This is a genomic window from Jannaschia maritima (assembly GCF_030973515.1).
In the GTDB taxonomy this organism is placed as follows: domain Bacteria; phylum Pseudomonadota; class Alphaproteobacteria; order Rhodobacterales; family Rhodobacteraceae; genus Jannaschia; species Jannaschia maritima.
Genome location: NZ_JARGZA010000001.1, coordinates 56,739 through 282,579, shown reverse-complemented (window position 1 = coordinate 282,579; position 225,841 = coordinate 56,739). Strand labels below are relative to the sequence as shown.

The 225,841-nt window shown below is 68.1% G+C and carries 219 protein-coding genes, 11 tRNA genes and 1 pseudogene (2 of these 231 only partly in view); 116 read left to right on the top strand and 115 right to left on the bottom strand.

Annotation, left to right across the window (positions count from 1 at the left end):
- From P0084_RS01425 to P0084_RS01415, 3 genes are all read left to right on the top strand, one after another.
- Positions 1-1,102 carry the 3' portion of a phosphomannomutase/phosphoglucomutase gene (locus P0084_RS01425; RefSeq protein WP_308915007.1) on the top strand. 389 nt of this gene lie to the left of the window's left edge, so only the last 1,102 of its 1,491 coding nucleotides appear in the window; the start codon falls outside the window, past its left edge; its stop codon occupies positions 1,100-1,102.
- Complete coding sequence (locus tag P0084_RS01420; RefSeq protein ID WP_308915006.1) at positions 1,102-1,446, top strand: hypothetical protein; 345 nt, start codon at positions 1,102-1,104, stop codon at positions 1,444-1,446. The genes P0084_RS01425 and P0084_RS01420 overlap by 1 nt, the downstream gene beginning before the upstream one ends.
- 92 nt (positions 1,447-1,538) lie before the next feature.
- A complete protein-coding gene (locus P0084_RS01415) occupies positions 1,539-2,870 on the top strand; it encodes a mechanosensitive ion channel family protein (RefSeq protein WP_308915005.1) in 1,332 nt (443 codons plus the stop codon).
- 178 nt (positions 2,871-3,048) lie between these two features.
- On the opposite strand, the gene P0084_RS01410 is transcribed toward P0084_RS01415, so the two are convergent.
- Genes P0084_RS01410 through P0084_RS01400 form a run of 3 tightly spaced genes read right to left on the bottom strand, consistent with a single transcriptional unit; the run spans position 3,049 to position 4,925 of the window.
- The gene (locus P0084_RS01410) at positions 3,049-3,513 is read right to left on the bottom strand and encodes a DUF2948 family protein (RefSeq protein WP_308915004.1); all 465 of its coding nucleotides are present in this window, start codon (positions 3,511-3,513) and stop codon (positions 3,049-3,051) included.
- The gene (murA, locus tag P0084_RS01405) at positions 3,506-4,780 is read right to left on the bottom strand and encodes a UDP-N-acetylglucosamine 1-carboxyvinyltransferase (RefSeq protein ID WP_308915003.1); all 1,275 of its coding nucleotides are present in this window, start codon (positions 4,778-4,780) and stop codon (positions 3,506-3,508) included. The genes P0084_RS01410 and murA overlap by 8 nt, the downstream gene beginning before the upstream one ends.
- Positions 4,773-4,925: a hypothetical protein gene (locus tag P0084_RS01400; protein ID WP_308915002.1), complete on the bottom strand. Its 153-nt coding sequence runs from the start codon at positions 4,923-4,925 to the stop codon at positions 4,773-4,775. Before P0084_RS01400 ends, murA begins: the two co-directional genes overlap by 8 nt.
- Positions 4,926-5,049: 124 nt before the next feature.
- Between P0084_RS01400 and P0084_RS01395 the strand changes: the two genes are divergently transcribed.
- A tRNA-Thr gene (locus P0084_RS01395) sits at positions 5,050-5,124 on the top strand.
- Between the two features lie 8 nt (positions 5,125-5,132).
- Here the strand turns inward: P0084_RS01395 and P0084_RS01390 are convergent.
- Complete coding sequence (locus P0084_RS01390) at positions 5,133-6,248, bottom strand: FAD-dependent oxidoreductase (RefSeq protein ID WP_308915001.1); 1,116 nt, start codon at positions 6,246-6,248, stop codon at positions 5,133-5,135.
- Positions 6,223-6,645 (bottom strand): RNA polymerase-binding protein DksA, encoded by a 423-nt coding sequence (gene dksA / locus P0084_RS01385; RefSeq protein ID WP_308915000.1) that lies wholly within the window; start codon positions 6,643-6,645, stop codon positions 6,223-6,225. The genes P0084_RS01390 and dksA overlap by 26 nt, the downstream gene beginning before the upstream one ends.
- A gap of 193 nt (positions 6,646-6,838) precedes the next feature.
- On the opposite strand from dksA, the gene P0084_RS01380 reads away from it, so the two are divergent.
- Positions 6,839-7,678 (top strand): AAA family ATPase, encoded by an 840-nt coding sequence (locus tag P0084_RS01380; protein ID WP_308915059.1) that lies wholly within the window; start codon positions 6,839-6,841, stop codon positions 7,676-7,678.
- On the opposite strand, the gene P0084_RS01375 is transcribed toward P0084_RS01380, so the two are convergent.
- Positions 7,669-8,091: a hypothetical protein gene (locus tag P0084_RS01375; protein ID WP_308914999.1), complete on the bottom strand. Its 423-nt coding sequence runs from the start codon at positions 8,089-8,091 to the stop codon at positions 7,669-7,671. The genes P0084_RS01380 and P0084_RS01375 overlap by 10 nt on opposite strands.
- A 189-nt stretch (positions 8,092-8,280) precedes the next feature.
- Between P0084_RS01375 and P0084_RS01370 the strand changes: the two genes are divergently transcribed.
- The 7 genes from P0084_RS01370 (at position 8,281) to phoB (ending at position 15,552) form a co-directional block, all read left to right on the top strand.
- A complete protein-coding gene (locus P0084_RS01370; RefSeq protein ID WP_308914998.1) occupies positions 8,281-9,279 on the top strand; it encodes a sensor histidine kinase in 999 nt (332 codons plus the stop codon).
- Between the two features lie 151 nt (positions 9,280-9,430).
- Positions 9,431-10,462 (top strand): PstS family phosphate ABC transporter substrate-binding protein, encoded by a 1,032-nt coding sequence (locus P0084_RS01365; protein WP_308914997.1) that lies wholly within the window; start codon positions 9,431-9,433, stop codon positions 10,460-10,462.
- Positions 10,463-10,526: 64 nt separating this feature from the next.
- The gene (gene pstC, locus P0084_RS01360; protein WP_308914996.1) at positions 10,527-11,990 is read left to right on the top strand and encodes a phosphate ABC transporter permease subunit PstC; all 1,464 of its coding nucleotides are present in this window, start codon (positions 10,527-10,529) and stop codon (positions 11,988-11,990) included.
- On the top strand, positions 11,987-13,333 hold the full coding sequence (pstA, locus tag P0084_RS01355) for a phosphate ABC transporter permease PstA (RefSeq protein ID WP_308914995.1): 1,347 nt from the start codon (positions 11,987-11,989) through the stop codon (positions 13,331-13,333). The genes pstC and pstA overlap by 4 nt, the downstream gene beginning before the upstream one ends.
- A gap of 4 nt (positions 13,334-13,337) precedes the next feature.
- Positions 13,338-14,135, top strand: coding sequence for a phosphate ABC transporter ATP-binding protein PstB (gene pstB, locus P0084_RS01350; RefSeq protein WP_308914994.1), 798 nt, complete (start codon positions 13,338-13,340; stop codon positions 14,133-14,135).
- Between the two features lie 5 nt (positions 14,136-14,140).
- Positions 14,141-14,866: a phosphate signaling complex protein PhoU gene (gene phoU / locus P0084_RS01345; protein ID WP_308914993.1), complete on the top strand. Its 726-nt coding sequence runs from the start codon at positions 14,141-14,143 to the stop codon at positions 14,864-14,866.
- Positions 14,863-15,552: a phosphate regulon transcriptional regulator PhoB gene (phoB, locus tag P0084_RS01340; protein ID WP_308914992.1), complete on the top strand. Its 690-nt coding sequence runs from the start codon at positions 14,863-14,865 to the stop codon at positions 15,550-15,552. The genes phoU and phoB overlap by 4 nt, the downstream gene beginning before the upstream one ends.
- A 436-nt stretch (positions 15,553-15,988) precedes the next feature.
- Here the strand turns inward: phoB and P0084_RS01335 are convergent, their stop codons facing one another.
- The 5 genes from P0084_RS01335 to dctP form a co-directional block, all read right to left on the bottom strand.
- Entirely contained in the window at positions 15,989-17,497 is a 1,509-nt protein-coding gene (locus tag P0084_RS01335) for a malonate--CoA ligase (RefSeq protein ID WP_308914991.1), read from the bottom strand.
- Positions 17,494-18,771 (bottom strand): malonyl-CoA decarboxylase, encoded by a 1,278-nt coding sequence (locus tag P0084_RS01330; RefSeq protein WP_308914990.1) that lies wholly within the window; start codon positions 18,769-18,771, stop codon positions 17,494-17,496. Before P0084_RS01330 ends, P0084_RS01335 begins: the two co-directional genes overlap by 4 nt.
- Positions 18,768-20,084, bottom strand: a complete 1,317-nt coding sequence (locus tag P0084_RS01325) for a TRAP transporter large permease (RefSeq protein WP_308914989.1) — start codon at positions 20,082-20,084, stop codon at positions 18,768-18,770. Before P0084_RS01325 ends, P0084_RS01330 begins: the two co-directional genes overlap by 4 nt.
- A 5-nt stretch (positions 20,085-20,089) precedes the next feature.
- Positions 20,090-20,635, bottom strand: coding sequence for a TRAP transporter small permease (locus P0084_RS01320; RefSeq protein WP_308914988.1), 546 nt, complete (start codon positions 20,633-20,635; stop codon positions 20,090-20,092).
- 65 nt (positions 20,636-20,700) lie between these two features.
- Positions 20,701-21,675, bottom strand: a complete 975-nt coding sequence (gene dctP / locus P0084_RS01315; RefSeq protein ID WP_308914987.1) for a TRAP transporter substrate-binding protein DctP — start codon at positions 21,673-21,675, stop codon at positions 20,701-20,703.
- Positions 21,676-21,807: 132 nt separating this feature from the next.
- Between dctP and P0084_RS01310 the strand changes: the two genes are divergently transcribed.
- The 6 genes from P0084_RS01310 to P0084_RS01285 all read left to right on the top strand — a co-directional run bounded on the left by P0084_RS01310 (position 21,808) and on the right by P0084_RS01285 (position 28,694).
- On the top strand, positions 21,808-22,467 hold the full coding sequence (locus P0084_RS01310; protein WP_308914986.1) for a GntR family transcriptional regulator: 660 nt from the start codon (positions 21,808-21,810) through the stop codon (positions 22,465-22,467).
- Positions 22,468-22,532: 65 nt separating this feature from the next.
- Positions 22,533-23,678 (top strand): alkane 1-monooxygenase, encoded by a 1,146-nt coding sequence (locus P0084_RS01305; RefSeq protein WP_308914985.1) that lies wholly within the window; start codon positions 22,533-22,535, stop codon positions 23,676-23,678.
- A gap of 182 nt (positions 23,679-23,860) precedes the next feature.
- Positions 23,861-24,844, top strand: coding sequence for a TRAP transporter substrate-binding protein (locus tag P0084_RS01300; RefSeq protein WP_308914984.1), 984 nt, complete (start codon positions 23,861-23,863; stop codon positions 24,842-24,844).
- A 13-nt stretch (positions 24,845-24,857) separates the two neighbouring features.
- Positions 24,858-26,948 (top strand): hypothetical protein, encoded by a 2,091-nt coding sequence (locus P0084_RS01295; protein WP_308914983.1) that lies wholly within the window; start codon positions 24,858-24,860, stop codon positions 26,946-26,948.
- Positions 26,945-27,412 (top strand): TRAP transporter small permease, encoded by a 468-nt coding sequence (locus P0084_RS01290; RefSeq protein WP_308914982.1) that lies wholly within the window; start codon positions 26,945-26,947, stop codon positions 27,410-27,412. The genes P0084_RS01295 and P0084_RS01290 overlap by 4 nt, the downstream gene beginning before the upstream one ends.
- Positions 27,413-27,419: 7 nt before the next feature.
- Positions 27,420-28,694 carry a TRAP transporter large permease gene (locus P0084_RS01285; RefSeq protein ID WP_308914981.1) on the top strand — a complete coding sequence of 425 codons (1,275 nt, stop codon included), beginning with the start codon at positions 27,420-27,422 and terminating at the stop codon, positions 28,692-28,694.
- Between the two features lie 19 nt (positions 28,695-28,713).
- Here P0084_RS01285 and P0084_RS01280 read toward each other — a convergent pair whose 3' ends face one another.
- Positions 28,714-29,733: a LacI family DNA-binding transcriptional regulator gene (locus tag P0084_RS01280; RefSeq protein WP_308914980.1), complete on the bottom strand. Its 1,020-nt coding sequence runs from the start codon at positions 29,731-29,733 to the stop codon at positions 28,714-28,716.
- A 291-nt stretch (positions 29,734-30,024) separates the two neighbouring features.
- Here P0084_RS01280 and aroQ point away from each other — a divergent pair, with 291 nt between their 5' ends.
- Positions 30,025-30,462, top strand: coding sequence for a type II 3-dehydroquinate dehydratase (gene aroQ, locus P0084_RS01275; RefSeq protein ID WP_308914979.1), 438 nt, complete (start codon positions 30,025-30,027; stop codon positions 30,460-30,462).
- 5 nt (positions 30,463-30,467) lie between these two features.
- On the top strand, positions 30,468-31,214 hold the full coding sequence (locus P0084_RS01270; RefSeq protein WP_308914978.1) for a helix-turn-helix transcriptional regulator: 747 nt from the start codon (positions 30,468-30,470) through the stop codon (positions 31,212-31,214).
- A gap of 363 nt (positions 31,215-31,577) precedes the next feature.
- Here P0084_RS01270 and tsf read toward each other — a convergent pair whose 3' ends face one another.
- From tsf to trkA, 8 genes are all read right to left on the bottom strand, one after another.
- Positions 31,578-32,459: a translation elongation factor Ts gene (tsf, locus tag P0084_RS01265; protein ID WP_308914977.1), complete on the bottom strand. Its 882-nt coding sequence runs from the start codon at positions 32,457-32,459 to the stop codon at positions 31,578-31,580.
- Positions 32,460-32,535: 76 nt separating this feature from the next.
- A complete protein-coding gene (rpsB, locus tag P0084_RS01260) occupies positions 32,536-33,345 on the bottom strand; it encodes a 30S ribosomal protein S2 (protein WP_308914976.1) in 810 nt (269 codons plus the stop codon).
- A 419-nt stretch (positions 33,346-33,764) separates the two neighbouring features.
- Positions 33,765-34,322, bottom strand: coding sequence for a lipid-binding SYLF domain-containing protein (locus tag P0084_RS01255; RefSeq protein ID WP_308914975.1), 558 nt, complete (start codon positions 34,320-34,322; stop codon positions 33,765-33,767).
- Between the two features lie 255 nt (positions 34,323-34,577).
- Complete coding sequence (locus P0084_RS01250; protein ID WP_308914974.1) at positions 34,578-35,222, bottom strand: hypothetical protein; 645 nt, start codon at positions 35,220-35,222, stop codon at positions 34,578-34,580.
- A 914-nt stretch (positions 35,223-36,136) separates the two neighbouring features.
- A complete protein-coding gene (hflX, locus tag P0084_RS01245; RefSeq protein ID WP_308915058.1) occupies positions 36,137-37,516 on the bottom strand; it encodes a GTPase HflX in 1,380 nt (459 codons plus the stop codon).
- Positions 37,503-37,757, bottom strand: coding sequence for an RNA chaperone Hfq (gene hfq, locus P0084_RS01240; protein WP_308914973.1), 255 nt, complete (start codon positions 37,755-37,757; stop codon positions 37,503-37,505). The genes hflX and hfq overlap by 14 nt, the downstream gene beginning before the upstream one ends.
- 124 nt (positions 37,758-37,881) lie before the next feature.
- Positions 37,882-39,342, bottom strand: a complete 1,461-nt coding sequence (locus P0084_RS01235; RefSeq protein WP_308914972.1) for a potassium transporter TrkG — start codon at positions 39,340-39,342, stop codon at positions 37,882-37,884.
- Positions 39,343-39,383: 41 nt separating this feature from the next.
- Positions 39,384-40,766 carry a Trk system potassium transporter TrkA gene (trkA, locus tag P0084_RS01230; protein WP_308914971.1) on the bottom strand — a complete coding sequence of 461 codons (1,383 nt, stop codon included), beginning with the start codon at positions 40,764-40,766 and terminating at the stop codon, positions 39,384-39,386.
- A gap of 130 nt (positions 40,767-40,896) precedes the next feature.
- Here trkA and P0084_RS01225 point away from each other — a divergent pair, with 130 nt between their 5' ends.
- Positions 40,897-41,325, top strand: a complete 429-nt coding sequence (locus tag P0084_RS01225) for a hypothetical protein (protein ID WP_308914970.1) — start codon at positions 40,897-40,899, stop codon at positions 41,323-41,325.
- Positions 41,326-41,344: 19 nt separating this feature from the next.
- Here P0084_RS01225 and P0084_RS01220 read toward each other — a convergent pair whose 3' ends face one another.
- The gene (locus P0084_RS01220; protein WP_308914969.1) at positions 41,345-41,779 is read right to left on the bottom strand and encodes a CBS domain-containing protein; all 435 of its coding nucleotides are present in this window, start codon (positions 41,777-41,779) and stop codon (positions 41,345-41,347) included.
- A gap of 161 nt (positions 41,780-41,940) precedes the next feature.
- Between P0084_RS01220 and P0084_RS01215 the strand changes: the two genes are divergently transcribed.
- Complete coding sequence (locus P0084_RS01215) at positions 41,941-43,443, top strand: CoA-acylating methylmalonate-semialdehyde dehydrogenase (RefSeq protein WP_308914968.1); 1,503 nt, start codon at positions 41,941-41,943, stop codon at positions 43,441-43,443.
- 33 nt (positions 43,444-43,476) lie between these two features.
- On the opposite strand, the gene P0084_RS01210 is transcribed toward P0084_RS01215, so the two are convergent.
- Positions 43,477-44,283 carry a hypothetical protein gene (locus P0084_RS01210; RefSeq protein ID WP_308914967.1) on the bottom strand — a complete coding sequence of 269 codons (807 nt, stop codon included), beginning with the start codon at positions 44,281-44,283 and terminating at the stop codon, positions 43,477-43,479.
- A gap of 178 nt (positions 44,284-44,461) precedes the next feature.
- Here P0084_RS01210 and P0084_RS01205 point away from each other — a divergent pair, with 178 nt between their 5' ends.
- Positions 44,462-45,010, top strand: coding sequence for a L,D-transpeptidase (locus P0084_RS01205; protein ID WP_308914966.1), 549 nt, complete (start codon positions 44,462-44,464; stop codon positions 45,008-45,010).
- 45 nt (positions 45,011-45,055) lie between these two features.
- Positions 45,056-45,132: transfer RNA gene (locus P0084_RS01200), tRNA-Arg, on the top strand.
- A gap of 17 nt (positions 45,133-45,149) precedes the next feature.
- Here P0084_RS01200 and lpxB read toward each other — a convergent pair.
- The 11 genes from lpxB to frr form a co-directional block, all read right to left on the bottom strand.
- Positions 45,150-46,277 carry a lipid-A-disaccharide synthase gene (lpxB, locus tag P0084_RS01195; protein ID WP_308914965.1) on the bottom strand — a complete coding sequence of 376 codons (1,128 nt, stop codon included), beginning with the start codon at positions 46,275-46,277 and terminating at the stop codon, positions 45,150-45,152.
- Positions 46,274-47,167 (bottom strand): LpxI family protein, encoded by an 894-nt coding sequence (locus P0084_RS01190; RefSeq protein ID WP_308914964.1) that lies wholly within the window; start codon positions 47,165-47,167, stop codon positions 46,274-46,276. The genes lpxB and P0084_RS01190 overlap by 4 nt, the downstream gene beginning before the upstream one ends.
- Positions 47,164-47,961 carry an acyl-ACP--UDP-N-acetylglucosamine O-acyltransferase gene (gene lpxA, locus P0084_RS01185; protein WP_308914963.1) on the bottom strand — a complete coding sequence of 266 codons (798 nt, stop codon included), beginning with the start codon at positions 47,959-47,961 and terminating at the stop codon, positions 47,164-47,166. Before lpxA ends, P0084_RS01190 begins: the two co-directional genes overlap by 4 nt.
- Positions 47,958-48,422, bottom strand: a complete 465-nt coding sequence (gene fabZ, locus P0084_RS01180) for a 3-hydroxyacyl-ACP dehydratase FabZ (RefSeq protein ID WP_308914962.1) — start codon at positions 48,420-48,422, stop codon at positions 47,958-47,960. Before fabZ ends, lpxA begins: the two co-directional genes overlap by 4 nt.
- Positions 48,415-49,017: an OmpH/Skp family outer membrane protein gene (locus P0084_RS01175; RefSeq protein WP_308914961.1), complete on the bottom strand. Its 603-nt coding sequence runs from the start codon at positions 49,015-49,017 to the stop codon at positions 48,415-48,417. Before P0084_RS01175 ends, fabZ begins: the two co-directional genes overlap by 8 nt.
- Positions 49,017-51,386 carry an outer membrane protein assembly factor BamA gene (gene bamA / locus P0084_RS01170; protein WP_308914960.1) on the bottom strand — a complete coding sequence of 790 codons (2,370 nt, stop codon included), beginning with the start codon at positions 51,384-51,386 and terminating at the stop codon, positions 49,017-49,019. The genes P0084_RS01175 and bamA overlap by 1 nt, the downstream gene beginning before the upstream one ends.
- Before the next feature lie 176 nt (positions 51,387-51,562).
- Complete coding sequence (gene rseP, locus P0084_RS01165) at positions 51,563-52,903, bottom strand: RIP metalloprotease RseP (RefSeq protein ID WP_308914959.1); 1,341 nt, start codon at positions 52,901-52,903, stop codon at positions 51,563-51,565.
- Between the two features lie 13 nt (positions 52,904-52,916).
- On the bottom strand, positions 52,917-54,086 hold the full coding sequence (gene dxr, locus P0084_RS01160; protein WP_308914958.1) for a 1-deoxy-D-xylulose-5-phosphate reductoisomerase: 1,170 nt from the start codon (positions 54,084-54,086) through the stop codon (positions 52,917-52,919).
- Positions 54,083-54,979, bottom strand: coding sequence for a phosphatidate cytidylyltransferase (locus P0084_RS01155; protein WP_308914957.1), 897 nt, complete (start codon positions 54,977-54,979; stop codon positions 54,083-54,085). The genes dxr and P0084_RS01155 overlap by 4 nt, the downstream gene beginning before the upstream one ends.
- Position 54,980: 1 nt before the next feature.
- On the bottom strand, positions 54,981-55,706 hold the full coding sequence (uppS, locus tag P0084_RS01150; protein ID WP_308914956.1) for a polyprenyl diphosphate synthase: 726 nt from the start codon (positions 55,704-55,706) through the stop codon (positions 54,981-54,983).
- 2 nt (positions 55,707-55,708) lie between these two features.
- A complete protein-coding gene (gene frr, locus P0084_RS01145) occupies positions 55,709-56,263 on the bottom strand; it encodes a ribosome recycling factor (RefSeq protein ID WP_308914955.1) in 555 nt (184 codons plus the stop codon).
- Between the two features lie 258 nt (positions 56,264-56,521).
- Here frr and P0084_RS01140 point away from each other — a divergent pair, with 258 nt between their 5' ends.
- On the top strand, positions 56,522-57,175 hold the full coding sequence (locus tag P0084_RS01140; RefSeq protein WP_308914954.1) for a hypothetical protein: 654 nt from the start codon (positions 56,522-56,524) through the stop codon (positions 57,173-57,175).
- Positions 57,176-57,218: 43 nt separating this feature from the next.
- Here P0084_RS01140 and pyrH read toward each other — a convergent pair whose 3' ends face one another.
- Complete coding sequence (pyrH, locus tag P0084_RS01135) at positions 57,219-57,956, bottom strand: UMP kinase (RefSeq protein ID WP_308914953.1); 738 nt, start codon at positions 57,954-57,956, stop codon at positions 57,219-57,221.
- Between the two features lie 79 nt (positions 57,957-58,035).
- Between pyrH and miaA the strand changes: the two genes are divergently transcribed.
- The 3 genes from miaA to P0084_RS01120 are packed head-to-tail and all read left to right on the top strand — an operon-like array spanning position 58,036 to position 60,671.
- Positions 58,036-58,920 carry a tRNA (adenosine(37)-N6)-dimethylallyltransferase MiaA gene (gene miaA, locus P0084_RS01130; protein WP_308914952.1) on the top strand — a complete coding sequence of 295 codons (885 nt, stop codon included), beginning with the start codon at positions 58,036-58,038 and terminating at the stop codon, positions 58,918-58,920.
- Positions 58,921-58,951: 31 nt separating this feature from the next.
- Positions 58,952-59,782, top strand: a complete 831-nt coding sequence (locus tag P0084_RS01125) for a helix-turn-helix transcriptional regulator (protein ID WP_308914951.1) — start codon at positions 58,952-58,954, stop codon at positions 59,780-59,782.
- Between the two features lie 46 nt (positions 59,783-59,828).
- A complete protein-coding gene (locus P0084_RS01120; RefSeq protein WP_308914950.1) occupies positions 59,829-60,671 on the top strand; it encodes a DUF1206 domain-containing protein in 843 nt (280 codons plus the stop codon).
- 13 nt (positions 60,672-60,684) lie between these two features.
- Here the strand turns inward: P0084_RS01120 and P0084_RS01115 are convergent, their stop codons facing one another.
- From P0084_RS01115 to pdxH, 7 genes are all read right to left on the bottom strand, one after another.
- The gene (locus P0084_RS01115; protein WP_308914949.1) at positions 60,685-61,767 is read right to left on the bottom strand and encodes a THUMP domain-containing class I SAM-dependent RNA methyltransferase; all 1,083 of its coding nucleotides are present in this window, start codon (positions 61,765-61,767) and stop codon (positions 60,685-60,687) included.
- Positions 61,768-61,771: 4 nt separating this feature from the next.
- The gene (locus P0084_RS01110) at positions 61,772-62,995 is read right to left on the bottom strand and encodes an acyl-CoA dehydrogenase (protein ID WP_308914948.1); all 1,224 of its coding nucleotides are present in this window, start codon (positions 62,993-62,995) and stop codon (positions 61,772-61,774) included.
- A gap of 213 nt (positions 62,996-63,208) precedes the next feature.
- Positions 63,209-66,853 carry a vitamin B12-dependent ribonucleotide reductase gene (locus tag P0084_RS01105; RefSeq protein WP_308914947.1) on the bottom strand — a complete coding sequence of 1,215 codons (3,645 nt, stop codon included), beginning with the start codon at positions 66,851-66,853 and terminating at the stop codon, positions 63,209-63,211.
- A 411-nt stretch (positions 66,854-67,264) separates the two neighbouring features.
- A tRNA-Pro gene (locus P0084_RS01100) sits at positions 67,265-67,341 on the bottom strand.
- Positions 67,342-67,384: 43 nt separating this feature from the next.
- Entirely contained in the window at positions 67,385-67,747 is a 363-nt protein-coding gene (locus P0084_RS01095; protein ID WP_308914946.1) for a DUF192 domain-containing protein, read from the bottom strand.
- Between the two features lie 83 nt (positions 67,748-67,830).
- Positions 67,831-68,394, bottom strand: coding sequence for a cold-shock protein (locus tag P0084_RS01090; protein WP_308914945.1), 564 nt, complete (start codon positions 68,392-68,394; stop codon positions 67,831-67,833).
- Positions 68,395-68,497: 103 nt separating this feature from the next.
- Entirely contained in the window at positions 68,498-69,130 is a 633-nt protein-coding gene (pdxH, locus tag P0084_RS01085) for a pyridoxamine 5'-phosphate oxidase (protein ID WP_308914944.1), read from the bottom strand.
- An 86-nt stretch (positions 69,131-69,216) separates the two neighbouring features.
- Between pdxH and fabI the strand changes: the two genes are divergently transcribed.
- The 5 genes from fabI to P0084_RS01060 are packed head-to-tail and all read left to right on the top strand — an operon-like array spanning position 69,217 to position 72,006.
- Positions 69,217-70,032 carry an enoyl-ACP reductase FabI gene (fabI, locus tag P0084_RS01080; RefSeq protein WP_308914943.1) on the top strand — a complete coding sequence of 272 codons (816 nt, stop codon included), beginning with the start codon at positions 69,217-69,219 and terminating at the stop codon, positions 70,030-70,032.
- Positions 70,029-70,658 carry a LysE family translocator gene (locus tag P0084_RS01075; RefSeq protein ID WP_308914942.1) on the top strand — a complete coding sequence of 210 codons (630 nt, stop codon included), beginning with the start codon at positions 70,029-70,031 and terminating at the stop codon, positions 70,656-70,658. The genes fabI and P0084_RS01075 overlap by 4 nt, the downstream gene beginning before the upstream one ends.
- A 5-nt stretch (positions 70,659-70,663) precedes the next feature.
- The gene (locus P0084_RS01070; RefSeq protein WP_308914941.1) at positions 70,664-71,269 is read left to right on the top strand and encodes a LysE family translocator; all 606 of its coding nucleotides are present in this window, start codon (positions 70,664-70,666) and stop codon (positions 71,267-71,269) included.
- A gap of 13 nt (positions 71,270-71,282) precedes the next feature.
- On the top strand, positions 71,283-71,792 hold the full coding sequence (gene gpt / locus P0084_RS01065; RefSeq protein WP_308914940.1) for a xanthine phosphoribosyltransferase: 510 nt from the start codon (positions 71,283-71,285) through the stop codon (positions 71,790-71,792).
- On the top strand, positions 71,782-72,006 hold the full coding sequence (locus P0084_RS01060) for a sulfurtransferase TusA family protein (protein WP_308914939.1): 225 nt from the start codon (positions 71,782-71,784) through the stop codon (positions 72,004-72,006). Before gpt ends, P0084_RS01060 begins: the two co-directional genes overlap by 11 nt.
- Positions 72,007-72,072: 66 nt before the next feature.
- Here P0084_RS01060 and P0084_RS01055 read toward each other — a convergent pair whose 3' ends face one another.
- Positions 72,073-75,459 (bottom strand): indolepyruvate ferredoxin oxidoreductase family protein, encoded by a 3,387-nt coding sequence (locus tag P0084_RS01055; protein WP_308914938.1) that lies wholly within the window; start codon positions 75,457-75,459, stop codon positions 72,073-72,075.
- 119 nt (positions 75,460-75,578) lie between these two features.
- Between P0084_RS01055 and P0084_RS01050 the strand changes: the two genes are divergently transcribed.
- Positions 75,579-76,475, top strand: coding sequence for a LysR family transcriptional regulator (locus tag P0084_RS01050; protein ID WP_308914937.1), 897 nt, complete (start codon positions 75,579-75,581; stop codon positions 76,473-76,475).
- Between the two features lie 179 nt (positions 76,476-76,654).
- On the opposite strand, the gene P0084_RS01045 is transcribed toward P0084_RS01050, so the two are convergent.
- On the bottom strand, positions 76,655-77,065 hold the full coding sequence (locus tag P0084_RS01045) for a SufE family protein (protein WP_308914936.1): 411 nt from the start codon (positions 77,063-77,065) through the stop codon (positions 76,655-76,657).
- A 189-nt stretch (positions 77,066-77,254) separates the two neighbouring features.
- Between P0084_RS01045 and P0084_RS01040 the strand changes: the two genes are divergently transcribed.
- Positions 77,255-77,632 (top strand): hypothetical protein, encoded by a 378-nt coding sequence (locus P0084_RS01040; protein ID WP_308914935.1) that lies wholly within the window; start codon positions 77,255-77,257, stop codon positions 77,630-77,632.
- On the opposite strand, the gene rnd is transcribed toward P0084_RS01040, so the two are convergent.
- The 3 genes from rnd to purM are packed head-to-tail and all read right to left on the bottom strand — an operon-like array spanning position 77,619 to position 80,497.
- Entirely contained in the window at positions 77,619-78,797 is a 1,179-nt protein-coding gene (gene rnd, locus P0084_RS01035) for a ribonuclease D (RefSeq protein ID WP_308915057.1), read from the bottom strand. The two genes, P0084_RS01040 and rnd, sit on opposite strands and share 14 nt — an antisense overlap.
- 43 nt (positions 78,798-78,840) lie before the next feature.
- Positions 78,841-79,464 carry a phosphoribosylglycinamide formyltransferase gene (gene purN, locus P0084_RS01030; RefSeq protein ID WP_308914934.1) on the bottom strand — a complete coding sequence of 208 codons (624 nt, stop codon included), beginning with the start codon at positions 79,462-79,464 and terminating at the stop codon, positions 78,841-78,843.
- Complete coding sequence (purM, locus tag P0084_RS01025; RefSeq protein ID WP_308914933.1) at positions 79,457-80,497, bottom strand: phosphoribosylformylglycinamidine cyclo-ligase; 1,041 nt, start codon at positions 80,495-80,497, stop codon at positions 79,457-79,459. The genes purN and purM overlap by 8 nt, the downstream gene beginning before the upstream one ends.
- A 106-nt stretch (positions 80,498-80,603) precedes the next feature.
- Here purM and P0084_RS01020 point away from each other — a divergent pair.
- A tRNA-Ile gene (locus tag P0084_RS01020) sits at positions 80,604-80,680 on the top strand.
- A gap of 12 nt (positions 80,681-80,692) precedes the next feature.
- Here the strand turns inward: P0084_RS01020 and P0084_RS01015 are convergent.
- A complete protein-coding gene (locus P0084_RS01015; RefSeq protein ID WP_308914932.1) occupies positions 80,693-81,946 on the bottom strand; it encodes an ATP-binding protein in 1,254 nt (417 codons plus the stop codon).
- 39 nt (positions 81,947-81,985) lie between these two features.
- Here P0084_RS01015 and P0084_RS01010 point away from each other — a divergent pair, with 39 nt between their 5' ends.
- From P0084_RS01010 to P0084_RS00960, 11 genes are all read left to right on the top strand, one after another.
- Positions 81,986-82,870, top strand: a complete 885-nt coding sequence (locus P0084_RS01010; protein ID WP_308914931.1) for an MBL fold metallo-hydrolase — start codon at positions 81,986-81,988, stop codon at positions 82,868-82,870.
- A gap of 73 nt (positions 82,871-82,943) precedes the next feature.
- Positions 82,944-83,018, top strand: a tRNA-Asn gene (locus P0084_RS01005).
- Positions 83,019-83,120: 102 nt separating this feature from the next.
- Positions 83,121-84,152, top strand: a complete 1,032-nt coding sequence (locus tag P0084_RS01000; protein ID WP_308914930.1) for a LacI family DNA-binding transcriptional regulator — start codon at positions 83,121-83,123, stop codon at positions 84,150-84,152.
- Positions 84,153-84,247: 95 nt separating this feature from the next.
- On the top strand, positions 84,248-85,567 hold the full coding sequence (locus P0084_RS00995) for an ABC transporter substrate-binding protein (RefSeq protein WP_308914929.1): 1,320 nt from the start codon (positions 84,248-84,250) through the stop codon (positions 85,565-85,567).
- Positions 85,568-85,708: 141 nt separating this feature from the next.
- Positions 85,709-86,575, top strand: coding sequence for a carbohydrate ABC transporter permease (locus P0084_RS00990; RefSeq protein ID WP_308914928.1), 867 nt, complete (start codon positions 85,709-85,711; stop codon positions 86,573-86,575).
- Between the two features lie 165 nt (positions 86,576-86,740).
- Positions 86,741-87,571 (top strand): carbohydrate ABC transporter permease, encoded by an 831-nt coding sequence (locus tag P0084_RS00985; protein ID WP_308914927.1) that lies wholly within the window; start codon positions 86,741-86,743, stop codon positions 87,569-87,571.
- A gap of 13 nt (positions 87,572-87,584) precedes the next feature.
- A complete protein-coding gene (locus P0084_RS00980) occupies positions 87,585-88,589 on the top strand; it encodes an ABC transporter ATP-binding protein (RefSeq protein WP_308914926.1) in 1,005 nt (334 codons plus the stop codon).
- On the top strand, positions 88,586-89,359 hold the full coding sequence (locus tag P0084_RS00975; RefSeq protein ID WP_308914925.1) for an L-iditol 2-dehydrogenase: 774 nt from the start codon (positions 88,586-88,588) through the stop codon (positions 89,357-89,359). The genes P0084_RS00980 and P0084_RS00975 overlap by 4 nt, the downstream gene beginning before the upstream one ends.
- Positions 89,347-90,813, top strand: coding sequence for a mannitol dehydrogenase family protein (locus P0084_RS00970; protein ID WP_308914924.1), 1,467 nt, complete (start codon positions 89,347-89,349; stop codon positions 90,811-90,813). The genes P0084_RS00975 and P0084_RS00970 overlap by 13 nt, the downstream gene beginning before the upstream one ends.
- A gap of 49 nt (positions 90,814-90,862) precedes the next feature.
- A tRNA-Gly gene (locus P0084_RS00965) sits at positions 90,863-90,936 on the top strand.
- Between the two features lie 18 nt (positions 90,937-90,954).
- The gene (locus tag P0084_RS00960; protein ID WP_308914923.1) at positions 90,955-91,440 is read left to right on the top strand and encodes an acyl-CoA thioesterase; all 486 of its coding nucleotides are present in this window, start codon (positions 90,955-90,957) and stop codon (positions 91,438-91,440) included.
- Position 91,441: 1 nt separating this feature from the next.
- Here the strand turns inward: P0084_RS00960 and pgi are convergent, their stop codons facing one another.
- The 4 genes from pgi to P0084_RS00940 are packed head-to-tail and all read right to left on the bottom strand — an operon-like array spanning position 91,442 to position 96,365.
- Positions 91,442-93,067: a glucose-6-phosphate isomerase gene (pgi, locus tag P0084_RS00955; protein ID WP_308914922.1), complete on the bottom strand. Its 1,626-nt coding sequence runs from the start codon at positions 93,065-93,067 to the stop codon at positions 91,442-91,444.
- Positions 93,068-93,089: 22 nt separating this feature from the next.
- A complete protein-coding gene (pgl, locus tag P0084_RS00950) occupies positions 93,090-93,761 on the bottom strand; it encodes a 6-phosphogluconolactonase (protein WP_308915056.1) in 672 nt (223 codons plus the stop codon).
- A gap of 1 nt (position 93,762) precedes the next feature.
- On the bottom strand, positions 93,763-95,217 hold the full coding sequence (zwf, locus tag P0084_RS00945; RefSeq protein WP_308914921.1) for a glucose-6-phosphate dehydrogenase: 1,455 nt from the start codon (positions 95,215-95,217) through the stop codon (positions 93,763-93,765).
- 17 nt (positions 95,218-95,234) lie between these two features.
- Positions 95,235-96,365 (bottom strand): anhydro-N-acetylmuramic acid kinase, encoded by a 1,131-nt coding sequence (locus tag P0084_RS00940; RefSeq protein WP_308914920.1) that lies wholly within the window; start codon positions 96,363-96,365, stop codon positions 95,235-95,237.
- Between the two features lie 123 nt (positions 96,366-96,488).
- Here P0084_RS00940 and P0084_RS00935 point away from each other — a divergent pair, with 123 nt between their 5' ends.
- Entirely contained in the window at positions 96,489-96,668 is a 180-nt protein-coding gene (locus tag P0084_RS00935) for a hypothetical protein (RefSeq protein WP_308914919.1), read from the top strand.
- A 73-nt stretch (positions 96,669-96,741) separates the two neighbouring features.
- Here P0084_RS00935 and P0084_RS00930 read toward each other — a convergent pair whose 3' ends face one another.
- The 7 genes and pseudogenes from P0084_RS00930 to P0084_RS00900 form a co-directional block, all read right to left on the bottom strand.
- Positions 96,742-97,293 (bottom strand): peptidylprolyl isomerase, encoded by a 552-nt coding sequence (locus P0084_RS00930; RefSeq protein ID WP_308914918.1) that lies wholly within the window; start codon positions 97,291-97,293, stop codon positions 96,742-96,744.
- The gene (locus P0084_RS00925) at positions 97,286-97,786 is read right to left on the bottom strand and encodes a peptidylprolyl isomerase (RefSeq protein WP_308914917.1); all 501 of its coding nucleotides are present in this window, start codon (positions 97,784-97,786) and stop codon (positions 97,286-97,288) included. Before P0084_RS00925 ends, P0084_RS00930 begins: the two co-directional genes overlap by 8 nt.
- A 103-nt stretch (positions 97,787-97,889) precedes the next feature.
- Complete coding sequence (locus P0084_RS00920) at positions 97,890-98,648, bottom strand: DUF533 domain-containing protein (RefSeq protein ID WP_308914916.1); 759 nt, start codon at positions 98,646-98,648, stop codon at positions 97,890-97,892.
- 70 nt (positions 98,649-98,718) lie between these two features.
- Positions 98,719-101,077 (bottom strand): annotated as a pseudogene (locus tag P0084_RS00915) (TRAP transporter large permease).
- A 139-nt stretch (positions 101,078-101,216) separates the two neighbouring features.
- A complete protein-coding gene (locus P0084_RS00910) occupies positions 101,217-102,167 on the bottom strand; it encodes a TRAP transporter small permease subunit (RefSeq protein WP_308914915.1) in 951 nt (316 codons plus the stop codon).
- Positions 102,168-102,251: 84 nt separating this feature from the next.
- The gene (locus P0084_RS00905; RefSeq protein ID WP_308914914.1) at positions 102,252-103,334 is read right to left on the bottom strand and encodes a TRAP transporter substrate-binding protein; all 1,083 of its coding nucleotides are present in this window, start codon (positions 103,332-103,334) and stop codon (positions 102,252-102,254) included.
- A gap of 131 nt (positions 103,335-103,465) precedes the next feature.
- A complete protein-coding gene (locus tag P0084_RS00900) occupies positions 103,466-104,059 on the bottom strand; it encodes a lytic transglycosylase domain-containing protein (protein ID WP_308914913.1) in 594 nt (197 codons plus the stop codon).
- A 171-nt stretch (positions 104,060-104,230) separates the two neighbouring features.
- Here P0084_RS00900 and ssb point away from each other — a divergent pair, with 171 nt between their 5' ends.
- From ssb to trpE, 4 genes are all read left to right on the top strand, one after another.
- Positions 104,231-104,725 (top strand): single-stranded DNA-binding protein, encoded by a 495-nt coding sequence (gene ssb, locus P0084_RS00895; RefSeq protein ID WP_308914912.1) that lies wholly within the window; start codon positions 104,231-104,233, stop codon positions 104,723-104,725.
- 17 nt (positions 104,726-104,742) lie between these two features.
- Positions 104,743-105,933: an aminotransferase gene (locus P0084_RS00890; RefSeq protein ID WP_308914911.1), complete on the top strand. Its 1,191-nt coding sequence runs from the start codon at positions 104,743-104,745 to the stop codon at positions 105,931-105,933.
- 63 nt (positions 105,934-105,996) lie between these two features.
- Entirely contained in the window at positions 105,997-107,862 is a 1,866-nt protein-coding gene (locus P0084_RS00885; RefSeq protein ID WP_308914910.1) for a peptidylprolyl isomerase, read from the top strand.
- A gap of 1 nt (position 107,863) precedes the next feature.
- Positions 107,864-109,372, top strand: a complete 1,509-nt coding sequence (trpE, locus tag P0084_RS00880; RefSeq protein WP_308914909.1) for an anthranilate synthase component I — start codon at positions 107,864-107,866, stop codon at positions 109,370-109,372.
- Positions 109,373-109,637: 265 nt separating this feature from the next.
- On the opposite strand, the gene P0084_RS00875 is transcribed toward trpE, so the two are convergent.
- Together P0084_RS00875 and P0084_RS00870 are read right to left on the bottom strand one after the other, a co-directional pair.
- Positions 109,638-110,093, bottom strand: coding sequence for a YaiI/YqxD family protein (locus tag P0084_RS00875; protein ID WP_308914908.1), 456 nt, complete (start codon positions 110,091-110,093; stop codon positions 109,638-109,640).
- A complete protein-coding gene (locus P0084_RS00870) occupies positions 110,090-110,821 on the bottom strand; it encodes an HpcH/HpaI aldolase family protein (protein ID WP_308914907.1) in 732 nt (243 codons plus the stop codon). Before P0084_RS00870 ends, P0084_RS00875 begins: the two co-directional genes overlap by 4 nt.
- Positions 110,822-111,118: 297 nt before the next feature.
- Between P0084_RS00870 and P0084_RS00865 the strand changes: the two genes are divergently transcribed.
- Entirely contained in the window at positions 111,119-112,897 is a 1,779-nt protein-coding gene (locus P0084_RS00865; RefSeq protein WP_308914906.1) for an acetolactate synthase 3 large subunit, read from the top strand.
- Between the two features lie 63 nt (positions 112,898-112,960).
- Here the strand turns inward: P0084_RS00865 and P0084_RS00860 are convergent, their stop codons facing one another.
- Both P0084_RS00860 and P0084_RS00855 read right to left on the bottom strand, forming a co-directional pair.
- Positions 112,961-113,284, bottom strand: coding sequence for a CREC-EF hand family protein (locus tag P0084_RS00860; RefSeq protein WP_308914905.1), 324 nt, complete (start codon positions 113,282-113,284; stop codon positions 112,961-112,963).
- Positions 113,285-113,359: 75 nt separating this feature from the next.
- Entirely contained in the window at positions 113,360-113,749 is a 390-nt protein-coding gene (locus tag P0084_RS00855) for an EF-hand domain-containing protein (protein ID WP_308914904.1), read from the bottom strand.
- Between the two features lie 259 nt (positions 113,750-114,008).
- On the opposite strand from P0084_RS00855, the gene ilvN reads away from it, so the two are divergent.
- Positions 114,009-114,572 carry an acetolactate synthase small subunit gene (ilvN, locus tag P0084_RS00850; protein ID WP_308914903.1) on the top strand — a complete coding sequence of 188 codons (564 nt, stop codon included), beginning with the start codon at positions 114,009-114,011 and terminating at the stop codon, positions 114,570-114,572.
- A gap of 3 nt (positions 114,573-114,575) precedes the next feature.
- On the opposite strand, the gene P0084_RS00845 is transcribed toward ilvN, so the two are convergent.
- The 3 genes from P0084_RS00845 to P0084_RS00835 all read right to left on the bottom strand — a co-directional run bounded on the left by P0084_RS00845 (position 114,576) and on the right by P0084_RS00835 (position 118,545).
- Positions 114,576-116,555 carry a methyl-accepting chemotaxis protein gene (locus tag P0084_RS00845; protein ID WP_308914902.1) on the bottom strand — a complete coding sequence of 660 codons (1,980 nt, stop codon included), beginning with the start codon at positions 116,553-116,555 and terminating at the stop codon, positions 114,576-114,578.
- A 92-nt stretch (positions 116,556-116,647) separates the two neighbouring features.
- Positions 116,648-117,364, bottom strand: coding sequence for an RlmE family RNA methyltransferase (locus P0084_RS00840; RefSeq protein WP_308914901.1), 717 nt, complete (start codon positions 117,362-117,364; stop codon positions 116,648-116,650).
- A gap of 41 nt (positions 117,365-117,405) precedes the next feature.
- The gene (locus tag P0084_RS00835; RefSeq protein ID WP_308914900.1) at positions 117,406-118,545 is read right to left on the bottom strand and encodes a Ppx/GppA phosphatase family protein; all 1,140 of its coding nucleotides are present in this window, start codon (positions 118,543-118,545) and stop codon (positions 117,406-117,408) included.
- A gap of 223 nt (positions 118,546-118,768) precedes the next feature.
- Between P0084_RS00835 and P0084_RS00830 the strand changes: the two genes are divergently transcribed.
- From P0084_RS00830 to P0084_RS00815, 4 genes are read left to right on the top strand one after another with little or no spacing between them, the layout of a single operon-like run.
- Positions 118,769-119,086 carry a virulence factor gene (locus P0084_RS00830; protein ID WP_308914899.1) on the top strand — a complete coding sequence of 106 codons (318 nt, stop codon included), beginning with the start codon at positions 118,769-118,771 and terminating at the stop codon, positions 119,084-119,086.
- The gene (locus P0084_RS00825) at positions 119,086-119,985 is read left to right on the top strand and encodes a methylenetetrahydrofolate reductase (RefSeq protein WP_308914898.1); all 900 of its coding nucleotides are present in this window, start codon (positions 119,086-119,088) and stop codon (positions 119,983-119,985) included. The genes P0084_RS00830 and P0084_RS00825 overlap by 1 nt, the downstream gene beginning before the upstream one ends.
- A complete protein-coding gene (locus P0084_RS00820) occupies positions 119,982-120,971 on the top strand; it encodes a methyltetrahydrofolate cobalamin methyltransferase (protein WP_308914897.1) in 990 nt (329 codons plus the stop codon). Before P0084_RS00825 ends, P0084_RS00820 begins: the two co-directional genes overlap by 4 nt.
- 22 nt (positions 120,972-120,993) lie before the next feature.
- Positions 120,994-122,988: an ASKHA domain-containing protein gene (locus P0084_RS00815; protein WP_308915055.1), complete on the top strand. Its 1,995-nt coding sequence runs from the start codon at positions 120,994-120,996 to the stop codon at positions 122,986-122,988.
- A gap of 321 nt (positions 122,989-123,309) precedes the next feature.
- Here P0084_RS00815 and P0084_RS00810 read toward each other — a convergent pair whose 3' ends face one another.
- The 3 genes from P0084_RS00810 to P0084_RS00800 are packed head-to-tail and all read right to left on the bottom strand — an operon-like array spanning position 123,310 to position 126,152.
- On the bottom strand, positions 123,310-123,924 hold the full coding sequence (locus P0084_RS00810; protein ID WP_308914896.1) for a CDP-alcohol phosphatidyltransferase family protein: 615 nt from the start codon (positions 123,922-123,924) through the stop codon (positions 123,310-123,312).
- Between the two features lie 33 nt (positions 123,925-123,957).
- Positions 123,958-125,163, bottom strand: a complete 1,206-nt coding sequence (arsJ, locus tag P0084_RS00805) for an organoarsenical effux MFS transporter ArsJ (RefSeq protein WP_308914895.1) — start codon at positions 125,161-125,163, stop codon at positions 123,958-123,960.
- Positions 125,160-126,152 carry an ArsJ-associated glyceraldehyde-3-phosphate dehydrogenase gene (locus tag P0084_RS00800; RefSeq protein WP_308914894.1) on the bottom strand — a complete coding sequence of 331 codons (993 nt, stop codon included), beginning with the start codon at positions 126,150-126,152 and terminating at the stop codon, positions 125,160-125,162. The genes arsJ and P0084_RS00800 overlap by 4 nt, the downstream gene beginning before the upstream one ends.
- A 100-nt stretch (positions 126,153-126,252) precedes the next feature.
- Between P0084_RS00800 and P0084_RS00795 the strand changes: the two genes are divergently transcribed.
- Positions 126,253-126,342, top strand: a tRNA-Ser gene (locus P0084_RS00795).
- A gap of 18 nt (positions 126,343-126,360) precedes the next feature.
- Here P0084_RS00795 and P0084_RS00790 read toward each other — a convergent pair.
- Together P0084_RS00790 and P0084_RS00785 are read right to left on the bottom strand one after the other, a co-directional pair.
- On the bottom strand, positions 126,361-128,244 hold the full coding sequence (locus P0084_RS00790; protein WP_308914893.1) for an alpha-amylase family protein: 1,884 nt from the start codon (positions 128,242-128,244) through the stop codon (positions 126,361-126,363).
- A gap of 33 nt (positions 128,245-128,277) precedes the next feature.
- Positions 128,278-128,351: transfer RNA gene (locus P0084_RS00785), tRNA-Cys, on the bottom strand.
- 131 nt (positions 128,352-128,482) lie between these two features.
- Here P0084_RS00785 and P0084_RS00780 point away from each other — a divergent pair.
- The 3 genes from P0084_RS00780 to P0084_RS00770 are packed head-to-tail and all read left to right on the top strand — an operon-like array spanning position 128,483 to position 131,101.
- Complete coding sequence (locus P0084_RS00780) at positions 128,483-129,136, top strand: protein-L-isoaspartate O-methyltransferase family protein (RefSeq protein WP_308914892.1); 654 nt, start codon at positions 128,483-128,485, stop codon at positions 129,134-129,136.
- Between the two features lie 27 nt (positions 129,137-129,163).
- Positions 129,164-130,549: a TolC family outer membrane protein gene (locus P0084_RS00775; RefSeq protein WP_308914891.1), complete on the top strand. Its 1,386-nt coding sequence runs from the start codon at positions 129,164-129,166 to the stop codon at positions 130,547-130,549.
- Between the two features lie 24 nt (positions 130,550-130,573).
- A complete protein-coding gene (locus P0084_RS00770; RefSeq protein ID WP_308914890.1) occupies positions 130,574-131,101 on the top strand; it encodes a hypothetical protein in 528 nt (175 codons plus the stop codon).
- A gap of 84 nt (positions 131,102-131,185) precedes the next feature.
- Here P0084_RS00770 and P0084_RS00765 read toward each other — a convergent pair whose 3' ends face one another.
- Positions 131,186-131,515: a DUF6280 family protein gene (locus P0084_RS00765; RefSeq protein WP_308914889.1), complete on the bottom strand. Its 330-nt coding sequence runs from the start codon at positions 131,513-131,515 to the stop codon at positions 131,186-131,188.
- A gap of 238 nt (positions 131,516-131,753) precedes the next feature.
- On the opposite strand from P0084_RS00765, the gene efp reads away from it, so the two are divergent.
- The 3 genes from efp to P0084_RS00750 are packed head-to-tail and all read left to right on the top strand — an operon-like array spanning position 131,754 to position 134,649.
- Positions 131,754-132,317, top strand: coding sequence for an elongation factor P (gene efp / locus P0084_RS00760; protein ID WP_308914888.1), 564 nt, complete (start codon positions 131,754-131,756; stop codon positions 132,315-132,317).
- A gap of 46 nt (positions 132,318-132,363) precedes the next feature.
- The gene (locus tag P0084_RS00755; protein ID WP_308914887.1) at positions 132,364-133,815 is read left to right on the top strand and encodes a cobyric acid synthase; all 1,452 of its coding nucleotides are present in this window, start codon (positions 132,364-132,366) and stop codon (positions 133,813-133,815) included.
- Positions 133,816-133,854: 39 nt separating this feature from the next.
- A complete protein-coding gene (locus P0084_RS00750) occupies positions 133,855-134,649 on the top strand; it encodes a lytic murein transglycosylase (RefSeq protein WP_308914886.1) in 795 nt (264 codons plus the stop codon).
- Positions 134,650-134,671: 22 nt separating this feature from the next.
- Here the strand turns inward: P0084_RS00750 and P0084_RS00745 are convergent, their stop codons facing one another.
- On the bottom strand, positions 134,672-135,655 hold the full coding sequence (locus tag P0084_RS00745; RefSeq protein WP_308914885.1) for a GlxA family transcriptional regulator: 984 nt from the start codon (positions 135,653-135,655) through the stop codon (positions 134,672-134,674).
- Between the two features lie 128 nt (positions 135,656-135,783).
- Here P0084_RS00745 and P0084_RS00740 point away from each other — a divergent pair, with 128 nt between their 5' ends.
- A complete protein-coding gene (locus P0084_RS00740) occupies positions 135,784-137,145 on the top strand; it encodes a class II 3-deoxy-7-phosphoheptulonate synthase (RefSeq protein WP_308914884.1) in 1,362 nt (453 codons plus the stop codon).
- A gap of 91 nt (positions 137,146-137,236) precedes the next feature.
- Here the strand turns inward: P0084_RS00740 and P0084_RS00735 are convergent, their stop codons facing one another.
- Complete coding sequence (locus P0084_RS00735; protein WP_308914883.1) at positions 137,237-137,944, bottom strand: PAS domain-containing protein; 708 nt, start codon at positions 137,942-137,944, stop codon at positions 137,237-137,239.
- 180 nt (positions 137,945-138,124) lie between these two features.
- Between P0084_RS00735 and gmk the strand changes: the two genes are divergently transcribed.
- Complete coding sequence (gmk, locus tag P0084_RS00730; protein WP_308914882.1) at positions 138,125-138,766, top strand: guanylate kinase; 642 nt, start codon at positions 138,125-138,127, stop codon at positions 138,764-138,766.
- Positions 138,763-139,284 (top strand): gamma carbonic anhydrase family protein, encoded by a 522-nt coding sequence (locus P0084_RS00725; protein ID WP_308914881.1) that lies wholly within the window; start codon positions 138,763-138,765, stop codon positions 139,282-139,284. The genes gmk and P0084_RS00725 overlap by 4 nt, the downstream gene beginning before the upstream one ends.
- Here P0084_RS00725 and P0084_RS00720 read toward each other — a convergent pair.
- From P0084_RS00720 to iscR, 11 genes are all read right to left on the bottom strand, one after another.
- On the bottom strand, positions 139,281-139,547 hold the full coding sequence (locus tag P0084_RS00720) for a hypothetical protein (protein ID WP_308914880.1): 267 nt from the start codon (positions 139,545-139,547) through the stop codon (positions 139,281-139,283). The genes P0084_RS00725 and P0084_RS00720 overlap by 4 nt on opposite strands.
- 12 nt (positions 139,548-139,559) lie before the next feature.
- Positions 139,560-142,250 carry a [protein-PII] uridylyltransferase family protein gene (locus P0084_RS00715; RefSeq protein WP_308914879.1) on the bottom strand — a complete coding sequence of 897 codons (2,691 nt, stop codon included), beginning with the start codon at positions 142,248-142,250 and terminating at the stop codon, positions 139,560-139,562.
- 87 nt (positions 142,251-142,337) lie between these two features.
- The gene (locus tag P0084_RS00710) at positions 142,338-143,558 is read right to left on the bottom strand and encodes a cysteine desulfurase (RefSeq protein WP_308914878.1); all 1,221 of its coding nucleotides are present in this window, start codon (positions 143,556-143,558) and stop codon (positions 142,338-142,340) included.
- Positions 143,551-144,111, bottom strand: a complete 561-nt coding sequence (locus tag P0084_RS00705) for a YIP1 family protein (protein ID WP_308914877.1) — start codon at positions 144,109-144,111, stop codon at positions 143,551-143,553. Before P0084_RS00705 ends, P0084_RS00710 begins: the two co-directional genes overlap by 8 nt.
- Positions 144,111-145,361: a SufB/SufD family protein gene (locus P0084_RS00700; RefSeq protein WP_308914876.1), complete on the bottom strand. Its 1,251-nt coding sequence runs from the start codon at positions 145,359-145,361 to the stop codon at positions 144,111-144,113. Before P0084_RS00700 ends, P0084_RS00705 begins: the two co-directional genes overlap by 1 nt.
- Complete coding sequence (gene sufC, locus P0084_RS00695; RefSeq protein WP_308914875.1) at positions 145,361-146,116, bottom strand: Fe-S cluster assembly ATPase SufC; 756 nt, start codon at positions 146,114-146,116, stop codon at positions 145,361-145,363. The genes P0084_RS00700 and sufC overlap by 1 nt, the downstream gene beginning before the upstream one ends.
- A gap of 4 nt (positions 146,117-146,120) precedes the next feature.
- Positions 146,121-146,474 (bottom strand): hypothetical protein, encoded by a 354-nt coding sequence (locus tag P0084_RS00690; protein ID WP_308914874.1) that lies wholly within the window; start codon positions 146,472-146,474, stop codon positions 146,121-146,123.
- 22 nt (positions 146,475-146,496) lie between these two features.
- Entirely contained in the window at positions 146,497-146,766 is a 270-nt protein-coding gene (locus P0084_RS00685; RefSeq protein ID WP_308914873.1) for a hypothetical protein, read from the bottom strand.
- Entirely contained in the window at positions 146,763-148,277 is a 1,515-nt protein-coding gene (gene sufB / locus P0084_RS00680; RefSeq protein WP_308914872.1) for a Fe-S cluster assembly protein SufB, read from the bottom strand. Before sufB ends, P0084_RS00685 begins: the two co-directional genes overlap by 4 nt.
- On the bottom strand, positions 148,274-149,317 hold the full coding sequence (locus P0084_RS00675; RefSeq protein WP_308914871.1) for a cysteine desulfurase family protein: 1,044 nt from the start codon (positions 149,315-149,317) through the stop codon (positions 148,274-148,276). Before P0084_RS00675 ends, sufB begins: the two co-directional genes overlap by 4 nt.
- Positions 149,314-149,778 carry a Fe-S cluster assembly transcriptional regulator IscR gene (gene iscR, locus P0084_RS00670; protein ID WP_308914870.1) on the bottom strand — a complete coding sequence of 155 codons (465 nt, stop codon included), beginning with the start codon at positions 149,776-149,778 and terminating at the stop codon, positions 149,314-149,316. Before iscR ends, P0084_RS00675 begins: the two co-directional genes overlap by 4 nt.
- Positions 149,779-149,849: 71 nt before the next feature.
- Here iscR and P0084_RS00665 point away from each other — a divergent pair, with 71 nt between their 5' ends.
- The 7 genes from P0084_RS00665 to P0084_RS00635 all read left to right on the top strand — a co-directional run bounded on the left by P0084_RS00665 (position 149,850) and on the right by P0084_RS00635 (position 155,589).
- A complete protein-coding gene (locus P0084_RS00665; RefSeq protein ID WP_308914869.1) occupies positions 149,850-150,503 on the top strand; it encodes an alpha/beta hydrolase in 654 nt (217 codons plus the stop codon).
- Positions 150,504-150,745: 242 nt separating this feature from the next.
- Positions 150,746-151,951, top strand: a complete 1,206-nt coding sequence (locus tag P0084_RS00660; RefSeq protein WP_308914868.1) for a hypothetical protein — start codon at positions 150,746-150,748, stop codon at positions 151,949-151,951.
- On the top strand, positions 151,948-152,604 hold the full coding sequence (locus P0084_RS00655; protein ID WP_308914867.1) for a peptidoglycan-binding domain-containing protein: 657 nt from the start codon (positions 151,948-151,950) through the stop codon (positions 152,602-152,604). The genes P0084_RS00660 and P0084_RS00655 overlap by 4 nt, the downstream gene beginning before the upstream one ends.
- A 102-nt stretch (positions 152,605-152,706) precedes the next feature.
- The gene (locus P0084_RS00650; protein ID WP_308914866.1) at positions 152,707-153,915 is read left to right on the top strand and encodes an NADP-dependent isocitrate dehydrogenase; all 1,209 of its coding nucleotides are present in this window, start codon (positions 152,707-152,709) and stop codon (positions 153,913-153,915) included.
- A 60-nt stretch (positions 153,916-153,975) separates the two neighbouring features.
- On the top strand, positions 153,976-154,611 hold the full coding sequence (locus P0084_RS00645; RefSeq protein WP_308914865.1) for a YitT family protein: 636 nt from the start codon (positions 153,976-153,978) through the stop codon (positions 154,609-154,611).
- Positions 154,612-154,613: 2 nt separating this feature from the next.
- Positions 154,614-154,937: a DMT family transporter gene (locus P0084_RS00640; RefSeq protein ID WP_308914864.1), complete on the top strand. Its 324-nt coding sequence runs from the start codon at positions 154,614-154,616 to the stop codon at positions 154,935-154,937.
- 313 nt (positions 154,938-155,250) lie between these two features.
- Complete coding sequence (locus P0084_RS00635) at positions 155,251-155,589, top strand: TfoX/Sxy family DNA transformation protein (RefSeq protein WP_308914863.1); 339 nt, start codon at positions 155,251-155,253, stop codon at positions 155,587-155,589.
- Positions 155,590-155,619: 30 nt separating this feature from the next.
- Here P0084_RS00635 and P0084_RS00630 read toward each other — a convergent pair whose 3' ends face one another.
- The 9 genes from P0084_RS00630 to P0084_RS00590 all read right to left on the bottom strand — a co-directional run bounded on the left by P0084_RS00630 (position 155,620) and on the right by P0084_RS00590 (position 162,896).
- Positions 155,620-156,876, bottom strand: a complete 1,257-nt coding sequence (locus tag P0084_RS00630) for a glutamate-5-semialdehyde dehydrogenase (protein WP_374213574.1) — start codon at positions 156,874-156,876, stop codon at positions 155,620-155,622.
- Positions 156,877-156,904: 28 nt separating this feature from the next.
- Positions 156,905-158,011, bottom strand: a complete 1,107-nt coding sequence (proB, locus tag P0084_RS00625; RefSeq protein ID WP_308914861.1) for a glutamate 5-kinase — start codon at positions 158,009-158,011, stop codon at positions 156,905-156,907.
- A complete protein-coding gene (obgE, locus tag P0084_RS00620; protein WP_308914860.1) occupies positions 157,996-159,030 on the bottom strand; it encodes a GTPase ObgE in 1,035 nt (344 codons plus the stop codon). Before obgE ends, proB begins: the two co-directional genes overlap by 16 nt.
- 31 nt (positions 159,031-159,061) lie before the next feature.
- Complete coding sequence (locus tag P0084_RS00615; RefSeq protein WP_308914859.1) at positions 159,062-159,628, bottom strand: GNAT family N-acetyltransferase; 567 nt, start codon at positions 159,626-159,628, stop codon at positions 159,062-159,064.
- Positions 159,625-160,227 (bottom strand): LysE family translocator, encoded by a 603-nt coding sequence (locus P0084_RS00610; RefSeq protein WP_308914858.1) that lies wholly within the window; start codon positions 160,225-160,227, stop codon positions 159,625-159,627. The genes P0084_RS00615 and P0084_RS00610 overlap by 4 nt, the downstream gene beginning before the upstream one ends.
- Positions 160,224-160,682 (bottom strand): GNAT family N-acetyltransferase, encoded by a 459-nt coding sequence (locus tag P0084_RS00605; RefSeq protein WP_308914857.1) that lies wholly within the window; start codon positions 160,680-160,682, stop codon positions 160,224-160,226. Before P0084_RS00605 ends, P0084_RS00610 begins: the two co-directional genes overlap by 4 nt.
- Positions 160,683-160,870: 188 nt before the next feature.
- Positions 160,871-161,140 carry a 50S ribosomal protein L27 gene (gene rpmA / locus P0084_RS00600; protein WP_308914856.1) on the bottom strand — a complete coding sequence of 90 codons (270 nt, stop codon included), beginning with the start codon at positions 161,138-161,140 and terminating at the stop codon, positions 160,871-160,873.
- 6 nt (positions 161,141-161,146) lie between these two features.
- Entirely contained in the window at positions 161,147-161,848 is a 702-nt protein-coding gene (locus P0084_RS00595) for a 50S ribosomal protein L21 (RefSeq protein ID WP_308914855.1), read from the bottom strand.
- A 178-nt stretch (positions 161,849-162,026) separates the two neighbouring features.
- Positions 162,027-162,896, bottom strand: coding sequence for a DUF2059 domain-containing protein (locus P0084_RS00590; RefSeq protein WP_308914854.1), 870 nt, complete (start codon positions 162,894-162,896; stop codon positions 162,027-162,029).
- Positions 162,897-163,096: 200 nt separating this feature from the next.
- On the opposite strand from P0084_RS00590, the gene P0084_RS00585 reads away from it, so the two are divergent.
- The 9 genes from P0084_RS00585 to clpX all read left to right on the top strand — a co-directional run bounded on the left by P0084_RS00585 (position 163,097) and on the right by clpX (position 171,035).
- A tRNA-Ser gene (locus tag P0084_RS00585) sits at positions 163,097-163,186 on the top strand.
- 36 nt (positions 163,187-163,222) lie between these two features.
- Positions 163,223-164,413, top strand: a complete 1,191-nt coding sequence (tyrS, locus tag P0084_RS00580; RefSeq protein WP_308914853.1) for a tyrosine--tRNA ligase — start codon at positions 163,223-163,225, stop codon at positions 164,411-164,413.
- A gap of 46 nt (positions 164,414-164,459) precedes the next feature.
- Positions 164,460-164,534: transfer RNA gene (locus P0084_RS00575), tRNA-Val, on the top strand.
- A gap of 759 nt (positions 164,535-165,293) precedes the next feature.
- A complete protein-coding gene (locus P0084_RS00570; protein WP_308914852.1) occupies positions 165,294-166,454 on the top strand; it encodes a radical SAM protein in 1,161 nt (386 codons plus the stop codon).
- Between the two features lie 3 nt (positions 166,455-166,457).
- Positions 166,458-167,045, top strand: coding sequence for a 3'-5' exonuclease (locus P0084_RS00565; protein ID WP_308914851.1), 588 nt, complete (start codon positions 166,458-166,460; stop codon positions 167,043-167,045).
- A complete protein-coding gene (locus P0084_RS00560) occupies positions 167,042-167,614 on the top strand; it encodes an AAA family ATPase (RefSeq protein WP_308914850.1) in 573 nt (190 codons plus the stop codon). The genes P0084_RS00565 and P0084_RS00560 overlap by 4 nt, the downstream gene beginning before the upstream one ends.
- A 3-nt stretch (positions 167,615-167,617) precedes the next feature.
- Positions 167,618-168,502 (top strand): aldo/keto reductase, encoded by an 885-nt coding sequence (locus tag P0084_RS00555; RefSeq protein ID WP_308914849.1) that lies wholly within the window; start codon positions 167,618-167,620, stop codon positions 168,500-168,502.
- 384 nt (positions 168,503-168,886) lie between these two features.
- Positions 168,887-169,528, top strand: coding sequence for an ATP-dependent Clp protease proteolytic subunit (locus P0084_RS00550; protein ID WP_308914848.1), 642 nt, complete (start codon positions 168,887-168,889; stop codon positions 169,526-169,528).
- Between the two features lie 244 nt (positions 169,529-169,772).
- A complete protein-coding gene (gene clpX, locus P0084_RS00545) occupies positions 169,773-171,035 on the top strand; it encodes an ATP-dependent Clp protease ATP-binding subunit ClpX (RefSeq protein ID WP_308914847.1) in 1,263 nt (420 codons plus the stop codon).
- A gap of 41 nt (positions 171,036-171,076) precedes the next feature.
- Here clpX and P0084_RS00540 read toward each other — a convergent pair whose 3' ends face one another.
- Complete coding sequence (locus tag P0084_RS00540; RefSeq protein WP_308914846.1) at positions 171,077-171,505, bottom strand: pentapeptide repeat-containing protein; 429 nt, start codon at positions 171,503-171,505, stop codon at positions 171,077-171,079.
- Positions 171,506-171,521: 16 nt separating this feature from the next.
- Positions 171,522-172,493: a calcium/sodium antiporter gene (locus P0084_RS00535; protein WP_308914845.1), complete on the bottom strand. Its 972-nt coding sequence runs from the start codon at positions 172,491-172,493 to the stop codon at positions 171,522-171,524.
- A gap of 288 nt (positions 172,494-172,781) precedes the next feature.
- On the opposite strand from P0084_RS00535, the gene P0084_RS00530 reads away from it, so the two are divergent.
- The 9 genes from P0084_RS00530 (at position 172,782) to P0084_RS00490 (ending at position 181,615) form a co-directional block, all read left to right on the top strand.
- On the top strand, positions 172,782-173,849 hold the full coding sequence (locus P0084_RS00530) for a PAS domain-containing protein (RefSeq protein WP_308914844.1): 1,068 nt from the start codon (positions 172,782-172,784) through the stop codon (positions 173,847-173,849).
- 50 nt (positions 173,850-173,899) lie between these two features.
- Positions 173,900-175,150 carry an FAD-binding domain-containing protein gene (locus P0084_RS00525; RefSeq protein WP_308914843.1) on the top strand — a complete coding sequence of 417 codons (1,251 nt, stop codon included), beginning with the start codon at positions 173,900-173,902 and terminating at the stop codon, positions 175,148-175,150.
- A gap of 115 nt (positions 175,151-175,265) precedes the next feature.
- Positions 175,266-176,114: an SPOR domain-containing protein gene (locus P0084_RS00520; protein ID WP_308914842.1), complete on the top strand. Its 849-nt coding sequence runs from the start codon at positions 175,266-175,268 to the stop codon at positions 176,112-176,114.
- Between the two features lie 48 nt (positions 176,115-176,162).
- Entirely contained in the window at positions 176,163-177,341 is a 1,179-nt protein-coding gene (locus P0084_RS00515; protein WP_308914841.1) for a D-alanyl-D-alanine carboxypeptidase family protein, read from the top strand.
- A gap of 33 nt (positions 177,342-177,374) precedes the next feature.
- Complete coding sequence (gene tmk, locus P0084_RS00510; RefSeq protein WP_308914840.1) at positions 177,375-177,974, top strand: dTMP kinase; 600 nt, start codon at positions 177,375-177,377, stop codon at positions 177,972-177,974.
- Positions 177,971-179,041, top strand: coding sequence for a DNA polymerase III subunit delta' (locus P0084_RS00505; protein ID WP_308914839.1), 1,071 nt, complete (start codon positions 177,971-177,973; stop codon positions 179,039-179,041). The genes tmk and P0084_RS00505 overlap by 4 nt, the downstream gene beginning before the upstream one ends.
- A 10-nt stretch (positions 179,042-179,051) precedes the next feature.
- Positions 179,052-179,840: a TatD family hydrolase gene (locus P0084_RS00500; RefSeq protein WP_308914838.1), complete on the top strand. Its 789-nt coding sequence runs from the start codon at positions 179,052-179,054 to the stop codon at positions 179,838-179,840.
- A gap of 39 nt (positions 179,841-179,879) precedes the next feature.
- Positions 179,880-180,686: an MBL fold metallo-hydrolase gene (locus P0084_RS00495; protein WP_308914837.1), complete on the top strand. Its 807-nt coding sequence runs from the start codon at positions 179,880-179,882 to the stop codon at positions 180,684-180,686.
- Positions 180,686-181,615, top strand: a complete 930-nt coding sequence (locus tag P0084_RS00490; RefSeq protein WP_308914836.1) for an AEC family transporter — start codon at positions 180,686-180,688, stop codon at positions 181,613-181,615. The genes P0084_RS00495 and P0084_RS00490 overlap by 1 nt, the downstream gene beginning before the upstream one ends.
- 33 nt (positions 181,616-181,648) lie before the next feature.
- On the opposite strand, the gene P0084_RS00485 is transcribed toward P0084_RS00490, so the two are convergent.
- On the bottom strand, positions 181,649-182,509 hold the full coding sequence (locus P0084_RS00485) for a transglycosylase SLT domain-containing protein (protein WP_308914835.1): 861 nt from the start codon (positions 182,507-182,509) through the stop codon (positions 181,649-181,651).
- A gap of 219 nt (positions 182,510-182,728) precedes the next feature.
- On the opposite strand from P0084_RS00485, the gene gatB reads away from it, so the two are divergent.
- From gatB to P0084_RS00470, 3 genes are all read left to right on the top strand, one after another.
- Positions 182,729-184,240 (top strand): Asp-tRNA(Asn)/Glu-tRNA(Gln) amidotransferase subunit GatB, encoded by a 1,512-nt coding sequence (gene gatB, locus P0084_RS00480; RefSeq protein ID WP_308914834.1) that lies wholly within the window; start codon positions 182,729-182,731, stop codon positions 184,238-184,240.
- 326 nt (positions 184,241-184,566) lie between these two features.
- Entirely contained in the window at positions 184,567-185,331 is a 765-nt protein-coding gene (locus tag P0084_RS00475; RefSeq protein ID WP_308914833.1) for a hypothetical protein, read from the top strand.
- On the top strand, positions 185,324-185,503 hold the full coding sequence (locus tag P0084_RS00470; protein WP_308914832.1) for a hypothetical protein: 180 nt from the start codon (positions 185,324-185,326) through the stop codon (positions 185,501-185,503). Before P0084_RS00475 ends, P0084_RS00470 begins: the two co-directional genes overlap by 8 nt.
- Positions 185,504-185,507: 4 nt before the next feature.
- Here the strand turns inward: P0084_RS00470 and P0084_RS00465 are convergent, their stop codons facing one another.
- A complete protein-coding gene (locus P0084_RS00465; RefSeq protein WP_308914831.1) occupies positions 185,508-185,957 on the bottom strand; it encodes a cell division protein ZapA in 450 nt (149 codons plus the stop codon).
- Position 185,958: 1 nt separating this feature from the next.
- Entirely contained in the window at positions 185,959-186,435 is a 477-nt protein-coding gene (locus P0084_RS00460) for a hypothetical protein (protein ID WP_308914830.1), read from the bottom strand.
- 128 nt (positions 186,436-186,563) lie between these two features.
- Between P0084_RS00460 and tkt the strand changes: the two genes are divergently transcribed.
- Both tkt and P0084_RS00450 read left to right on the top strand, forming a co-directional pair.
- Positions 186,564-188,594 (top strand): transketolase, encoded by a 2,031-nt coding sequence (gene tkt / locus P0084_RS00455; protein WP_308914829.1) that lies wholly within the window; start codon positions 186,564-186,566, stop codon positions 188,592-188,594.
- 2 nt (positions 188,595-188,596) lie between these two features.
- Positions 188,597-189,100: a DUF3291 domain-containing protein gene (locus P0084_RS00450; RefSeq protein ID WP_308914828.1), complete on the top strand. Its 504-nt coding sequence runs from the start codon at positions 188,597-188,599 to the stop codon at positions 189,098-189,100.
- Positions 189,101-189,107: 7 nt separating this feature from the next.
- Here the strand turns inward: P0084_RS00450 and galE are convergent, their stop codons facing one another.
- The gene (gene galE / locus P0084_RS00445) at positions 189,108-190,130 is read right to left on the bottom strand and encodes a UDP-glucose 4-epimerase GalE (protein WP_308914827.1); all 1,023 of its coding nucleotides are present in this window, start codon (positions 190,128-190,130) and stop codon (positions 189,108-189,110) included.
- Positions 190,131-190,250: 120 nt separating this feature from the next.
- Here galE and parE point away from each other — a divergent pair, with 120 nt between their 5' ends.
- Positions 190,251-192,206 carry a DNA topoisomerase IV subunit B gene (gene parE / locus P0084_RS00440; RefSeq protein ID WP_308914826.1) on the top strand — a complete coding sequence of 652 codons (1,956 nt, stop codon included), beginning with the start codon at positions 190,251-190,253 and terminating at the stop codon, positions 192,204-192,206.
- Between the two features lie 913 nt (positions 192,207-193,119).
- On the opposite strand, the gene P0084_RS00435 is transcribed toward parE, so the two are convergent.
- Positions 193,120-193,614 carry an REP-associated tyrosine transposase gene (locus tag P0084_RS00435; protein ID WP_308914825.1) on the bottom strand — a complete coding sequence of 165 codons (495 nt, stop codon included), beginning with the start codon at positions 193,612-193,614 and terminating at the stop codon, positions 193,120-193,122.
- Between the two features lie 694 nt (positions 193,615-194,308).
- Between P0084_RS00435 and P0084_RS00430 the strand changes: the two genes are divergently transcribed.
- From P0084_RS00430 to P0084_RS00415, 4 genes are all read left to right on the top strand, one after another.
- The gene (locus tag P0084_RS00430; RefSeq protein ID WP_374213573.1) at positions 194,309-194,878 is read left to right on the top strand and encodes an MT-A70 family methyltransferase; all 570 of its coding nucleotides are present in this window, start codon (positions 194,309-194,311) and stop codon (positions 194,876-194,878) included.
- On the top strand, positions 194,875-195,609 hold the full coding sequence (locus P0084_RS00425) for a BglII/BstYI family type II restriction endonuclease (RefSeq protein WP_308914823.1): 735 nt from the start codon (positions 194,875-194,877) through the stop codon (positions 195,607-195,609). The genes P0084_RS00430 and P0084_RS00425 overlap by 4 nt, the downstream gene beginning before the upstream one ends.
- Positions 195,610-195,688: 79 nt before the next feature.
- Positions 195,689-196,390 (top strand): DUF1194 domain-containing protein, encoded by a 702-nt coding sequence (locus P0084_RS00420; protein ID WP_308914822.1) that lies wholly within the window; start codon positions 195,689-195,691, stop codon positions 196,388-196,390.
- 14 nt (positions 196,391-196,404) lie between these two features.
- Positions 196,405-197,079, top strand: a complete 675-nt coding sequence (locus tag P0084_RS00415) for a hypothetical protein (RefSeq protein WP_308914821.1) — start codon at positions 196,405-196,407, stop codon at positions 197,077-197,079.
- Here P0084_RS00415 and P0084_RS00410 read toward each other — a convergent pair.
- The 3 genes from P0084_RS00410 to P0084_RS00400 are packed head-to-tail and all read right to left on the bottom strand — an operon-like array spanning position 197,076 to position 200,142.
- Positions 197,076-197,609 (bottom strand): Pycsar system effector family protein, encoded by a 534-nt coding sequence (locus P0084_RS00410; RefSeq protein WP_308914820.1) that lies wholly within the window; start codon positions 197,607-197,609, stop codon positions 197,076-197,078. The genes P0084_RS00415 and P0084_RS00410 overlap by 4 nt on opposite strands.
- A 58-nt stretch (positions 197,610-197,667) precedes the next feature.
- Positions 197,668-199,485, bottom strand: a complete 1,818-nt coding sequence (locus P0084_RS00405; protein WP_308914819.1) for an ABC-F family ATP-binding cassette domain-containing protein — start codon at positions 199,483-199,485, stop codon at positions 197,668-197,670.
- A gap of 21 nt (positions 199,486-199,506) precedes the next feature.
- Complete coding sequence (locus P0084_RS00400; RefSeq protein ID WP_308914818.1) at positions 199,507-200,142, bottom strand: hypothetical protein; 636 nt, start codon at positions 200,140-200,142, stop codon at positions 199,507-199,509.
- A gap of 103 nt (positions 200,143-200,245) precedes the next feature.
- Here P0084_RS00400 and msrB point away from each other — a divergent pair, with 103 nt between their 5' ends.
- Complete coding sequence (msrB, locus tag P0084_RS00395; RefSeq protein WP_308914817.1) at positions 200,246-200,647, top strand: peptide-methionine (R)-S-oxide reductase MsrB; 402 nt, start codon at positions 200,246-200,248, stop codon at positions 200,645-200,647.
- 27 nt (positions 200,648-200,674) lie between these two features.
- On the opposite strand, the gene P0084_RS00390 is transcribed toward msrB, so the two are convergent.
- The 8 genes from P0084_RS00390 to P0084_RS00355 form a co-directional block, all read right to left on the bottom strand.
- Positions 200,675-201,736: a 2'-deoxycytidine 5'-triphosphate deaminase gene (locus P0084_RS00390; protein WP_308915054.1), complete on the bottom strand. Its 1,062-nt coding sequence runs from the start codon at positions 201,734-201,736 to the stop codon at positions 200,675-200,677.
- Between the two features lie 48 nt (positions 201,737-201,784).
- Positions 201,785-201,861: transfer RNA gene (locus P0084_RS00385), tRNA-Pro, on the bottom strand.
- 64 nt (positions 201,862-201,925) lie between these two features.
- Positions 201,926-202,711 (bottom strand): MerR family transcriptional regulator, encoded by a 786-nt coding sequence (locus P0084_RS00380; RefSeq protein ID WP_374213571.1) that lies wholly within the window; start codon positions 202,709-202,711, stop codon positions 201,926-201,928.
- Between the two features lie 73 nt (positions 202,712-202,784).
- Positions 202,785-203,087, bottom strand: coding sequence for an integration host factor subunit alpha (gene ihfA / locus P0084_RS00375; protein WP_308914815.1), 303 nt, complete (start codon positions 203,085-203,087; stop codon positions 202,785-202,787).
- 150 nt (positions 203,088-203,237) lie between these two features.
- Positions 203,238-204,221, bottom strand: coding sequence for a beta-ketoacyl-ACP synthase III (locus tag P0084_RS00370; protein WP_308914814.1), 984 nt, complete (start codon positions 204,219-204,221; stop codon positions 203,238-203,240).
- Positions 204,218-205,309 (bottom strand): phosphate acyltransferase PlsX, encoded by a 1,092-nt coding sequence (gene plsX / locus P0084_RS00365; protein ID WP_308915053.1) that lies wholly within the window; start codon positions 205,307-205,309, stop codon positions 204,218-204,220. The genes P0084_RS00370 and plsX overlap by 4 nt, the downstream gene beginning before the upstream one ends.
- Before the next feature lie 36 nt (positions 205,310-205,345).
- A complete protein-coding gene (gene rpmF / locus P0084_RS00360) occupies positions 205,346-205,549 on the bottom strand; it encodes a 50S ribosomal protein L32 (protein ID WP_308914813.1) in 204 nt (67 codons plus the stop codon).
- Between the two features lie 157 nt (positions 205,550-205,706).
- Entirely contained in the window at positions 205,707-206,252 is a 546-nt protein-coding gene (locus P0084_RS00355) for a YceD family protein (protein WP_308914812.1), read from the bottom strand.
- A 126-nt stretch (positions 206,253-206,378) separates the two neighbouring features.
- On the opposite strand from P0084_RS00355, the gene P0084_RS00350 reads away from it, so the two are divergent.
- Both P0084_RS00350 and P0084_RS00345 read left to right on the top strand, forming a co-directional pair.
- A complete protein-coding gene (locus P0084_RS00350; RefSeq protein ID WP_308914811.1) occupies positions 206,379-206,828 on the top strand; it encodes an outer membrane protein assembly factor BamE in 450 nt (149 codons plus the stop codon).
- A gap of 113 nt (positions 206,829-206,941) precedes the next feature.
- On the top strand, positions 206,942-208,162 hold the full coding sequence (locus P0084_RS00345) for a bifunctional alpha/beta hydrolase/OsmC family protein (RefSeq protein ID WP_308914810.1): 1,221 nt from the start codon (positions 206,942-206,944) through the stop codon (positions 208,160-208,162).
- A 10-nt stretch (positions 208,163-208,172) separates the two neighbouring features.
- Here P0084_RS00345 and guaD read toward each other — a convergent pair whose 3' ends face one another.
- The 4 genes from guaD to P0084_RS00325 form a co-directional block, all read right to left on the bottom strand.
- A complete protein-coding gene (gene guaD / locus P0084_RS00340) occupies positions 208,173-209,471 on the bottom strand; it encodes a guanine deaminase (protein WP_308914809.1) in 1,299 nt (432 codons plus the stop codon).
- 46 nt (positions 209,472-209,517) lie between these two features.
- On the bottom strand, positions 209,518-210,738 hold the full coding sequence (locus P0084_RS00335; protein ID WP_308915052.1) for an ABC transporter permease subunit: 1,221 nt from the start codon (positions 210,736-210,738) through the stop codon (positions 209,518-209,520).
- 52 nt (positions 210,739-210,790) lie between these two features.
- Entirely contained in the window at positions 210,791-211,594 is an 804-nt protein-coding gene (locus tag P0084_RS00330) for a taurine ABC transporter ATP-binding protein (protein WP_308914808.1), read from the bottom strand.
- A gap of 97 nt (positions 211,595-211,691) precedes the next feature.
- Positions 211,692-212,696 carry a taurine ABC transporter substrate-binding protein gene (locus P0084_RS00325; RefSeq protein WP_308914807.1) on the bottom strand — a complete coding sequence of 335 codons (1,005 nt, stop codon included), beginning with the start codon at positions 212,694-212,696 and terminating at the stop codon, positions 211,692-211,694.
- A 270-nt stretch (positions 212,697-212,966) separates the two neighbouring features.
- Between P0084_RS00325 and P0084_RS00320 the strand changes: the two genes are divergently transcribed.
- From P0084_RS00320 to P0084_RS00275, 10 genes are all read left to right on the top strand, one after another.
- Positions 212,967-214,361, top strand: coding sequence for an aminotransferase family protein (locus P0084_RS00320; protein ID WP_308914806.1), 1,395 nt, complete (start codon positions 212,967-212,969; stop codon positions 214,359-214,361).
- Between the two features lie 206 nt (positions 214,362-214,567).
- Entirely contained in the window at positions 214,568-215,236 is a 669-nt protein-coding gene (locus P0084_RS00315) for a MarC family protein (RefSeq protein ID WP_308914805.1), read from the top strand.
- A gap of 60 nt (positions 215,237-215,296) precedes the next feature.
- Positions 215,297-216,760, top strand: a complete 1,464-nt coding sequence (pdxR, locus tag P0084_RS00310; protein WP_308914804.1) for a MocR-like pyridoxine biosynthesis transcription factor PdxR — start codon at positions 215,297-215,299, stop codon at positions 216,758-216,760.
- Positions 216,761-216,918: 158 nt separating this feature from the next.
- Positions 216,919-218,697 (top strand): sulfoacetaldehyde acetyltransferase, encoded by a 1,779-nt coding sequence (xsc, locus tag P0084_RS00305; protein ID WP_308914803.1) that lies wholly within the window; start codon positions 216,919-216,921, stop codon positions 218,695-218,697.
- 136 nt (positions 218,698-218,833) lie between these two features.
- Positions 218,834-219,838 (top strand): phosphate acyltransferase, encoded by a 1,005-nt coding sequence (locus P0084_RS00300; protein ID WP_374213569.1) that lies wholly within the window; start codon positions 218,834-218,836, stop codon positions 219,836-219,838.
- Positions 219,835-222,657 carry a molybdopterin oxidoreductase family protein gene (locus P0084_RS00295; protein WP_308914802.1) on the top strand — a complete coding sequence of 941 codons (2,823 nt, stop codon included), beginning with the start codon at positions 219,835-219,837 and terminating at the stop codon, positions 222,655-222,657. Before P0084_RS00300 ends, P0084_RS00295 begins: the two co-directional genes overlap by 4 nt.
- A 262-nt stretch (positions 222,658-222,919) precedes the next feature.
- On the top strand, positions 222,920-223,681 hold the full coding sequence (locus P0084_RS00290; RefSeq protein ID WP_308914801.1) for a 4Fe-4S dicluster domain-containing protein: 762 nt from the start codon (positions 222,920-222,922) through the stop codon (positions 223,679-223,681).
- A gap of 1 nt (position 223,682) precedes the next feature.
- Positions 223,683-224,573 (top strand): dimethyl sulfoxide reductase anchor subunit family protein, encoded by an 891-nt coding sequence (locus P0084_RS00285; protein WP_308914800.1) that lies wholly within the window; start codon positions 223,683-223,685, stop codon positions 224,571-224,573.
- Positions 224,574-224,638: 65 nt separating this feature from the next.
- On the top strand, positions 224,639-225,196 hold the full coding sequence (locus P0084_RS00280) for a helix-turn-helix domain-containing protein (protein WP_308914799.1): 558 nt from the start codon (positions 224,639-224,641) through the stop codon (positions 225,194-225,196).
- Positions 225,193-225,841: the start of a GcvT family protein gene (locus P0084_RS00275; RefSeq protein WP_308914798.1), read on the top strand. It continues 1,748 nt past the right edge of the window; only the first 649 of its 2,397 coding nucleotides appear in the window; its start codon is at positions 225,193-225,195; its stop codon lies beyond the right edge, outside the window. The genes P0084_RS00280 and P0084_RS00275 overlap by 4 nt, the downstream gene beginning before the upstream one ends.

Below are 225,841 nucleotides of genomic sequence, written 5' to 3'. Positions count from 1 at the left end.
GATGGGCTTCCAGCGCCCCCTGACCCACGGTCCTGACGAGATGGCGGAACTGCGCGACATCGTCTTGAACGGGGAGGGTGTCGCGCGCGACGGCGGCCGGTGGGAACGCGTCGACGGGGTGATGGAGGCATACTTGGACGACCTGGTCGGCGACTTCCGCATGTCCCGCCCCCTGAAGGTCGTCTGCGCCACGGGCAACGGCACCGCGTCCGCCTATGGTCCGGAGGTCCTGCGCCGCATCGGGGTGGAGGTGGTCGAGAGCCACAATACGCTCGACTACACGTTCCCTCACTACAACCCGAACCCGGAAGCCATGGAGATGCTGCACGACATGGCGGCGTCCGTGAAGGCGTCCGGGGCGGACCTTGCCTTGGGCTTCGACGGCGACGGGGACCGCTGCGGCGTCGTCGACGACGAGGGGGAGGAGATCTTCGCCGACAAGGTCGGCGTCATCATGGCCCGGGACCTTTCCGCCATCCACGCGAACGCGACGTTCGTGGCGGACGTGAAGTCGACCGGCCTCTTCGCCTCCGACCCCGTGCTGCGGGAGAACGGGGCCAAGGCCGACTATTGGAAGACCGGACACAGCCACATGAAGCGCCGGGTCCACGAGATCGGCGCCCTGGCTGGGTTCGAGAAGTCCGGTCACTACTTCCTGGCCGAACCGATCGGGCGTGGCTACGACGACGGGATGCGGGTCGCCGTGGAGATCTGCAAGCTGCTGGACCGCAACCCGGACAAGTCGATGTCCGACCTGCGAAAGGCGCTGCCCACGGTCTACAACACGCCCACCCTGTCGCCCCATTGCCCCGATACCGAGAAGTACGACACCTTGCAGCGCATCGTCGACCGCATCGCGCCGATGAACGGGCAGGGGACCTTGGGCGGTCAGAGAATCGTCGATGTCGTGACCGTCAACGGGGCCCGCGTCCAGTTGGAGAACGGCGGTTGGGGGCTGGTCCGCGCTTCCAGCAACACCCCCAATCTCGTCGTCGTCTGCGAGTCGCCTACGTCGAAGGACGAACTGCGCGCGATCTTCGAGGATCTCGACCGGATCATCCGGCAGGAGTCGAACGTCGGCGAGTACGATCAGACCTTCTGATGGATGCGTTTCTCGCAGGCCAGTTGATGGGGGCGGCCGCGGCGACCGCGCTTGCCTGCTTTCTACTCTGGGGTATCCTGAGACTGGTCCACCGGGTGGGCGGGATGATCGCGCTGTGGATCGTGGCGATCCCCCTGGGGGTCCTACTGCTGTATGCGATCGGGACCCTGGCGCTGAACCTCGTTCGGGCACCGGTTGTGATGATCGACGGCACTCCCATTCCCGCAGCGATGTTCCGCACGCAAGCGCTGCTGAACCTTGCGTCGCTGATCGCCCTGTTCGTCGTCGCGACGGTCACCGTCGTCCGCTCGTGGCGACGGACGGCCGCGCGCGGTCCGGACTGAACGGCGGTCGTCCTCGGTCCAACGGGTGCGGGGACAGGTCGTGACGCGGTCATAGGGCTTGGCTCGGCGGGATTGCATCCTAGACCAGATGGATGCGTGTACTTCTGTTCCTCGTCTTCCTCGCAACGCCAGTCCTCGCCCAGGACGACGGACCGTCGGGTACCATCACGGTCGACGGTACCGGGGATGCGGCGATCGAGCGGCGGATCGAGGGGATCCTGGCTGAACTCGACGGGTATGCGGACATCGACGTCACCGTGACCGAAGGCGTGGTCGAGCTGACCGGCACGGCGTTGGGATCGGATGCGATCGCGGAACTGAATCGTTTGACCGGACGGGTGGACGGCGTCGTCGCGGTCCGGAACGAGGTGACGGCGAACACGGACGTCGGGGACAGGATCGACCCCGTCCTCGCGCGCACCTTCGATCGTTTCGCGCAGGCGATCGCCTATCTGCCGCTGTTGCTGATCGCCGTCGTGGTCGGGCTTCTCGTGGCCAGCATCGGCTGGCTGCTCGCTCGTTGGACACGGTTGTGGAACCGACTGGCTCCGAACACCTTCATCGCGGAGATCTATCGTACAATCGTCCGATTGGTCTTCACGGGGCTGGGAATCGTCGTCGCCCTCGACATCCTAGGTGCTACTGCCGTCCTCGGCACGCTGCTGGGGGCGGCGGGCATCGTCGGATTGGCCGTCGGCTTCGCCGTTAGGGACACGGTCGAGAACTTCATCGCATCGCTCATGCTGTCGTTGCGCCAACCGTTCCGCCCCAACGATTTCGTCGACATCGAGGGCAACCTAGGAACGGTCGTCCGCCTGACCAGCCGGGCCACGATCCTGCTGGACCCCGACGGCAATCACTTGCGCCTGCCGAACGCTACGGTCTTCAAGGCGAAGATCCTGAACTACAGCCGCAACCCGCAACGGCGCTTCGGCTTCACATTGGGGATCGACCCCTCAGACGATCCCGCAGAAGCCAAGCGTATCGGGTTAGATGTGCTGAATGGGCTGTCCTTCGTGCTGACGGAACCGCCCGCGCAGGCCTGGATCGACCAGGCCGGCGACAGCACCGTCGACATGGCGTTCTATGGATGGATCGATCAGACCGAGACCGACTTCATGGTCGCCCGGTCGGAGGCGATCCGCATGGTCATGGCCGCGCTCACGGATGCCGACATCGGACTGCCGGAGCCGACCTATCGCCTGAACCTCGTCGGCGGCGGATTGCCGGTGGTCGACCTGCCGGACCAGGCGAACCGGGATTCCGATACGGACATCGTCGTGACCGAGGGCGGGGACGAGCCGCGAACGGCCCCGCGTCCCGAACCGACCGCCCCCGTTCGATCGATCGAATCGCTGGCGAACCGCGAACGCCGCACGACGGGCGACGACGATCTCCTCGATCATTCCGCTCCGGTGGAATGACGAATACAGGTGGGGATCCATAGGGGGTTAGTTAGGTAGCAGAACCGGCGGCCCGCGGCCGGTGCGGTTCTCCAATCGCTTGCTGATTGCGTGTTTCGTCGGGCGTGCCGTCGATCCGAGCATCGCCGCGTCGAGAGCTCTATGCGGCAATGTGAATCCACCGGATGGCTGAACGTCTTCAGACGTCGTGACGGGGCGCCCGTCCAGCAACCGCCCGATGTGGCTTCGTAACGTCGGCCAGCCGCAGGTCGAGGCATTCCGCGTCCACCGCCACGGCGCCGTCGCCGGCGAACGTCAGCAACAGACGACCCGAACCGTCCTGTCCCGGTTCCCACGACATCGTGAGAAGCGACAGGATCGTGTCCTCGTCCCTCGGCACGATTCCGTTCGCCTTCACCGCCACCACGTCGTCCAATGTCAGAACGGATCGCACCCGCTCCGCGTCACGCTGATCCTCCCAACGGAAGCGGTTCATCAGCATCGCGAACCGCCTGTCCGGCCTGCGCCAGGTCAGGTCGGATGCCGACAGGACGGCATCCTGGCAGATCGCCGCCACCACCTGCAGGTCTTCCGCATCCGTTGCCCACAACCGCAACGGCCTGTCCTTCGTGCCATCGGCGAACCGTGCGTCGTCATCAGCCATTATCGCTCACCCGTTCGATGTCGGCGCCCACGCCCCGCAGCTTCGCGACGACCTGTTCGTATCCCCGGTCCAGATGGTACACACGCGCGACGCGAGTTTCGCCCTGCGCGGCAAGGCCTGCGAGGATCAGGCTAATCGACGCGCGCAGGTCCGTCGCCATGACGGGTGCCCCCTTCAAGCGTCCGACGCCCCTCACGGTCGCGTGCCCACCCTGCACGTCGACCTGCGCGCCCATGCGGATCAACTCCGGGGCGTGCATGAACCTGTTCTCGAAGATCGTCTCCTCCAGGACGGCCGTCCCATCAGCCGTGCACATCATTGCCATCATCTGCGCCTGCAGATCGGTGGGGAACCCGGGGAACGGTGCCGTCTTCACGTCCACGGCACGAACCCGTTCCCCGTCGCGGGCGACCTTCAGACCACGCGACGTCTCGACGACCAAAAGGCCGGCCTGTTCTAACTTGGACGCGAAGGCATCGACCAGGTCCCGACGTCCGCCGAGGCATTCGACCTCGCCCCCGCAGATGCCGGGCAGGGTCATGTACGTCCCCAACTCGATGCGGTCGGGGATGACCGCATGGGTCGTGCCATGCAAACGGTCCACCCCTTCGACGGTGATGGTCGAGGTGCCAGCGCCCGCGATCCTGGCCCCCATCTCGGACAGACAGCGCGCCAGATCGACGGTGTCCGGCTCGCGCGCGGCGTTGCGGATGACGGTCGTTCCCTCGGCCAGCGTGGCGGCGGTCAGGGCGTTCTCGGTCGCGCCGACGCTCACGAAGGGGAATGCGATCTCCGCACCCTTCAGCCGACCGCCCGGTGCGGTCGCGTGGACATACCCTTCGCGGAGTTCGACCGATGCGCCCATCGCCTCCAGAGCCATGAGGTGCAGATCCACCTTGCGTGCGCCGATGGCACATCCGCCCGGAAGCGAGACGATGGCGCGACCTTCGCGGGCCAATAGGGGTCCCAGTACGTTGAACGAGGCACGCAACTTTCGCACGATGTCGTACTCGGCCGTGTGGCTGGTGAGCTGTCGTGCGGACAGTACCATGACCACGCCCTCTTGCAGTCGCGCCACTTCCACCCCCAACGAGGCGAGCAGTGTCGCCAGGGTGCCGATGTCCGAAAGGCGCGGGACGTTCGTCAGGGTCAGCGGCTCGTCCGTGAGCAGGGCCGCGCCCATGAGTTTCAAACAAGTGTTCTTCGCGCCGGAGATCGGGATCTCGCCCGACAGGGGGCCGCCGCCGCGGACCAGGATGCTATCCATCGTCGTCCTTCCGTGATCCGGCCCGGCCGGACGTGTTCGGGGGCGACGACTTGCGGGCCTTCGCCTGCGCCTTTCGCCGCGACATGTTCGCCTTGAGCGCCGCCTTCAGGCGGTCGTCGCGATCCTGCTTCGGCTTGTCCGTCATCTGCTCCCCGTATCCGACCGCGACATAGCTGCCACGAGAGGAAGCGTCCAGCGATGCCGGGGGGCGAGCGACCCGCGGACAGGGTTGCAGGTCCGATCCCATTCGGCTAGGCGCACCACCGCGTGCTGCCGTGGCTCAGGGGTAGAGCACCCCCTTGGTAAGGGGGAGGTCGAGAGTTCGAATCTCTCCGGCAGCACCAGTTCCCCTTCAGCCCGCGGTCGCGTCGTACTCGTACAGCCAACGGTATCGGGCGGCCATCGCATCGGGTGCCACCCGGGCGGCCATGCGCAACGCGACGTGGGCGGCCCGCGCCCGCGCGCCCCGTAGGTGATAGTTGCGGGCGTTGTCGGCGGCGGCGGCCAGGGCGCGGGTCACGCGAGGACGGCGCAGGGCTTCGTAGGCGGCGGGATCGTCCAGATGTCGCGCGATCAGGAACGCGTCCTCCAGCGCGAGGTTCGCCCCCTGCGCGAGGAAGGGCAACGTCGGGTGGGCCGCATCGCCGATCAGCGTAACGCCGTCCCGCGTCCACGCCTCCGTCACCCCATGATCCATCAACCCCCACAAGTGAACCGAATCAACCGCGGCCAGCAGCGATCGGATGCCATCGGAATAGCCGGCGAACGCGGTCCGCAGGTTCGCCGGATCGTCCTCCTGCGACCAATCCTCCGCGGCCCATTCCGTTCGTTCCTCCACGCCCACGAGGTTCAGCACCGTTCCACCCCGCAGGGGGTAGACGACCAGATGGCGACCCGGACCGACGTGGATCTGCGCCTCGCGTGGCCAGTCGGGCGGGGCGGGCACCATGGCGCGCCAAGCGACCTGACCGGTGAAGCGACCTTCGTACTTCGGTGCAACAAAGGCGCGGGCGGCGCCCCTCGCGCCGTCCGAGCCGATCAGTCGCTCCCGGGGAACGCGCTCGCTGCCGAGGACGATGCTATCGGGCGTGATCCGTTCGACGGTCGCGTCGAGTCGGAGGTCGGCACCCGCCCCGATCGCGGCGTCGCGTAACGCGGCGATCAGGTCGGCCCGATGGCACATCCGGAAATCGCCCGGCGGGCGCATGCGGATCAACGATCTGCCGGTCGGACCGTCGATCAGGTGGATTGCCTCCGACACGACATGATCGACGGTGATATCGAGCGCGTCGAGGATACGTGCCCCGTTCGGCGCGATCTGGATGCCCGCCCCGACCTCCGCCAGGGCAGGCGCGCGCTCCAGCACGGTGACCTCGCGGCCTGCCCGGCGCAATGCGACGGCCGCCGTCAGACCGGCGATCCCCGCTCCGAGGACGTGGACGTCAGTCGTCGCGATGGACCCGCTCACGTCGTTCGTGGCGCTCCTGTGCCTCCAAGCTCATGGTGGCGATGGGGCGGGCATCCAGGCGCTTCAGGCTGATCGGGTCGCCAGTGACCTCGCAATAGCCGTACTCGCCCTCGTCGATGCGTCGCAGTGCGCTGTCGATTTTGGCGATCAGCTTGCGCTGACGATCGCGGGTCCGCAGTTCCAGCGCGCGATCCGTTTCCTCCGACGCGCGGTCCGCGACGTCGGGAATGTTGCGCGCGGTGCCCTGCAGCCCCTCGAGGGTACTGGCCGTTTCCTCCATCAGGTCCGCCTTCCACGCGTGCAGCTTGCGTCGGAAGTATTCCGTCTGCTGCTCGTTCATGAACGGCTCGTCCTCCGCGGGATGATAATCGTTCGGCAGGAATGTCTCGGCTTTCATGGTCGCTCCCTCGTCCGCACGACCCTGTAACGGGCCTTGTTGCCCCCCGGCGCGACGAGCCCCGGGGGCGGTCTGTGCCGGGCGCCTACACCAACGGTTGAACCTTGTCACGCGGCTTCCGCGCCGTTGCGGGACCGCGTTGCGGATGGCGGACAGGGCGCTAGAAGGGGCGGACGGCGCGGTGGAGGTTGCGATGCGGTTCGAGGGGACGAAGGACTACGTGGCGCCCCGGGATCTCGCTGTCGCCGTGAACGCTGCCATTACGCTTGAACGTCCGCTGCTGGTGAAGGGCGAGCCCGGGACAGGCAAGACAGAACTGGCCCGGCAAGTCGCGGCCAGCCTGGGCACCGACCTGATCGAATGGTCGATCAAGTCGACCACACGCGCGCAGCAGGGATTATACGAATACGATGCCGTCAGTCGGTTGCGGGACAGCCAGTTGGGGGACGAACGCGTCCACGACGTCGGTCGCTATATCCGGCGGGGCAAGGTGTGGGAGGCGTTCGAGGCGTCGGAGCGCGTCGTCCTGCTGATCGACGAGATCGACAAGGCCGACATCGAGTTTCCCAATGACCTGCTGCAGGAACTCGATCGCATGGAGTTCCACGTCTACGAGACGGGGCAGACCGTCCGCGCACGCCACCGGCCCGTAGTCATCATCACGTCGAACAACGAGAAGGAGTTGCCCGACGCCTTCCTGCGCCGGTGTTTCTTTCACTACATCCGCTTTCCGGATGCGGACACGCTGAAGAAGATCGTCGCCGTCCACCACCCGAACGTGAAGCAGGACCTGCTCGCGGCAGCTCTGACGCGGTTCTTCGCCGTCCGCGACCGACAGGGCATCCGCAAGAAGCCGTCGACTTCGGAACTACTGGACTGGCTCAAGCTGCTTCTGGCGGACGACCTCGACGCGGCGGACCTGCGCAGAGATTCGATGGACGCGCTGCCGCGGCTTCACGGCGCCCTGCTTAAGAACGAGCAAGATGTCGCGCTGTTCGAGCGTCTGGCCTTCCTGGCCCGCGGTCAACGCTGATCTGCGGGTCCGGCCAGGTGCGGGCCCTGGCCCGTACTCACGATGTCGAATGCGACGCCTGGCGCTACCCTGGCCACCTCGGCCTTGATCGAATCCGGGTTCGGGACGTCGAGCGCGAACGCGACGTAGCGGCCCGTGAAGTTCGAGCTCTCCAGTCGCCCGGCCAGCTCGACCGCATCGAAATCGTAGGAGATCAACGGCGACAGCACGGCCATGGCGTCAGCCATCTGTGGCGCGGTCAGATCGACGAAGTCGACCTCCACCGTGCTTTGGGCCAATGCCCCGAACAGGCGCGACGGCACGGCTCGCGCATCCCGATCGTACATACCCACCAGCAATATGTCGGCCCGCGTGACCCGTTCGGGTTCGCGGGGAACCGGATACAGTTCGCGTTTCTTGTCCCGGCTGGTCATTGGCCCACCCCTGTGCCTAGAACCGCCTGCAGCCATGTGCTGCCCCAATCGTCCTTGTGCAATAGCGCAAAGGCGTAGTGTTGAAAAGGTGAAAACCTTATCCGTGAAGCATTTGCACGCTTCACGATGGGGAGCGCGATGCATACTCCGCCCTGGGTTGCCGAAATCCTGCACGATGCCCGGGAGCCCATGCTCTTCCTCGACCGGAACGGGCGTGTGGCGCTGACGAACCCGGCGGCCGGGGACCGGTTCGGCGAATGGGTCCGTGGGCAGAGCTATGTCAGCGTCCTCCGCCAGCCTTCCCTGCTCGGACCGGTGGAGGACGCGTTCCACGACCGCATCCCTGGGCGCGCCCGGTTCGTTCACGCCGACGGCGCGACGGAGACAGCGTTCGACGTCGCGATCCTGCCGCTCTCGCCGAGTGATCCGAACGAACGGGGCCCCGTGCTGCTGACGTTCCGCGACTTGTCCGATCGGGAAGCGAGCCTTGCCATGCGCCGCGACTTCGTCGCCAACGTCAGCCACGAGTTGAAGACGCCGCTGACGGCGTTGACCGGATTCGTCGAGACGCTGCAGGGGCCGGCCCGAAACGACGGCCCTGCACGCGACCGTTTCCTCGGCATGATGGCGCAGGAACTGTCGCGTATGAACCGTCTGGTCGCGGACTTGCTGTCCCTCGGACGCGTCGAGGCGCAGTCGCGTCGGCGACCCCGCGACCCCGTCGATTTGACGACGCTGCTCGGCAAGGCGATCGAACTGCTGCACCCCACGGCCCAGGACGCGGGCGTGACCTTGACCGCCGACCTCGCGCCCGAAGCGGTCGTGCCCGGCGATGCGGACCAGTTGATCCAGGTGGCGGTCAACCTGATCGAGAACGGAATAAAGTACGGTGCGCGGCCAGGAACGGTCGAGATAGGACTTCACCGGGTGGATCGTGATCCGGCCTTGCGTACCCCGTGTTGGTGTCTGACCGTTACGGATGATGGACCGGGTATCGCGCCCGAGCATCTGCCGCGTCTGACGGAACGGTTCTATCGCGTCGACGGCGCGCGGAACCGCAGCGGCGGCGGCACGGGGCTAGGGCTGGCCATCGTCAAGCACATCGTCAATCGCCATCGCGGCCGGCTGCGCATCGACAGCAATCCGGGGCAGGGCACCTGCGTGACGGTCCATCTTCCCGACGGCTGAGCGAGGAACCGGGTGTCATGGAAACGTTACGTTCCATTCACAAAAGACCAGCATCGGGTTCCTAGGTGACCGGTGCCGGCGCGTGGGTGCGCGGGTGACGCATGGCCAGGGCAACGGATCGCCCGGCGCAACCAAACGACGGGAGTTTCCCATGTCCATAGTCAAGACCGCGGTTTCGGTTTCCGCCCTGTGCGCGCTCGGCACCGCCGCTGCCGCCCGCGACCAAGTGCAGATCGCCGGGTCGTCCACCGTCCTGCCCTATGCCTCCATCGTGGCCGAGGCGTTCGGCGAGAACTTCGACTTCCCCACACCGGTCGTCGAATCGGGAGGGTCCTCCGCTGGCCTCAAGCGCTTCTGCGAGGGCGTGGGCGAGAACACGATCGACATTGCGAACGCTAGCCGTGCGATCCGCGAGCGTGAGATCGAGGAATGCGCTGCCAATGGCGTGACCGACATCATCGAGGTCCGCATCGGATATGACGGCATCGTCTTCGCCAGCCGGCAGGACGGTCCCGCCTTCGACGCGTTCACCCCCGCGCAGTGGTATCAGGCGCTGGCCGCCGAGATCCCGGGCGAGGACGGCACGATGGCCGCGAACCCCAACGCCAACTGGTCCGACGTCGATCCGAGCCTGCCCGATGCGCCGATCCTGGCGTTCATCCCCGGTACGAAGCATGGCACCCGCGAGGTCTTCGAGGAGAAGGTCCTGCTGCAGGGGTGCGAAGATACCGGCGCCATGGAACGGATGATGTCCGCCGGCATGGACGAGGACGGCGCCGAGGAGGCGTGCATGTCGGTCCGCACGGACGGCAGCAGCGTCGACATCGACGGCGATTACACCGAGACGCTGGCCCGGATCGAATCAGACCCGAACGGCGTCGGCGTGTTTGGCCTGTCGTTCTACGAGAACAACACCAGCGTCCTGAAGGTGGCTACGATGAACGACGTGTCGCCATCGACGGAAACCATCGCCTCGGGCGAGTACCCGGTTTCGCGACCGCTCTACTTCTACATCAAGCAAGCTCACATGGACGCGATCCCCGGTCTTCGGGAATACGCGTCCTTCTTCGTGAGCAACGACATCGCGGGTCCTGGTGGCCCCCTGTCGGACTATGGTTTGACCCCGGACCCTGAACTGTCCGCCACCCAGGACGTGGTCGCCAGCGAAACGGTCATGAACTGATGCCCGTGCGGGCCGATCGTCATGGTTGGCCCGCAACCTGCCGCCCCGGCCGAAAGTCGCCGACATGCCGTTGATCTGGATACTCGCGATCCTAGCCCTCCTGGGGGGTGTCGCCTATTGGCTGGCGCGACGACGTGCCATGTCCAGCGGCGGCGGCGATGCACGGGTGCTGCATTCGCTGCCGAACTACTACGGCGTGCATGGCGCGCTGCTCGCGCTGGCCCCAGCGCTTCTGATCCTGGCGCTGTGGCTGCTGACACAGCCGATGCTGCTCTATCGCTCGGTCGCTGCCGACATTCCCCTTCTGACGATCTCCGCATTCGGCACGGTCGATCTGGTCATGTCCGACGTCCGCCGCGTGGCGGAGGGGCTCGACGTCGCAGTCGGTGCGGGCCTCCTGACGTCCCAGCAGATGACGTCGGCCGGTCCGACCGAGATCGAGGCCGCGCTGGATGAGATCGGGGTCGCGTTGGGGTCTCAACTGACGCCCCCCGTGCTGGACGCCGCGCGCGACTATCGCGGGGCCGATGCGGTGCTGCGATGGGGCATGATCGCGGTCGTCGTCGCCGCCGCCCTGATCGGCGGAGCGATCGCCGTGTATCGGACCGACCGCGACTTCCGTGCCCGCAACATCGTGGAACGAAGCATCCTGGTTCTGCTGGCCGCCGCCGCGACCGTCGCCATTCTCACGACGCTTGGCATCGTGCTGTCGATGCTGTTCGAGACGATGAACTTCTTCTCGCAATACCCAGCGCACGAGTTCTTCTTCGGAACGACCTGGTCGCCCAGCTTCAGCGGACGCGGCGGGTTGTCCGAACTGGGGATCATCCCGCTGCTGTGGGGGACGCTGTATATCAGTCTGATCGCTTTGCTAGTGGCCGTTCCGATCGGCTTGTTCGCTGCGATCTATCTTTCGGAGTACGCCGGACCAAAGCTGCGATCCTTCGCGAAGCCGCTGATCGAGGTTCTCGCCGGAATACCCACGATCGTGTACGGCCTGTTCGCCCTGATCACGGTCGGGCCGATGCTGCGGGACGTGATCGCGCAGCCGTTGGGACTGGGCAATTCGGCATCGTCGGTGATGACGGCGGGCCTCGTTATGGGGATCATGTTGATCCCCTTCGTGTCCAGTCTGTCCGACGACATCATCAACGCGGTGCCGCAGGCCATGCGCGACGGCTCGCTGGGTCTCGGCTCCACCCAGTCGGAAACGATACGCCGCGTGGTCATTCCCGCCGCCCTGCCGGGTATCGTCGGTGCCATCTTGCTGGCCGCGTCGCGCGCCATCGGCGAGACAATGATCGTCGTGCTCGGGGCGGGCGCCGCGGCCCGCCTGGATCTGAACCCGTTCGAGGCGATGACCACCGTTACGGTGAAGATCGTGAGCCAGTTGACCGGCGATACCGACTTCGCCTCGCCGGAAACGCTGGTCGCCTTCGCCCTGGGCCTGACGCTGTTCGTCATCACCCTGGGGCTGAACGTCCTGGCCCTCTACATCGTGCGCACGTACCGGGAGCAGTACGAATGACGGATACCGCCCCAGTCCCGGTGCCCGAGCGCCGCAACGGGTCGCTGATGACCTCGGATCGGCGGACTGCTCGCCGGAACGCCGCGGAGAAACGGTTCCGCCTCTATGGGTTGGCCGCCATCGGCGTGGCGGCGACCGCTCTCGTCATTCTTCTCGCATCGATCCTCGCCGGCGGGCTTTCCGCGTTCCAACAGACGACGATCCAGTTGCAGGTCGAGCTGCCGGCGGAACGCCTCGATCCCGAAGGGAACCGGATCCCCGTCGAGATGGCCTCGGTCACGACGTTCGGTTATGCGCCGCTCCTGCGCGATGCGATGGTCGCCACTCTGGCCGATGCGGGCATCGAGACCGATCTGGACGCAAGCGACCTAGCCGACATGGTGTCCGACGAGTCGGTGGCGCAGTTGCGCAACTATGTTCTCGCCAACCCAGAGGTCGTCGGCTCGACGATCCCGGTGGAGGTGCTGGCCAGCGGGCGGATCGACGGCTATTACAAGGGCCGCGTCACCGCGTTGACGGCGGAGCTGGATCGCAACGTCGACCCCGCGCAGCTCGTGCTGGCGGATGCGCTGAAGGATGCCGGCCTGCTTGAGACCGGCTTCAACTGGCGGTTCCTGACATGGCCGGATGCCTCCGACACCAGGCCGGAGGCGGCGGGATTGGGCGTCGCGATTCTGGGGTCGCTCTACATGATGCTGATCGTGTTGTGCCTTGCGCTGCCTATCGGCGTGGCGGCCAGCATCTATCTGGAGGAGTTCGCCCCTCAGAATCGCCTGACCGACATCATCGAGGTGAACATCTCGAACCTGGCCGCAGTGCCATCGATCGTGTTCGGCATCCTGGGCCTCGCCATCTTCATCAACTGGGTGGGCCTGCCGCAATCGGCGCCCATCGTCGGGGGGCTGGTCCTGACGCTGATGACGTTGCCCACCATCATAATCGCCACCCGGGCCGCCCTGAAGGCCGTGCCGCCGTCCATCCGCGATGCGGCCCTGGGGCTGGGCGCCAGCCGCATGCAGGCGGTGTTCCATCACGTCCTTCCGCTCGCGATGCCGGGCATCCTGACGGGCACGATCATCGGGTTGGCTCAGGCCCTGGGCGAGACCGCGCCGCTGCTGCTGATCGGCATGGTCGCCTTCGTGCGCGAATACCCCGACGCGCCGCCCGAGGGTCTGTTCGATCCGGCCTCCGCCTTGCCGGTCCAGGTGTTCAATTGGACGCAGCGGTCGGATCCGGCCTTCGTCGAGCGCGCATCGGGGGCGATCATCGTCTTGCTTCTGTTCCTATTCCTCATGAACCTGACGGCGATCTTCCTGCGCCGCCGGTTCGAGCGCCGGTGGTGACGCCATGAACGACATGAGACTGACCGAAAGGGCCACCCAGATGCACGACACCAAGATCGCGGCACGCGGGGTGGACGTGTTCTATGGGGACACACATGCGATCAAGTCGGTCGACGTTGAGATCGCCGACAAGACGGTGACCGCGTTCATCGGTCCGTCCGGTTGCGGCAAGTCGACCTTTCTGCGCTGCATCAACCGAATGAACGACACGATCCCCATCGCCCGGGTGGAGGGGGAGATCCTTATCGACGGTGAGGACATCCACGATCCCAGGGTCGATCCGGTCCAATTGCGGGCCAAGGTGGGCATGGTCTTCCAGAAGCCGAACCCGTTTCCGAAGTCGATCTACGACAACGTCGCCTATGGCCCGCGCATCCACGGCCTGTCGCGGAACAAGGCCGACCTGGACGTCATCGTCGAGGACGCGCTTCGGAAGGCGGCGCTGTGGGACGAGGTGAAGGACCGCCTGGCCGCCCCCGGCACCGGACTATCGGGGGGACAGCAGCAGCGCCTGTGCATCGCGCGCGCGGTCGCGACCGGACCCGAGATCCTGCTGATGGACGAGCCTTGCAGCGCGCTGGACCCCATCGCGACCGATCAGGTGGAGAACCTGATCCATGAGCTTCGGCGCAACTTCAGCGTCGTCATCGTGACGCATTCGATGTCGCAGGCCAGCCGCGTGAGCCAGCGCACGGCCTATTTTCACTTGGGCGAACTGGTGGAGTTCGGGGACACGGGCGACATCTTCACGAACCCGCGTGACCAGCGGACCGAGAACTACATCACCGGCCGGATCGGATAGGCGTCATGAACGACAATCCCCATATCAGTCGGGCCTTCGACCGCGACCTGGAAGCCATCGAGGCGATGATCATGAAGATGGGCGGGCAGGTCGAGGAAGCGATCGGACTGGCACTCGATGCCATGACCGAGGGCGACGTCGAACTGGCCGACCGGGTGCGCCGCGGGGATGCCGCCATCGATGCCGCCGAGCAGCGCGTGAACGAGGAGGCCGCCCGCGTCATCGCCTTGCGCCAGCCGATCGCGACCGACCTGCGCACCGTTCTGACCGTGTTCCGCATCTCCGCCGCGTTGGAACGAATTGCGGATTACGCGAAGAACATGGCGAAACGTACTGAGATCCTTGCGGAACATCATCCGGTCAACGGTGCGATCCCGTCGCTGCGGAGGATGGCGAAGGCGGTGCAGGCGATGTTGAAGGACGCGCTGGATTCGTACCTTCAGCACGATGCCGCGCTGGCGGAGGACGTGCGCAATCGGGACGAGGAGATCGACCAGCTCTACAATGGCCTGTTCCGCCAGTTGCTGACCCACATGATGGAGGATCCGCGCAACATCACCGCCTGCATGCACTTGCACTTCATCGCCAAGAACATCGAACGGATGGGCGATCTGGTGACGGGCATCGCGGAGCAGGTGATCTATCGCGTCACCGGCGAGATGCCGAACGACGAGCGCGTCAAGGCCGACACGACATCAGTCTATGCCGGGCCGCGGGGGGGGGCGAGATGACGCCCCGACCCTCCGTGATGGTGGTCGAGGACGAGGTGCCGCAGCGCGAGATCCTCGTTTATAACCTGGAGGCCGAGGGCTATGCCGTGGCCCAGGCGGATAGCGGCGACGCCGCGCTGGAACTGGCGCGGGAGGATGCCCCCGACCTCATCCTGTTGGACTGGATGCTGCCCCATGTGTCCGGGATCGAGGTGTGCCGACGCCTGAAGGCCCAGTCCCAGACGCGCGACATTCCCGTCATCATGATCTCCGCCCGGTCGGAGGAGGTGGACCGAGTGCGCGGCCTGGAAACGGGGGCCGACGACTATGTCGTGAAGCCCTATTCGGTGGTCGAGTTGATGGCTCGCATCCGGACGCAGCTGCGTCGCACGCGACCCGGTGCCGTCGGCGAGACGTTGATGTTCGGGGATATTTCCGTCGATGCGGGTGCGCACCGCGTCCGCCGCGACGGACGCGAGCTGCATTTGGGGCCGACGGAGTTCCGGCTGCTGACCACGTTCATGGAGCGGCCAGGGCGGGTCTGGTCGCGCGAACAACTGCTCGACCGGGTGTGGGGGCGGGACATCTACGTCGACAGCCGTACGGTGGACGTCCATGTCGGCCGGCTGCGCAAGGCGCTGCGGCAGGCGACGGGCGAAGACGATCCCATTCGGACGGTCCGCGGCGCGGGGTACGCGCTGGGCTGATGTCCTGCGCGATCGATTCGCCAGGCACGGAGCGGGCGGAACGTCTTCCCTTTTTCGGCACCGTGTTGGGTGTGCACCCCCCGTACACCCCCTGTACACCCCCCGTACATACGCAAAGGCACCGTCGTCGGTCGGCATTGCGGTATGCCGGGCCGCTTCGAACGGGGGGCGGTGTCCGGCGGTCAGCGCTGTGAGCATCGCATCGATCCGTCCGTGCCGGACCAGCCCTCCGCGCGCGTTATGCACCCCCTTTGAATATGCGACCTCGCCGTGTGTAGTTGGTCCGAGGTTCCCGAGTGTCGTTCCGTACGGGGGCGGTAAACGGTGGTTCGAACGGCCAGACCGCGCTTCGGGTCGCGCCATTATGCATAAGACCGGACCTCCGCTCCGGCGGGCATCCCATTCGGTTCCGGCCGGCCCGACCGGGGGGGGGCGGTCAGGCGGTGCGTTCAGGGGCGAAGGCGTGGGCGTGGCGTTCGCGGAGGACCTTCTTCTGGACCTTGCCCATCGTGTTCCGCGGCAGCGCGTCGATCAGGTCGATGCGCCGGGGCTGCTTGAACCGTGCGAGCGTATCGGACAGGGCCGCCCCGAGGGCGTCGGGGTCGGGCGACGCGCCGGGCTGTGGCACCACGACGGCGTACACGGCTTCGCCCATGTCGGGATGGGGCACGCCGAACACGGCGGATTCGAGGACGCCGGGTAGGGCGTCGAGGGCTTCCTCCACCTCCTTGGGATAGACGTTGTAGCCACCGGTGATGACGAGGTCCTTCTCGCGTCCGACGATCGAAAGGTATCCGTCCTCCGACAGACGGCCCAGGTCGCCGGTGACGAACCAGCCGTCGGGGCCCAGTTCCTCCGCCGTCTTGTCGGGCAGGTTCCAATAACCTGGGAACACGTTCGGGCCGCGCACCTCGACCATTCCGGTCTCGCCCGCGGGCAGGGGCGTGCGGCCGTCGCCGGTGACGCGGATCTCGACCCCTGGCAGGGGGGGGCCCACGGTCCCCGGGCGGCGGTCGCCGTCGTAGGGGTTCGACGCGTTCATGTTGGTTTCCGTCATCCCATAGCGTTCGAGGATCCGGTGTCCAGTCGCGTCCGTCCAGGCACGGTGGGTTTCGGGCAGCATGGGCGCGGAGCCGGACACGAAGAGGCGCATCCCCGCCGCCACGTCACGCGACAGGCCGGGATGGTCGAGGAGGCGGGTGTAGAAGGTCGGCACGCCCATCAGGACGCTCGCCCGCGCCATGTCGGCCAGCACCGTGTCCGGATCGAAGCGGTCGTGGAAGATCATCGAGGAACCGGCTGCGAGCGTCACGTTCGTCGCAACGAACAGGCCGTGGGTGTGGAAGATCGGCAGGGCGTGGATCAGCACGTCGTTCGGAGTGAACCGCCAGGCGTCGGCAAGGGTGGTGGCGTTCGACAGAAGGTTGTCGTGCGTCAGCATCGCCCCCTTAGACCGCCCCGTGGTGCCGGAGGTGTAGAGGATCGCGGCGAGGTCGTCCGGGCCCCGGGTGGCGATCGCGGCCGGTTCGGCCGCGTCGATGCGGGACGCCAGGTCGGCGAGCGTGACGGCACGCGCGCCGAAGCGTTTTGCGACGGGGGCGATGCCGTCCCGGTTCGCGGCGTCGCAGGCCACCAGCGTGGCCCCGGAATCGGACACGAAGTGGTCCAACTCGGCCGCCGTGTAGGCGGTGTTGAGCGGCAGGAAGACGTGCCCGCCCCGCAAGGACGCTGCATAAAGGGCCAGCGCGTCGGGGTGCTTTGCCACCTGCACCGCCACCCGGTCGCCGGGTGCGAGACCGGTATCGGATAGGACTGTGGCCAACCGGGCCGCGCGATCGGCGAAGTCGGCGAAGGTCCAGGCTCCACCCCCCGGCCTGTGGAGGAACGGACGATCCGATCCGGCGTGGCGGCCGATCAGGGCGTCGTAGGCGTGGTTCGCGGTCATCGGACCTCCTCCGCTTTCGGGGGGCGGGCATCGGCATCCGCCACGAGGGACCGCACGGACGCGCTGGCCGCGATCTCGCCCGTCTCGGAGAAGCGGCGGTGGTTCCCCGCGATCTCCGGCCGGTCGTAGAGGTAGTTGACCATCGCGCCCCAGGACTGCGCACGGCCCCGTGACGTCGTGTCGGCGTCGGCGTGGATCGCATGGAGACGTGCGCCGTTGCCGAGGTGGAACCGTGCGACCGGGTCACGTGGTTCGCCGGACGTGGTCTTCGCACGCATGAGATAGCGGGCGGCCAGGCGGCGGACGGCGTCGCCCCGGTCGGGTGCGGGCAGGCCTTCGGCTTCGGCCCAGCGTACGAGTCCGGGGACGGGCGACAGGGTGACGAAGGTGGACAGGCCGGGCAGTGCGACGCGCAGGTCGGCGACCACCTGCTTGATGAGCGAGTTCCCGAACGAGATCCCCGACAGGCCTGGCTGGCAGTTCGAGATGGAATAGAAGCATGCCGTGTCCGCCTCCGCCGCCGGGATGGGCGTGCGGTCGGGCGACAGGATGTCCTGCACGGAGTCGGGCGTGCCCCGGGTCAGCGCGATCTCGACGAAGATCAGCGGCTCGTCGGGCATGGCGGGGTGGAAGAAGGCGAAGCAGCGCCGGTCGGGGGGATGCAGTCGGCGGCGCAGGTCCGACCAGCCGCCGATGTCGTGCACGGCCTCGTACTGTATGATCTTCTCAAGCAGGGCGGCGGACGTTTCCCAGGTGATGGGACGCAGCACGAGGAAGCCGCGGTTGAACCAGGACGACAGGAGATGCCGGAAATCCTCGTCCAGGGCCGACAGGGCGGGGGCGTCGGGTCCGCCTTCCGCGATCAGGCGGCGCAGGTCGGCGCGGATATCGACGATGCGGCCGGTCGCGTCGGTGACGCGGTTGATGCGGCGGATCAGATCCTGCCGGGGGGGTTCGGCGGCGGCGGCGAAGGCGCGATAGGTGTCGCGCCCCGGCGCGCGGGCATAGGCGTCGACGGCGTCGCGCACCGCGTCGCGGTCCACGTCCATGTCGCGCGCGAGCGACAGGAACAGGGCACGCTTGCCCGCGTCGTCCTGTTCGCCGTAGCGCGCGAGGAGGCGGGCCGCGAGGTCGCGCTGCGCATCCTCGCCCGGGGCGTTCATCAACGCGCGTGCCAGTTCGGACGGGGCGCGGCGGTCGTCGCCGTCCACCGGCAGGGGGTCCACCCGGCGCCGGTCGAACAACCCCGACAGGAGGTCGGCCAGCACGCTCACAGCGCTTGGCCCATGACCGCGTCGGGCAGCCAGGTCGCGATGCCCGGAAACACGCACAGGAGCAGGATCGCCACGACCATGCAGCCCACGAAGGGGAGCGAACCGGTCAGGATGGTCTTGAGCTTGATGTCGGGTGCGATGCCGTTGATCACGTAAAGGTTCAAGCCCACGGGCGGCGAGATCAGCCCGATCTCCATGTTGATGGTCAGGATCACCGCGAACCAGATCGGGTCGAACCCCGCCGTGGTGATGATCGGCAGCAGGATCGGCGCGGCCATCAGGATGACCGCCACGGGGGGCAGGAAGAACCCCGCCACCAGAAGGAACAGGTTTACGGCGCCCATCAGGATCCACCGGTTGACTTCCAGCGTCCCGATCCACTGTGCGATGGACTGCGTGATGAAGAGCGACGACAGCATGTAGGAGAACACGCCCGCCGCGCCGATGATGAACAGGATCATCACCGATTCCCGCGTCGTGTCACGCAGGACGTCCCAAAGCTTCACGGGGGACCACAGCTTGTAGATCACCATCGCGATGATCAGGCACAGCAGCGCGCCGATGGCTGCGGTCTCGGACGGCGTCGCGATGCCGCCGTACATCGCGTAGAGGACGCCCAGGATGATCGCGATGAAGGGCAGGACGCGGGGCAGGACCTCCAACCGCTGGCGCAGGGTATAGGTGGTGGGCGCCAGCACGGCCGCGTCGCCCGACCGCCACGTCGCGTAGAGCGACCAGGCCATGAACAGCCCCACGAGCAGGAGGCCCGGGAAGACGCCGGCGAGGAACAGGCGACCGATCGATGTCTCGGTTGCGATGCCGTAGACGATCATCGTGACGGAGGGCGGGATCAGGATGCCCAGGGTGCCGCCCGCCGCGATGGAGCCCGCCGCGATGCCGTCGGGATAGCCGCGCTTGCGCATCTCCGGGATGCCCATCTTGCCGATGGCCGCGCAGGTCGCGGGCGATGACCCTGACATGGCCGAGAAGAGCGCGCAGGCGCCCAGGTTCGACACGACCAGGCCGCCTGGCACGCGGGTCAGCCAACGCTCCAGCGCCTCGTAGAGGTCGGCGCCCGCGCGGGTCGAAGCGATGGACGCGCCCATGAGGATGAACATGGGAATGGCCAGCAGCGCGAAGTTGTCGAGCTTGCCGAACATGATCTCCGGCATCAGCTCGAGGCTGCGCATCCCGTCGAAGATCACGAGGAACAAGCCCGACACGATCAGGAGGCCGATGGCCACCGACACGCCGGAGAAGAGCACGACGATCGTGGCCACGGCCACGAGCAGTCCCAGGAGGAGGGGGTCCATGGACGCTAGTCCTCCAATCCGTAGGGGGCATCATGGCCCAGTGCCACGGCCACGAGGTCGGCCACGAGCTGCAGCAACAGCAGGCCTAGGCCCACGATCAGGGACAGGTAGGGGATCCACAGGCGCACGCCCCAGATCGTGTCCGACCGCCAGTTGCGGGAAAAGGCCAGATGCCAGAACTCCGCGGCGTAGAACAGCATGACGGCGACGATCAGGATCGACAGGCCCATCGTGACGTAGAACATCGCCCGCCGTGCGCCTCCCTTCAGGGCCAGGGGGATCAGGTCCACGTTTACGTGGCCGCGCAGGCGCTGGACGTAGGGCAGCCCCACCAGGGTCGCGGCGATCATCAGGTAGATCACGGATTCCGTCTGCCAGACCGTCGACTGGTTCAGGACGAAGCGCACGAAGATCATCTGGCAGGTGACCGCCACGGCAGCGACGATCATCGCGGCGGAAGCCCATCCGGCCAGCGTGCTGATCCAGCCCACGGTGCGCAGGAACGGGTTGCCCCCGTCGCGCGCGGCCTGGGCGTGGGAGGCGGTTGCCATGTCGAGGCCTTCCGGTTCGGGAACGGTCATCCCCGGGCCTGACCCGGGGATGACGATACGGTGGATCAGTCCACCGACAGGGCAAGGTCGAGAAGTTCCTGCCCGTCGGGCGTTTCCTCCACGAAGGCCTTGTACGACGTCTCCTGCGCGAGGGCGCGCCAAGCGTCGAACTCTTCCTGCGTCATCTCGGCGATCTCGACGCCGTTCTCGCGGAACGTTTCGGCGGAGGCGGCGTCCTGCAACTTCGCTTCCTCCAGATAGAACGCCTGCGCCTGGGCGGCGGCGTCCATCAGGGCGGTCTGCTGCTCCTCCGACAGGGACTGGTAGGCGGAGCGGTTCATCAGCAGGGGCTGGTACATGAACCACAGCGCGTACTCGCCCGCGGGCGTGTAGCAGGCGACCTGCTCGTAGATGCGGTAGGACACGAAGGACGACGAGGACGTGTTCGCCGCATCCAGCACGCCCGTCTGCATCGCGTTGTAGATCTCGGACGAGGCCATGGACGCGATGGATGCGCCGGCGCCCGCGAGCATCTGCTCGAACGCCTTGCCGGCCGCGCGGGTCTGGAGCCCCTCGATGTCCTCGGGCGCGGTGATGCAGCCGTCCTTGCCCGCGAATCCACCGGCGAGGTAGCCATGGACGAGGACCATGACGTCATCCTCCGCCAGCTTGTCCTCGATCCGGGCCATGAACTCGGACTCGTTCAGGCGCGCGGCGTGGTCGTGGTTCTTCACCAGCCCCGGCATCAGGGTCAGGTTGAAGGCGGGCTGGCGACCGCCCGCATAGGACAGGGGCAGGACCGTCATGTCGAGCTGGCCGCGCGACAGCGGCTGGTACTGCTCCCGCGCCTTAAACAGGGACGCGGACGGGAAGATCGTGATGTCGATCCCGTCATCGGCCACCTCGTCTGCGATCATCTGCGCGACCTGATGGCGGACGTCGGACGTCGACCATTGGTGGGACAGGCGGAACTCGGCCGCGGCGGCGGGCAGGGCCAGTGCGGCCGCCGCGAATGCGGCGAGCGTCGTCTTCGTCTTCATGTCATCCTCCCATGGGCCCGGTTCGTGTCGGACTCGCCCCGACGTTGGGCCATGCTCGCATCCCCTGTCAACGATCTTGCATACAAGAGCGCCCGTATTGCACGCATGGCGTCGGATGGTATGGTTCGGGGCATGGAGCAAAAGCGGTCCGAAACCATCGCCGACGCGGTCGAGGAGATGATCCTGTCGGGGGCCTTCGCCGACGGGGCGCGGTTGGACGAAGTGACGTTGGCGGGTCGCTTCGGCGTATCGCGCACCCCCGTGCGCGAGGCGATGCAGCGCCTGTCCCTGTCCGGTCTGGTGGAGCTTCGCCCGCGACGGGGCGCGTTCGTGCGCCAGCCCGGACCGATCGAAATGCTGGAGATGTTCGAGGTCATGGCCGAGCTGGAGGGGGTCTGCGCGCGGCTCGGGGCCTCGCGGATCGAGGACGGCGCCCTGAATGCGCTGGAAGCGGCGAACGCGGCGTGCGCAATTGCGGCGGAGGCGGGGGACGCGGACGCTTATTACCGCGCGAACGAGGGGTTCCACCACCGCCTGTACGCGGAGTCGGGGAACCGGTTCCTGGCGGGGGAGGCCCTGCGCCTGCACCGACGCCTGCAACCGTACCGCCGCCTGCAGCTTCGCCTCCGGGGCCGGATGGCGCAGTCCCTCGCCGAGCACGCGGCCATCGTCGCGGCCCTGCGCGCGGGTGACGGGGATCGGGCGGCGAAGGCAGTCTACGACCACGTCGCAGTGCAGGGCGAGAAGTTCCGCCGGCTGATGCGCACGTTCCCGAACGACGACGCGGCCTGACGGGGGGTGGACGGCGCGGCGCGACGTGGCATGGTGGCTATGCAATCGCGGCGGGGAGGGCGCGCATGACCACGATGACCACGGACCCGACGCCACGGACGGGTGAGCTGATCCGGGCCCTGCCGTTCTGGCTGTGCCTACTGAACCTGCCCCTGGTGGCTTTGGCGGCGCATGCCGGCGGTTGGACCGTGGCGCTGCCCGCCCTCTATGCCTGGGGGGCGTTCTCGGTCATGGACGCGGTGGCGGGACACGACGAAGCGAACCTTGACCCGGCCACGCCCGACGGCGCGTTGGTGTGGTACCGGCGGGTGACGCTGATCTGGCTGCCGGTGCAGTTGGTCCTGATCTATGGGACGTTGGCGTACGTCACCGCGACGGGCCACCTGTCGGCCTGGGAGGAGGTCGCGGTTTTCGCGGGCGTAGGGGTGGCCACGGGCACGATCGGCATCACCTATGCCCACGAGTTGATGCATCAGAAGCCCCGGTCGGAGCGTTGGCTCGCCGACCTTCTGTTGGCGACGGTGCTGTATTCGCATTTCCGGTCCGAGCATCTGCTGGTCCACCACCGTCACGTGGCCACGCCGAGGGATCCCGCGACGGCCCGGTTCGGCGAGGCGTTCTGGACCTTCCTGCCGCGCGTGCTGGTCCAGAGCGCCGTGTCCGCCTGGCGGGCCGAAAGGGGCATGTTGGCCCGCAAGGGATTGTCGGTGCATCATCGGTCGAACCCGTTCTGGCGCTATGCCGCGCTGCAAGGCGCCGCGCTGATGCTGGCCCTGCTGATCGGCGGCTGGTGGGGGCTGGCGCTGTTCGGGGTGCAGGCGGTCGTGGCCGTGTTCCAACTGGAGTTGGTGAACTACGTCGAGCATTATGGGCTGGTGCGCCGGAAACTGGGCGAGGGCCGCTTCGAGCCGACGCGCCCGCATCATTCCTGGAACGCACCGCACAAGGCGTCGAACTGGCTGTTGATCAACTTGCAGCGGCATTCGGACCACCACTACAAGCCGGACCGCCGGTTCCCGCTGCTTCAGACCTATTCGCCGGAGGAGGCACCGCAGATGCCCCACGGCTATCCGTTCATGACGATCGCGGCGCTGGTCCCGCAGCTATGGCGCTGGATGATGGATCGGCGCGTGCGCGAATGGCGGGCGCGGCACTATCCGGAGGTCGACGATTGGTCCGGGTCCGGCGGGGTGGAATATCCGGTCCGCTGATGGAGATCCAACGGACAGGGCACGACGTTCGCTTGCCCGGTAGGAGCATGGGATTGCAGTGCTGCAGCTTGACGGTCCGCGATCGTCGCGTGCTATGTTGATAAAACGATAAACTAGCTTGGTCGGCGTCATCCCTGGCGTTCGGCCCGGGCCCGGAACGGGTCCCAGCGGGGAGGAACGACATGTTCGCGAAGACGATCACGGCGACGGCGGTCGCGGCCTTGGCCACGGCGCTGACGGCGACCGCAGGCTTGGCGCAGCAGGAACTGGCCGCATCCATCGACGGTCCGGTCGAGACGGGGCAGGGGCAGGGCCTGGTCCGGTTCGGCGAGATCCTGGAGGATCTGACGGACGGCGCGCTGACGGTCCGGGTGTTCCCGAACGGTCAGTTGGGCACCGGCGCGGAGATCTTCGAGCTAATGGAAGCGGGGCAGGTCGCGATGGTGACGACGGCGCCCGGCTATCTGGCCGAGTTCGCGCCCCAGGTGCAGGCGCTGGTCGTGCCGTTCGTGTTCCGCGACTTCGAGCATTGGGAATCGGTCGTCAGCGGCCCCCTGGGCGAGGAGATCGCGCAGATCGTCGCCGACGAAACGGACGCACTCGTCCTGGGCTATTTCGGGGGGTCGATCCGCAACCTCGTGTCGTCGCAGCCGGTCGAGACCGCAGCCGACATGGAGGGCCTGCGCGTCCGCCTGCATCCCGCCGCCGTACAGGTGAAGGCGTGGGAGGCGCTGGGCGTCGTGCCCACGGTGATGGCCTATGGCGAGATCTATTCCGGCCTGCAGCTCGGCGTGGTCGACGGGCTGGAGAACGAGGCCGAATGGGTCCTGCGGATGAAGTTCTACGAGCAAGCCCCGACCTACGTGCAGACCGAGCACGAGTTCGTGACGCGTCCGCTGATGTTCTCGCAGCAGGTGTTCGATGGTCTGACGCCCGAACAGCAGGAGGCCGTGATGGAGGCCGGGCGCCAGGCATCGGCGTATCAGCGCGAGTTGGAGCATCAGTTCGACACCGAGTCGAAGGTAACGCTGCGCGACGAGCACGGTGTTTCCCTGGTGGAGGTCGACAAGGCAGCCATCCAGGCGGATGTGTCAGCAGCACTCGAACCCGTGATCGCGGAACTCGGGCTGGGCGACATGGTGGAGCGGATCCGCGCGGCCCAATAGGGGGCGCGATCCGGTGTCCGAGGGCGGCACCCTCGACGCGATGCTGCCGCCCGGGTATTCGTTCGACGATGCCGCGGATCTTCCCGTCACGGTGGTGGACGGGCGGCGGCTGCACACGATGTGGGTCGCCGCCCAGCACCTAGCCGATTGCCTGGAACACGACGGCCCACGGGCCCGCGACCGGGCAACGCGGATCGCCGCTCGGATGCCGGCGTTCCGGGACCCTGATCCCACATCGCCGACCCTAGGCAACCTGCGCTGGGAGTTTGAGGACGCGGCCGTGGAGGATCTGAACGCTGCGGTGTTCTTCGCGATCCGCATCGCGCCCGCGCTTCACCGGCATGCCGACCGTCTGGGAGAGGGGCCGACCGCCGCGCTGCGGGACACGTTGCGGGGCGCCATGGACGCGGTCGCGCGGATCGACGTCGGACCGGACTATACCAACATCGCCGTGCAGTCGGCCGCCTCCCTGATCGTGGGCGGCGGCGTGCTGGACGATCCGGGCCTGCAAGCCCTGGGGGCGGACCGGTTGGCGGTCTGGCATCACGGCATGGCCGATGCCGGTTGCGCGCACGAGTTCAACGCCCCCGTCTATGCGGACATGACCATCCGGGCGCTTGGGATCGTCGAGCGGCTGGGCGACGATACCCGGGCGGCGCGGCTGGCCCGCCACGCGCGGTTGCGGCTGGTGCTTTCGGCCGCCCTGGCGATCCATCCGGAAACGGGTCGCATGGCGCCGCCCCATGCCCGAGCCTACGCGCCGGCGCTGCTGGGCCGTACCCCGCCCGAGCGCCTGATGCTGGAGGAATGGGTCGGCGAGGGGCTGGCGCCGGACTGGGCTGCCTCCCTCATGCGGGGGACCGCGGGGTCGGTCCGCGAGACGGCGGATCGAGTCCGCGGCTCGATCGCGTCGTCTCACCACGGACCGGGATACGCGATGGGCACCGCGTCGCGCGATCTGGACACGCAGGCGAACCGCTTCATCGCCGGGCAGACGACGACGTTCGGCCTGCATTACGTCGGGAGGGGCGGGGGGCCGGGGACGATCTTTGCCAAGTACGTGGTGGACGACCTGTGGCTTGGGCGCTGGGCCACGGCGCCAACGCGGCCGGCCGATCAGGTATTCCTGGATGCCGGCGCGTTCATCGGGATGCAGCACGGGTCCCGCGCCCTGCTGGCGTACCGCCCCCACGCGATCGGCGCGACGGTGCCGGTGGGACGGGCGGCTCTGTGCCTGGTGGTGGCGCAGGCGGACCACGTCGCCGGCCTGCTGGTCGATGGCGCGCCGCCGGACCCGGACGGCACGATACCCTTCGGCGCGACGGTGGCGCTGGATCTGGGGCTCGTCCGGGTCGCGGTCCGTTCGCTCGGCGGCAAGGACCTGCAACCGGACGCGGCCGATCGGATCGTTCGCCGGGACGGGATGCTGTCGATGGAGTTCGTCGATTACGACGGGCCGCCCCGGACGTTCTGGCGCCACGCCACGCCGGGGTCCTTCTTCGTCGGCCATCCGCGCTGCGCCCTCGCGGTGTGGGCCGCACCCGCCACGCAGCATGATGGCCTGGCGGCCTTCGCCGCCGCTGCGGCCGCGATGCCGGCGAGCACGGTCTGCGACCCGCCGCGCCGTTCGGATCGCGGACCGCGCCGGTGGACGCTGTCGCTCGGGCAGGGCGACGCGGCGATCGGGATGGAGATCGACCTGCATGCTTGGTCGAGGCGGTCGGCCTGGTCCGGGGACGGAGCCGAAACGGCGCCCATGTTGGCGGCGGACGACGCGCGGGGTGCCCGGGACGGGCATGTGGCACTCGATGACGCGCGGCTTGACGCGCCGCCGGGTCCCGTCTGGTTGGCCCGGATCCCCGGTGGCGGGTGGGTGGCCGCGGCTGCGCCGGGCTTCGCGCGCGGCGACGTGCGGCTGACCCTTCCGGACGGGTCCGCCCTGCGGGTCCGCGACACGGACGGCGCGATCGTGCATCATGACGGGGCGACCGCGCGTCTGCTGGACGCGTCCCCGAATGCGGCCATGACTCACGAAATCGGGGCGTCGGGTGACGGCGCGATGGATATGACACGGGAGGACGCGGCTTGTTCCGACGCATCATGAACGGCACCCTGGCGGGGCTTCTGGCGCTGCTCTGCGTGCTGGTCGCGTATCAGGTGGTGGCCCGCTACGTTCCCGCCATTCCACCGTTCCTTTGGACGGAGGAGATCGCGCGCCTGGCCTTCATGTGGATGATCATGCTGGGCGCGGGGCTGGCCTTCGCCGACGGGTCGCACTTCGCCTTCAACTATCTGCGCGACCGGGCCGGGCGGGTGGGGACGCGTGCGCTGACCATGCTCGCGTTGGCGATCACCCTGGCGGTGATGGCGTTCTTCACCTGGTCCGCCTGGGAGCTGACCGGGCGCGGCTTTTCCCGCCGGTCGCTCGTCACGGGGCTGCCGACGGGCACCGGCTATGCTGCGCTGCTGATGGGCGCCCTCGTATCCGTCGGGGCGCTGCTGATGGTCGCGTGGCGCGTCCTGCGGGGGGGCGCCGCCCCCGAGTCCCCCATCGACGGTGCGGAGTAGCGGGCCGGTGGAGAACGTCCTCATCATGCTGGGCATCATCACCGTGTGCATCGCGATCGGCGTGCCGATCGGCGTGTCCCTGATGGCCGCCTCCGCCACCGTCTTGCTGTTGGAGCCGCACCTCTCCGTCTTCATGCTGGCCCGGCAGTTCTATTCGAGTCTGGACTCGTTCGTCCTGTTGGCCGTGCCGCTGTTCCTGCTGGCCGGCGCGCTGATGAACGAGACGGGGATCACCCAGCGCCTGATCCGCTTCGCCTATACTTTGGTGGGACATTTCCGCGGGGGGCTGGCGCATATCAACATCCTGGTGTCGATGCTGTTCGCAGGCGTGTCGGGGTCGTCCACCGCCGACACGGCCGGGGTCGGGACCGTGCTGATCCCGGCGATGCGCGAGAAGGGATATTCGCCGTCCGTCGCGGTCGCCATCACGGCGGCGTCGTCGGTCCTCGGCGGTATCATCCCGCCGTCCATCTTCTTCGTGGTCTGGGGCGCCATCACCGGCACCTCGGTCGCGGGCCTGTTCGCCGGCGGGATCCTGCCCGGCATCATGATCGCGGCGGCGCAGATGGTCTATGTCGCGCGCCGCGCGCGGGCGGAGGCGTGGCCCGTCGAGCCCCGCGCCACGGGGGCCGAGTTCCGCAGCGCATTCGGTGGCGCGATCCTGGGGCTCGGGGCGCCGATCATCATCGTGGGCGGTATCATGTTCGGCATCGCCACGCCCACGGAGGCGTCGATCCTGGCGGTGCTGTACGCCTTCCTGCTTGGCGTGCTCGTGTACCGCAACCTGTCTATGGCGCGGACCGTCGCGGTTCTGTCGGACAGCGCGCGGCTCGTCAGCCTGTCGCTGTTTTGCTTCGGCGCGGCGGGTCTGTTCGGATGGCTGCTGACGTTCTATCGGCTGCCCGACCTGCTCCTTCAATGGACCGACGGCTTCCCGCCCTGGATGCTGCTGCCCTTGTTCGCGCTGATCTGCATCGTGCTGGGCACGTTCCTCGATGCGCTGGTGATCGCGGTGATCGTGGGGCCGCTGTTCCTGCCGGCCATGCTGGCGGCCGGGGTGGATCCCGTTCATTACGGCATCGTCGCGGGGATCGCCCTGGCGATGGGCTTGATCACGCCGCCCTATGGCCTGTGCCTGTTGATCGCCTGCGCGATCGGCAGGCTGGAGATGCACGAAGCGATCGGCGACACGATGAAGCTGTTCGGCGTCACGGCCGTCATTTTGACGCTGGTGGTGTTCGTTCCGTGGATCACGACGACGATCCCGGGGCTGGTCCGTTAGAAGGTCGCGGACGGGGTCGTCACGTGGAATCGCGGACCACGAGGCGCGGGGTGAGATGGACGCGTTCGCGGGTCGCGGGATCGTCGATCGCCGCGAGGAGGGCGCGCGCCGCGCGGCGGCCGATGGCGCGGGGGTGCAACTCGACCGTCGTAAGCGGCGGGCGCCAGGACGCGCCTTCCGGCACGTTGTCGATACCGCACACGGCCAAGTCCGCGCCGGGCGTGAGGGCCGCGCGGTGCAGCCCCTCATAGGCGCCGAGCGCGACGGTATCGTTGAAGCAGATCACCGCCGTGACGTCGGGCGCCGCCCGGATCAAGTCGGCCATGGCTGCGGCGCCGAAGGTCCGGGTCGCGGGACCGTCCCGGACCCACGCGTCGGGCAGGTCGATACACCGCCGGCGCAACGCGTCCCGCGCCCCGGCCAAGCGTTCCGCCCGGTTCTGGTTCCGCGCCGGTCCGCCGACGAAGGCGATCCGCCGGTGGCCGCGGGCGGCGAGGTGATCCGCTGCCGTGCGTCCGGCCAGCACGTTGTCGAAGCCCACGAAGGACGCGTACGGGTCCGACACCTCGCGTACCGCAAGGACGTAGGGCACGTTGTGGACGCGCAGGCGTGCGAAGGACGACACGTCCGATCCGCTGGCCGCGCTGACGACGAGGCCCGCGACGCCCTGACCGATCATCGTGTCGATCACGCGGCTCTGGCGGTCGAGGTCGTCGCCGGTGTTCGCGATCACGGAAAGATAGCCGCTGGAGGCAGCCTCCGCCTCGAGGTCGGAGGACAATTCGGCGAAGAAGGGGTTCGAGATGTCGTTGACGACCAGTCCCAACAGCAGCGACCGGCCGGACCGCAGTCGCGCTGCGCTCTTGTTCGGGATGAAACCCAGTGCCTGCGCCGTTTCCTGCACCCTGTGCCGCGTATCGGTCGATATGCGACCCTTGCCGTTCAGCACGAGCGATACCGTCGTCAAGGACACGCCCGCAGCTTCGGCGACCTCCTTGATGCTGGCTGGCTTCTGCGTGTCCTTCACGGAATGGATCATACCTGCCGCGAAACGGTCCGACCAGCGGGAGGTGGTTCGGCTGCCGTTCCTGCGTTTAGAGAATACATAATTCTGCTTATCGACATACCCTCGGTTCCTGAGGGTGCCATTCCTGCCCGTAGCCCCCCGAAGCGATCGGTATGAGCAGGTCCTACGTACGAGCGAGACCCACGGTCAATGGGCCGATGCGCGACCTCCCGATGTGTTCGATCGATCGCCACCAACCTGTGGACGTTCACGTCGACAGGTGACGCGGCTTCCGCTAGCGTCGCCATGACTGCGGAGGGCGGCGTGACTTCGATTCTCGTCCTGAACGGACCGAACCTCAACCTTCTCGGGACGCGCGAACCGGCGACCTATGGGCACGAGACGCTGGACGACGTGGAACGGACGTGCCGGGCGCTGGGCGACGAGTTGGGGATCGACGTGGCGTTCGCCCAGTCGAACCACGAGGGGGCTCTGGTCGACGCCATCCACGACTGTCGCGACCGGCACGACGGGATCGTGCTGAACGCGGGCGCCTATACGCATACGTCCATCGCGTTGCGGGACGCCATCGCGGGCGTCGCCCTGCCCTGCATCGAGCTTCACGTTTCGAACGTCCATGCGCGCGAACCCTTCCGTCACCATTCGGCGATCGCGCCGGTCTGCCTGGGCGTCGTCGCGGGCTTCGGGGTGCGGGGCTATCCGCTGGCGCTGCGTGCGCTGACCGAACGGCTGACGGGATGACGGCGATGCTGGACCTGCTGCATCGGATCACGCAATGCGGAAGCGTCGCGGAGGTCTGGGACATCCAGACGGATTACATGACGGACAAGGGGTTCGACCGGATCCTGTACGCGGCCACCCACTTCAAGACGTCGTCTGGGGCGGGCGACATCAAAGACGCGTTGATCCTGACGAACTATCCCAAGGAGTTCACCGACGTCTATGTGGACGGCGGTCTGTTCCGGGACGCCCCCGTGGTCCGCTGGGCGATGCGGGAGACGGGGTCCATCAGTTGGCGCGCGATCGAGGGACAGGCGCGCAACGGCGAGTTGACCGAGGCCGAGATGAAGGTCGTCGCGTTCAACAAGCGCGTGGGCGTGGGCGCCGGCTATGCCGTCAGCTTTCCGCGGTCGTCCCTGCGGTCGGGCTTCGGGATCGGGCTTGGCTCGACCCGTCTGACGCAGATGGAGGTCGACGACCTCTGGGCGCGGGAGGGGCGCGAGATCGAGTTGGTGGCGCATGTCTGCCACCTGAAGATCATCGCCCTGCCCCATACCGATCACATCCGCGTCTTGACCGATCGGCAGCGCGAGGTGCTGGAGCTGGTCGCGGACGGCAAGACCATTCAGGACGTGGCGATCCTGCTGGAACGGAACCCGGCCACCGTCGAGAAGCACCTGCGCCTTGCCCGCGACGCCCTGGACGTCGAAACGACCGCGCAGGCGATCCTGAAGCTGAGCCTGCAGCATCAGTTCTTCACGATCTCGGGCTAGACGGGTCGCCACCATCGCGACGACGAAACGGTGGCAGAAAATATCGAGTCCCGTCAGTGGCTTGCGGCGTGAAACCGGAAAGGTAAGGATTTCCTTACTTCCTTGGTAGCCACGGATATCCGATCAAGGCGACGTCTTGTGAGTGATGGCAATTTCGCCAGGGACTAATGGGACGGAGGGGATGGCCGGACGGTTCCCGGCACCTTCCGCGCCCTGTCGATGAAGTTCGGCACTTGTCGGCATCCGGGTCATAGTCGCCCGGGTGTCGGCATCGAGACCCCGCCACATCCCCCCGCGGGTCCGCGGCGGAGGCCGCCGGCCCCCCCCTCCCCGGGGACCGGCGGCGCTTCGTTCGTCGTCCGTTCAGCCCTGCGCGGCCTTCGCGACCTCGGCGGCGAAGTCCTCCTGCACCTTCTCGATGCCCTCGCCAACCTCCAACCGAACATAGCCGGTGACCTCGACGCCCGCGGCCTCCGCGGCCTGGCCGACCGTGACGTCGGGATCGATCACGAACTGCTGGTTCACCAGCGTGACCTCGGCCATGTACTTCTTCATGCGGCCGTCGATCATCTTCTCGATCACCTGCTCCGGCTTTCCGGATTCGCGCGCGATGTCGATCTGGACCTGACGCTCCTTCTCGACGGTCGCAGCATCCAGCTCCGCCTCGTTCAGAGCGGCGGGGTTGGTCGCGGCGATGTGCATGGCGACCTGCTTGCCGAAGGCAGGGTTGGCCCCGGACAAGGCCACCAGCACGCCGATCTTGCCCATGTCGGATGCGGCGGCGTTGTGCACATAGGTCGTGATCGCGCTTCCGGACAGGGGCACCATGCGGCGGACGGACATGTTCTCGCCGATCGTGGCGATCTTGTCGGTGATGATCGCGCCTATGGACTTGCCGCCGATCTCGGCCTCCGTCAGCGCGCCGAGGTCGGGGACGTTCAGGGCCGAACGCGCGATGTCCTTCACCATGGCCTGGAACTCGGCGTTCTTGGCGACGAAGTCGGTCTCGGAGTTGACCTCGACCGCGACGCCCTTCGTCGCGCCGTCGTTCACGGCGACGGCGACCAGCCCTTCGGCGGCGGTGCGCCCGGACTTCTTGGCGGCCTTCGCCAGACCCTTCGTGCGAAGCCAGTCGATTGCGGCGTCCATGTCGCCGTCCGTCTCGGTCAGCGCCTTCTTGGCGTCCATCATGCCGGCGCCCGTGGTGTCGCGCAGCGCCTTCACCTGTGCAGCGGTGATTGCCATTTCGGATGTCCTTTCAATGGGTAAGCGGACGCGGGGCCCCTGCCCCGCGCCCGGATTCGCACCGTTAACGAAGCGTTTACGCGTCGGCCTTGGCGTCCTCGGCGGGGGCATCGGCTGTGGCCTCCGCGGCCGGGGCATCGGCGGATTCGTCGATCGCGCCCTCCTCCAACTCGCCGAGATCCATGCCGGCGGCGCCCAGCTGGGCCGACATGCCGTCGAGCGCGGCGCGGCTGACCAGGTCGCAGTAGAGCGCGATGGCCCGGGCCGCGTCGTCATTGCCGGGGATCGGATAATCCACGCCTTCGGGCGAGGTGTTCGTGTCCAGGACCGCGACGACCGGAATGCCCAGCTTCTTCGCTTCGGCGATGGCGAGGTCTTCCTTGTTCACGTCGATAACGAAGAGCAGATCCGGCAGTCCACCCATTTCGCGGATGCCGCCCAGCGTCGCAGTCAGCTTCTGCTGGTCCCGCTCCATCCCCAGGCGTTCCTTCTTGGTCAGCCCCTCGCCGCCCTGGTCGATCGCTTCGTCGATGGATTTCAAGCGGTTGATCGAGTTCGACACGGTCTTCCAGTTGGTCAGCGTGCCGCCCAACCAACGGTGGTTCATGTAGTACTGCGCGCAGCGTTCGGCGGCGTCGGCGATGGGCTTCTGGGCCTGGCGCTTGGTGCCGACGAACAGGATGCGGCCGCCGCGGGCGACGGTTTCCTGGATGACATTGAGGGCCTGGTCCAGCAGCGGGACCGTCTGCGTCAGGTCGAGGATGTGGATCCCGTTCTTCGCGCCGTAGATGTAGGGCGCCATGCGGGGGTTCCAGCGCTGCGTCTGGTGCCCGAAATGGACCCCGGCTTCGAGGAGCTGACGCAGAGAGAATTCAGGCAAAGCCATGATATCGTTACCTTTCCGGTTTGAGCCACAGCGGGGGATCAGGGCGTGAACCCAACCGGTGGACCGCCGGGGATGTCTGTCCCGAAAGCCCGCCCCCACCTGAGAAGTGACGCGCCCCTATGCCGAATGTCGCAAGGCCGCAACCCCACGAATGCCGATGCACCCCCCGTACACCCCCCGTGCACCCCCCGTGCATACGCGCGGGCAGACGGGCACCGTGCGTTGCGCGGGACTTGCCAGGCAGGACCGCTCCATGCCGGGGGTGATCCGACCACCCGCCGTAGCGGCGCGCGCCCCGTCCGGCCGGACGGTCCCCCGGATCGCCCCGTCCCTTCGAGGTCCGTGCTTCGCCCCGGCGCGGACGCGGGGGCGTATCGCCCACGCACCGCCTGCCCCGCGATGCCGCTCGGCGCTTCCGCTCAGGGTAGGATGCGGGTGTACTTCTGCCCTTCGAGGGTGGCGCCCGCAATCAGGCCGGCCTGGCCGAAGATGACGGCGACCACGGGGGTCAGCAGCGTGGTCGTGTCGGTCGTCAGCGCGGCGGTCGAGGTCGAGACGGCATAGCGCAGGTCGGCGCCCGCGACCCAGCCGGTGGAGGCGCGGAAGTTCCGCAGCGCGGGCTGCGTCATGAAGAACAGGGCGTGGCTGTATTGCTGCGCCCCGATCTGGAGCCCGATCGTCGCGTTGGCGACCGAATAGTAGTCGACCGGCACGTCGTTCACCATCAGCGCGCCCCGGCCATAGGCCCCGCCCAGGCCGAACCCGGCTTCGGTCACGAGCGGCATCATCAGCATGCCGGCGGACTTCCCCGCCAGGTCGCGCGTTTCGGGGATGGTGTCGAACATGAAGGCCTGCGCCGCGCGCACGCGGGCGTCGATGCGGCTGGATCCCGCCGATCCGACGCCGTTGCCGCACGCCGCCAGCGCCACGGGTGCCATAGCTGCCGCCAGGAGGCGACGACGGGTGAAGGTGGTCATGATGCTGTCCTGTGCGATGTCACTGCCCGAACGGGGTCTTGGCGCCCCGATGGGTGAAAGGATAGCGGAGGATGGGGGGTGTGTCACGCGGGGGTTGCGCGGTGTGGGTGGGCACCCGCACGACCTGGCGCGTGCCATACGCTCCCGGCCCCATGCGGTCCGCAACCTGTGTCGTTCGCCGGCGGGCATCCGGCGAAACGGACGTTCTCCGCGACCGGCATCAAGTTGATGCGATCGACGGAAGCACAGTGAGGATCACCGCGTCGCCGGACGTTCCCCCAAGGACCAAACCGAGATGCAGTGGAGCGGCGCGTTCGGCGGCCCAAACGGTTCCAAGCGCCGTCGCAGGGACCGTGCGGCGTCCAGCGTGCCTATGAGACCGTAGACCGACCGTTGGACGTCCCGCACTTCGAAGTCCAATCCGATCCCGTCATGGGCGAAGAGCGCGGACTCGAGAACGCCGTCGGTGACGTCGTAGCCCAGAAGGACCGCTTCCATCTCCCGGGTTTCGGGACTGACGCCGTTCTGCGCCAAACCTGCCAAAGCGAAGTCCTGCGGAAGATGCACGGAGGGGTCCCGGTCGAGGCCGAGGGCGACGACATCGGTCACGATCGGAAGCGGTCGCATATGGCCCATCATGTCGCGCACATCGTCCCACATGTTGAACGCATCCCAATAGGGTGCTTCGCCCGGCTCGATCACGATGCGTTCTGCCGAAGCCTGTCCCGGATCGACGAAGACGCTTGGCCAAACGTTCTGATCTGCGGATGCGCCGAACGGATCGTCCGGCCATATCGAGTAGTCGACTGGCCATGCCGCCCGCATTTCCTTGGCTTTGCGGAGGTCGATACGCAGGTCGATGGCGATGGGCTGGTCCGGGATCTGCGAAAGTCTAGGCATGGGTCACGGGAAGAAGAGGTCCGTCGGGGCATCGCCACCTTGGGGGATACAGATGACGTCATCGGGGCTTCGGGGTCTGTTCCATCTGCAAATACAGGTGCGCGGGTCCTGGTTTCGCACCAGGATATGGACGTGGTCCCCCGGACATGGATGGTGAGGTTTGGAGGGCGGCACGCGATCCAAACGCTTGAACATTCGCGTACCTACCGGGGGAACGCAGGGCGGACAGTTCTGCCTGCATGTCTCGCATGCTCGGGTATCCGTCGTGGGTGCGGTTTCGTCCTCATTCTCGCGTGTCATCTCGTTTATCGCGTACCCCGTTGCGGCAGCAGTCCCCGCAACACCCAAGGTTACGGCCGTCCATTTCGCCGCTGCGCCGATCGCTGCCCAGGCGGGAGGGGTGAACAGGAGAGCGACAGCAGGCATTATGCTTTGCCTCCGCGGATGCTTTCAGCTGCCTGACGTCGGATTGCCCCAATGACCAGTTCATACTCGCCGTGGGCGTGGCGCATGGCTAGCTCGATGGGCTCCGCCACAAGGAACGCGCCATCCGTGCGGGCAGAAGCGGTGACGACAAATTCGACATTCGCCGGCTGCTGTACGTCATGCTCAATAAGCCAACCGACCACCTCGTCCTCTAGTTCTTCGCATCGGTCTCGTGACATCCCGTGTCGCGCGGCTCGGTGACGCCAAAGCGCTCTCAATGGTCTAATGCGACCAACGTCTATCTGAGCTTTCGTAAGCCGGAGCATGATTCGTGGCTACCGATCCATGCGTTGCCGGGCAAGTTGGGGTCCGTGGCGATTATCGTGCTGGCGACATAGGCTGCCATCGCGATCAGACCGACGTCCCATCCCGTTATCTCGTCCAAACGGATAGGTCACTATTCAACACGATTATTCCGGGTACATCCCTCAGGGCGACCATCCCCCCGGCGTCACCTCGGCCGTGTCGTCCCCTGCCCGATCCGCCTCCAACACCTGCGGAAACTCCCGCGCGAAGACCGCCCGTTGCCGGGGGCTCCAGCGGACGGATACCTCGTGCCCGCCCTCGCCCGCGTCCTCCGCCGTGACCGCGCCGGCCTCGTGCAGCCAGGCGCGGGCGGCGCCCTGGTCGAAGGGGATGGTCAGGGCCGCGTCCGTCAGGTCGGCGGACAGGCGGGCGGCGATGGCGGACAGGAGGGGGGGCAGGCCGTCGCCCGTGACCGCGGAGCCCAGGAAGACGTCGTCGCGGCGGGCCGCGACGTTGGCCAAGGTCGCGGCGCGGTCGGCGTCCAGGCGGTCGGTCTTGTTCCATAGCTCCAGCATCGGGACGTCGGGGTCCACCCCCAACCCTTCCAGCACGGCGGCGACGTCGCCGGCCTGGCGTTCGGATTCGGGGTGGTCGACGTCGCGGACATGGAGGATGACGTCGGCTTCCAGCACCTCCTCCAGGGTCGCGCGGAAGGCGGCGACGAGTTGCGTGGGCAGGTCGGAGATGAAGCCCACCGTGTCCGACAGGATCACGTCGAGGGCGGGGTTGCCGCCGCCCGTGGACAGCTTCACGGCGCGCATGGTCGGGTCGAGCGTGGCGAAGAGCATGTCCTCCGCCATCACCTCCGCCCCCGTGAGGCGGTTGAACAGCGTGGACTTGCCCGCGTTGGTGTAGCCGACGAAGGCCACGACGGGGTACGGGACCTTGGCGCGCGCGGCGCGGTGAAGCTCCCGCGTGCGGGTGACCTTCTCCAACTGCTTGCGGATACGGGCGATCTGGTCGTCGATGGCGCGGCGGTCGGCCTCGATCTGCGTCTCGCCCGGCCCGCCCACGAAGCCCAGTCCGCCGCGCTGGCGTTCCAAGTGGGTCCAGGCCCGGACCAGGCGGGTGCGCTGGTAGGACAGGGCCGCCAGTTCGACCTGCAGCACGCCTTCCCGGGTGGCGGCGCGGTCGGCGAAGATCTCCAGGATCAGGGAGGTCCGGTCGAGCAGCTTGACCTTCCATTCCCGTTCCAGGTTCCGCTGCTGCACGGGGGTGACGGTGCCGTCGATCAGCACCAACTCGACCTCGTCGTCCGCGAGCCGGTCGCGCAGCTCGTCCACCTTGCCCGATCCGAACAGCGTGCCGGGATGGGGCTTTGGCAGGCGCACGACGTCGGCGCCCGCGACCACGAGGCCCGGCAGGGCGGCGGCGAGGCTGACGGCCTCGTCCAGCGCGCGGTGGGGGTCGCGGCCGGACCGGTCGCCGCCGCGGGTGTCGGGGTGCAGGATCAGCGCGCGCGTGGGGCGCGCGGCGGTGTCCGTCGGCTCAGGCTTCGCCAGTGGCTTCGTCCTCAGGGGAATACAGGTTGACGGGCTGCGACGGCATGATCGTGCTTATGGCGCCCTTGAACACCAGCTGGGATTGTCCGTCGCGGCGCAATAGCACGCAGAAGTTGTCAAACCAAGTGATGACGCCCTGTAGCTTGACGCCGTTGATCAGGAAGATCGTGACGGGGACCTTCGTCTTGCGGACCTGGTTGAGGAAGGTTTCTTGCAGGTTCTGCTTGCTTTCGGCGGGCATTCGGGGTGGTCCCTGTGGCTCGCGGCCTTGCGCGGGCCGTCTTGGTTTCGTGATACGCTTTATCTTATGGTCGGCGATCCCGCGCGTGACCACCCCCGATCCGGCGCATGGGCGGCGATTCGTGTCAGCGGCGCCAGAAGTCCGGGTTCAGGAGCGCCACGATCGCCAGCGTTTCCAGCCGGCCCACGACCATGGCGGCGGCAAGGATCGCCTTGGCGGGGTCCGACACCGCGCCCGCCCCGCCTTCGAGCGCCACGGCGGCCAGGGGCCCGCAGGTCGTCAGGGTGGCGGTGGCCAGCACGAGGGCCGCGCGCAGATCCAGGCCGGCCAGCCCCAGCGCCAGCGTCGTCACCGCGAGCGAGGTGGCGAAGAGCATGAAGAACACCCAGGCCGACTGGACCCCGCGCGCGGGGATCCGCGCCGCGTCGGGCGAGTGCGAGCCCACGGAATGGGGATGGACCAGGAGCCCCATCTCGCGCCGTCCGTGGGCGTAGAGCGCATAGGCGCGCAGGAGCTTGACCCCGCCCGCCGTGGTGGCGACGCCGCCGCCCATGATGGCGAGTCCCACCAGCAGGACGGCCGGGTTCTCCAACCCCGACCAGGCGCGCGCGCCGTCCCAGCCCGTGCCCTCGAACCCGGTGGTGGTCAGGAAGGACAAGGTGGTGAAGGCGGCCCCCCAGAGCGCGGTGGCCCCGCGGATCAGGTCGTCGTCCCCACCGCGCAGGCCGAAGGCGCCTACGAAGTGGCGCAGGAACAGGACCAGGGTGACGGCGCCGACGATGGCCAGCGCCATGCGCAGCTCGCGGTCGGCGGCCAGGCGCGCGACCTGGCCGCGGTGCAGGTCGGCGGCGAAGGTCTGGCGCGACACGGCGAAGAACAGGAAGGCGAAGATCGCCACCTCGCCCAAGGGTCCGGGCGGGGGGCCGTCGCCCGTGATGCCGGAGGTCGACAGCGTGGACATGGCGTGGATCGCGGCCTCCGTGCCGCCCTGCCCCGTGGCGGCCAGCGCGGACCACAGGATCGCCGTCAGCCCCGCATAGAGCGGCACGAGCGCGCCGGTGTAGCGCGCCAGGCGCGCCGCGTCGTCCGTGCGGGCATAAGGGGTGTTGAGGGGCGTCGCGCGGGTGTCGCCCATCGACCACGTGACCTCGAACCCGCCCAGGCGCAGGGGCGCGAGCAGGGCCACCGCGGCGATCCAGACGATCAGGCCCCCCTGCCACGCCACGAACGCGCGCCACAGGTGGACGCTGGGCGACAGGGCGTCGGGGGCGAAGAGCGATCCGCCGGTGGTGGTCAGCGCGGCGACCATCTCGAACCAGAGGTCGAGGAACGGGGCTTCGGGGACGATCTGCGTCAGGGGGGTGGCGGCCATCACGGGCAGGAGCGCGAAGATCCCCACGAGCGTCAGCAAATGCGCGCGGGCCTGCAGGCGGACGGGGCGGCGCATAGTGGCCAAGGCGAAGGCCCCCAGCACCGCCAGCGACAGGACGCCGGAATAGGCGAAGGCCCGTGCTTCCGCGTGGGCGTCGCGCGCGAGCGCGTGCAGCGCGGGCACCGCCATGGACGACGCGAGCGCCCCCGCCACGACGACGATCAGCGGCAGCCGCGCGAAGAGGGCCGTTCCCGTCAGAAGAAGTCCACCTGCACCTGGAGGAGTCGCTCGACCTCCGGCACGTCGTCGGACAGGGCGAAGATCGCCACCGCGTCGCCCTCGTCGATGCGGGTCGTGCCGCGGGGGCGGACATAGGTGCCGTCGCGGCGCACGATGGCGCCCACGAGCGCGCCCTCGGGGAAGCCGACCTCCGCCAGGGTCCGGCCCGCGAGCGGCGAGGTGGACATGACCAGCGCCTCGATCACCTCGCCCTCCGCGTCGCCGACCGAGTACACGTTGCGCACGCGGCCGTGCCGGACGTGGCGCAGGATGGACGACACGGTGGTCTGGCGGGGGTTGATATAGGCGTCGATGCGCATGGGCTTCATCAGGCCGACCAGGGTGGGATCGTTGATGAGTGCGATGGTCTTGCGGCAGCCCGTGGTCTTGGCGCGCACGGCGGCGAGCATGTTGGTCTTGTCGTCGTCCGTGACGCACAGGACCGCGTCGGCCCGGTCGATCCCGGCCTCGCGCAGCAGGTCGATGTCGAGGCCGTCGCCCGACAGCACGATCGTCCGTTCCAGCGTTTCGGCCGCGTGCTCCGCGCAGCGGCGGTTCCGCTCGATCACCTTGGCGCGGATGCGGTCGGGCGCGTCCTCCAGGGCGCGGGCGACGGCGAGGCCCACGTTGCCGCCGCCGACGATGACGACGCGTTCGGCCCGGCGGACCTGCTTGCCGAAGATCTCCTGGGTGCGGCCGATGTCGTCGGCATGGGTCATCACGTAGATCAGGTCCCCGGCATAGAGCTGGTCCCCCGGATCGGGCGCGAAGAGGCGCCCGCCCACGCGGCGCACCGCGACGACCACCGCGCGCAGGGTGCTGAACAGCTCCGACAGCTGGCGCAGGGGCGTGTCGAGCACGGGGCAGTCCTCGTCCAGCGCCAGGCCGATCAGCCGGGCGCGCCCGTCCATGAAGTCCTCCGTGTCGAAGGCCTCCGGCGCGCGCAGGCGGCGCAGGGCGGCGTCCGCGACCTCGCGCTCGGGGCTGATGACGACGTCGATGGGCAGGTGGTCGCGTCGGTAAAGGTCGGCGCGCACCGCCGCGAGGTAGGATTGCGCACGCAGCCGGGCGATCTTGCGCGGCACGGTGAAGATGGAATGGGCCACCTGGCAGGTGACCATGTTGACCTCGTCCGACGAGGTGGCCGCGATCAGCATGTCCGCGTCCTCCGCGCCCGCGCGGTCCAGCACGTCGGGATACGACGCGAAGCCCGCGATGCCCTGCACGTCGAGGCTGTCGGTGGCGCGGTTGACCAGTTCGGGGTCGCTGTCGACGACGGTGACGTCGTTGCGCTCCCCCGACAGGTGTCGGGCGATCTGCCAGCCGACCTGGCCCGCGCCGCAGATGATGACCTTCATGCAACCCCGTCCGGGCCGTTTCCGTGGCCGCCAGCGTTAGGTCGCGGGCGCCACGGGGTCAATCGACACGCCGCGCCATCGGGGCGAATGGCGGTTTGCCCAGGGCGCCCCGTGGGTTATGGTCTCCCCCATGCGATATGTCCTGCCCGCCGTCCTGACCCTCGCCGCCTGCGCGGCCGCCAGCGTTCCCGTCTATCTGAAGCCCGGCGTCGACCGCGCGCAGGCCCGTGCCGATCTGGCCGCCTGCCGCGCGGATGCCGGCACGGGCTCGCCCTCCGTTCTGGGCGGCGGCATCACGGTGGGGATCGGCGTGGGGGTGCGGCGCTGTTCGGGCAACGTCTGCATCGGGGCGTCGAACGATCCGTTCGACGACATCACGCAGCGGCGACGGGCGGAGGCGCGCGGCCGGGCCGAGGGGGCCTGCATGGGGGCGAAGGGGTATGCGCTGGTCGAGCTTCCGGCCTGCCGCGGAACCGTCCGGATCCTGGCGAGCCATCCGTTCGACACCGCCGGCGCCTGCGTGCGCGACGGCGAGGTCGCCGTCGCCGTCGCCCACTGAGGCGCCGGGCGCGCCCCGTTCAGTAGCCGCTGACCATGGCGGTCAGGGCGTCCTTCTCCATGCTGACCTCCGACAGGCGGGACTTGACCACGTCCCCGAGCGAGACCAGCCCGACCAGCACGCCGTCGCGTTCGACCGGCATGTGACGGAAGCGGCCTTCGGTCATGCGGGTCAGGATGTCCTGGGCGTCGTCCTCCGGCGAGGCGCGCTGCAGGTCGCGGGTCATCAGATCCGACGCCTTGCGTTCGAGCACTGACGGCCCGTGGCGGCCCAGCTCGCGCACGATGTCGCGTTCCGACAGGATGCCGTCGGCGTGGGTTCCGTCCGCGCTGACGACCAGCACGCCGATGCGTTGCGCGGCCAGTTCGGCCACCGCGTCGGCGACGGTGATGTCGGGGTCGGCGGTGGTCACCCCCTGCGTCGCCTTCATCGCCAGGATCTTGGATACGAGCATGTCGGTCCCCCATGGATGCGCACGATGGCCCAGCGTCCCCCCTGACCCGCCGTCAGGTCAAGGGACACCTTTGCAAAGGCGGTCCTCGGGCTGGACGGAACATGTGGCTTTCGCCCCCCGGTCCCGTCCCGTATCACCCCCCGTGACACGGGGAGGGTTCCATGCAGCATATCGGACATCACATCGAGGGCGCGGTCGTGGACGGCCAGTCGGGTCGCACGGCGGACGTCTTCAACCCCGCCACAGGCGAGGTCCAGGCCAAGGTGGCGCTGGCCGGTGCCGCGGAGCTGGACCGCGCCGTGGAGGTCGCGGCGAAGGCGCAGGTCGAATGGGCGGCCGTGAACCCGCAGCGTCGCGCCCGCGTCCTGATGCGGTTCGTGGCGCTCTTGCATCGCGACATGGACGCCCTGGCGGAGGCCTTGTCCCGCGAACACGGCAAGACCCTGCCCGATGCGGCGGGCGACGTGCAGCGCGGCCTGGAGGTGGTGGAGTTCTGCATCGGCGCGCCGCACATGCTGAAGGGCGAGTTCACCGACAGCGCAGGCCCGGGCATCGACATGTATTCGATGCGCCAGCCCTTGGGCGTCACCGCCGGCATCACGCCGTTCAACTTCCCCGCCATGATCCCGATGTGGATGTTCGCGCCCGCCATCGCCTGCGGAAACAGCTTCATTCTGAAGCCGTCGGAGCGGGACCCCAGCGTGCCGATGATGCTGGCCGCCCTGATGGAGGAGGCGGGGCTGCCCCCCGGCGTCCTGCAGGTCGTGAACGGCGACAAGGAGGCGGTGGACGCGATCCTGGACCATCCCGTGATCCAGTCGGTGGGCTTCGTCGGATCGACGCCTATTGCAGCCTATATCTACGAACGGGCGGCGGCGACGGGCAAGCGGGCGCAATGCTTCGGCGGCGCCAAGAACCACATGATCGTCATGCCCGACGCCGACATGGATCAGGCCGCCGACGCGCTTGTCGGTGCGGGTTACGGGGCGGCGGGCGAGCGCTGCATGGCGATCAGCGTCGCGGTGCCCGTGGGCGACGGCACGGCGGACAAGCTGATCGAGAAGCTGGCCCCCCGGGTCGAGGCCTTGACCGTGGGCCCGTTCTCCGCCGACCGGGAGGTCGATTACGGGCCCGTCGTCACCGCCGCCGCCAAGGCCAACATCGAGGCGCTGGTCCAGTCCGGCATCGATGCCGGTGCGACGCTCGTGGTGGACGGACGCGGGATGAACGCGCCCCAGGGCCACGAGGGCGGGTTCTGGGTGGGGCCGCATCTGTTCGACCACGTCACGCCCGACATGGACATCTATCGCAAGGAGATCTTCGGGCCGGTCCTGTCCTGCGTGCGGGCCAAGACCTACGAGGATGCGCTGGGCCTGGCGATGGATCACGAATACGGCAACGGAACGGCGATCTTCACCCGCGACGGGGACGCGGCGCGCGACTTCGCCAAACGGGTGAACGTCGGGATGGTGGGCGTGAACGTGCCCATCCCCGTGCCCCTGGCCTATCACACGTTCGGCGGCTGGAAGCGGTCGGTGTTCGGAGACCTGAACCAGCACGGGCCGGACGCGTTCCGGTTCTATACCCGGACGAAGACGGTCACCTCGCGCTGGCCGTCGGGCATCAAGGAAGGCGGCGAGTTCAGCATTCCCGTCATGGAGTGACGGGTCGGGGGACGGATGTCCCCCGCCCGCCCCTCAAACCGTCAGGCGGCGGCGACGCCTGACGAGGGCGGCCGCCCCGAGCGCGGCGGCGAGCAGGGGCAGCGTCGCGGGCCCGGGCGTCGGAACGATGTCCACGACGTCGACCGGTGCGCCAAGGTCGCTCGCCGGCGCGGACGCGACGAAGTCGATCACCGATCCCGCGAAGGCCTGGGCTCCGGGGCCCCGGTCCCCTTCGAGGACGTTCGCGTCGAAGATGGCCGTCAGCCTGCCGGCCCCGGCATTCGTCAGGTCGCCCGGACGCCAGGCGATGGCGGACCCGCCCCAGAGGGACGTCGTCAGGAACCGTCCCGTTCCCGGGGTGAACGTGCCGCCCGCGCCGGTCAGCGCGACCGTGGCGCCGGCCGCCCCGCCGGCCACTTCGGGTGCCAGGGTCTGGACGTCGGGTGCCCAACTGTAGGACAGATCGCCGCCGCCCGCCTGCGCCACCAACCCGAAGATCGCGTCGTTGCGTCCCGCATAGAAGCTGTTCTCGCCCACCAGGATCAGCGAGCCGCCCCCCTGGAGGTAGGACAGATACGACCCTGTAAGGCCGCGGCGATCGTAGAACCGCAGGTCCCAGACGGTGTCGGCCAAGGTCACGTCGGCCGGCGCGTCGGCGAAGATTTGGACCGCATTGCCACGCGCCCGTTCCAGGGCGGCCACGTTCGCGGTGACCTGCGCGGACGTCTCCCCCTCCGGCGAGGCGGAAACGCCGCCGATGACGTAGACGGTATCGGCCTTCGCGGCCTGCGACGACGCCAGCACGAGCGCCGCGGCGGCGATGGAACGTCGAATGCTCATCCTCGAACCCCTGGAATACGTTAAGCTAGGTTAACCCAATACCCGCTCCCTAGCGGATGACGTAGCGTCGGTCGAGTCCGGGGGTGCCGGATCCGTGCGATTCACGGGTTGGTGACTTTCACCCGGACCCGGCATCCCATAGATCGCATCCGTCGCATGCTCGCCAGGAGGCCGCCCGATGATCCGTCCGACCCGCCGTACCTTCGTCCTCGCCGGCGCGGCCACGCTGGCCGCCCCTGCCCTGGCACGGGCGCAGACCGAGACGCGCCGCAACCTCGCCAGCTTCGTCCGGCTGGATTGGCGCGACCACTTCGACACCCTGGGCGCCGCGACGGTGATCGCCGACACTGAAAGCCGCGCGCTGCATTATTGGAACTCGACCGGGGCGGATTACCGCGTCTATCCCACCTCCGTCCCGATGTCGGAGGAGCTGACGCGCCGCGGTTACACCGAGATCGTGCGCAAGAAGGTCGGGCCCACCTGGACCCCAACGGAAAGCATGCGCGAGCGCGACCCTACCCTGCCGGACTTCATGCCCGCCGGGCCGGGCAACCCCTTAGGAACCCACGCGATGTACCTGTCCTGGCCCGCGTACCTGATCCACGGCACGCATGACACTGCGAAGATCGGCCGGCGGTCGTCGTCGGGCTGCATCGGCCTCTACAACGAGAAGATCGCGGAGTTGTACGACCTGTGTCCGATCGGGACGCAGGTACGCCTGATCTGAACCGGGTTGCGGCGGGGCCCCTGCCCCTGTATCGCCGTTCGCAGAGCGCCCATAGCTCAGCTGGATAGAGCGCTGCCCTCCGAAGGCAGAGGTCTGAGGTTCGAATCCTCATGGGCGCGCCAATTCCCGGACCCGACCCTCACCGTGCGATGGCGGCCAGCGTGGACCGCGCGGCGCGCAGGCCCGGCGCCTCGCCCCCGCGTCCCAGACGATCCATCGTGCGGTCCAGCGCGTCGCGCTGCCTGTCCCGCAGGGAGGGCACGGTCAGCAGGTCCGCCAGGGCCCCGCCGATGGGCCCGGGTTTGCAGTTCCGCCCCAGGAATTCCGGGATGGCGCGCGTTTCGGACACCAGGTTGACCAGGGTCACGGTGTCGACCTTCATCAGCCGCGCCAGGATCACCCGGCTGAGCCACGCCATGTCGTAGGCGACCACCATCGGGACGCCGTTCGCCGCGAGTTCCAGGCTGACGGTGCCCGACGCGGCGAGGGCAGCGTCGGCGGACGCGAAGGCGGACATGCGATCAATCGGTTGCGAGACAATCTTTACCTTCCGGGGCCACGAAGCGGTCCGTTCCACCACGAGGTCGACGAGGTGCGGCAGGGTCGGCACGACGGCGACACGATCGTCCGGGACGCGGTGGAGGGCTTCGCCGAAAACCGGGGCCAAGCGCGTGACCTCCGACCGGCGGGACCCGGGCAGGACGAGGATCGGACGACCGGTCAGCGCGCCGCGGAACGCCGCCGCCTGTGCCGCGGTCGCACGGGGCGCCGCGACGACGGGATGGCCGACGAAGTCGCAGGTCATGCCCGCCGCGCGCATGTAGGGCGGCTCGAACGGCAGGAGGGCCAGGACGTGGTCGATGCACGCCGCCATGTGGTCGGCGCGGCCGGGACGCCAGGCCCAGACCGAGGGGGCGACGTAGTGGATCGTCCGGAGCCCCGGCCGGGAGGCCCGGACCTTCGACGCCACGCGGAGGGAGAAGTCGGGACTGTCGATCGTGATCAGCGCGTCGACGTCCAGATCGAGCGCGGCCGCGGCGGCCCGGTCGCGCAGGGCGAACAGTTCCCGCAGGCGGGGCAGCACCTCCGCCAGGCCCATAACGGACAGGCGTTCCATCGGGAACAGGCTGTCCAGGCCGCGGGCGATCATGGCGGGGCCGCCGACGCCATGGACCCGCACGGATGGATCGAGGTGCCGCAACCCGTCCATCAAGGCCGCGCCCAGGGCGTCGCCGGACGGCTCGCCCGCGATCAGGAACAGCTTCACGGATCGAAGGCGTGGATGAACAACCCCGCGCCGCGGGCGATCTGCGCGACCTCCCCCCGGTCAATCACCATGACCCCGCCGCGTTCGACCGCGATGCCGTTCAGCCGGGCGGCCGCGGCGCGGCGGACCGTGTCCGGACCGATGGCGGGAAGGTCGATGCGCCGATCCTGCGCGGGCTTCGGGGCCTTGACCAGCACGCCCCCCGCGGGTCGGGGAAAGTCCGGCAGGCCCGGCGCCGCCGGTCCGGGCCCGGACAGCCAGTCCGTCACGCCGCCCAGGAAACCGCCGCCCTCCTGCGCCTGCGGGGCGCGCGGTGGAGGCGGGGCCAAGGTGGCCAGCATCCAATCGGTTCCGGGCAACGCCTCCACCGCCAGGACCTGGCCTGCGGCTACGATGCAGGCCTGCCCCACGTCCACGGGGCCCAGGGCGGACAGCACCGCGTGCCCGCGTTCGATGTCGGCCCGGTCGCCGTCGGTGGGCGTTCCGATCGCGGGGACGTCGATCAGGTCGGGTGCGACCTCGTGCGGCGCGACGACGGTCAGGCCCCCTTCCTCGAACAGGTCGATGACGGTGCGCAGGGCCGCGTCGTCGCCGGAGGCGATCGCATCCGCGATGCGGGCCATCATCGGTGCCGTCGCGGCGTCGATCTGCGATGGGTCAGGCGTCGGACGTGCGACCCGCCCGGCGAAGCACACCTGCGCGACGTCGCGATCCCGCAGGGCGGCAATGAAGCTGCCGAGATGCTCGATCCGGAACGGACGGCTCTGCCCCACGCCGGTGGGGGGGTGATCCTGCAGGTGGCAGGCGAACCAGTCCCGTCCCGCCCGTCCGAGCGCGTTCGCGACGTGCCGGGGCAACCCCCCTTCGCCCGCGATCAGGGCCACGGTCATCGCGGCACCAGGAACGACCGGTCGGAGGCGCCGGTGATGAAGGCGACCATCCGCCGGACGTACTCGGACTCCGTCTCCTCGCCCAAGCGGCGGGCGCGGTCCATGAACGTCCCCTCCCCCTGCTTGAGCGTCAGGAGCGCGATGCGCAGGGCCTGGATGTCGGCGCGCGCCACGCCCCGGCGCTTCAGGCCGACGAGGTTCAGGCCGTCCAGCTCGGCGCGCGGCCCCTGCACCAGGCCATAGGGGACCACGTCGTTGGTCACCATTGACAGCGCGCCGATGATCGCGCCCTGCCCGATGCGGACGAACTGGTGGATGCCGGACAGTCCGCCGACGATGACGTCGTCCTCCAACACGCAGTGGCCGGCGATGGCGGAGGCGTTCACGACGATCACGCGGTCGCCGATGGTGCAGTCGTGGGCAACGTGGCACCCGGCCATGAACAGGCCATCGTCGCCGATGCGGGTGACGCCGCCGCCGCCCTCCGTGCCGGCGTTCATCGTCACGTGCTCGCGGATCCGGTTGCGGGCGCCGATCACCAGGCGCGTCCGTTCGCCGCCGTACTTCTTGTCCTGCGGCACCTCGCCGATGCAGCTGAACGGATAGATCACCGTTCCGTCGCCGATCTCGGTGACGCCCGTGACGACGTTGTGCGACTTCACCACGACGCCCCGGCCCAGCGTCACCTCCGCCCCGATCGCGCAGAACGGCCCCACCTCCGAGTCCGCGCCGATCGTGGCGCCTTCCTCGACGATGGCGCCGGGATGGATGCGGGCGGTGGGGTCGACGCTCATGCGGAAGCCATGTCCATCATCGCGGTGAACGCGCATTCGCACGCGACCTCGCCCGCGACGACGGCGCGGCCGTCGAAGCGCCACACCTTGCCGCCGGGCTTGCCGCGGGTCACCGTCACGTGCAGCTCCAGGACGTCGCCCGGCACGACCTTGCGCCGGAACTTCGCACCGTCGATCCCCATGAAATAGACCAGGAACTGCCGATCCGCCAAGCCGTTCGACACGCCGACCATCACCGCCGCCGTCTGTGCCAGCGCCTCGACGATCGTGACGCCGGGCATGATGGGGGCGCCGGGGAAGTGGCCCTGGAAGTGCGGCTCGTTGAAGGTGACGTTCTTGATCCCCGTGGCCGAGGTGTTCGGGACGATGTCCCGCACGCGGTCGATCAGAAGGAACGGATAGCGATGCGGGATGATCCGCTGGATCAGGTCTATGTCGGCTGTCTCGGGGGCGTCAGTCATTCGGAGGGCCTTCGGTGGGTATCGTCTCGGTTTGGCGGCGCTGGGGGGCGGGACCCTGCGGTCCGCCGCCACCATCGCGCAGGACCGCGTCGATCCGTTCCAACGCCAGCGACGTGATGTCGGCCTGTTCCGCGGCGGCGATGACCTGCCTGCGGTCGAGGATAACAGCTGCGCCGAGTTCGGCCGCCAGCGCCGCGAGGACCGGGCCGGCCCGTTCCTGGAACCGCTGACGCGCGCGGTCGGATTGTTGCTGGATCGCGCGGGCCTTCGCGTCCTGGGTCGAGCGGATCCCTTCGACCTTCGCGTCGAAATCGTCGGCGAGCGTGCGGAACGCGCCAGGATCCATGGACGCGCGGCGTTCCGTCAGGTCGCGTTCCTCCGCCTCGAGGTCGGCCTCGATCCGCCTGTTCTCCGCCTGCAGGACGTCGGTCGCGGCCTCGATGTCGGCACGGGCCTGCCGGCCGAAGCTGGAGCGCACGAACAGCGCTTCCTGGTCGAGGACCACGATGCCCTGCCTGGGCGGCGACTGCGCGATGGCGGGCCGCCCCATCAGCACGCAGGCGAGGAGGCCCGCGACCGCGTCCCGCCTGCGCATCAGAACCGGGTCTGGATCGTCAGGTCGAAGCTCTGCGTCCGGTCGAAGTCGCGGGCGCGCAGCGCGTCCGAGAAGTTGAAGCGCAGGGGGCCGATCTGCGTATCCCACAGGATCGAGAAGCCGACCGCCGAGTTCAGATAGAATCCGTCGTCGACCAGTTCCTGACCGTCCGTTCCGCTGCTGCCGCCATCGACGTCGTCCAACCCCCAGACGGAGCCCGCATCCAGGAACACCGCACCCGAGATGCCGTACTCCTCCGGGATCAACCCGATCGGGAAGAGCGCTTCCATGCGGGCGAAGGCGTAACGGTTGCCGCCCAGGGGATCGTTGTCCCGCAGGGACGAGCTGGTGTCGCGCGGCCCGATGCCGCCGGACCGGAAGCCGCGGATGTTGGAGCCCGTGTTGAAGAACCGGTTCCCCCGGGCGGAGACGGTGTCGTCCAGCGAGGTCAGCACGCCGAGGTCGAGCGCGGCGCGCAAGGTGATCTCCTCGTTGCGCACCGCACGTTCGCCCGCGACGCTGAGGGTCGTCCGAACGAACTTCTCGTCCCCGCCCAGGCCCGCGAACTCCTGGCCGAACCGCAGGCGGATGCCGCGGGTCGGGTCGAGGCCGCTGCCGATGGTCGAATAGCTGAAGTTATAGCCCACGGAGGAGGTCAGGTTCGGTTCCCCGGCGTCGCGAAACAGGATCGGCGACAACTCGGCCGGGTTCAGGCCGGGGTTCGCGGTCAACTCAGATTCCGAGATGTTGTAGAACAGGCCCAAGCGCGAGTCCGTCCCCACCGGGAAGGTCAGACCGGTCCGCAGGCCGAGATCCTTGGCGCTGAAGTTCTGCCCGTCCCGGTCCGTTTCCGTGTAGAATAGCGAGAAGCTGAGCGCGAGGTCGCGGTTCAGGAACGCGGGCTCGACGAAGGATATGCTGCCGGTCGCGTCCTCGCCCCCCAGGTTGACGTCGAGGTCGACCGACTGGCCCCGACCCAGGAAGTTGCGTTCCGCGAAGCTGAACGAGATCCCAGCCCCCGTTTCGGCGGAATAGTTGAGCCCGAAGCCCAGGCTGCCGGTCGGCTGCTCCTCCACGTCGACGTCGACGATCACGCTGTCGGGGGTGGTGCCCTGCCGAGCCTCCACGTCCGTGGCGGAGAAGTATCCCAGTGCCTCGATCCGTTCGGCGGCGGCGCGTATCTCGCGCGGGTTGAAGGGATCGCCTTCGACCGTGCGGAACTGGCGACGGATGACCCGATCCAACGTGGTCGCGTTCCCTTCGATGTCGATGCGTTCGACGAAGACGCGGTCGCCCCGTTCGACCACGAAGTCGACATCCAAGGTCTGGCTCGCCTCGTTGCGGGTGATCTGCGGGACGACCCGTATGAAGTCGAGGCCCTGCCGCGTGGCCAAGAGTTCCAACCGCCGGATCGATCGCTCGATCGCCTGTGGGGAATAGATGTCGCCGGGTCGTACCCGCACTTCGGCCCCGTAGGCGGAGGCGTCGATCACCGCGAGGTCGGACGATGTGGTGATCCGGTTGAACCTGTACTGCTGACCTTCTTGGATGCGGATCGTCAGGAAGTACGCATCGCGCGACGGCACCAGTTCGGGCGTGGCGGACAGGACCTGGAAATCGATGTAGCCGCGGGATTGATAGAAGTCGCGCAGGAGTTGCAGGTCGAAGGCGATGCGTTCCGCGACGAAAGTGTCCGCCGCGATGATCGCCCGGAAGATTCCGGCCTGCTTCGTTTCCAGCGCCCGGCGCAGGCGGCGGTCCGAATAGGCACGGTTGCCGACGAAGCTGATACGCTCCACCTCCGTGACGCGCCCTTCCGCGACCTCGAACACGAGATCGACCCGGTTGTCGCCACGCCGGATGATCTTGGGCACGACGGTCGCGGACAGCCGTCCCGACGCGGCATAGGCCTGCGCGATGGCGGCCGCGTCGCGTTCCGCCTGTCGTGGATCGTAGACGCGCCGGACCTGGCTGCCCACCACGGGCAGCAACGCGTCGTCGCCGAGCCGGGCGTTCCCCTCGATCGCGATGCGCGAGATCGTCGCCGCCTCCTCCACGATGACGAGGAGGCGGTTGCCCTGGGGGACCACCTCCACCGACTGGAACAGGCCGGAGTTCTGCAGACGCTGCACGCCGTCGTTCAGGCGGCCGGCGCTGATCGCCTCGCCGGGAACGACGCCCAGCTGCGCCAGCACGGACGCGGTGTCGATCCGCCCGTTGCCCTGCACCTCGAACGAGGAGAAGCGGAACGTCTGCGCCGTCGCGACGCCGGCCATCCAGCCGGCCACGCAAAGCCCCATCGCGGTCGCGCCGAGGAGGCGGCCCCCTCGCCGCACAAGCCCACCGCGCGTGGATTCGCGATCCGTCATGTCTGTCCCCGCCCCGTCCTGTCGTCCCTTCGCCGTGCTATCGGACGCCCCTGCGGGTGTCAAAGCGCGGGCATCCGTTTCCGTATGGCAAGCGCGCCGACCAGGCTGCGGCCTGGTCGGGCGGGGCGGCGCCAACCGCGATGCGATCACGGTTCGGGGCGGCGGCGGGCGGTCGGTCAGGGGCAGAAGATGTCGTTGAACAGCGCGAACGCCATCAGGGCACCCATCAGGACGATGCCCATCGTCATCAGCACGCGCACGGCGTCGTCCGACGGCGGCTTGCCGCGCACCGCCTCGTAGGCATGGAATACGAGATGGCCGCCGTCCAGGACGGGGATGGGGAACAGGTTCAGCATGCCCACCGCGGTCGAAAGGACCGCGATGAACCAGATGAAGTTGCCCGCCCCCATGGACGCCACCGCGCCGGACGTCTCGGCGATCCCGACGGGCCCCGACAGGTTGCAGGTGCTGATCTGGCCCAGGACGATATGCCCGATCGCCGACAGCGACGAGGTGATGATGAACCAGGTCTGGGACACGCCCCCCAAGAGGGCGTCCAATGGACCCACCCGTTCCGTCATCGGTTCGAAGGCCAGGCCGCCCGACAGGCCGATCAGCCACCGCGTCTCGAACCCGCCATCGGCGGAGGGCAGGTCCATGCGACGCGGTACCAGCGTGACCGTCAGGTCCCTGCGTTCCGATGGGCGCCAGACGTCGAGCGTCAGCGCGCGCCCCTCGGACGCCTCGACGGCGTCCTGCAGGTCCCGGAACGTCGTCACGCGCTCCCCGTCGATGCGACGGACGAGATCGCCTTCCCGCAGGCCTATCTCCCAGGCCGCGGAGCGCGGCTGGACCGACGCGGCACGGGGCAGCAGGGGCGGCACCGCGTCGATGCGCAGGACGTCCCCGTCGCGTTCGACCTCGTAGGGGATGGTCGGCGCGTCCCGAAGCTCCGCGGCGATCGCGCCGAGATCCGCCATCGTCTCGATCGGCTCGCCCGCGGCGGACAGGATGCGATCGCCCGGTCGCAGCACCGCCATGTCGGCTGGAAGATCGGCCACCGGGCCGACCACGGGCGCGTCTGCGGGACGGCCCTGGACCAGCATGAAGCCCGCGAACACCGCGATGGCGAGGATGAAGTTGAACACCGGTCCCGCCGCGACGGTCGCCGCGCGCCGCCAAAGCGACGCGCCGGTCATCGTCTGCGCGCGTTCCGCGTCGGACATCGCGGTCACGGTGCCGTCCGAGCCCACGGATGCCGCGTTCGCATCGCCCCGGAACTTGACGTAGCCCCCCAGCGGAAGTGCGGCGACCTGCCACCGGGTCCCGTGGCGGTCCACCCGGCTGAACAGGCGCGGCCCGAACCCGATCGAGAATACGTCCGCCTTTATGCCGCACCAGCGGCCGACGATGTAATGTCCGTATTCGTGGATCGCCACGATCACCGACAGCGCGGTCACGAAGGCCAGCAGCGTCCAAAGCAAGCCGCCGAATTGGGGGATCAGACCGGCATCCATGCGGGCGGCACCTCTATGTTCGTGGAAGATCGCGCAGGCACTCCCGCGCGCGGCGATCCGCCTGCAGGATCATATCGAGGTCGGGGGCATCGGCATCAAGCCATCCCTCCCCTTGTGCGACATCGAGGACGCGGGCGACGTCGCGTGCCATGTCCGTGAACCGGATCTCCCCCGCGAGGAACCGATCGAGTGCGGCTTCCTTCGCCGCGTTGAAGACCGCGCCCGCCAGGGCACCCGCGCGCATCACGTCGAAGGCCAATCCGATGGCCGGATAGCGTTCGGGGTCCGGATCGTGGAAGTCCAGTCGGGCCATCGCGGCGAGGTCCAGCCGGTCCACGGGCAGGGGGCGCCTGTGGGGCCAATGAAGCGCATAGCCGATCGCATGGCGCATGTCGGGGGCGCCCATATGGGCCATCAGGGCCCCGTCGACGTACTGAACCAACGCGTGGACGAGCGATTGCGGGTGGATCACCGTCTCGATCCGTTCGGGCGGGAGGGCGAACAGCTCGTGCGCCTCTATCAGCTCCATCGCCTTGTTGAACATGGAAGCGGAATCGATGGTGATACGCTGCCCCATGTCCCAGTTGGGATGGCTGCCGGCGTCCGCCGGCGTCGCGTCCGGCAGCCGCGTCACCGGCCAGTCCCGCAGGCCGCCGCCCGACCCCGTGACGATCACCTTCTCGACGGCATCGCGATCCTCGCCGACGAGCGCCTGGAAGATAGCGGAATGCTCGCTGTCCACGGGTAGCAGCGTGGCACCGTATCGCGCCGCGTCCGCCAGCATCAATGGGCCGGCGCAGACCATGCTTTCCTTGTTCGCCAATGCGAGCGTGCCGCCGTGACGCAGCGCCCGCAGGCCGGGCGCCAACCCAGCGACGCCCACGATGCCGGACATGACCCAATCCGCGGGTCGGTCCGCCGCCTCCAGCAGCGCGCCCTGCCCCGCCGCGGCCTCCACCCCCGACCCCCCCAGAGCGACCCGGAGGTCGTCCAACCGGTCCCCGTCCGAGGTCACGGCGACGTCCGCACGCAGCACCACCGCCGCTTCGGCCAGATCGGCGATGTTCGCATGTCCGGTCAGGGCGACCACATCGTAGGCCTCCGGATCGCGGCGCACCAGATCGAGCGTGTTCGCCCCGATGCTCCCCGTCGCGCCGAATACGCTGATCCGCCGTGGGGTCATCCGATGCCGGGGACCGGCGGAAACTCCGCCACCGATTCGATCACCAGCAGCATCAGCGCGGCTCCGAGCATCGCGTCGAAGCGGTCGAACAGGCCGCCATGCCCGGGCAGGAGGTTCGAGCTGTCCTTCACGCCGACCTTCCGCTTCACGGCCGATTCCGCGATGTCGCCCATCTGCGCCATCATCGCGAGCGCAACGGAGATGCCGACCGTTTCCCACCCGGCGTCCTGCCACACGGTCCAGACCGCCCCGACCGCCCCCGCGCCGACCCATCCCGCAATGGTGCCGGTCCACGTCTTCTTGGGCGACACGCGCGGCCAGAACTTCGGTCCCCCCAGGATGCGTCCCGCGAAGTACCCGCATACATCGGACGCGACGACGACCAGGATCAGCCAGATCATCCAGACCAGGCCGAACTGCGCGAGGTGTTCGGTCAGCGACAGACCGGCGAGCAGGATCGCGGCAGAGAACCCGACCATCAGCCGTCGATGCCGGCGGATGATGGCGATGCCCATCATCGGCACCAGCATGAGCAGCGGAAGCCCGAACCCGATCGGCAGCGTGGTGGTCGCGAACAGCGCGCAGCCCCCCGTGATCGCCATGAGCCGCGCGCGACGCGGGCCGGTCCTGACCATCGTCGCCAGTTCCCAAAGCATCAGGCCGACGCAGATCGAGATGAGGGTCGTGAACCAGAACCCGCCCAGCCACACGGCGGCCCCGCCGATCACGAACAACAGGATCGCCGTGGTCAGCCGCGGCGCCAGGTCCTCGAACCGACCGACGACGGCCGGTTCCAGGGGCTCCTGCATCTCGAAGTCGAAGAGCGGCGCGGCGTCGTCGGCCGCCGCCTCGTCCAGATCGGCGTCCCGTCCGTCCGGTCGCGGGTCGACCATCTCAGGCCCGCGCCCCGCCATAGCGGCGGTCCCGTCCCCCGAACCGCGCCAGCACCGCCTCGAAGTGCTCGCGCGTGAAGTCCGGCCACAGCGTATCCACGAACTCGTATTCCGAATAGGCCGACTGCCACAGCAGGAAGTTGGAGATCCGCGCCTCCCCCGACGTGCGGATCACGAGATCGGGATCGGGCAGGACGTGCGTGTCGAGATAGCGTGGCAACGTCTCGTGGTCGATCGTGTCCGGATCGAGGCGGCCGGCCGCCACGTCGCGCGCCAATCGCTTGGTGGCACGCGTGACCTCGTCCCGCCCGCCGTAGTTCAACGCGACCGTCAGGTTCAGGGTGTCGTTATGCGCAGTTCGGGCCTCCAGGGCGTCCATGTTGCGACGGAGGATGGGGTCCAGTTGCAGGCGGTCGCCGATGAACCGCACCCGCGCGCCACGTTCCACGAGGCTCTTCGATTCGGATTCGAGGTAGCGCCTGAAAAGGGACATCAGGCCCGCGACCTCCTCCTGCGTGCGTTTCCAGTTCTCGGTCGAGAAGGCGAAGATCGTCAGGTACTCCACCCCGTTGGCGGGACAGGCCTGCGCGATCTCCCGGACCCGCTTCGCACCCGCACGGTGTCCCAGCAGACGCGGGCGGCCGCGGGCCTTCGCCCATCGACCGTTGCCGTCCATGATGATGGCGACGTGGCGGGGCCCGTCGGGTCGATGGGTGCGGGAATTCATCGTCAGACCTGCAGGATCTCGGCCTGCTTGGCCTCCAATGCGGCATCGATCGCCTTGATGTATCGGTCCGTAAGGTCCTGGACTTCCTGTTCCCACATCTTGCGCTCGTCCTCCGGCGGGTTGCCCTTCTTGATCTGCTCCATCCCGTCGCGGCGCACGTTGCGGATGGCGACGCGGGCCCCTTCGGCATACTGGCCTGCGACCTTGCCCAACTCGCGACGACGCTCCTCGTTCAGTTCGGGGATGGGAAGCATGATGATCGTGCCGTTGAGCTGCGGATTGATGCCGAGGCCGGACTCGCGGATGGCCTTCTCCACCTTTCCTACGAGGGACTTGTCCCATACGTTCACCGTGACCATCCGCGGTTCCGGAACGTTGACGGTTCCGACCTGATTGATGGGCGTCTGCTGGCCATAGGCATCCACCGTCACCGGTTCGAGCATCGAAGCGGACGCGCGACCCGTCCGCAGGGAACCGAACTCCGTGCGCAGGTTGGCCATCGCACCGTCCATCCGGCGTTCCAGATCGTCGGTGTCCAGTTCGAAGTCGTCGGCCATGTCGATCTTTCCATGTCTGTCGGGGGCTTCCGGCCCTCCGGCGGGTTTATGGCAGGACCGACGCCAAAGGCCAGCCGGTTATCGCCGTGCCGGCACCATCTCCACCGCCGACCACTAGGAAATCGGCCGTCCGATACCCCGTCGGCGGAGGGTTACGTAAGGGTATTGGTTAACCGGGAGGTTTGGTTTATTAACCTTTTATGACGTTTTTTTGACAGATATCTGGGAGGGTTCGTTATGCCGAATGTAAGGGTTGGAATGATTGTGTTCGCGCTGTTCGTCTTGTGCGCGATGTATCTGAGTTCGATGGTGTTCCACTGGAACGGCGTGGAGTTGAACGTCCTCGTCAGGGACCCCGCGGCGCAGTTCGGAATCCCGATCTATGCCGGCTTCTTCTCGTGGCTGGGTGTGTTCGCATTGGTGGCGACCACAGCCGTCCTGGCGATGTGCGCCAGCGTCGCGACACGGGGCCGCCGTCCGATGATCGTCGCGGCGATACTGACCGCCGCGCTGGCCCTGGACGATAGCTTCATGTTCCACGACGCCGTCTGGAGTGAGCGATGGGGCTATTCGGAACTCCTAATCTATGGGTTCTACGGGCTGATGGTTCTGCTTCTGGGGGTCATGCTGTCGGCCGAACCTCCTTCGACCGGGGCGTCCGGACTTCTGGTGCCGGCGGCGTTCCTCGTCGGATCGGCCGCTATCGATGCGACGTTCCTGAGCGAAGCCCTGGGGTGGCGCGCCATCTGGGTGGAGGACGCGCTCAAGATGACGGGGTTCGCATCCTGGCTGTTCTATTGGTTCTCGGCGGCGCGGGCCTATGTTCGGGCATCCGAACCGGCGGCGGCCGATCGAGACAAGCCTACGTTCGCCATGCGTGAAGGCAGCGCTGGCACGGTGGCACGCAGCTGATCGGCCTATCGGAGGTCGGGGCGCGGGAGGTTCGGCCCGCGTCCTACCCTTCGACCCGCGTATAGGTTCCCCGTCCTTCGAGGATGCCCCGGAACCCACCGGGTTCGTCCAGGCTGAAGACGATGATCGGCAGCCGGTTCTCGCGCGCGAGCGCGATGGCCGATGCGTCCATCACCTTGAGGTGCTTCGACAGCACCTCGTCGTACGTGACCCGGTCGTACCGGACCGCATCGGGGTTCTTCACGGGATCGCTGTCGTACACGCCGTCGACCTTCGTGCCCTTGAAGATCGCGCCGCACGACATCTCGGAGGCGCGCAGCGTCGCCGCGGTATCGGTCGTGAAATAGGGGTTCCCTGTTCCAGCCGCGAAGATTACGACGCGCTTCTTCTCGAGGTGACGCACGGCCCGCCGCCGAATGTAGGGCTCGCAGACCTGATCCATGGGGATGGCGCTGATGACCCGGGTGTGCAAGCCGAGCGTCTCCAAAGCGGATTGCATGGCGAGAGCATTCATTACCGTTGCCAGCATCCCCATGTAATCGGCAGTCGTCCGCTCCATCCCCTGCGCCGATCCCTGCAGGCCGCGGAAGATGTTCCCCCCGCCGATGACCATGCAGATCTCCACCCCCATCCGGTGGACGGACTGCACCTCCCGGGCGATCCGCTCGACCGTAGGCGGGTGCAGCCCATAGCCCTGGTCGCCCATCAACGCTTCGCCTGATATCTTCAGCATCACGCGATCCAGGATCGGGCGCGCGCCCCCCGCGTCGTCGTCCTGCATCGCGCCAACCCCCTGTCCGATTGCCGTCGGCGGTGTCGCAGATTACCCCGGACCTCGCAACAGCGCGAACCTTGGACCGATGACACCGCACGACGTCGAGGCCATCCCGCCGGATCGACCCGTCCTGATCGCCGGCCCAACCGCGTCGGGCAAGTCTGCCCTCGCCCTGAAGATCGCAGAACGCGGCGGGCGGATCGTGAACGCCGATGCGATGCAGGTGTTCGCCGACTGGCGCATCCTGACCGCCCGGCCGGGGCCGGCCGAAATCGCGCGGGCACCGCATGCCCTTTATGGTCACGTTCGATGGGAAACGCCTTATTCGGTCGGCCATTGGCTGCGCGACGTCGTGCCCCTCCTGACGGATGGACCGCGCCCGATCGTCGTCGGAGGCACGGGCCTGTTCTTCCGTGCCCTGACGGAAGGGCTGGCCGACATACCACCCGTCCCCGATGCCGTGCGGGCGGAGGCCGCAGCGCGGCTCGACGGCATCGGATTGGAGGCGATGGCCGCAGAGCTTTCTGCGGATGTCCGTGCGGACATCGACACGGCGAATCCGATGCGCGTCCTGAGGGCCTGGACCGTGGCGCGCCATACGGGGCGTTCGATCCGGGACTGGCAGGCCGCCACGCCGCCGCCCCCGTTGGTCATCCGCGACACCGCGGCGATCGTGTTGGAAGCACCACGTGATTGGCTGGCGGAACGGATCGCCCGTCGGTTCGACGCGATGCTGCGCCAAGGCGTGATCGACGAGGTGCGCGCCATGCTGCCCCGCTGGGAGGTCGCGTCGAATGCGGCGCAGGCGATCGGCGCTCGCGAACTGGTCAGCTATCTGGCCGGTGATCTGACCTTGGACGAGGCTCGCGATGCGGCCGTCGTCGCCACGCGCCGCTACGCGAAGCGGCAGCGAACGTGGTTCCGCGCTCGGATGCGCGGATGGTCGCGGATCGACGCCACCGTCCTTTGACACTGCCCGTGGAGCGGTGCAGCACAGCCGCATGGCGAAGATACATCTGTTCGAGCATCGCCGCTTGTCGGAGGTCAATCTTCTATCGGGCCTCGCCGTCGAATCGGTGACCCCGCTAGCCCGGTCCGGACGCTGGCGGCGGGAGCTTCCACATGCCGAGTCGCTGTCCGTGCTGATCTGGGTCGCACGTGGGCAGGGTCGTATCCTGCTGGATGGGATCGCACGCACGTATCTGGGCGGCACCCTCATCGCATTGCCCGCCGGCACGCCATTCGCGTTGCAGCCCGGCCCGATCACCGAGGCCACCCTCGTGCGCGTCCCCGACCTGTTCGAAGCACCGATGCCGGGCGACCCGGCGATGCTGCGCCTGCCGCAATCGGGGGTGCAGGCGGAGTTGGTGGCCCTGCTGGACGCGCTGTCCAGTCGTGGAGGCCTCGGGGACCCCGTCGCTTGCAGGGCCGCGCTTGGGCGGGTGATCCTGCTGTCCGCCCTGGTCGAGTCCCAACGCCATCGTGCGATCCCCCTGCCGGACCGTCCGGTCGCCCGTCGTTTCGTCCACGCGGTCGAGGGAGTCGTACGCGCGGACGCGCTACCGCAGATCGGGCGGACCATCGGCATCCTACCCGATGACCTGAACGCCGCCATGTGGGAGGCGTCCGGCATGACAGCGACCGAATGGCTGTCCGCGCGCGTCCTGCACGAAGCGCGCAGCAAGCTCGCCGAGGCCGGGGCCTCGCCCGCCGCCGTCGCCGATGCGCTAGGTTTCGCGGATGCGGGGGCCCTGACGGTCGCCCTTCGGGAAGGGCCTGGCCGGGAACCGCGGATCATCGGTTCGGCGGGAGTTCGACGCGACCAGGGGTGAACCCCCGCCCCCCCCGATGCGTTGATGCGCGACACGGGAGGGTGCGATGTCACGGAACTACAATTGGGCGATCCCCATCATGCGCGCCGGCTATGCCGGACGGGCGATCACGTACACCGCGATTGCCGGCCTTTCGCTGTTGGCGATCTGGCGGGGTGGCCAGGCGCAGGGAACGGGTGGCACGCTGCGGGATCTGGCTGCCCAGACCTGGGGCGTCGTCGTGCTGTGTCTGATTGCGGTCGGGTTGCTGGCCTACGGCATATGGCGCGGCATCGACGCCGCGGAGGACCTCGAAGAGTACGGCACCGATGCGAAGGGGCTGATATCGCGCGCGGGCATGATCGTCACGGGGCTGATACATGCGGCGATCGGAGCGTTCGCCCTTTCCCTCGTGCTGGGACGCGGATCGGGCGGGGGCGAGGACGGCGGTGGCGGCGGTGCAATCGCCCAAGGGGTCGGCGCGATCCTCGAATGGCCCGGCGGGCGCTTCCTGGTCGGGTTCGCCGCGCTCTGCACGCTGGGTGCGGGTGTCTACTACGTCGTGAAGGGCGCGAAATCGACGTATCGCAAGCACTTGCAGGCCAACCCATTCACGCGAAACGCGGACACCGCCTTGAAGGCCGGCGTGATCTCCAACGGTATAATCATCCTGATCATCGGCGGATTCCTGGGAGCCGCGGCCCTGTCGGGATCGGAAGCGGAGGCCGGCGGGATGCAGCAAGCCTTCGAATGGCTCCGCAGCCAACCGTTCGGTCGCATCCTCGTGGTCGCGATCTGCGTCGGATTACTGGCATTCGCTTTCTTCTGCGCGGTGAACGCGGCCTATCGCATCGTGCCGAAGGCGTCCGATCCGGATATCGAAAGCCTCGGACGCGCGCTGCGAGCCTAGGCGGCTCGGCGGGTCACAGCGTGGCCTGCCACAGCCGCACCTTCGTGCCGCCGTGATCCACGATGGGGCCGGGCCGGTCCCAGGGAAGACCGGCCGCCTTCGCCAGCCCGTCCTGCGACGTCACCAACGCGACCCGCCATCCGGCGAAGCGTTCGCGCATGATCTGCCCGAAGGTCGCGTACAGACCATATAGCGGGCCCTTCCCCACCCGCCCGCCATAGGGCGGATTCACGACCACCAGCCCCGGTGGTCCATCCGGCGGCGTGGCGTCCGAGATGGCGGCGTGATGGAAGGCACAGGCGTGGCCGACGCCTGCCCGTTCCGCATTTGCCATCGCCATGCGTATGGCGCTGGCATCCCGGTCGCTGCCGAAGAACCGAGGCGAGCCGATCGGTTCGGGTCGACATGCTACTTCGTCCCAAGCCGGATCGAACACGGCCAATCGGCGATACGCGAAGTCCCGCGATCGCCCGGGCAGCAGTCCCGCCGCCATCTCCGCCGCCTCGATCGGGAAGGTCCCCGACCCGCACATCGGATCGACGACCGGTTCGGTCCCCTCGTACCCTGCCGCACGCAGGAATGCGGCCGCCATCGTTTCCCGCATCGGGGCCTTGTTGACCGCCAGCTTGTGCCCTCTCCGGTGCAGGGGTTCGCCGGACGTGTCGACGCTGACCGTGCACAGATCGTCGTGGATCCGCACCATCACCCGTATTCCGTCGTCGCCGAGTGGGATCCCCGAGGCCGTGATCGCATCCTCGACCCTGCTCTGCGCCGCCTTGTCGTGATAGATGCGCGACTTTCGACAGACGGCGTCCACGCGTACGGGAACGTTCGCGCGCAGCAGGCTGACCCAGTCGATCTTTCGGGCGCGTTTGTCCAATTGGGCCGGGTGCATCGCGCGGAACGTCGCGATGCGCGCTAGCACGCGCGTCGGCGTCCGCAGGGCGAGGTTCGCGCGCGCTGCGTCGGCCCAACCGCCCGCGATCGCGATGCCACCTGGTTCGGCGGCGGCTTCGAATCCTGCCGCCCGGGCCTCCGCCAACACCTGCGATTCCAGCCCCGGCGTGGCGATCAGGAACAGCGATTGCGGATCCACGGGATCAGACGAAGGCTTGCAATCCCGTGATGGCTCGTCCCAGGATCAGGGCGTGGACGTCGTGCGTACCCTCGTAGGTGTTCACGGCCTCCAGGTTCGCGGCATGGCGCATGATGTGATACTCGGCCGCGATGCCGTTACCGCCGTGCATGTCACGGGCAGCGCGCGCGATGTCCAACGCCTTTCCACAATTGTTGCGCTTCAGGAGACTGATGGCCTCGGGGGCCAACGCCCCATCGTCCAACATCCGTCCGGCCTGTAGCGATCCCTGAAGGCCGAGCGCGATGTCGGTCAGCATGTCGGCCAGCTTCTTCTGATAGAGCTGCGTCTGCGCCAGGGGGCGGCCGAACTGTTTGCGGTCGAGCCCGTATTGCCGGGCGCGGTTGAAGCAATCCTCCGCCGCACCCATCGCGCCCCAGGTTATGCCGTAGCGCGCCCGGTTCAGGCAGCCGAACGGACCCTTCAGACCGGACACGCCGGCAAGGAGGTTCGCGGCCGGGACGAACACGTCGTCCATCACGATCTGACCGGTGATCGAAGCACGCAGCGACAGCTTTCCGTCCAGCTTCGGCGTGGACAGCCCGGCCATCCCGCGTTCGAGGACGAACCCCATGATGCGGCCATCGTGGGCGGTGGACTTCGCCCAGACGACGAACACGTCCGCGACGGGGCTGTTGCTGATCCAGGTCTTCGTTCCCGAGAGCCTGTATCCGCCGTCCGTCGGTTCGGCCCGGGTGGTCATGCCGCCGGGATCGGAACCCGCATCCGGCTCCGTCAGGCCGAAACAGCCGACATGCTCGCCCGTGGCCAACTTCGGGAGCCAGCGCATCCGCTGATCTTCGTCGCCATAGGCGTAGATCGGATACATCACCAAAGACGATTGGACCGACATCATGCTGCGGTACCCGCTGTCGACACGCTCGATCTCGCGCGCGATGAGGCCGTAGGCGACGTAGGACGCATCCACGCCGCCATAGGCCTCCGGCGTGGTGCAGCCCAGCAAGCCGATTTCGCCCATCTCGCGGAAGATCGAAGGGTCGGTCGTGGCGTTCAGATAGGCGTCCGTCACCCGCGGCAACAGCTTGTCTTGCGCATAGTCGCGGGCGGTGTCGCGGATCATGCGCTCCTCGTCCGTGAGCTGTGCGTCCAGCCCGAGGGGGTCGTCCCAAGCGAAGGGGGCCAATCCGGGGAGCGACTTGGGGGGTAGCGGATGCGGGGTACCGTCCATGATGCGTCCTCCGGATGATGCTTCGGCGACGGTTCTATGCGCTTTGCGCCGGAAACGCCAACGTTTGGCCTGTCGCAGTTCCGACTGACCCGAACGGAAAGGACGCCAGTGGGTTGATCCCACCGATGCCCCATCCCTCGCTCGTCGCAAGGCCTACGAACCCCTCCCAGCCATCACAAGGAGGATCCATCGGACCCAGACATCTTCCTGTCGTCAGCTACAGCCAGACGTGCCCCCGCACGTGTTGCACTTCATGCACGTGCCGTTGCGCACGAGCGTGTAGTTGCCGCACTCGCCGCAGGCCTCCCCCTCGTAGCCCTGCATCCTGGCCTTGGCGCGGGGATCCATCTTGATGGCGACATCCGCCTGCCCGGGCTCGGCCAAAGTCGCCTCCACCGCGGGCGTGGCAATGCGCTGCGCCACCGCATCGACCCCGCCGTCCAACGATACCAGGTCCCGCGGCAAGCGCTTGCGCAGATAACCCGAGGAAGTGACTTGGCGGATCATCTCCAACGATTTGGCATGCGGATCGTCCCCACCCTGCGGATCGGCCTGACCGCCGTCATCGGGCTTGTGTAGACTGTCGAAGCTGGCACCCTCCGGCTTGACGTGCGCCAGATCGGTCCGGTCGAGATAGCTGACCGCCAACTCGCGGAAGATGTAGTCCAGCACGCTCGTCGCATTCTTGATGCTGTCGTTGCCCTGGACCATGCCTGCCGGCTCGAACTTCGTGAAGGTAAAGGCGTCGACGAACTCCTCCAACGGCACGCCGTATTGGAGGCCGACCGAGACCGCGATGGCGAAGTTGTTCATCATCGCCCGGAAGCCCGCGCCCTCCTTGTGCATGTCGATGAAGATCTCGCCCAGTTGGCCATCCTCGTACTCGCCGGTGCGGAGATAGACCTTGTGCCCGCCGACGACGGCCTTCTGGGTATAGCCCTTCCTGCGGTCGGGCATCTTCTCGCGACCGCGCGCGACTTCCTGGACGATGACCTTCTCGATCACCTTTTCCGCCAGGACCTGCGCTTTCTGCTGCGGCGTTCCGGTCTCCATCACCTCGGCGGCCTCTTCGTCGTCCTCCACCAAACTGGCGGCGAGCGGCTGGGACAGCTTGGAACCGTCGCGGTAGAGGGCGTTGGCCTTCACGCCCAGGGACCAGGACAGTTCGTAAGCCTTCTGACAATCCTCGATCGTGGCCGAGTTGGGCATGTTGATCGTCTTGGAGATCGCGCCCGAGATGAAGGACTGAGCGGCAGCCATCATATGGATGTGGCTGTCCACGGAGAGGAACCGCTTGCCCTTCTTGCCGCACGGATTGGCGCAGTCGAAGACCGGATAATGTTCCGGCCGCAGATGCGGCGCGCCCTCGAGCGTCATCGTCCCGCAGACATGGTCGTTCGCCGCCTCGATATCGGCCTTCGGGAAGCCGAGATGGCGCAGCAGGTCGAAGGACGGGTCCGTCAGCTTGGCGGCGGGGATACCGAGCGTGCCGGTCAGGAAGTCTTCGCCCAGGGTCCACTGGTTGAACACGAACCGGATGTCGAATGCTGACGGAAGCGCGGCCTCGACCTTCTTGATCTCCTCCGGGCCGAACCCGTGACCCACCAGGGACGTGTGGTTGATGCCCGGCGCCTGTCCGAGCGATCCGTGCCCGACCGCATGGGCCACGATCTCCCCGATCTCGCTTTCGCGGTAGCCCAGCGTCCGCAACGCGGCAGGAACCGATTGATTGATGATCTTGAAGTAGCCGCCGCCGGCCAGCTTCTTGAACTTGACCAGGGCGAAGTCCGGCTCGATGCCCGTCGTGTCGCAATCCATGACCAGGCCGATCGTGCCCGTGGGGGCGATCACCGTGGCCTGCGCGTTGCGATAGCCATGAGCCTCGCCGAGCGACACGGCATCGTCCCAGACCTTCGCGGCGAGCTTGGGCAGCGTCGCATCGGGACATCCGTCGATGTCGAGGGCGACGGGATCGACGTTCACGGCCTCGAACGCCGTTTCGCCATTCGCCGCCGCGCGGTGGTTGCGCATGACGCGCAGCATGTGGTCCGCGTTGCGCGCATGGCCCGGGAACGGACCCAGCTCGCCCGCCATTTCGGCGGAAGTGGCATAGGACACGCCCGTCATGATAGCCGTCAGCGCGCCGCAGATCGCACGGCCTTCGCGGGAGTCGTAACTGTGGCCCATGTTCATTAGCAGGCCGCCGATGTTCGCGTAGCCCAGACCGAGCGTGCGGAAGTCGTAGGAGCGCTGCGCGATCTCCTTCGACGGGAACTGGGCCATCATCACGCTGACCTCGAGCGTGACGGTCCACAACCGCGCGGCGTGGACGTAGAGGTTCGCATCGAACGTGCCGTCGTCCCGCAGGAACGTCAGCAGGTTCATGGATGCGAGATTGCAGGCCGTGTCGTCCAGGAACATGTATTCCGAACACGGGTTGCTGCCCCGGATGGGACCGTCGGCCGGGCACGTATGCCAAGCGTTGACCGTGTCGTGGTACTGGATGCCCGGGTCGGCGCAGGCCCAGGCCGCGTGGCCGACCTTTTCCCACAGGTCGCGGGCCTTGATCGTCTTGGAGACCTGGCCGTCCGTGCGGTTGGTCAGCTCCCAGTCGGCGTCCTTGTCGACGGCATACAGGAATGCATCGGTCACGCGGACCGAATTGTTCGAGTTCTGGCCGGCGACGGTCTCGTAGGCCTTCGAGTCCCAATCGGTGTCGTAGGTCGGGAAGTCGATCTCCGTGAAGCCCTGCCGCGCGTACTGCAGGACGCGGTTCAGATAGGCTTCGGGAACGAGGGCCTTCTTGCCGGCACGCAACGCGGTCTTCAGCGCGTCGTTCACCGCCGGATCGGTCGCGGCGACCATGTCCCCATCCCAGGAACGGATCGCGACCATTACGTCCTTGAGCGCGGCCTTCGTCGTCTTGGAGCCAGCCACCAGGGCAGCGACCTTCTGCTCCTCGATCACCTTCCAGTCGATGAAGTCCTCGATGTCCGGATGGTCCATGTCGACGATGACCATCTTGGCCGCGCGTCGCGTGGTGCCGCCCGACTTGATCGCACCCGCCGCCCGGTCGCCGATCTTGAGAAAGCCCATTAGCCCCGACGACTTACCGCCGCCCGACAGGCGCTCCCCCTCGCCGCGCAGATGCGAAAAGTTGGTTCCGGTCCCGGAGCCGTACTTGAAGAGACGCGCTTCGCGGACCCAGAGGTCCATGATGCCACCGTCGTTCACCAAGTCGTCCTGCACGGACTGGATGAAGCAGGCATGCGGTTGCGGATGTTCGTAGGACGACCTCGACTTCACCAGCTTGCCTGTGAACGGATCCACGTAGTGATGACCCTGGGCCGGCCCATCGATGCCGTATGCCCAATGAAGCCCGGTGTTGAACCATTGCGGACTGTTCGGGGCGGCCATCTGACGGGCGAGCATCGCGCGCATCTCATCGAAATAGGCACGGGCGTCGCCTTCGGTCGTGAAGTAGCCGCCCTTCCAGCCCCAGTAGGTCCAGGCACCGGCCAAACGATCGAAGACCTGCCGGGCGGACGTCTCGCCGCCGAAACGCTCGTCCTCCGGCAGTTCCGCCAGTGCCGCCTCGTCGGGAATGGAGCGCCAGAGAAACTCCGGGACGTCCTTCTCACGGACCTTCTTGAGCTTCGCCGCGACGCCGGCCTTGCGGAAGTACTTCTGCGCGATGACATCGCTAGCGACCTGGCTCCAGCCATCGGGGACCTCGACCGCATCGAGGCGGAAGACGATCGTTCCATCCGGGTTCCGGATCTCGGACGTGGTCGTCGTGAACGACAGCGCCGCATAGGCGTCGCGTCCAGCTTCGGTCAGGTAACGGTCGATCTTCATGGCGGCCTCCTCATCGGCGTGGTTCGTCTCGTGACCCGCCCGAGGGCACGGCCCGTACACCGGCACAGGGCATCGTCCGACCGAGGCATGCGCCAAGACCGACCACCTAGAGTGGTTCGACAACCCGTTCCGACGTTCTCTGCGTCGTCTGCTCGCTGCGGACACAAGATATGGTGTTCTCGTCTCGCAGGAACGCAAACTGGAGCGCCCTCCGGTTCCGGTCAACGATTCGAAAGATCGAATCGCCGATTCGCACAGAAGAAAATTGTGGATCGATCTGTGAGGAACACCAAGCGAACACCGGCGTTGACCGATCTACGTACGTTTAAGGGCTTTGCGAAAAGAGAACCTCACCGGCACAGATACGTTCTAGACCTGTGGGTGGAACCATTCCGTCGGTGAGGTGCCGAATGGTCGGAGCGAGAGGATTCGAACCTCCGACCCCCTGTACCCAAAACAGGTGCGCTACCAAGCTGCGCCACGCTCCGACCTGTGCCGGGGCGTACCAGCCCCCCGGCCGCGAGGCAAAGCCTAATCACAGGCCCAGACTGCCTGCGCCTGAGGAAAAATCGGGGAACGTACCTCGTCACCCGCGTCGATCCCCAGCTGCGCCGCCTGTCCGCCGTTGATCTCCAACACCGCGCGGACGGGTCCTCCCGATGGGATCGGCGTCTCGTCGCGCGGCACCGCGTTCGCATGAACCTTCGTGACGATGCCGGCATCGTCGATGAATACCATGTCCAGCGGGATCAGCGTGTTCCGCATCCAGAAGGCGACCGGCGCGACCCGGTCATAGACGAACAACATTCCGGCGGAACGGGCCATCTGGTCGCGGAACATCAGGCCGCGTGCTTGCTCTTGCGCCGTCAGCGCGAGTTCGACGTCGAAACGCACCGATCCGAAGTCGCCCCGTATGTCGACCCGGTCCGATGCGCAGGATGCCGACGCCGTTCCGGCCAGCAGGACCCATGCCGCGATCAGGCGGAGAAATGCTCCCACGGACGGACCTCCACGGCCAGCCTGCCCCTTTGCCCGTCGGTGGACCGAATGCACACCGCCTCCCCCGGCGCGAGGTCGGCGAGGCCGCAGCGCCGCAAGACCTCCGCATGGATGAACACATCCTCGGGATTCCCGAAGACGTTCGCGAACCCGAATCCCTTTCCCTTGTCGAACCACTTGACCCGAGCCGGCTCGTACGGAACGTCGTCGTCAACGCTTCGGAGGAACTCGGGTACGTCCGTGGCGGCATCGTCCTGAACGGCCTCGGGTGCCTGGATCGACAGAATCTCGAGAGCTTGAAATCCACGGCTGCTACGAACGACGCGCAGTTGGACCAAGCTTCCCTCGGCGATGGAACTTTGCCCGAAGTTCCTCAGCACGTTCACATGGAGGAGGATGTCGCGCTCCACCGCATCGGACAGCACGAATCCGAAGCCGCGCGTGGCATCGAACCACTTCACGTGGCCGGAAACCTCCTTCGACTCCTCCTCAACGATATCTGCCAAACGAAATCCTTCCCATGCGCCCCCGGCGTGACCCATGCCGCGCGCACCGTGTTCCCCAAATTAACCGATGCAGGATGCCCCCTCGGGCGGATGCGATGCAAGCCCTGCCTCGGTGCAATTCCGTGCGTGCATCGCCAAACTAGGGATGCAGACGCGAAACGATCCAGCCTGATGCCGCCCGGGACCACCTGAACCGGTCGTGAAGCCGATCCGCCCCGTCCGCCCAGAACTCCACCTCGAACGGGCGAAGGCGGAATCCGCCCCAATGGGGGGGGCGTGGTGGGTCGTCCCCATGAGTCCTGCGTACGGCGGCGAAGCGGTCCATCAGTTCCTGCCTGGATGCCAGCGGACGCGATTGCGCGGATGCCCAAGCACCCAACCGCGACGCGACGCCGCGGGACGCGTAATAGGCGTCTGCCTTCGAATCCTCCACGACATCGACGTCGCCCCGTAGGCGAACCTGTCGCTTCATCGTCTTCCAATGGATCACGCAGGCGGCACGAGGCCGCGCAAGCAGTTCCGTGCCCTTCCGCCCCTCGAAATTCGTGTAGAAGACGAAACCCCCATCAGGTCCGTCCTCGATCTCCTTCAGCAGCACGATACGGACGTTCGGCGTTCCGTCGCCGTCGACAGTGGCCAGTGCCATCGCGTTGGGGTCGTTGGGTTCGGTGGCTTCGGCATTCCGAAGCCATTCCCGCGCCAGGGCGAACGGATCGTCACCCGCGAACGGGCCGCAGCGATCGGTGCTCACGTCCTTGACCCCGTCCCGCATCACCCACCTCCGCGCTTGCTGACGGGGTGGGGTTTCGCCTAACAGGTCGAACGACACAAGGACGACGCACGGCGCGGGGAACGGCGATGACGGGGTTGATGGCGGGCAAGCGCGGGCTGATCATGGGCTTGGCCAACGACAAGTCCATCGCCTGGGGCATCGCGAAGGCCTGCGCGGGCCAAGGGGCCGAACTCGCGTTCGCGTATCAGGGGGAAGCGTTGCAGAAGCGGGTCCGACCGCTGGCCGAGCAGGTGGGGTCGGACCTGTTGATCGAGTGTGACGTATCCGATGGGACATCGATCGACACGGCCTTCGCGACCCTGGGCGAACGATGGGATCGGTTGGACTTTCTCGTCCATGCGATCGGGTTCAGCGACAAGTCGGAGCTGCGGGGCCGTTACCTTGACACCTCGCTCGACAACTTCCTGATGACGATGAACGTGTCGGTCTATTCCTTCACGGCCGTGATGCAGCGTGCCGAACGCCTGATGACCGCCGGCGGCAGTGCGCTGACTTTGTCGTACTATGGCGCCGAGAAGGTCATGCCACACTACAACGTGATGGGTCTGGCCAAATCGGCGCTGGAGACGTCCGTGAAGTATCTGGCGGAGGATCTCGGGCGGGACGGCATTCGCGTGAACGCGATCAGTGCAGGGACGATAAAGACCTTGGCTGCCAGTGGCATCGGCGACTTCCGCTATATTCTGAAGTGGAACGAGTACAATTCGCCGCTGCGGCGGACCGTAACGCAGGACGAGGTCGGGCAGTCCGCGATGTATCTGCTGTCGGACCTCGCGTCGGCGGTGACGGGTGAGGTCCATCATGTCGATGCGGGCTACCATGTGGTCGGCATGAAGAACGTCGACGCCCCAGACATGACGCTGGACAAGAAGGACGGATGACGCCCATCGAGGTCACGGGCCTGACTTGGGCCCATGTCGCGGCGTTCAACGTGGCGTTGCTATTCGCCGTCGCGGCGCCGGGACCCGCATTCCTGTTGTGCACCCATTCGGCCCTTACCGGAGGGCGGCGCGAAGGGATCGTGGTCGGGATGGGGCTGGCCGTCGTCGCGGGGCTTTGGACGTTGGCCGCCCTGTTGGGTCTGGAAGCCTTGTTCGACGCCTTCCCGATGGCCTATACCGCGATGAAGGTTGGCGGTGCGGTGCTGATCCTGGGCTTCGCGGTCGTCGCATGGCGAACGGCCGGCGACCCGATCCAACCCAAGACACCGCGCTCTCGACGGCAGGCCTTCCTGCGTGGTGCCGCCCTGAACCTCGCCAATCCGAAGTCGATCCTCTTCTCCGCAGGCGTTCTGCTGGTGATCTTTCCGCCCGGCTTGAGCGGAACGCAGATGACCCTGATCACCATCAACCACATCGTCCTGGAGGTCGTCGTCTACGCGATCCTTGCGACGATGCTGTCGCGTCCGTCCGTTCGAGCACGCTATGTCGCCCGGCGCACCATCATGGGCCGTATCATGGCCGTGGTCCTGGGCGGACTCGGCCTGCGCCTGCTGGTGATGCCATGACACTCATGGCGTTCCTAACGGTGGCATTGGTCCATGCCTTCGCCGTCGTTTCGCCGGGGCCGTCCTTCGTCCTGTCGATTCGAACCGCGGCGACGGAAGGGCTTCGTCCAGCCATCGCGCTCGCGGGAGGGTTCGGCACGGGTGCGGCGATCTGGGCGACCGCAGCGCTGACCGGTCTTTCCGTGCTGTTCGAACTGATCCCTGCGGCCTTCACGGTCCTGAAGATCGCGGGCGGCCTGTTCCTGGTTTGGTTGGCCATATCGATGTCGCGATCAGCGCCGCAGCCGATCCCGGATCTTATGCCGGGAACCGCACCACGATCCGTTTGGTCCGCCTTCCGGTTGGGCGTTGCCAGCTTTCTGGCCAATCCGAAACCAGCCGTCTTCTTCGGGGCGGTGTTCGTCGGTCTAGTCCCGACGAACGCTCCGGCCTGGGCTCTGCTGGTCGTCGTATTGAACGTCGCGCTGGTGGAGACGGCTTGGTACGTCGGAATGGCGCGGGTCTTCTCGCTGTCACGGTCGCGTGCCGTCTATGCCCGGTTCAAGATCGCGATGGACCGCATGCTCGGCGTCTGCCTCGGCGCGTTGGGCCTGCGCATCGCCCTGCCCTGAGAAAGGTTTGCCGATGTCCGATACCCTCCCCCATGAGAAGGGCTTCCACATCTCCTGGGACCAGATCCATCGGGACAGCCGCGCTCTGGCCTGGCGGCTGGACGGCCGCGGCCCGGGAGAGGGCGGCGCCTGGAAGGCCATCGTCGCCATCACGCGCGGCGGAATGGCCCCGGCGATGATCATCGCACGGGAATTGGGGGTCCGCCTCCTCGACACGATCAGCGTCAAGTCCTACGACCACCAATCCCAGGGCGAAGCGCAGATCTTGTCGAAACCGGACCCGGAGATGGTGGGCGATGGGACCGGCATCCTCGTGATCGACGATCTGGTCGATACCGGCAAGACGTTGGAGGTCGTACGCGACCTGTATCCGCATGCTCACTTTGCCACGGTCTATGCGAAGCCGAAGGGCGAGCCGATGGTGAACACGTTCATCACCGGGGTCAGTCAGGATACTTGGATCTTCTTCCCCTGGGACATGGCGTTGCAGTATGTGAAGCCGTATCGCGGCCATGACGAATGATGTCGAAGCGCTGACCGTCGACGCCTTGGGACTGCTGTGCCCCCTGCCCGTTCTCCGGTTGCGCAAGCGAATGAAGGGCGTCGCCTCGGGAGACGTGGTCGTGCTCCTCGCGGACGATCCCGCAGCCCATGTGGACGTACCGCATTTCTGCATCGAGCAGGGCCATGCGTTCCTCGGGGCGGACGGAACCCGGTTCCTTATCCGGAAGGGATGAGGACACGAGGCGCATTCCCGACCGGTGGTCGCCATGCCACCAAAATCCCGCCACGGCCGTCATCGTCTATTCGGCCGCCACCTCGTATCCTCCCGCCCCGTCGCGAATCTTCCGCAGGAGGGTCGCTCGGCGCGCCGCCGCCTTATTCCCGTTCGCCGCCTTCACGGGGCCGAAGCCACGGATCGAAAGCGGAAGGAGGGCGAGTTCGATGATATCGCTGCGGTTCCCCTCGTCCAGGATGGGCAAGACGCTCGCAATGTCGCGCTCGTACTCGGTGATCAATGCTCGTTCCATCCGCCTGTCCGCGGCGTATCTGAACGGGTCGAAGGGTGTTCCGCGCAGGACTCTGCCCCGCGCGAGGAGTGGGAACAGCGGTTCGATCCAACGACCGAACGTACGCTTGGCGGGGCGACCGTCGGAGCCCGAGCGGGCAAGGAGCGGTGGGGCGAGGTGATAGCTCAAATGAGCGCCATTCCATTCCTGCGCTACCTTCGCATGCGTTCCGGCCAGCAGGCGTGCAACCTCGTACTCGTCCTTGTATGCAAGCAACTTGTGATACCCCCGCGCCACCGCATCACGCAGCACGGCATCATCGATACCCTCCACCAACGCCTTGTAACGCTGCGCCAGACGCACGCCACCATAGACCTCCAAGTGGGCGGCGCATCGTTCGACTGGATCCTGCGGAGGCGGCGCATCACCCACCGCGATCCGGTCCGCACGGGCGGGATGCGTTACGGCCCATCGACCGAGCTCGAAGGCACGTAGACTGGCGTCGACTCTGCGGCCGTTCAGCTCGATCGCACGGCGCATCGCTCCGGCGGATACAGGTACCAGACCACGCTGCCAGGCAGCCCCCGTCAGGACGAGATTCGCGAAGATCGTATCCCCCATCACCCTCTCGGCCAGGGCGGTCGCGTCGAGGGCGTGGAAGCCGTTTCCCAGCCGCTGTCGCAGGGCGTCGCCTATGGCCTCCTCCGGCAAGCGAAAGTCCGGGTCGCGTGTGAAGCGTCCTGTCGTCGACAGGTGGGCGTTTACGACTCCGCTCGTCCTCCCAGGACGGAGCAGGCGCAAGGTGTCCCGCGTGGCAGCCGTCAAGGCATCCGCGCCGATCAACAGATCCGCCTCCCCCGCGGATACGCGAACGGCTGCGATGTCTTCGGGAACCTGCGCGAAACGCAAATGCAGGTGGACCGCGCCGCCCTTTTGCGCCAGGCCAGCCATCTCCATGCAGGCCGCTGCCTTTCCGTCGAGATACGCCGCCATTGTCAGAACGGCCCCTACCGTCACGATGCCCGTACCGCCGATCCCCGTGGCCACGACGTTCCATGTTCCACGGATTGCGGGCTTCGCCGGATCGGGCAGGCCCGACAGATCGAGGTCGTCCATCGCGCTCGCGCGCCGCGAGCCCCCCGTCATGGTCACGAAGCTCGGACAGAACCCTTTGAGGCAATTGAGATCGACGTTGCACGCCGACTGGTCGACGACGCGTTTCGTTCCGAAAGGCGTCTCGATCGGCAGCAGGGCCACGCAGTTCGACTGCACCCCGCAGTCGCCGCACCCTTCGCAGACGTCCGGGTCGATGAAGACGCGCGTCGCGGGGGTCGGGAACGTGCCGTGCCTGCGCCGCCGACGTTTCTCGGCAGCGCAGGTCTGGACATAGACGATCGCGGTGACCCCGGGCTCCGATTGCATCTTACGTTGCACCGCCGCGAGGTCGTCACGTGGATGCCATCCCACCGCTTCGGGAAAGGCCGCACGATCCAGCTCCTCCGCAGGATCGTGAACGATTGCGACGCGTTTGACCCCCATGGCCAACAACTCGGCCGCTACTCGTTGTGGGGTCAGACCGCCATCGTTGCCCTGCCCGCCCGTCAGCGCGACGGCATCGTTGAACAGTATTTTGAACGTGATGTTCGCTCCTGACCCGAGCGCTGCGCGGATCGCGAGGATGCCGGAATGGTTATAGGTCCCGTCGCCCATGTTCTGGAAGACATGGGGCCGCGTGCTGAATGGCCCTTCCCCGACCCAGTTCGCCCCTTCGGCGCCCATATGCGTATAGCCCTCGGTCCCGCGCTCCATCCACAAGGCCATCGTATGGCACCCGATACCGCCCCCGGAACGTGCCCCGGCGGGCAGCGTGGTCGATGTGTTGTGCGGACAGCCCGCACAGAAATAGGGCGTCCGCTTCGCAAGGTCGGGCGCGCTTCCCGTATCCGCGGCATCGCGCAGATCGACCAACGCATCCGCCATCCGGTCCGTGCAGCGACCTTCCTCCACCAGGATCCGACCTAGCTTGGCGGCCACGTTCGCCGGGTCCAACGCACCATGTTGCGGAAACAGGACGTTGCCGGCTGCATCGCGATAGCCCCAGACACGCGGCACCCCGGCGAGACCGAAGAGAGCCTCCTTGATCTGAATCTCCAGGAGCTTGCGCTTTTCCTCGACCACGACGATCAGGTCCAGGCCGTCCGCCCATTCGTGCAGGGACGCGACGTCGAGCGGCCAGACTTGCGCCACCTTGTAGGTCGTCAGACCGATGCGATCGCAATCCGTGGCATCGAGTCCCAGCAGCGACAATGCGTGTATGAGGTCGAGCCAGTTCTTCCCGTGCCCGACCAACCCGATGCGTGCCCCGGGGCGTCCATGCCCGCGACGATCGATGCGGTTGGCCCGGGCGAAGGCGCGGGCTGTGGGCACCTTCCATTCGTGCAGCCGCTCCTCCTGCGGGACCCAATGGTCGCCCGCACGGATGTGCAGACCGTCGGACGGCTCCGGCCGGTCTGGCAAGACGAAAGTCATCCGGTCGGCTCGACCGTCGATGACGCCCGTGACCTCCACCGTATCCTTCATTAACTTCAGGCCGGCCCAAAGGCCCGATGCACGCGAAAGCGCAAAGCCATAGAGGCCCAAGTCCAGGATTTCCTGCACGCCGGCGGGGGACAGTACGGGAATCTGCGCATCCAACATCGCCCATTCGGATTGATGGCATGTGGTCGACGATTCGCCCGTATGGTCGTCGCCGAGGGCAGCAAGGACACCGCCCTTCGGCGCGGTCCCGGCCAGGTTCGCATGACGCAGGACGTCCCCGGAACGATCGATGCCAGGCCCCTTGGAATAGAAGAGGGTGAATACACCATCGTGAACCCCCTCGCCCCGGATGCCCGCCTGCTGCGTGCCCCAGGCCGCCGTGGCCGCAAGATCCTCGTTCAGGCCGGGGTGGAAGCGAATGTCGGCGGCAGCCAACTGGGGGGCCGCGCGGGACATCTGCATGTCCACGCCCCCCAAAGGCGAGCCACGATATCCGGTGACGTAGCCAGCCGTACGCATCCCTGCCGCGGCATCTCGTGCGCGCTGCATGAGCATCAGCCGGACGAGGGCCTGCGTTCCATTCAGAAGGATCGTACCGCGATCCAGATCGTACCGATCATCGAGGCTGGCATCGTGGCGCATGGCGGTCCCTCCACGGGCAGGATACGGGATCCCGCCCGGCTACGAAGTCGAAAATCGTTTACCCTTCAGCTTTATTGCCGCAGGGTTAGTCACTCCTTGCAGACTGGAATCGTGCCGACATGGATTGGGACAAGCTGCGTATCTTCCATGCGGTCGCGGACCAGGGGTCGCTGACCCATGCAGGCGACGTCCTGCATTTGTCGCAATCGGCGGTCAGCCGCCAGATCCGCGCCCTGGAGGAGTCGCTGAACACAACCCTATTCCATCGCCACGCGCGCGGGCTGATCCTGACCGAGCAAGGCGAACTGCTGTTCGATGCGTCCACCGCGATGATGAAGCGGCTCGAAGCCGCGACCGCCCGCATTCGCGATTCGGAGGAGGAGGTGTTCGGCGACCTCCGCGTCACGACGACGATCGGCTTCGGGTCGATCTGGTTGGCCCCACGCCTGCCCAAGCTGTACCAGAGCTACCCGGATCTCAGGCTCGACCTCATGCTGGAGGAACGGGTCCTCGATCTCCCCATGCGGGAAGCCGACGTCGCGATCCGCATGAAGGAGCCGAGTCAGGCCGATCTGGTGCGCAAGCGGCTGATGGACATTCGGATGCAGCTCTTTGCGTCCAAGGAATACTTGAAACGGGCCGGAACCCCACGGCGGGTCGAAGATCTTTCCGACCACCGCCTGATCTGTCAGAACGTCGGCGCGACCCAAGTGAGCGCCGGCGCTCAATTGGTTCGGGAACTCATGGCAGCCGGCGCGACGCGGATGCTTACGGTCAACAACTACTTCGGAGTGCTCCAGGGCGTGCTGTCCGACCTGGGGATCGGCGTACTACCGGACTATCTGCAGCAGGACTTTCCGCAGCTCGTGCAGGTCGTACCGAAGGCTGAATCGAACGAGGTCCCCGTCTTCCTCGCCTTCCCGGAGGAGTTGCGTGGCTCCCGCCGGGTGGAAGCGTTCCGGGACTTCGTGGTGGACGAGGTGGTTGCGTATCGACGCTCCCGTCAGGCGGCATGATGTCAAGCCATGCTCGCGCTGCATACCGGAGTTGCACCGATCGGTACAGTTTTTCCTTGATGCAACAATAAGCGGCGCCTAGCTGTCTTTTCGAGATCGATCTTTGGATCTCAACCTCCCTGTTGGACTGGCCGGACCTTCGTGTCCGGCCTTTTTTCGTTCCGCAGGCTGGTTGCTACTCAATCGGTTTGTGCTGCCGTGGCACGGATCCGTTCGACCATCGCCCGCAAGCCATTCGAGCGCTGCGACGACAGATGGTCGTGCAGACCCAACCTCGCGAGTTCGGTGGGCGCGTCGACCGCGTTCACCCGTTCCACCGGCAGACCCGCATACAGGGTATGGAGTACGGCGATGAGTCCGCGGACGATCATCGCGTCCGATTCGCCCGCGAAGTCGAACGTGCCATCGGCGATGCGCGGATGAAGCCAGACCTGGCTCGCGCAGCCATCGACCTTCGTCGCAGGAACCTTCAGGGCATCGTCGAGCGGTGGCAGCGCTCGGCCCATATCGATGACGTGCCGGTACCGGTCCTCCCAATCGTCGAGGAACGCGAACGTCTCGACCAGATCCTCGAACGCGTCCTGTGCCATGAAGGGTCCTCGTATCGATCCGTCCGCACCTAGGTGCAGACCATCCCATCGTCCAGCGGCTTCCCAAGCGATCCTCGATCGGTTAGCCGCCAGGCGACGACGCAAGACCCGGGGACATTCATGCGCGCGATCGCGATCATCCTGTGTGCCGCCTCCATCATAACCGCGTGCGGTCTCGGAGGATCGCGCTTGAACCCCCTGAACTGGCTTGGTGGCGATCGTTCGGAACCGATCGCCGTTCGAGCAGGCACCGCGGCCTCCCCCGTGGTCCAGCAGGTGCTGTCGCTCGATGTCGCGAACACGCCGCCCGGGCTGATCGTAAGCGCGATCGGGCTGCCTCCGACCCAGGGGTTCTGGAACGCCGAACTCGTCCGAGTCCCATCGGCCGAAGCCGGACTCTACCTGATGGAATTTCGCTTGCTACCCCCGCCCGACCGTCGTCCCGTCGGGGCCCAACCGTCCCGGGAGGTTCTGGCCGGTACGTTCCTGACCCAGCAGGACTTGGCAGGCGTGGACCGGATCGCGGTCCAGGGGGTTATCAATCGGCGCGTGATCAGCCGTCGGTAACCGTTTCACCCAAGGGAACCACACGCACGGCGTTCCCCTCGCACGCAAGCGCTATCTCCCCATTGCACAACCGCAAAGCGTCACGTCCGAACACCTTCGCACGCCATCCCTTCGACCAGATCCCGTCGCGTGCGCCGGCGGCGATGTCGTCAAGGTCCGAGGCAGTGGCGATCAGCTTCGATGCTACGCCCGCCCGTTCCGACATCGCCTTCAGCAAGACGCGCAGCAGGTCCGCCAGCGCCGCGTTCGATTGATCCCGCGACTTGGGTTGCGGCAAGCTTGGAAGGTCTTCTTTCGGGACGGCCAGACCCCCTTCCACCGCCTGCAGGATTCCCGCGGCGACCGGATCGCGCCGCCCTTCGCGCAGGAGCAGGCGAGCCTTCCCGAGATCCTTCGGATCCCTCGGCTTCAGCGACGCCAACTCCAGCAGCGCATCGTCCTTGAAGACCCGTGACCGCGGCACGTCGTTCGATTGGGCATAGGTCTCCCGAAAGGACGCGAGGCGTTGCGCGATGGCGACGAACCGAGGCGTCGGATTGCGCATCTTCAGGCGTTTCCAAGCGTCCGCAGGTTCGGTGCGATAGGTCGCCGGATCGCGAAGCACCGCCATCTCCTCCTCGACCCAGGCGCGCCGCTGGGTACGATCCAACTCGGCCGATAGATGCTCGTAGATGTCGCGCAGGTGCGTGACGTCGGCCAGCGCGTACCGCTTCTGCGAATCCAACAGCGGTCGTCGCGACCAGTCCGTGAACCGGCTCGATTTGTCGATCTGCGCCCGGGCGATCTTGCGGGCGAGGGTCTCGTACCCCACTTGCTCGCCGAAGCCACAGACCATCGCGGCGACCTGCGTGTCGAACAACGGCTCCGGGATCACATCGCCTTCGATGGCGAAGATCTCAAGGTCCTGACGGGCGGCGTGGAACACCTTCACGGTGCCGTGGTCACGGAACAACTCGTACAACGGCCCGAGATCCAGACCATCGGCGAGGGGATCGACCAGTACGGCGTTCGACGGGTCGTCGCCCGGGATCGCCAACTGCACGAGGCAGAGCTTCGAATAGTACGTCCGCTCGCGCAGGAACTCCGTATCGACGGTCACATACGGCGCGGCGGCAGCGCGCATGCAGAAGGCGGCCAGGTCGTCCGTCGTCGTGATCGTGCTGATGTCGTCGTCGGCTATGATAACGCTCCCGAATGTGTAGCGATCCCTATCGTGGGACATCGGAATTTGGAAGCGGTGACGCCACGGATGCCGCCATATCGCCAGCGACGCCGCGCAGGATCCGGGGATAGAGTTCATGCTCCGCGGCCAAAACGCGAACGGCCAACGTCGTTGGGCTGTCATCGGCCAAGACGGGCACGCGCGCCTGCCCTAGGATGGGTCCCGCATCCAGGTTGGACGTGACGGAATGCACCGTGCATCCCGCCTCTGCGTCCCCGGACCGAATGGCCCGTACATGGGTATCCAGCCCCGGGTATTTGGGCAGCAGGCTGGGATGGATGTTGACGATCCGATCCGTCCAGCGATCGATGAAACGGTGGGTCAGGATACGCATGAACCCGGCCAAGGCGATCAGATCGGTGCCCGCCGCGGCGAAGGCTGCGTGCAACGCGTCCTCGAACGCGGCGCGATCGGGATAATCCGTATGGTCCACGATTGCGGTCGGGACCCCGAGGTCGCACGCTCGTGCCAACCCCCCCGCATCCCGGACGTTCGACACCACCAATACGGGCCGCGCCGGGTGGTCCCCCGTCATCGAGCGCACCAGCGCCGCCATGTTCGAACCACCGCCTGAAATCGCGATGCCGACGTTCACGCGCCGGTCAGACACCGAACGTGACGCCGCGACCCGGTTCGACACGACCCAGAATGCAGACCGTTTCGCCTGCATCCGTCAGCAGGGTGGCGAGGGCATCGACCTCGCCGGGGTCGCAAACGAGGACCATGCCGATGCCGCAATTGAACGTCCGCCGCATCTCCGCGCCGGCGATGCCGCCCGCTTCCGCCAGCCAAGCGAAGACGGGCGGGGGGGTCCAGGCCAACAGGTCGACGTGAACGCCCAAGCCATCCGGAAGCACGCGAGGCAGGTTCTCCGTCAGGCCACCACCGGTGATGTGAGCGAGGGCGTGAACGCCACCGGCCCGGACTGCCTGCAATACGGGGCGGACGTATAGCCGCGTGGGGGTCAGCAGGGCCTCCCCCAGCGTCGCATCCCCGGCGAAGGGGGCGGGATCGTTCCATCCCAGGCCGGCTCGTTCGGCCACGCGGCGCACCAGCGAGAAGCCGTTGGAATGGACGCCTGCGGATGCCAGTCCCAGCAACACGTCGCCGTCCGCCACGTCCCGGGGCAGCACGCCCCCCCGTTCCACCGCACCCACGGCGAAGCCCGCAAGGTCGAAGTCACCGGCTGCGTAAAGGCCCGGCATCTCCGCCGTCTCGCCACCGATCAAAGCGCAGCCTGACGCTTTGCAAGCTCGGGCGATGCCTTCGACAACCCGGGCCGCGGCATCGACCTCCAGCCGTCCGGTCGCGAGATAGTCAAGGAAGAACAGAGGCTCTGCGCCCTGGCAAATCAGATCGTTGACGCACATCGCCACCAAGTCCTGACCAATGCCCTCCAGGCTATCCGTGTCGATGGCGAGGCGCAGCTTGGTCCCGACGCCATCCGTCGCCGCGACCAGGATGGGATCGACGTAACCCGCGGCCTTCGGGTCGAACAATGCGCCGAACCCGCCGAGGGCGCCCACCGTCCCCGGGCGATCCGTCGCCCGCGCGGCGGACTTCGCACGGTCCACGAGCGCATCGCCGGCAGCGATGTCCACTCCGGCCAGCGCATAGGTCAAGCCATCCTTCGCCCCGGTCATGCCATCCCCCTGCCCCAGACGTCCGCCGCGCCCCTAACAGCGAGCGTCCGCCATGCCAACGTCCGCTTGGCGTGCGCATCGCGGTCTGCTAGATCGCCCCCGTGGCGGGCCTGTAGCTCAATCGGTTAGAGCAGAGCGCTCATAACGCTTTGGTTGCGGGTTCGAGTCCTGCCAGGCCTACCACGTTCCCGTCGATCAACGCGGCAGCACGATCTCGGCCTTCAGCCCGCCCATCTCGGACGTGCCGAGGCGAAGCGTGCCGCCGTGGGCGCGCGCGACGTCCTGTACGATGGCCAGACCCAGGCCGACGTTGCCCCGGGTGTTGCTGCGGGCGCGGTCGAGACGGGCGAATGGCCGGGTGGCGGCATCGCGATCATCCTCCGCTATGCCGGGGCCGTCGTCCTCCACGGCGACGATGCAGGCATGCTCCGATCCATGCACCGATACGACGATCCGCTCGCCATAGCGGGCCGCGTTCGTGACGAGGTTCTGGACGGCGCGCCGCAGTGCCGTCGTGGCGACCCGGACGGTCACGGGATGGCCCCCGACGGCTACGTCGCGGTTCGGCAGCGCCTGGCCCACCGCATCCCGGACGAGATCGGTCAGGTCCACGACCTCCGTCGCGGCGGTCGCGTCGCCGCGCGCGAAGTCGAGGAACGTGTCGATGATCCGCTCCATCGCCGCCACGTCGTCGCGCAGGGACGACGCCTCCTCCCCGTCCATCATCGACAGTTCCAGCTTCATCCGCGTCAGGGGGGTCCGCAGGTCGTGGCTCACTCCCGACAGCAGGAGCGTCCGCTGCTCGATATGCCGCTCGATCCGCGTACGCATGTCCAGGAAGGCGGTACCCGCCGACCGGACCTCCGTCGCTCCGGTCGGCCGGAACGGAAGCGTTTGTCCTTTTCCGAACGCTTCGGCCGCGCGTGCGAGACGCCGGATCGGACGGATCTGGCCCCGCAGGAACAGCATGCTGATCCCGGTCATCACCAGGGCGACGAAGACCATCCAGACGAGCAATTGATGCGGGTTGGACGCCGTCACCTCGCCGCGGGCGAAGGCCAGCCCGGTACCGTCGGCGAACCCGACGCGGACCTGCTTGTCGCCGGTGCGGAGGTCGAGGGCTTCGAGGTCGGGGATGGCCTGCTCCATCCGCGCCAACATCGCCCGGCCCGACAGGTCGAACCAAGCGATCCGCGTCCGATCGGGCGGATCCACCCATGTCAGACCCAAGGCTTCGCTCAGCTCCGGTCGGTCGCGGACGAGCGCCAGTTCCCGCGTCATGTTCGCCGTCATCTGGTCGGTCACGTCCTCGAAGTGGCGCTGCAGGAACAGGACGGCGACGACCAATTGGATTACCAAGATCGGTAGGATCAGGATCATGGCAGCCCGCGCATAGAAGCTGCGCGGCAGCCAGGTGCGGGCTTGCGAGGGCGAGGTGAGCGCGGTCATGCTGCCACGCTAGGGAACCGCGACGTCGGGGGAAAGCACATGGCCGCGACGTCGCTCCAGCCGGGCCTGCTGCGCGTCGTCGCGCCGAACCCGTCCGCCATGACCGCGGATGGAACTGCGACCTATGTCCTGGGGGCAGGACGGAACCGGGCGGTGATCGATCCGGGTCCGAGGGATGGTGGGCATCGCGATGCAGTCCGGGCCGCGATCGGCTCCGCCCATGTCACGGCGATCCTGGTGACCCATCCTCATCTGGACCACAGTGCCGGTGCCCCGGCCCTGGCCGCCGCGACGGGGGCACCGGTCCTGGCCTACGGGCGGGCGGGGGACGGGCGGTCCGAACGGATGGCCGGTCTGGACAGGCTCGGCGGTGGCGAGGGCGCGGATCTGAGCTTCCGTCCGGATCGCAGCCTTTCCGATGGAGCGATCGTTGCCGGAGACGGCTGGACGCTGCGCGCCGTCTGGACGCCCGGGCACATGGGCGCACATCATGCGTTCCACTGGTTGGAAGGACGGGCCGCTTTCACCGGTGATGTGGTCATGGGATGGGCTTCCACGATGATATCTCCCCCTGACGGCGACGTGGACCGGTTCCTCGCGTCGATCGATCGCATTGCCGATTTGGAACTGGATCGGCTGTATCCGGGCCATGGAGAACCGGTCCTGGACCCGAAGACACGATGCGCGGAGCTTCGCGCGCATCGAATGGATCGGGAGCGAGCGATCTTCGACTACCTGAACCACCTGGATCGCCCCGCGACGATCCCCGAGATCGTCGACGTAATCTATGTGGGGACGCCGCCATCTCTCCGCGCGGCGGCAGCGCGGAACGTCCTCGCCCATCTGATACGCCTCACGTCCCTCGGCCGGGTGGCGGCGGACAAGATGACGCCGGATGGCACGTTCGTGGCGGTGGGTCGGTGATCCGGCATGGCCGATTTTCGAACGCAACCCCCTTGCGCGCCCTCCGCCCCGGCGATATCCGCCGCTCCGGTGTTCCGGCGTAGCTCAGCGGTAGAGCAGTTGACTGTTAATCAATTGGTCGTAGGTTCGATCCCTACCGCCGGAGCCATTCACTTCCATCGCACGATCGTCTGATCGGCTGCCCGACCCGGGTCTTATGTTGGCGGTTTCCCGTCTATGCGCATAGTGTACGCCCGCCGGGGAGGGCGCGATGGACGATCACAAGATCCGCAACATGGAGGAGTTCGCCCGGGTCAGCGGCATTTCACGCCCGACCTTGTCGAAATACTTCCAGGACAGCGAGAGCGTCCGCCCGACCACGCGCGCACGGATCGAGGCTGCGCTAGACCGGTTCGACTACACGCCGAACATCTATGCGATGAATCAGAACAGGCGTCTGACGAAGAACGTCGGGATCGTGGTGCCCTATCTCGCGGACCCTTTCTTCGCCGAGATCGCCCGCCGCATCGAGCGGCGGTGCATCGAGGCCGGGTTCAGTCCGACCCTGTTCAGCGCCCACGGTGATCCGCGGATCGAAGGTGAGATACTCGATACCTTGCGATCGATCCGGCCGGCGGGGATTCTGATGGCCCCACTCGGCCGCCTCTCGGACCGCGCCATGATCGAACGGTTCTGTCGCGACGTGCCGACCGTCCTCTTCGACAGCAACCTTCGGACGTTGGGCGAAGCGTTCATCGGATCCGACAACGCGTCCTTCGTCGAACAGGCGATCGACTACCTTTGCCGGGATGGCGGTCGACCCTGGTTCTTCGGAATGCGCACGCCCGCCAATCCGAACGCGAACAAGCGGCGCGATGCTTATGTCGCGGCGATGCGCCGGCGCGGATTGGAGCCGGAGGTGGTCGAGATCGAGGGCGAGGGGTGGGAATTCGAGCGGATCGGCTACGAGGGGGCCACCGCGCTCCTCGCCGATGGCGGCCTGCCGGGCGATGCGGTGTTGTGCAGCAACGATCGGCTCGCGATCGGACTGCTCTCGGCAGCCTTCAATCACGGCGTCGCCGTAGGCCGGACCAAACCAGGTGCCCTACGGGTCGCCTCGATGGACGACCATCCGGTCGCGCGCTTCACATGTCCAGCGCTCACGACCGCCGCCCACGACTACGATGCCGTCGCGGGCGAGAGCGTGGCGACCCTGATCCGGGTGATCGAATCGGGCGGGCGCCTTCCCCGCCGGACGGAGCGGCTGATCCCCGCACGTTTGGTCATACGGGCATCCGCCTGAAAGTTTACCCGCGTAAAAAATCGTTGACAGAATTCCATCGGTGGGGAATTGTCACCGAACAGGTGCAGAGACACGGCACCCGGGAGGAGATATTCATGACCATCAGAACGGCGCTCTGCGCCGCCAGCACCCTTGCGATCTGCGCCGCCGGCTCCGCCTTCGCGGACGGCCATCAGACGACCGTGACCATCGCAACCGTGAACAACGGCGACATGATCCGGATGCAGGGGCTGACGGACGCCTTCACGGAGCAGCACCCCGACATCGCCCTTGAATGGGTGACCCTGGAGGAGAACGTCCTTCGCCAGCGCGTGACGCAGGACATCGCCACTCAGGGCGGTCAGTTCGACGTGCTGACCATCGGGATGTACGAGACCCCAATCTGGGCCGAGCAGGGTTGGCTCGTCGCGCTCGACGACATGGGCGAAGATTACGATGCCGACGACATCCTGCCGGCGATGCGGGAAGGTCTGTCCTACGACGGCACGCTGTACGCCGCGCCGTTTTACGGCGAATCGTCGATGGTGATGTATCGGACCGACCTGTTCGAGGAAGCCGGCATCGACATGCCGATGGAGCCGACCTGGCAGCAGGTCGCAGACGCCGCACGCCAGCTCACTGACCGGGACGCCGAACAGTACGGCATCTGCCTGCGCGGCAAGGCCGGCTGGGGCGAGAACATGGCCTTCATCACGACCGTCGGCAATGCCTTCGGCGCGCGCTGGTTCGACGAGGACTGGAACGCGCAGGCCGATAGCCCCGAATGGTCGGAGGCGATCAACTTCTACAACGACCTGCTGACGGATGCCGGCCCTCCGGGGGCTGCCACGAACGGGTTCAACGAGAACTTGGCGCTGTTCCAGCAGGGCCGCTGCGCGATGTGGATCGACGCCACCGTGGCGGCGTCCTTCGTGACGAACCCCGACGATTCCGAAGTCGCGGATTCGGTCGGCTTTGCGCTGGCGCCCGATGCGGGCAACGGAAAGCGGTCGAACTGGCTGTGGGCATGGGCGCTGGCGGTGCCGTCGGGCTCCGACGCGACCGAGGAAGCGAAGACGTTCATCTCCTGGGCGACGTCGAAGGACTACATCGAGCTGGTCGCCGAGAACGAGGGCTGGGCCAACGTGCCTCCGGGCGCTCGCACCTCCCTCTACGAGACGGCCGAGTATCAGGACGTTCCCTTCGCGGAGATGACCTTGAACTCGATCAACGCGGCCAACCCGTCCGAACCCACCGTCGACCCCGTTCCCTACGTGGGCGTCCAGTACGTCGCCATTCCCGAATGGCAGGGAATGGGCACCGCCGCGGGGCAGGAGTTCAGCGCGATGCTGGCTGGTCAGCAGACCCCGGAGGAGGCCCTGCAGAAGGTGCAGGACCTGTTCAACGAGGAGATGGAGGCCGCGGGCTACCGCTGAGCCTGATGCGGGGGCGCTTGACGGCGCCCCCGTCGACATCCGCGCGGAGCCACGTGCCGCCCCCGCGACGATCTGACGATGCGTCCTCTGGGTCAGGCCCCGGGGAACGAACGGTAACGACGCCAGCCCGGGGGGCATCCGATGGCAACGAAGGCATCCCAATCGGCCGCGCGCCTCATGATGGCGCCGGCCGTCGTCCTGCTGCTCGGCTGGATGCTGGTTCCGCTGATTACGACGCTCTACTTCAGCTTCGCCGACTTCCGACCCCTGCGCGGCGTGTTCGAGCCGTGGATCGGGTTCGATAACTACGAACGGTTCGTTTCGTCGTCGTCGTTCTGGGACGCAGTGACGACCACCCTCGTGATGGTGGGCGCCATCCTCGCGATCACTGTGACCCTGGGCGTCCTGCTCGCGCTGCTCCTGGACAAGCCGATGTTCGGCCAGGGCGTGGTCCGGATCCTGGTCATCGCGCCGTTCTTCGTGATGCCGACCGTGTCCGCGCTCGTGTGGAAGAACATGATGATGGACCCGGTCAACGGCGTCCTATCGCATGTCTGGCGCTTCTTCGGTGCCACCCCGCACGACTGGTTGGTGGAGACGCCGCTCCTGTCGATCATCTTGATCGTGTCGTGGCAATGGCTCCCCTTCGCGACGCTGATCCTGCTGACTGCCGTGCAGTCGCTCGACGGCGAGCAGTTGGAGGCCGCGGAGATGGACGGAGCCCCGCCGCTGAAGCGGTTCTGGTTCATCATCCTGCCCCACCTGGCCCGCGCCATCACGATCGTGACGCTCATCCAGACCATTTTCCTGCTGTCGATCTTCGCCGAGATATTCGTGACGACCCAGGGGTCCTTCGGCACTCGGACGCTGACCTATCTCGTGTATCAACGGGTCTTGGAATCGCAGAACGTCGGGCTCGGTTCGGCCGGCGGGATCATCGCCGTCATCCTGGCCAACATCGTCGCGATCTTCCTGATGCGGATCGTGGGGAAGAACCTCGATGCGTGATCGTCCCGAACGCGCGCATCGCGCCCTGCCCTCCGAACGGGGGTCCCGCTCTACGTGTTCGAACGGTGCGCAGGTCGCCGCGACTGGACATCGCGTTACCCACTCCCCCGTCGTCTCGCGGTCGAGCCCGACGCTGACGACACTCCCGATCGGAGGGCTTCAGTAATGGCGCGTGCCGCATCCACCGGGGCCAAGATCGGGTGGTCCGCCCTCGCCTGGGCCATCGGACTGCTGATCTTCTTCCCGATCCTCTGGACGATCCTGACCTCCTTCAAGACGGAGGCGGAAGCCATCGCCTCCCCCCCGTCCCTGTTCGCCTTCGACTGGACGTTGGAGAACTACGGCGTCGTGCAGGAACGATCGAACTACGTCCGCTTCCTGTGGAACAGCGTCATCATCGCGGGCGGCTCCACGCTGCTGGGCATCGTGATCGCCGTGCCCGCGGCATGGGCCATGGCGTTCCAACCCACCAAGCGGACCAAGGACATCCTGTTGTGGATGCTATCGACCAAGATGCTGCCTGCCGTCGGCGTGCTGTATCCGATCTATCTGATCTGCATCCAGCTCGGCGTGCTCGACAGCAAGGCGGCCCTCGTATTCATTCTGATGCTGATCAACCTGCCGATCATCGTCTGGATGCTCTACACCTACTTCCGCGAGATCCCCGGCGAGATCCTGGAGGCCGCGCGCATGGACGGTGCGTCGCTGCGCTCCGAGATTTTGTACGTGCTGACGCCGATGGCCGTGCCCGGCATCGCGTCCACCATCCTGCTGAACTTCATCCTCGCCTGGAACGAGGCGTTCTGGACCTTGAACCTGACCGCCGTGAACGCCGCACCGTTGACGGCGTTCATCGCCAGCTATTCCAGCCCCGAGGGCCTGTTCTTCGCCAAGCTCTCGGCGGCATCCACCATGGCCATCGCGCCGATCCTGATCCTGGGCTGGTTCAGCCAGAAGCAGCTCGTCCGTGGCCTGACGTTCGGCGCAGTCAAGTAGGGGAGGCCTTCCGATGGGACGCATCACGCTCAACAACATCACGAAGTCCTTCGGTGACGTCCAGGTCATCCCACCGCTGGACCTGACGATCGAGGACGGCGAGTTCACCGTCTTCGTCGGACCATCCGGTTGCGGCAAGTCGACCCTGCTGCGCCTGATCGCGGGGCTGGAGGACATGACCTCCGGCCACATGGAGATCGATGGCCGCGACGTCACCGACGTACCGCCCGCCAAGCGCGGGCTGGCGATGGTGTTCCAGTCCTATGCGCTCTACCCGCACATGTCCGTCCGTAAGAACATTGCCTTCCCCATGCGGATGGCCGGCGTGGACCAGGCCGAACAGGACGCCAAGATCGAGAAGGCCGCGGCCGCGCTGAACCTGATAGACTACCTGGACCGTCGGCCGGGGCAGCTGTCGGGCGGACAACGGCAACGGGTGGCCATCGGGCGTGCCATCGTGCGCGAACCGGCTGCGTTCCTGTTCGACGAGCCCCTGTCCAACCTGGACGCCGCCCTGCGCGTCGGCATGCGGCTGGAGATCTCCGAACTGCACGAGCGGTTGGAGACGACGATGATCTACGTCACCCACGATCAGGTCGAGGCGATGACCATGGCCGACAAGATCGTCGTCCTGCGCGCCGGCGTGATCGAGCAGGTGGGCTCCCCGCTGGAACTGTATCGGGAGCCGCGCAACCTGTTCGTGGCCGGGTTCATCGGATCGCCGCGGATGAACCTGATCGAGGGGCCGGAGGCGGCCAAGCACGGCGCCACCCATATCGGCATCCGGCCGGAGCACATCGCGGTATCGCCCGATGCCGGCGAATGGGCGGGCAAGGTCGGGGTCGCCGAGCATCTGGGCTCGGACACCTTCTTCCACGTCCATGTGAACGACTTTGCGGAACCCCTGACCGTCCGCGCGCCGGGCGAGGTCAGCTTCCGAAGCGGCGACACCATCCACATGACCCCCGACATCGCCCGGATGCACCGCTTCGGTCGGGACGGCTTGCGCATCGCATGACCCGCCTTGCGGGGAAGCGCGCACTGATCACGGGGGGCGCGCGGGGTATCGGTTCGGCCTTCGCCCGGCGATACGTCGCCGAAGGCGCGCAGGTCGTGATCGGCGACATCGATCCCGCCCGCGCCCGCCGCACCGCGGAGGGGATAGGGAATGCCTGCCATGCGGTTCCGATGGACGTGTCCACGCAAGAAGGGATCGACGCGGGCGTGGCGGGGGCCGTCGACGCTTTGGGCGGGATCGACGTGCTGATCAACAACGCCGCGATCTTCACCGCCGCCCCGATCGTGGACATTGAGCGCGACGACTTCGCGCGAGCCTTCGACATCAACGTGGCGGGCACCCTGTTCACGATGCAGGTGGTGGCCCGGGTGATGATCCGGCAGGGCACCGGGGGTCGGATCGTCAACATGGCCAGCCAGGCGGGCCGGCGCGGCGAACCGCTCGTCGCGGTCTATTGCGCCACGAAGGCGGCCGTCATCAGCCTGACCCAATCGGCGGCGTTGAACCTGATCGCGCACGGGATCAACGTGAACGCCATCGCGCCCGGCGTCGTGGACGGCGAGCACTGGGACGGCGTCGATGCCGCGTTCGCACGGCTCGAAGGAAAGACGCCCGGTCAGAAGAAGCGCGAGGTCGGCGCCGCCGTTCCCTTCGGCCGCATGGGTAGCGCGGACGATCTGACCGGCATGGCCGTGTTCCTCGCGAGTGCGGATTCCGACTACGTCGTCGGGCAATGCTACAACGTGGATGGTGGCCAATGGATGAGCTGACGCAAGCGGACTTGGCACCCCTGACGGTTCCGCCCGCCGGCATCTCGGCCCCGACCTACGACCGGTCGGCTCTGACCCCCGGCATCGTCCACATCGGAACGGGCAACTTCCACCGGGCCCACCAGGCATGGTACCTCCACCGGTTGATGCAGGATGGCTTGGCCCAGGACTGGGCGATCCTTGGCGCCGGCGTGCGCCCCTACGATGCGGCGATGCGAACGAAGCTGGCCGAGCAGGATTTCCTCACGACCTTGATCGAGCTCGACCCGGTGGGAACGAACGCGGAGATCGTGGGCTCGATGATCGGCTATGTCCCCGTCGAGGACGGGCATGGACCGCTGATCGCGCAGATGGCCGCGCCTGCGATCCGGATCGTGTCCCTGACCGTCACCGAAGGTGGATACTTTCTCGGACCGAATGGCCCCGACTTGACGCATCCGGATCTCGTCCACGATTCCGACTTGGCGAACGCCCCCCGGACCGCCTTCGGCGCCATCGTGGCCGCGCTGCGACGCAGGCAGGCGGCGGGGTCCGGGCCGCTGACGCTGCTCAGTTGCGACAATCTGCAAGGCAACGGCACGCTCTTGCGCACCATCGTCACGGGGTTGGTCCGCGCCGGCGATCCCGACCTGGCGGATTGGATCGATGGCGTATGCACGTTCCCCAACAGCATGGTGGATTGCATCGTCCCCGCCACCGGCCCGCGCGAACGTGCGATGGCCCGGGCTCTGGGGATCGCGGATACCGCGCCCGTGACCCACGAACGGTTCCGCCACTGGGTCCTGGAAGACCGCTTCGCCGCGGGCCGCCCCCCTTTGGAACGGGCCGGTGCGGTCTTCACAAGTGACGTCCATGCATTCGAGGCTCTCAAGCTCCGCATCCTGAACGCAGGGCATCAGATCCTGGCGAATGCGGGGGATCTGCTGGGGATCGCCACCATTGCCGGCACGATGAGCCATCCGCTCATCGGCGCGCTGTTCCGACACGTCCAATCGCGCGAGATCCTGCCGAACCTTCACGCCGTGCCCGGGTATACGCCGGATCAATACCTCGACATGGTGATCCCCCGCTTCGCGAACGAGGCCATCGTGGACACGACGCGGCGCGTGGCGTTCGACGGCAGCAGCAGACATCCCGGGTTCCTCCATCCTTCCATCGTCGACAATCTTGCCGCCGGCCGACCCGTGAAGGGATTGGCCTTGGTGGAGGCGATGTGGGCCCGCTATTGCGAAGGCACGCGCGAGGATGGCAGCCTCATCGAGCCGAACGATCCGAACTGGGACGAATTGCAGGCCGCCGCCCGGGCCGCGAAGACCGACCCGGATGCGTGGCTCGGCCTGCGATGCTATGACGGGCTTCGGGATGCGTCCGCGTTTCGGAATGACTTCGACGCCGCCTTGCGATCCGTCTGGTCGGACGGGGTCGAGGGGACCATCCGAGCATACCTACGCTGACGATATCCGCTTGCGGCGGGAATTGCCTGACTGATAGATGGGCGCAGCGGCGGGTATGGTGAAAAGGTATCACGCGAGCTTCCCAAGCTTAAGTTACGGGTTCGATTCCCGTTACCCGCTCCAACCACCGCATGGATCGCGATGGCCGCCACCCCTCCCTTCCTGCGTCCCCTCGATCGCGATACGCTGCGCGCGAACGGCGTACCGGACCCGTTCGATTTCGGTCTGGCCGATCGCGTCCGCTTCCACGAACTCGACGCGCTGAACCACGTCAACAACGCGACCTATCTCAGCTGGTTCGAAACGTTCCGCATCGCCTATCTGCGCGAATACGGTTTGGGCGATTATGCCGATGCGGCAACGCGTCCCGCGCTGGTCTTGAAGCAGATCACGGTCGCCTATCATCGACCGCTGTTCCTCGAGGACGTCTACACCGTGACCGGACGTACGCGTAGCTTCCGCCGGACCTCCTGGACGATGGAATACCGCGTGTATGCCGGTGGCCGCCACTGTACCACAGGCGAGGCGGTGATCTGTCTGATGGAGGCCGATCACAGAACGAAGCGTGCGTTGCCAGCTAGTTACGTCACGGCGTTCACGTCCCGCGACGGCGCGAATCGGGACTAGGTCAAGACCGGTCCCGCCAGCCACGCAGGGTCCGCAACAGTTCTTGTGTCGATGCGTCCTTGCTCGATGCGTCTTCCCCTTCGACCAGCGGCCCGAGCGATGTCGCCAGTGCCTTGCCCAGCTCCACGCCCCATTGATCGAAGCTGTTGATCCCCAGCATGACCCCCTCGACGAAGACCCGGTGCTCGTACAATGCTACGATCCGACCCAACGTGCGCGGATCCATCCGGGGGTAGATCAACGTCGTCGATGGGCGGTTCCCGGCGAAGACGCGATGTGCCGCCTGCCGCTCCAATTCCGCACCGTCGTACCGATCGGCGAGCATGCCCCGCGCCTCATCGAGGTCGCGTCCACGCATCAGCGCCTCCGACTGCGCCAGGCAGTTCGCGATCAGCAACCGGTGGTGGTGATCCAGATCGGGCTCGTGCCCGCGGGCCGCGACGGCGAACTCGCACGGAACGACGGTCCGGCCCTGATGGATCAGTTGATAGAAGGCATGCTGCCCGTTGGTGCCGGGCTCGCCCCAGACGACGGGCCCGGCGGGCCCCTGCAACGCATCCCCCGCGAGGGTCACCCCCTTGCCGTTCGACTCCATCTCCAACTGCTGCAGATACGCGGGCAGACGCGCCAAACGGTCGTCGTAAGGCAGGACCGCCCGGGTCGGATAGCCGCAGACCTGATGGTGCCAGATCCCGACCAGCGCCAACAGGACCGGCATGTTGCGCGCCAGGGGCGTGTCACGGAAATGCGCGTCCAGGTCCCGCGCGCCGCCCAGGAAATCGTCGAACGCATCCGGCCCGATGGCGATCATCAAAGCCAAGCCGATCGGCCCCCACATCGAATAGCGTCCACCGACCCAGTCCGCGAAGCCGAATACCCGCGACGGATCGATCCCGAACGCGGCCGTCTTGTCGGCGGCGGTCGACAGGGCGGCGAACTGGGTTGCCGGGTCGGCGACCGTGCCCGCCATCCAATCGCGCGCCGTTCGCGCGTTGGTCATCGTCTCGATCGTGGTGAAGGTCTTCGACGCCACGATCACCAGCGTCGTGGCCGGGTCCAAGCCGGCGGCCGTATCAGCCCAGTCCGCCCCGTCGACGTTGCTGACGAAATGGCATCGCGGCCCGTCATGATAAGGCACCAGGGCACGGACGGCCATGGCGGGCCCCAGGTCCGATCCCCCGATGCCGATGTTCACGACGTCCGTGATCCGTCCGCCCTGCCCCTCGAACCCGCCGCCTCGGACGGCCCGGGCGAAGTCGCGCATGCGATCCAGGGTCTCGTGGACGCCGAGCATGACGTCGGTGCCCTCCACCATCAATGGCCCGTCCGCCGGAGTTCGGCGCAGGGCGGTGTGCAGGACGGCACGGCCCTCGGTCTCGTTGATCGGATCGCCACGGAACATGGCGTCGCGACGCTCGGGTACGTCGGCAGCCATGACGAGCAGCAGGTCGAGCGCTTCGTCGGTGATGGACGTCTTGGAAAGGTCCAGGACGAAGTCGTCCCTCGCCGCCGTGAAACGTTCCATCCGTCCGGGGCGGTCGAGCAGTTCGGTGATGCGCGCGCCGCGGTGGGACTTCAGGCGTTCGATGCCGTCCCAAAAGTCGGGGGTGCGGTCGGCGTCTGTCATGGCATGGCTTCCATTGGCGGGATCAGGCGGCCCAGTGGACTGTTGCGTTCGGCAGGACTGCGGCGATGGGCTGTTCGATCGGGTCGGCGCCGGCCGCCGCCTCCAACCGCGTCCGCTTGTCGTCGCCCATGATCAGGACATGCGTTTCCATCGCATCGGTCAGGACGCGCCCGGTCAGCGTGATGCGGGGCTCGTCGGCGCCGGGGGCCCGCATCCCCATCAGGATCGGCGCTTCGTCCTCCAACGCAACGGCCAGGTTGTCGCCTTCGGGGAACAGGCTGGCGGTGTGGCCATCCGCGCCCATGCCCAACAGCAGCAGCGAGATCGGGAACTTGCCATCATAGGCATCCATCAACGACGGTATTCCGTCCTCAGGCGTGGCAGTGTCGGCGTACATGGGCACGAAGTTCGCCGCCGCCGCCTTGTCGGTCAGCAGGGTGCGGCGGATCAGCCGGGTATTGGATCGTGCGTCGTCCTCCGGCACCCATCGTTCGTCGTTCAAAAGGACGTCCACGCGGTTCCACTCCATCGGCACGCCCGACAGGATGCCATACACTTCCGCGGGCGACGACCCGCCCGTGACGCAGAAGCTGGCGCGATCGTGCAGGGACAAGCACGATCGCAGCGAAGCGGCCAAGGTATCCGCAAGCCGCATGGCCAGGATCTCTCGGTCGGGATACTCGATCAGTTCCAACTCAGACCCCCAGGTCGCGCCAGCGCCGTCCATCGCGGTGCATCAGCATAAGCGATTCCTCGGGGCCGGACGTTCCCTGCCCATACGGCTCCGGCTTGTCGCCGTTGTCTTCCCACCGCCTGATGACGGGGTCCGTCCATGCCCATGCCGCCTCAACCTCGTCGCCGCGCATGAACAAGGTCTGGTTGCCGCGGATGACGTCCATGATCAGTCGCTCGTAAGCGTCGGGCATCTCCGGATGATCCTGGTTCAACGCATCCGCGAAGGTCATGTCCAGCGGCACCGTCGTCAGGCGCATGCCGCCCGGTCCGGGCTCCTTGATCGTCACCGCCAGGTCCATCCCCTCGTCGGGCTGCAACAGGATACGCAGGCTGTTCGCCTTGCTGCCGCTGTCGCGCTCGAAGATCGAATGCGGCGTTTCCTTGAACTGGACCACGATCTCCGACATCCGCCGGGTCATCCGCTTGCCGGTCCGGAGGTAGAAGGGCGTATGCTTCCACCGCCAGTTGGAGATGCCCACCTTGAGCGCCACGAAGCTCTCGGTGCGACTGTCGGGGTTCTCCGCATCCTCGACATAGGACGGACCTTCGGGCCCGACCTTGTACTGCCCCCGCACCACGTCCTGCGGTTCCACCGGGTCGAGCGCACGGATCACCTTTAGCTTCTCGTCGCGCAGACGATCGGACTCGAACGCGGCCGGCGGCTCCATCGCAATCAGGCACAGCAACTGCATCAGGTGGTTCTGCACCATGTCCCGCATCGCGCCGGACTGATCGTAATACCCGCCGCGTCCGCCCACGCCCACCGTCTCAGCCACGGTGATCTGGACATGATCGACGTAGCGTTCGTTCCACAGCGGTTCGAACAGGACGTTCCCGAAGCGCAGCGCCATCAGGTTCTGCACCGTCTCCTTTCCCAGGAAGTGGTCGATGCGATAGATCTGCGACTCGTCGAAGTTCGCGGCCAGGTCGGCGTTCAGCTTTTCCGCCGTTTCCAGATCGTGCCCGAACGGCTTCTCCACCACCAGACGCGACCGCTCGTCCACCAATCCGTGCGACCGCAGACCGTCCGCAAGGGGTCCGAAGATCGACGGGCCCACGCTGAAGTAGAACGCGCGGATCAGGCCATCGCGCAGCTTGCCCTTCAGTTCGTCCCAACCGCCATCGGCCTTGGCGTCGACGGCGACATAGCTGCACATCTCGCAAAAGGAATCGATCGTCTCGTCCCGGCGCAAATCCGGGTGGACGAACGTGTCCAGGGCCTCGCGCACCAAATTACGGAAGCCCTTCTCGTCCAGCTCGGACCGGGCGGCCCCGATCAAGCGCGCATCGCCTGGCATCTGTCCCGCCAGGTACCGCCGGTACAGGGAAGGGATGATCTTGCGGGCGGCCAGATCCCCCGTCGCACCGAAGAGGACGAGGTCGAAGGCGTCGACCGGTATCGTGCGGGAGACCATCGCAAGCTCCTTTCGCGTCAGCTCGCGAGCCGTTTAGCGTCCGCCCCCCCGGACGCAAGCGACGGCTGCGACACGACGCCCCCGGGGGTCGGTCGCAGCACGCCCGTGGTGCCGGGCAGCGACAACGGCAACCCGCGCAGGACCCGGACAGCCAGGAACGCGAAGGCCTGCGCTTCGAGCAGGTCACCGTCCAGCCCAACCGCCTCGACGGGCCGCACGGGAACGGTCAGCGTCCGCTCCAGGGCGGCCATGATCGCCGGGTTCCGCCGTCCGCCTCCGCATACGAGGACGCGGCGCGGGGGGGCCGGGCACAGGGCCAGTCCCAGGGTCACGCTGCGAGCGAGGACGGCGACCCACGTGGCCGCGGCGTCGGCGGGCGGCAGCGACCCGATGGCGGCCCCCACGCCCGCGAAGGCGTCGCGGTCCAGCGACTTGGGCGCAGGGGCCCCGAAGTACGGATGGGCCAGGACCGCCTCGACCGCCCCGTCGTCCGGCACGCCCGCCGCCGCCAGGGCCCCGTCCATGTCGAAGGGGCGTCCCGTCGCGGTCAGCGCCAGGTCGTCCAGCGGGGCGTTCGCCGGACCCGTGTCGAAGGCGAGGATCCCGTCGTCGCCGTCGTTCGCAGAGTCGATCCAGGTCAGGTTGCCCACGCCGCCGAGGTTCAGGAACGCCACCGGGGCATCCGCCCCGATCCACCGGGCGCAGGCGCGGTGAAACAGGGGCGCCAGCGGCGCGCCCTGCCCGCCCGCCGCCACGTCGGCGGTTCGGAAGTCCCAGGCCACCGGACGGTCCAACCGCGATGCCAACGCCGCACCGTCGCCGCATTGGTGTGTGCGCCGCCCCTCCGGGTCGTGCGACAGCGTCTGTCCGTGGAACCCGATCAGCGCGGCGGCCGGGTCGGCCGCGATCATCTCGCCCAGGATCGCGGCATGGGCATCCTCCACCACCCGCCCCGCCGCGGCGACGCCGGCTCCGCCCGGCCAGCGTCCCAGCGCCGCGCGCAGGATTACGGCCTCCGCCTCGGTATAGGGGCGGAAGGCCCCCGGGCCGAACGCCTCGATCCGTTCGCCGTCCGTCTCGAGGGTGGCGGCATCCACCCCGTCCAGCGAGGTTCCCGACATCGTCCCGATCGCGCGCATCGTCGCCATGCCCCGTCCCTTCCTCGCGTTGCGAGCGCAGCGTCCGACGTGCGGCCCGGCTTGGCAAGGGTGGAACCCGAACCCCGCCCCGCGGGTTCGTCCGTCAAGCAATCATCCCCGGAGCATCGATCTATGAGCGCCCCCAACACGAACCTGGAAAAGCAGGAGAAGCGGCATGCCGGCCCGCTGATCGGCATCACTGCCTGCATCGTCTTCGCAGCGATCATCATCACCGCGTATTTCGGCTTCATCGCCGCCCCGGCGGAGGACGGCGCCGTCGACGCCGGTGCCGCCGTGACCGCGACCGACTGACCTCGAAGACCGACGTATCCAAGCAAAAGGCCGCCCTCCCGGGGCGGCCTTCGTCGTTCGGGCGACGTCCGACCTATTCGACGACGCGGACCCGGCGCATGACATCGGGCGCTTCCGCGACCGACCCGTTCGCCGCGGAGCTGCCGCGCTTGATCGCGTCGACCACGTCCATCCCGTCCGTGACCTCGCCCACGACCGTGTACTGGCCGTCCAGGTGGGGCGCCGGCTCGAACATGATGAAGAACTGCGAATTGGCGCTGTCGGGATCGCGTGACCGGGCCATGCCGACCACGCCACGGCCGAACGACCGGTCCGAGAATTCGGCAGGCACGTTGCCCATGTCGGACCCGCCGGTCCCGGCCCGGGCGAGGTTCGCGCCCTCCCGGCCGTACTGCACGTCGCCCGTCTGCGCCATGAACCCATCGATCACGCGATGGAACACCACCCCGTCATAGGCCCCCTGTTCGGCCAGCGCGGTGATGCGCTCGACGTGCTGGGGGGCCACATCCTCGAACAGGTCGATCGTGACGATGCCGTTGGCCTCCCCTTCGACGTCGATCTCCAGGCCGGTGGCGAAGGCGGGCCCGGCCAGAAGCAGGGCGGCGGCGAAGGATAGCTTACGCATCGGCGGCCACCTTCATGCTGACGATCCTGTCGGGATCGGTGGGCGGCTCGCCCCGCGTGATCTTGTCGACATGGTCCATGCCGTCCACCACGCGGCCATAGACCGTGTACTGGCGATTCAGGAAATGGTTGTCCGCGAAGTTGATGAAGAACTGGCTGTTCGCGGAATCCGGGCTCTGACTGCGCGCGGCGCCCAGCGTGCCCCGGTCGTGCGGGACGCCCGAGAACTCGGCCTTCAGATCCGGCTTGTCGCTGCCGCCCGTGCCCGCGCGGCGGCTGTCGCCCCCGTCCTTGCCATGCTCCACGTCGCCGGTCTGCGCCATAAAGCCGTCGATCACGCGGTGGAAGATTACGCCGTCATACGCACCTTCGCGCGCCAGCTCCTTGATGCGCTCGACATGGCCGGGGGCGATGTCGGGCAGCAGCTCGATCGTGACGGTGCCGTCCTTCAGCTCCAGCAGGATGGTGTTCTCGGGGTCGGGGGTATCGGCCATGCGGCCCTCCGGATGTTCGTGGATTCGCCGCACAGCTAGGGCATGGCCGGGCGAAGGGAAACCCGCGCCGCGCGCGGAGGCGCGGCACGGCGAAGGGCGGCCGTCAGCGCGGCTTGCCCTGGGCGTCGTGCATGTCCTGCACCGTCTGGTCCGGCAGGCGCAGGGCCTTGGCGAACCGGGCCAGGAACTGCTTCTCGGTCGCGCTGTCGGGGTCGATGGCGGTCAGTGCCGCGGCATAGACCTCCGACTCGTGCCCGACAGGGACGTCGGCGGCCAGGCCCTCCGGATCGATGGGCTCCGCCAGCGCGGCCTCCACAGCCGCGCGGTCACCCGGATCGGCGGCTTGGTCGACGACCTCCATCAGGGCCTTCTCCTCGTCGGCATCGATATGGCCATCGGCGCGCACCGCCTGGGCCATCGCCCGGATCATGCAGGCCGCGGTCGCCTCGTCCTGCGGTCCGCTCTCGGCCATCTCCATCGCATGGCCCTCGTCCCGGACGCGACCCTGCTGCACCGCCCCGTGGCCGCCTGCCATCGAGGCCAGCCCACCCAGCAGTCCGCCGAGGCCGCCGCCTGCCGCGCCCGCGCGCCCGACGCCGCCCAGGCCGCCACCGCCGGTGGAACCGCCCAGCGCGCCCAGCAGGCCGCCCAGTCCGCCGCCCGCGGCGCCCGTCCGGCTTCCCATCCCGCCGGACGACCCGCCCAGGTTGCGCAGCAGGCCGCCCAGACCGCCGGACGCGCCGCCGGCGCCGCCCAACTGCCGCTGCAAGCCCTGCAGGCCGCCGTTGCGACGCATCGCATCCACTCCCTTGGAGGCGGCGAACGCGATCGCCATTCCAATCGCCATGCGCTTCAGTGACATCTCGGATCTCCCATATGGACCGGTGCGGGGTGGTCCCTGACCTACACCCACGCCCCCCGGCGGGTTCCCCTCAGTTGTTCGGCAACAAATCTGGAACGATGGTGACGATGCCCGGGAACAGCCACAGGATGCCCAGGCCGATCACCTGGATCAGCACGAAGGGCAGCACCCCGCGATAGATGTGCCCCGTCGTGACCGAAGGCGGCGCCACGCCCCGCAGATAGAACAGCGCGAAGCCGAAGGGCGGCGTCAGGAAGCTCGTCTGCAGGTTCACCGCGACCATGATCGTCACCCATTTCGGGTCCAGCGTCCCACCATAGATGACGGGCCCCACGATCGGGATCACGATGTAGATGATCTCCAGGAAGTCCAGGACGAAGCCCAAGACGAACAGTACCAGCATCACGATGAGGAAGACCTGCACCTCGCTGTCGAAGCTGCGCAGGAACTGCTGGATGTAATGCTCCCCCCCCGAACGAGATCAGCACCAGGTTCAGGACCTGCGACCCGATCAGGATGGTGAACACCATGGACGTGACCTTCGCCGTTTCGCGCACGACCGGGCCCAGGACGCCGGTGCGGAACAGCACCCAGCACGCATAGAGCAGCCCCAGGAACGCGGCGTGGTACGCGATGCCCGCGACGATCCGCGCGACCGTGTCCGCCGCCGTCGTGCCCCCGATGCCACTGCGCATGTCGAAGTTGATGCCGATCAGAAGCATCACGACGAGGGCCAGCGATGCCAGCAGGATGATGCCGCCCGGCCCGTCCTCGTCCTTCAGCTTGCGGAACGCGGCCAGCATGATCGCGCCGGACGCCCCCAGCGCGGCGGCGGGGGTCGGGTTGGTGATGCCCGCCAGGATCGACCCCAGCACCGCGACGATCAGGACCAGGGGCGGGAAGACCACGCGCAGCAGCTCGTTCTCCGCCAGTCGCCCGAAGGCGGGGGCGATGCCGACCAGCGTGATCGCCAGCGGGATCGCCATCAGCACGAAGGTCGCGCCGGACGACGTGTTCGGACCGATCAGGACGATGTCGATCAGGAAGGCCAGCAGGATGCCCGCCGCGCCGATCGCCAGGGGCCGACCCGACGCCAGCGGCGCCACGCCCCGTGCGGTAGCCAGCACCAGCGCCAGCCCCAGGAACAGCACCGCGATGCCCGTGCCGATCGGCGCGGTGCCCGCGATGGCCGCGGCGCGGGCCTCCACCAACTCCTCCTCCGTCAGGTCGCGCGCGACCTGCACGCCGCCCGCGTCCCGTATGGCCTGCTGCTCGGCCACGGCCAGATCCCAGGCCACCTGACCATGCAGCTCGATCATCGAGGCCTGGCATTCGGGGGACACGTTGGTCCGCAGGCTCGCGCCCTGGGTCCCGGCGGTCGACGTGCTGAACGCCGCGTCCTGGTTGCCGATCACGCCCGCCTGCCCCAGCACGATCCCGCCCACGACGATCGCCACGGGAATGCCGAGGAACCAGACCAGCGCGTCGTTCCGGGTGATGGCGGTCCCTCGTCCGCCCTCGATGGTGACGGGCGGGGCCTTCGACGGGTTCACCAGCGCGAACCCGAACGCATAGGCCGCATAGAGGCCGGCCAGGAAGATGCCCGGCAGCAGCGCCGCCTGGAACAGCGTGCCGACCGACACCACCGCGGGTTCCCCCAGCAGGGTCAGCGCATCGCGGCAGCCGGCCAGGACCGCCCGCTCCTCCTGCGCGTTGGAATAGATGTCGCCCGCCAGCGATCCCAGCAGGACGATGACGATCGACGGCGGGATGATCTGCCCCAGCGTCCCCGACGCGGCGATCACGCCCGTCGCCAGTTCGGGGCTGTACCCGTTGCGCAGCATCGTCGGCAGGGCCAGCAGGCCCATCGTCACGACCGTGGCGCCCACGATGCCGGTCGATGCCGCCAGGAACGCGCCGACGATCACGATGCTTACTGCCAAGCCGCCCGGCAGCGGTCCGAAGACGCGGGCCATCGTGTTCAGCAGGTCATCCGCGATGCGCGACCGTTCCAGCGTGATGCCCATCAGCACGAACATCGCGACCGCGAGCAGCGTCTCGATCGACTGGCCCGCGATCACGCGCTCGTTCATCCGGTTGACGACGAAGCCCATGTTGCGGTCCAGCGCGACCTCCCACCCTTGCGGGAACACGGCCTCCTCGATGCGCGGCAGGTCGGGATACCGAAAGATCGAGATCGCCTCGCGCGCCACCCCGTCCGCCACGAGGGCGGCATACTCGGCCGACCCGCTGTCGATCGCCTGGTGGATCAGGATGCCCGCGCTATCCAGCGCCGCGATGATCGCGAAGCTGATGACGCCCGCTCCGGCAATGGCGAAGGCCACCGGAAAGCCCGACATGATCCCGCCGAACAGGCACAGGAACACGATGATCAGGCCGATCTCGACGCCGTCCAAGCCGAATAGCATTTCCGTCTTCTCCCGTCCCCGACCGCGCGGGTCGTCCTGTGCGACCCGCTTGGTGCGGGCTTCGATCGTCCCGCCCCCGGTGGGGCGTCAATGCATCCCGCGTCGCGCGGGCCTCAATGCGTCCCGCGTCCCGCGGGCCTCAATGCGTCGTCTTGGCCGCCGGCTGGACGGCGACGTCCGTTCCGGTGGTGGTGGTGTCGGCGACCTCGTACCCGGTCACGTCGCGGTCCAGGTACCGCCCGGCCGAGATCTCGCCCTCCCGATACTCCAGCCAGGACCGCCAGAAGAACGTCACGGCCTGCAGAAGCGCGGTGGCGGCGAACAGGAGGATCAGGACCTTGAACAGGAAGTACGCGTCGAACCCGTTGGGACTGAAGGCGATGGTCTCGACGTTCCAGCGCAATCCGCGCGACCGCGTCAGCAGCGTTTCCAGATCCTGGCTGGCCGAGATCGCGCCCGTCACCATCGAGCGCCAGAAGAAGAACCAGCCGTACAGCCAGATCAGCAGCAGCGCCGGGATCATGAAGACGATGCAGCCGATCATGTCGACGACCCGCTTCGCGCGGTGCGACATGGTGGCGTAGAACAGATCGACCCGCACGTGCCCGCCCTGGATGAACGTCCACGACACGCATAGGCATACGATCATCGCGTTGTAGAGCTTCAGCTCCTCGGAATACCACGACAGGTCGCGCGTGAACGCCGTCCCGAACGGGCTGATCGAGATCTCGGAGGCCCGGAAGATCCGCTGCAGGAACACGATCATCGTCTGCTGCAGGACCATCAGCAACCCGGCCCAGGCCGCGATGCGCCCCAGCCAGTTCAGCCCGAACTCGGACCCGCGCACGACGCCCCACAGGAACCCGCGGTTCGCGTACCCGATGGCCGTCACCACAAGGAACAGCGTCAGCGCGACGAAGAACAGCTCGCCGCTCGCGCCGTAATAGATGACGCGCGCCAGGGATTGCTTGTCTTCCGGCGTTTCCAGCCCACCGACCCACGCCAGCCACAGGTCGGGGTTGAACAGGGCGACGAACACCCCGCCGACCGAGGAGGCCCAGGTGGCGAAGAAGGCGACGATCGTGTCCATCAAGGTCCCCCGGCCGATGGCGCCCGGCCCGTGCCGGGCGGGTGGTCCGCGCGCGCCGCGAAAGGCGCGCGCGGACCTGAAGCGTCAGCCGATGATGCGGTCGCGCTGCTGGCGGTACACGTCGTCCGAGATCGACGTCCACGCGGAGGTGGAGGCGACCGACGCGTCGAAGCTGTTGCGGATGCGCGCGTACAGCTCGTCGCCCATGTCGGCGTCCAGCGCCTCCTGCGACGCGGCGCCGAAGGCGTCCCACACGTCGTCGGGGAACTGCTTGACCTGCGTGCCGCCCGACACCAGCCGCTCCAGGGCGGCGGCGTTGTTGGCATAGGACTGCGACAGCGACCATTGATGCGTCGCCGCGGCGGCCGCCTCGAAGATCTTCTGCTGCGCGGGCGTCAGGCTGTCGAACACGTCGCGGTTCATGGCCGTGGACAGCGCGGAGCCCGGCTCGTGGAAGCCGGAGGTGTAGTAGAAGTCGCACACCTCCTGCAGGCCCAGCCGCTCGTCGGCGAAGGGTCCGATCCATTCGGCGCCCTCGATCGAGCCCGAGGACAGCGCCTGATAGATCTCGCCACCCGGCACGTTCTGCACCGACGCGCCGGTCAGGCCCAGCGCGCGGCCGCCAAGGCCCGGCATGCGGAAGCGCAGGCCCTGCAGGTCCTCGGCCGAGTTGATCTCGCGGTTGAACCACCCGCCCGGCTGCAGGCCCGTGTTGCCCGCCAGGAACGACTTGAGGCCGAAGATCTGCCCCAACTCGTCGTGCAGCGCCTGCCCGCCGCCATGGTAGTACCAGTTCGCCAGCTCCTGCCCCGTGCCGCCGAACGGCACCGCGGTGAAGAAGTAGTAGCCGGGATGCTGACCGCCGAAGTAGTAGTCGGCCGAGTGGTACATGTCGGCCTGGCCCGACGACACCGCGTCGAACACCTCGAACGCGCCGACCAGCGCGCCCGCGGGCCGCTTGTCGACCGTGATCTGGCCGTCCGTCATCGTGGTGATCAGATCCGCCAGGTACACGGCGGCGTCGTCGAACACGGCGAACCCGTCCGGCACGGACGTGACCATCACCAGCGTGCGGTTGCCCTGCGCATAGGCCGGCGCAGCAAGCGTCGTCGCGGCCGCGGCCGTGCCCCCGAGGGCGGAATTGCGAAGAAATGAACGGCGGTCCATGGACCCCTCCCTTTTTATTGTCGCACGGGCCGCGCGCGGCGCGGATCCCGCATCGTCACCCCTTGGCCGGGGCGTGGCGGGGACCCTACATTCCGGGGCCGCCGTGTCAAACCTCCATGCGGGCCGCGCCCTCAGGCCTTGCCCAGGATGGCGCGCACGTAATGGCGCGTTTCCCGGAAGGGCGGCACGCCGCCGTGCTTCACCACAGCGCCCGGCCCCGCGTTGTACGCGGCGAGCGCCAGGCGCCACGATCCGAACGTCTGGTACTGCTGCGCCAGGTACCGCGCGCCCCCGTCGAGGTTCTGGATCGGATCGCGCGGATCGACCCGCAGGACGCGCGCCGTGCCGGGCATCAGCTGCGCCAGCCCCAGCGCCCCCTTGCGGCTGACGGCGGACGGGTTCCACCCCGATTCCTGCCGCACCAGGCGCAAGAACAGATCCTCCGGCACGCCATGGCGACGCGCGGCTGCGCGTGCCGGCTCCAGGAACCGGCTGCGCTGCCCGCGATACGCGGGGATCGATTCCCGCGTGGGGGTCCCCGCCCCCGGCACGCGCGGCTTCAGGCGATCGGAATGCCGGTACTGCGACGACAGCCGCCGATCCATCAACGCGGTCTGCTGCCCGAACAGGTCGGTCCGCGACTTGGACGAGAAGACCTGCGCCTGCCCCGCCGCCGTGGTCGCCATCAGACACGACACGGCCGCCAAGACCATCGTTCCCCTCATCGGCACCGTCCTCCCTACGCGCCCCCGCCGCGCGGGTCCGACGCCCCGCGCGCCTCCAGGGGGTACCGCACCCCGCCCCGAAAACCAACCCGGACGCATGCCGGCGCCCTTACCCCTCCGGCGGGCATGCTGTATGATCGCGCCAGCAATTCGGAAGCGGGGAATCGTGCGATGGCTGGCAGCGTGAACAAGGTGATCCTGATCGGGAATCTGGGCCGCGACCCGGAGGTTCGGTCGTTCCAGAACGGGGGCAAGGTCTGCAACCTGCGCATCGCGACCTCCGAAACGTGGCGCGACAAGAACTCGGGCGAGCGCAAGGAGAAGACCGAATGGCATTCGGTCGCGATCTTCCAGGAAGGGCTGGTCCGGGTCGCGGAACAGTACCTGAAGAAGGGCTCGAAGGTGTACATCGAAGGGGCGCTGCAGACCCGCAAGTGGCAGGACCAGTCCGGGCAGGACCGCTACAGCACGGAGGTCGTGCTCCAGGGCTACGGCGGCACGCTCACCATGCTCGACGGACGCGACGGCGGCGGCGGCGGCGGCATGGGGGGCGGCAACGACGGCTACTCGGACGACCGCCGCGGCGGCTATGGTGGCGGCTCGTCGGGCGGGGGCAACGACGGCTATGGCGGCGGCTCCGACATGGACGACGAGATCCCGTTCTGACCGCGGACCCCGCGACCATGCCCCTCCACGTCGATCCGCGCGTCGCCGCCACCGCCCCGCCCCCCGTGATGGAGGCGCGGCGCTGGCTGGCGGACGTGACGTTCCCGGACGACCGCCCGCTCCTGAACCTGTCGCAGGCGGCGCCCGCCGACCCGCCGCCCAAATCCCTGCGCGACGCGATGGCCCGCATTGTCCGCGACAGGCCCGACGCGCACCTCTACGGCCCCGTGCTGGGGCTGCCCGCCTTGCGCGAACGCGTGGCAGCGGACTGGTCGCGCGACTACGGCGGCGTGATCCACGCGGATCAGGTGGCCATCACCGCCGGCTGCAACCAGGCCTTCACGGCGATCATGGCGACGCTGGCGGGACCCGGCGACAACGTCGTGCTGCCCCTGCCCTACTACTTCAACCACAAGATGTGGTGCGACATGGCGGGGGTGGAATCGCGCCTGCTGCCGCCGGGCGCGGACCTGCTGCCCGACCCGGACGTCGCCGCGAAGGCCATCGACGACCGCACCCGGGCCATCGTCCTCGTGTCGCCCAACAATCCGGCCGGCGTCGAATACCCCCCGACGCTCCTGGCCGCGTTCCGCGACCTGTGCCGATGGCGGAACATCGCCCTGATCGTGGACGAGACGTATCGCGACTTCCACTCCGCCGCGGGCGCGCCGCACGACCTGTTCGCCGATCCCGACTGGGACGGGGTCCTGATCCAGCTCTACAGCTTCTCGAAGGCGTTCCGCCTGACCGGGCACCGCACCGGCGCGATCGTCGCCGCCCCCGCCCGGCTGGCGGAGGTCGAGAAATGGCTCGACACGGTCACCATCTGCCCCGCGCAACTGGGCCAGCACGCCGCCCTGTGGGGGATGGAGAACCTGGGCGAATGGCTGGCCGGGGAACGCCGCGCGACCCTGGACCGGCTGGCGGCGGTCCGCACCGGCTTCGCCGCGATGCCCGGGTGGCGCCTCGAAGGGTCCGGGGCCTACTTCGCCTATGCCCGCCATCCCTTCGACCGCGAAGCGTCGGACGACCTGTGTCGCCGCCTGGTGCGCGACGCGGGCGTCCTCCTCCTGCCGGGAACGATGTTCGGCCCCACCCGGGCCCATGGGGGCGACGGCTTCGCCGAGGCGACGGTGCGGATCGCCTTCGCGAACGCGGATCTCGATGGCATCGCGACCCTGTTCGACAGGTTGCGAACGCCCCTCTGACCGCCGCTTGCTCCCGGCGGGGGCCGCGCCTATCAAGCGCCGATCCAAGCGCGGGGGGCCGGGATGGCGGACAAGCCCAAGAAGAAAACGAACGTCCTGGTCTGGATCGTGCTGGGCCTCCTGATCCTCGCGCTGGGCGGGTTCGGCGCGACCAACTTCGGCGGCTCGCTCAGCACGGTCGCGACCGTCGGCGATCGCGAGGTGACGGTGGAGGAATACGCCCGCGCCATCCAGAACGAACAGCGCAGGCTGGCGCAGGCCACCGGCCAGGATCTCACCATCCAGCAGATGCAGTCCTTCGGCCTGGACCGACAGGTGATGGAACGCCTGCTCGCGGTCGCCGCCCTGGACGAGGAAGCCGCCGCGATGGGCCTGTCCGTGGGCGACGCGGAGGTCGCGACCCGCATCCGCGCGAACCCCGCCTTCCAGGGGGTGTCGGGGCAGTTCGACCGCGAAGGGTACGCCTTCGCCCTGCGCGACGCCGGCCTGAACGAACGCCAGTTCGAGGGGGAGGTCCGGACCGAAGCCGCCCGCGCCATCCTGGAGGCCGCGATCATCGGTGGCACCGCCCCGCCGCCCGGCTATGCCGAGACCATCGCCGCATGGCTGTCGGAAACGCGCGACCTGACGATCGGCACGGTCACCAACGACATGCTGGACGGCGGCGCCACGGCCCCCACGCCGGAAGCGCTGCAGGCCTTCTACGACGAGAACGCCGACGCCTTCACCCGCCCCGAACGCCGCCGCATCACCTATGCCATCGCCACGCCGGAGGACGTCGCCGCGACCGTCGAGGTCACGGAAGGCGAAGTCCAGGCCCTCTACGACCGGGACGCCACGCGCTATCGCCTGCCGCCGCGCATCCTGGCCGAACGGCTGGCCTTCGCGGACGAGGCCGCCGCACAGGCGGCGCGCGAGGCGATCGAGGCCGGCGAACGGACCTTCGCCGACTTCGTCGCCGACCGTGGCCTGACCCTGCAGGACGTCGATCAGGGCACGCTGACGCGCGACGCGCTCGACCCCGATCTGGCCGATGCGCTGTTCGGCGCGGACGGCCCCGGGCTGGTCGGACCGATCCAGACCGATCTGGGCCCCGCGCTCTATCGCGTCAACGCGATCCTGGACGAACGCATCACCCCGTTGGACGACGTGCGGGCGGAGCTGGAGCAACTGGCCGCCGCCGACGCCGCGCGCCGCCGCATCGACGCCGCGCGGGAGGAGATCGACGACCTCCTGGCCGGCGGCGCGACGCTGGAGGAGCTGGACGCCGAAACGATCATGACGCTCGAGACGACCGAATGGGACGCCGATCAGGCGTCCGGCGTCGCGGGCTACGCCGCGTTCCGCGAAGCGGCGGCGGCGCTTCGGGACGGCGACTTCCCCGAACTGATCGACCTGCCCGATGGCGGGCTCCTGGCGATGCGCCTGGACGGGATCGAACCCGCCGCCGTGCCGCCCCTGGACGACATCCGCGTCACGGTCGAAGCGGCGTGGCAGGACCAGGCCCTCGCCGAACGGCTCTACGCCCTCGCCGGGCGGATGGCCGAACGGCTGCGCGCGGGTGAAACCTTCGCCGATCTGGGGCTGACCCCACAGACTTTGGATGCCGTTGCCCGCGACGCCGACGTGGAAGGCGTGCCCGACGCCCTGATCGGCGCGGCCTTCGACTTGCCGGAGGGCGAGGTCGCCACGCTGCAGGGCGATCAGTTCCAGGCCTTCGTATACCGCGTCGATGCCGTGACGGAGGCCGACCCGAGCGATCCCGCCTTCGCCGACGTCGCGCGCGCGGTGGAGGATCAGACCCGGCGCGAGGTGGCCGCCGACGTCTTCGCCGCCTTCGGCCAGTCGGTGCGCGAGGATACGGGCTTCACCGTCGACCAGGCGGCGGTGCAGGCCGTGCAGGCGCAGTTGCTGGGCGGCGGGCTCTGATGTGGCGGTGATCCAGCCGGCCTTCGACGCCTTCGCCGCCGACCACGACGCCGGACGGAACGTCGTGCTCTGGACCCGCCTGCCCGCCGATCTGGACACGCCCGTCAGCCTGTCTCTCAAGCTGGCCCATGCCCAGCCGCACAGCTTCGTGCTCGAATCGGTCACGGGGGGCGAGGTGCGGGGCCGGTACTCCATCGTCGGCATGAAGCCTGACCTGATCTGGGAATGCCGCGGCACGTCCAGCCGGGTGAACCGGGCCGCGCGCTGGGACCCCGACGCTTGGGAGGACACGGGCGAACCCCTGGCCGCGATCCGCAGCCTCCTGGACGAATCGCGCATCGACCTGCCGCCCGACCTGCCCGCCGCCAGCGCGGGCCTGTTCGGATATCTGGGCTACGACATGATCCGCCTGGTGGAACGCCTGCCCGACGTGAACCCCGATCCGCTCGACCTGCCGGACGCCGTCCTGATGCGCCCCTCGGTGGTGGCCGTTCTGGACGGCGTGAAGGGCGAGGTTACGCTCGTCGCGCCGGTCTGGGCGGGGGGCGGGACCAGCGCGCGCGCGGCCTATGCCCAGGCGGCGGAACGGCTGCAGGACGCGCTTGGACACCTGTCCCGCCCCCTGGCGGAAGCGCGCGACCTGGCCGAGCCGATCGATCTGGCCGAACCCGCATCGAACTTCACGCGGCAGGGCTATCTGGACGCGGTCGCGAAGGCGAAGGACTACATCGCGGCGGGCGACATCTTCCAGGTCGTTCCCTCGCAGCGCTGGACCCACGACTTCCCCCTGCCGCCCTTCGCGCTCTACCGCGCGCTGCGCCGCACGAACCCGTCGCCCTTCATGTTCTACTTCGACCTGGGTGGCTTCCACGTCGTCGGTGCCAGCCCGGAGATCCTGGTCCGCGTGTTCGGGCGGGAGGTCACGATCCGCCCCATCGCCGGCACCCGCCCCCGCGGCGCCACCGCGGACGAGGATCGCGCGAACGAGGCCGACCTGCTGGCGGACGCCAAGGAGCTGGCCGAACACCTCATGCTGCTCGACCTGGGCCGCAACGACGTCGGCCGCGTGGCCCGCACGGGCACGGTCCGCCCGACGGAACGGTTCGCGATCGAACGCTACAGCCACGTCATGCACATCGTCAGCAACGTGGTGGGCGAGCTGTCGGAGGATCACGACGCCCTGTCCGCGCTTCTGGCGGGCCTGCCCGCGGGCACGGTGTCGGGCGCGCCCAAGGTCCGCGCGATGGAGATCATCGACGAGCTGGAGCCGGAGAAGCGCGGCGTCTACGGAGGCGGCGTGGGCTACTTCAGCGCGGGCGGCGACATGGACATGTGCATCGCGCTGCGCACCGGCGTGCTGAAGGACGGCAAGCTCTACGTCCAGGCCGGAGGCGGCGTCGTCCACGACAGCGATCCCGAGGCCGAATTTCAGGAGACCGTCCACAAGGCCGGCGCCCTCGTGAAGGCGGCACGGGAGGCGGGCCGATTCGTGCGCCGGGGAAACGGTTAGGACGACCCACGCATCGAACGCACCGTGCGGTCAACCGCTGCGCGGCGCGCACGGCCGCCACCGTCGCGCCGTATGCACGGGGGGTGTACAGGGGGTGTACGGGGGGTGCATGCGACGTCCTGCCGCGGCACGAATGGATCGAGATCGACCGACCCCCGCAACACCGTTGATATTGCGAGCGGAATCACGCCCCTTACAATTCGACCCAATTCGTCCGCCGGATACCGCACGCTCGACGGTACACCCCCTCCCCGAACGCCCTGTTTCAGAACCCCATCCGCGTCAGCACGCGATCCAGCCCATTCTTGAACGCCGCGCGGTCCTTCGGCCCGAACGGGGGCGGCCCGCCGCCCTGCCCGCCGGTCATGCCTTCGATGCCCGGGCGCAACTCGGCCATCAGGTCGCGCGTGGCCGACACGTTCCCGATGTTGGCCTGCGTCATCTCGCGGCCCCGGAAGTCCAGGCACGCCGCGCCCGCCTTCAGCGCGCGATCCATCAATGGGACGTCCGCGGTCAGGACCAGCGCGCCAGGCCTTGCCACGGCGGCGATGGCGTCGTCCGCGGCATCGAACCCGTCGCCGGCTGCGAAGAACCGGATCAAGGGATGATCGGGAACCCGAAGGTACTGACCCGCCACGAGGATCACCTGCACGTTTCGGCGGATGGCGACCTCGCAGACCTCCCGCTTCACCGGGCAGGCATCGGCGTCCACCAGGATCACCGCCTCGGCGCCCCGGCCAAGGCTTGCCGCAACAGCACCGCATCCGCCCCCATCGCCACGACGTTCGCGCCGGCCTCGACCCAGACCTCCGGTTCCGCGGCGAAGATGCCCGCGGCGACGCCCGCTGCCCGGATGCGTCCGATGGCATCCCGGCAGGCGGCGATCACCGCCGGATCGGATGGCGCGGCCCCCATGTCGCCGGCCAGGTCCGCCGGTCCCAGGAACACGCAATCGACCCCGTCCACCGCGCAGATGTCCTCCAGGGTCTCCAACGCCTTCCGGCTCTCGGCCTGCACCCAGATGGACAGGTTCCGGTTCGCCCGCTCGGCATGATCCCTGTCCCGCCCGAACCCCGATGCCCGCGTCACCGCCGCCCCGTTTCCCCGTGTCCCGGCAGGGGGATACCGGCAGGCCGACACGATTCCGCGCGCAGTCGCGGCATCGTGGACCATCGGCACCAGGACGCCATCCGCCCCCAGGTCCAGCGCCTGCTTCAGGACCCAGTCCTCGCCGCAAGGAACGCGCACGATCGCGGGACAACCGCCGGCCCTTGACGCGATCAAACGCTCGCGAATACCCGACGGGTCCCAAGGCCCGTGCTCGCCGTCCAGGACCAGCCAGTCGAACCCCGCCTCCGCCGCGACCTCCGCGGCGACCGCCCCCGGCAGGACCTGCCACAACCCCCGAAGGACGTCGCCACGCGCCAGCCGTTCCGCCAATACATTCATGCCGCCGGGGTGCCACGCGTCGTTCGGCCAAGCAAGCCGGGGCACGGTCGCGAAACGATATGTCCCCCCACGGGCGATTTCAGAAATATCCTCCGCGCCGGTTGACGGGGGTTACGGCATCGTTAATGGTGCGCGAACACGCAAAGGTGGGTCTATGACCGGACTACTCGTAATCGTATCGCAAGGGTGCATGGGTCGCTGAGGAAGCGGCAGCCATAACAGGTGACCATGTGCCCCCGGAACCCGAAAGGTCCGGGGGTTTTTCGTGGCTGCACGGCAAGGATGGGACGACGGACGATGAGCACGCGACAGAACGCGAAGGCGGGGCGCCAGATGACGGGCGCCCAGATGGTGGTGCAGGCGTTGAAGGACCAGGGCGTCGACACCGTGTTCGGCTATCCGGGCGGCGCCGTCCTTCCGATCTACGACGAGATCTTCCAGCAGAACGGCATCCGGCACTATCTCGTGCGCCACGAGCAGGGCGCCGTCCACGCCGCCGAAGGCTACGCCCGGTCCACCGGCAAGATCGGCGTGGCCCTGGTGACCTCCGGTCCGGGCGCGACGAACGCCGTGACCGGCCTGACCGACGCGCTGATGGACAGCATCCCGATCATCGTCCTGACGGGACAGGTTCCCACCTTCATGATCGGCTCCGACGCGTTCCAGGAAGCCGACACCGTGGGCATCACCCGTCCCTGCACCAAGCACAACTGGCTGGTGAAGGAGACGGACCTCCTGGCCCCCGTCCTGCACGAAGCGTTCCACGTCGCCACCACCGGCCGCCCCGGCCCCGTCCTCGTTGACATCCCGAAGGACGTGCAGTTCGCCACCGGCCACTACGTCGAGCCGCGCCAGGCCCCGACCGGCCATTACCGGCCGCGCCTGAAGGGCGATCCCGAGATGATCGAGGACATGGTGGACGCGATCGAGCGCGCGGAACGTCCCGTCTTCTATACCGGCGGCGGGGTCATCAATTCCGGCCCCGCGGCCAGTCGGCTGCTGCGCGAGCTGGTGGATGCCACGGGGTTCCCGATCACGTCCACGTTGATGGGGCTCGGCGCCTATCCGGCGTCGGGTCAGTCGTGGCTGGGCATGCTGGGCATGCACGGCACCTACGAGGCCAACATGACGATGCATGGCTGCGACCTGATGCTGAACATCGGCGCGCGCTTCGACGATCGCATCACCGGCCTGCTCGGCGCCTTCAGCCCGAAGTCGACGAAGGTCCATGTCGACATCGATCCCAGCAGCATCAACAAGGTCGTGAAGGCCGACATTCCCGTGCTGGGCGACGTCGGGAACGTGCTGGAGGACGTGCTGCGCCTTTGGAAGGCCCGCGGAGGCAAGGTGAACCGCGCCGCGATCCAGAGGTGGTGGGCCCAGATCGAGCAGTGGAAGGCGGTCGACTGCCTGCGCTTCGAGCCCTCCACGAAGACGATCAAGCCGCAGCACGCCCTGACCCGGCTGGAAGCGCTGACCAAGGACCGCGACCGCTACGTCTGCACCGAGGTCGGGCAGCACCAGATGTGGGCCGCGCAGTACATGGGGTTCGAGGGACCGAACCGCTGGATGACGTCGGGCGGCCTGGGCACGATGGGCTATGGCCAGCCGGCGGCGATGGGCGTGCAGGTCGCCCATCCCGATGCGCTGGTCATCAACGTCGCGGGCGAAGCGTCGTGGCTGATGAACCTGCAGGAGATGGGGACCATGGTGCAGTACCGCCTGCCCGTGAAGCAGTTCATCCTGAACAACGAACGCCTCGGGATGGTCCGCCAGTGGCAGGAGTTGCTGCACGGCGAACGGTACTCGGAATCCTGGTCCGAAGCCCTGCCCGACTTCGTCAAGTTGGCGGAAGCGTTCGGCGCGAAGGGGATCCTGTGCTCCGACCCCGCCGACCTGGACGACGCCATCTCCGAGATGCTGGACCATCCTGGACCCGTCATCTTCGACTGCCTGGTCGAGAAGCACGAGAACTGCCTGCCGATGATCCCGTCCGGCAAGGCCCACAACGACATGCTGCTGCCCGACGGTGAAACGCAGGGCGTGATCGACCAGAAGGGCAGTGTCCTGGTGTGACCTCGTGGATCGTGCAATCCGGCCGACGGCACCCCGTGGCCCCGGCCGATCGACGTTCGTGCGTCAGTATTCCTCCCGGTACACCCCCGCGGCCGCCAGTCCGCGCATAGCCTCCAGCTCCGCGTCGTCGAGGTAGCCGTCGTCGTTCGCGTCGTATTGCGCGAAGTATCCCTGGCTCAACTCGACCACGGTGAACGCACCGTCACCGTCGAGGTCGAACGTTTCGGGCACCCGGGTCGCCCCGATCTCCCCCGGGGTGAGATACCCGTCCGCATCGGCGTCGAGGCCGTCGAGCGCGGGCAGCATCGCCCAGGACAGGGGCGTATCCTGGGCTGCGGCCGCCGTGCCGATCAGCAGCGCGGCGGCGAGGGTCAGGGGTCGGATCATGGCGTAGCTCTCCCGTTCCAGTGGGGAGGATGTAACCCGGTCGGGGATCGCGGCCAGTCCGCACGCCCCCTGATCCTACCGCGCCAGGACGCTGCCGGGCGCCAGGTCCGCCTGTGCCGCCGGCAGTTCGTCGGCGTCGATCGTGCCGGACCCGTTCCTGTCGTAGCGAACGAAGAACACCCCGTTCAGCTCGGCGGTCCCCACCAGCCCGTCCGCGTCGCTATCGGCTTCCGCGAACGGGCGGACCGCTTCGAGCGGGGCGTACTCCGCGGCATCCAGTTGGGCGTCGCCGTTGGCGTCGAGCCCGTCCAGGGGAGCGGACGCGCCGAAGGCGGTCACGAACTCCTGGGGACTGACGATGCCGTCTCCGTCGCCGTCCCAGGTGGTCGTGTCCTGCGACAGGGCGGGCGCGGCCATCGTCAGCATCGCCGTGGCGGCGGAAGCGAGGTGGCGGACATAGGGCATGTGATGTCTCCTTCTGTCGCAGTTGGACGCCCGGACCGATGTCGAGGCTGGCACGACGGTGGAAGCGTATGGTGGGGGAGCCCATCCCCCTTCGGCGACGGGCCCCACCCGGGCGAAAAACCGGCTCGGGATCGGCGACGTCCTGCCCGTCCGTCCGCCGGCCGCCGCCCAGGGCGGAAACCGGCCCGCGCGAACTGGCCCTTTCGGCGGCAGGTCGCGAACGGTAAGGTCGCCCCGGTCGAGGAACCGGGAGGGGACGATGTCCGCGCTCAAGATCAAACGTGGCGCCACCAGCCACTCCGCCTACAACCTGCGTCCGAACTTCTCGGACGTGCAGGAGCGGCACACCCTCGCCGTGATCGTCGACAACGAGGCGGGGGTCCTGGCCCGGGTCATCGGCCTGTTCTCCGGCCGGGGCTACAACATCGAAAGCTTGACCGTGGCGGAGGTCGATCACGAAGGCCACCGAAGCCGCATCACGGTGGTGACCACTGGAACGCCCCAGGTGATCGAGCAGATCAAGGCGCAACTGGGCCGGATCGTCCCCGTCCACGAAGTGCACGACCTGACGGTCGAGGGCGCGTCCGTGGAACGCGAGCTCGCGCTGCTGAAGGTGGCGGGCGAAGGCGACAAGCGGATCGAGGCGCTGCGACTCGCGGAGATATTCCGCGCGAACGTGGTCGACAGCACGCTGGACAGCTTCGTGTTCGAGATCACGGGCGACGTCGGAAAGATCGACGCCTTCGCCGACCTGATGCGCCCGATCGGTCTGGTCGAGGTCGCGAGGACCGGCGTCGCGGCGCTGTCGCGGGGGTCCGTCTGACGGTCAGGCGGCGTCCGCTTCCGTCCCGGCGACGCCCCGATCGGAGTGGCTGAACCGGTCAACCAAATCCCCCATCGTCCTGGCTTCGACCGACAGCGCGTGCGTGGCGGAGGTCATCTCCTCCTGCATCGCGGCGTTCGACTGGGTGACGCCGTCCAGTTCGGCCAAGGCCGCGTTGACGTCGTCCAAGCTGCCGGCCTGATCGACCATGGCATCCTTGAGCGTGGCCATCAGGGTGGAGACGTGCCCGACGGAATCCTCGATCGCGCTCAACCCGTCGTTCGTATCGCCGACGAGTTCGACCCCATCCGCCACGTGGGATGCGCTTTCCCGTATCAGCCCGTCGATGTCGGCGGCCGCCTTCGCGGTGCGCGACGCGAGCGCCCGCACCTCCGACGCGACGATCGCGAAGCCGCGGCCCGCGTCGCCTGCGCGCGCGGCCTCCACCCCCGCGTTGAGCGCAAGGAGATTGGTCTGGAACGCGACCTCGTCCAGCAGTTCCGTGATGGAGGAGATCCGGTCGGCGCTGGACGCGATCTTCGCCATCGCGTCCACGGCGTCGCCGACCACCCGCTTGCAATCCGCGGCGTTGCGACGGACGTCGCGCACGCGATCGTCTCCGGCCTTCGTGTCGTCGGCGCATTGCCGCACGATTCGGACCAGACCGTCCAGTGACGCCGCGGTTTCCTCCAGGTTGACCGCGGCGCGTTCCGTTCGCGCCGACAGATCGGCGGAGGATTGCATCAGCTCCTCCGTCTCGGCGGTCACGGTGCGCGACGATTCCGAGATCGAACCGATCACCCCGCCGAGCTGCGTCGCCGTGGCGTTCGCATCCGCCAACAGCCGCCCGAACACGCCGGGGGCATCGCAGGCACGGCGGCGCAGATCGCCCTGCGCCATGGCGCGCAGCATGTCCGACAGCGCCTCGGTCGACACCCGGACCTGCTCCGTCACGGCGTTCAATCCGACGCACAGGTCCCGCAGGATGCCGTCGGCCCCGCCCACGTCGACCGTGCGGGTGAAGTCACCCTCCGCGGCGGCTTGGACGATCGACGCGATCTCCCGTTGCAGGACGGCATCCCGGTCCGCCCGCTCCCGGGCGGTGCGGGCCTCGCGTGCGGTCCGTTCGGCATCCGCGGCCGCCGTCGCGGCGGCCCGATCGCGGCGATCGGCGTCCTCGCGGCGTCGGGCCCTCTCGGCGGCCTGCACCTTCTCGCGCGGCGCGTTCGCTTCGTGGGCCTCCCGCGCGTTCTCGCGGAACGTCCGCATGGCGAAGGCCATGCGGCCGAACTCGTCCGTCCGACCCTCAGCGGGGATCGTGACGTCCAGACAGCCACGGGCGAGGTCGGTCATCGCCCCCGTCATGCGGCGCGCATCGCGGGACAACCTGTGGCCGAGGGTTCCGGACAGGACGAGGAGCACCAAGCCGATGCCACCCGCGAGCAAGGGCAGGCGGTCGCGGGCATCCCGGGTCATCGCGATGGCGTCCACGCCCCCGGCCTCGCCCTCCTCCATCGCTTCCGCGACCTGCGCGTCGATCGAGGCGATCAGGGCGGCATACGGTTCGCCGGTGGCCTGCAGGGCCGCGAACCCTGCCGCCGCGTCGCGCGTCGCGAGGCTGATCGCGTTGCCCCGGGCGTCGTCGTAGCCATAGGCCAGCCCCGCCTCGATCGCGCCCGCCATCACGTGATTGTTCAACGCTTGACGCAGCTGGGAAAGCTCCCAGCGGAGGGCAGCGCGCGTTTCCTCCGGCCCGTCCATGACCTGCCACAGCATGTACTCGTTCGTGAGATCGTGCAGACGGACGATGTCGTCGCGCCTCTGCCGAAGATTCGACAGGGCCGGCAGCGTCTCGGCGATGTGGTGACGCGTCACCGCACCGGCCCGGTCGAGCGCGACCCATCCGACTACCGCGACGGCCGAGCAGCCGGCCAGCGCCAGGAGCGCGAGGATCATCACGCGGATCGGAATGGTCAGTCGCATGTCACCCGTCCCTCGCCTGCGTGGGGCCGTGGGATGCGGCACCCTCGCACGATGGTCGGTGCGATCGATGCAGGACGGACTTTAAGGCGGGGTTAAGTCGACTGGCCGCGGAACCCCCGGGCGACGACGAACTTCTCGGAACTATCCGCACGGCTCGCCCCCGGCTTGACGTTCGCGACGCTGTCGAACTTCTGTTTCAGGACCGACTGCAATCCCTGCTCCGCGCCGCCTGCTAGGACCTTCGCGACGAAGGTGCCGCCGGGTGCCAGGATCCCGAAGGCCAGGTCCGCCGCGGCCTCGCACAGCGCCACGATGCGCAGATGATCGGTCTGCTTGTGGCCCGACGACGACGCGGCCATGTCGGACATGACGACGTCCGCCGGTCCGTCCATCCATGCCTTGATCCGATCGTCCGCCCCGTCCGACAGGAAGTCCAGGACGTGGATCTCCGCCCCGGGAACGGGGTCGACCTCCTGCAGGTCGATGCCCAGGATGCGACCCCGGGGGCCAGCGCGATCCCCCAGGGCGTTGATGCGGGGCACGGCGACCTGCAGCCACCCGCCGGGGGCGCAACCCAGGTCGACGACGCGCGCGCCCGGCGTCAGGAACCCGTACCGATCGTCGAGCTCCATGATCTTGAACGCGGCCCGCCCGCGGAACCCTTCCGCACGCGCCCGCGCGACATAGGGATCGTTCAGCTGCCGTTCCAACCACCGGGTGGACGACAGACGCCGACCGCGCGCGGTCTTGACCTTCACCTTGAGATCGCGACGTCCGCGTCCCGACGTGTTTCCCGGTTTCTTCGCCATGGCATGCAGCTAGGCCGTCGGACGCGCCCGCGCCAGGGCGGTCAGAACGGCCCGTCCTCCAGCACCCCGTCTGCGGACATCTGCGCATAGAGCAGACCCTCGCGCAGCCCACGGTCCGCGACCGACAGCCGGTCGGTTGGCCACACCCGGAGCAGGGCCTGCAGGATCGCCGCGCCCGACATGATCAACGTGTGCCGGTCGCGGCCGATGCGGGGATCGTTGCGTCGGCCTTCGGGGCCCGCCGCCAGATAGCCACGGATCACCTTGTCGATCTGCGCCGACGTCATGCGCAGCCCGTCCACCTTGTTCCGATCGTAGCGCCGCAGGTTCAGATGCGTCGCGGCCACCGTCGTGACGGTTCCGCTGGTGCCGATGATCTGGAACCCCGGATCGACCTCGCCGGCCGCATCGGCATAGGGGCTGAACTCCGCCAGGCATTCCTCGAAGTGCCAGGACATCAGGGCGAACCGGGCGGCATCGTCCGCGACGTCCCGAAACTGGTCCTTCAGAGTGGCGACCCCCAGCGGGATCGAGATCCAGTCCACCACGTTCGCCCGCGGGAAGGGGTCGCCGTCGCCCGGCGTGAAGCCGGCATGCAATCGCATGATGGCGCGCGCCTTCTCGAGCGGCGGAACGCGCGTCAGGTCTATCCAAATCAATTCGGTCGAGCCGCCGCCGATGTCGACCACCAGAAGCTGGTCCGCCTTCTGAGACACGAGGGGCGCGCAGCTGACCACCGCGAGGCGGGCCTCCTCCTCCGGTTGGATGATCTCCAGGGACAGGCCGGCGTCACGCTCGACCAGATCGATCAGTTCGCCCGCATTCGTCGCCCGACGGCAGGCCTCCGTCGCGACCAAACGCATACGCGTGACTTCATGAGTCTCGATCTTGCGGCGGCAGATCTTCAGGGCACCCACGGTGCGCGCCATCGACCCCCGCGACAGGCGGCCGGAATGTTCCAGGCCATTGCCCAGCTGGACCGACTTGTGGAAGCTGTCGACGACGTGAAGCTGGTTGCCCTTCGGTTGCGCGATCAGCATTCGGCAGGAATTCGTCCCCAGGTCCAACGCGGCGTACAGCTCCGCCGGGTCGGGCTTGCGGATCACCGGCGCCTCCCGGACCGGGCCCACCGGACGGGGCAGGATCGCTGATTTCGGACGCTCCGGCCGTTCGGACGACATGGGATCGACCTTCCCTGGATGATGACGGGACCCTATGGCAGCGACGGGGGTCCGGCAAGACGGCTCAAGTCCGACTTGAGGGATCTCGTCGTTCGGGGCCCTTCTGGCGGCGGGGGCATCGCGGTATCGGTGTCGTCATCGTGCGGCGCCGTGCCGCAATTTGCAGGCAGCCCCGATCCCCCCGGGACTAGAGGGGGCCATCGGACAAAGGGGGGGGCGCGCGATGCCTGCCGAAACAGCGAACGTCACGGTCGTGTATTGGCGCGACATCCCCGCCCAGGTGATCGTCGGCCAGGGCCGTCGCGCCGCCAAGGTGCAGCTCGGGGAACGGTTCGAGCAGGCCATCGACCGCGCCGCGATGCGGACCGGCGCGGCGGAAACGGACGCGTATCTCGCCGAATGGCGGAAGGTCCCGGACGGCACCGCGGACGGCGACGGGACCAGCGCCGCGAAGGCGCGCGCGGCGGAGATTGAGGCCGACTGGCCCGACCACCGGCTGCGGGCCGTCGCCCTCGCGGGCGGACGGGAGGGGGACGCCTGATGGCCTTGCTGAACTTCAAGCGCGACGACGCCGCCGACTCCACCCCGGCGGCGTTGGCCGCGTTCCTGCAGGGCTTCTCGATCGAGGTGATGCCGCGCACGGCGGAGAAGGTCGACGATTTCGGGGCGATCCTCCCCCATGGCACCCGGGTCTACATCGCCCATATCGACGGCACGCCGGTCGACGACATGGTCGCCACCGCCGCGCGGTTGCGAGCCGAGGGGATGGAGCCGATGCCGCACTTCCCCGCGCGCATCGTTCCGGACCGTGCGACCCTCCGCGACTGGATCGCCCGCTACCGTGGCGAGGCCGACATCCGTCAGGCCCTGATCCTGGCCGGCGGCGTGGACCGCCCGGCGGGCGAGTATGCGGATTCGATGCAGCTGTTGGGCAGCGGTGCGTTCGACGGGTTCGAGCGTCTGCACGTGGCCGGCCATCCCGAAGGGAACCGCGACATCGACCCCGACGGCGGCACGCTGACCGTGTCGAAGGCACTGGCATGGAAGCAGGCCTTCAGCGAACGCACGGATGCGCGGATGGCCCTCGCCACCCAGTTCTGCTTCGAGGCCGCCCCCGTGATCGAGTGGGCGCAGTCGATTAAGGCCGCGGGCATCGATCTTCCCGTGCATATCGGCGTCGCCGGACCCGCCAAGCTCCAGACCCTCATCAAGTTCGCCGTCGCCTGCGGGGTCGGACCGTCGCTGCGGGTCCTGCAACGCCGCGCGGCCGACGTCACGAAGCTGATCCGCCCCTTCGAGCCCACGGAGTTCGTGTCGGCCCTGGCCGAGCACAAGGCCGCCGATCCGTCCTTCGCGATCGAGGCCGTCCACGTCTTCCCGTTGGGCGGGATCGCTGCGTCCGCGGACTGGTTGTCCCGCCATACCGAGGAACATGCATGACCCGCACCGTCCTGGAATCGAAGTCGAAGACCGTCGTGATCGGCTTCGATGAGCCGTTCTGCGTGATCGGGGAGCGCATCAATCCGACGGGGCGCAAGAAGCTGGCCGCCGAGTTGGAGATGGACGACTTCTCGACCGTCGAGCGGGACGCCCTTGAGCAGGTCGCCTGCGGGGCGATGGTCCTCGACGTCAATTCCGGCGCCGTGTTCACCAACAAGATGGCGGAGGATCCGCGCTATGCGGACAACAACTTTGTCGAGCCTGCGCTGATGAAGCAGCTGGTGGAACGGGTCCAGGCGCTGGTCGACGTGCCGTTGTGCATCGACAGCTCCGTCCCCGGCGCGTTGGAGAACGGGCTCGCGGCCGCCGAAGGGCGCCCCCTGCTGAACAGCGTGACGGGCGAGGAGGAGCGGCTCGAACTCGTTCTGCCCCTGGTCAAGAAGTACGACGTCCCGGTCGTGGCGATCAGCAACGACGACACCGGCATCTCGGAGGACCCGGATGTCCGGTTCGCCGTGGCGAAGAAGATCGTCGAGCGGGCGGCCGACTTCGGCATCCCGGCGCACGACATCGTGGTCGACCCGCTCGTGATGCCGATCGGCGCGATGGCCACCGCGGGCCATCAGGTCTTCGCGCTGGTGCGCCGCCTGCGCGAGGAGCTGGGCGTCAACACCACCTGCGGCGCATCCAACATCAGCTTTGGACTCCCGAACCGTCACGGGGTAAACGCCGCGTTCCTACCGATGGCCATCGGGGCAGGCATGACGTCCGCGATCATGAACCCCGTCCGTTCTCAGGAGATGGAGGCGATTCACGCCGCCAACCTGTTGATGAACCACGACCCGAACGGCGGGACGTGGATCGGGTTCACCCGGATCCTCGACGCCGTGCGGGACGGGGCGACGTTCCCCGACGCCGCCAAGGCAGCCGCCGCGGCGAGCGGCGCGGGACGGGGAGGACGCCGTGGCGGACGGCGCCGCGCATAACGCGCAGGCACCCGCCACGGACGTGGCGGATTGCCTGATCGTCTTCACACCGTCGGGAAAGCGGGGTCGCGTCCCATCCGGGACGACCGTGCTGCAGGCGGCGCGCCGGTTCGGCGTAGACCTCGACTCCGTGTGCGGCGGCCGGGGCATCTGCTCCAAGTGCCAATGCAGCCCCGGTATCGGCACGTTCGCGAAGCACGGGGTGACCTCGCGCACCGACGCCCTGTCCGAACCCAATGCCGTCGAGGCGCGGTACGAGGCGAAGCGCGGGCTGCCGCCCGGACGACGCTTGGGCTGCCAAGCCGAGATCCGCGGAGACGTCGTCGTCGACGTCCCGCCCGAAAGCCAGTTGCACCGGCAGGTCATCCGAAAGGATGCCAGTGCCGCGACGATCAACATGGACCCCGCCACGCGCCTTCACATGGTGCGCGTGGCGGAACCGGACATGGACGCGCCCACCGGCGATCTGGAACGCCTCCGCACGGCCCTGGCGGAGCAATGGGACCTGCACGACCTGACCGTTCCCCTGTCGGTCCTGCGCGGGCTTCAGCGCACGCTGCGCAAGGGCGGCTGGACGGTGACCGTCGCCGTGAACCACGACGAGCGGTGCGTCGCGAGGATCTGGCCCGGTCTGCGGACCGACGCGCCCCTGGGTCTGGCCATTGATCTGGGATCGACGACCATCGCGGCCCATCTGTGCGACCTCGGCGACGGTCGGGTCCTCGCCTCCGGCGGGGTGATGAACCCGCAGATCCGCTTCGGCGAGGATCTGATGAGCCGGGTCAGCTATGCGATGATGAACCCCGGTGGCGCGGCGGAGATGCATTCCGTCGTCCGCGCCGCGATGGCCGACCTGTTGCGCGACCTGGCGGCGGAGGTCGAGCTGGACCCGGGCGACGTCACCGAGGCGGTGATCGTCTGCAACCCCGTCATGCACCATCTCCTTCTGGGCATCGACCCGGTGGAATTGGGACAGGCCCCGTTCGCCCTGGCCGCATCCGACGCGATGCGCCTGGCGTTGTCCGACGTGGGGCTGGACGGCGGGGCGCCCGGCGGACGGGTCTATCTGCTGCCCTGCATCGCCGGGCATGTCGGCGCGGACGCGGCGGCGGTCGCTCTGGCCGAAGCGCCCGATCGGTCGGAGGAGACGGTCCTGATCGTGGATGTCGGCACCAACGCCGAGTTGATCCTGGGCAACCGCGATCGGTTGCTTGCCTGCTCCTCGCCCACCGGTCCCGCCTTCGAGGGGGCGCAGATCTCGGCCGGCCAGCGCGCGGCGCCCGGCGCGATCGAGCGGGTCCGGATCGACCCCGCAACCGGCCTCCCGCGCTTCCAGGTCATCGGCACCGATCCGTGGTCCGACGATCCCGGCTTCGATGCGACCGTGACAGGCATCTGCGGGTCCGGCATCATCGAGGCCGTGGCCGAGATGCGGATGGCGGGCATCCTGGATCCGTCCGGCCTGATCGGTTCGGCGGAAGCCACCGGTTCGCCCCGATGCGTGCCGGACGGGCGCACGCATTCCTTCGTCCTGTGGGAGAGCGGCGATCGCCGTATCGCCGTGACGCAAGGGGATGTGCGTGCAATCCAACTGGCGAAGTCCGCCCTGTATGCCGGGGCGCGGCTGCTGATGGACGAGGCCGGGCTGGACCGCGTCGACCGGGTCACGCTGGCGGGCGCGTTCGGCGCGCACATCTCCGCCCACCACGCGCTCGTCCTCGGCATGATACCGGACGCGCCGGTCGCGAACGTCACCTCGGCGGGGAACGCGGCGGGGCACGGCGCGCGGGTCGCCTTGTGCGACCGCGGCGCTCGCCGTTACGTCGAGGCCCTCGTCCGGCGCATCACGAAGGTCGAGACGGCCGTCGCGCCGCGCTTCCAAGAGCATTTCGTGGCCGCGAACGCGATCCCCCATGCGACGGACCCCTTCCCGAACCTCCTCGCCGTAACGCCGCTGCCCGCGGTCTCGTTCGGGGCCGCGGCACAGGGCGGGCGCCGCCGCGGGCGACGCACCTGACCCCCTCGCCGCGTCGGCTCGCTGCGGTGCGGCAAAGATTCCTTCAATCGATCGGCCCCGAACGGGGGAAGTCGCGCCAAGTGTGACCGGGAGCGGCCGTGCGGAGCAAGGGGTCGTGCATACCAATGGGGATTGGGTTCCCGGACGTCCCCGGCGTCATCGTCGGACGGTGGTACGGCGCTGCGGACGTGGTCCGGCCCGTGTCTGCGATGCGTCTGCCTCGCGTCTGCCCTGCGTCGGACGGGATGCCCGATTCGCCGGCGCGAGGGCGGGGCACGGGGTCGCGGCCCGACCGGAGCGGGCGTCGGCCAAGTCGCCGGGTCAGGGGCGTCCGCCCGCCATCGCGCGCGCGTTCAGGACGCGGGCCGTGGCCGTCACCAGGCACAGGCCACCGAACAACCAGGCGAGCGCGGCGAACCAGGCCGGGACCAGGCAGACGACCGAAAGGAACAGGATCGTCTCCGCCCCTTCGAGCAGGCCGGCGGAGTAGTAGAGCGACTTGATCCCTTGGGCCGACGTCTCCAGGCCCCGCTTCTCCGCCAGGATAGCGAAGCCCAGGAAGGTCGCGCCGTTGACGTAGAAGGCGAACAGCAGGAACGCCGCGGGGACCGCGTTCGCGGAAGGGTCGAGCACCGCAAAGGCCAGGGGAACGACACCGTAGAACGCGAAGTCGCACACGATATCGAGGTAGCCCCCGAAATCCGTGCGCCGCGACGCCCGCGCCACGGCGCCGTCCAACCCGTCCAGCAGGCGCGACCCCAGGAGCGGCAGCAGCGCCCATTCGGGATGGCCCGCCGCGATCAGCCCCGCGGCCACCAGCCCTGCGATCAGGCCGCCCAGGGTGACGCCGTCCGCCGTCATGCCGCGTCGCGCCAAGCACCGGCCCAAGGCGTTCAGGGGCGGGTCGATCAAGGGGCGCAGGCGGGCATCGAACATGGGCCGCGCCCTGCCCCTCCCCGGCCTGCCGCGTCAAGACGCCCGCGCCGTCCCTGACGGGATCGTGCGCATCGCCGCCCCGGACAGCAGCGCCAATCCCACTGCGACGACGAGGGCCAGAGCCAGCCCACCCGCCCCATAGGCCAATCCCGACAGGACGGTCCCCAGCAGCCGTCCCGCTGCGTTCGCCATGTAGTAGAAGCCGACATCCATCGTGACGCGGTCCGCGCCGGCATAAGCGAGGATCAGGAAGCTGTGCAGCGACGAGTTGACGGCGAAGACCGCCCCGAAGACCAGCAGCCCCATGAGGACCGGGAGGACCGCGCCGGACGCGGCCGCGAAGGTCAGCATCGCGGTCAGGATGCCCAGCGCCACGGCCCAGAGGGCCCCGCCGCCGGCATCCGCGCGTCGCGCGATCCGCGGTGCCCCCGCCTGCACGGCGCCGTAGCCGATGATCCACAGGGCCATGAACCCGCCCGTCACGAAGAAGGCATCCGCCGTCCCGATCCGCGGCGCCAGGGCATCCGCGAGCCAGATGGGCAGGGCGACGACGAACCAGACGTCCCGGGCGGCGAACAGGAACAGACGCGCAACGCTCAGCCGGTTGATCCGGGGGTCGCCGCTGAAGACGTCGCGCAAAGCGGCGTCCTTGCGCCTGGCGATAAGATCGCCGGGCAGGAACGCCGTCACCGCGACGAGGATCGCCAGGAGCACGGCGGCCATGATCCAAAGCGACGCCGCGAACCCCACCGTCGCCAGGAGGGCCGCGCCGAGGAAGAAGCCCAAACCCTTGACCGCGTTCTTCGACCCCGTCAGCACGGCGACCCACCGGAACAGCCCCCCCCGCGGCGCCAGCAGCTTGACCGCCGACTTGGCGGAGGTCTTCGACAGGTCCTTCGCCACCCCCGACGCGCCCTGCACGAGCATGACGTAGGCCACGGACACGCCCACCGCCCAGGCGGGATCGAGGGCGGTCAGGGCCATCAACGCGACGACCTGCAAGGCCAACCCCGCCTTCAGCGTCGCGTTCAACCCGAACCGGGCGGCCAGCCAACCGGCCGTCAGGTTGGTGACGATGCCCGCGACCTCGTAGAGCACGAACAGCCATGCCAGCTGCAAAGGCGTGAAGCCCAACCGGTGGAAGTGCAGAAGGACGAGCATCCGCAGGGCGCCGTCGGTCAGCATGAAGGCCCAATAGGCCCCCGTCACGGCGCCATAGGCCCGCAACGACGACGTCATCCGGCGATCATCCGCGCGATGTCGGCCATCCGGACGGTGTACCCCATCTCGTTGTCGTACCAGACGTACAGCTTTAGATGCGTGCCGGCGACCACCCGCGTCATCGCGGCGTCCACGATCGCGGATCGGCGATCGCCCCTGTAGTCCGACGACACCAGCGGCATGTCCTCCAGGCCGACGATCCCATCCATCGGACCGCGCGCGGCTTCCCGGAAGGCGTCGTGGACGGCCTCCACGTCGGTCGGGCGGTCCAACTCGAACGCGCAGTCGGTCAGGGACCCGTTCAGGACAGGCACGCGCACGGCGTGGCCGGTCAGTCGGCCTTCCAGGTCCGGGAAGATCCGCATGATCGCCGTGGCGGAGCCGGTGGTGGTGGGGATCAGGTTCAGGAGGGCGGAGCGCGCGCGGCGCGGGTCCCCGTGGGGCCGGTCCACGATGGTCTGGGTGTTCGTGACGTCGTGGATGGTCGTGAAGCTGCCGTGCCGCAGGCCGAACCGCTCCCGAAGGACGGCCACGACCGGGGCGAGGCAGTTCGTCGTGCAGCTGGCTGCCGTCACCAGCCGCTGCGACCCGTCGTAGAGGTGGTGGTTCACCCCATATACCAGGTTCAGCGCGTCCCCGCCGCCGACGGGGGCGGAGACGAGGACGGTCCCGACGCCCGCCCGCCAGTAGGGTTCGATCCGTTCGGAGGTCTTGAACACCCCCGTGCAGTCCAGCACCAGATCCACGCCGTCCAGGGGCAGGTCCGCGATGGCGGTCTCGCACGACCACGGCATCCGTCGCCCGTCGATCACGAGGGCGTCGCCGTCCGCCTCCACCGTGCGGTGCCATCGGCCGTGAACGCTGTCGCGTTCGAGCATGTGGGCATGGGTCGCGGCGTCGCCCACGGCGTCGTTGACCCCCACGAGGTCGATCCCCCCGGGCCGGTCCAGAAGCTCGCGCAGCAACAGCTTGCCGATCCGACCAAGTCCGTTCAGGAACACCCGCATGTCGTCACCCCGTCGCTTCCGTCCGCGCGCCTAGGCGCCGGGCATGACGGTAGCATGACACTTCCCTCCCCCGTCCGGCTTCTGTACCGATCCCCCATCCGGGGGTGTGGCCGAGCGGTCGAAGGCACCGGTCTTGAAAACCGGCAGGCGGGAAACCGTCTCGTGGGTTCGAATCCCACCGCCCCCGCCATTCCCGACCGGCCGTCCGTCAGCGAAGCCAGATCCGGGCCTGCGGCGGCAGATGGACGTGACCGTCCGCATGGGCCACCGCCCCGTCCGACAGGGCGTCATGGAACGCGGTGACCCCGTTCGCCGACAGCCATTCGGTCGATACGCCGCGCCAGCCGTCGGCGACGTTGAACAGGCAGATCAAGGGGCCCGTCGGCGCGTCCCGCTTGAAGGCGAACAGCGCCGCGTCGGGGGGGTGCAGGATGACGCACGGCACGCTGCCGTCCAGTTCGCGCGTCGCGGCGCGCCGGGCGATCAGGTGGCGGATCCCCGCGAACACCCGTGCCGCGGGACCGTTTCCGCCCGAACCGACCGCGACTGCGGCGTCCCAGACCATCGCGGGCCGGTGGAGCCACCGGCTGTCGTGCGCCTTCGTCGGATCGTCGCGGTAGTCATAGTCGTTCGTCAACGCCAGTTCGTCGCCCATGTAGATCAGCGGGATCCCCCCGAAGCTGGCGATGATCGCATGCCCCATCACAATGCGGTGGACCGCCTGGTCGATGGCGTCCGCGTCGCCTTCGGCCAAGGCCCGCTCCAACCCCGCGAGCGAGGCGGTCGTGCCGCTGATCCGCTTATCGCCGGTCGCCGGGTTCTCCTGAAACAGGGCGCCGCGCGCGAAGCTGCCCGGGAAGGTGCCGTCGTAGAAGTCGGACAGGAACGCCCGATGCGCGGCCCCGCCCAGGCCCACGGCGGAAGCATCCTCGTCCGTGACGGCCCAGCCGATGTCGTCGTGGCACCGCAGATAGGTGGCATAGGTGGCGTTGGGCAACGCGACGGGGAAGTGCGTGTCCAGCACGTGGGTCATCAGGCCCGCGTCGCGGGTCGCCATCGCGGACCAGATCTGCACCATCAGGCTGTTGTGGTAGGCCAGGTTGCCTTCGCGCCCGGCATGCGCGCCCTGCCCGAGATAGGTCAGCATCTCGGCAGGTCCGACGATGGCCTCCTCCAGGTGGATGGTGGCGGGCGTGGCGATCCGGCCGACGGCGCGCAGGGCATGCAGGATCATGTGGACCTCCGGCTCCGACTGGCAGCGGGTGCCGAGCCGCTTCCACAGGAACGCGACCGCGTCGAAGCGCAGGACGTCCACCCCGCGGTTCGCCAGGAACAGCATGACGCGCGCCATTTCCAGGAAGACCTGCGGATTGGACCAGTTCAGATCCCATTGGTGCGCGTTGAAGGTCGTCCAGACCCATCGTTCCATCACCGGACACCAAGTGAAGTTCCCCGGCGCGGTGTCGGGAAAGACCTCGTCCAGCGTCGCCTCCCAGCGGTCCGGATCCGTGCGGTCGGGAAAGGTGTGGTAGAAGTCGGCATAGGCGTCCTGCCCTTCGCGCGCGCGGACGGCCCAGTCGTGTTCGCGTGCGGTGTGGTTCAGCACCATGTCGAGGCACACGACGATCCCCCGGTCGTGGCAGGCTTCGATCACCGCCTCGAGGTCGTCCATCGTACCGAGGCGGGGATCGACGCGGCGATAGTCGCGGACCGAGTACCCGCCATCCGCATCCCCGTCCCGCGGCATCAGGCAGGGCATCAGGTGAACGTAGGTGATCCCGAGATCGACGAGATAGTCGAGACGGTCGACGACCCCGCGCAGGTCGCCCGCGAACAGGTCGACGTAGAAGACGTAGCCGCACATTCCCGGGCGTTGGAACCAGTCGGGCTGGAGGTCGCGTTCGAGGTCCCGTCGCTTCAGCCGCCCGCTGCGCGCGCCCCACGCATCCGCTAGCGCGCTTCGCAATTCCGCGACGAATGCATCGAAGCCGGGATGATCGCCGTACAGCCGTTCCAGCCATGGCCAAAGGTCGTCCGCGCTGCGGTCCATGCGCATCGCGAACAGGTCGTCGTCGGTCACGAAGGTCGCCATGGCCCATCCAGATCGTCCGCACCGGCGGAGACTTGGAGGCGAGTACCGGAATCGAACCGGTGTACACGGATTTGCAATCCGCTGCGTCACCACTCCGCCAACTCGCCGGCCTTGGGTGTGGCATCGGCTCTACGCGGATCGGCGGACCTTCGCAAGCGGGGCGATCGACGTTGCGCACCTCCGGGCATCGTGCAATCTGCGGATGCGACGCAACTAAACCGATGGGTTCGGAACCGGCATGGCGGACATGGCACGACTTCGGCAGGTGATGGTCGACACGCAGGTCCGTCCGTCGGACGTGACCAAGTTCCCGATCATCGCCGCGATGCTGGACGTCCCCCGCGAGGCCTTCGTCCCGTCCGCGCAAAGGGACGTCGCCTATAGCGAGACGCCGCTGCCCCTGGGCGACGGGCGCGAGATGCTGGAGCCGCGGACGCTGGCCAAGCTGCTCGACCTGCTGGACGTCGAGCGGGAGGACGACGTCCTCGTGATCGGGGGCAACCTGGGCTATTCGACTGCCCTTCTGGCGCACATGGCGCGATCGGTCGTGTCGATCGAATGCGACGACGCGATGGTCGGGGAGGCCGAGGCCGCGCTGACGGGCCTGGGCGTCGACAACGCCGTCGTGCTGTGCGCGCCCCTGACGGACGGCAAGCCCGATGCGGCGCCGTTCGACGTCATTCTGATCGAGGGCGCGGTCATGCGCTTTCCCGACGTCCTCTTGGACCAGCTGGCGGAAGGCGGCCGCATCGTCGCGATCGTCCAGGGCGACGCCGTGGGGGAAGCGCGGATCGGCATCAAGTCGGAGGGGCGGATCGGCTGGCGCTATGCCTTCAACGCGGATGGCCCGGTGCTGCCCGGCTTCGCGGTGGAACGGCAATTCGCACTCTGAGACGACAGCATCCGGGGGGACGCGCGCATGGCGGGATGGATCGGGCATAGATTGGCGGCAGCCGTGGTGGGAACCGCGATGGCGATGGCGCAGCCGATGCCCGCCTGGGCCCAGAGCCTCACGGACGCCCTGATCCTGGCCTATGATTCCAGCAACATCCTCGAGCAGCAGCGCGCCCTCTTGCGCGGGCTCGACGACGATGTCGCCGTCGCGGTCGCGGCCCTGCGCCCCACGCTGAGCTATCGGGGCACGGCGGGGATCGACTACGACGACGTCCGGGGCAACTCGTCGAATGCGACGTTGGGGGTGGTCCTCGACTATACGATCCTCGACGGCGGGCAGCGGGCGTTCCGGATCGGCGCGGCGAAGGAAGCGGTCTTGGCCGCGCGGTGGAACCTGGTGCAGTTCGAGCAGGAGGTCCTGCTGCTCGCGGTCGACGCCTATCTGAACCTGGTCCTGGCCGCCCGGATCGTGGATGTCCGCGAAAGCAACCTCCGCCTGCTCGACACGCAGCTGGCCGCGGCCCGTGACCGGTTCGAGGTGGGCGAGGTGACGCGCACCGACGTGTCTATCGCGGAGGCGCGCCGGGCGGCCGCGCGGTCGGCCCTGGCGGCGGCACGGGGACAGGTGGATATCCAACGCGAGCGTTATCGCCTGGCGACGGGTCACCTACCGGGGGCGAACCTTCAGGGCATGATCCCCACGCCCGAGCTGCCGCCGACGGTCGAACGGGCCCAAGCGTTGGCGGTGCAGATCAACCCGACGATCAAGTCGTCGCAGCACGACATCACCGCCTCGCGGCTCCTCGTGCAGATCGCGGACGCCGCGCGGCGGCCGACCCTGTCGTTCCAGGGCAATGCCGGCGTGGCCTCCCGCGGGGTGGAGAACGCGGGCATCGGCCTGGACGTGCGCGGTCCGATCTACGACGGGGGCGCGATCTCCGCCCGGACGCGCAATGCGATCGCAGGCCTCCAGGCCCGGCAGGCGGGCTTGCTGCAGCAGGCCCGCGCCGTGACCGACAACGTCGGGCAGGCCTGGGCCTTCCTGCAGATCGCGCGCGCGCAGGTCATCGCCTCGAACGAGCAGGTGAGGTCGGCGCAGCTCGCGTTCGAAGGGTTCCGCGAGGAGGCGCTGCTCGGCGCGCGCACGACCCTCGACGTCCTGGATGCGGAGCAGGAGTTGCTGGATGCCCGCACGGCAAGACTGGAAGCGCAGACGGAGGCCGAACTGGCCGTGTACCGGGTGATGGCCGCCATCGGGCTGCTGACGACCGACCACCTGGGCCTGCGCGTCGAACGCTACGACCCGTCGCGGTACTACAACGCCGTGCGCACCGCCCCGACGACGCGGCCGACGCAATCGGTCCAGGGGTCTCGGCTCGACCGCGTCCTGCAACGGTTCGGTCGCGACTGACCAACCACCGGCGGCGGAGGTGCCATGGCTCGTACCCGCGATCCCGACGATGTCCTGAAGTCGATCCGTCGTCTGGTCGCCGACCATGGCAGCCGGAACGGTCCGGATGCCCCGGAGCGGCTGATCCTCGATGCCGACCGTCGGGTCGTGGAACCGGAGGATCCGTTCCAGACGATCGATGCGGTCGACGACGAGGAAGGCAGCGACGAGGGCGAGGCACCGACGCCCGCCTTCACGTCGTATCGGAACGCCCCCGAGGGGGAACCCGCCGAAAGCCCACTCGTCCTCGACAAACCCCTGTCGGAGCCTGAAACCCAAGACGGACCGGAGGGGACCGACATTCCCGGAGAAACGGACGTCGCGCCTTCGCAACAGGATGTGGTGCCATCGTCCGTCCCCGCCGCGCTGGACGAGGACGCGCTTCGACGCATGGTGGCGGAGGCCGTGCGGGCCGAGCTGACCGGGTCCTTCGGACCCCGTGTCCTAAACAACATCCGAAAGCTCGTCCGACGGGAGGTGCGCGCCAATCTCGCGCAGGACAGCCTGGACTGAGGGGGGTCGGGATCGTCCGTTCGCTGGAAACGAAGACGGCCGCCCCGGAGGCGGCCGTAACGCGTGTCGTTCCCTATACCCGCGTCAGGCGGCCTTCATCGCCTCCGCCAGCTCCGCCGCCTGGCGACGTTCGCTCTCCTCGCGCGACAGCGCGACGGAGGTCCGCACGCCACGACCGACGAACTCCATCAGCCCGTTGACGACACGCTCAGTCGGGTCGATGCCGGCACAGGACAAAACCTCGCGCCCATCGCGGGAGCGTGCCCACCGGGCGATCTGTTCCGGCCCGTTGTTGAACTTCTTGTCGTCCGCAATCGCATCGTCCAGAGCGGCGAGAACGACGGCGGCAAACAGCTTCCTGGCCCGCTGGCCCTGTTCGAAATTGTATGCCGTAGCGTCGACGAGGTCGCTCATGCCGCACTCCATGATGTTATGGCCTGGATCGTTGCGTGTCCCTAACATGACAACCAAGTGTCTGTCATGCGTTTCTCGAATACCCCACTTGCATTCGGTGCAACAATACGGGCGTGGGTGGATGGTTCATGGCGAGTTAATGGCGCGGGAGTGTCGTTCAAGGGGCCGCGGGAACACCTTGTCCGTTGCTGCCTGGGGGGATAACGCGGGCGTCGCACGCAAATATGGGGAGCGCCCGATGCCCAGGATCAACGGAAACGAGATACGACCGGGGAACGTATTGGAGCATCAGGGGGGCCTGTGGTCCGCGGTCAAGGTCGATCATGTCAAGCCCGGGAAGGGCGGTGCCTTCGCACAGGTCGAGCTGCGGAACCTGCGCAACGGAAGCAAGCTGAACGAACGGTTTCGTTCGGCCGACAAGGTGGAGCGGGTCCGCCTGGAACAGAAGGACCAGCAGTTCCTCTACGAGACGGACGGCAAGCTGGTCTTCATGGATACCGACACGTTCGAGCAGGTCGAGCTCGACGCGGAGATCCTGGGCGAACGGCGTCCCTTCCTGCAGGACGGAATGATGGTCCAGATCGAGTACCACGATGCGGAAGCGCTGAACGCGTCGCTGCCGCAAAAGGTGACCTGTATCATCACCGAGACGGAACCGGTGGTGAAGGGCCAGACCGCCGCGAACAGCTTCAAGCCCGCGATGCTGGACAACGGCGTCCGCGTCATGGTGCCGCCCTTCGTCGGCGAAGGCGAGGCCATCGTCGTGAACACCGAGACGATGGAGTATTCCGAGCGCGCGTGAGGTTGGCGCGAAACCGTCCCCGTCGTATCGGCAGCAGGACGACGCCGTGACTCGCGCGATCATGATCCAGGGGACGGGATCGAACGTCGGCAAGTCCGTCCTCGTCGCGGGTCTCTGTCGGCATTTCGCGAATGCGGGGCTCCGGGTGCGGCCGTTCAAGCCGCAGAACATGTCGAACAACGCCGCCGTGACGGCCGATGGCGGCGAGATCGGGCGCGCGCAGGCCTTGCAGGCGCAGGCCTGCCGGGTGGACGCCCGGACGGACATGAACCCCGTCCTCCTGAAGCCGGAGGGGGAGACCGGGTCCCAGGTCGTGGTGCAGGGGACGCGCTGGGCGACCGTGCGGGCCCGGGACTATGCCGCGATGAAGCCGCGGCTTCTGGCGGCGTGCCTGGAAAGCTTCCGACGCCTGCGAGAGGACGCCGACCTGATCGTGGTGGAGGGCGCGGGCTCGCCGGCGGAGATCAACCTTCGGGCGGGCGACATCGCGAACATGGGATTCGCGGAAGCCGCGGCCTTACCTGTTATCCTCGCAGGCGACATCGATCGTGGCGGGGTCATCGCGCAATTGGTCGGGACCCATGCCGTCCTGCCCGAGGGGGACCGTTCACGCATCGCGGCGTTCCTCGTCAACAAGTTCCGCGGGGACGTCAGCCTATTCGCGGAGGGCGAGCATGCCATCGCCGATCGGACCGGCTGGCACGCCCTCGGGACCGTACCCTGGTTCCAACGGGCCGCGACCCTTCCGGCGGAGGATATCCTCGACATACGATCGACCCACCGGGTCGGCGCCTTCCGGATCGCGGTGCCCCGGCTGGATCGGATCGCCAATTTCGACGACCTGGACCCGCTGTCCGCCGATCCTGCGGTGTCGGTCGACGTGGTCGCCCCCGACAGTCCCCTGCCCGTCTGCGACCTGGTCCTGATACCCGGATCGAAGGCCACGATCGCCGACTTGGCCGCGTTCCGGCGCAACGGTTGGGACGTGGATCTGGCGGCGCATGTCCGACGCGGCGGCGCGGTGCTGGGGCTTTGCGGGGGATATCAGATGCTGGGACGGACGATCTCGGACCCCGAGGGGTTGGAAGGGCCCCCGCAGACGGTCGCGGGATTGGGCCTGCTGGACGTTCACACGCGGATGTCCGCGAACAAGTCGGTGCGCCGCATGGTCGCGCGACACCCCGGCACCGGCACCGACCTTCAGGGCTACGAGATACATCTCGGCCGGACGGAAGGCCCCGATACCGCCCACGGCTGGCTGATCCAGGAGGACGTCGTCGCTGGCGCCGCGAGCGGAACCGGACGGATCATGGGGTGCTATCTGCACGGTCTGTTCGCGTCGGACGCGTTTCGTCAGGCCTTCCTCGCCGGATTGGGGGCCGCGCCGACCGCGTTCTCCCATGCCGCCTCCGTGGACACGACGCTCGACGAACTGGGCGAGCATCTCGCGGATTGCCTGGACCTCGACCTGCTATACGGTTTGACCGCCCCCGTCTGATCGCGGCAATGTCCTGACCGATCCGTTGGAGGAACAGACATGCGAACATTCATTCTGGGCGCCGCCCTTAGCCTTGCCGCCCTGCCCGCCCTGGCCGCCCAATGCGGCAACGACGCGTCCGGCTTTGAACGCTGGAAGCGCGACTTCGCCGCCGAGGCCGCGGCCGCGGGCGTGGGGCAGCGCGGATTGCAGGCGCTGGCGAACGCACGCTATTCAACGCGCACGATCAGCGCGGACCGCAACCAGACGGGCGTCCGCTACGCCCTGGACGACTTCATCCGCATCCGGCTGGGGTCGCTGGACGGGTTCGCCGCGCAGGCTCGGCAACGGTTGGACCGCAACCGCGGGTTCTTTCAGTCGCTGGAGGCCCGCTATGGCGTGCCCGCCGGGATCCTTCTGGCGATCCACGGAATGGAGACCGGGTTCGGACGCAACATGGGATCCACCCCCGTGGTCAGTTCGATCACGACCGTGGCATACGATTGCCGCCGGTCCGGCTTCTTCACGCCGCACGCCATCGCCGCCCTGCAGATGGTGGACCGGGGGATGCTGTCGGCGAACCAGGTGGGTGCCTTCCACGGCGAGTTGGGGCATACGCAGTTCCTGCCGGGCAATGCCATGCGCTATGGCGCGGATGGCAACGGCGACGGTCGCGTCGACTTCTACGACATGGCGGATGCGATGGCGTCGACTGCGAACTACCTGCGGCAGAAGGGCTGGCGCCCGGGGGAGTCGTTCCAGCAAGGGACGCACAACTTCCGCGTCCTCGACGAATGGAACGCGGCCACCGTGTACCAGCAGGCGATCGCGTTGGCGGCCGAACGGATCCGCTGACGCGGCATCGGCGCAGGCGCCGTCAGGACGCCTTCGTCGACCCTTGGGCCCCGCGTTCGCGGTACGGGGTCGTCTGGTACATCGCCCGATAGCACTTCGAGAAGTGCGATGGCGACGTGAACCCGCAGGCCAGCGCTATGTCGATGATCGACATATCGGTCTGCATCAGCAGGTTGCGTGCGCGGGTCAATCGCAGCTCCATGTAGTACCGCTTGGGGCTGCGGTTCAGATAGCGGCGGAACAGGCGTTCCAGTTGCCTGGTCGACATCCCGACATCGGCGGCCAGCAGGGACGGGCTGACCGGTTCCTCGATCGTCTCCTCCATCGCCTCGATCACGGCCGACAGCCGGGGGTGGCGGACGCCGATGCGCGCGGGGATCGAAAGGCGCTGGCTGTCGCGGTCCGTGCGGATCGAGGAATAGATCATCTGATCCGCGACGATCCCGGCGAAGGCATCGCCTTGGTGCTGCGCCACGATGTGGAGCATCAGGTCGATGGCCGCCGTCCCGCCGGCGGAGGTCATGATCTTGCCGTCGATCGTGTAGACGGACCGGGTCAGCTCGATGTCCGGGAAGGCTTCGAGGATGCCGTTGTAGTTCTCCCAGTGGATCGTCGCGCGCTTCCCGTCGAGCAGCCCCGCCTGCCCCAACACATGGGCGGCGGTGCACAGCCCCGCGATCGGAACGGCGTTGCGGGCCTCCCGGCGGAGCCATGCGATCAGGCGCTTGCTGGCCGCATTCTTCACGTCCACGCCCGATACGAGGACGATGGTGTCGTCCCGATGCGTTTGCGGCAGGTCGCCGTCCAGCACGAAGGTCGCCCCCGCCGCGCCCGTGGCGGTCCCTCCGCCATCGGCCGTCAGGGTCCAGCTGTACAAGGGGTGGCCGGCGATGTGGTTCGACAGCCGCAGCGCATCCAGGGCGCCCGCCAGGCTGAGCAGGGAGAAATTGGGAAGCAGCACGAAGACGAAGTGCCGCGGATTGCCGTCTCGTACCGTGTCCAACATGCCCCTCCCGCGATCGCCGGCCATTGGAACCAGCGATGGCCGTTGGCCGCAAGGGACGGCGTTCGCGTCTGGCGAAGGCGCCACCGGTGCGCTAGGCAACCGCCCGGGGACATTTCGGAGGGAACAGAATGACCTGGCAGAAGTCCGATTGGCGCGCGAAACCGCGGGTTCAGATGCCCGATTATCCCGATGCCGCGGCGTTGGCGGACGTGGAACGCAAGCTGTCGACGTACCCGCTGCTGGTCTTCGCCGGCGAGGCGCGTCAGCTTAAGACCGATCTGGCCGCCGCCGGGCGGGGCGAGGCGTTCCTGCTGCAGGGGGGCGATTGCGCGGAAAGCTTCGCGGCGTTCAACTCGGACGCGATCCGGGACACGTTCAAGGTCATGCTTCAGATGGCGATGGTCCTGACCTTCGGCGCGAAGGTGCCGGTGGTGAAGGTGGGACGCATGGCCGGCCAGTTCGCCAAGCCCCGATCCGCGGCGACCGAGACCGTGAACGGCGTCGAGCTTCCGAGCTATCGCGGGGACATCATCAACGATCTGGACTTCACCCCCGCCGCGCGGATCCCGGATCCGGCGAAGATGCTGCAAGCCTATACCCAGGCGGCGGGCACGCTGAACCTCCTCCGCGCGTTCTCGAAGGGGGGCTATGCGGACGTCCATCAGGTCCATGCCTGGACGCTGGGCTTCGCGGAGGGCGAGCGGGCGGCGCAGTACCGTGACATGGCGAACCGGATCCAGGACACGCTGGACTTCATGGCGGCCGCGGGCTTCACGGCGGAAACGAATGCCGAATTGTCGACGGTGGACTTCTATACCAGCCACGAGGCGCTTCTGCTGGAATACGAGGAAGCGCTGTGCCGCCGCGACAGCCTGACGGGGCACTGGGTGGCAGGGTCCGGCCACATGATCTGGATCGGCGACCGCACGCGGCAGCCGGACGGTGCGCATGTCGAGTTCGCCCGCGGCGTCCTGAATCCCATCGGGCTGAAGTGCGGTCCTTCGATGAACACCGACGACCTGAAGCGGTTGATCGAGCGCCTGAACCCGGCGAACGAGATGGGTCGGTTGACGCTGATCGCCCGTTTCGGGGCGGGCAAGGTCGAGGAACACCTGCCCCGGCTCATCCGGACCGTCGAGGACGAAGGCGCGAACGTCGTCTGGGTCTGCGACCCGATGCACGGCAACACGATCAAATCAGATTCGGGTTACAAGACGCGGCCGTTCCAATCCGTCCTCGCGGAGGTGCAGGAGTTCTTCGGCGTCCATCGCGGCGCGGGCACCACTCCGGGCGGCGTGCACTTCGAGATGACGGGCGCGGACGTGACGGAATGCACGGGCGGCGTGCGCGCCGTCACGGACGAGGATCTGTCGGACCGCTACCACACCGCGTGCGATCCCCGTTTGAACGCATCCCAATCGCTCGAACTGGCGTTCCTGGTGGCCGAGGAGCTTCAGGGCCTCCGGGAGGTCCGGCGCGCCGCGTCCTAACGCGCAGCGGATCAGGCGCCCCCGAGGGGAACCCGGGGGCGCCGCGATATGCCGGCGACGTCCGCGGATGCAGGGCCGGTCACTGGTCCCGTCATTTCACCACTCGCAACCAAGGTACGTCCGTCGGGGCGGTCGCGGCCTTCGCGGCCGCGACGTGGTGCGGTCGCATGCGCTGCAGCTCCTCCTCCAGCCAGGCGTCGCCTACGACGGTCCCGGCCGCGGTCTGTTCAGGAACGGGCACCTGCCGGGACGGTGCCGCCACGGGGGCCAGGTTCTGCCGCAGGATGGAGAAGCGCCGTGGCTCGCCCGTTACGATGCGTTCGGGGACCAAAACCGCCAAGGCCTTGCTGACGTCGTCACGTCGGTCGCGCAGGGGCAGGATCAGTAGGCGCGCCGCGAGCGTCCCCTCCGCGTTCTCCGACAGGAGGTCCAGTTCCAGCGTGGCGGGGGTGGTGAAGACCTGTTCCACCACTTCGATGGCCTGGCTGCGCTGCAGCAGGTCGAAGAAGGCACGCACCGGCAAGCCTCGCGTCTCCATGCCCATCAAGGCATTCGGAACGCGGCCGGACAGCCGGACGCGAACGGTGCCGGGACGCGCGCGGTCCAGGATCATCGAGTGCCCCAGGATGAGGGACATAGCCCGAGGCTCCAACGCTTCGCGCAACGGCAATGCGGTGCCGCGGCGAAGGCCGGTCCAATAGCGCCACGCTTCCTCCAGCACGGGCGACGTCCGCGCCATCCGTTCGCCCGTCATGTCGTGCAGTCGATCGTTCCAATTCATTCCGTCTTCGATCCCCATCGTCGGCTCCTCGTCCTGGGATCGACGCAATTCCGCCATCCCGTCTACACCCACGAAGACAATAAGGCGGGTGGGACCGAAAATCGCCATCTTCCTTACCAGGTGGTTAACGCACCGACGCCTTGTCGGGGACGGGGCCGGCGTGTAGGTCGCCGAGGCGCAAATCATGGATACGTACCGGTGATACGACGGGGCCTCGCGGTCATCCTGTCCAGCCCGTCGGGGGCGGGGAAGTCGACGATGGCACGGCGTCTGATGGCCTGGGACCAGACGCTGCGTTTCTCGATCTCGGCCACGACGCGTCCCCCGCGCCCGGGGGAGGTCGAGGGGCGCCACTACTACTTCCGAACGCGCGAGCAGTTCGGAAAGATGGTGTTGGATGGCGAGATGCTGGAACATGCGGAGGTGTTCGGCAATCACTACGGCAGCCCGTTCGCTCCCGTGGCGGAGGCATTGGACGCGGGTCGGGACGTGATCTTCGACATCGATTGGCAGGGCGGGCAGCAGATCCGGAACAGTCGCCTGGGCGGGGACGTGGTGAGCATCTTCATCCTGCCGCCGTCCATCGCGGAGCTGGAGCGACGACTCCGCGCAAGGGGACAGGATGCCGACGACGTCATCGCGGGTCGCATGGCGAAGTCCGAGGCCGAGATCAGCCATTGGGCCGAATACGACTATGTCCTCGTGAACGACGATGCAGACGCCTGCGAGGCCAGGTTGCAGACAATCCTGACGGCCGAGCGCCTCCGCCGGGACCGGCAGCCCTGGTTGACGGACCATGTACGGTCGCTCAATGTCGAATTCCGGGAGAGGATGCCATGATCTGGGAACTGGACGGTGTTCGCCCGACGGTCGAAGACGGGGCATGGGTCGCTTCGGATGCCAACGTGATCGGTGACGTCGTCCTCGCGGCGCAGTCGTCGGTCTGGTTCACCGCGACCCTGCGGGGGGACAACGAACGCATCACGGTGGGCCGGGGATCGAACGTGCAGGAGGGGTGCATCCTGCATACGGATATGGGGTTCCCACTCACCATAGGGCCGGATTGCACCATCGGCCATGGGGCCATCCTGCACGGATGCACGTTGGGCCGCGGGGTGTTGATCGGCATGGGGGCCACGGTCCTGAACGGCGCGGTCCTTGGGGATGGATGCCTCGTCGGCGCCGGGGCGTTGGTGACGGAGGGGAAGACGTTTCCGCCGGGGACGATGATACTCGGCGCACCGGCGAAGGGCGTCCGCGAGATGGATGTCGCAGTGCGGGAACAGCTGCTGGACTCGGCTGTCGGCTATCGACGCAACGCGGCACGGTTCGCGGCGGGGCTGCGACCCATCCCCTAGGAGGGATCGTCCCCTACCCTACCCCGTCGTCCGCCCCGACGTCCCGTCGGTGCCGTCCCGAGGGCTTCGCGCAGGACCTGCGACATGGGATGGCCAGGCTCAGGGTCGGCATGACGCGCGATCAGCCTAGCCAGCGCGACGGACGGATCGCCGTCGTGCGACAGGGCCCAATCCAGGAAGATCGAGCGGCATTCGGGCAGACCGATGCCGTCGATCTCATAGGCCTCCGAGATGAGGCCCTTCGGGTCGTACGCATCGCGCATGGTGATCGCGCCCTAGCCTCGGATGCGGGCGATCGCCGCATCGATTGCGACCCCCGCGCGGCCGGTCGCGTCGTCCAGGGCGGCGTCGAGGGCTTCCGGGGAGTCGTATCCCATCACGCGGAGGACGAAGGACCATCCTGCCTGGGGGAGGGAACGGTGATCGGCAGTCCCGAGAAGCCGAACGCACGTCCTCAGGGTCTGGTGGAGTTCTGCTGCAATTCGAAGTTCCCCCCGCTCGGCCGGCAGCAGCCAACCGGTTCCGGACAGGTGGGAGAGTATACTGCGGCGGACATCCTTCGAAGCGAGTGCGTTCGCTTGCGCGGCGAGTTCGACGTCGCGCAGGTCGCCGGGTCGTCCCCCCGCTTCTGCGATACGCCCCCGCATCTCGGCGAGTTGGGAGACGACGGTCGGCAGGTCGTATCTCGATGCCGTCACGACCTCGCGGCGAACCTCCTCGATGGCCATTTGCAGTTCCGCGGGACCAGCGAGCGAGCGGGCCCGGGTCAGGGCGAGGTGTTCCCAGACCCATGCGTCCTTCGCATGATAGGTTCGGAACGCCTCGAGGGTGACCGCCACGGGGCCCTGCCGCCCCGACGGTCGCAAGCGCATGTCGACGTCGTACAGGCGACCCTCGGCGGTCGGGGTGGACAACGTCGTCACGAGGATCTGAGCGAACCGCGCGGCCCATTGGGCGGGCGCCAACGTGCGTGGACCGTCGGACACGCCATCGCCCCCATGATGCAAGACGATCAGATCGAGATCGGACGTCGCGGACAGGTGACCCGCACCGAGCGATCCAAGTGCGAGGACCGCAATCTCCTGATCCGGAACCGTGCCGTAGCGGCGGGTCGTCTCGGCCTCGGCGATGCGATGGGCGGCCTCCACCGTCGCGGAGGCCAAGCCGGCATAGGCGGCCGCGGCATCGTCGGGCGAGGCCAGACCGCGCAGGAGGTGGACCCCGATGCGGAAGTGATGCTCCCGATGCCAACGGCGCAACGCATCAAGCCCCGCCTCGAAGCCGTCCGCCTCGGGCGGCGGTGGCGGATCCTCCAAGGGGGCGAAGAACGATCCGTCCAACACCGCATCCAGTATGATCGCGTTCTCCGCCAAGTGCGCGCGCAATGCGGGCGCGGCGGCGAGGATGTCGATCACCAGATCCACGAGGGTCGGGTTCGCTTCGAACAAGGCGAAGAGCTGAGCCCCGGCAGGCAGGCCGCGGAGGAAGGTATCGAACGCGCCGACGGCTTCCGCCGGGGCAGCAGCGGTGGCGAAACCGTCCGCCAGCACCGGCGCGATCCTGCGTAGCGACGCACGGGCCCGTTCGGTACGCAGCGCCGGATAGGCGCGCCAGGAATTCAGCCAGGGCTCGATGTCCGTTTTGGGGGATCGTGAATTTTCGCCGCGGGGGCGGAAGAACGGGTCGGTCAAGCGCTCGACTGAGCGGAGCGTGCGGGTGAGACCGGCTTCGAATGCGCCGACGTCATCGGTGCCGAGGAAGTTCGCGATGCGCCGCAGGCCGTCCGCATCGGTGGGCATGCGGTGCGTCTGGGTGTCGGTGACCATCTGCAGGCGATGTTCCACGTCCCGGAGACTGGCATACGCCGCCGTCAGTTCGGCCGCCTCGTCCGCGGTGATCCAGCCCGCATCCTCGAGCGCGTGCAGACCGTCGACCGTGCCGCGGACGCGGAGGGACGGGTCGCGGCCGCCGGCGATCAGTTGTCGGGTCTGGGTGAAGAACTCGATCTCTCGGATGCCGCCCTGCCCCAGCTTCAGGTCATGGCCCGACAGGCGCCATGCCTCGGGCAGGCGCTTGGCCTCCCTGATCGCCAACCGCATGTCGTGCGCGTCCTGGATCGCCGCGAAGTCCAGATGCCGACGCCACACGAACGGGGTCAGTTCCGACCGGAACCGGTCCCCTGCCGCCAAGTCCCCCGCACAGGGCCGGCCCTTGATCCAAGCCGCCCGCTCCCACGTCCGACCGACGGCTTCGTAGTATCGCAACGCGGCCTCCATCGACAGGACGACCGGGGTGGAGGCCGGGTCCGGACGGAGGCGCAGGTCGGTGCGGAAGACGTAGCCGTCGGCGGTGACGTCGGACAGGAGGCGGCAGGCGGCGCGGACGGTCTTGACGTACGAGGTCCGCGCGTCGGCATAGTCGGAGGGATCGTATCGGTCCTGATCGTAAAGGCATATCAGGTCGATGTCGGAGGAATAGTTCAGCTCCCCCGCGCCCATCTTGCCCATGGCGAAGACGGTCAGACCGTCGTCTGCTACACGTCTGCGTTCCGTCTGCTCCGTGTCTGCCCGTCGGAGGTGCCTGGACCCCGCCGCGTCGAGCGCAGCGGCGACGCATGCATCGGCGAAGCGGGTCCATTGGGTCATCGCCCGGGCGCCGGACCAGATGCCGCCCAGGTCGGCCAGCCCCACCACAAGGGCGGCGCGGCGCTTGGCGGTCCGCAACGCACGCGCGGCGTCGGTGGACTGGCGCATGACGTCGATCACGTCGTCCAAGGCCGTGGCGGGATCGGTCCCCCAAAGCGCGTCGAGCCAGTCGCGCTCCTTCGTCATCGCGGCGGCGAGGAAAGGAGAGCATCCGGCCGTACCTTCGATCAGGTCACGCCACGCGGGCGGCGGCGCGACGGCGTCCACGACGCGCCGGCCGGCGGCGGGGTCGAACGGTATGGGTGCGCGAGAGGGGGTCATGGCGATTTCCGGCCTCAATCACCAACCGCTGGTCGGCGGTCGTCCGGCCACCCCAGGGCCCCCGCCCGCTGCCGGGTCATGGGATCCTCAGTCGAACAGGTCGTGGCAGAGTTCGAGGGCGTCGACGAGCGTGTCGACCTCCGCCGTCGTGTTGTAGACGCCGAAGCTGGCGCGGCTGGTGGCCGATACGCCCATGTGCCGCATCAGGGGCTGACAGCAATGGTGGCCGGCCCGGACCGCGACGCCCTTCTTGTCGAGCACGGTGGACACGTCGTGGGGATGGGCCGCGCCGTTCAGCGTGAACGAGACGATGGCCCCCCGTTCGGGTGCGTGACCCTGGATCGTGAGCCAGTTCAGCCCGCCGAGCCGATCCAAGGCGTAGTCGCGCAACCCCGCCTCGTGGGAGGCGATGTCGTCCATGCCGACGTCCATCATCCACTCCAGCGCGGCACCCAGGCCGATGGTCTGGACGATGCCGGGGGTGCCCGCCTCGAACTTCATCGGCGGGTCGTTGTAGGTGATCCCGTCTTTGCCGACCTCGCGGATCATGTCGCCGCCGCCCATGAAGGGGCGCATCTCGGCCATCAGGTCGGGGTGGATGTACGCAGCACCCGAGCCCGAGGGGCCATAGAGCTTGTGGCCCGTGATCGCGTAGAACCGGCACCCCAGATCCGCCACGTCGACGGGCATGTGGACGGCGGCCTGGCTGCCGTCCACGGCGACCGGGATGCCGTGCGCGGCCGCCCCCCGGCAGATCGCCTTCACGTCCACGACGGTGCCCAGCACGTTCGACATGTGCGTGATCGTGATGAGCTTCGTCCGGTCCGTCACGGCGTCCAGAACGGCCTGGGGGTCGAGCGAGCCGTCGGGCGCGGTGTCCACCCAGACGAGCTTCACCCCCTGGCGTTCGCGCAGGAAGTGCCATGGCACGATGTTGGCGTGGTGTTCCATGACGGACAGCACGATCTCGTCCCCCGCCCGGAGGTGCTGGGCAGCCCACCCGTAGGACAGCAGGTTGAACGCTTCCGTCGTGCCGGTGGTGAACACGATGTCGCGTTCGGAGGGCGCGTTCAGGAAGCGGGCCACGATGCCGCGGACGGCTTCGTAATTCTCCGTCGATATCGTCGAGAGCGTGTGCAGCCCGCGATGCACGTTGGCGTAGTCTTCAGCGTAGGCGCGCTGGATCGTATCCAGCACGACCCGCGGCTTCTGCGCGCTGGCGCCGTTGTCGAGGTAGCACAGCGGCTTGCCGTTCACCTGCCGCGACAGGATCGGGAACTGCGATCGGATGTGGTCGACGTCAAGCATCGGGCGTCTCCGCGACGTAGAGGGATTGAGACCAGATCCAGGCGAACAGCGACAGGGTCGCCACGCCCACGATCGTGGATTGGATGCCGGGACCGACGAAGCCGGTCGTCAGGCCGGCGAGCAGCATCAATGGCATCGTGCAAAGGAACGACCAGAACAGCGCGTGCCGCGCGCGGGCCGCCGTGCCCCGCCCGCCGAACAGACGGGCGATCCAATGGGTCAGTTGCGCCACCACGTACAGCAGCAGCGGCACGAAGAAGATCCAACCGGCCAGCGCGCTGGAGACGAGCGCTTCGAACTTGGCATCGGCCAGCTCCGACGGGACGGTGAGGATGCGACCCGAACCGGCCTCCGCCGCGATCGCGGCATCGAGGGTGGGATCGGGTTCGCGGGCGCGCCGCACCAGAGCGGGCAACTGCGCCACGAATCCCAGCACGCTGGCCGCAGCCACGTAGACGAAGGCCACCTTCTCGTCCGCGCCACCGGCCAGGCGTTCGCGCATGACACGGGCAGGCCGGATCCAGGCCCGCGGGATGTCGGTGGTGACGGCCATCAGCCGCGCAACCACTCCGCCATCAGGTCGGTCACGGCGGCGCGCAGGGCTTCGTCCTCGATCTCGTCCACGGCCTCCGCCAGGAAGGACAGGACCAGCAGGGTCACCGCCTGGTCGTGCGGGACCCCGCGGGAGCGAAGGTAGAAGAGCGCGGTCTCGTCGATGGCGCCGGTGGTGGATCCGTGCGAGCAGGCGACGTCGTCGGCGTAGATCTCGAGTTCCGGCTTCGCCAGGAACACCGCGTCGTCGTCCAGCAGGAGCGACTGGCTGATCTGATAGCCGTCCGTCTTCTGCGCCCCTTCCTTTACCAGGATCTTGCCCTGGAAGACGCCCGTCGCACCCGAACGCAGAACCTTCTTGAAGACCTGACGGGATTCGCCGTTCAAGGCGCCGTGGGTCACGAAGACCGTGTCGTCGTGATGGAACGCGCCTTCGCCGAAGGCCGCCCCGCCGATCGTGGCGGAGGCGTCGTCGCCGGTGACGTCGATCGTCGCCTCGTTCCGCGTCAGGTCGCCGCCCGCCGAAAGGGTGAACGAACGCAGGATGGATCCCGCGCCCAACCGGGCGAACACATGCGTGTTGGCGTGGCATCCGGGCGTCCGCCCCTGGATGCGGACGTGATGCAGCGCCCCCGCATCCGCGACGTCGCATTCCCAGGCGGTGTCGTGCCGCGCGCCGGGATTGCCGGTCTCGACGATCGTGACCGCCGCGTCGGCTTCCACACGCACGACATGGTGCAGCACGGCATCGGCCTGCGGTGCGTACGTCACGTGGACCCGACGGTCCACGACGCCGAATGCGCGCAGGAGTACGCCGTCGGTGGCCGCGGCGGTGGTCAGCATGCCCAAGGGGCGCGAGACGGGCCGGGACCCTGCGGCCTCGAGCGTCCCATAGAGGTCGCGCGCCCAGTGGATGTCGATCTCGCCCGCGCGGGACAGGGTGTCGATCTCCAATCCCTCGGGGACGGCGCCGGTATCCCAGGCGATGCCATGGGGCCCGACCTCGATCAGGAAAGCGTCGCCGAGGTCGAGATCCACGTCGTCGTCGGGCCGCCCGTCGACCCGGGGTTCGGGCGCGGTGAACGGCCTCGGATCGGTATAGCGCCAATACTCGTCGCGCCGCCCCGGAAGGCCCACGGCCCGCAGCCGGTCCAGCGCGTCGCGGCGCGCATCGACCAGCCAGCCCTGCCCCTGCGGATCGGGCAGGGTCGCCAGCCGGTCGTCGGCGACCTTCATGGCGGGTGCGGCCATCACGCCACCTCCGCCAGGATGTCGCCGTAGCCGTTCGTTTCGACCTCCAGCGCCAGTTCGGGGCCGCCGGTCTTCGCAATGCGACCATCGGCCATGACATGGACGACGTCGGGACGGATGTGATCCAGCAGCCGCTGGTAGTGGGTGATGACCAGGAAGCCACGCCCCTCGTCGCGCAGGGCGTTGACGCCCGCAGCTACCAGCTTCATCGCATCGACGTCCAAGCCGCTGTCGGTCTCGTCCAGGATGCACAAACGCGGTTCCAGCATGGCCATCTGCAGGATCTCGTTGCGCTTCTTCTCGCCACCCGAGAAGCCGACGTTGACGGGGCGCTTGAGCATGTCGGCGTCGATCTTCAGATCCTTCGCCTTGGCGCGCACGACCTTCAGGAAGTCGCCCGCCGACAGCTCGTCCTGGCCGCGGGCCTTGCGCTGCGCGTTCACCGCGGTGCGCAGGAAGGTCATGTTGCCGACGCCTGGAATCTCCACCGGGTACTGGAAGGCCAGGAACAGACCGGCCGCTGCGCGCTCCTCCGGCTCCATGTCCAGCAGGTCGGCGCCTTCCAGAGTCGCGGTGCCGTCCGTCACCTCGTACCCGTCGCGGCCGGACAGGACGTAGGACAGGGTCGACTTGCCGGATCCGTTCGGACCCATGATGGCATGGACCTTGCCCGCGTCGACGTCGAGATCGACGCCCTTGAGGATCTGCTTGTCCTCGTCTTCCAGCTTCACGTGCAGGTTGCGGATGCTCAACATCGTGTCATTCCCCATCTTTCCCACGCCGCGCCGGGCGGCGTTCGTTCAGTTCGATCAACTCGCCGCGCCGCCGTGCGGCGGCCATGCGTTCCTTCGTCTGCGTCTGGCGATAGCGTTCCGCCATGTCCGCCATGTCGTCCCGGTGCGCGTCCTCCGCGCGGTGCAGCGCGTTGATGGCCAGCGCGAAGGCCACCGGTCCCGCGACTACGCCCGCGATGGCCAAGGGATAGCCCGAATGTCCCAGCAGCAGGTCCACGAGGCTGCCGCACACCGCGCCCATGACCATGGCGGGCGCGGCCAAGTGCAGGCCGATCCGCGGCAGCGCCCGGAGCACGTCCAGGGGGGACGGGATGATCATCGTCGCACGGCCCCCGCCTTCGTCAGAGGCCGCCCGCGCCTATGAACAGGCCGAACATCGCGCCGATGCCGATGCCGATCACGACCGAGGGGATGTCGAACAGACGCGTCGGCGCGTTCTTCAACCCGATATCGAACAGCTCGCGGTCGGAGGCGCGGATCTCCTTCAACGCCAGCGCCAGGGCCTGCGCGTGGGCGGCGGCCTTCTTCGTGTCCGTGCCCGTGGCTTCCAACCTGCGGGCATAGTCCGCCGCCTCGCCCCGGTCGTGGATGTCCCTGCGCGGCGCCCTCAACCGACCGATCCTTCGAGCGAGATGGCGACCAGTTGCTGGGCCTCCATCGCGAACTCCATCGGCAGGGCCTGCAGGACCTCCTTGCAGAACCCGTTCACGACGAGGGCCACGGCCTCCTCCTCGTCCATCCCGCGCGACCGGCAATAGAACAACTGGTCGTCGTCCACCTTCGACGTGGTGGCCTCGTGCTCCACCCGGCTGCTGTTGTTCCTGACCTCGATGTAGGGGACCGTGTGCGCCCCGCAGGCGGAGCCGATCAGCAGGCTGTCGCACTGGGTGTAGTTTCGCGAATCCTTCGCCTTCGGATGCATCGACACGAGGCCGCGATAGGTGTTCTGCGCACGCCCCGCGCTGATCCCCTTCGACACGATCCGCGACTTCGTGTTCTTCCCCAGGTGGACCATCTTCGTGCCGGTGTCCGCCTGCTGCATGTTGTTGGCGATGGCGATCGAATAGAACTCGCCCTGGCTGTCGTCGCCGCGCAGGATGCAGGACGGGTACTTCCAGGTCACGGCGGAGCCGGTCTCGACCTGCGTCCACATGACCTTGGACCGCTTGCCGCGGCAATCGGCGCGCTTGGTCACGAAGTTATAGATCCCGCCCTTGCCGTCCTCGTCGCCCGGATACCAGTTCTGGACCGTGGAATACTTGATCTCGGCGTCGTCCATCAGCACGAGCTCCACGCAGGCGGCGTGAAGCTGCGCGGTGTCGCGCTGCGGCGCGGTGCATCCTTCGAGGTAGGACACGTAGGACCCTTCGTCGGCGATGATCAACGTGCGCTCGAACTGGCCGGTGTTTTCGGCGTTGATGCGGAAATAGGTGGACAATTCCATGGGGCATCGCACGCCCTTGGGGACGTAGACAAAGCTGCCGTCCGAGAAGACGGCGGCGTTCAACGTGGCATAGTAGTTGTCGGATGCGGGGATCACGGAGCCCAGGTACTTGCGCACGAGGTCCGGATGCTCGCGCACCGCCTCCGAGATGGAGCAGAAGATCACGCCGGCCTTGGCCAGCTCCTTCTGGAAGGTCGTCCCCACGGACACGGAGTCGAACACGGCGTCGACCGCGACCTTGCGGTCGTCCGCCCCCTCCGGGGCCTCGACGCCGGCCAGGATCGCCTGCTCCTTGAGGGGGATCCCGAGCTTCTTGTAGGTTTCCAGGAGCTTCGGATCGACCTCATCGAGGGATTTCGGCTTTTCGGCCATGCTGGCCGGCCGGGCATAGTAGTACTGGTCCTGGAAGTCGATCTCCGGGTACTGGACCATCGCCCAACGCGGCTCGCGCAGCTTGGTCCAGCGGCGATAGGCGTCCAGGCGCCATTCCAGCATCCACTCGGGCTCGTCGTTCTTGGCGGAGATCAGGCGTACGATGTCCTCCGACAAGCCCTTGGGGGCGTACTCCATCTCGATCTCGGTGTTCCAGCCGTGCTTGTAGGTCCCCGACAGGGACTTCACGGCCTCCACGGTGTCCCGATCGACGCCCTCGCGGATATCGGTGTCCAAAGCGTTCATCGCCGTCTCCTATCCCTCGCCGTCAGGAAGGCCCGCGCGAAACGCTCCACCTCCTCGGCCGTCGTCGTGGGGCCCAGGCTGACGCGGATCGCGCAGTCGGCCTGGCCCGCCCCGTATCCCATCGCCCCCAGCACCGCGCTGGACCGGACCTTGCCGCTGGAACAGGCCGATCCCGCCGATACCGCGAACCCGGCCAGGTCCATCGCCATCACCTGCGTCGCGCCGGGCCAGCCCGGCGTGATCAGGCAGGACGTGTTGGGCAGCCGGTCCGCGCCCTTCCCAACGGAAATAGTCGGGCCCTCCGGCGCCGCAAGACTTGTTTCTAGAAAAGTTCTAAGTTGCGCAACCCCGTCCCAGACGCCCCCGTCCACGTCGCGGGCCGCCGCCGAGGCGGCGGCCCCGAATCCCGCGATGCCGACCACGTTCTGCGTTCCGGAGCGGCGCCCCATCTCCTGGCCACCGCCCCGGATGCGGGCCGCGACGTCCAGTCCGCGGCGCATCACGAGCGCGCCGATCCCCTTGGGCCCGCCGAGCTTGTGCGCGCTGACCACGACCATGTCGACGCCCGACCAGTCGAAGGCGCAAGGGCGCTTGCCGAAGGATTGCGTCCAGTCGCTGACGGCGAGGCCGGGGGGGAGCGTCTGCATCACGCCCGTCTCGCTGTTGGCCGATTGCAGCGCGGTGGCCGGGGGGTCGTCCACCGCGACCCGGCCGTCCCCGTCCACGACGAGCGCGGCATCCCCCCAGGCCAGGACCGCTTCGTGCTCCACCGGCGCGATCTTCAGCCCGCGGCCCGCCATCGCGAGGGCCGCGGCCTCCGTCGCGCCGGAGGTGAAGACGACGTCGGCGCCCTGCGCGCCCATGGCCCGGGCGATCTGGGCGCGGGCGCGTTCGATCAGGGCAGTGGCGGCACGCCCTTCGGCATGGACGGAGGACGGGTTGCCGACCAGGTCCATCGCCGCCACCATCGCATCGCGTGCCTCCGGCCGCAGCGGCGCGGTCGCGTTCCAGTCGAGATAGACGCGGGGCCCGCCGATCACTCCCGCTCGTCCACGACCTGGAACAGGTTGGGCACGGCCGGGCACGGCGTCAGGTCGTTGCCGACCACGTCCGACAGCCGCGTCTGGTGCAGGAAGACATAGACATGGGCGGACAGCGATTCCCACAACCGGTTCGTCATGCTCTGCGCCCGGCTGCCGGACGCGCCGCCCGACGCCGCGGGTCCCTTCTGCATCGCGTCCACCTTCTCGTCCACGGCAGCCAGGATGTCGTAGACCCGGATCTCACTCGGCGGACGCGCGAGGCGATAGCCCCCGCCGGGCCCGCGCACGCTGACCACCAGGCCAGAGCGCCGCAGCTTCACGAAGAGCTGTTCCAGATAGGGCAGGCTGATGTCCTGGCGGCGGGACACGTCGCCCAGCGTGGACAGGGAGTCGGGTCCCTGGAACGCCAGATCCGTCAGGGCGACCATCGCGTAGCGGCCCTTGGTGCTAAGCTTCATCCGGCCCTCCGATTGACGTGCGCGCCGGGCTCGCATACCTGCCCGATGCTTACCGGAACAAGGGGGCCCATATGCCCGAAGTGATCTTCCCCGGCCCCGAGGGGCGGCTGGAGGGGCGATACCATCCCCAGAAGGTCAAGGACGCGCCGATCGCGATCGTGCTGCACCCGCACCCGCAATTCGGCGGGACGATGAACAATCGCGTCGTGTACAACCTGCATTATGCCTTCCACGCCCTGGGCTTCAACGTCCTGCGGTTCAACTTCCGCGGGGTGGGCCGCAGCCAGGGGGAATACGATCAGGGCGTGGGCGAGCTTTCGGATGCGGCGAGCGCGCTCGACTATCTTCAGTCTATGAACCCGAACACGAAGCACTGCTGGGTGGCGGGGTTCAGCTTCGGTGCCTGGATCGGGATGCAATTATTAATGCGACGCCCCGAGATCACAGGCTTCATCAGCGTGTCGCCCCCCGCGGACCGGTACGACTTCACGTTCCTGGCCCCCTGCCCGTCCTCCGGCCTGATCATAAACGGCGGGAGCGATCGGGTGGCGCCGCCGCACGACACGGCGTCCCTGGTCGGCAAGCTGCACGAGCAGAAGGGCATCACCATCACCCACGAGGAGATGGAGGGTGCGGGGCACTTCTTCGAGGATCCCTATATGGACCCGATGATAGAATCGGTGAAGCAATACGTCGAACGCCGATTGACCGAAACGTCGCGGTGAATGCCGTTCCGTTGCAGCACGGACTCTTCCTTCCACCATGGTTAACGGCGACCGCGAATGGGCGCCATGTGGAAACCTTAGGCCGATCAAGCGTTTAGGTGGGAGTATCGAAGGGGTTCGGCGTCGGCCGTTCGTCGTTTCGGAAATGAGGACGCGGCGTCGCGTTTTGGTAAGGTTGCTTTAGGATTTTTCGTAGGTAATTCGGCCGCATGTCAGAGATATCGACAAATAGGGCGCGGGCCTTGGCTGGCGTTTCCAGGTTCGGTTTGGGAACCATCGCGTTCGCGGCCGCGCTGACGCCGGGGTTGGCGTCCGCATTCTCGATCCTGCCGCCGTCGCGGGCGATGTCGTTCGTCGATACGCCGTTCTTCGGCCCCGGAACGCGGAACGGCGGATTGGCGGCACCCGACCCGCTGAGCGGCTTGACCTTCGGGCTGGACGATCCGGCGGCGATCGAGCCGTGTGGCGTGGTACCCGTGCCCGCGGATATCCGTCGGTGGGACGTCGATCTGCCCGTCGGCACGCTGGTGGAGTTCGCGCGAGCGGACAACGGCGCGGGCCTCGGATGGCTGTACGAGTACGCGGCCGAGGCGGCGTCGGGTGCTGCCGACCCCCTCAACCGCGTTGCGGTTCGCATTCCAGACGCTCGCGACGAGTCGCGATCGATCTGGCGCACGGCCCCCGTCGAGATGGAGGTCGATCCCGCCCGTCTGGACGCCGTGGCCGGATTGTTCGACGGGATGCAGATCCTCATCGGTAGCTCCGGTGCGGACACGTTCGCCGACTTCGTGCCCGTCCGGATGGCATCGCCGAGCGGGGTGGGGTCGCTGGACGACGTCGCCGACGGAAGTGCGTTTGCGATGCCGGGCGTGATGGGCGGATCGCTCGACGAGGCGGTCGAACCGGCATCCTTCGTCGCGCAGCCCCGGTGGAACCTGACGATCGACGTGCCACCCCCGAGCGGGGTCGGTTCGGACAGCGTCTGGATCTATCCCAGCGAGGCGGCGGGCTCGACCTACGATGTCGACGTGAAGGGCCCGATCGTGTTGCTGGCGGCGACGGTCCTGTCCGACGTCGTCGTCGCCGAGCCGGATTGCCCCGACGTGTTGTCCGACGTGGTGCTGGCGGACCTGGCGACGGGCGAACCGGTCGCGCTGCTGCCCATCCCGGGCGAACTCGCCGCGTTCGAGGTTCCGCCCCGCGACACGTTCGTGCGGACGGCGAGCACGACGCCTGGCGGGACGACGAACCGGCGGAGCGGCGGCACGACGGGCGGCGGTCCCACTGGCGGTGGCGGCGGTGGTGGAGGCGGCATTGTCGAGTTCGACGATGACGACAACGTGACCGTTCCGCTGCCGATACCCCTGCCCGGCGCTCTGGCGCTCTATCTCGCGGCGCTCGGACTAGGGGGCGCGGCCTATCTGCGGGCGCGGAGCGTGTCGGCGTGAGGGGTCGCATCCCCGCGCTGGCCGTATGCGCTTCGCTGACCGTTTCGTCGGCCTTCGCCGCCGACGGCGAGGGGCGCTTCGCGATCGAGGGCGGCGGGCTGCTGACCTGTGTCGACTATCTGTCCGCCATGGAATGGCGCAGCCCCGACGTCCCCGCCTATGGCGGCTGGATCGAAGGCTACGTCACGGCGCTGAACCAGCAGTTCGACGGGATCTACGACCTGACACCGTGGCAGACGACGGAATCGCTGCTGTCGCTCATGTCCTCGATCTGCCGTCAGCTTCCGTCCGACACGCGCACGGCCGAGGCGCTGGACCGGATGGTCCGGCTGCTGCTGCCCGACGCCCTGCGGGAGAAATCGCGCGTGGTGGCGCTGGAGGGCGAGAACGACACCGCGATCGCGATCTATGCCGCCGTGCTGGATCAGATCAACGATGCCCTGCGGGACAAAGGGCACGCCATCGCGCAGGCCGATGGGTATTTCGGGCGCGACACGCAGGCGGGTCTGCGCGCCGTTCAGGCCGAGGCGGGCCTGACCGTCACGGGAATGCCGGATCAGCGCACGCTGTTCGTCCTCCTGCTCGACGCGCGCCCGCGTCCGGCCGTGGAGACCGCGACGGCCGATGGGTCCGGCGCCCCGGCGGGCGACTGACGGCGACCCGGCGATCCGCCCGCGGCATGCCGCGGCATACGCTTTCCCCCGGGACGCGCTTTCGCTAGACGGTGCGCGAACGATCAGCCCGAAGGAACGCCCATGTCGAAGATCAAGGTAGAGAACCCCGTCGTCGAGCTCGACGGCGACGAGATGACCCGCATCATCTGGCAGTTCATCAAGGACAAGCTGGTCCTGCCGTATCTCGACGTGGACCTGCTCTACTACGATCTCGGCATCGAGAGCAGGGATGCGACGGACGATCAGATCACGGTCGACGCGGCCGAGAAGATCAAGGAGGTCGGCGTCGGCGTGAAGTGCGCGACCATCACCCCGGACGAGGCGCGGGTGGAGGAGTTCGGCCTGAAGAAGATGTGGCGCAGCCCGAACGGCACGATCCGCAACATCCTGGGCGGCGTGATCTTCCGGGAGCCGATCATTTGCTCGAACGTGCCGCGGCTGGTGCCGGGCTGGACGCAGCCCATCATCGTAGGCCGGCACGCGTTCGGCGACCAATACCGCGCGACCGACTTCAAATTCCCCGGCGCGGGCAAGCTGACGATCAAGTTCGTGGGCGAGGACGGCGAGACGATCGAGCACGAGGTCTTCGACGCCCCGTCGTCGGGCGTGACGATGGCGATGTACAACCTGGACAAGTCGATCGAGGACTTCGCGCGGGCGTCCTTCAACTATGGCCTGTCGCGGGGCTATCCCGTCTATCTGTCGACCAAGAACACGATTATGAAGCAGTACGACGGTCAGTTCATGCTGATCTTCCAGCGTATCTTCGATTCCGAGTTCAAGGCGAAGTTCGACGAGGCCGGCATCACCTACGAGCATCGTCTGATCGACGACATGGTGGCGTCCGCGATGAAGTGGTCGGGCGGCTATGTCTGGGCGTGCAAGAACTATGACGGGGACGTGCAGTCGGACACCGTCGCGCAGGGCTTCGGCAGCCTCGGGTTGATGACGTCCGTGCTGATGACGCCGGACGGAAAGATCGTCGAATCGGAGGCGGCGCACGGCACGGTCACGCGCCACTATCGCCAGCACCAGGCGGGCAAGGAGACGTCGACCAACTCCATCGCGTCGATTTTCGCCTGGACCGGCGGCCTGAAGCACCGGGCCAAGCTGGACGACAACGCGCAGCTGTCCAACTTCGTCGAGACGTTGGAGAAGGTGGTCGTGGACACGGTGGAATTGGGTCACATGACGAAGGACCTGGCCCTGTTGGTCGGACCGGACCAGGAGTGGCTGACGACGATGGGGTTCCTCGAGAAGGTGGACGAGAACCTGCAAGCTGCGCTCTAGCCGGATGCCCCCGCGCGCCTCGCGCTGGCATGTCCGGCGCGGGGCCCCTATCAGGTCGCCATGGCCTCATCCGACACGAACGCGGAACCGCATGTACGCGGCGCGACCCGGCACACCCCCTGGGAGGATGCGCAGGCCTTCGCCCTGGGGTGCAGCCTGTGCGCCTTGGGCGTCGTCCTGCTTCAGAGCGCCGGGCTGATCACGGGGCAGACGGCGGGATTGGGCGTCCTGCTGTCCTATGCCACCCCCTATGGGTTCGCGTTCTGGTTCTTCGTCCTGAACCTGCCGTTCTACGTGCTGGGGTGGATCCGGATGGGGCCCCGCTTCGTCGCGAAGACCGCCATCGCGGTCACGGTCGTCTCGGTGGCGACCCCCCTCCTCGATGCCGTGATGGACGTCTCGTTCCTGTCGCCCTGGGTGGCGTCGGCGCTGGCCGGCGCGGTGATCGGCATGGGTCTGATCGCCATATTCCGGCATGGCGCCTCGCTGGGCGGCGTGGGGATCCTGGCATTATGGATGCAGGAACGCTTCGGGATCCAGGCGGGATGGGTGCAACTGGGCTTCGACGCGATCCTGTTCGCCGCAGCGTTTGCGGTGCTGGACCCGCTGCTCGTCGCCGCGTCCCTTCTGGGGGCGGTCGTCGTCAATCTGGTGATCGCGGTGAACCATCGGCGCGACCGGTACGTGGGGCGCTAGGGATGGCGTGGGTCTATCTCGTGTTCGCGATCGCGTTCGAGGTGATCGGGACCTCCGCCCTGAAGGCATCGGAGGGATTGACGCGGTTGGGGCCGACCGCGGTGGCGATCGTGGCCTATGGCGGAGCGCTCGGCCTCCTCGCACTGGTGTTGCAGTCCATACCGGTCGGCGTCGCCTATGCGATATGGTCGGGTTTGGGGATCGTGCTGATCGCCGTGATCGGTTGGATGGCCTTCGGGCAGCGGTTGGACACCCCCGCGGTGATCGGAATCGTTCTGATCGTGGCGGGGATCGTGGTGATGCAACTGTTCTCGGACGTCACCTGACACGGAGGGCCGCGTCGTAGTCGACTTGCCCGCCAAACAGGCCGAATGCGGATCCCGTTTCGTTCGTCTGGTCGCGCCGATGGGAAACATTCGTGCGAATTCGTGTTCTTCCCGCCGAAGGACCCGTTTTTCGCAGATGCAGCATTGATGGCGCCGCGGTGCAGCTTAACTGTCGGGACATCGAGGCACCGGGTCTTCCTCCTCCCTGATCCGGTCGCCGAGAAACATGCGGCCCCGTCCTACCTCCTCCCAGGGCGGGGTCGCTTTCGTGATTTTCGTTGAACCGATGCCGCCCGGATGGGACGGTGGTTCCATGTCCGGCGATTCCGTTACGACCCTGCGCAACATCGGCCCCGCCCTTGGCGAGGCGCTGGCCGGCGTGGGGCTCGGCACGGTCGACGCGTTCCGCCGGGCCGGCGCGGACGCCGCCTATGCCTCCCTGATCGCCGCGGGCACCCGCCCCCATTTCATAGGGTTCTACGTCCTCGAGATGGCGTTGCAGAACCGGCCCTGGAACGATTGCAAGGGCGAGGAGAAGACGGCACTGCGCGAACGGTTCGATGCTATCGTCGTTGGACGCGCGACGACCCCGGACGCCGACCGGATCGCGTTCGCGGCGATGATGGACGCGATCGGGGTCGTGGAGCGTTAGGCCGCCGGGGGTGCGGCGGCGCCCGTGCGATCAGGTCCGCACGGCCCCGTTCCCGCTGACCAGGTACTTGAAGCTGCACAGCTGCTCCGCGCCCACGGGGCCGCGGGCGTGCATCTTGCCGGTCGCGATGCCGATCTCCGCGCCCATCCCGAACTCCCCCCCATCGGCGAACTGGGTGGATGCGTTGTGCATCAGGATCGCCGAATCCAAGCGCTCGAAGAAGTGGGCGACGGCCTGCGCGTCCTCCGACACGATGGCGTCCGTGTGATTCGACCCATGGGCACGGATATGATCGATCGCCTCGTCCACGCCGTCGACCAGCTTGGCCGCGCAGATCATGTCCAGGAACTCCCGCCCGAAGTCGTCCGCCCTGGCGGGAACGGTGCCGTCGACCTTCGCCAACTCGCCGTCGGCCCGAACCTCGACGCCCGCGTCGCGCAGCGCCTCCACCAGCACGGGACCATGCTGCGTATGGAACCGCCAGTCGATCAGCAGGCATTCCATGGACCCGCAGATGCCCGTCCGGCGGGTCTTGGCGTTCAGCACGATCTCGAGCGCCATGGCCGGATCGGCGGTCGCGCCGACATAGATGTGGCAGATCCCCTCGAGGTGGGCGAACACCGGCACGCGGGCTTCGCGTTGCACCAGGCCGACTAGTCCCTTGCCGCCCCGCGGCACGATCACGTCGATGTGGTCCACCGCGGTCAGCATCGCCTGCACGGCGGCCCGGTCGCGGGTGGGAACGAGCTGGATCGCGGCCTCCGGCAGCCCGGCCTGCCGCAACCCTTCCGCCATCGCGGCATGGATCGCACGCGACGAATGCAGGGATTCGGACCCACCGCGCAGGATGACGGCATTGCCCGACTTCAGGCACAGGGCGCCCGCGTCGGCGGTGACGTTGGGGCGGGATTCGTAGATAACGCCGATCACGCCCAGGGGGGTCCGCACGCGGCGGATCGTCAGGCCGTTGGGCCGCGTCCATTCGGCCAGCACCTGGCCCACCGGGTCGGGCTGTTCCGCGATTGCGCGCAACCCATCGCAGACGCCGCGGATGCGTCCGTCGTCCAGCGCCAGACGGTCCAGCATCGCCGGCGACAGTCCCTTCGCCTCGGCCGCGACCATGTCCTCCGCGTTGGCGAGCAGCACCACGTCCCGCGTCGACCACAGCGCGTCAGCCGCGCCGATCAGGGCGGCGTGCTTGCGTTCGGCGCTGGCATGGGACAGCTGCGATGCCGCAGCGCGGGCGGCCCGGCCCATGCGGTCGATCAGCGTGGCCGCGTCGTCCATGGTGTCCTTCACCGTTCCGCCCCCCGTCTCAGGTCGCCAGATCGTCGCGATGGATCAACGCGGCCCGGCCGGGATATCCCAGCAGGCCCGGGATGTCACCGCTGCGATGGCCCTTGATGGTCCGGGCCTCCTGGGCGGTATAGCGAATCAGGCCCTGGCCCAGCGCGGTGCCGTCCGGTCCTTCGATCGTCACCGGCTCGCCCCGCCCGAAGCTGCCGCCGACCCACGTGACGCCCGCGGGCAGCAGCGACCGGCCGTCGGACAGCGCCTGCGCCGCGCCCGCGTCGATGGCGATGGCGCCGCGCGGCTTCATCGCGGCGATCCATCGCTTGCGGGCCGTGCGCGGGTCGCCCTGCGCCCGGAACCGCGTCGCCCGCGCCCCGTCCGCGAGGGCGGTCAGGGGTTGATCCACGTCGCCGCGGGTAATGATAAGACCGCAGCCCGACGCCATGGCCGTGCGGGCCGCCATCAGCTTGGTGATCATCCCGCCCTTCGACAGCCCGGACACGCCCTCGCCGGCCATCGCGGCGATCCCGGGCGTGATCTCGGCCACCTCCGCCAGATGTTCGGCGGTCGGATCGAGGTTGGGGTTCGCCGTATAGAGGCCGTCGACATCGGACAGCAGGACGCAGAGGTCGGCGCCCGCCATGACCGCGACCTGTGCAGCCAGGCGGTCGTTGTCGCCGAACCGGATCTCGTCGGTCGCGATGGTGTCGTTCTCGTTCACGACGGGCACCACGCCCAGCTTCAGTTGCATCTCGAACGACGCGCGCATGTTCAGATAGCGGCGACGATCCTCGCTGTCGTCGAGCGTCAGGAGGACCTGGCTGGCCACGATCGGCTGCAACACGTCCCGGTACGCCCCGGCCAACCGGATCTGGCCCACGGCCGCGGCCGCCTGCGATTGTTCCAGGGATAATTCGCCATCGAGGCGGAGGACCCGCCGCCCCAGGGCGATGGCCCCCGACGAGACCAGGACGACCTCGCACCCGTTCGCGTGCAGGGCCGCCACGTCCGCGGCGAGGCCCCGCAGCCAAGCGTCGCGGATCGTTCCGGCAGCCGGATCGACGAGGAGGGCGGACCCGATCTTGACGACGATGCGCCCGGCGCCGTCCAGCGTCAGAGGGGCGACCATGCGCCGTCGTCTCCTTCGTCCTCCGCCGCCGCGTCCGCCGCGATGTGCCGCCGCAAGGCGCGCAGGACGTCCGTGACGCCCTGTCCGGTGGCGCCCGACATGCACAGCACCGGACCGCCCGACGCTGCGACCAATGCCTCCCTGCGGGATTCGAGGTCGCCCTGCGGGACCGCATCGACCTTGTTGAGGACCGTCAGGCGCGGCTTCTGGGCGAGGCCCGCACCATAGAGATCCAGTTCCCGGACGATGGTGCGATAATCCGCGACCACGTCGCCCGCGGTCCCGTCGACCAGGTGCAGGAGGACGCTGCAACGCTCGACATGGCCCAGGAACCGATCGCCGATGCCACGTCCTTCGTGCGCCCCCTCGATCAAGCCGGGGATGTCGGCCACGACGAACTCGACCCCGTCCACGGCGACGACGCCCAGGTTCGGGACGAGCGTGGTGAACGGATAGTCCGCGACCTTCGGGCGGGCGTTCGACGTAGCGGCCAGGAAGGTGGACTTGCCGGCGTTCGGCAGCCCCAGCAGACCCACGTCGGCGATCAGCTTCAGCCGCAGCCAGATCGTCCGCTCCACCCCGGGCTGACCTGGGTTCGCGCGGCGCGGCGCCTGGTTGGTCGACGACTTGAACCGCAGGTTGCCGAAGCCGCCGTTGCCACCCTGGGCCAGGACGACCCTTTGCCCGACCTCGGACAGGTCCGCGATGACGGTCTCGCCGTCCTCCTCCAGGATCTCGGTGCCCACGGGGACGCGCAGGACGATCCCCGCGCCGTCGCGGCCCGTGCGCTGCTTGCCCATCCCGCCTTGCCCGGTCTTGGCGAAGAAGTGCTGCTGATACCGAAAGTCGATCAGCGTGTTCAGGCCCTCGACCGCCTCCGCCACGACGTCGCCGCCGCGACCCCCATCGCCGCCGTCGGGGCCGCCGTACTCGATGTACTTCTCGCGGCGGAACGACACCGCGCCGCCACCCCCCGCGCCGGAGCGGATGTGGACCTTGGCCAGATCGAGGAACTTCATGGCCCGCGCCTATCGATCGGCACCACCACCCTCAAGCCATCTGCCGGATATAGGTCCATTGCGGCACGACCGCGCCGCGCGCGACGCAGAACGCCTCCGCGTCCCCGATATAATCGAAGGACGCGTTGGTCAGCACCCGGGCCGAGGCCGGATTGTCCTGGAACACGGTGCCGAAGACCTGCGCATGGCCGAGGGGGTTCGCGTCCATGAGGCCACGCAGGGCTTCGGTCGCGAGGCCTGTGTTCCAGGCCACGGGCGCGACCCAGTACCCGACCTCCGCCTGATCGCGGTCCATCGGCGTCAGGCCGATCAGGCCCACCACCTCCGTCAGGTCGTGGGCGGAGGCGTCCATGACCCAGATCACCTCCGCCCGATCGCCGGACAGGGTCCGCGTGACGAAGTCGTCCGTCATGCCGGGTGGCAGGGGATGCGGGATCGCGCGCGTCATCTCGGCCACGCGGCGGTCGGAGGTGTACATCTCGATCAGGCCCATGTCGGACCGGCGCATGGGGCGGAGCGACAGGCGCGGCGTTTCCACCACCCGCTGGCCCGCATTCGCGATCCGATCCAGCCGGATGGGCGCCTTCTGGGGTGTCATGCGTTTCCTCCTCCGAACAGCACGAACAGGACCGACAGCACCGTCAGCGCCGCCAAGGTCCACATCAGGTATCGTTCCGCCGGCCTGCCCCGCAGTCGGGCGGCCATGGCCGCGCCGCCGAAGGCCCAGAGCGGTTGCAGCACCAGCTGGACCGTCAGCAGGACGCCCGCGATCCAGGCCGTCGCGACGGGTGCCGGGGTGCCGATGGCTGTGAACGACGTGAAGCCGGCGGTGATCATCGCCCAGGCCTTTGGATTGATCGGGTGCACGATCAGCCCGGACGCGAAGCCGGGAACGTCGCCAGCCGCCGCCTCGCCGAGCCGCGTGTTCGCGACGCGCCAAGCCAGCCAGACGATGTACGCGGCTGCGATCCATTTCAGGGCCTCGAACACGAGCGGTGCGGCACGGGCGAGTTCGAGCAGACCGAACCCCATGGGCCAGATGATCAGCTGCTTGCCCAGGATCACGCCCGTCAGGAACGGCAGGACGGCGCGGAACCCATGCGCTGCCCCCGCCGTCATGACCGCCATGTTCGCCGGCCCCGGCGTGCCGATCTGACTGGCAGCGAAGACTGCGAAGGCACCGACCGCGACGCTCATGGTCGGTCCCCAGCCAGCACGCCATGGATCAGGTCGTCCGCGCGGCCCCAACCGGTCAGCGCGGCTTTCCCGTCCCGCCCTTCGAGGACGAAGCCAGCCCGTTCGTAGCAGCGGATGGCGGGCGCAATTGATGCGAGGACCCGGAGGCAGAGGCGATGCAGCCGCAAGGCATCGGAGGCGTGATCGAGCACAAAGGACAGAGCTTTCGAGCCAAATTCCCGGCTCAATGCGCGTCCGTCGACCAAACCGAGCGCGACGGTGGCGCGTGCGTCGTGCGAAGCGACGGAATGCAGGCGGGCCGTGCCGATCGGCCCGCCGTTCCATTCGACGATCCAAGACCCGGTCTTCCGGGCGTCCTTCACCCAAACGGTCGCGGCCACGCGATCGATCGTGGGTGCGTCGTCCGCGGTAATTCCATAGCCACGCAGGATCCGTGGACACCGGCCGAGGGTCATCCGCGCTTCCACGTCGGCTTCGACGGGCGCACGCAGGACCACGCGGCGGCCGTCAGGACGGGCAGCGCGTCGGACGCGACAGGCAGGGGGCTCGGGGTCATCGGCACCTCCTCCCGGGGGTCGTGCCGTGAAACGACGAAGGGGGCCGGCGTGGCCGACCCCCTTCGGGTGATCCGGATCGGATCGGCTTACTCGGCGGCGTCCACCTGCGGGACCACGTCAACGAAGGTTCGACCCTTGAAGCCCTTGCGGAACGTCACGGCGCCTTCGACCTTGGCGAAGATCGTGTGATCCTTGCCCATGCCCACGCCCTCGCCCGGGTACCAGCGCGTGCCGCGCTGGCGGATGACGATGTTCCCCGGGATCGCATGCTCGCCCCCGTACAGCTTGACGCCCAGGCGGCGGCCCGCGGAGTCGCGGCCGTTGCGGGAGGAGCCACCGGCTTTCTTGTGTGCCATATCGACTTACTCCTTCTCGGCGGCCAGTTCGGTCGCCTTCTCGATCCAGTTGTCACGCTCGATCCGTCCCTTGAAGGACAGACGGTCGTTCATGTAGGCCACGTCCTCCGGGCCCCAGGCGGCGATCTGGTCGAAGTGGAACACCCCGATCTCGTGCAGCACGCCTTCCAGCTTGGGTCCGACGCCCTTGATCTTCTTCAGGTCGTCGGGCTGCCCGCCACGGGCTTCCGCTAGCAGGTTGTCCGGGCGCGACCCTTCGGTGGCGGCGTCGGGCAGGACGGGCGCCGTCTCCTTGACCTTGGCGGCTTCCTTCACGGGGGCGGGCGTCTCGACCGTCGCCGCGTCCGGCGCGGATCCAGCGCCGATGGCCGCCTTCACGCCCGACGCGTCGGCGCCGGTTTCCAGGATCTCGGTCACGCGAAGCAGGGTCAGGTGCTGCCGGTGGCCCTTCGTGCGCTTGGACGAGTGCTTCCGCCGACGCTTCACGAAGTGGATCACCTTGTCGCCCTTGATCTGGTCGATCACGGCGGCCTGCACGGCGGCGCCCGAGACCATGGGCGAGCCGACGGTGACGCTGTCGCCGCCGACCATCAGGATGTCGTTGAACTGCACGGTCTCGCCCGCATCGGCGGCCAGCTTCTCGACGCGCAGGACGTCGCCGGGGGTGACGCGGTACTGCTTCCCGCCGGTCTTCATGACAGCGAACATGCGCCATCTCCTGTGTCTGTCGCGCCCTGCGGTCCCCCGGATCGGGGCGTTCGCGCGGCGATGCCGCACCTCGGACTGCGGCCCCGGGACGGGGCGATGAATAGCGAAGGCCGCAAGCGATGCCTGCGGCCCAGGTGCGGCGCAGTCCCACAGGGGGCCCGCCGTGTCAAGCGCGGGATCAGATCTCGCTCGACGCCATGAAGCGGGCGGCAGCGCGGCCCAACTCGTAGGACGTGACCTCGAACACGGCCCCGAAGCCCGCGAACAGGGCCGCGTTGTAGCGTCGTCCCGCATCCGTACCCAGATAGGCCAGATAGCGGCGCAGCTCGTCCTGCGTCAGCTCGGAATACGCCATCGTCAGGTAAGCCGTCAGCCAGCGCGACGTTGCATCCCGAACCTCCGGTTCCTGGTCCCAGACCATGGCGAGGATCTCGCCCTCGGTCAGGCGCTCGCGCATCGCGCCGCCATCGCCCAATCCGCGGTAGAAGGCGAAGTTCGCGTTCAGGCCACCGGACACGTTGGACGACACCAGATCCAGACGGTCGATGATCCGGTCCACCAGAGCGGCGTGGTCGTCGCGGTCGCGGTCGATGCGGCCGGCGGCGACCTGAGCCGCCTGCTCGACGTCGCGGTCCAGCATCGCCTCACGCGATGCGATCTCGGCACCCGTGATCTTGCGGCCGAGGTCGGTGCGCAGGAAGGCCAAGGCGGCGGCGCTTTCGGGGCCGCGCAGCTCCGCGTCGATCGCGTGCGCCACCAGGCCCACCAGACGGTCGGGCGCTTGGATGTCGGCCACCGTCGCGGCCCAGGCCGCACCGCCCTGACCGGGGAACAGCGAGCGTTCCAGGCCAATCCCGTGGCGGGCCCCTTCCGTCGCGATCACCCCGATCAGATCGGACAGCCGGGCCGCGTGCACCAGATCGGCGACCCGGCCGGCGGGCCGTTCCAGCCCGGCCGTCGTCGCACCACCCTCGCCCGCGACCGCAACCGGTCCCACGCATGTCATCGCACAGGCGAGCGCCAGGCCCGCAAATCGTCTGATCTTCATGTCCACCATCCCAATCTGCACCATCGGATGTTGGTCACCCGTATGGTTAACGATGAGTGAACACCGACCCCACACGAAAAAAAAGACACGAAAACGACACAATCGCCACGGGCGCGGGCGTCGGGGCCGGTTTCGCACACCGTTCGGGCACCCTTGCGCGTCGGGGCGGCTTTGATAGAAGCCCCGCCACGACCCCGCGCGGAGAGGTGCCGGAGTGGTCGAACGGGACGGTTTCGAAAACCGTTGTGGGTGCAAGCCTACCCAGGGTTCGAATCCCTGTCTCTCCGCCACCAACCCCTTGACGTCCCTGCCCGTTCGGAACCCCCATGCTGTACCGCCTGCTGTCCAACGTCGCCATCATGGAGCCGGAGGACGGCCTGAAGGAGAAGCTGGCCCTGGCAGAAGCCGAAAGCCGCCCCCTGCGGGTGAAGTTGGGGTTTGATCCTACGGCGGCGGATCTGCATCTGGGGCATGCGGTGGTGTTGCAGAAACTCCGCGATTTCCAGGAATCGGGCCATACGATCGTCGTCATCATCGGCGACTTCACCGCCTCCATCGGGGATCCGACGGGGCGCAACAAGATGCGACCGCCGCTGTCGGCCGACGAGATCGCCGCGAACGCGGAGACGTACCTGGCCCAGCTGGGCCGCGTCGTGGACACCGACCGGATCGAGGTGCGGCGCAACAGCGAGTGGCACGGACGGCTGGACCTGGCGGGCACGATCCGGCTGATGTCTCAGGTCACGGTCGCGCAGATCATGACGCGCGACGACTTCCGCCGCCGGTTCGCCGACGGGCTGCCCATCCACCTGCACGAGCTGCTGTACCCGATCCTGCAGGGCTACGATTCCGTGATGATCGACGCGGACATCGAGCTGGGCGGCACGGACCAGCTGTTCAACAACCTGATGGGCCGCCACCTGCAGGAGGCCGCGGGCAAGCCGGGCCAGGCGGTGATGACGATGCCCCTGCTGGTGGGCCTGGACGGGTCCGACAAGATGTCGAAGTCCAAGAGCAACTATGTCGGCCTGACCGACCCGGCGGAGGAGATGTTCGGCAAGCTGATGTCGATCTCGGACGCGATGCTGCCGAACTACCTGGAGCTGACGACGACGTTCGACGCGAGCGAAATCAAGGGGATGACGGACGCTCTTGAAGCGGGCGAGAACCCGATGGGGATCAAGAAGGCCCTGGCCGCGAACGTGACCGACCGGTTCCACGGTTCCGGCGCGGGCGATGCGGGCCGCGCGCATTTCGAGCGCACCGTGCAGAAGAAGGCGCCGTCGGAGGCGGACCACGTGCCCTTGCCCGTAAACGGCCTGACGGACGGTGCCACGCTGCTGGACCTGTGCGCGGCCGCCCAGCCGGATCAGAGCCGCGGCGCGCTGAAGCGGCTGATCGCGGGCGGCGGCGTGCGGCTGGACGGCGACAAGGCGGACGACCCCAACGCGGCGGTCGACGCCGCGCCGGGCCGCAGGCTGTGGATCGGCAAGCGGGACCGGTTCGTGCTGACCTGATCGGGTCTTGAACCCCGCTGCGGGGAACGGTATCCGCCGCCCGGACGGGTGATTAGCTCAGTGGTAGAGCGCTTCGTTCACATCGAAGATGTCGGGGGTTCAAATCCCTCATCACCCACCATTCCCCCTCCGTTTCCCACGACGACGAATCGCGATGGGCCGCGCGGTTAAGGCCGGGTGAACGCCGACGGCGATTTTCGGCGCGATCAGAAAAATCGGGCGTACACCCCCCGTACACCCCCCGTACACCCCCCGTACATACGCATCGGCATATCGGCACCGCACGTTGCGCCGGGGTTGCGTCGTTAAGACGTTCGGTGCGGGGGTGGTCCGGTAGGGCGCAGGCCGCGTCGCGGGCCGAGGGTCAGGCGGCGCACTCGCGGCCTTCGACTGCGTAGGTCTGCCCCGGCGCGGACAGGATGTAGGGCGATGTGTCAGGCGGATCAGTCGAGCAGAGGCATGCTTGTCGCCAATCCGAAAAGTGGGCCGGACGGATGGATACTCAGACTGTTCGACATCCAAGCCGCCGGACCCGGCGGCCGGTGTAGGAGAGTGACTAGATCTTCAGGTAGACCGCTCTTAGGGGTCCTTGACTGTGAATACGTCTTCTGGCCCGAAGCGGACGTTCTTGGAAGCAGATAATGTCCCACAGCAACGTTCGACGACACGCGAAGCTGTACTGGAGACGCTTCAATGCGGGAAACGAGCTAGGTATTACGGTAGGATCAGGCACCAGCGACTGCATTGGTGAGCCGAACCCACGAAAAGCAGAGGCTAACTGTGTTTTGGAATAGACCTAGACCGGCTTACGGTGATCGGCTTACGGTTTCGGGAGTACCGTTGGAGCATTAGACCCCGACACAACTGGGAAGGATGGGACATGCCATTTCCTGAACCCCCTAATCTCGCCTACGCCACTTCCAGCTTGCGACCCGCGCCGTCCGACCTCGATCCCGCCCTTCGCGACGTGGTAGAATATCGCAAGTCGGGCCTGAGCCTGAATCACATTGTCGGCTGTCCGCTCGACTGCGGCTACTGCGTGCGCCACCTCTTCGGCAACTACGAGATGAAGCGTCCACATCTGGTGATGCCGGACGCAGACGCGGTCGATCGTCTCACGGCCCACCCCTATTTCGTTCGCGACAAGACTCCAATTCAGATCTTTAATAGGGCGACGGACCCTTTCCTGCCGCGCGTAAAGGACCACCTCTTTGCAACCTTACAGCTTCTCGACAGGCAGGGCTTTAAGAATCACGTGCTTGTCATCACCCGGTGGAAGATTATGGAGGCCGACGTTGCCCGCCTTGAGGCTCTCTGCAACCTCAAGGTCACCGTCCTCGTTACGTGGTCGGGCATAACCGATCCCCGCATCGAACCGATCGACAGCGGGGTCGCCTCGGAGACCCTTCGCACGTTGCAATCCTCGAAACGCCGGACGCGTTCGGTGCTCTACTGGCGTCCCATCGTCGCCGGCCTCAACGATGACCGGGCGCGGATCGAACAGGCGCAGCACTTGGCGCAGCTCGCCGATGCCTGCGTCTTCACCGGCTTGTTCCACCGCGAAGAGATCAGGGACTACCTACGGTCCGCCGGTGTGTCGGACCTTTATGACGACGTCGCCCGCAGAAAGATCCTCCCTCAAGACTTAGAGCGCCGCATTCTCGACGGCTTTGGGACCGGTGAGAACGCCATCCCCTTGTTCCGCAAGACCTCCTGTGCGGTCGCGTACGCACACGGGCTGCCGGACTACAACGGTCACTACGGCATTCCGGCAATCTGCGATATCTGCCCCGCCGCGCAGGTGGGCCGGTGCTCGGATGCCCACCGAAATCCATCGCGAACTGAGATCGAGCGATGGATCCACCGCGTCGGGCTGAACCCGGACGGCACCGTCATGGCCTCGGGGCATCTGACCGTGACGGGAAGTACGGAACAGCAGAGATACGCCATCCAGCATGCCACGGGATTCCAGGTTCACGACCGCTCGCATCCCCATCTTGAGGGACGTCATGGCCGCGCGGAGCAAGGCTGGGGAACGTGATACATGGACGAAAGCCTATACATTTGGGCGGTCGACCTCGAAGGCAGCGGGGCGTCTCCGCCCGAGATCGTCGATCTAGCGCTTGTGGAGATTTGCGGCATCGTGCCGACAGGATGCGTCCGGCATTGGCGGGTCCGACCTGATCGATGCATCACGCCGCAGGCCACACGCATCCACCGCCTGACAGATGCAGATGTCGCCGAAGCACCTCCTGTCGAGGCGATACGCTCGGACGTAATGGAGACGCTCGCAGACAGGCCCATTCTTGGGCACAACGTGTCGGTGGACCTCAGGCTTCTCCAACGTGCCTTTCCCGGATGGCACCCGCCGGCCGCATATGACACCCTGCGCATGACCCGGCGCCTCGCTCCGGCGCGCAATCATGGGCTGACCCTATTGATTGATGCGTACGATCTGCACGTTGGGGCTGCGTGTCTGTCGGATGGCGCGTCTCGCCATTCCGCACTCTACGATGCCGCGGCCTGCGCGTTGTTGTTCCAGCACCTAATGGAGCCCATCGCGGTACCTGCACGCAGGGCCGAACTGAACGCCGCTGACGTACTGGACGTTAGGCAGGGCAGGCTTCTATGAGGCGACCGTTCAAAATCGGCGTGGCCGGTACGCATTCGACAGGAAAGACGACGTTCCTCGATGCTTTGGAAGCACGGTTTCAAGTCCTCGGCTGCTCTGCTGCGCGCGTCCATCCAGATGCCCGGGTAGCTCGCTCGATCGGCCTCCCAATCCTGCGCCACCACACCTTCGAGAGCACGGCCTGGATGATGGGCGAGACGATCCGAGCGGAAGCCGCCGCATCGCCAGAACACGATATCATCCTGGTCGATCGCCCGATCCTGGACGCACTGGGGTATCTAATCGCGGCGTTGCGCGTCACTGACCGCCATGTCCAGGCCGATCGCATGGAACGTCTGACGGCGCTCTGCCTGTCGTGGCTGCCCGACTACGACCTGCTTTTCGTGACACATTTGGATCCTACCATTCCTACTGCTTCTGGCCGCGACACGGATGAAGAGTACCGCCGCGAAGTCGACCGAACTATCATCGATCTCGTGAAGACGTATGCCACCGAAGCTCATGTGTTGCGGCATGACAGGGCGGCTGAGGCTTTCGCACTAACGATGGCAGCCTTCGAGCGGCGGTGAGAGATGACGCAGGCAAAGGACGCCGCAGCCCATGCCTTAGATCTAGCCGGTCCCGGTCGGATAGGCATCGGATGCATGGCGCTGACCGGGCTCTACGGCAAAATCGACCCGCGCGATGCTCGAGCCGTAATCAATTCGGCCGTGGACATGGGATTTCGTCTCTTCGACACGGCACCACTCTATACCGATGGAGAGAACGAGCGTCTCTTGGGATGTACCCTTGCAGGTCACAAGCATTGCCTCATCGCAACAAAATTCGGGCTGGAAGCCGGCACCGACGGCACCCTTCGCCCTAACAGCCGCCCGGATGCGATCCGTGTCTCCGTGGATGCATCTCTGCGTCGTCTGAACAGCGAACGGATCGATCTCCTCTTCCAGCACCGACCCGACCCCCAAGTCGACGATGCGGAAGTGGCGGGAATGATTAAGCTCTTGATAGCGGAGGGAAAGGTCGATCGCTTCGGCTTATCTAGATCGGGGGCGTCGCGAGCCGGGGAGGTCGCGCGAAACGTTGCCATTGCATGTGTGCAGAACGCATTCTCCCCGCTATCCGACGATTTGGACGTCGATGAAGCGCCAACATCATTTACCGAACGCGGCATGGCCTTCCTCGCGTACTCGCCACTAGCACGCGGCGCAGTGGTTAGGCCGAGGCGCATCTACGCCGATGACGACTACCGCCAGAGATCGGCCGCAACAGATGAAGCGCCGGAGTTCTCCAAGGCGCGTGATCAGATTGAAGCTCTGGCACAAGAGAACGGTACGTCGCTTGCGGGCGCGGCACTAGCATGGGTGCGGGAGCAGGATGCCGGCATCGTGGCACTGCCTGGCCCAAGAACAGTCGATCACGTTAGCGAACTGACCTCGACCAGTCTGGATACATTTTGAGCGACGATGGCGAGCATCCACGCGGTTAACAAAGCAGAACCGACCGGTTGCGGACACTCCTATTACGGGGACTCAGGAACCTGTTTTGCACCTGCAGCGAAAGTTCGCTTTCCTCCCCTCGAGACCTTTGCAGCCTCCCCAATAATGGTCGCCCATGACTGACTCCGGACCCGTCCCGCAGTTCTTACGTCGCCGCTTCTAGACCTTCGTGGCATCTTGCAGATCGAACCGCGCCATTAACCCTTCGACACTACGCCTCCGATACCTCGTTCGCGGCGTCACCGCGGGACCCTGCCCCGCCTTGAACCCCCCCGGCGGGGACCCTACTCTGCCACCTCCACGACGGTCGCGGCGCGCGCGGTCGTCAGGCGAGAGGGACAGGACATGCGCGACCCAGTCGAGACCTATCAGATGAACCTCGTCCCCATGGTGGTCGAGCAGACCTCCCGCGGGGAGCGGGCCTACGACATCTTCAGCCGTCTTTTGAAGGAGCGGATCATCTTCGTGAACGGCCCCGTCCACGACGGCATGAGCCAGCTGGTCGTGGCCCAGCTTCTGCACCTGGAGGCGGAGAACCCCGACAAGGAGATCGCGATGTACATCAACAGCCCCGGCGGATCGGTGTCCGCGGGCCTGTCGATCTACGACACGATGCAGTACATCAAGCCGAAGGTGTCCACGCTGGTCTGCGGCCTGGCCGCGTCGATGGGGTCGGTCCTGTCGATGGCCGGCGAGAAGGGGATGCGGTTCAGCCTGCCCAACAGCGAGTTCATGGTCCACCAGCCGTCCGCCGGGTTCCAGGGCACGGCGGAGGACATCCTGATCTCCGCCCGCAACATCGAGCGCAACCGCGAGCGGCTGTACAAGCTGTACGTCAAGCACACGGGTCAGGACTTCGAGGTCGTGCAGAAGGCCCTGGACCGCGACAAGTGGATGACGCCGGAGGAGGCGAAGGACTGGGGCCATATCGACGAGATCGTCGAAAGCCGGGAGGAGGCCGCGAAGGCCGCGAACGCGGCGAAGTGACCCGCGGGGGGGCGCGCGGCGGGTCCGCGCGCGCCCCTGCCGGTCCCGGCGGCGTTGGCGCGCGCGCGCGGCGGCCCGGTCCGCGACACATGATTCACCGGCGCGGTTTCGGCATTGTGCCTGTCCTGGCGAGGCCATAGGCTTCCGGCCAGGACAGACGGCGACACGGATGCATGGGCGGGCCCCCGGAACCCCGCCCCCCGCGGCACATGCGGCGCGCGGGATGCAGGCAGGAGGCACGGACATGGCCAATCAGAACGAGGGCGGGGACGCGAAGAACACCCTGTATTGCAGCTTCTGCGGCAAGTCGCAGCACGAGGTGCGCAAGCTGATCGCGGGACCCACCGTGTTCATCTGCGACGAATGCGTCGAATTGTGCATGGACATCATCCGCGAGGAAACGAAGGCCGCCGGCCTGAAGGCGGCGGACGGCACCCCCACCCCGCGCGAGATCTGCCGCGTGCTGGACGATTACGTGATCGGGCAGGCCCACGCCAAGCGCGTGCTGTCCGTGGCGGTCCACAACCATTACAAGCGCCTGGACCATGCGGGGAAGTCCGACATCGAGCTGGCGAAGTCCAACATCATGCTGATCGGCCCCACGGGCTGCGGCAAGACCCTGTTGGCGCAGACGCTGGCGCGGATCCTGGACGTGCCGTTCACGATGGCGGACGCGACCACGCTGACCGAAGCTGGTTACGTGGGCGAGGACGTCGAGAACATCATCCTGAAGCTGTTGCAGGCGTCGGAATACAACGTCGAGCGCGCCCAGCGGGGCATCGTCTACATCGACGAGGTCGACAAGATCACGCGCAAGTCGGACAACCCGTCGATCACCCGCGACGTGTCGGGCGAAGGCGTGCAGCAGGCGCTGTTGAAGATCATGGAGGGGACCGTCGCCTCCGTGCCGCCGCAGGGCGGGCGCAAGCATCCCCAGCAGGAGTTCCTGCAGGTCGACACGACGAACATCCTGTTCGTGTGCGGCGGGGCGTTCGCGGGCCTGGACAAGATCATCGCGCAGCGGGGCAAGGGCTCCTCCATGGGCTTCGGCGCCGACGTGAAGGCGCCCGACGAGAAGGGCGTGGGCGAGCAGTTCAAGGAGCTGGAGCCCGAGGATCTCTTGAAGTTCGGCCTGATCCCCGAATTCGTCGGCCGCCTGCCCGTCATCGCGACGCTGGAGGATCTGGACGCCGACGCGCTGGTCACGATCCTGACGGAGCCGAAGAACGCCCTGGTCAAGCAGTACCAGCGTCTGTTCGAGTTGGAGAGCGTGACGCTGACCTTCACGGACGACGCGCTGACGGCCATCGCGGCGCGCGCCATCGAGCGCAAGACCGGCGCCCGCGGCCTGCGATCGATCATGGAGGACATCCTGCTCGACACGATGTTCGACCTGCCCGGGATGGACACCGTGGAGGAGGTCGTCGTGAACGAGGACGCCGTCCGCCGCGAGGTGAAGCCCCTGCTGATCCACGCCGAGAAGGCGGGCGAGACCGTCAGCGCCTGACGGTCACGGGGCGGCGTCCGTGCCGCCCCCGCCGCGACCGATCAGCGGCAGCCCCCGTTGGCCATGGTGTCGTCTGGCATCTGCGTGTTGCAGGTGTGTGCGCCTTCCAGGTCGGTGCGGGTCAGGACGGCCCCTTCCAGCACCGCGCCCGACAGGTCCGCCCCGGTCAGGGTCACGTCCACCAGGCGGGCGCCCACCAGGCTGGCGCCGCCGAGATCCGCGCCGTCCAGGCGGACGCGTTCCAGCACCGCCCCGTCCAGGCGCGCCAGCGACAGGTTCGCGCCCGTCAGGTCCACGTCGCGCAACGTCCCGCGTGTCAGATCGACCGCGGTGAGCTGCGCGCCCGCATGGCGTGCGTTCTCGATCACGCAGGCGGCGCAATCGCCCAGCCGCTTCATCTCGCCCTGCGCGGCGGCGGGTCCCGGCAGCAGCATCGCCAGGACCAGTATGGGGAACGGGGGTCGGGTCATCGTACGCTCCGATCGATCATGTGCCGGCGACGAGCCAGGCGGTGTAGGCGGCATAACCCGCCAGGAATAGTCCGCCCGCGATCCGGCCGATCCGCTGGCGCGAGATCACCAGCGCGATCAGACCCGCCGCCACCCCGGCCATCACCCAGACGTCCAGGGTGGCGATGCGGTCGGGCACGTCGATCGGCGCGATCAGGGCGGTGAGGCCAAGGATGCCCCCGACATTGCAGATGTTCGACCCGACGACGTTGCCGAAGGCCAAGCCGGGCTGGCGCCGCGACGCGGCCACCACCGACGTCACCAATTCGGGCAGCGACGTGCCCACGGCCACCACGGTCAACCCCACCACCGCCTGGGACAGGCCCCAGAGGGCGGCCAGCTCGATCGCGGCATCGACCGCCACGCGCGCGCCGAGGATCACGGTGGCGATCCCGGCAGCCGTCAGGGCGGCGGCGCGCCACGGACGGACGGCGGGCGTGGTCGGCCCTTCCTCCGCCGGGGCCGTGTCCCGTTCGGCGCGGTAGGCGACCGCGACATAGGCCGCGAGCCCCGCCACCAGGAGCGCGCCCATCCAGCGATTCAACGCGCCACCCAAAACGACCGCCACGCAGGCCCCGGTCGCGAGCGCCAGAGCAAGGCCGTCGCGTGCGAAGCCCGCGCGGGCGACGGCGAGGGGGGCGATGAGCGCCGTCAGACCCAGAATCAGCGCGACGTTCGCGATGTTCGACCCGACCACGTTGCCCACGGCGATGCCGGGGGCACCCGCGAGCGCGGCCTGGAGGCTGGTCACGAGTTCCGGCGCGGAGGTTCCGAAGCCCACGATCGTGAGCCCGATAACCAATGGCGACACGCGGAGGCGTTCGGCCAGGCCCACGGCGCCGCGGACCAGCGCCTCGCCCCCCGCGACGAGCAGGGCAAACCCCAGGAGCAGTTGAAGGACGACCATGATGGACGCGGCCCCGGTGAACGCCTGCCGCGCATGTCGCACGGCCCCGGTCGTCTGTCGGAACAGGTGGGAGGGGCAGGTATGCATTCAAGTGCCCCCCGCCCGCGGCATGCCCATCGGGCGGGCGGGCGCCGATGCGGTTCACCGGGGCGTCCCGATGCCGCTGATCCGGCGGGACCATCCTGCTGGACCCGTGCAACGCCATTGCATAGGATCCGGAATGGCGCGCGGGCATGAGTTCGCGCAGGCCTGCGCCGGTGGGGGTCGGACAGGGGGGCGGGTCTTGGACGCGCCGGAGCGAACCGGGGCGGAGCGATCGTGAAGGACGACATGACCGACATTCGGACGGGTACTCCCCAGGAAGGCTTGGAACTGAACCCGGCCGCCTACGACAGCAGCGACAACGATCGCATCCGCGCCCTGGGGATCGATCCGGCGACCTTGTACGAGCAATCGTTGCAGCAGACGCGCATGGCGATCACCCTGACGGATCCGTTCCAGGACGACACGCCCATCATCTATGCCAACCGTGCCTTCGTCGAGTTGACGGGGTACGATCTGGGTCAGGTGATCGGTCGGAACTGTCGGTTCCTGCAAGGTCCCGACACGGCATCCGAGGCCGTGGACGCGATCCGCGACGCGATCGCCGCGCGTGAGGTCCGGGTCGTGGAGATCCTGAACTACCGCAGCGACGGTACGACGTTCTGGAACGCCCTGCATGTCGGCCCGGTCTTTGACGAGGGCGGCGCGCTGACCCACTATTATGGATCGCAGTGGGACATCACCGACGTCGTGCACGAGCGCGAGCGCTCCGCCCTGCAAGTCCAGGTCGCCGACGAGTTGCAGCATCGGACCGGCAACCTGTTCGCGGTGATCGGATCGATCCTGCGCGCGACCGCGCGCAACGAGACAGACGTCGCGACGGTGGTGGAGAAGATGGAGGGGCGGCTGCGCTCGCTCGACCGGGCGCACCGCATCTCGATCGCGGAAGGCCGCGACCGGGGGGAGCGGTCGGACCTGCACGAACTGGTCTCGACCATCTTGGAACCGTACCGGACGGCCAATTCGAAGCGCATCGTGCTGAGCGGCGAGTTGGTGGGCATCCCGCGCGAGGCGGTGACGCCGATCGGGCTGATCCTGCACGAGCTGGCGACGAACGCGCTGAAGTACGGCGCGTTCAGCCTGCCGGCGGGGTCGGTGTCGGTCGAATGGACGCAGGAGGACGACACCATCGTCCTGCGCTGGACCGAACGGGGCGGGCCTGCCGTCGTCCGGCCGTCGCGCAGCGGAACGGGGTCGCGGATCACCACGGGCGTCCTTCGATCCATCCGGGCGGACCTGCGCCAGGATTGGGCCGCGGAAGGTATGCGCGCGACGTTGCGGATGCCGGCCTCCTGACGGCGGGCCGTGCCCTCGCCCGTCCGCGCTCATGCCCTACCCTCCCCCACATGAAGGACATTCCCGACGACCTGCGCGCGGATCCCGGCGCTGCGCCCCGCGACTTCCCCGCGACCCGTCAGGCGGGCCTGGACCGGCTGGCAGCGTTCGTGCCGCGGGCCGGACGCGATTACGCGGCGAAGCGCAACCATGACCTGCCGGGGCACCCCCATGTCAGCGTCCTGTCGCCCTGGCTGCGCCATCGCGCTGTGACGGAGGCCGAGGTCTGCGCCGCCGTGCTGGAACGATACGCCCCGTCGAGCGCGGAAAAGTTCATCCAGGAGGTGTGCTGGCGGACCTATTTCAAGGGCTGGCTGGAACGGCGGCCATCGATCTGGCTGCAATACCAGGCGGAGTTGAAGCAGGCGCGGAACCGCCTCGCCACGGAGGCGGGCCTGCGGCGAGCGTTCGAGGATGCCTGCCACGGGCGGACGGGGATCGCGCCCTTCGACGCCTGGGCGCGGGAGGTGGTCGAGACGGGGTACATGCACAACCATGCGCGGATGTGGTTCGCCTCCGTTTGGATGCACACGTTGGAGCTGCCTTGGGTGCTGGGGGCGGACTTCTTCCTGCGCCATCTGCTGGACGGGGACCCGGCGTCGAACACCCTGTCCTGGCGTTGGGTCGGCGGACGGCATACGATCGGCAAGACCTATCGCGCGCGGGCGTCGAACATCGCGAAGTTCACGGGCGGGCGGTACGACCCGGAGGATTTGGGACGTCGATTGGGGGGCGAGCCCGTGCCGCCCGACGTGCCGGCCCACGGGGCGCCCGTCGACGTGCCGGACGACGTCGCGTGGGACCGGACCCTGCGCACCGGCCTGTTGCTGCACGAGGACGACCTCCACCCCGCCTATCTGCGCAACCGCGGCCTGCAGCCCGTGGCGGGCGCGGTCTTGATCGCACCGGATGCGCGGTCCCCGTTCGCGGTGTCGCGCGCCGTCGTCGAGTTCACGACGGCGCTGGCGGAGGACGCGGCCGCGCGATGGTCCGAGACGTACCCGATGCGCGGGCCTACGGGCGACGTGGACGCCATCGCGGCCTGGGTCGCGGAGAATGCGTTGGAGCAGGTGGTCGCCCCCTATGCGCCCGTGGGATACCTGCGCGACAGGCTGGACGCCGTCGAACGCGCGATCGACGTCCCCCTGATGCGACCGTTGCGAGACTGGGACGCCGCCGCCTGGCCCTGGACCACGGCGGGCTTCTTCAAGCTGAAATCCAAGATCCCCCGTATCCTGGAAACCATAGGATCCGACACATAACGCGGGCGATCCGCAATCGGCGCTTCCCACCGCGTTCCCGTCCCGCTACGCTTTGCCCTGCGGAAAGGTCCGATCAACGGGCCGCCGCCCGAGCAGGCAGAACGGGACGACAGGCATGATCCGATCCGGCAAGGGGCACGGCCTATCCGTGCGATGGGCGTTGGCATTGCTGGCGGGCACGGCGCTGGCGGGGTGCGGGGCGATGCCCAAGCTGCCCGGCACTGCGCAGGCCACCCGCGGGGACAGCGCGGCGGACGCGGCGATGGTGGAGCGCGACGTCGAGGCGCCGGAGGTCTTCGCCGCCGAGGACGACGCGCTGTGGGACGGCCGCCCGTCGCTGGGCGGCGTGTGGCTGGCCGCCCCCGGCGTCACCAGCCCGGAGCGGATCGTCATCCGCAACCGCGACAACGGCAAGGTGGTGATCGGCGCACTGTTCAAGCGCGAGGCCGCGAATCCGGGCCCCGCCCTGCAATTGTCGTCGGATGCGGCAAAGGCGCTGGGGATCGCCGCCGGGCGGCCCACGGCGATCAGCGCCGTCGCCCTGCGCGAGCGGGAGGTTCCGGCGGTCGAGTTGCCCGCGATCGCGGATGGCGACGATCCGACAGCCGCGCCGATGGCCGACATCGTGGCCACGTCGCTCGACGCGCCGCCGGCGGATGGGCCCGACGCGTCCTTCGAAACGCGCATCGCCGCGGCGGTCGATGCGCCGTCCCAGGCCCCCGCCGCGTCCCTGGCCAAACCCTTCGTCCAGGTGGGCATCTTCAGCGTCCAGGCGAATGCCGGGAACACGGCGGAGGCGTTCCGCCAGGCGGGCCTGACGCCGGACGTCCGCCAGGGCACCAGCAGCGGCAAGCCGTTCTGGCGCGTGCTGATCGGCCCCGCCGCCACGAACGCGGAGCGCGAGGCGACGCTGCAGCGGGCCGTGGATCTCGGGTTCAAGGACGCCTACCCCGTCGGCGGTTGAGGTCCTATATCGCCCGCGGGGACGCCAAGCAGGATGGGGACGCACGCCATGACACGACCGATCATTGCAGCCGCCTTGGCCGTCGCGCTGGCCGCCGGGGCTTCCGCGCAGGAGTTCGCGACGCAGGCCGGCAGCGCCATCGTGGTGGATCACAACACGAGCCAGGTGCTTCTGTCGAAGAACGCGCAGGTTCCCCTGCCGCCCGCGTCGATGTCGAAGCTGATGACGCTGAACATGGCGTTCGAGGCCCTGGAGGACGGGCGCCTGTCGATGGACACCGTGCTGCCCGTGTCGGCGCATGCGGCCAGCTATGGCGGGTCGACGATGTTCCTGGACCCCCGCGACCGGGTCACGGTCGAGGATCTGATCCGCGGCGTCATCGTCCTGTCGGGCAACGACGCGACGGTCGTGCTGGCGGAGGCCCTGTCCCCCGACGGCACGGAGGACGGCTTCGCCGAGTTGATGACCCGGCGCGCGCGCGAGCTGGGCATGGAGAACAGCGTGTTCCGCAACGCCAGCGGCTGGCCCGAGGCGGGGCACGTCATGTCGATGGAGGATTTGGCGATCCTGGCGGAGCGGCTGATCACGGCCTTCCCCGAATACTATCCGATGTTCGCCGAGCAGGAGTTCGCCTTCGACGGACGCTCGCCGGCCAACCGGTTCAACCGCAATCCCCTGCTGGATCTGGGCATCGGCGCGGACGGCCTGAAGACGGGCCACACGATGGAGGCGGGATACGGTCTGGTCGGCAGCGCCGTGCAGGGCGACCGGCGCGTTACCTTCGTCTTGTCCGGCATGGATACCGAAGCCCAGCGGGCCGAGGAGTCGGAGCGGATCGTCAACTGGGCCTTCCGGCAGTTCGCCGAGGCCACGGTCCTGGACGACGCCGCGAGCCCCGTCATGGAGGCGGAGGTCTTCATGGGCGAGCGTCCGACCGTCGCGTTGGTGACCGAGGGTCCCCTGACCGTGCTGCTGCCCGTGGCGGGGCGCCAACCCATCGAGGGGGTCATCGCCTATGACGGCCCCTTGGAGGCGCCGGTCGCCGCGGGCACCCAGGTCGCGACCCTGACCCTGGCCCATCCGGGCATGGAGCCGCGGCAGGTCGCGCTGGTGACCGCGACGGACGTGCCCCGCGCGGGCCCCCTGCGGCGGATCCAGGTGACGGGGATGGCGGTCGCCGGGCAGGTCCTGGGCGAGGCGATGGCGCGCTTCCAGGGCGACGGGTGACGCGGCACCCCTCCGCCTGCTAGGGGCGCGTCCATGTTCATCAGCTTCGAGGGGATCGACGGCTCCGGCAAGTCGACGCAGGCGCGGTTGCTGGCCGACGCGCTGCGCGCGCGGGGCCGGGACGTCGTCCTGACGCGGGAGCCCGGGGGGTCCGCCGGGGGCGAGGACATCCGCGCGCTGGTGCTGAACGGGCCCCCGGACCGTTGGCTGCCGGATACGGAGGCGCTGCTGTTCACCGCCGCGCGCCACGACCACGTCGCGCGCACGATCCGCCCGGCCTTGGCACGCGGTGCCACGGTTGTATGCGACCGCTTCGCCGACTCGACCCGGCTGTACCAGGGCGCGACCCGGGGCGCGCTGCGCCGCTTCGTGGACGCGCTGCACGACCTGGCCATCGGGTTGGAGCCGGACCGGACCTTCGTGATCGATCTGCCGCCGGAGGAGGGGCTTGCGCGCGCGAACGCCCGCGTCGGTTCGGAGGCGCGGTTCGAGGGGTTCGGCCTGGACTTCCAGCGCCGGCTCCATTCCGGGTTCCACGACCTGGCGCGCGAGGCGCCCGACCGCATCCGGCTGATCGACGGGACGGGCGATCCGGACGCCGTCCATGCGCGCGTGTGGAACGCGCTGCCATGACGGACGCGACGGAGCGGCCCGAGCCCGACCGGCAGGGCGACGCCCCCCATCCCCGGCACACCCCGCGCCTGTTCGGACAGGACGCGGCGGAGGCCGCGGTGCTGGCGGCTTGGAACGGCGGGCGCATGCCGCATGGCTGGATGCTGACCGGACCGCGCGGCGTGGGAAAGGCGACGCTGGCCTGGCGCATGGCGCGGTTCCTTGTGACCGACCCGCCCGCGCGGGCGGACGACCTGGACCCCGCCCCCGGCCACCCCGCCCTGCGGCGTCTGGGGGCGCTGTCCCATGCCGGCCTGCTGCTGCTGCGCCGCCCCTGGGACGACAAGGCCGGCCGTCTGCGCACGGAGATCACGGTGGAGGAGGCACGCCGCCTGAACGGGTTCTTCGCATTGTCCGCCGGGGGGCGCCGCGTCGTGATCGTGGACGCGGCCGACGACCTGAACCGCAACGCGGCGAACGCGATCCTGAAGCTGCTGGAGGAGCCGCCGGAGGGCGCGACGATCCTCCTGGTCGCCCACAGACCGGCGGCGATCCTGCCCACCATCCGGTCGCGGTGCCGTTCGCTGGCGCTGCATCCCCTGGACGAGGACGCCATGCGCGCGGCCTTGCGGCAGGCCGGGGCGGACGTCACGCCCGCGGTGCTGCACCTGGCGGAAGGATCGGTCGGGGCGGCCCTGTCGATCGCGGAAGGGGGGGCGTCGACCTACGTCTCGCTGGTGCGATGCCTGGGCGGTCCGATGATGGACCGCGGCGCGGCCCGGACGCTGGCGGACGGCATGACCGGACGGGCGAATGCGGGCAAGCTGGACGTGGCCCTCGACATGGTCCGCCGCCTGGCGCACCGCGCCGCCCGTGCCGCGGTCCTGGGCCCGTCGGAGCCGATCACGGCGCAGGAACCCGACGCCCTGCGCCGCCTGGCCCCCGACCTGGCCGCGGCGCAAGCGTTGATCGATGTCGTGCAGGTCGCGCTGGACCGGGCCGCGCACGCGCAGGCGGTGAACGTGGACCCTTCCGCGATCCTATGGGACGTGCTGGTCGCGCTGGACGGGCACGCCGCGTCCGTCTAGGCCCGCGCGCATGACCGATCTGCGCCTGACCGACAGCCATTGCCACTTGGACTTCCCGCAATTCGAGGGCGAGGTCCCTGCCCTGATCGATCGCGCCGAGGCGGCCGGAGTTCATCGGATGGTGACGATCTGCACCAAGCTGCACCAGGCCCCCCGGGTCCGCGCCCTGGCGGACGCACACGATCCGATCTGGTGGGCGGCGGGCGTGCACCCGATGTCGGTGGCCGACCATCCGCCCGCCACGGTGGCGGATCTGGTCGCGCTGGCCGCCCACCCCAAGATGGTCGGCATCGGCGAAACTGGCCTCGACTACCACTACACGGCCGACAGCGCGGCGGCGCAGCAGGCCAGCCTGCGGGTGCATATCGAAGCGGCGCGGCGGACGGGCCTGCCGCTGATCGTCCACGCGCGCGACGCGGACGAGGACATGGCACGCATCCTGACCGAAGAACACCGCGCAAGCCCTTACGATTGCGTCATGCATTGCTTCAGCTCCGGTCGGGCCCTGGCGGAGGCGGCGTTGGACCTGGGCTTCTACCTGTCCATGTCGGGCATCGCCGCCTTTCCCCGCAGCGAAGACCTGCGCGCGATCTTCGCGGACGCACCGCTCGATCGGATCCTGGTCGAAACGGACAGCCCGTACCTGACCCCCCCGCCCCATCGCGGCAAACGCAACGAGCCGGCGTTCGTGGCGCACACGGCGGCGGCGGGTGCCGAGGCGTTCGGCCTGTCCTTGCCGGACTTCGCCGCCGCCACGGAGGCCAACTTCGCGCGGCTGTTCGCGAAGGCCGCCGCGTGAGGCCTTGCGGCGTCCCTCGCCCGGCTCCATGACGGCATCATGGCGACCTTGCGTTTCACGATCCTGGGCTGCGGTTCCTCCGGCGGGGTGCCGCGGCTGGGCGGGCAATGGGGCGACTGCGACCCCGGGGAGCCGCGCAACCGCCGCCGCCGCTGTTCGATGCTGGTGGAACGGATCGCGGGGGACGGGGTCACGCGGGTCCTGATCGACACCTCGCCCGACATGCGCGAGCAGTTGCTGGAGGCCGGCGTGGGCGTGTTGGACGGGGTGGTCTGGACGCATGCCCATGCCGATCACGTCCATGGTTTGGACGACCTTCGCATGATCGTCTTCAACACCCGGCGGCTGTTGGACGTCTGGGCGGACGAGCCGACCTTCGCCGCCCTGTCGACCCGGTTCGAGTATGCGTTCCGCACCCCGCCCGGGTCGGACTATCCCCCCATCCTGAACCGGCACGAACTGGACGGCGTGGTGGGCATAGACGGGCCGGGCGGGCGGATTCTGGTCAAGCCGATCCCCGTGATCCACGGCAACATCGCGGCCCTGGGGGTCCGCATCGGGGGCCTGTGCTACATGCCCGACGTCAGCGCCATCCCCGACGCGGCGCTGGACGACCTGGCCGGCCTGGACGTCTGGGTCCTGGACGCGTTGCGTCGACGGCCGCATCCGTCGCATTTCAGTCTGGACGACGCCCTGGACTGGATCCGGCGCGTCCGGCCCAGACGCGCGGTGCTGACGAACCTCCATGTCGACCTGGACTACCGTACCCTTGCCGCCGAGCTGCCCGCGGACCACGTCCCGGCCCATGACGGGATGACGATCGAGCTGCCCGCCCCCGCCGCCTGATGCTGGATGTCCTGGCCGTCACGATCCCCGTCTTCCTGCTGATCGGGGCGGGCTACCTCGCCGTGCGGCTGGGGGCCTTCACGCAGGGGCACGTGGACGGGCTGATGGTGTTCACGCAGCGCTTCGCCATCCCCTGTCTGCTGTTCGTCGCCATCGCTCGGATCGACATCGGGGCGAACTTCCAGTGGCGGCTGTTGACGGCGTACTATTCCGGCTCGCTGGTGGTGTTCGCCGGCGGCATCCTGGGGACGCTGTTTTGGTTGCGGCGGGGGGCGGAGGACGCGATCGCGGTGGGCTTCGCCGCCATGTTCGCGAACACGGTGCTGCTGGGCCTGCCGATCAGCGAACGGGCGTTCGGCACGGACAGCCTGGGCCCGAACTATGCGATCGTCGCGCTGCATGCGGGGTTCTGCTATGTCTGCGGAAGCGTCGCGATGGAGGCGGTGCGCGCCGAAGGGTCGGGGATCCTGGGCGGGGCCTGGTCCGTCCTGTCGAAGCTGGCGCGCAACGGGCTGATGATCGGCGTGGCGCTGGGGCTGGCGGTCAACGTGACCGGCCTGCCCGTCCCCGCCATCGTGATGGAGCCGGTGGGGCTGGTCGCGCAGGCCGCCCTGCCCGCCGCCCTGTTCGGCCTGGGCGGTGTCCTGACGCAGTACCGCCCCGAAGGGGACTGGCGGGGCATCGCGCTCTGCGCGGGGTTGGCGCTGCTGATCCACCCCGCGTGGACCTGGGGGATGGGCCGCGCCCTGGGGGTGGAGGACGGGGCGTTCCGTGCGGCGGTGACGACGGCGGCGATGGCACCGGGGGTGAACAGCTATCTGTTCGCGGCGATGAACGGGCGCGCGGTGCGCATCGCGGCGTCCACCGTGCTGATCGGCACGGTGGCGTCGGTCTTCACCGTCAGCCTGTGGTTGCTGGCGCTGGGATAGGCCACGGCACGCGTCCGCGGCCGGCGGGCCGGTTCAGCTGTCCAGCACGCCGCCCCAGGCGTTCGCTCGCAGAAGGATGGTCTTGTCGAGTTCCCAGGACACGAACAGGGGGACGAGGTCGCCATCGCCGGCCACGGGGATCCCGGTGCCGGGACGCATGGGCGGGCGGGCGGAGGTCTGCATCGCGTCGCAGAACGGCTGGGCGCTGATCCAGTCGCGCATGTCCTCCCGCTTGCGGGAGGAGTGGAACGGTCCCCAATCGGCGGCGACGCCGCGCATGCCGCGGCTGACGACATTGTCGCGCGGCACCGTCACGTTCAGGATCCGGACGGCGCACGACATGTTGAGGGCCCCGTCCTTCAACGCCTGCCCCGTGCGGGCCTGGCATCCATAACCCCGCGCCGTGGCGGGCAGGATCTGGACCAGTCCGTACCACAGCCCGCCGCCGCCGACGGCCGCGGGGCGATACGTGCTCTCGTGCTTGGCCAGGGCCGACAGCAGGCCCGCCCAGAACGACTTGCGCTGCCATTCGTCGGCTTCGGCATAGGCCGGGCACCAGGCCTGGATGTCGTCGGGGACGGTGCCGACCAGGTCCTGCCCGTGCCGTTCGAGCGCGCGCATCGCGGCCTTGGTCCAACGGGCGGAGCCGTCGACGTGGTCCCACCGCAGGTCCGGCAGGTCGTTCGTCGCGACCGCGGGGCGCGCCGGCGGGCGGGCCGATTCGCGGGGCGCGCTTGCGCCCAGGTCGGGGAACCGCACGGCGTTCTGCGTGCTCAGCGTCGTGTCCAGGGCCAGCGAAGCGGACGCATCCGCCGACGCCGCATGGGGAAACGCGGCGCAGGCCAGCATCGCCAGCGCGCCCGTCCAGCGCGTCGCCGTGGTCGTTGCGTTCATTCCGAAGTCCCCCAGCGCACGAAAGTCCCGGCTCCCCCTGGAACCGGGTCGGGGCCTAACATCGGGCATGCGGTGAGTCCCACCCCGGGGGGCGCTGGGGCGGCCGGGATGCGCAGGATCCTGCCGAACCTCGCGCCGCCCCGGCCGGCTTGCCCCGAGGGGGCGGCGGGCATAGACGGCGGGGCGTTCGAACCGTCCCGCCCGACCGGAGCCCGCGCCATGCTCGATCAAACGAAGCCCGCCCCGAAGCCCCGCGTGATCGCGGGCGAACGCGACGACTGGGAGCTGGTCATCGGGATGGAGGTGCACGCCCAGATCAGCAGCCGGGCCAAGCTGTTCAGCGGCGCCTCCACCCGCTTCGGCGCGGAGCCCAACAGCAACGTGGCGTTCGTGGACGCCGGCATGCCCGGGATGCTGCCCGTCATCAACGAGCATTGCGTGGCCCAGGCGGTACGCACCGGCCTGGGCCTGAAGGCGGAGATCCACCTCCGTTCGGCCTTCGACCGGAAGAACTACTTCTATCCGGACCTGCCGCAGGGCTATCAGATCAGCCAGCTCTACCACCCCATCGTCGGCGAGGGGGAGGTTCTGGTCGAGCTCGGCGACGGCACCGCGCGGCTGGTCCGGGTCGAGCGGATCCATCTGGAACAGGATGCGGGGAAGTCGATCCACGACATGGATCCGGCCTTGTCCTTCGTGGACCTGAACCGCACCGGCGTCGCCTTGATGGAGATCGTCAGCCGTCCTGACATCCGCGGCCCCGAGGAAGCGGCCGCCTACGTGTCCAAGCTGCGGCAGATCATGCGCTATCTGGGGACCTGCGACGGCAACATGCAGAACGGGAACCTGCGGGCCGACGTCAACGTCAGCGTCTGCCGCCCGGGCCAATACGAACGCTACCGCGAGACGGGCGACTTCGCGCATCTAGGAACGCGGTGCGAGATCAAGAACATGAACTCGTTACGCTTTATCCAGCAGGCCATCGAAGTGGAGGCGCGGCGCCAGATCGCCATCGTCGAAGGCGGCGGCGCGGTGGTGCAGGAAACCCGGCTCTACGATCCCGACCGCGGAGAGACGCGGTCGATGCGATCCAAGGAAGAGGCGCACGACTATCGCTACTTCCCCGATCCCGACCTGCTGCCCCTGGAGATCGAGCAGGCTTGGGTGGACGACATCGCAGCCGGACTGCCGGAGCTGCCGGACCACAAGAAGGACCGCTTCATGCAACAGTTCGGGCTGTCGGACTATGACGCCAGCGTGCTGACCGCCGACACGACGTCCGCCACCTACTTCGAGACCGTGGCCGCCGATTCGGCGAACGGAAAGGCATCCGCGAACTGGGTCATCAACGACCTGTTCGGACGCCTGAAGAAGGACGATCGGGACATCGCGGACAGTCCCGTCCCGGCCGCCCGCCTCGCGGGCATCGTCAAGCTGATCGCGGGCGACGTCATCAGCGGCAAGACGGCGAAGGACGTGTTCGAGATCGTCTATACCCAGGACCGCGACCCGGAGGAGGTCGTGGAAACCGAAGGGCTGCGCCAGGTCACCGACACCGGCGCCATCGAGGCGGCGCTGGACCGGATCATCGCCGACAACCCCGCGCAGGTGGAGAAGGCTAAAGCCAACCCCAAGCTCGCCGGCTGGTTCGTGGGCCAGGTGATGAAGGCCACCGGCGGCAAGGCGAACCCCAAGGCGGTGAACGAGGCGGTGCGGGCGAAGCTGGGGTGAGCCGGGGCGGCGTCTGGACGAGGGTCCGCTGCAGGGATGATACGGTCCGGCATGTCGGCAGGACGATCCAACCGGTTCCAGACGTCCCGGTGGGACTGTTTCGTCCGCGATAAACGATCCACTCAAGACGATCCAGAGTATCTAAAACTCTAAAGTCGCCCAACTGAACCCGCCCGAACCCCATTGACCATAATCACGCCTACCACGAACACATCCTTTCCGATGGCACAGTTGATCCCCTGCGCCGCGTGGCGATGCTGGGGCGGCTATCGGTAGTCTGCCGGTGGGATGGGTTAGAGCCGTTGGCAGAGTGGAGGGGACGGACCTTGACGATCCAATATGGCACGACCTTGGGCCTTGCCTCCGCCCTGGCCGTCCTGCTGTCGGTCACGGTGCTCGCACAGCCTGCCGCCGCGCTCGACTGCGTGCCCTACCGCCACGGCCCGTTGATAGAGCGCGACCTGATGGTCAGTCAGTACCGCGCGCGGGGCATCGAGGAGGACCGCCCCGAGCCGATCCGCTACGACCCTACCTACGAGGCGCAGGGGGCGGCAGCCTTCGGCGGCACGTCGGCGGGGCCGACGGTGGCGGAGGTGTTCGAACTGTCGCTCGCGACGGGGCTGCCGTTCCGAGGCTCGTCGCTGGACGAGGACGAACTGCGGATCATGGTGACGGGTGTAGACCTATATCCACTGGCGGCACGACTTCCACGATCTGCGGGTAAGCCTCCTGCCGACCGCCGCCTCGCTACGGACGTGCACGGCGTCGAGTACTGGGTGTGGGAGGATTACCGCCTCACTGGTCGCGACCTACCGGGCGGCTTCCTCGGTGTCACCTACCCTGGCGCAGATCGTGCTGCTGATGCGCCCGAAGCTTGGGCGCGGTTCGATATGACCGGCGACGTCTCCGAGATCGTCTGGTGCAAAACTGTCGCCGATGTGCCGAACCCGCAATGCGAACTGCATGTAAAGATCGAACCTGTTTTTGCCGAAACCAATTTCGACCGCGATATTCTTGGCCAGCTTCCCCTAATCGTCACGCGTGCGAGAGATTTTACCACTTGCTTACTAGAGGAGCCATCCGATGGCTGACTTGTTAAGGGCATTCGATACTGAAGCTCTTTGGGATTTCCGGGCTCGTGGCCGGGACGGATTGCAGGACTATTACAGATACTTCGAAGACCGCGGCTATGAGTACGGCAGCCTCGCCCTCGGCGTGGTCGAGCAGGACATGGTGTCGAGCCGCGTACCCAATCGAACGTGACGCCTCACCCCTCCGCCACCGCCTTGCCATTCCCATCCCGAACCGCCCGGTTCTCCCGCGCCTTCGCCGCCAATTCCTCCGCCTTCTTCGCCAGCGCCTCCAACCGTTCGATGGACGCCTCCGGCACGACCTCGCGGACGACCTCCACCTCCTTGACCACCTCGACCTCCACCCGTTCCGGGGCGGGGGCGGGCCGGTTGCGGAACTCGTCGAGCTCCTTGGTCTGCTGCGCGAGCCGGCGGTCCATGCCGCGCAGCTCCTCGTCGGCCGATATCGCCCGGTCGGCCAGCATCAGCCCCGCCATCAGCAGCATCCGGTCCGTCGTAAGGCGGGCCCCCGCCGACACCAGCGTCTGCGCTTCCCGGTCCAGCATCTCGGCGGCGGAGGACAGATAGCTCTCCTCCCCGTCCTGGCAGGACACGGTGAAGTTCTTCCCCCCGACTTGCACGGTCATCTCAGGCATCTTCCGACTCCATCAACGGTTCCAGTTCGGCCAGCAGGGCGCGCATCTCGGCCAGGTCCATGGCGCGGGCCGCGCGCAGGGCGTCGATCTCGGCCTGCAGGGACGCGTCCGCCGCGCCGTCGGCACCGTCGCGCAACTGCTGGTTCGACGCGGTCAGCGCCTCCAGGGCGGCGCGCAGGCGTGTCCCCTCCTCCGCGTCGGCGGCGACGGGGGGGCGGGCCATGTCGGCGGCGACGCGGTCGCGGGCCTCCTCCACCTCGCGCTGATGGCCCTCGACCTCCGCCTCCAGGGCTTCGATCCGGGCGCGTGCGCCTTCCAGGTCGTCGCGGGCCCGGGACAGGTCGGCCCGCGCCGCGTCGAGCTGCGGGGTCAGATCCTCCGGCGGTGGACCGTCCAACGCGTCCGCCGTGGCGCTGAGCGCCGCTTCGAGCCGGGCGAGCGATTGCTCCATCTCCGACGGTTCGGCCATTGCTCGATCCTTCCGTCTTCCTTTGCAGGCAAGGGACATCAAAGGTCCGGAGAGGTCAACGCCTCCGCCTTGCGCGCGCGTCCTGGGCTGTTAAGCCGGTGGCCGATCTACGACAAGAGGACGTCTCGATGCTGGACCAGACCCCCGACCTGGAAGCCCTCCGCCGCGCCGATCCGTCCCATTGGCGCCGTGCCGCCGCGATCCGGACACTGACCCTGGACGCGGTGGCCGCGGCCAATTCGGGGCATTCCGGCATGCCCCTCGGCATGGCCGACGTCGCGACCGTCCTGTTCGAGAAGCACCTGACGTTCGACGCCGCCGCCCCCGACTGGCCCGATCGGGACCGTTTCGTCCTGTCGACGGGGCACGGGTCCATGCTGCTGTATTCGCTGCTGTATCTGACCGGCTACCCCGAGATGACGTTGGACCAGATCCGCCGCTTCCGGCAGCTGGGATCCATCACCGCGGGCCACCCCGAATACGGCCACGCCCCGGGGATCGAGGTCACGACCGGCCCCCTGGGCCAGGGTCTGGCGACCGCCGTGGGCCTCGCCATCGCGGAGGAACGACAGCGGGCGCGGTGGGGCCGCAAGATCGTCGACCACCGGACCTTCGTGATCGCGGGCGACGGATGCCTGATGGAAGGGGTGTCGCACGAGGCCGTCGCCCTGGCCGGCAAGCTGGCGCTGTCGCATCTGGTCGTGTTGTTCGACGACAACGGAATCACCATCGACGGCAAGGTCAGCCTGGCGGACACGACCGATCAGTTGGCGCGGTTCCGCGCATGCGGCTGGGACGTGGCCGAGGTGGACGGCCACGACCCGGCCGCCGTCGACGCCGCCTTGGAGGCGACGAAGGGCGCGACCCGGCCGACGATGATCGCCTGCAAGACCCAGATCGCCCTGGGCTCCACCCTGGCGGGGACGGGCAAGGGCCACGGCGCGATCACGGATGCCGGCGACATCGCGGCCGCCAAGAAGGGCTATGCCTGGGACGCCGCCGACTTCGAGATCCGCGACGACCTGAAGGCGGAGTGGGAGGAGATCGGCCGCCGCGGCGCGCCCGTCCGGGCCGAATGGCAGGCCCGGTTCGACGCCCTGTCGCAGTCCAAGCGGACGGAGTTCGAGCGCGCGCTGTCGGGCGAGGCGCCGCGCAAGCTGTCGGCGACGATCAAGGCGCTGAAGCGCCAAATCTCCGAAGGCGCGCCCAAGATGGCGACCCGCAAGTCGTCGGAAACGGTGCTGGAGGTCGTGAACCCCATCATGCCGGAAACGATGGGCGGGTCCGCCGACCTGACGGGGTCGAACAACACGCTGACGTCGGATCTGGGCATCTTCTCGCCCGAGGACCGGTCGGGCCGGTACATCCATTTCGGCATCCGCGAGCACGGCATGGCGGCCGCCATGAACGGGATGGCGCTGCACGGGGGCATCCGGTCCTATGGTGGGACGTTCCTGTGCTTCGCCGACTATGCCCGCCCCGCGATGCGGCTGTCCGCGCTGATGGGCGTGCCAACGACCTATGTGATGACGCATGACAGCATCGGCCTGGGCGAGGACGGGCCGACCCACCAGCCGGTGGAACACCTCGCCATGCTGCGGGCGACGCCCAACCTGAACGTGTTCCGCCCCTGCGACACGGTCGAGACGGCGGAGGCGTGGGAGCTGGCGCTGACGTCCCGGTCGACACCGTCCGTCCTGTCGCTGACCCGCCAGGGCCTGCCGACGCTGCGGACCGAGCACAAGTCCAAGAACATGGTGGCCCAGGGCGCATACGTGCTGGCGGAGGCCGAGGGGCGGCGCATGGCGATCCTGATGGCCACGGGCTCCGAGGTCGAGATCGCGATGGAGGCCCGCGCCCTGCTGCACGAGGACGGGATCGGCACGCGGGTCGTGTCCATGCCCTGCTGGGAACTGTTCGAGGCGCAGGAGGAGGCCTATCGCCGCCGCATCCTGCCGGCGGGCCCCGTCCGCGTGGCGGTGGAGGCGGCGGCCCGCATAGGCTGGGACCGCTGGCTGTGCGGCGAACGCGGTCGCGCCAACCGCGCGGCCTTCGTCGGCATGGACGGCTTCGGCGCGTCGGCCCCGGGGGACGTCCTGTACGATCATTTCGGGATCACGGCCGATGCCGTGGCCCAGGCCGTGCGCGACATGGTCTGACCGTGTCCCTGTTCCACCCGCCTGCCCCCGACTGGCATTTGGCGGAGGTCAACGTCGCCCGCCTGAAGGCCCCGATCGGCAGCCCGGTCGTGGCGCCCTTTGCCGACGCGCTGGACCGGATCAACGGCATCGCGGACCGGGTGGACGGCTTCGTGTGGCGGCACGTCGATGCCAGCGGGAACGCGACGGACACCCAGGTCGCGGACGATCCGCGGGTCATCTACAACGCATCCACCTGGCGCGACGGCGCGGCGTTCGAGACGTTCGTCTGGGGCACGCTGCACGCGCGGTTCTACGAACGCCGGGCGGAATGGTTCGACGCGCTGGGGTCGATGCACTTCGCGATGTGGTGGGTCCCGCCGGGCCACCGTCCGGACGTGGCGGAGGCGATGGAGGCGCTGCGGTCCCTGGACCGCCACGGTCCGACGTCACGCGGCTTCGGCTGGGCGGGCCTACCCGAGGCCGTGCGCTGGCGACAGGGGCGCTGCGTGCCCGAACCGGCCTGATCGGCGCCTAACCCGGGTCGTTCAACCGCCATCCCGCCGCCTGCGCCCGCACCCAGCGCCACGAATCGCGACACATCGCGTCCAGGTCCAGTTCCGCCCGGAAGCCTAAGACCTCGGCGGCGCGCGACGGGTCCGCGTCCAGGCGGGGCACGTCGCCGGGACGGCGCGGGGCGATGCGGTACGGCAGCTCGCGTCCCACCGCCGCCCCGTAGGCCGCGTGCATCGCCAGGACCGATGTCGGCACCCCCGTCCCGATGTTCAACACATGGGGGCGCCCGCCCAGCAGCGCCTCCACCGACAGGACGTGGGCGCGGGCCAGGTCCATCACGTGGATGTAGTCGCGCAGGCAGGTCCCGTCCGGCGTGTCGTAATCGTCGCCGAACACCGACAGCTCCGGCAGCTCGCCCATCGCGACCTTCGCCATGAACGGCATCAGGTTGTCGGGGACGCCCTTCGGATCCTCGCCGATCAGCCCGCTGGGATGCGCCCCCACCGGGTTGAAGTAGCGCAGGATCCCAACGACGAACGGGTCCGCGTCCGCCGCCTGCTGCAGGATCCGCTCGCAGGTCAGCTTCGTGAACGCATAGGGGTTGGTATAGGACAGCGGCGCCGTTTCGGGGATGGGGAAGCGGTCGGGCGCGCCATAGACCGTGGCCGTGCTGGAGAAGACGATCCGCCAGACCCCCGCGGCCTTAGCTGCCTGCGCCAGCTCGATCAGCCCCGTGACGTTGGTCTGGAAGTAATCCAGCGGGATCGCCGTGCTTTCCCCCACCGCCTTGCGGGCCGCGAAGTGGATCACCGCGTCGATCGCGTGGTCCGCGAAGGTCCGGTCCAGGATCGCGCGGTCCAGCACCGATCCTTCCACCACGTCCGGGCGCACGCCCGCGATGCGGTCCAGCCGGTCGATCACGCCCGGGTCGGCGTTCGAGAAATCGTCGAGGATCACCGCCCGGTGCCCCGCCGCGACCAGCGCCGTATAGGTGTGCGAGCCGATGTATCCGGCCCCGCCGGTCAGGAGTATCCGTGCCATGGCCGCACCGTTACCGCCTCTGCGGCACGGGGGGAACAGCCGCGGCCCGATCGGGGGGACGCCTTTCGTATCGCAGGCCGATGGACTACGTTTGTTCCATCCACAGGGAGTCCGCCGTCCATGCCCGAAGACCTGCCGAACCGCCCCGCCCCCGCCTACGACGCGTCCAGCATCGAGGTGCTGGAGGGGTTGGAGCCGGTGCGCAAGCGGCCCGGCATGTATATCGGCGGCACCGACGAGCGCGCGCTGCACCACATGGTGGCCGAGATCCTGGACAACGCGATGGACGAGGCCGTGGCCGGCCACGCCAACCGCATCGAGGTGGAGCTTCACGCCGACGGGGCCTGCACGATCCGCGACAACGGGCGCGGCATCCCCATCGACCCGCACCCCAAGTTCCCAGGCAAGTCCGCGTTGGAGGTGATCCTGTGCACGCTGCACGCGGGGGGCAAGTTCTCCGGCGATGCGTACCAGACGTCGGGCGGCCTGCACGGCGTCGGCGCGTCGGTGGTCAACGCCCTGTCCGATTCGATGGTGGTGCAGGTCGCCCGCGACCGCGCGGTGTTCGAGCAGCGGTTCAGCCGCGGCGTCCCCCAGGGCCCGGTGGAGAAGGTCGGCGCCGCCCCCAACCGGCGCGGCACGACCGTCACCTTCCACCCGGACGCGGAGATCTTCGGCAAGCACGCCCTGCGCCCCGCCCGCCTGCTGGGGATGGCGCGGTCCAAGGCGTACCTGTTCAGCGGGGTGGAGATCCGCTGGAAGTCCGCGGTCGACGACGGCACCACGCCGGTGGAGGCGCGGTTCCACTTCCCCGGCGGCCTGTCCGACTACTTGTCCGAGACGCTGGGCGGGGCCGTCACCTATGCCGACGCGGCCTTCGCCGGCACGGTCGACTTCGGGGAACGGTTCGGCGTGCCGGGCAAGGTCGAATGGGCCGTGAACTGGACGCCCGTGCGCGACGGGTTCACGCAATCCTACTGCAACACGGTCCCCACGCCCGAAGGCGGCACGCACGAGGGCGGCTTCTGGTCGGCGATCCTCAAGGGGATCAAGGCCTATGGCGAACTTGCGAACAACCGCAAGGCGGCGCAGATCACGCGCGACGACCTGCTTACGGGCGGTTGCGCGCTGGTGTCCTGCTTCATCCGCGAACCCGAATTCGTGGGCCAGACCAAGGACCGCCTGGCCACGGTGGAGGCCGCCAAGCTGGTCGAGCAATCCGTCCGCGACCGGTTCGACACCTGGCTGGCGCAGGACACGAAGGCGGCCGGAGCGATCCTCGACTTCCTCGTCCTGCGGGCGGAGGAACGCCTGCGTCGGCGGCAGGAGAAGGAGACCCAGCGCAAGTCCGCCACCAAGCGCCTGCGCCTGCCCGGCAAGCTGGTCGACTGCACCGCCACCAGCCGCGACGGGACGGAGCTGTTCATCGTCGAAGGCGACAGCGCGGGCGGATCCGCCAAGATGGCCCGCGACCGGCGCACCCAGGCCCTGCTGCCCCTGCGCGGCAAGATCCTGAACGTCCTGGGCGCCGCGTCCTCAAAGCTGGGCGCGAACGCCGAGATCGCGGACCTGTCCCAGGCGCTGGGCGTGGGCCTGGGCACGAAGTTCGACCTGACCGACCTGCGCTACGACAAGGTCATCATCATGACCGACGCCGACGTGGACGGCGCGCACATCGCGTCGCTCCTGATGACGTTCTTCTTCAGCCAGATGCGCCCCATGATCGACGCCGGCCACCTCTACCTCGCCTGCCCCCCCCTGTTCCGCCTGACCCAGGGGGCCAAGCGCGTGTACTGTCTAGACGAGGCGGAGCGGGAGGCCTGGATGGCCAAGGGCTTGGGCGGCAAGGGCAAGATCGACGTCAGCCGCTTCAAGGGCCTGGGCGAGATGGACGCCAAGGACCTGAAGGACACCACGATGGACCCAGCATCCCGCAAGCTGATCCGCGTGACGGTGGATGAGGACCTGCCGGGGGAAACGGGGGATTTGGTGGAGCGGCTGATGGGGAAGAAACCGGAGTTGCGGTTCGAGTATATCAGCGAGAATGCGCGGTTTGCGGAGGAGTTGGATGTCTAAAGATGTCCCCCGTTAAAGTGTCTTTAGCCCGTCTTCGCCTGCACGAAGCATATACGACAATGCGGCTTCTGTTTCCTCATGGAAGCAATTGGGTGGGGGCCTATGAGAGTGTAGCTAGAAACAAGGCAAGGGCACTCCGTCAGCTCGTGAAGAGTTGGTCCCTAATGCTATTTCTCTTCCTTCTAATGAACTCGTTGCGCGAAGGCTCTAATATCTCTCTAACGATCGGCGACATTACCGCGTCAATTCCACTCCCTTATATACTAGCGATATCCGCGGTAATCTATTTTCTCTCATTTATCGCCTTCATTCAATATTGGCTTCTTAATTCCCTTCAAAGCCAGTATGCTCAACAAGTCAAAATTCATGGATTTAATCATGTGCTTTATCCAGCTCTTACGCGAGATGAGGAAGATCTATCGTTGGGCCTCCCGCCAGGGTTGAATTTGTTTCTCAAGGAAAGGTATCCCTTCTCGAAGATCGCCGAAACCATCGTTGCTATAGTGTTCTGCGTCCTCGTCGTACCACTAGTTGCGTTTTCATTCTTCCTAATAGGCACATCCATCGACCTGACGCTTAATCATACCTTGAGCTTCGTCGAAGGTCTTTCAGTTCTTCTTGCCGTCGCCGTGGTGGTCCTCATACCATTGTACTTATGCATCTATTTCGTACCCATGCCTCATGAGAAGAACACAGAGTGGATTAGATGGATATTCTTATACGACAAGTATTCTCGTTGGCACCCCCAGGTTGAGAAGTGGGTCCAGAACGATGGCGTATTCCGAAAGGTGCGATAGTGTTAACGGGGGTTAGCTGTCACACTGTAATTGCAGCATCTGTAGCATGCGTAGAGTGCGTGAAGCCCACCATTGCAAGAACTATAAGTGACACGAAGCGGTGGGTTGCACCCACCCTACAATCCCTCGGGCGACAACCGGCCCGCGCGGATGTCGCGGTGAATGGACGAGTGGGGCCAATCGACGGCGCGGGTGGTAAAGCCGTGTTTGACGGGGTTGGTCAGAACGTATCGAACGGTGGCGGTGTATTCCGCTTCGTTCCGGATGCACCGTTCCCAGAAGCGGCGTTGCCAGATACCGGCTTCCCCCCGGGCGGCCTTGCTGCCAGTGCGGTCGCGGGTCTGGCCCAACGCGACGGTGAAGTTGCGTTTGATGAGTCGCCAGCGATTCGAGTAATCTCCGTCGTCATCCGACATCGTCCAAACGGCGTGCAGGTGGTTGGGCAGCACGACGATGGCATCGGTACGGAACGGGTGCGCTCGTCGGACGGCATCGTAAGCTGCACGCAGCAGATCGATCCGCTCCACCAGCAATCGACTGTCGGCCTGGGCCAAGTTGACGGTGAAGAAGAACGTCCCACCGGGCAGTCGGGTGCGGATGTAGTTGGCCATGAAAGTGACATGCCGCACGCAGGTTAACGGACCGTAGGGTGGGTGGAACCCACCATTGCCCGAACGCCCAATGACGCGAAGCGGTGGGTTGCACCCACCCTACGGCAGCGAACGGCTCACACGGACGCCGCAACCGGGGGACCCGCCTGGCCGGCGCGAATCGCGAATCCGTCCGACGCCCCGCAGACGCGCAGCAGACACAAGCCAGACCCGCCCCCACCCCGCCGCGCGGGACCCCGTTCGGGACGCCCCATGCCCCCGGACCCCAACCCCCGTTGAGGATCCCGGCCCCTTGCCCCGACCCCGCGCTCCCGGTCAGACTGTTCCCACGGACACGCACGACGCCGCCCCAGGCCGGAGAAGACATCGCCGCATCGCAGCGAAGCGCGGGCCATCCTGGCACGCCCAGCCCACCCCTCCGCCCGTCATTGCCGGGCTCGACCCGGCAATCCACCCTCCACCCGTCCCGAACGCCGCGGGGGTGGATCGTCGCGCCGCTCCCGACCATGACGGCGCTTGGGGCAGCGCAGGGCGTCACCCGCGCACCTCACCCTCCAAGCCCATCCCGATCCACCGTCGACTCCCCGCCCCCCGTGTTCTACCTCTGTCCCACGCCACGCAAGGAATCGCGTTGACCCATCAGGCCACCACCGACCTCCGCGACTTCCTGGCCGGGCAACGCTTCCAGACCGTGATGGCGGACCCCCCGTGGCGGTTCACGAACCGCACGGGCAAGGTCGCGCCCGAACACAAGCGTCTGGCCCGCTATCCGACGATGGAGCTGGACGACATCTGCGCCCTGCCGGTCGCCGACCACGTGACGGAACCGGCGCATTGCTACATGTGGGTGCCCAACGCGCTGCTGCCCGACGGGCTGCGGGTGCTGGACGCCTGGGGCTTCGCGTACAAGTCCAACATCGTCTGGCACAAGATCCGCAAGGACGGCGAATCGGACGGGCGCGGGGTGGGCTTCTACTTCCGCAACGTGACGGAGCTGCTGCTGTTCGGCGTGCGGGGCAAGAACGCCCGCACCCTGGCACCCGGACGGCGGCAGGTGAACCTGATCGCCAGCCGCAAGCGCGAACATTCCCGCAAGCCGGACGAGCAGTACGAGGTGATCGAATCCTGCTCCCCCGGCCCGTACCTCGAGCTGTTCGGACGCGGGCGGCGCGACGGCTGGACCGTCTGGGGCAACCAGGCGGACGACGACTACCGGCCCGATTGGGCGACCTACAAGCACAACTCCGCCCACGCCGCGGAATGAACGGGACCCAGCCCGGCCTGTTCGACGCCGACGTCAGCGCGGGCGACGTGGCGGACGCGGCGGCCCTTGTGGACCGTCACGTGCCCGCCGACATCCGCGCCCGGTTCGAGGTGTTCAGCTATCGCAACGCCGCCACGATCCTGGCGGGCAGCTTCCCGGACCAGTACGCGCAGGTGCTGGACGCCCTGCGCCGGTTCCGGATCACCAAGACGATGATCCGCAGCCCCGGCGGCAGCAAGGGACCGATCGCCAAGTACGTGGACACCCTGTTCGGCCCCGACTGGCAGGAAACGCGCGTCGCCGCCGACTTGAACGTGCGCCTGCATTCCGCCCGCGACGGCCGCGTCCTGGCGCGCTACGATCGCATGGGGTTCCTGGACGGGCACCGCATCGACTTCGTCCACGGGCGGGTCGCGCTGGACCTGGAATGGAACAGCAAGGACCAGACCTACGACCGCGACCTGGCCGCGTTCGGCGCGTTCTATGCCTCCGGCGCGGTGGACGTCGGCATCATCCTGACGCGGGGCGCGTCGCTCGACGCGCGCTATCTGCGTTCGCTCGGGCGCGTCCTGAACGACGACGGGACAGAAGGCGCGACCCCCGTGGCGGCCAAGTTCGGCGCCTCCACCACCTGGATGGGCAAGCTCCTGTACCGCCTGGACGCGGGCCGCAACGGCGGCTGCCCCGTACTGGCCTTGGGCATCACGCCCGCCTGCGTCGCGGACAGCTGATCGCGCCACGGGGTCGCGGGCGCACGGCAGGGTCGCGTGTTTCGCTGGCCCCCCGCATCCGATCTGCTACGCTTCCGCCATGCCCCCGTTCCTCCACCGCCTCGCCCTCCTCCTTTGCCTGACGACGCCCGCCGCGGCGCAGGACACGGACCTGGAACTGGTTCTGCTGGCCGACGCGTCCGGCTCCATCAGCCAGGCGGAGTTGATGTTCCAGCGCCTCAGCTATGCCAAGGCGATCACCGATCCCCGCGTGCTGGGGGCCATCGCGGAGACGGCCTATGGCTCCATCGCCGTGACATACGTCGAATGGGCGACCGGACAGGGTGTGGTCGTGCCCTGGACCCGCATCGCGACGGAGGATCAGGCCCGGGCCTTCGCCGCCGCCCTGACCGACGGGGGGCCGCGCGGATCGAACGGGCGGAACGCCATCGGGTCGGCCCTGCTGTTCGGACGGGACCTGATCGACGGGAACGACATCGAAGGGTGGCGGAAGGTCATCGACTTCTCCGGCGACACGGACGGGAACACCTATGGCCCGCCGATCGAGCAGGCCCGCGACGCGGTCGTGGCGGACGGCATCACGATCAACGCGCTGGCCGTCACGGCGGAAGGCGCGCGCGCCGACCTGCCGGACGTCTACGAACGGCGGATCATCGGCGGGAACGGCGCCTTCGTGGTGGAGGCCGCGACGCGGGACACGTTCGTCGACGCCATCCGCCGCAAGCTGATCCTGGAGATCGCGGGCAGGATGCCGCCCCGGCGCGTGGCGCGCGCGGACTGAAGGGGGCGGCCGCGATGCGATCCGCCTGGCTGGCGTTGGCATCCCTCGCCGTGCTGTCGGCCTGCGGCGGCCGCCCCCTGACGGAGGCGGAGGTCGCGTTCCTGGCCCCCCTGCACGGCGACACGCTGGACGTGGACGCGGTGCGCATCACCGCCACCCCGGCCGTGTCGATCTTCCCCATCACCTACGACGCGCGGCCCCGCGTCACCTGCCGCGAACGCATCGGCCCGCCGCTGACGGGACGCATCACCGCGCGCACGGGCGGGATCGTGGTGTTCCAGCGCCTGTTCGCGGCCCCCGTCATCGCGCCCCCCGACTTCGTGGCGGGCGAGCCGCTGGACCTGGCCCTGGCGATGTTCTTCGCGCACGAGATGACGCATGTCTGGCAATGGCAGAACCGCGCGCTGACGGGCTATCACCCGCTCAAGGCGTTGGGCGAGCAGGTGTTCACCGACGACCCCTATCTGTTCGTCAGTGAGGACGCGGCCCCCTTCCTGGCCCGCGGATACGAGGAACAGGCCTCCCTGGTGGAGGAATACCTTTGCTGCGCCACGCTCGACAGCGACGGCGAACGGACGGCCCGCCTGTTCGACCTGCTGTCCCCCGTCCTGCCCGTGGCCCCGCCGGACGCGTTCCCCCGCATCGTCACCGTGCCCTGGGCCGCCGACCTGCCCGGCATCTGCGCCTAGGCCACGCCGGCGTACCGGGCCGCCGTCAAACCGAACAGGACGCCCGCGGCGGCGAAGGCCAAGCGCATCATCCTGAACTTCGCGTGTATCACGCGCGACAGGCCGACGTTGGAGCGTGCGGCGGATCCGACCAGATCCGCCGTCTCGGCCCCCGTGGCCCAGGCCGCGAAGTCGTCGCCACGCGCCCGCATCGCCAGCCAGGACCACCGCTCCCCCTCCGCGATCCGGGCCCGGCCGCGCTTGCCGGGGTAGCGGGGGAAGACGGTCGCCAACGCGAAGACCAGTGCCGCGGCCAGCGCGACCGCATAGGCGATGCCGAACGGCTCCGCCTGCGTGACTCCGATCAGCATGTCCGGCTCGCGCGTGACGACGAGCCCCATCACCGCCAGCAAGGCGCCCGCCTTCGCGTCGGCGAACTGGACCTGCGCGATCAACGCGCGGTTCTGCTGCGTCAGATAGCTCATCCGGAGGAGTGATACGTGATTCAGATCGACGTGATCGTCGTCCGGCCGTCCGATCGTATCGTCCATGTCGCCCGCCCCCGTCGTCGTACGATTGTCGCAGAGACGCGCGTTCGAGGGGTACGGGTCAACCCTGCGCCGCCAAATCCTCCAATTGCAGCCATTCGTCCTCCGCCGCCGTCAGCGCGGCCTGACGCTCCGCCAGCATGTCCGTGGCCTTGCGGAACTTCGCAGGCTGGGTCGCGAACAGGTCCGCGTCGGACAGCAGCTCCGCCAGCTTCGCGATCTCCGCCTCCAGCCGCGCGATCTCGTCCGGCAGGGCCTTCAGCCGATGGGCTTGCGTGAAGGACAGGGCCGGTTGGACGGGGTCGGCGGCAGGCTTCACCCCGGCCTTCGCGGCCTTGCGCCTGGATGCCAGTCCGGCTTGCTCCGCCGCGTCCGGACGCTGCATCGCATAGTCCGTCCAGCCGCCTGCGAACACGCCCCACCGCCCCCCGCCCAGGGGCGCCACGGTCAGGGTGGCCACGCGGTCCAGAAAGTCCCGGTCGTGGCTGACCAGCAGGACCGTGCCATCGAAGCCGTCCAGAACCTCCTGCAGCAGGTCGAGCGTCTCGACGTCCAGGTCGTTCGTGGGTTCGTCCAGGACCAGCAGGTTGGACGGCATCGCCATGATGCGCGCCAACAGCAGGCGCGCCTTCTCACCCCCCGACAGGGACCGGACGGGCGCCTTCAGGCGCCGGTCGTCGAATAGGAAGTCCTTCAGATAGCCGGCGACGTGCCGCGGCGTGCCCCGGACCATCACCTGATCGGACGCGCCGCTGACCCCCAGTTGCGGATCCAGCGTCAGCGTGTCCCACAAGGTCGCGTCGGGCTCCAACTGCGCGCGGGCCTGGTCGAAGACCGCGAGCTCCAGGTTCTTGCCCAACTGGACGGTGCCTTCGTCGGGGTCGTCCTGCCCGATCAGCAGGTTCACCAGCGTCGTCTTGCCCGCCCCGTTCGGCCCGACGAAGGCGACGCGGTCGCCCTTGGCCACCCGCAGGTCGAAGTCGCGGACGATCGTGGCCTCGCCGAACGCCTTCGCCACCCCCTTGGCCTCGATCACGCGTTTGCCCGATTGCGGGGCCGCGTCCAGTTCCATCGCCGCCGTGCCCTGGCGTCGGACCTGCCCGTCGCGTTGGGCCCGCAACTTCCCCAGCGCGCGGACCCGGCCCTGGTTCCGCTTGCGCCGGGCGCTGATCCCTTCGACCGCCCAGCGCGCTTCGGCCGCGATCTTGCGGTCCAGCTTGTGACGCGCGGCATCCTCCTCCGCCCAGACGGTGTCGCGCCACCCCTCGAACGCGTCGAACCCTTTGTCCTGGCGCCGGACGGCGCCGCGATCGATCCACAGCGTTGCGCGGGTCAAGGCGCGTAGGAAGGCCCTGTCGTGGGAGATCAGGACATAGGCCGCCTGCGTCTGCGCCAACTCCGCCTCCAGCCAGGCGATGGCTTCGATGTCCAGGTGGTTCGTCGGCTCGTCCAGAAGCATCAGCCCCGGCGCTTCGGCCAGCAGGCGCGCCAACGCCGCGCGCCGCCGCTCCCCCCCCGAGGCCCGCCCCGGATCCCGGTCGAGCGACAGCTTCAGCCCCTCCGCCGCGGCCTCGATCCGCCATGCGTCCTCCGGCGCCAGGGTCGCGGCCGCGTAATCACCCAGCGTCGCGAACCCCTCCATCGTCGGGTCCTGCTCCATGTAGCCGACGGTCGTCCCCGGCCCCAGCACGCGGTCCCCGCGGTCGGGCTCGACCAGTCCGGCCATGACCTTCAGCAGCGTGGACTTCCCCGATCCGTTCCGCCCGACCAGTGCGATGCGATCGCCCGGCTGCACCACCAAGGACAGGTCGGCGAAGACAGGCTCGCCCCCGAAGGTCAGGGAGATATCGGATAGTTGCAGCAAGGGGGCGCGGGCCATGGCCGCCGCGTATCCGCCCCGTCAGCCGACCGCAACCGGGGACGCGAGGGCGGACAATCGGCGCGTGGGGATGTCGGCCAGCGGCAGCATGGTGCATACGTGGACGGTCCCCAGGTCGCGATCGACGATTGCGTGATCCGACACGACGGCCCCGAGCGACAGGTACAGCCGCAGGAGGTCCGACAAATCCCGGCGCGTCCCTGCGGGGCCGAGCGGCACCGTCTCCGCCCCGGATCGCCGGCCCGGGCTCCAGGGTCCCACGTGCCGGCGCAGCGCGCCCAGCCGGGGCGCCCCCTGCAACGGCATCGACGTACACCCCATCAGAAGATCCGCACCACCCTCGCGTGCCGCATCCACGACGACCGACAGGACCATGCGCGCGACGTCGGGCCCGAAGCCGGCCTGCAGGGCGACGCGCCCGATCTCCCACGGGGCGGCGTATCGGGCGAGGACGGGGCGCAGATCATAGGTCAGGCCGGCATAGCTGGCCCGCCGCGGATCCAGCAGCCGGGCATAGGCGACCGTCCCCATTCCTTCCACGGTCAGGTGGGCGGCGTCCGCGTCGAATCGATCGCGGTCGTCCGCACCGCCCCGGAACGCCGCCGCCCGGAACGCCATCGCCCCCCCCAGGTCCGGTCCATCGGACCGGATGCGCACGCGCCACCGTCCGATCCGACGGTCCGTCCCGATGCCTTGCCGCCCCATGGTGCCCCCCCTACCTGTGCCGGGCCACACCGGGCCATCGAGGAGAGGGCAGAGAATGGAGAAGGTCGTCAAGTCGGAGGACGAGTGGCGCGCGCAGTTGCCGCCGGAGGCGTTCAAGGTCCTGCGCAAGCACGGAACCGAACGGGCCGGCACGCACGAGGATTTCCCGAAGGAACCCGGCACCTATGTCTGTGCGGGATGCGGGCAGCCGGTCTTCGATCAGGCCGCCAAGTTCGACAGCGGCACGGGCTGGCCGAGCTTCTATCAGCCCGTCGACGGGACCGATGGCGAAGCCGTGGGTGAAAGCGTGGACAAGTCCTGGTTCATGACGCGGACGGAAGTGCACTGCAATCGCTGCGACGGGCATCTGGGGCACGTGTTCCCGGACGGTCCGCAACCCACGGGCCTGCGTTACTGCATCAACGGGGTGGCGCTGGCGTTCGAACCGGACGATTGAAGGTGGGCCGTGTCGGACCCGGGCCGATCACGGCGCCGCAAACTGCTTCGCGAGCTTCAAGCCCTGCCCGTGATAGTTCGACGCGATGTCCCGACCGTACACGGCGCTCGGCACCTGCTCCATCGCCTCGTAGACGAGGCGTCCGACGACCTGTCCGTGTTCCAGGACGAAGGGGGCCTCGTGGCAACGGACCTCCAGCACGCCGCGGGCGGGTGCCTCCAACCCGAAGCCCGGATCGAAGAATCCGGCGTAGTGCACCCGGAACTCCCCCACCATCGCGAGGTAGGGGGCCATCTCGGCGGCATGGTCTGGCGGGATCGTCACCGCCTCCCGGCTGACGAGGATGTAGAAGGCGCCCGGGTCCAGCACGACCCGCCGCTCCCGCGTTCGGATGGGTTCCCAGAAGTCATGGGGGTCGTAGGCGCCGATTCTGTCCAGGTCGACCACACCCGCATGGGGCTTGGCCCGCCACCCCACCAGATCCCCCGGTCCGGGCGACAGATCGACGGAGAAGGCCAGCCCGCCATCGATCGTGGGTGCTCCATCCACCAGGGGCGTTCGGGCGTGCAGCGCCTGCAAGGCGGCATCGTCCAGCGCCGCCCGCCCCCGCCGCAGCCGCAACTGGTTCAGCCGCATGCCCGGACGCACGAGGACGCTGAACGACCTGGGACATATCTCCGCGTAGAGCGGGCCCCGATAGCCAGCCGCCACGCGATCGAACTCCTTGCCACCATCCGTCACCAAGCGGGTGAGCAGGTCCAATCGGCCGGTCGAAGACTTCGCGTTGGCGACCGCGGCGGTGTCGTCGGGCAGCGCGACCGATTCCACCAGGGGCACGAGATAGACGCATCCACGTTCGAGGACGGCGCCACCGGTCAGCGGCATGGCGTGCATCTCGAACTGCGCAAGTCGGTCCGCGACCCGCGCCTCCCGTCCCGGAAGGAAGGACGCCCGCATGCGGTGCGCGACGTCCCCCAGGCGCAGGTCCAGCGATGCGGGCTGCACCTGGCCGGGGGCGGGATCCGGACACGCCATCGTGCCGTCGCCGATGGCGGCCCTGATCTGGTCGTCGGACAGAACGCCCATGATCCCCCCATATGCGAAAACGCCCCACCCCATCGGGGCAGGGCGTGGTCATGGTCGGGCTAGCAGGACTCGAACCTGCGACCTTCCGTCCCCCAGACGGACGCGCTACCAGGCTGCGCCATAGCCCGACTGAGCGGCTTCATAGCGATGTCGCCCCGGGGCGCAAGCGGGCATTCGCCTCCGGGCGCGCGGTCAGGACGCGAGATCCTCCTCGATCTCGTCGATGAGGCCGCGCAATCGCCGGGTCAGTCGGCGCAACCGGCGCTTGTCCGTGGGACGCCCTCCATCGCGAACCAAGCGCAAGGCCGCCACGGCGGGGGACGGGTCGCCCGGCGAGGGATCGTCTCGGTCGAGCGGCGTCGGAGGCGGCGGATCGTCCCCGCCGAACCCCAGTCCCGACCCGTCGTCCACGTCGTCGGGCTGGACGGGTTGGTCCGCCAGGATCGGATCCTGGCCGCCCCCGTCGTTCGACGCGACCCCGGGGAACCCCGTCTCGACCGGTTGCGCGTCCGCGAGGTCCGGATCGGGCACGGGTTGCCGGCGCTTGGACTGGAAGCCCGTGATCGACACGGCGTCGACTGGAACGGAATCTGGCTGGGGGTCGGACACCGGGTCGCTCGGGGCCGCGTCCGGCACCGCGGCGGGGTCGTCCGGACCGGTCGGCACCTCGACCACGGCGTCGCCTTCCCCCGGACCATCCGATCCCGGCCGGATGACCTTGCGCGGCTTGCGCGGCTTGGCCTCCACCGCGTCGACGGCGTCCAGCGCGGGCGACAGGGCCATGACGCTCAGCGGGCCCTCGTCCTCCATCTTCTGGATGACCGCACGGATCGTCTGACCCTGATCGTGCAGCAGGACCTTGATGCCGCCCAGCATACGCATATCGTCGGGGCGATAGTACCGCCGCCCCCCGGACCCCTTCACGGGGGCGACGTGGTCGAACTTCGATTCCCAGAACCGCAGGACGTGCGTGGGCACGCCGAGCCAATCCGCGACCTCGCGGATCGTCCGGAACGCGCCGTCTGCCTTGTCGCCTCCCCGCGGCAAGGTGTCAGGCCTTGTTCCCGGCTGCGACGCGATCCTTCAGCAGGTGGCTCGGCCGGAACGTCAGGACGCGACGGGGCGGGATCGGCGCCTCCTCCCCCGTCTTCGGATTGCGGCCGATGCGGGCCGACTTGTCCCGCGTGCTGAACGTGCCGAACGAGCTGATCTTGACCTGCTCGCCATCCACTAGCGCGTCGGAGATATGGTTGAGCACGGACGCGACGAGCCCCGCGCTATCGTTGCGGCTGAGTCCGACCTCGCGGAAGACGGCCTCGCTCAGGTCCATTCGGGTCAGTGTCTTACCGGTCATGGAGACTATCCCAGTTGAAGGTGAAACGTTTGTCTGTAGGTTCAACTGGGGATCCGGGTGGCGGTAAGTCAAGCATCGTGAGTTAGAATAACGCGGGGACAGGACAAGAGTTTTTTCAACCACTGGTTGATACGTCAACGCAGGCCTGGCCTATCGCCCATGGCCCCATCGCAGCACGACCGCGCCCCAGGCGAGGCCCCCGCCGATGGCCTCGGTCACGATCAGGTCCCCGGGCTTCAGATCGCCCCGTTTCGCGGCGACGGACATCGCCAGCGGGATCGACGCCGCCGACGTGTTGCCGTGGTCCTGGACGGTCACGACGACCTTCTCCATCGGAAGACCCAGCTTCGCCGCCGTTTTGGCGATGATGCGGACGTTCGCCTGATGCGGCACGACCCTGTCGATGGCGTCCATGGTCACGCCCGCCTTGGCGATCACGTCCTCCGTGCAGCGCGCGAGCTTCTCCACCGCGTGGCGGAACACCTCCTTGCCGGCCATGGTCAGGTGCCCTGCCGTGCCCGTCGAAGACACGCCGCCCGACACCTGCAGGATGTCGCGATGCCGTCCGTCCGAATGCAGGTCGACGGCGAGGATGCCGACATCCGCCGGCGTGCCCTGCCCTTCCACGGCTCGCAGCACCACGGCCCCCGCGCCGTCGCCGAACAGGACGGCCGTCGCGCGGTCCTCCCAGTTCAGGATGCGGCTGAACGTCTCCGCGCCCACCACGAGGACGGTCGAGGCCTGCCCCGACACGATCAGCGCATGGGCGTTCGACAGCGCATAGACGAACCCAGCGCACACGGCCTGAACGTCATAGGCGAAGCCCCGCGTCATCCCCAGCTTCTGCTGCAGGATCGTGGCGGTGGCGGGAAACGTCAGATCCGGGGTGGACGTCGCGACCACCACGGCATCCAGATCGTCCGGCGCCATGCCCGCATCGGTCAGCGCCCCGCGTGCGGCCTCCAACGCCAGGTCCGACGTCACCTGACCGTCCGCCGCGAAATGCCGACGTTCGATCCCGCTGCGCGATCGGATCCATTCGTCGGACGTATCCAGGAAGGATGCGAACCAGTCGTTCTCGACCACCCGTTCCGGGAGGTAATGGCCGACGCCCGCGATCGCCGCCCGGATCATGCGCCGCCCTCCGCGTCCGCGTCCCCGCTCGGCGAGGTGGCGGCCGCCACGCGCGCGCGCAGCCGGTCGCTGAAGCCCGAGGCCGACAGGTCCCAGGCCAGCTGCAACGCCGCCGCGATCCCAGTCTCGTCGGCGCTGCCATGCGACTTCACGACCGTGCCGTTGAGGCCGAGGAACACGCCGCCGTTGACCCGGCGAGGATCGATTCGCTTGGACAGCCGCTTCAACGAGGCCATCGCCAGAAGGGCTGCGAACTTCGACAGGATGGTGGCACGGAACGCTTCGGCCAGCATATCGCGCACGAACTTGGCCGTCCCCTCGCCCGTCTTGAGGGCGACGTTCCCCGTGAACCCGTCCGTAACGATCACGTCCACCCGGTCGCCCGGTATGTCCCCACCCTCGACGAACCCGACATAGTCGAACCCCTGCGCCCCGGCCAAGCCATCGATCAGATCGTTGGCCGCCTTCAGTTCCGGGCGGCCCTTGTTCTCCTCCGTCCCGACGTTCAACAGGCCGACCCGCGGCCGCGCGATCCCGAGGCCGTTCCGGGCGTACGACATGCCCATGAGCGCGTATTGCAGCAGGTCGTCGGGGTCGGCCTTCACGTCCGCACCCACGTCCAGCATCACGTTGAAGCCGGCCGGGTTGCGCGACGGCCACAGGATCGCGATGGCCGGGCGATTGACGCCGGGCAGCTTGCGCAGGCGCAGCATGGACATGGCCATCAGGGCGCCCGTGTTGCCGCAGGACACGCAGACCTGGGCTTCCCGGTCGCGTACGGCCTCGATGGCGGACCACATCGACGTGTCCTTGCCCGTCCGGATGACCTGGCTCGGCTTGTCGGACATGGCGACGACGCCCCCGGCCTGACGGATCTCGCACCGGCCGGCCAGATCGGAACGCTTGGCGATCAGGGCGTCCAGGCGGCTCTTGTCGCCGTGTACGAGGAACCGCATCGCAGGTGTCTGTCGCAGGGCACGTTCCAGCCCCGCGACGACCGCTTCCGGCCCGTTGTCGCCGCCCATTGCATCGACGGACAGCACGCCTCCACCGGCCTTCGCATCACCTTCGGTTGCGTCCTCGCCCATGGCCGTGACGCCCCCCATGCCTCGCGGCCGGACCGATCAGGCCGCGTCGTCGTCCAGGTCGATCGTGTCGGCGGCCAAGACCTCGCGGTCGGCATAGTGGCCGCAGGCGCCGCACACGTGGTGCGGCCGCTTCAGTTCACCGCAATTGGGGCATTCCTGCGGATTGCCGGGCACCAGGAAGTCGTGCGCCCGGCGCATGTTGCGGCGCGATTTCGTGATCTTGTTCTGAGGGACGGCCATCGTCGTTTGTCCTTCGTCAATCTGTCGGCCCGGGCGAAAAGCCCGGAATGTGGCGGAGTCCGCACCGCCCTAAAGCGTGGTGCGCCCACGGTCCATAGCGTTGTGCGATCGGGGTGCGCCCCTAACCGGGATCGCCGCGCCGGGCAAGGCCCCGGAATCAGTCGTCCCCGCCCTTCATCCGGTCGCGCAGGGCGGCCAACCCGGCGAAGGGCTTGACCGTGTCGTCGTCGATGGGGTCCGCCCCGGGCGGCACGGCAGCGACGTCGATCTCGTCCGCGGCCGGGGCGCGCGGAAAGGCGGGGATCGCCAGCGCGAGCGCCTCCTCCAGCACGGCTCCTACATCGAGCGTGGCCGGCAAGGGTTCCAGCCCGTCGTCTTCCGGCATCTCGACATCGTCGCCGGCAGGCTCGACGTAGTCCGCGGCATAGGTCCGCGCGACCTCCTCGTCGATGCGGGTCACGACGGGATCTGTCGTCACACGGCACGGCTGTACGACCGTGGCGCCCAGCGTCGCCTTCAGCACCCAGTCCGACTTGCCCTGCGGATGTATCGCCCCTTCGAACCGGACCTTGCGCAGCGCGTCGACGCCCAGGCGATCGGACAGGGATTCCAGCCCCCCCTCGTCGGGGATCAGGCGGAACGCGACCGGCTTGCGCCGCGGCAGATCGGACAAACGCATCGGGTGGGACAGGATGGGCTTCATCGCGGGGTCGCCTTCGGGCCACGGACGGATCTGGCGCGGTCTGGACTGGGACGGACCGGGCGGTTAAGGCATACGGCGAAGGAAGACCCCGTGCAACGGGGGCACGGACGACGGATGGGACGCGCCATGATCGGCAAGGGCATCGGCATCGCCGCACTGGCGTTGACCCTGGCGGGATGCGGTTCGGTCGTCAGCAACCACGGATACGTCCCCCCGCCGGAGGATCTGGCCGCCTTGACCGTGGGCGTCGACGACACCGCCAGCGTCGAGACGGCGATCGGACGCCCTTCGACCGCGGGCATCCTGCAGGACGATGCGTGGTACTACGTCCGGGAGCAGCGGACCCAGTTCGGGCCCCGCGCGGCCCGTCCCATCAACCGCGAAGTGCTGGCCCTTTCCTTCTCGCCGGGCGGCACGCTGCAGAACATCGAACGATTCGGCCTGCGGGACGGCAGGGTCGTTGTCCTGTCCCGCCGGGTCACGGAAACGTCGATCCGCGACTTCGGGCTGTTGCAGCAGATCTTCCGGAACGTCGGGCGCATCGACATCGGACAGGCCATCGCCAACGACGGTTGAGGCAGCGCGCGCACGACGCGACACGACCCCGTGACGAACGCGCCGCGATGCTTGCCCGGCGACCGTGCGGGGCGCATCGTCCCCGGACCTGCGCCAACGACACGGACCCCATCATGCCGACAGAACGATTCGAATTCCCCGGCCATGACGGGACCATGCTGGCCGCGCGGCTGGACCGACCGGACGGCCCGGTCCGAGCCACCGCGCTGTTCGCCCACTGTTTCACCTGCGGCAAGGACATCCCCGCCGCGCGCCGCATCGCCTCCCGCCTGGCCGCCGACGGCATCGCGGTCCTGCGCTTCGATTTCACGGGGCTGGGGCATTCGGGGGGTGAGTTCGAGAACACGACCTTCGCCACGAACGTCGCCGACCTCGCGGCCGCCGCCCGCCACCTCGCGGAGCGCGGCACCGCCCCCTCGCTGCTGATCGGCCATTCGCTCGGGGGCGCGGCCGTCCTACGGGCCCGCGCTGCGATACCCGGCATCAGGGCGGTGGCCACGATCGGCGCGCCCTTCCAGCCCGGCCACGTCACCCACAACTTCGAAGGCGCGCTGGGCGGCATCGAACGCGACGGCGCGGCGGAGGTCGTCCTGGGCGGTCGCCGCATCCGCATCGGCCGGGGCTTCGTGGAGGACGTGACCGGCACGCGGCTGGAGGACGCGATCCGCGGGCTGGAATGCGCGCTCCTGGTCCTGCACGCCCCGCGGGACGAGATCGTGGGGCTGGACAACGCGACGAACATCTTCCTGACCGCCCGGCATCCCAAGTCGTTCGTCACCCTGGACGACGCGGACCACCTGGTGACGCGCGGGACGGATGCCGAATACGCCGCGGACGTCATCGGGGCCTGGGCCACGCGGTACCTCGACATGCCCCAGCCCGCGCCGCCCATCGGCGCGCCCGAAGGGGTGACCCGCGTGGCGGAAGCAGATCCGGCCGGGTTCGCGCAGGACGTCACCGCGGGCGGGCATCACCACCTGAAGGCCGACGAGCCGCGCGCCTATGGCGGGACCGATACCGGCCTGACGCCCTATCAGCTTCTGGCGGCATCGCTGGGGGCCTGCACGTCGATGACCCTGCGGATGTATGCGCGCAGGAAGGCCTGGCCCCTGTCCCACGTGTCCGTAGACGTCACCCATGACCGAATGCACGCACAGGACGCCCCGAGCCAGGGTCAGGAACGGATCGACCGGTTCCGGCGCGTCATCACGCTCGATGGCGACCTCGAGCCTGCGCAGCGGACCCGTCTGCTCGAGATCGCGGACCGATGCCCGGTGCACCGCACGCTGGAAAGCGGCGCCGTAGTCGAGACGGAGTTGAAGGCCGCGGGATGACGGGTTCGGGTCAGACGCGTGGATCGTGACGCACCGGCTCGCCCCCGACATAGACCGCCGCCACGGCCCGGTCGTCCCCCATCATGATCGTCGGGAACACGGCCTCCCAGAGATCGTCCGCACGCGCGGACCGTTGCGCGATGGCGGGGGTCGAGGCTAGGTCCAGGATTACCAGGTCCGCGTCGGACCCGGGGTCCAGCGTACCCACCCGGTCCGCCGCCCGCAGCGCCGTGCCGCCCCCCGCCGTGGCCAGCCACAGCAGATGCGAGGGGTGCAGCGCGTGGCCGCGCAACTGCCCGATCTCGTAGGCGGCGGCCATCGTCCGCAGCATCGAGAAGCTCGACCCGCCCCCCGTGTCGCTACCCAACGCGACCGGCATCCGTCGGGCCAGCCCCATGTCGAACAGCCCCGAGCCAATGAACGTGTTCGAGGTCGGGCAATGCACCACCCCCGATCCGCTCTCGGCCAAGCGGTCCCGCTCCCGCGCGGTCAGGTGGATCGAATGGCCGAACAGGGCGCCCGGACCGATCAGGCCGACCCGCTCGTAGGTGTCGAGGTAGTCGCGCGAATCGGGGAACAGTTCCGCGACCCATTCCACCTCGTCCGTCTGCTCGGACAGATGGGTCTGCATCGCGCAGGTGGGGTTGGCCTTCCACAGGGCGCCCAACGCCTCCAACTGCGCGGGCGACGACGTCGGCGAGAACCGCGGCGTTATCGCATAGGTCGCGCGCCCGGTCCCGTGCCAGCGCGCGATCAGCGCCGCGCTCTCGTCGTGGGCGCTGCGGGGGTCGTCGCGCAGCATGTCGGGCGCGTTGCGGTCCATGCAGGTCCGTCCGCCCCACACCGCCATGCCGCGCGCCGCCGCCGCCTCGAACCAGGCGTTGGCGCTGTGGGCGTGGATCGTGCAGAAGCTGCAGGAGGACGTCGTCCCGTTCGCCAGATGCAGGTCCAGCGTCGTGTCCGCCGCCGCCCGCGCGACGACAGGATCCGCCAGGCGCGCCTCCTCCGGGAAGGTATAGTCGTTCAGCCAGTCGATCAGCCGCTTGCCCCAGGACGCGATCATACCCGTCTGGGGATAGTGCAGATGCGCGTCCACGAAACCCGGCAGGATCAGATGCCCGCCGTGGTCCCGCCGGTCCGCCCCGGGGTGATCCCGCCCGAGGGCATCGGCGTCCCCCACGGCCAGGATGCGCCCGTCCGCCACCGCGACCGCGCCGCGCTCGTGATAGTCGAAGGCATCCGCCGCCTCGCGGGGATAGGCGCCCGCGCGCGGGGCAAGGATCCGGCCCAGGATCAACGTGGTGGTCATGGCGGGCCGTCTAGCGTCCGCGCGCGGCGGGCGAAAGCACGCGCGCTCAGCTCCGACCCTTCCACGGCACCAGCACAGCCTCCGCCTTGCGCATCAGGATGTCGATGGCGAAGCCGATCACGCCGATCAGGATGATCCCCATCACCACCACATAGGTCTGCTGGAACTTCGACGCCGTGGTGATCATCATGCCCGCGCCCACGTTCGCCGCGACCAGCTCGGCGGCGACGACCGTGCCCCAGCACACGCCCATCGCCACCCGCGCGGCGGTAAAGATCTCGGGCAGGCTGTTGGGGATGATGACGTGGCGCAGGATCTGCCACTTCGACGCCCCCAACGAATAGGCGGCATGCACCTTGGTGATGTTGACGCCGGACACGCCCGCCCGCGCCCCGATGGCCATGATCCACAGGGCCGCCAGGAACAGCAGCACGATCTTGCCCGTCTCGTTGATGCCGAACCAGATGATGACCAGCGGGATCAGCGCCAGGGGCGGCACCGGGCGCATGAACTCCACGATCGGGTCGAACCAGCCCCGGAACCAGTCGGACAGCCCCATCGCATAGCCAAGGGGGATGCCGACCAGCGCACCCAGCGCGAAGCCGCCCAGCACCCGGATCAGCGACCAGCCGAGATGCTCGACCAGGGTGAAGTTGCGGTACCCGTCGGACGCCACCTCGACCAGCGCCTCCACCACCCGTTCGGGCGACGGCAGGTACAGGGGCTGCATCTGCAGGCCCTGATCGGGGACGAAGTTGGTGCCGCCCCGTTCGTTCATCGTCATCGTCCCGTGCGCGGTGCGCACGGACCCGTTCGGACCGATCGGCTGACCGTCGATGGCCACGACCGCATAGCCGTCCTCGCGCCCGCCCTCGTCGTTGCGGCCCAGGCGCATCAACTCGGAGCGATAGACCCCGATCCGGGTCGCGTCGTTCTTGGCGAACCCGTCCCCCTCCTCGATCGCGGGGTCGTCCACCTCCGCACCGACGGCGTGGACGCGTACCACGACCGTGGCGTCGTCCGTTTCGCCGGCGGCGTTCCGCGCGGTGTAGGTGAAGGTCGTGTCGCCCACGAACGGGCCGGGCACGTGGATCGGGACCAGCTTCGACCCGGTGAACGCCCCCCAGATGAGGAACAGGACGATCACCGAGATCACCGACGCCCACCGGTTCGGGCGAACCGCGCTTTCGTCCCCGAAGGTCACGGTCTTGAGCGAGGTGAAGTCCCTCCGCCGCGACCGCGCGGTCAGCGCGCCGACCACGAGCATCGAGGCCACGAACAGCGCGACATAGACGGCGACAATCAGAAGCCCGGTCACGTCATGCGTCCTCCATCCGGCCCATGATCTCCTCCTCCATCTCCCAGATCATCGACAGGATCTCCTCCCGCGTGGTGGCGAAGTCGGGATGCGTCTTGACCTCCCGCAGGTCGGTGCTCACCCCCAGTTCGGCGAAGGGCAGACGGTACTCCTTGTGGATGCGTCCCGGTCGGGGCGCCATCACCAGCAGGCGTTCGCCCAGCAGCAGCGCCTCCTCGACGCTGTGGGTGATCAGGACGATGGTCTTGCCCGTCTCCTTCCACAGCTTCAGCACCAGCCCCTGCATCTTCTCGCGCGTCAGCGCATCGAGCGCGCCCAGGGGCTCGTCCATCAGGATGACGTCGGGGTCGTTGGCCAGGCAGCGGGCCAGCGCCACGCGCTGCTGCATGCCGCCCGACAATTCATAGATCGCCTTGTCCTTGAAGTCCCCCAGGCCCGTGATCTGCAGCAGGCGGTCGGCGCCCTCGCGCCGCTGGGCCGCGGGCACGCCCTTCATACGCGGCCCGAACTCCACGTTCTCGCGCACGGACATCCACTCGAACAGGGCGCCCTGCTGGAACACCATGCCGCGTTCGGCGTCGGGTCCCTTCACGTCGTGTCCGTTCAGCACGACGCGCCCCTGCGTCGGCGCCAGGAAGCCCGCCACGATGTTCAGAAGCGTGGTCTTGCCGCAACCCGACGGGCCAAGCACCGACATCAGCTCGCCCTTCGCCAGGTCCAGCGATACGTCCTTCAGCGCCTGAACGTAGCTGCCGTTCGGCAAGTCGAAGCGCATCGAAACGCTCTCGATCCTCAATCCGGTCATGTCTGGTCCCTTTCGGGCGCCTCTGCCGGGCGGCCTCGGTCTGCGGGGGCCGGGGGCGGGGCGGGCCGCCCCCGACGGATCGGTCCGACGCAGTCGATCACATCGACTGCGCATCCTCCAACGGCTCGACGTTGATCGCGTCCTCGTAGGTGCCCAGCGCCTGCGGAATGGACCCGGCCTCCACGAACACGTCGGCCACGCCCTTCATGAAGGTCGCGGCGTTCCCGCCCAGCCAGGCTTCGGACAACTGTTCCTCGACGGTGGGGAAGGTGAACGTGCTGATCGCGGCGCGCGCGGCCTCCAGGTCCTGGCCCGATTCGTCGGCGATCAGCTCCAGCATCTCCTCCGACTGGCCATCGGCCCACTCGGCGTTGGCGTCGGCGGTGACGCGCAGGAAGTTCGCCATCAGGCCCGGGTTCTCGGCCACGAACTCCGCGGGCGCCGACGTCACGTCGAAGACCAGGATGCCCAGCTCCTCCTTCTCGGCGCCGGTCAGCAGGACGTTGCCCGACTCCTTCATCGACGTCAGACCGCCACCATAGCCGCAGGCGAAGTCGACCGCGCCCTGATCCAGGGCCGCGGCGCCCGAAGGGGGATCCATGTCCACCACGTCGAGCGACGCCAGGTCGATGCCGAAATGGTCCATCTGGCGCAGGAACCCGTAATGCGCGGCCGTCCCCAGCGGCACCGCGACCTTCGATCCTTCCAACTCGGAGGCGTTCTCCTGCGTGATGCCCAGGTCGGACCGCACGACGCAGTTGTCGTTTTCCGAATACGACACGGCCACGTCCACGACCTGGATGTTCTGGCCCGCCGATGCCGCGACCACGAAGGGCGGCACCCCTTGGCTGACCGCGATCTGCACGTCGCCCGACGCCATCGCGGCGGACATCGCGGTGCCCGTCTCGAAGCTGACCCAGTTGACGGTGACGCCCAACTCCTCGTCATAGGTGCCGCGCGCCTTGGCGGCCAGCATCGGCATCGGCCATTCGAGGAAATAGGCCACGGTGATCTCGTCAAGGTGGCCATCCGCGAGCACGGCGTTGCCCGCCCCGAGGGCCAGGGCCGCGGTGGTCGCGGCCAGGATCGTTCTCTTCGGCATTCTTTCGTCTCCCTGTTCGTGTTCTGCGTCGGTCGGCTTCGGCCGTTTGGTGCCGCCCCTCCGGGCGGGGGCCGTGGCACGATGGCCCGCGGCGGGCGCAGCTTGCGCGGCTTGCTTCGACCGCGCAACCGGGGGTCTGGACTGGCCCTAGGCCGCGCGACGATCTGGTCCTATCGCGCGCTTGCATTTCCTGCGCTTCTGATATCACCCCAGGGAACCCGCCCGAACCGGATCGCCCGGGCCCGATCGTCCACAACCAGGAGAAGCGCGATGGATACCCTGTCCCCGAACGACCTGTCCGCCGTCGTCGAAGCGGATCGCGCCCACATCTGGCACCACCTGATGCCGCACAAGCCCCTGGAGACGACGGAGCCCCGCATCATCGTCGAGGGTCGCGGCATGCGCGTCTGGGACCAGCACGGCAAGGAGCATCTGGACGCGGTCTCGGGCGGCGTCTGGACCGTGAACGTGGGCTATGGCCGGACCGAGATCGCCGACAAGGTCCGCGATCAGTTGATCAAGATGAACTACTTCGCCCAGACCCTTGGCAGCATCCCGGGGTCCATGTTCGCCGAACGCCTCCTGTCGAAGATGCCCGGCATGAAGCGCGTCTTCTACACGAATTCCGGGTCGGAGGCGAACGAGCAGGCCTTCAAGATGATCCGCCAGATCGCCCACACCCGCCACGGCGGCAAGAAGTGGAAAATCCTGTACCGCGATCGCGACTACCACGGGACGACCATCGGCTGCATGGGCGCGGGCGGCCAGGACGAGCGCAACGTCCAGTACGGCCCCTTCGCCCCCGGCTTCGTGCGCGTGCCCCACTGCCTGCACTACCGTGCCGCCGACCAGGGATGGGAGGGGATGACGGAGGAGGAGTACGGCCGCCGTGCCGCCGACGCGATCGAGGAGGTCATCCTGCGCGAAGGCCCCGACACCGTGGGCGCCATCTGCCTGGAGCCCATCACCGCCGGCGGCGGCGTCATCGTGCCCCCCGAAGGCTATTGGGCGCGCGTGCAGGAGATCTGCGACAAGTACGAGATCCTGATCCACATCGACGAGGTCGTGTGCGGCGTGGGCCGCACCGGGGAATGGTTCGGCTATCAGCATTACGGGGTGCGCCCCGACATCGTGACGATGGCCAAGGGCGTGGCGTCCGGCTATGCCGCCATCTCCTGCGTCGTCACGACGGAAGACGTGTTCGACACCTTCAAGTCGAAGCCTGACGATCCCCTGAACTGGTTCCGCGCCGTCAGCACGTTCGGCGGCTGCGCCGCGGGCCCCGTCGCCGCGCTGGAGAACATGGCCATCATCGAACGCGAAGGCCTGATCGAGAACACGCGCGCGATGGGCGAACGCTTGTTGAGCAACTTGCACGAACTGGCCGAACGCCATGCGGTGATCGGCCAGGTCCGCGGCAAGGGCCTGTTCTGCGGCGTCGAGCTGGTCGCCGACCGCGACACCCGCGAACCGCTGCCCGAAGCGCAGGTCAAGGCCATCGCCGCCGACTGCATGCAGCAGGGCTACGTCATCGGGGCCTCCAACCGTTCCGTCCCCGGCCGCAACAACTGCCTGCTCTTCTCCCCCGCGCTGATCGCCACCGCCGACGACATCGACGCGATCACCGGCAGCGTGGACGAGGCGATGGGGCGGCTGTTCGCCTGATCGTGGGCCGCACCGCGACCTTCGTCGGACGGATGCCGCGTCGCGGGTCGTTCGCCGGGCGATCGCGACGACCACGCCGGATCCGATCCTGGATCTGCGGTTTGGCACGGGGAAAAATGTCCTAAGTCCCTGCGAGTGAGGTGGGGCATGGCTCCGCCACCCGGGGGGACGGTGCGCCCTCCGGCGAACGATCGGATGGAAAGAAGATGGACTGGGCTTTCCTGACACGGGAGTTCGTGACGCTCCTCGTCGTCATCGATCCGATCGGCACGATCCCCGTCTATCTCTATGCCGTTGCCGGCGTTCCGCAGCGTCTGCATCGCAGGTTCGCCCTGCGGGCGGTGGTCATCGCGACGATCGTGCTCCTGCTGTTCCTCGTCGGTGGGCAGTTCGTGCTCGAGACGCTCGGCCTGCGGCTGGGATCGTTCCAAGTCGCGGGCGGGATCGTGCTGTTCCTGTTCGCCCTCAGCATGATCTTCGGGGACACGAAAGCCGCCGGCGAGATCGCGGAATCGCGAAGCTGCGACGACGGCGTCCACCTGTCGCGGGCGGTCTTCCCCCTCGCGATGCCGTCCATCGCCTCGCCCGGCGCGATGCTGGCCATCGTGATCCTGACGGACAACAGCACGAACACGCTGGCCGAACAGGCGGTCACCGCGGCGATGCTCGTCTTCGTCCTCTGCCTGACCCTGGCCCTCCTCCTCGGCGCCGGTATGGTCCACCGACTGATCGGCGACACGGGCGCGTCGGTCATCAGCAGGGTCATGGGTATCGTCCTCGCGACCATCGCGGTCGATGCCGTCCTGGGCGGGCTCGGCACGCTGGGGGTGTTCGACCTGACGCCAGCGCCCTCCACCGGCACACTGGGGGGTTAGGGGTCCGACCACGCTCATCGGTCCACTTCCCTCCGAAATCCCCCCGTGCGATAGGGCCACATGGCCGTCCCCGTGGAAGCCTTCCGCCTCGATCCCGCCGCGACGGGGACCCTGCAACGGCAGGTGCAGCAGCTCGTCATGGACGGGATCCTGTCCGGTCGGTTCCGCCCGGGCGACCGCCTTCCCTCCTCCCGGGTGCTGGCCCGCCACCTGGGCCTGTCGCGCATCACCGTGACGTTGGCCTATGCCGACCTCGTCGCCGGCGACTACCTCTCAGCGAAGGGCCGGTCGGGCTACTACGTCGCTGCCGACGCCCCCCGGCCGGACACCTTCCCGCGCCCCGCGCCCGCACCCGCCCCCGCCAGCCGCGTGGACTGGTCCCGCCGCTTGGGCCAACGCTATCCGGCCATGGCGGGCCTCGCCCGGCCGGAGGATTGGCGCCGCTATCGGTATCCGTTCATCTACGGTCAGACCGACGCCCGCCTGTTCGACCATTCCAACTGGCGCCGCTGCGCCTTGGAAGCGCTGGGTACGCGCGACTTCACCCCGCTGACGGCCGACACTTACGGACAGGACGACCCCCTCCTGGTGGACGAGATCATGCGCCGCATCCTGCCCCGACGCGGCATCGACGCGCACGCGGACGAGGTCCTCATCACGATGGGCGCGCAGAACGCGCTGTGGCTAGTCACCCAGATCCTGTTGTCGCAACGCCGCCGCGCGGTGATGGAGGAACCCTGTTATCCCCCCTTGCGCGAGATCCTGAACCTGTCGCGCTGCACGGCGACCGCCATCCCCGTGGACGGGCACGGGCTGCCGCCCGACGCGATCCCCCCGCACACGGACGTGGTCTTCGTCACCCCCAGCCACCACTGTCCCACCGCCGTGACGATGCCGACCGAACGGCGCCGCGCCCTCCTGGCCCGGGCGGAGGCGGACGACTTCCTGATCGTGGAGGACGACTACGAGTTCGAGCTTGCCTTCGTCGGCGGCCCCTCGCCCGCGCTCAAGTCGCTCGACCGGACGGGGCGGGTCGCCTATATCGGCTCCTTCGCCAAGTCGCTCTTCCCCGGCCTGCGCCTGGGATACCTCGTCGCCCCGCCCCCCCTGGTGCGCGAGGCCCGCGCGCTGCGGGCCCTGATCCTGCGGCACGTGCCGGGGCACATACAGCGCGCCACCGCGTACTTCCTGCAGCGGGGCCACTACGACACGCAGGTCGCGCGCATCGCGCGAACCTATGCCGCCCGGCGCGACGCGGCGCTCGCGGCGATGCAGGCGCACGACCTCCGCCCGGAACGCGATAACACGTTCGGCGGCTCGTCCTTCTGGATGCGCGCGCCCGACGGCGTCCCCGGCCGGGCGCTGGCCGCGCGGCTGCGCGCCCGCGACGTGCTGATCGAACCCGCCGACGCCTTCTTCGGACCGGGCCGCGCGCGCCCCTTCTACCGCCTCGCCTATTCGTCCATCGCGGCCGACGACATCCCCGAAGGGGTCGCGCGCATCGCCCGGGCCGCGGCCGCCTGACCCCTCTGGACCTAGGCGCACGGGTCAGCTGGCCTTATGGCGGCCTTGACCCGGACGGTACCGTTGGGGCACAAGGGACGCGCCATTCTTGAGACTGCCAGTCTCGATAATCACGCCGGACAATGCGCCCGGACAGCCGCGCCACAGGGGACCACGCCATGAAGATGACCACCGAGGAAGCGTTCGTCAAAGTCCTGCAGCGCCACGGCATCCGCCACGCCTTCGGGATCATCGGATCGGCCATGATGCCGATCTCCGACATCTTCCCCGCGGCCGGCATCACCTTCTGGGACGCCGCGCACGAAGGGTCGGCGGGCTTCATGGCCGACGGCTACACCCGCGCCACGGGCGAGATGTCGATGATGATCGCCCAGAACGGGCCCGGCATCACCAACTTCGTCACCGCCGTGAAGACCGCCTACTGGAACCACACGCCCCTGCTGCTGGTGACGCCCCAGGCCGCCAACAAGACCATCGGCCAGGGCGGCTTCCAGGAGGTCGAGCAGATGAAGCTGTTCGAGGACATGGTCGCCTACCAGGAGGAGGTGCGCGACCCGTCCCGCGTGGCGGAGGTCCTCACGCGCGTCATCTCGAAGGCCAAGCGCCTGTCCGGACCGGCGCAGATCAATGTGCCGCGCGACTTCTGGACCCAGGTCGTGGACGTCGAGATCCCCGACCCCATCGACTTCGAGGTGTCGCCCGGGGGCGAGACGTCGATCGGCCGCGCGGCTGAGATCCTGTCTGACGCGAAGTTCCCCGTCATCCTGAACGGCGTCGGCGTCGTCCTGTCGGACGGCGGCATCGACGCGTCGAAGGCCTTGGCCGAACGGCTCGATGCGCCGGTCTGCGTGGGCTATCAGCACAACGACGCCTTCCCCGGGTCCCACCCCCTATTCGCCGGTCCGCTGGGCTATAACGGCTCGAAGGCCGCGATGGAGCTGATCGCGAAGGCCGACGTCGTGCTGGCCCTGGGCACGCGGCTCAACCCGTTCTCCACCCTGCCCGGCTACGGCATCGACTATTGGCCCCGGGACGCGAAGGTCGTCCAGGTCGACATCAACCCCGACCGCATCGGCCTGACCAAGAAGGTTTCCGTCGGCATCGTGGGCGACGCGGCCAAGGTCGCGAACGGCATCGCCGCGAAGCTGTCCGACACCGCCGGCGACGCGGGCCGCGACGAGCGCCGCGCCCTGATCGCCGACACCAAGTCGCGCTGGGCGCAGGAACTGTCCAGCCTGGACCACGAGGAGGACGACCCCGGCACCACCTGGAACGAACGGGCCCGCAACGCCAAGCCCGACTGGATGTCGCCCCGCAAGGCCTGGCGCGCCATCCAGCAGGCCCTGCCCCGCGACGCCATCATCAGCTCCGACATCGGCAACAACTGCGCCATCGGCAACGCCTATCCCGACTTCGACGCCGGCCGGAAGTACCTGGCCCCGGGCCTGTTCGGTCCCTGCGGCTACGGTCTGCCCAGCATCGTGGGCGCCAAGATCGGCCGGCCCGACACCCCCGTCGTGGGCTTTGCGGGCGACGGCGCGTTCGGCATCGCGGTGAACGAGCTGACCGCCATCGGCCGCTCCGAATGGCCCGCCATCACGCAGATCGTGTTCCGCAACTTCCAGTGGGGCGCGGAGAAGCGGAACTCGACGCTGTGGTTCGACGACAACTTCGTGGGCACCGAGCTCGACGACGACGTGAACTACGCCAAGATCGCGGAAGCCTGCGGCCTCAAGGGCGTGCGCGTGATGACCCAGGGCGAGCTGACGGACGCGCTGAACACCGCCATCCGCGAGCAGATGGAGGACGGCGTCACCACCCTGATCGAGGTCCTCTTGAACCAGGAACTGGGCGAGCCCTTCCGCCGCGACGCGATGAAGAAGCCCGTCAAGGTCGCCGGCATCAGCAAGGACGACATGAAGATCGCCGCGGAGTGATCTGCGGCGGAACGATGATTCGACGTGGAACCGTCGTCCTCGGGCTCGACCCGAGGACCTCCCGCAGCGGGCGCATCGCGGGCGGCGACGCGCCCATGCGGAGGGGTCCCCGGGTCGAGCCCGGGGATGACGCCGCATGCTGGCGATGCCCAACGCCATGACCGCACTCGCCGCCCTCCACGACCGCGCCCGGCAGGCCCGTCATCGCATCGTCCTGCCCGAAGGCCGGGACCCGCGCGTCCAGGACGCCGCCGGCCGGGCCGTCCGCGACGGGCTTGCCGAGATCACGCTGCTGGGCGATCCGGGCGCCATCGACGTGCCCGGTGCGAACGTCGTCGATCCGCGCGAACCGGCCCCCGACATCCTGATCGACGCCTACCTGACGGCCCGCGCGCGCAAGCACCCCACCCGCGACGATGCCGTCGCGGCCCTGCGCGACCCACTGACCTGCGCCGCCGCGATGGTCCGGGCGGGCCAGGCGGACGGCACCATCGGCGGCGCGGTCGCCACCACCTCCGACACCGTCCGGGCCGCGCTTCAGATGATCGGGACCGCCCCGGACGCGCCCCTCGTCAGCAGCTTCTTCCTGATGATCCTGCCCGACGCCCATCCCACCCGCCCGGCCGAGGCGATGGTGTTCTCGGATTGCGGCCTCGTCATCGACCCCGACGCGGCCCAGCTGGCAGCCATCGCGGGGCAGGCCGCCGCCTCCGCCCGCGCGCTGCTGGGGACCGATCCGAAGGTGGCGTTCCTGTCCTTCTCGACCAAGGGCAGCGCACACCATTCCCACGTGAACAAGGTGACGCAGGCCCTTGATATCGCGCGCGAAACGGCCGATTTCGAGCTGGACGGCGAGTTGCAGTTCGATGCCGCCTTCGATGGCGGGGTGGCCGCGTCGAAGGCGCCCGGCAGCCCCACGGCGGGGCGGGCGAACGTCCTCGTCTTCCCCGACCTCGACGCGGGAAACATCGGCTACAAGATCGCGCAGCGCATCGGCGGCGCGACCGCCATCGGTCCCGTCCTCCAGGGGCTGGCGAAACCCGCGAACGACCTGTCCCGCGGCTGTACGGCGCAGGACATCATCGACATGATCGCCGTGACCTCGGCCCAGATCGACGCCACAGGGGAAGCAGCGCAATGAACCAGCCCATCGTGGACCTGCACCCCAAGACCGGCGACGAGGTGCGCAAGACCACCTGCTACATGTGCGCCTGCCGCTGCGGGATCGACGTCCACATCAAGCACACGCCCGACGGCGACAAGGTCGCGTACATCGAAGGCAACCGCGACCACCCCGTGAACAGGGGCGTCCTGTGCGCCAAGGGGTCGGCGGGCATCATGCAGCACAACGCGCCGTCGCGCCTGCGTTCGCCCATGAAGCGCACCGGCCCGCGCGGCTCGGGCGAGTTCGAGCCGATCTCGTGGGACGAGGCCTACGCCATCGCGGAATCCTGGCTCCGTCCCATCCGGGAAACCGACCCGTCGAAGCTGGCCTTCTTCACCGGCCGTGACCAGTCGCAGTCCTTCACGTCGTGGTGGGCTCAGGCCTTCGGCACGCCCAACTACGCGGCCCATGGCGGCTTCTGTTCGGTCAACATGGCGGCGGGCGGCATCTACACGATGGGCGGCGCGTTCTGGGAGTTCGGGCAGCCCGATTGGGACCGCACCCGGATGTTCGTCCTGTTCGGCGTGGCGGAGGATCACGACAGCAACCCGATCAAGATGGGCATCGGCAAGGTCAAGGCGAACGGCGGGCGCATCGTCGGCGTGAACCCCGTGCGGTCCGGCTACAACGCCGTCGCCGACGACTGGTTCGGCGTCACGCCCGGCACGGACGGTTTGCTGATCCTGTCCCTCGTCCACTGCCTACTGAAGGCCGGCAAGATCGACCTGCCCTACCTGCGCGACTTCACGGACGCGCCCGTCCTGATCGACGCCCGCCCGGGCGAGACGCACGGCCTGCCCTTGAAGGACGACGACGGCCATCCGCTGGTCTGGTGCCGCAAGGAAGGCCGCCCCCGCTGCTTCGACGCGGCGGACGTCGACCCGGATCTGAACGGCGCGTGGGACCAGGACGGCGTGACCCATCGCACCGTGATGCACCACATGGCGCACAAGTACCTGGACGCGCGCTACGCGCCGGAGGCGGTGGCCGACCGCGTGGGCATCCCCGCCGCCCGCATCCGCGCCTTCGCGGCCGAGATCGCACGCGTCGCGTTCGACGAAGCCTTCCTCCTCGACGTCGAATGGACCGACTTCCGCGGGCGCACGCGCAAGACGATGCAGGGCCGCCCCGTGTCGTTCCATGCCATGCGCGGCATCAGCGCCCATGCCAACGGGTTCCAGACCTGCCGCGCGCTGCACGTCCTGCAGATCCTGCTGGGCAGCGTCGAGGCGCCGGGCGGCTTCCGCTTCAAGCCCCCCTACCCCAAGCCCGCGACCGCCCACCCCAAGCCGCATTGCAAGGTCACGCCCGGGGCGCCGCTCGACGGCCCGCATCTGGGCTTCGTCCACGGCCCGGACGACCTGTGTCTGCGCGACGACGGCAGTCCCGCCCGCATCGACAAGGCGTTCTCTTGGGACAACCCGATGTCGGCGCACGGGATGATGCACATGGTCATCTCGAACGCCCATGCGGGCGACCCGTACCGGATCGACACGCTGTTCCTATACATGGCGAACATGGCGTGGAACTCGTCCATGAACACGTCGGGCACGATGCGGATGCTGTCCGACACGAACGAGGACGGCAGCTACGTCATCCCGCACATCATCTATTCCGACGCCTATTCGTCCGAGATGGTGGCCTATGCCGACCTGATCCTGCCCGACACGACCTATCTGGAACGTCACGACTGCATCTCCATGCTCGACCGACCCATCTGCGAGGCGGAAGCCGCGGCCGACGGCATCCGCTGGCCCGTGGTCCAGCCCGACCGCGACGTGAAGGGCTTCCAGACCGCCATGATCGAACTGGGCGCGCGCCTGGGCCTGCCCGGCATGGTGAACGACGACGGCGGCCAGAAGTACGCCGACTACGCCGACTACATCCAGCGCCACGAACGCCGCCCGAACGTCGGCCCACTCATGGGCTTCCGCGGCAACGGGGACGCGACGGGCCGTGGCGCGCCCAACCCCAACCAGATCGAGGAATACAAGAAGAACGGCGGCTTCGCGCTGGCCCACATCCCGCTCGAAGCCCAGTTCTTCAAGCCCTGGAACCGCGCCTATCAGGACTGGGCCGTGGACCTCGCGCTTTACGACAAGCCGCAGCCCTACATCTTCACGCTGTGGTGCGAGCCCCTGGCGAAGTTCCGTCTGGCCGCAGAAGGGTACGGCGACCGCCAGCCGCCCGACCACCTGCGCCACCGCATCCGGACGCACTTCGACCCCCTGCCGATCTGGTGGGACCCGACCGCCGACCACGATGGCGGCGGCGCCTTCACGATCAACGCCCTGACCCAGCGCCCGATGGCGATGTACCATTCCTGGGGCACACAGAACGCCTGGCTGCGCCAGATCCACGGCCGCAACCCGATGTACCTGCCGACCGAGATCTGGACCCGCCACGGCTTCGCGGAGGACGACTGGGCGCGCATCACGTCGCCGCACGGCGAGATCACGGTCCCCGTAGCGCACATGCCCGCGCTGAACGGCAACACGATCTGGACCTGGAACGCCATCGGCAAGCGCAAGGGCGCCTGGGCGCTGCACGACGACGCGCCGGAAGCGAACAAGGGCTTCCTCCTGAACCACCTGATCCATGAGCTGATGCCGCCCAAGAAGGACGGCATGCGCTGGTCCAACTCCGACCCCATCACCGGCCAGGCCGCGTGGTTCGACCTGAAGGTCGCCATCGAGAAGGTGCCCGCCCCGGCGGACGGTCGGACCAGACCCGACACCGGCCGCCAAGCCTCCCCCGTCGGTCAGGGCCCGGAGGTCGTGGCATGGAAGGTCTGACCGTCATCCCGGGCTCGACCCGGGACCTCGCTCCATTGCGTGCTTCGTCCCTCGCCGCCGCCTCGGCGCATGCACGGGGGCGGTCCGGGGGACCGGTCCGAGGGTCGCCCTGGCGGTCCGCCGGATCACCCCCCGCACGGAGCGCCGCCGCGACGCAACCCCGGCGCAACGCGCGGTGCCGATATGCCGGCGCGTATGCACGGGGGGTGTACGGGGGGTGCACGGGGGGTGTATCCGCAATTTCGCACGGAAGTATTTTTTCATGACCGCACTTCCCGCATCCACGCAGAAGAAGTTGGGCTTGGTGATCGACCTCGACACCTGCGTCGGCTGTCACGCCTGCGTCACCGCCTGCAAGGGTTGGAACACGCAGAACTACGGCGCGCCCTTGTCGGATCGCAATGCCTATGGCGACGCGGAAGGCACGTTCCTGAACCGCATCCACGCCTATCAATCCCAGCCGGATCAAGGACTTGCGCGGACCACGCACTTCCCGAAATCCTGCCTGCACTGCGACGACGCCCCCTGCGTCACGGTCTGCCCGACCGGCGCCAGCTACAAGCGCGCCGAGGACGGCATCGTCCTGGTGAACGAAGACGCCTGCATGGGCTGCGGCCTATGCGCCTGGGCCTGCCCCTACGGGGCGCGCGAGGTCGACGAAGTCGCTGGTATCATGAAGAAATGCACGCTCTGCGTGGACCGCATCTACAACGAGAACATCCCCGAGATCGACCGCCAGCCCGCTTGCGTCCGCACCTGCCCGGCAGGCGCCCGCCACTTCGGCGACCTGGCCGACCCAGCCAGCGACATCAGCATCCTGGTCGCCGAACGCGGCGGCGTCGACCTGATGCCCGAACAGGGCACCAAGCCGGTCAACAAGTACCTGCCCCCCCGCCCCCGCGACACGATCGGCGCCGCGCAAATGTCTGACGACGAAGACATTCTCGCCCCCTTCCTCGCCCCCGTGGCGGAGGAACCGGCGGGCTTCCTCGGTTGGCTCGACCGCTCACTGGAACGGCTCTGACATGCACCCCGCCCCCAGCGTCATCCTGTTCTCCACCCTGTCCGGCGCGGGCTTCGGCCTGTTCGTGTTTCTGGGCCTGATGCCCGTCCCGCCCGTGGGTTGGGCCGCGTTCGTGTTCTTCGCCGTGGCCTACGCCCTGTCCGTCGCGGGCCTGCTATCGGCCACGTTCCACTTGAAGAACAAGAAGAACGCCTGGAAGTCCTACCGCGAATGGCGCACCTCCTGGCTTTCGCGCGAAGCCTGGGCTGCCGTGTTCGCCCTGTTGACGATGGCGGTCTATGCGATCGCGTTGATCTTCTTCGGCGTCCACCTCGCGCCCGTCGGCTGGCTGGGCGCGATCCTGTCGCTGGCGACCGTGTTCACGACCGCGATGATCTACACCCAGCTCCGCGCGGTCCCTCGCTGGAACCAGACCGCCACGCCTTTGATGTTCCTGACCTTTTCACTGGCGGGCGGCGCGATGCTGTCGGGGTTCGTGACCGTCGCCGCGGCCTTCCTGCTGGCGGCGGGCGGCGTCCTGTTGTGGCATTGGTGGAAGGGAGACCGACGCTTCGCCGAAGCCGGCACCACCATCCAGTCCGCCACTCGACTGCACGACCGCGTGACCCTGTTCGAGAAGCCGCATACGGGCGACAACTACCTGACGCGCGAGATGGTGTTCCGCGTGGCCCGCAAGCACGCCGTCAAGCTGCGCGTCATCGCCTTCGTCCTCGCGGTCGTTTTCCCCTTGATCCTGCTTCTGCTCCCGATGAGTCATGCGCTCGCGGCGGTGGCGATCCTGTCCCACCTGGCGGGCGTCCTGACGACGCGCTGGCTGTTCTTCGCGGAAGCCGAACACGTCGTCGGGCTCTATTACGGCGCCCATCTCGGAAAGCAGGCCCGGGCGGCGTGAAACCAATCCTTGCCGCGCTGCGGTGAGAATGAAATGATGACCACGATTTTCACGGAGGTGAGATCTTGGACATCGACGGCGCGGACATCCGAGCCCTCCGCAAGGTGCGTGGCCTGACCCTGGCAGAAGCGGCGACACGCCTGGGCAAATCCATCGGATGGCTCAGCCAGGTCGAGACGGGGAAGTCGCGGCTGGCGCCCGCCGACCTGCTCGACATGGCCGAAGCGCTGGATGCCCCGGTCTCGCTTCTTGCCCCGAGCGGGGTCGCGGCCGAACGGGGCACCGTTACCCGCGCGGGCCATGGGCGACCCTTGGGCGAACGCGTGCCGGGTCTGGACGAACGGTTGCTTTCGCCCGACCTGACCGACGGGTTCGAATTGATCCATTCCGTGTTCGCCCCGGGCAGCCGGCGCGACGATCCCGTCGACCGCCCCACGACCGAAGTGGTCCACATGCTGTCGGGCAGCCTGCGGATCTGGCTGGCCGAAGTGGAGCATACGCTCCGTCCGGGCGACACCGCGCGGTTGCGCGACGCCCCGTTCCGGTGGGCGAACCCCTTCCCCGAACCGGCCGTCGCGCTCTGGTTCATCACGCCCGCCATCTACACACAGGACGCCCGATGACCGAGATCGCCGATCAGGCCCGCATCGTCGTGATCGGGGGCGGGGCGGTCGGCTGTTCCGTCCTCTACCACCTGGCCCTGATGGGTGAGACGGACACGTTGCTGCTGGAACGCAACGAACTGACGGCGGGCTCCACCTGGCACGCGGCGGGCAACTGCCCGACCTTCAGCACGGCCCTGGGGCTGATGCGGCTGCAGACCTATTCCATGAAGCTCTACAGGGGCTTGGCGGACGCGGTCGACTACCCGATGAACTACAACGTCACGGGCACCATGCGCCTGGCCCATTCCGCCGACCGCATGCGCGAGTTCGAGCACGTCGCCTCCTGGGGCCGCAAGTACGACATGCCGACCTACATGATGTCGGTGCAGGACATGAAGGACCGCTATCCGTTCATGGAGACGCACGACCTCGTGGGCGGCTTCGGCGACGACCACGACGGCGACATCGACCCGGCCCAACTGACGCAGGCCCTGGCGAAGGGCGCGCGGGCGCTGGGCGCCCGGATCAAGCGGTTCCGCCCCGTCACCGGCATCGGCCGGGACGGTGGCGGCTGGATCCTCCACACCGCACGGGGCGCCGTCCGGGCCGAGATCGTCGTAAACGCCGCCGGCTACTACGCGCAGCGCGTCGCCGAATGGTTCA

Bases quoted from the DNA above. Each gene is read 5' to 3' on its own strand.
- P0084_RS01420 (WP_308915006.1), top strand. From the start codon at position 1,102: ATGGATGCGTTTCTCGCAGGCCAGTTGATGGGGGCGGCCGCGGCGACC.
- P0084_RS01415 (WP_308915005.1), top strand. From the start codon at position 1,539: ATGCGTGTACTTCTGTTCCTCGTCTTCCTCGCAACGCCAGTCCTCGCC.
- P0084_RS01410 (WP_308915004.1), bottom strand. From the start codon at position 3,513: ATGGCTGATGACGACGCACGGTTCGCCGATGGCACGAAGGACAGGCCG.
- murA (WP_308915003.1), bottom strand. From the start codon at position 4,780: ATGGATAGCATCCTGGTCCGCGGCGGCGGCCCCCTGTCGGGCGAGATC.
- P0084_RS01400 (WP_308915002.1), bottom strand. From the start codon at position 4,925: ATGACGGACAAGCCGAAGCAGGATCGCGACGACCGCCTGAAGGCGGCG.
- dksA (WP_308915000.1), bottom strand. From the start codon at position 6,645: ATGAAAGCCGAGACATTCCTGCCGAACGATTATCATCCCGCGGAGGAC.
- P0084_RS01380 (WP_308915059.1), top strand. From the start codon at position 6,839: ATGCGGTTCGAGGGGACGAAGGACTACGTGGCGCCCCGGGATCTCGCT.
- P0084_RS01375 (WP_308914999.1), bottom strand. From the start codon at position 8,091: ATGACCAGCCGGGACAAGAAACGCGAACTGTATCCGGTTCCCCGCGAA.
- P0084_RS01370 (WP_308914998.1), top strand. From the start codon at position 8,281: ATGCTCTTCCTCGACCGGAACGGGCGTGTGGCGCTGACGAACCCGGCG.
- P0084_RS01365 (WP_308914997.1), top strand. From the start codon at position 9,431: ATGTCCATAGTCAAGACCGCGGTTTCGGTTTCCGCCCTGTGCGCGCTC.
- pstC (WP_308914996.1), top strand. From the start codon at position 10,527: ATGCCGTTGATCTGGATACTCGCGATCCTAGCCCTCCTGGGGGGTGTC.
- pstA (WP_308914995.1), top strand. From the start codon at position 11,987: ATGACGGATACCGCCCCAGTCCCGGTGCCCGAGCGCCGCAACGGGTCG.
- pstB (WP_308914994.1), top strand. From the start codon at position 13,338: ATGAACGACATGAGACTGACCGAAAGGGCCACCCAGATGCACGACACC.
- phoU (WP_308914993.1), top strand. From the start codon at position 14,141: ATGAACGACAATCCCCATATCAGTCGGGCCTTCGACCGCGACCTGGAA.
- phoB (WP_308914992.1), top strand. From the start codon at position 14,863: ATGACGCCCCGACCCTCCGTGATGGTGGTCGAGGACGAGGTGCCGCAG.
- P0084_RS01335 (WP_308914991.1), bottom strand. From the start codon at position 17,497: ATGACCGCGAACCACGCCTACGACGCCCTGATCGGCCGCCACGCCGGA.
- P0084_RS01325 (WP_308914989.1), bottom strand. From the start codon at position 20,084: ATGGACCCCCTCCTCCTGGGACTGCTCGTGGCCGTGGCCACGATCGTC.
- P0084_RS01320 (WP_308914988.1), bottom strand. From the start codon at position 20,635: ATGGCAACCGCCTCCCACGCCCAGGCCGCGCGCGACGGGGGCAACCCG.
- dctP (WP_308914987.1), bottom strand. From the start codon at position 21,675: ATGAAGACGAAGACGACGCTCGCCGCATTCGCGGCGGCCGCACTGGCC.
- P0084_RS01310 (WP_308914986.1), top strand. From the start codon at position 21,808: ATGGAGCAAAAGCGGTCCGAAACCATCGCCGACGCGGTCGAGGAGATG.
- P0084_RS01305 (WP_308914985.1), top strand. From the start codon at position 22,533: ATGACCACGATGACCACGGACCCGACGCCACGGACGGGTGAGCTGATC.
- P0084_RS01300 (WP_308914984.1), top strand. From the start codon at position 23,861: ATGTTCGCGAAGACGATCACGGCGACGGCGGTCGCGGCCTTGGCCACG.
- P0084_RS01290 (WP_308914982.1), top strand. From the start codon at position 26,945: ATGAACGGCACCCTGGCGGGGCTTCTGGCGCTGCTCTGCGTGCTGGTC.
- P0084_RS01280 (WP_308914980.1), bottom strand. From the start codon at position 29,733: ATGATCCATTCCGTGAAGGACACGCAGAAGCCAGCCAGCATCAAGGAG.
- P0084_RS01270 (WP_308914978.1), top strand. From the start codon at position 30,468: ATGCTGGACCTGCTGCATCGGATCACGCAATGCGGAAGCGTCGCGGAG.
- tsf (WP_308914977.1), bottom strand. From the start codon at position 32,459: ATGGCAATCACCGCTGCACAGGTGAAGGCGCTGCGCGACACCACGGGC.
- rpsB (WP_308914976.1), bottom strand. From the start codon at position 33,345: ATGGCTTTGCCTGAATTCTCTCTGCGTCAGCTCCTCGAAGCCGGGGTC.
- P0084_RS01255 (WP_308914975.1), bottom strand. From the start codon at position 34,322: ATGACCACCTTCACCCGTCGTCGCCTCCTGGCGGCAGCTATGGCACCC.
- P0084_RS01250 (WP_308914974.1), bottom strand. From the start codon at position 35,222: ATGCCTAGACTTTCGCAGATCCCGGACCAGCCCATCGCCATCGACCTG.
- hfq (WP_308914973.1), bottom strand. From the start codon at position 37,757: ATGCCCGCCGAAAGCAAGCAGAACCTGCAAGAAACCTTCCTCAACCAG.
- trkA (WP_308914971.1), bottom strand. From the start codon at position 40,766: ATGAAGGTCATCATCTGCGGCGCGGGCCAGGTCGGCTGGCAGATCGCC.
- P0084_RS01225 (WP_308914970.1), top strand. From the start codon at position 40,897: ATGCGATATGTCCTGCCCGCCGTCCTGACCCTCGCCGCCTGCGCGGCC.
- P0084_RS01220 (WP_308914969.1), bottom strand. From the start codon at position 41,779: ATGCTCGTATCCAAGATCCTGGCGATGAAGGCGACGCAGGGGGTGACC.
- P0084_RS01215 (WP_308914968.1), top strand. From the start codon at position 41,941: ATGCAGCATATCGGACATCACATCGAGGGCGCGGTCGTGGACGGCCAG.
- P0084_RS01210 (WP_308914967.1), bottom strand. From the start codon at position 44,283: ATGAGCATTCGACGTTCCATCGCCGCCGCGGCGCTCGTGCTGGCGTCG.
- P0084_RS01205 (WP_308914966.1), top strand. From the start codon at position 44,462: ATGATCCGTCCGACCCGCCGTACCTTCGTCCTCGCCGGCGCGGCCACG.
- P0084_RS01190 (WP_308914964.1), bottom strand. From the start codon at position 47,167: ATGACCGTGGCCCTGATCGCGGGCGAAGGGGGGTTGCCCCGGCACGTC.
- lpxA (WP_308914963.1), bottom strand. From the start codon at position 47,961: ATGAGCGTCGACCCCACCGCCCGCATCCATCCCGGCGCCATCGTCGAG.
- fabZ (WP_308914962.1), bottom strand. From the start codon at position 48,422: ATGACTGACGCCCCCGAGACAGCCGACATAGACCTGATCCAGCGGATC.
- P0084_RS01175 (WP_308914961.1), bottom strand. From the start codon at position 49,017: ATGCGCAGGCGGGACGCGGTCGCGGGCCTCCTCGCCTGCGTGCTGATG.
- bamA (WP_308914960.1), bottom strand. From the start codon at position 51,386: ATGACGGATCGCGAATCCACGCGCGGTGGGCTTGTGCGGCGAGGGGGC.
- rseP (WP_308914959.1), bottom strand. From the start codon at position 52,903: ATGGATGCCGGTCTGATCCCCCAATTCGGCGGCTTGCTTTGGACGCTG.
- dxr (WP_308914958.1), bottom strand. From the start codon at position 54,086: ATGACCCCACGGCGGATCAGCGTATTCGGCGCGACGGGGAGCATCGGG.
- P0084_RS01155 (WP_308914957.1), bottom strand. From the start codon at position 54,979: ATGGTCGACCCGCGACCGGACGGACGGGACGCCGATCTGGACGAGGCG.
- uppS (WP_308914956.1), bottom strand. From the start codon at position 55,706: ATGAATTCCCGCACCCATCGACCCGACGGGCCCCGCCACGTCGCCATC.
- frr (WP_308914955.1), bottom strand. From the start codon at position 56,263: ATGGCCGACGACTTCGAACTGGACACCGACGATCTGGAACGCCGGATG.
- P0084_RS01140 (WP_308914954.1), top strand. From the start codon at position 56,522: ATGATTGTGTTCGCGCTGTTCGTCTTGTGCGCGATGTATCTGAGTTCG.
- pyrH (WP_308914953.1), bottom strand. From the start codon at position 57,956: ATGCAGGACGACGACGCGGGGGGCGCGCGCCCGATCCTGGATCGCGTG.
- miaA (WP_308914952.1), top strand. From the start codon at position 58,036: ATGACACCGCACGACGTCGAGGCCATCCCGCCGGATCGACCCGTCCTG.
- P0084_RS01125 (WP_308914951.1), top strand. From the start codon at position 58,952: ATGGCGAAGATACATCTGTTCGAGCATCGCCGCTTGTCGGAGGTCAAT.
- P0084_RS01120 (WP_308914950.1), top strand. From the start codon at position 59,829: ATGTCACGGAACTACAATTGGGCGATCCCCATCATGCGCGCCGGCTAT.
- P0084_RS01110 (WP_308914948.1), bottom strand. From the start codon at position 62,995: ATGGACGGTACCCCGCATCCGCTACCCCCCAAGTCGCTCCCCGGATTG.
- P0084_RS01105 (WP_308914947.1), bottom strand. From the start codon at position 66,853: ATGAAGATCGACCGTTACCTGACCGAAGCTGGACGCGACGCCTATGCG.
- P0084_RS01090 (WP_308914945.1), bottom strand. From the start codon at position 68,394: ATGGGTCACGCCGGGGGCGCATGGGAAGGATTTCGTTTGGCAGATATC.
- pdxH (WP_308914944.1), bottom strand. From the start codon at position 69,130: ATGCGGGACGGGGTCAAGGACGTGAGCACCGATCGCTGCGGCCCGTTC.
- fabI (WP_308914943.1), top strand. From the start codon at position 69,217: ATGACGGGGTTGATGGCGGGCAAGCGCGGGCTGATCATGGGCTTGGCC.
- P0084_RS01075 (WP_308914942.1), top strand. From the start codon at position 70,029: ATGACGCCCATCGAGGTCACGGGCCTGACTTGGGCCCATGTCGCGGCG.
- P0084_RS01070 (WP_308914941.1), top strand. From the start codon at position 70,664: ATGGCGTTCCTAACGGTGGCATTGGTCCATGCCTTCGCCGTCGTTTCG.
- gpt (WP_308914940.1), top strand. From the start codon at position 71,283: ATGTCCGATACCCTCCCCCATGAGAAGGGCTTCCACATCTCCTGGGAC.
- P0084_RS01060 (WP_308914939.1), top strand. From the start codon at position 71,782: ATGACGAATGATGTCGAAGCGCTGACCGTCGACGCCTTGGGACTGCTG.
- P0084_RS01055 (WP_308914938.1), bottom strand. From the start codon at position 75,459: ATGCGCCACGATGCCAGCCTCGATGATCGGTACGATCTGGATCGCGGT.
- P0084_RS01050 (WP_308914937.1), top strand. From the start codon at position 75,579: ATGGATTGGGACAAGCTGCGTATCTTCCATGCGGTCGCGGACCAGGGG.
- P0084_RS01045 (WP_308914936.1), bottom strand. From the start codon at position 77,065: ATGGCACAGGACGCGTTCGAGGATCTGGTCGAGACGTTCGCGTTCCTC.
- purM (WP_308914933.1), bottom strand. From the start codon at position 80,497: ATGACCGGGGCGAAGGATGGCTTGACCTATGCGCTGGCCGGAGTGGAC.
- P0084_RS01015 (WP_308914932.1), bottom strand. From the start codon at position 81,946: ATGACCGCGCTCACCTCGCCCTCGCAAGCCCGCACCTGGCTGCCGCGC.
- P0084_RS01010 (WP_308914931.1), top strand. From the start codon at position 81,986: ATGGCCGCGACGTCGCTCCAGCCGGGCCTGCTGCGCGTCGTCGCGCCG.
- P0084_RS01000 (WP_308914930.1), top strand. From the start codon at position 83,121: ATGGACGATCACAAGATCCGCAACATGGAGGAGTTCGCCCGGGTCAGC.
- P0084_RS00995 (WP_308914929.1), top strand. From the start codon at position 84,248: ATGACCATCAGAACGGCGCTCTGCGCCGCCAGCACCCTTGCGATCTGC.
- P0084_RS00990 (WP_308914928.1), top strand. From the start codon at position 85,709: ATGGCAACGAAGGCATCCCAATCGGCCGCGCGCCTCATGATGGCGCCG.
- P0084_RS00985 (WP_308914927.1), top strand. From the start codon at position 86,741: ATGGCGCGTGCCGCATCCACCGGGGCCAAGATCGGGTGGTCCGCCCTC.
- P0084_RS00980 (WP_308914926.1), top strand. From the start codon at position 87,585: ATGGGACGCATCACGCTCAACAACATCACGAAGTCCTTCGGTGACGTC.
- P0084_RS00975 (WP_308914925.1), top strand. From the start codon at position 88,586: ATGACCCGCCTTGCGGGGAAGCGCGCACTGATCACGGGGGGCGCGCGG.
- P0084_RS00970 (WP_308914924.1), top strand. From the start codon at position 89,347: ATGGATGAGCTGACGCAAGCGGACTTGGCACCCCTGACGGTTCCGCCC.
- P0084_RS00960 (WP_308914923.1), top strand. From the start codon at position 90,955: ATGGCCGCCACCCCTCCCTTCCTGCGTCCCCTCGATCGCGATACGCTG.
- pgi (WP_308914922.1), bottom strand. From the start codon at position 93,067: ATGACAGACGCCGACCGCACCCCCGACTTTTGGGACGGCATCGAACGC.
- zwf (WP_308914921.1), bottom strand. From the start codon at position 95,217: ATGGTCTCCCGCACGATACCGGTCGACGCCTTCGACCTCGTCCTCTTC.
- P0084_RS00940 (WP_308914920.1), bottom strand. From the start codon at position 96,365: ATGGCGACGATGCGCGCGATCGGGACGATGTCGGGAACCTCGCTGGAC.
- P0084_RS00935 (WP_308914919.1), top strand. From the start codon at position 96,489: ATGAGCGCCCCCAACACGAACCTGGAAAAGCAGGAGAAGCGGCATGCC.
- P0084_RS00930 (WP_308914918.1), bottom strand. From the start codon at position 97,293: ATGCGTAAGCTATCCTTCGCCGCCGCCCTGCTTCTGGCCGGGCCCGCC.
- P0084_RS00925 (WP_308914917.1), bottom strand. From the start codon at position 97,786: ATGGCCGATACCCCCGACCCCGAGAACACCATCCTGCTGGAGCTGAAG.
- P0084_RS00920 (WP_308914916.1), bottom strand. From the start codon at position 98,648: ATGTCACTGAAGCGCATGGCGATTGGAATGGCGATCGCGTTCGCCGCC.
- P0084_RS00910 (WP_308914915.1), bottom strand. From the start codon at position 102,167: ATGGACACGATCGTCGCCTTCTTCGCCACCTGGGCCTCCTCGGTCGGC.
- P0084_RS00905 (WP_308914914.1), bottom strand. From the start codon at position 103,334: ATGGACCGCCGTTCATTTCTTCGCAATTCCGCCCTCGGGGGCACGGCC.
- P0084_RS00900 (WP_308914913.1), bottom strand. From the start codon at position 104,059: ATGAGGGGAACGATGGTCTTGGCGGCCGTGTCGTGTCTGATGGCGACC.
- ssb (WP_308914912.1), top strand. From the start codon at position 104,231: ATGGCTGGCAGCGTGAACAAGGTGATCCTGATCGGGAATCTGGGCCGC.
- P0084_RS00890 (WP_308914911.1), top strand. From the start codon at position 104,743: ATGCCCCTCCACGTCGATCCGCGCGTCGCCGCCACCGCCCCGCCCCCC.
- P0084_RS00885 (WP_308914910.1), top strand. From the start codon at position 105,997: ATGGCGGACAAGCCCAAGAAGAAAACGAACGTCCTGGTCTGGATCGTG.
- P0084_RS00870 (WP_308914907.1), bottom strand. From the start codon at position 110,821: ATGAATGTATTGGCGGAACGGCTGGCGCGTGGCGACGTCCTTCGGGGG.
- P0084_RS00865 (WP_308914906.1), top strand. From the start codon at position 111,119: ATGAGCACGCGACAGAACGCGAAGGCGGGGCGCCAGATGACGGGCGCC.
- P0084_RS00860 (WP_308914905.1), bottom strand. From the start codon at position 113,284: ATGATCCGACCCCTGACCCTCGCCGCCGCGCTGCTGATCGGCACGGCG.
- P0084_RS00855 (WP_308914904.1), bottom strand. From the start codon at position 113,749: ATGCCCTATGTCCGCCACCTCGCTTCCGCCGCCACGGCGATGCTGACG.
- ilvN (WP_308914903.1), top strand. From the start codon at position 114,009: ATGTCCGCGCTCAAGATCAAACGTGGCGCCACCAGCCACTCCGCCTAC.
- P0084_RS00845 (WP_308914902.1), bottom strand. From the start codon at position 116,555: ATGCGACTGACCATTCCGATCCGCGTGATGATCCTCGCGCTCCTGGCG.
- P0084_RS00840 (WP_308914901.1), bottom strand. From the start codon at position 117,364: ATGGCGAAGAAACCGGGAAACACGTCGGGACGCGGACGTCGCGATCTC.
- P0084_RS00835 (WP_308914900.1), bottom strand. From the start codon at position 118,545: ATGTCGTCCGAACGGCCGGAGCGTCCGAAATCAGCGATCCTGCCCCGT.
- P0084_RS00830 (WP_308914899.1), top strand. From the start codon at position 118,769: ATGCCTGCCGAAACAGCGAACGTCACGGTCGTGTATTGGCGCGACATC.
- P0084_RS00825 (WP_308914898.1), top strand. From the start codon at position 119,086: ATGGCCTTGCTGAACTTCAAGCGCGACGACGCCGCCGACTCCACCCCG.
- P0084_RS00820 (WP_308914897.1), top strand. From the start codon at position 119,982: ATGACCCGCACCGTCCTGGAATCGAAGTCGAAGACCGTCGTGATCGGC.
- P0084_RS00810 (WP_308914896.1), bottom strand. From the start codon at position 123,924: ATGTTCGATGCCCGCCTGCGCCCCTTGATCGACCCGCCCCTGAACGCC.
- arsJ (WP_308914895.1), bottom strand. From the start codon at position 125,163: ATGACGTCGTCGTTGCGGGCCTATGGCGCCGTGACGGGGGCCTATTGG.
- P0084_RS00800 (WP_308914894.1), bottom strand. From the start codon at position 126,152: ATGCGGGTGTTCCTGAACGGACTTGGTCGGATCGGCAAGCTGTTGCTG.
- P0084_RS00790 (WP_308914893.1), bottom strand. From the start codon at position 128,244: ATGGCGACCTTCGTGACCGACGACGACCTGTTCGCGATGCGCATGGAC.
- P0084_RS00780 (WP_308914892.1), top strand. From the start codon at position 128,483: ATGGCGGACATGGCACGACTTCGGCAGGTGATGGTCGACACGCAGGTC.
- P0084_RS00775 (WP_308914891.1), top strand. From the start codon at position 129,164: ATGGCGGGATGGATCGGGCATAGATTGGCGGCAGCCGTGGTGGGAACC.
- P0084_RS00770 (WP_308914890.1), top strand. From the start codon at position 130,574: ATGGCTCGTACCCGCGATCCCGACGATGTCCTGAAGTCGATCCGTCGT.
- P0084_RS00765 (WP_308914889.1), bottom strand. From the start codon at position 131,515: ATGAGCGACCTCGTCGACGCTACGGCATACAATTTCGAACAGGGCCAG.
- efp (WP_308914888.1), top strand. From the start codon at position 131,754: ATGCCCAGGATCAACGGAAACGAGATACGACCGGGGAACGTATTGGAG.
- P0084_RS00750 (WP_308914886.1), top strand. From the start codon at position 133,855: ATGCGAACATTCATTCTGGGCGCCGCCCTTAGCCTTGCCGCCCTGCCC.
- P0084_RS00745 (WP_308914885.1), bottom strand. From the start codon at position 135,655: ATGTTGGACACGGTACGAGACGGCAATCCGCGGCACTTCGTCTTCGTG.
- P0084_RS00740 (WP_308914884.1), top strand. From the start codon at position 135,784: ATGACCTGGCAGAAGTCCGATTGGCGCGCGAAACCGCGGGTTCAGATG.
- P0084_RS00735 (WP_308914883.1), bottom strand. From the start codon at position 137,944: ATGGGGATCGAAGACGGAATGAATTGGAACGATCGACTGCACGACATG.
- P0084_RS00725 (WP_308914881.1), top strand. From the start codon at position 138,763: ATGATCTGGGAACTGGACGGTGTTCGCCCGACGGTCGAAGACGGGGCA.
- P0084_RS00720 (WP_308914880.1), bottom strand. From the start codon at position 139,547: ATGCGCGATGCGTACGACCCGAAGGGCCTCATCTCGGAGGCCTATGAG.
- P0084_RS00715 (WP_308914879.1), bottom strand. From the start codon at position 142,250: ATGACCCCCTCTCGCGCACCCATACCGTTCGACCCCGCCGCCGGCCGG.
- P0084_RS00710 (WP_308914878.1), bottom strand. From the start codon at position 143,558: ATGCTTGACGTCGACCACATCCGATCGCAGTTCCCGATCCTGTCGCGG.
- P0084_RS00705 (WP_308914877.1), bottom strand. From the start codon at position 144,111: ATGGCCGTCACCACCGACATCCCGCGGGCCTGGATCCGGCCTGCCCGT.
- P0084_RS00700 (WP_308914876.1), bottom strand. From the start codon at position 145,361: ATGGCCGCACCCGCCATGAAGGTCGCCGACGACCGGCTGGCGACCCTG.
- sufC (WP_308914875.1), bottom strand. From the start codon at position 146,116: ATGTTGAGCATCCGCAACCTGCACGTGAAGCTGGAAGACGAGGACAAG.
- P0084_RS00690 (WP_308914874.1), bottom strand. From the start codon at position 146,474: ATGATCATCCCGTCCCCCCTGGACGTGCTCCGGGCGCTGCCGCGGATC.
- sufB (WP_308914872.1), bottom strand. From the start codon at position 148,277: ATGAACGCTTTGGACACCGATATCCGCGAGGGCGTCGATCGGGACACC.
- iscR (WP_308914870.1), bottom strand. From the start codon at position 149,778: ATGAAGCTTAGCACCAAGGGCCGCTACGCGATGGTCGCCCTGACGGAT.
- P0084_RS00665 (WP_308914869.1), top strand. From the start codon at position 149,850: ATGCCCGAAGTGATCTTCCCCGGCCCCGAGGGGCGGCTGGAGGGGCGA.
- P0084_RS00650 (WP_308914866.1), top strand. From the start codon at position 152,707: ATGTCGAAGATCAAGGTAGAGAACCCCGTCGTCGAGCTCGACGGCGAC.
- P0084_RS00645 (WP_308914865.1), top strand. From the start codon at position 153,976: ATGGCCTCATCCGACACGAACGCGGAACCGCATGTACGCGGCGCGACC.
- P0084_RS00640 (WP_308914864.1), top strand. From the start codon at position 154,614: ATGGCGTGGGTCTATCTCGTGTTCGCGATCGCGTTCGAGGTGATCGGG.
- P0084_RS00635 (WP_308914863.1), top strand. From the start codon at position 155,251: ATGTCCGGCGATTCCGTTACGACCCTGCGCAACATCGGCCCCGCCCTT.
- P0084_RS00630 (WP_374213574.1), bottom strand. From the start codon at position 156,876: ATGGACGACGCGGCCACGCTGATCGACCGCATGGGCCGGGCCGCCCGC.
- proB (WP_308914861.1), bottom strand. From the start codon at position 158,011: ATGGTCGCCCCTCTGACGCTGGACGGCGCCGGGCGCATCGTCGTCAAG.
- obgE (WP_308914860.1), bottom strand. From the start codon at position 159,030: ATGAAGTTCCTCGATCTGGCCAAGGTCCACATCCGCTCCGGCGCGGGG.
- P0084_RS00615 (WP_308914859.1), bottom strand. From the start codon at position 159,628: ATGACACCCCAGAAGGCGCCCATCCGGCTGGATCGGATCGCGAATGCG.
- P0084_RS00610 (WP_308914858.1), bottom strand. From the start codon at position 160,227: ATGAGCGTCGCGGTCGGTGCCTTCGCAGTCTTCGCTGCCAGTCAGATC.
- P0084_RS00605 (WP_308914857.1), bottom strand. From the start codon at position 160,682: ATGACCCTCGGCCGGTGTCCACGGATCCTGCGTGGCTATGGAATTACC.
- rpmA (WP_308914856.1), bottom strand. From the start codon at position 161,140: ATGGCACACAAGAAAGCCGGTGGCTCCTCCCGCAACGGCCGCGACTCC.
- P0084_RS00595 (WP_308914855.1), bottom strand. From the start codon at position 161,848: ATGTTCGCTGTCATGAAGACCGGCGGGAAGCAGTACCGCGTCACCCCC.
- P0084_RS00590 (WP_308914854.1), bottom strand. From the start codon at position 162,896: ATGAAGATCAGACGATTTGCGGGCCTGGCGCTCGCCTGTGCGATGACA.
- tyrS (WP_308914853.1), top strand. From the start codon at position 163,223: ATGCTGTACCGCCTGCTGTCCAACGTCGCCATCATGGAGCCGGAGGAC.
- P0084_RS00570 (WP_308914852.1), top strand. From the start codon at position 165,294: ATGCCATTTCCTGAACCCCCTAATCTCGCCTACGCCACTTCCAGCTTG.
- P0084_RS00565 (WP_308914851.1), top strand. From the start codon at position 166,458: ATGGACGAAAGCCTATACATTTGGGCGGTCGACCTCGAAGGCAGCGGG.
- P0084_RS00560 (WP_308914850.1), top strand. From the start codon at position 167,042: ATGAGGCGACCGTTCAAAATCGGCGTGGCCGGTACGCATTCGACAGGA.
- P0084_RS00555 (WP_308914849.1), top strand. From the start codon at position 167,618: ATGACGCAGGCAAAGGACGCCGCAGCCCATGCCTTAGATCTAGCCGGT.
- P0084_RS00550 (WP_308914848.1), top strand. From the start codon at position 168,887: ATGCGCGACCCAGTCGAGACCTATCAGATGAACCTCGTCCCCATGGTG.
- clpX (WP_308914847.1), top strand. From the start codon at position 169,773: ATGGCCAATCAGAACGAGGGCGGGGACGCGAAGAACACCCTGTATTGC.
- P0084_RS00540 (WP_308914846.1), bottom strand. From the start codon at position 171,505: ATGACCCGACCCCCGTTCCCCATACTGGTCCTGGCGATGCTGCTGCCG.
- P0084_RS00530 (WP_308914844.1), top strand. From the start codon at position 172,782: ATGACCGACATTCGGACGGGTACTCCCCAGGAAGGCTTGGAACTGAAC.
- P0084_RS00525 (WP_308914843.1), top strand. From the start codon at position 173,900: ATGAAGGACATTCCCGACGACCTGCGCGCGGATCCCGGCGCTGCGCCC.
- P0084_RS00520 (WP_308914842.1), top strand. From the start codon at position 175,266: ATGATCCGATCCGGCAAGGGGCACGGCCTATCCGTGCGATGGGCGTTG.
- P0084_RS00515 (WP_308914841.1), top strand. From the start codon at position 176,163: ATGACACGACCGATCATTGCAGCCGCCTTGGCCGTCGCGCTGGCCGCC.
- tmk (WP_308914840.1), top strand. From the start codon at position 177,375: ATGTTCATCAGCTTCGAGGGGATCGACGGCTCCGGCAAGTCGACGCAG.
- P0084_RS00505 (WP_308914839.1), top strand. From the start codon at position 177,971: ATGACGGACGCGACGGAGCGGCCCGAGCCCGACCGGCAGGGCGACGCC.
- P0084_RS00500 (WP_308914838.1), top strand. From the start codon at position 179,052: ATGACCGATCTGCGCCTGACCGACAGCCATTGCCACTTGGACTTCCCG.
- P0084_RS00495 (WP_308914837.1), top strand. From the start codon at position 179,880: ATGGCGACCTTGCGTTTCACGATCCTGGGCTGCGGTTCCTCCGGCGGG.
- P0084_RS00490 (WP_308914836.1), top strand. From the start codon at position 180,686: ATGCTGGATGTCCTGGCCGTCACGATCCCCGTCTTCCTGCTGATCGGG.
- P0084_RS00485 (WP_308914835.1), bottom strand. From the start codon at position 182,509: ATGAACGCAACGACCACGGCGACGCGCTGGACGGGCGCGCTGGCGATG.
- gatB (WP_308914834.1), top strand. From the start codon at position 182,729: ATGCTCGATCAAACGAAGCCCGCCCCGAAGCCCCGCGTGATCGCGGGC.
- P0084_RS00470 (WP_308914832.1), top strand. From the start codon at position 185,324: ATGGCTGACTTGTTAAGGGCATTCGATACTGAAGCTCTTTGGGATTTC.
- P0084_RS00465 (WP_308914831.1), bottom strand. From the start codon at position 185,957: ATGACCGTGCAAGTCGGGGGGAAGAACTTCACCGTGTCCTGCCAGGAC.
- P0084_RS00460 (WP_308914830.1), bottom strand. From the start codon at position 186,435: ATGGCCGAACCGTCGGAGATGGAGCAATCGCTCGCCCGGCTCGAAGCG.
- tkt (WP_308914829.1), top strand. From the start codon at position 186,564: ATGCTGGACCAGACCCCCGACCTGGAAGCCCTCCGCCGCGCCGATCCG.
- galE (WP_308914827.1), bottom strand. From the start codon at position 190,130: ATGGCACGGATACTCCTGACCGGCGGGGCCGGATACATCGGCTCGCAC.
- parE (WP_308914826.1), top strand. From the start codon at position 190,251: ATGCCCGAAGACCTGCCGAACCGCCCCGCCCCCGCCTACGACGCGTCC.
- P0084_RS00435 (WP_308914825.1), bottom strand. From the start codon at position 193,614: ATGGCCAACTACATCCGCACCCGACTGCCCGGTGGGACGTTCTTCTTC.
- P0084_RS00430 (WP_374213573.1), top strand. From the start codon at position 194,309: ATGGCGGACCCCCCGTGGCGGTTCACGAACCGCACGGGCAAGGTCGCG.
- P0084_RS00425 (WP_308914823.1), top strand. From the start codon at position 194,875: ATGAACGGGACCCAGCCCGGCCTGTTCGACGCCGACGTCAGCGCGGGC.
- P0084_RS00420 (WP_308914822.1), top strand. From the start codon at position 195,689: ATGCCCCCGTTCCTCCACCGCCTCGCCCTCCTCCTTTGCCTGACGACG.
- P0084_RS00415 (WP_308914821.1), top strand. From the start codon at position 196,405: ATGCGATCCGCCTGGCTGGCGTTGGCATCCCTCGCCGTGCTGTCGGCC.
- P0084_RS00410 (WP_308914820.1), bottom strand. From the start codon at position 197,609: ATGGACGATACGATCGGACGGCCGGACGACGATCACGTCGATCTGAAT.
- P0084_RS00405 (WP_308914819.1), bottom strand. From the start codon at position 199,485: ATGGCCCGCGCCCCCTTGCTGCAACTATCCGATATCTCCCTGACCTTC.
- msrB (WP_308914817.1), top strand. From the start codon at position 200,246: ATGGAGAAGGTCGTCAAGTCGGAGGACGAGTGGCGCGCGCAGTTGCCG.
- ihfA (WP_308914815.1), bottom strand. From the start codon at position 203,087: ATGACCGGTAAGACACTGACCCGAATGGACCTGAGCGAGGCCGTCTTC.
- P0084_RS00370 (WP_308914814.1), bottom strand. From the start codon at position 204,221: ATGATCCGGGCGGCGATCGCGGGCGTCGGCCATTACCTCCCGGAACGG.
- plsX (WP_308915053.1), bottom strand. From the start codon at position 205,309: ATGGGCGAGGACGCAACCGAAGGTGATGCGAAGGCCGGTGGAGGCGTG.
- rpmF (WP_308914813.1), bottom strand. From the start codon at position 205,549: ATGGCCGTCCCTCAGAACAAGATCACGAAATCGCGCCGCAACATGCGC.
- P0084_RS00355 (WP_308914812.1), bottom strand. From the start codon at position 206,252: ATGAAGCCCATCCTGTCCCACCCGATGCGTTTGTCCGATCTGCCGCGG.
- P0084_RS00350 (WP_308914811.1), top strand. From the start codon at position 206,379: ATGATCGGCAAGGGCATCGGCATCGCCGCACTGGCGTTGACCCTGGCG.
- P0084_RS00345 (WP_308914810.1), top strand. From the start codon at position 206,942: ATGCCGACAGAACGATTCGAATTCCCCGGCCATGACGGGACCATGCTG.
- guaD (WP_308914809.1), bottom strand. From the start codon at position 209,471: ATGACCACCACGTTGATCCTGGGCCGGATCCTTGCCCCGCGCGCGGGC.
- P0084_RS00335 (WP_308915052.1), bottom strand. From the start codon at position 210,738: ATGCTCGTGGTCGGCGCGCTGACCGCGCGGTCGCGGCGGAGGGACTTC.
- P0084_RS00330 (WP_308914808.1), bottom strand. From the start codon at position 211,594: ATGACCGGATTGAGGATCGAGAGCGTTTCGATGCGCTTCGACTTGCCG.
- P0084_RS00325 (WP_308914807.1), bottom strand. From the start codon at position 212,696: ATGCCGAAGAGAACGATCCTGGCCGCGACCACCGCGGCCCTGGCCCTC.
- P0084_RS00320 (WP_308914806.1), top strand. From the start codon at position 212,967: ATGGATACCCTGTCCCCGAACGACCTGTCCGCCGTCGTCGAAGCGGAT.
- P0084_RS00315 (WP_308914805.1), top strand. From the start codon at position 214,568: ATGGACTGGGCTTTCCTGACACGGGAGTTCGTGACGCTCCTCGTCGTC.
- pdxR (WP_308914804.1), top strand. From the start codon at position 215,297: ATGGCCGTCCCCGTGGAAGCCTTCCGCCTCGATCCCGCCGCGACGGGG.
- xsc (WP_308914803.1), top strand. From the start codon at position 216,919: ATGAAGATGACCACCGAGGAAGCGTTCGTCAAAGTCCTGCAGCGCCAC.
- P0084_RS00300 (WP_374213569.1), top strand. From the start codon at position 218,834: ATGCTGGCGATGCCCAACGCCATGACCGCACTCGCCGCCCTCCACGAC.
- P0084_RS00295 (WP_308914802.1), top strand. From the start codon at position 219,835: ATGAACCAGCCCATCGTGGACCTGCACCCCAAGACCGGCGACGAGGTG.
- P0084_RS00290 (WP_308914801.1), top strand. From the start codon at position 222,920: ATGACCGCACTTCCCGCATCCACGCAGAAGAAGTTGGGCTTGGTGATC.
- P0084_RS00285 (WP_308914800.1), top strand. From the start codon at position 223,683: ATGCACCCCGCCCCCAGCGTCATCCTGTTCTCCACCCTGTCCGGCGCG.